We start from the raw sequence: 226,160 nt of genomic DNA on the forward strand, positions 1-226,160 counted from the left end.
GCCGACCGCTACGGCCTGTCACCGGAGTGGTCGACGCTGTACGGGACGCCGCTGTGGGACCGGCTCTCCGAGGAGCAGCGGGTCACGCTGACCATCCACGAGTACTGCTCGATCTCCGGCGTCGGCATCTGGTTCGAGCACCTGCTCATGCAGCTCGTGCTGCGCGACATCTACGGCGACGACCCGGCCCAGCCGCACGTGCAGTGGGCGCTGACCGAGATCGCCGACGAGTGCCGGCACTCGGTCATGTTCGCCCGGACGGCGCAGACGTTCGGCGCGCCGTCCTACCAGCCGCCGCCGGCCATCCTGAGGCTCGGCAGGGCCTACGCCGCCACGGCCGACGGGCCGGCCGCCTACGCGGCGATCCTCGTGGTCGAGGAGATCCTGGACATCTTCCAGCGTGAGCTCATGAGGGACGAGCGGGTGCAGCCGCTCACCCGCGCCACCAGCCGGATCCATGTGGTCGAGGAGGCGCGGCACATGCGCTTCGCCCGCGAGGAGATCGCACGACGGACGCCGGAGCTGTCGGGCTGGCAGCGGCGCAAGCACCGGACGCTGGTCGCGTCGGTGGCGGCGATCGCCGTCGACAACCTGGTCCAGCCCGGCGTCTACGCGGCCGTCGGCCTCGACCCGCGGGAGGCGCGGGCGGCGGCACGGGCCCACGAGCACCACGCCGCGAAGCTCCGGACGGCGGCGGCCGGGCTGGTGTCGTTCCTCCGCGAGGTCGGCCTGATCGGCGGCCCCTCCGAGCGCCTCTGGAAGCGCGCGCGCCTCCTCTAGCGTCCGTCTCCGGGCTTTCGGTACAGAAGGCCCGGGCTCAGCCTTGGGCGAGCTGCGTGGCGTAGAGGCAGATCGCGGCGGCCGCGGCAAGGTTGAGGCTCTCGGCCCGGCCGCGCATCGGGATCCGCACGCGCGCGTCCGCGGCGGCCGCCAGCGAGGCCGGCACCCCGCGGGCCTCGTTGCCGAACAGCCACAGCACCGGCCCGGCCAGGACGACGCCCAGCTCGTCGAGGGACGCCTCCCCCCCGCCGTCGGCGGCCAGCACGGTCACGCCGGCGTCCCGCAGCCGGCCGACCAGCGGCTCGAGCGGGGCCGAGCGGACGACGTCGACGTGGAACAGGCTGCCGGCGCTGGCCCGCACCGCCTTGCCGCCGTAGGGGTCGGTGGAGCCGGCGCCGAACACCACCGCGCCGGCGCCGCAGGCGTCCGCCGTCCGCAGCACCGTGCCGGCGTTGCCGGGGTCGCCCGCCTCGGCGAGCGCGACCGCCAGCCGGGGCGGGGACGCGACGACCTGCTCGGCGGGGACGTCGCGCAGCGCGCAGACGGCGACCAGGCCCTGCGGGGTGACCGTCTCCGACAGGCCGGCCGCCGCCTTGTCCGTGACCAGGCGGACCGGCACTCGTGAGCCGTCCAGCAGGTCGGCCGACGCCTCGGCGGCGGCGGGCGTGGCGAGGACCTCCCGCACGGACGCCGGGTCGGCCAGGGCCTCGCGCACCGCCTGGCGGCCCTCGGCCAGGAACGCCCCGGCGGCGTCGCGGCCCGCGCGGCGGGTCAGCTTGCGCGCGGCGACGATGCGGGCCGAGCGCTCGGTCAGCAGCTCCACGGACGTGTGCCCCTCGCGCACGAAAGTCCCCCTCCGAGGCTCCGGAGGGGGACTTTCCTGCGCGAACGGCCGGCTCAGGCGGCCTGACCGCCGGCCGGCGCGGCGGCGACGGCGGCGCGGGCGGTCTCGACCAGCGCGGCGAACGTCGCGGGCTCGTTGACCGCGAGCTCGGCGAGCACGCGGCGGTCGAGCTCGATGCCGGCCAGCTTCAGGCCCTGCATGAACCGGTTGTAGGTCATGTCGTTCTGGCGGGCCGCGGCGTTGATCCGGGTGATCCACAGCTTGCGGAAGTCGCCCTTGCGGACCTTGCGGTCGCGGTAGGCGTAGGTCGCCGAGTGGAGCAGCTGCTCCTTGGCCTTGCGGTAGAGCCGGGACCGCTGACCGCGGTAGCCGCTGGCGGCCTCGAGGGTCGTCCGGCGCTTCTTCTGGGCGTTGACCGCCCGCTTCACGCGTGCCACGTGAGCTCCTTCTTCTCGTTACGGGAGGGCGGTCAGATGCCCAGCAGCTTCTTGAGGCTCTTGGTGTCGGCGGGCGAGAGCACCTGGTCCTGGTCGAGCCGGCGCTTGCGGGTCGAGGACTTGTGCTCGAACTTGTGCTGGTTGTTGGCCTGCTCGCGCATGAGCTTGCCCGTGCCGGTGACGCGCACGCGCTTGGCCGTGCCCTTGTGGGTCTTCTGCTTCGGCATGTCCTCTTCGTCCTGTTCGTCGTCTGTCGGGACCGGGCGGCAGCGTGCAGCTGCCGCACGGCACCGCCTCGGTGCTGCGGTGTGCGGCCCTCTCGCAGGGGCCCGCCGCGAGCGCGTAAGCGGTGGGGGGCGAGAGGGTCCTTTCTCAGGCGCCGGGCGCCTGCTCCTGGCTCGCCGCCTGCTCGCCCTTCCCCTGCCGGCGGCCGCCCTGCTGGGCCTGCGCCTGGGCGTTCCGGTGCGGGGCGATCACCATGACCATGTTCCGGCCGTCCTGCTTCGGGTTGGACTCGACGACGCCGAGCTCGGCGACGTCGGCGGCCAGCCGCTGCAGCAGCCGGTAGCCCATCTCGGGCCGCGACTGCTCACGACCGCGGAACATCACGGTGATCTTGACCTTGTCGCCGCTCTTGAGGAAGCGCTCGACGTGGCCCTTCTTGGTCTCGTAGTCGTGCGGGTCGATCTTCAGGCGCAGCCGCATCTCCTTGATGACGGTGAGCGCCTGGTTCCGCCGGGCCTCGCGGGCCTTCTGGGCGGACTCGTACTTGAACTTCCCGTAGTCCATGAGCCTGACGACGGGCGGCCGGGCCATGGGCGCGACCTCGACGAGGTCGAGCTCGGAGTCCTGGGCCAGGCGCAGCGCCTCGCCGATCGGCACGATGCCGACCTGCTCACCGTCCGGTCCGACCAGGCGGACCTCGGGGACGCGGATACGGTCGTTGATGCGGGGCTCGGTGATGGCCTCTCCTCTGCTGCTGCATGGTGAGGAGTCGCTGCCCGACCGGGCGCCGGAACGACAAAGGCCCCGCGAGCGATGTGCTCGCAGGGCCCACTCGCCGGCACGGCACGGGCGACGGCCCGTGCGCGACGCGGGACCGGCGTGCGCCGGTTCCGCGATCCGGGGACCTGGACGTCGCGGGCGACGCCAGGTGGGAGCGGGCTCCTCTTGGTCAGCGGCCCGGGGGCCGCCGGTGGTTCGCGCGCCTCGGTGTAGCGGGGAGGCGCGCCCATGCTACAGCGCCGCGTCCACCCCGGTCATTCCCGGTGCTCCGGCGCGGATCCGGCGCCGGTCCGGCTCGCCGTCAGCAGCGCCCGCAGCCCCTCGACCGCGGCCACCGCCCGCTCCTTGTCGACCGCCTGCACGGCGAGGAGGGCGATCTCCTCGCCGCCCTGGAGCTCCAGCGTCGCCCACGCCGACGTCCGCTCGAGGCGGACGGCGCGCACCGCCGTCCACGGCAGGGTGTGCGTGCCGAGGATGTTGCGGACGCGCACACCGGCCGCGTCGGCGTCCACCCGTGCCCACCCCAGCAGCAGGATCCCGCCGGCGAGCAGCACGCCCAGCCCCCCGATGGCGACCTGGTCGGCGACGCCGAACCGCACCACGCCGACCGAGGACTCCGGCAGCGTCAGCGCGGCGACGATCATCGCCGCCAGGACGACCGCCGCGACCGCGGCGCAGATCTGCCGCATCCGGCGGGGCACGGCCGTGACGGGGCGGACGGCGGACGGCACGCCCCCCATGCTGCCAGCCGCCACGGGGACGGCTGGCAGAGTGCCGGTCGTGGAGATCACCGGAACCGCGCAGCACGAAGCCTGGCCGGCCCGGGCGCTACCCCCGGTCGAGCGGCTGGCCGCGGACCTCTGGTCGGTCCCGGTGCCGATCCCGCACGGCGGGCTGCGCTACGTGAGCGTCTACGTCCTCGGGCTCGACGGCGGCGGGCTGGGCCTGGTCGACACCGGCTGGGGCAGCGACGCGGCCTGGACGGCGCTGACCGCAGGGCTTTCCGAGATCGGCGGCTCGGTCGCCGACGTGCGCGGCGTGCTCGTCACCCACCTGCACTTCGACCACCTCGGCCTGGCCGGCCGGGTGCGGGAGACCTCCGGCGCCTGGGTGGCGATGCACCCGGCGGACGCAGGGATCATCGGGTCCCCCGTGCACCGCGACCCCGAGGCGTCGGTCGCCGCCGAGGTGGCCTTCCTGGTGTCGCTCGGCGCCGATCCCGGCGAGGCGGCCGAGGACGTCGGTCCGCCGGCGCACCACGCCCCGTTCTCCGGCATGGCCCGGCCGGACCGGCTCCTCGAGGACGGCGACCTGGCCGACCTGCCGGGGTGGCGGATGCGCGCCGTCCACACCCCCGGGCACACGCCGGGCCACCTCTGCTTCGCCGAGGAGCGCACCGGCCTGCTGTTCTCCGGCGACCACGTGCTGCCGCGGATCAGCCCGAACATCTCGACCACGCACGACGGCCTCGCCGACCCGCTGCGCGACTACCTCACCTCGCTGGCCGGGATCGCCGAGCGGGGCGAGCCGGCCGAGGTGCTGCCCGCCCACGAGTGGCGCTTCCGCGGGCTGGCCGAGCGCACCGGGCAGCTGGCCGCGCACCACGAGCACCGGCTGGCCGAGCTGCTCGCCGCGGTGCGGGCGCACCCGGGCAGCACGCCGTGGCAGCTCGCCGCCCACCTCACCTGGTCGCGGCCGTGGGAGCAGTACGAGCGGCGGATGCGGATCTTCGCCGTCACCGAGACCGACGCCCACCTGCGGCTGCTGGCCAGCCGGGGACAGGTGGTCACCAGCGGCGGCGCCGTCCCCACCTGGGTCGCCGCCGTCCGATGACGTCCCTCGCGGCCCTGGCCGACCGGCTGCGGGTCGCGCCGCCCAGGCTGGGGCCGGTGCGGCTGGTCTGCATCGACGGGCCGGCCGGCGCGGGCAAGACCACCTTCGCCGGGCGGCTGGCCGACGTGCTCGGTCCCGCCGCCGGGCTGGTGCACATGGACGACCTCTTCGCCGGCTGGACGCTGACCGGCGCCGCCGCGCGGCTGGCCGCCGGCGTGCTGCGCCCGCTCGCCGACGGCCGGCCCGGCGGCTACCACCGCTTCGACTGGGCGGCCGGCCGGTTCGCCGCGACTCTGACCGCCGTGCCGGTGCCGGAGGTGCTGGTCGTCGAGGGCTGCGGCTCGTGCGCGGCCGCGCTGGACCCGTTCACCACCCTCCGCGTCTGGGTGGAGGCCCCGCAGGCGCTGCGCCTCGCTAGGGGCCTGGACCGCGACGGGCAGCACTACGCCGAGCACTGGCGGCGCTGGCAGGCGATGGAGGCCGCGTACTTCGCCGCCGAGCGCACCCGGGAGCGGGCCGACGTCCTCGTCGACGGCACCGACGGCGGGCCGGCGCCGCCGACCTGACCTGCCCTCCGGCGTCTAGGCTGAGGGAGTCGCAGTCCATCGATGACACGGTGGAGCGGGCGACGTGCTGGAACCGGGGTGCGCCGTGAACCGGCAACCGACTTCGAACTCCGCCTTGCCGCTGGCCGACGAGCTCTCGGCCGTCTTCGCCCGGATGTCCGGCCTCCTGCTGTCCCACGAGACGGCGGCGACCGCGCTGGGCCTGATCACCTCGCTCGCCGTCCAGACGGTCCCGGGCTCCGCGGGTGCCGGCGTGAGCATCGTCGACGAGCGCGGCCGCCGGACGTCGGGGGCGACCGATCCCCGGACCGAGCAGGCCGACGCCCTCCAGTACGACCTGGACGAGGGTCCCTGCCTGGCCGCCACCGCGCTGCGCCAGGTGGTCCGTGTGGACGACGTCGCGGAGGATCCCCGCTGGCCCCGCTGGGGGAGGGCGGCGGCCCCTCTCGGGCTGCGCGCCTCGCTCAGCGCCCCGATGGTGGCCGGCGACCGTGCGCTCGGCGCGGTCAAGGTGTACGCCGAGCAGCCGGCGGCCTTCGATCCCCACGCCGAGCACCTGCTCACCCTCTTCTCGGCGCAGGCGGCGATCCTGGTCGCCAACGTGCAGTCCTACGAGCGGGCGCAGCGGTTCACCGCGGAGCTGCGCCAGGCCTTCCGGGCGCGCGACGTCGTCAGCATCGCCAAGGGCGTCCTCATGGCCCGGCACGGCGTCGACGAGGACGGCGCCGTCGCGATGCTGCTCGCGCGCGCGACCCACGACGTCGTCCTGCTGCGCGACGCGGCGCGCGCCGTCGTCGACTCCGCCGTCCGTCGGCGCCGGTGATGTCCCGCCCGGGGGCGCCGTCCCCGGAGGAGAAGCAGCGGACGGCGCTGGAAGAGGGCTACCGGAACGCCGACCTGACCCTCGAGCAGCTGTGGACCCGGTACTTCGCGCTCGGCGGCGACTTCGACCTGGTCGACGTCGACGCCTACCTGAGCGGGCTGACGACGTTGCCGCCGATGGACCGGGACATGCTGGCGCACGCGGTCAACGAGCGGCTCGACGAGCTGCGCTGGCAGGGGCGGGTGCCGTACAGCCACGCGATCCGCCAGCGGCGTCCGGCCACCGGCCCCTTCGCGGCCATGGTGCAGCTGCTGGAGACCGCCCACACCGCGCCGCCGGAGCGGCTGGCCGCGATCGCGGCGACCGCCGGCCGGGCGATGGACGTCGACCTCACCCTCCGCCTGGTCGACCACGACCAGCGCCGGCTGCACTGCGTGCCCGCCGCCCGGCGCGGCGAGTTCCCCGCGCTGGCCGTGGACGGCACGCTGCCGGGCCGGGTGTTCCAGACGGGGCGGATCCTCCCGTCCGAGGACGAGGGCCGTCCGCGCCTGTGGGTGCCGGTGGTCGACGGCACCGAGCGGCTGGGTGTCCTGGAGGTGGGCCTGCGCTCCCCCGGCGACCTCTACGACCCGATGCTGCGGGAGCACTGCACGTGGCTGGCGGCGCTGCTCGGCCACCTCGTCGCCTCCATGAGCCCCTACGGCGACGAGCTGGAGCGGGCCCGTCGGGAGCTGCCGCGCTCGCCGTCCGCCGAGCTGATCTGGCAGCAGCTGCCGCCGCTGACCGCCTCGACGGGCGCCTTCGTCATCTCCGGGAAGATCGAGCCCAGCTACGACGCCGGCGGCGATGCCTTCGACTACGCGCTGTCCGAGGAGCTGGTGTCGCTGGCGATCTTCGACGCGATGGGGCACGGCCTGTCGGCCGGGCTCATGGCCGCCGCGGCGCTCGCGGGCTACCGCAGTGCGCGCCGGGACGGGCGCAGCCTGTTCGACCAGGTGCGGGCGATCGACGACGTCGTCGCCGGGTCCTTCCGCGAGAGCGCCTTCGTCACCGGCGTCCTGGCGGAGCTGGACGTCGCCTCCGGCCGGCTGCGCTACGTCTGCGCAGGCCATCCGCCGCCGCAGCTGCTGCGCGCCGGCAAGGTGGTCAAGGCCCTGGGCGGCGGGCGCCGGCTGCCGTTCGGCCTCGAGGCCGCGGGGCTGGCCGTCGCCGAGGAGATGCTGCAGCCGGGCGACTGGCTGGCACTGCACACCGACGGGGTCACCGAGGCCCGGGATCCCTCCGGCGTCCTGTTCGGCGAGGAGCGCCTGGTCGACCTCCTGCGCCGCGCGCTCGCCGCCGGGCACCCGCCGCCAGAGACGGTGCGCCGGCTGATGCACGCCGTCCTGGCGCACCAGAACGGTGTCCTCCAGGACGACGCCAGCATCCTGCTGGCGTCGTGGCGGCACAGCCGCATGGGCTGACCAGGCGCGACACATTCCCGCAACGCGGGCACCGCACCATGGGCACGTGCCTTCGCCCGCCCCGCCGGACGCCGACCCCGACGCCCTCCTGCCCCTGGCCGGGTACACGGTCGCGGTGACCGCGGCCCGCCGCAAGGAGGAGCTCGGCGCGCTGCTCGACCGGCGCGGTGCCCGCGTCGTCTACGCCCCGGCGATCCGGATCGTGCCGCTGGCCGACGACTCCGAGCTGGTCGCGGCGACCCGGGCGGTGCTCGCCGAGCCGGTCGACCTGGTCGTGGCCACGACCGGCGTGGGGTTCCGCGGCTGGCTGGAGGCCGCCGACGCGTGGGACCTGCCGCTGGTGGAGCACCTGCGCTCGGCGCGGGTGCTGGCCCGCGGTCCCAAGGCGCGCGGCGCGATCCGCGGCGGCGGGCTGGTCGACGCCTGGTCGCCGGAGTCGGAGTCCTCGGCCGAGGTGCTCGAGCACCTGCTCTCCGGCGCCGAGGGCCCGCTGGCCGGACGGAGGATCGCCGTCCAGCTGCACGGCGACCCGCTGCCCGACTTCGTCGAGGAGCTGCGCGCCGCCGGCGCGGACGTGCTGACCGTGCCGGTCTACCGCTGGGTGCTGCCGGAGGACGTCGCCCCGGTACAGCGGCTGGTCGCCTCGGTGGTGGCCGGCTCCGTGGACGCGGTGACCTTCACCAGCGCGCCGGCCGCGGCGTCGCTGCTGCAGGTGGCCGGCGACCTCGGGCGGCACGAGGAGCTCGTCGCGGCCCTGCAGGGGCGGGTGCGGGCCATCGCCGTCGGGGCGGTCACGGCCGGGCCGCTGACCGCCGCCGGCGTGCCGACCTGGCAGCCCGAGCGGGCCCGGCTGGGTGCGCTGGCCCGCGAGGTCGTGGCCCGGCTGCCCGAGCGCGACCCGGTGCTCGACGTCGCCGGGCACACCCTGCAGGTGCGCGGGCACGCCGCCGTCGTCGACGGCCGGCTGGTGGAGCTGGCCCCGGGGCCGCTGTCCGTGCTGCGGGCGCTGGCCGAGCGGCCGGGTGCGGTGGTCGCCCGCCCGGCGCTCACCGCCGGCCTGCCGGGCGGCGGGGACGCGCACGCCGTGGAGATGGCGGTGACCCGGCTGCGGGCGGCGCTCGGCGTGCCGCTGGTGCAGACCGTCGTCAAGCGCGGTTACCGGCTGGCCGCCTGAGCCCGGTAGAGGTCGCGCAGCAGCGCGATCTCGGCGCCGTGGTGCGCCAGCTCGTCGAAGGCGTGCACCACGAGGGCGGCCCAGCTGGCCTCGGCGTAAGGACCCCATGCCGGGCCGAGCGGCTGCCAGATGCCGTCCTCCCCCAGCGCCACCGCGTGGTCGCGGAACGCCGCGGCCGCGGTGCGCAGGTCGCGCAGCGCCGTCCCGGCGTCGGGGTGCCAGTCGGTGCCGGTGACCGCCAGCGGGCGGCCGGCCGGCGAGCGGTCGAGGTAGCTCGCGAGGGCGTCGGAGGCGAGGTGCCAGATCCGCCAGGCGATGGTCGTCACCGGCGCGGGGTCCGGGTCGGGGTGGACGCGGTCGGCTCGCCAGCCGGCGTCGGTGCGCCGCACCGTCCACGCCCCGGCGACCGGCTCCCACAGGTACTCGTCGTCGGTCAGGCCGTCGAGCCGCCGGTCGAGGCGTCCCCACGCGTCGTCCCAGCCGCCGAGCAGGAGGGGCAGCACCGCTCGATCGCTCATGCCGCGGACGGTAGCGGCCACCTTCGACGAGATCGGCGTTCTCGCCCACTTCAGAAGCCCGAAGGGGGTGAGAACGCCGATCTCGTCCGCAAGTCAGACGCGGTGGGCGGCGCCGGGGCGGAGGTAGACGACCCAGGTGACGACGACGCAGACGGCGTAGAAGGCGATGAACGCGAGGTAGGCGGCGTCCCCGCTGCCCGTGGTGAGGAACGACTGCCGGAACGCGAGGTTGACCAGCACGCCGCCGAACGCCCCCACCGCGCCCGCGATGCCGATGAGCGCCCCGGACATGCGCAGCGCCCGCCGCTCGGCGGCCTCGGCGTCCCCGCCCTCGGCGACCTGCTGCAGCGCCTGCGACCGGAAGATCGCCGGGATCATCTTGTAGGTCGAGCCGTTGCCGATGCCGCTGAGCACGAACAGCAGCACGAAGCCGACGACGAACAGCGGCAGCGAGCCCACCTGGCTGGCCGAGAACACGATCGCCGCACCGGCGGCCATCGCGAAGAACGTCACGACGGTGATGCGCGCGCCGCCGAACCGGTCGGCCAGCGAGCCGCCGAGCGGGCGGATCAGCGACCCGAGCAGCGGCCCGAGCCAGGTCAGCGACGCCGCGGCCAGCGGGGTGGCGAAGTCGGCGGTGAACTGGTTCTGCAGCACCTGGCCGAAGGCGAACCCGAAGCCGATGAACGAGCCGAACGTGCCGATGTAGAGGAACGCCATGATCCAGGTGTGCGGCTCGCGGGCCGCCTGGCGCATCGCCCGCGGCTGGTTGCGCGCCGTCGCCAGGTTGTCCATGAGCAGCGCCGCGCCGACGGCGGCCACGACGATCAGCGGGATGTAGACCCAGAGGATCAGCCGCGGGTGCCCGGCGCCGGCGGTGGCCAGCACGAGCAGCCCGACCAGTTGCACCACCGGGACGCCGAGGTTGCCGCCGCCGGCGTTGAGGCCGAGCGCCCAGCCCTTGAGCCGGTCCGGGTAGAAGGCGTTGATGTTGGCCATCGAGCTGGCGAAGTTGCCGCCGCCGACGCCGGCCAGGCACGAGACGAGCAGCAGCGTGCCGTAGTCGACGCCGGGCTCGAGCACGAGCGCGGTCGCGACGGTCGGCACCAGCAGCAGCGCGGCGCTGACGATCGTCCAGTTGCGGCCGCCGAACTTCGCGACGGCGAAGGTGTACGGCAGCCGGACGAACGCGCCGAGCGCCGTCGGCAGCGTCGTCAGCAGGAACTTCCCGGCGGGGTCGATGCCGAACACCGGCTCGGGCAGGAAGAGCACCAGCACCGACCACAGGCTCCAGATCGAGAAGCCGACGTGCTCGGAGAAGACGGAGAAGAACAGGTTCCGCCGGGCGATCCGCTTGCCGGTGGACGCCCAGAAGGCGGGCTCCTCCGGTCGCCAGTCCTCGATCCAGTGCGATCGGGACGGCGCAGGGGCGACGAGGGCGGACGGCGACGGGCGGGTCGGGGCGGCCATGCGCCGACGATGTCGGGCCCGGGTTCCCCTCCCGTTGCCGCGCGGGACGAGCCGTGTTCCGTTTCGCTCACCGCGCCTGCCCCGGTGTGGTGAGGCGGTCCGCGTCCGGGGTGCGCGCCGGTCGGGCGGCCGGGGAAGATCATCGCCGTGACCCTCCCCGTGGACGAACCGGCGCCCGGGCGCGCCCTCATCGAGTCCGGCAGCCCCGTGGCCGGATCGATGACCGGCGCCGCGGCGACGCTCGTCTTCGCGCCCGGCTCGGGCGCGGTGCAGGTCGACGCCCGGCTCGCGGCGTGCCTGCGCGCCGCGGCGGACGAGGCGGCCGCCGTGCCGGTGCCCCGCGAGCGGGTGCGCGCCGGCGCCGTCCTCGCCTTCGCCGTCGAGCACTCGGTCACGCTGGCCCGCGCCGGCCGGCAGCTGCGCGGCGATCCCTTCTTCGCCGGCCGCGGTGCGGTGCGCGCGGCCGCCGGGCAGGTGGTCGAGGCGGTCGTCGCCGCGGCCCGCCGGTCGACCGACGAGCGCCGGGTGCGGCACCTGGGCTACCTGCTCGCCGAGGCGGCCGTCTCCGCCGACCTCGACGCCGGGCTCGTGACGCGCGCGCTGCGCACCGTCGAGCAGCTGGGCTGGCGGCAGCTGGCCCTGCTGGCCGGCGTCGGCCGCCGCGATCGGGTGCCGCTGCCCATGACCCCGCTCGAGGACGACCCGCGGGCGTGGACGGCCTGGGGTGCCCGGGAAGACCTCGCCGACCTGCAGCGCGCCGGCCTGCTCGACCCGCCGCCCGCGGCCCCGCGCCCGGGCGGCGCGGCGCTGCCCCGGCTGCGCGCCGCCGACCTGCGGCTCACCCGGCGCGGGGTGCTGGTGCACCGGCTGCTCGCGCTGGACTTCGTCCGCGACGACGCCGTCGCCGAGGCCCTCGCCGACCTCGGTCTCCCCCGCTCCTGACGGGCTTTCGGTACCGAAAGCCCGCTAGGGACGGCGGCGGGCGCGAAGGACGGCGTCGGCGACCGCGTGCACGTGCCCCTCGTGGCCGTGCTGCTCGTGGCCGCGAGCCGCGCGCGGCCGGGCCTCGGCGACCTCGATGTCCCACTCGGCCGGGTCCAGCAGCGCGGCGAGCTCCTCCGCCGAGGCGAAGTACTCGGGACGTGCGTCCTGCCGGATGCCGAGGGCCAGGTCGCTCGGGTCGTGGTTGACGACGAGCAGGGTGCCGCCCGGTGCGACGGCGGCGGCGAGCCCGGCGATCACCTTCTCCCGCACGTCGGCCGGCGGGTGCAGGAACGCGCTGGTGACCAGGTCGTAGGCCGCGGCCTCCGGCGGCTCCTCGGCGAGGTCGGCCTGCCGCCACTCCACCCGGTCGCCGAGCCCGCGCTCCTCGGCCGCTCGCGCACCGCGCTCGAGCGCGACCTCGGACAGGTCGACGGCGGTCACCCGCCAGCCGCGCTCGGCCAGCCACAGTGCGTCACCGCCCTCGCCGGCGCCGGCGTCGAGCGCCCGGCCCGGTGGCAGATCGGCCGCCTCGGCGACCAGCACGTCGTTGGGCCGGCCGCTCCACAGCCCCGACGCCGAGCGGTAGCGCTCGTCCCACCAGGCGCGGTCGTGCACCTCGGTGGCGTGCCGGTGGGCGGCCACCGCGCGGCGGGTGTCCTCCTCGACCAGGTCCGCGGTGAGGTGGCCGGCGGCCATGAGGCCGGCGGCCGCCCCCACGATCACCTGCGCGGTCGGGTCGGCCACGTTGCCGGCGACCCACACCCCGGGGACGGCGGTCGCACCGGTCGGCCCGGCGGGGACGGCGCTGGCGAACGGGACGCCGTCGCGCAGCCGCTCCTCCGGCTCGAGCCCGAGCGCGGTCAGCAGCTCGGCCCGCGCGGTGAACCGCGGGGAGACGACGACGGCCTCGCGCTCCACCACCGTGCCGTCGGCCAGGCGCACGCCGGTGAGCCGGTCGCCGTCGGTGACCAGCTCGTCGACCGCGCTCTCGACCAGCGTGATCCCCCGGGCGGCGAGCTGCTCGCGCTCCTCGTCCGTGGGCTCGGGAGAGGTGTGCCGGAACAGGACGACGTCGGTGCTCCACTGCCGCCACAGCAACGCCTGGTGCACGGCGAAGGGGTTCGTGCCGAGGATGCCGATCGGCCGGTCGCGCACCTCGGCGCCGTGGCAGAACGGGCAGTGCAGCACGCCGCGGCCCCACTGCTCGGCGACGCCGGGGACGTCGGGCAGCTCGTCGACCAGCCCGGTCGTGACCAGCAGCCGGCGGGCGCGGACCTCGCCGGAGTCGAGCGTGACGACGAAGCCGTCGCCGTCCCGGCGCGCTGCGCTCACCCGCCCGTCGACGATCTCGCCGCCGTAGCCGGCGACCTCGGCGCGGCCGATCGCATACAGCTCGGCCGGTGGGGTGCCCTCCCGGCCGAGGTAGTTGTGCACGTGCCCGGCGGGCGCGTTGCGCGGCCGCCCGTCGTCCACCACCAGCACCGACCGGCCCGCCCGGGCCAGGGTCAGCGCGCCGCTCAGCCCGGCGGCACCGCCACCGACCACAACCACGTCGTACTCGTCGCTCCGCATGCAGAGCACCTTGGGCCGAGGAACGTCGCCTTGACAAACTTCTTTGCCGGAACGGCAAACTGACGGCGTGGACTTCGAGGACGTGCTCACCGGGATCGGCCCGCGGCTGCGGGCGTTGCGCCGGCAGCGCGGCGACACCCTCACCCAGCTGTCGGCCGCCACCGGCATCTCGGTGAGCACCCTGTCGCGGCTGGAGTCCGGCGATCGCCGTCCCACGCTGGAGCTGCTGCTGCCGCTGGCCCGCGCACACCAGGTACCGCTCGACGAGCTGGTCGACGCGCCGCCGACCGGCGATCCGCGGGTGCACCTGCGGCCGCGGACCGCGCACCACGGCACGACCGTGGTCCCGCTGACCCGCCGGCCGGGCGGCATCCAGGCGTTCAAGATGGTCTACCCGCCGCGGACGCCGCCCGGCGAGCCGCAGCTGAAGGTGCACGAGGGCTACGACTGGCTCTACGTGCTGGCCGGGCGGATGCGGGTGCTGCTCGGCGAGCACGACGTCGTCCTGTCCCCCGGCGAGGTGGCCGAGTTCGACACCCGCACCCCGCACTGGCTCGGCAACCCGTTCGACGAGCCGGCCGAGGTGCTCGGCCTGTTCGGTCCCCAGGGCGAGCGCCTGCACGTCCGCGCGCGCCCGAAGGGTCCCTGAAGTCCGTTGTCGGGGGCCGGGCACCGTGCCAGCATCGCGCCGTGTCCGGCACCGCCGCCGCGCGGCTGGCCCGGCTGGCCGACGGATACCTGATCACCCAGCTGCTACACGTCGCGGTCGCGCTCGGCGTGCCCGAGGCGCTGGCCGGCGGCCCGCGGGCTCCGGAGGACCTGGCCCGTGAGCTCGGCGCGGACCCGGGCCGCCTGCGCCGGGTGCTGCGCGGGCTCGCCGCCGAGGAGGTGCTCGACGAGCTTCCCGACGGCCGGTTCGCCCTGACGGCGACCGGTGACCTGCTGCGGGCCGGCGTGCCCGGCTCGTTGCGGGGCGCGGTGACGGCGCGCGGGCAGCTGTACTACGGCGCCGTCGCCGGACTGGCGGACGCCGTCCGCTCCGGCGGCACGCCGTTCGAGATCGTGCACGGGCAGGCGTTCTTCGACTTCCTCGCCGCCGCACCGGAGCGGCTGGCCGCATTCCAGGCGTCGATGGCCGACCGCTCGGCTCGCGAGGCCGACGCCGTCGTCACCGCCTACGACCCGTCCGGCTTCGCGTCGGTCGTCGACGTCGGCGGCGGCGCCGGCACGCTGCTGCGCGCGGTCCGCGCGAAGGCGCCCCACGCCGACGTCCTGCTCTTCGACCAGCCGGACGTGGTCGCCCGCTCCCCCGACCTGCCGTCGGCCGGCGGCGACTTCTTCACCGCCGTCCCGGAGGGCGCGGACGCCTACCTGCTCTCGCGCGTCCTGCACGACTGGGACGACGACGCCGCCGTGCGTGTGCTGCGGACCTGCCGGGCGGCCATGCGCCCCGACTCGGTGCTGCTCGTCGTCGAGGCGGTGCTGCCCGAACGCGCCGTCGACGACCCGGCGGCGGTGCGCATGGACCTGAACATGCTGGTGCTGCTGCACGGCCGCGAGCGCACCGCCGCCGAGTTCGCCGGCCTGTTCGAGACGGCCGGTCTCGCCCTCGCCTCCGACGTGCCCACACCCGCCGGCGTGCACGTGCTCGAGGCCCGCCCGTCCTAGAGGTCGACCACGATCGAGCCGTCGACGTCGCGCACCGGGTAGACGCGGATCGCGAAGTCGGCGCTCGGCGACGTGCCGTCGGTCCACCGGTAGGCGTAGAGGTGCAGCGGGCAGACCAGCACGTCGGCGTCGGTCTGCCCGTCGGCCAGCGGGCCGCCGGCGTGCGGGCAGACCGCCTGCGTCGCGTGCAGCGACCCGTCGCGCAGCCTGAAGACGGCGACCTGGGTGTCCCCGGCGACGAAGGTCCGCCCCTCCCCCGGCGGGACGTCGTCCACCCGGCCGACGGTCCACGCGCGGACGGCGGCGGCCTTCTGCTCGAGCAGGCTCATCGGACCGGCACCTTCGGCAGGTCGAGCAGCGGCAGCGCGGTCCGGAACTGCCCGGGCGTCACGGGTTCGCGTCCCTCCGACGCCCACGGGTCGGTGTAGGCGTCGATCGAGCGCTGGATGCCCGCGTCGAGGTCGGCCACGATGCCCTCGCCGTCCTCGACGAGGACGTGCCTCAGGCGATCGAGCCCGATCCGCGGCACGAAGTCGTAGGTGCGCTCGAGCCAGTTGGCGTTCTCCCGGTAGTACTGGAGGAACCGGCCGGTCAGCTCCAGCACTGCCTCCGGCGAGTCGACGGTGGCCAGCAGGTCGCCCTTGCGGACCGTCGCGCCGGCCGCGCCGCCGACGTACACCTCCCACTTCCCGTTGCCGACGGCGACGACGCCGACGTCCTTGACGTAGGCCTCGGCGCAGTTGCGCGGGCAGCCGACGACGGCGAGTTTGAGCTTGGCCGGGCTCTCGATGCCCTGGAACCGGCTCTCCAGCGCGATGCCGAGCGCGGTGGAGTCCCCGAGGCCGAACCGGCAGAAGTCCGATCCCACGCAGGTCTTCACCGTGCGGAAGCTCTTGCCGTACGCGTAGCCCGACGGCATGCCGAGGTCGGCCCACATGGCCGGCAGGTCCTCCTTGCGGACGCCGAGCAGGTCGATCCGCTGGCCGCCGGTGAGCTTCACCATCGGCACCTCGTACTTCTCGGCGACGTCGGCGATCCGGCGCAGCTGGGCCGGGGTGGTCACCCCGCCCTTCATCTGCGGGACGACGGAGAACGTGCCGTCGCGCTGGATGTTGGCGTGCACGCGGTCGTTGATGAACTTCGCGTCGTTCTCCTGGACGTACTCGCTGCCCCAGATCATCCGCAGCAGCGAGGTCAGCGCCATCTTCGACTTCGCGTCCTCGGCGCCGCCCGGGCCCAGCGCGGCGAAGACGGCGGAGACCGACCTGAGGCCCTGGGAGCGGATCGCGGCCATCAGCGCCGGCTTGGCCAGCGGGATGCCCGGCACGTACCAGGAGGCCGACTCGTCCTCGGCGAGGTCGCCGTCGGCGGCCCACTCGACGATCTGCGTGACCAGCGACTTGCAGGAGCCGCAGCCCTTGCCGGCGCGGGTGCGGTCCATGACGGCGCCGACGCTGCCGCAGCCGTCCGTCACCGCGCCGCAGATCGCGCCCTTGGAGACGCCGTTGCAGTTGCAGACCTGCGAGTCCATGGGCATCTCGGCGACACCCACCTCGGCCGCCCCGTCGGAGAGGTCGACCAGCAGCCGGATCCGCTCCTCCGGCAGCGGCGAGCCGCGATCGAAGGCCTGGGTCAGGTAGGCGACCTTGCGGGTGTCGCCGATCAGCGTCGCGCCCACCAGCCGGTCGTCGCGGATCACCACCGAGCAGTGCACGCCGCGCCTGGGCTCGGAGATGACCAGCACCTCGTCGTCCGGACGCTCGGGCGCCTTGACCCCCATGGTGGCGACGTCGACGCCGGCCACCTTCAGCTTGGTCGCCAGCCGGCTGCCGTGGTACTCGGCCGTCGGGTCGGTGCCGGTGAGCACGTCGGCGAGCACCTTCGCGTGCTCCCAGGCGGGGGCGACCAGCCCGTAGACCGTGCCGCGGTGCTGGGCGCACTCGCCGATGGCGTAGACGTCGGGATCGTCGGTGCGCAGCTGGTCGTCGACGACGATCGCCCGCTCGACCTCCAGCCCCGAGCGGACGGCGACGTCGGTGTGCGGCCGGATGCCAGCGGCCAGCACCAGCATGTCGGCCTCCAGCTGCCGGCCGTCGGACAGGACGACGCCGCGCACCCGGTCCGGGCCGAGCACCTCGCCGGTGAGCGTGGACAGGTGCACCGTGATGCCCAGCGCCTCCACCCCGGCCCGGATGATCGCGCCGGCGTCGGCGTCGCACTGGGCGCTCATCAGGTGCGGCGCGGCGTCGACCAGGTCCACCGCCATGCCGTAGGTCTGCAGCGCGCGGGCGGCCTCCAGCCCGAGCAGCCCGCCGCCGACGACGACGGCGCGCCGGTGCGTCCGGGCCGCCTCGATCATCGCCCGGGTGTCCTCGATGGTGCGGAAGCCGAAGACGCCGGGCAGCAGGCTGCCGTCCTCGCGGTGCACGCCCGTGACCGGCGGGATGAACGAGTAGCTGCCGGTCGCCAGCACGAGGTGGTCGTACGGGGTCACCGTGCCGTCGTCGGCGTGCACGCACTTGGCGGCGGTGTCGATCCGCTCGACCCGCACCCCGGCGCGCAGGTCGACGCCGTTGTCGGCGTACCAGTCGTGGCTGTTGAGGACGATCGCGTCCTCCTGCTCCTCGCCCGCCAGCACCGGCGAGAGCATGATCCGGTTGTAGCAGCCGTGCGGCTCGTCGCCGAAGACGGTGATCCGGAACTGCTCACCGCCGCCGCGCTCGAGCACCTCCTCGACGAAGCGGGCGCCGGCCATGCCGTTGCCCACGACGACCAGCCGGCCGCGCGGATAGGTCTCGTCGTCGGCCAGGTGCAGCGTGGTCAGACCTTCCGGCCGCCCACCGAGGATCGCCGTCATCAGACCTCCACCAGCCCGAGGTCGACCACGAGCTCACCGGTGACGCCCTCGGGGGCGGCGGCGTGCAGCTCGACGACGGTTCCGCCGGGCAGGTCCTCGACCACCCGGAGCGGCACGTGGACGTCGCCCTTGGCGCCGATCGGGAACCAGCGCATCGGCTCGCCGTCGCGCAGCAGCAGCACGTAGACCAGCTCGGCGGTGGAGTTGCCGCCGCGGAAGTACAGCGCCTGGGCCGACGCGCCGGACGGCACCGTGTAGCGCAGGGCCGCGTCGAGGGGTCCGGGCTTGGCCAGCCCCTCCCCGGTGAGCGGGTAGACGCCTTGCAGGAACCGTGGGGTGCTCTTCACGCGGGAGGTCCTCCTCCGGGACGGGGGCCGGGGTGTCGGGGTGGGCTGGTGCTCGTGGGCTCGGGGGGCGGGCTGCTCGGCCGGCGCCGGGATGCGTTCCTCCGGCGGGCCGACGCGGGTGACGGCGACGGCGCAGACCTTGAAGGGCGGCATCTTCGACGTGGGGTCCAGCGCGCCGGCGTCGGTGAGGGCGTTGGCGCTCGAGGCGCCGCCCCAGTGGAACGGGACGAAGACGACGTCCGGCCGGATCGCGTCGGTCAGGTGGGCGGCGAACCGGGCCCGGCCGCGGCGGGTGGAGAGCTCGACGACGTCGTCCGGGCCGATGCCGTGCCGGCGGGCCAGGTCGGGGTGCAGCTCGGCGCGGGGCACGGGGGCGACCAGCTGCAGGCTCTTCGACCGGCGGGTCTGGGTGCCCGACTGGTACTGGGCCAGGACCCGACCGGTGGTGAGCACGTAGGGGTGGTCGGCGTCGGTGGGCTCGTGCGCCTCGACGTGCTCGACCCGCAGGAAGCGGGCGCGGCCGTCGGGGGTGGCGAACCGTTCGGTGAACAGCCGGGGCGTGCCGGGGTGCTCCGGGGAGGGGCAGGGCCAGAACACGCCCCGCTCGTCGTCGATGCGCCGGTAGCTGATGCCGGAGTAGTCGGCCGCTCCCCCGGCGCTGGCCCGCCGGAGCTCGGTGAACACCGTCTCGGGGTCGCCGCTGAAGCCGGGCACCTGGAGCCGCCCCGCCAGCTCGGCGAGCAGTGCAAGGTCGTCGCGGACGCCCTCCGGCGGGTCCAGCGCGCGGCGGCGGCGGATCACCCGGCCCTCGAGGTTGGTCATCGTGCCGTCCTCCTCCGCCCACATGGCGCTGGGCAGGACGACGTCGGCCAGCTCGGCGGTCTCGGAGAGGAAGAAGTCGCTGACCGCGAGGAAGTCGAGGTCGGCCAGCCGGCGCACCACCCGGCGGGCGTCGGGCGCGCTGACCGCGACGTTGCTCGCCAGCACCAGCAGGGTGCGGACGCCGCCGGGCGTGCCCAGGGCGTCCAGCAGCTCGAAGGCGCTGCGACCGGGCCGCGGCAGGTCGTCGGGGTCGACGGCCCACACCGCCGCGACGTGCGCCCGGGCGGCGGGGTCGGCGAGGCTGCGGTAGCCGGGCAGCTGGTCGGCCTTCTGCCCGTGCTCGCGGCCGCCCTGCCCGTTGCCCTGGCCGGTGACCGTGCCCCACCCGCTGCCGGGGCGGCCCGGCAGGCCGAGGGCGAGCGCGAGGTTGATCCACGCCTGCGCGGTGTCGGTGCCGGAGCGGTGCTGCTCGGCGCCGCGGGCGGTCAGGACGATCGCCTTCTCGGCCCGCGCGAGCGCGAAGACGGTGCGCCGCTGGTCGGCGACGGGGACTCCGGTGAGCCGCTCGACGCGGTCCGGCCAGTACGCGGCGACGCCGGCCTTCAACTCGTCGAACCCTGAGGTGCGGGCGGCGACGTACTCCTCGTCGACCAGGCCCTCGGCGATAGCGATGTGCAGCAGCCCGTTGGCCAGCGCGAGGTCGGTGCCGGGCAGCGGCTGAAGGTGCAGGGCGGCGTTGCGGGCGGTCGCCGTCCGCCGGGGGTCCACGACGATGTGCTGCGCGCCGCGTGCCCGGCCGGCGTCGAACCACTGCATGGCCGGCGGCATCGTGTCGGCGGGGTTGCTGCCGACCAGGACGACGACGTCGGCCTCGGCGATGTCCGACAGTGGGAACGGCAGGCCGCGGTCCAGCCCGAAGGCCCGGTTGGCCGCGCCGGCCGCCGAGGACATGCAGAACCGGCCGTTGTAGTCGATGGCGCTGGTGCGCAGCGCGACGCGGGCGAACTTGCCGAACTGGTAGGCCTGCTCGTTGGTGAGGGAGCCGCCGCCGAAGCAGCCCACCGCATCGAGCCCGTGCGCGGCCTGGGTCCGCCGGATCGCGGCCACGACGAGGTCGAGGGCGTCGTCCCAGGTGGTCTCGACCAGCGGGCTGGTGCGGTCGCCCGGCACGGCGCGGACCAGCGGGCGCAGCAGCCGCTCGGGGTGGTCGAGCAGCTCGGCCGACGACCAGCCCTTCGAGCACAGCCCGCCGCGGTTGGTCGGGAAGTCGGCCGGCACCAGGGTCGCCGGGCGGTCGCCCGCGGTCAGCGTCATGCCGCACTGCAGCGAGCAGTAGGGGCAGTGGGTGTCGGTCGTGCGGGTGCCCGCGCTGGGCGTCGCGGAGGGCATCGGGAGGGCTGCGGGCACGGACCGAGACTGCGGGGTGGTGGTTTCCCGGCGGCTGCCTCGGCGTCAAGGTCGCGTTCCGAGGACCTCACGCCCGGGTACGGCGGCCTGTGCGCTCGCGAACCCGGCGGTCCTGTTCAGCGGTGTGTATCTCCGCGTCCGGCGACGTGCTCTTCAGGTCAACGTCGTCGTCGAGGGAGTGGGCCGGTGCGCGACGAGCTTCCTGCCAGGTGCGGCAAGACGTCCGCGACCGAGGGACGGCGCTGCGCGGGCCGGTTCCCGTCCGTCCTCGGCGCGGTCCCCGCGATGCGCCGGGGGCTGCGCGGATTCCTCGGGAACGCGGCGTTGCCCGCCGATGTGATCGAGGACCTCGTGCTGGCCGCGAGCGAGGCCGCCAACAATGCGGTGGAGCATGCCCAGCGGCCGACGGAGCCGTTCTTCGACGTCTGCGCCGTCGTCGACGACGCAGCGGCGACCATCGTCATCCGGGACCACGGACGATGGCGGCAGCCCAGGTCCCCCTCAGCCCGGGGCCGCGGCTTGGCGCTCATGACGGCCCTGGCCGACACGACGGTCACCGCGGGTTCGCGCGGAACCACGGTGACCATCCGCAGCCGCCACGCTGGTCACGGAACTCTGGCCGAGGACGGCCGGGCCTCGTAGCCCGGCGCGCTCACGAGCCTGCATTCGACTGTCCCTGCGCGGAGCCGCTGAGGGACACCGTGAGCCGGCCTCAGGGACAGCCCATCCGCGCGGCGAGATGCGCGATCTCGTGGCTTCCGTTGCCGGATAGCCACGAGATCGCGCATCTCGGAGCGGTGGCTGCCGAGCCGCCCACAGTGGGCCGCTCGGAGGCAGTTCGGCCGGGCTCGCTCGGAGGGCGGCTTCGGACACCCGGTTCGTACTACGACGCCGGGAGCGACAGACGGAACCGGATGTCGCCCAGACCCCGAGCGAGGAGGATCTCGCCGGCCGCGTCGATTCGGTCCCAGCGGCCGGCCGTGGCGTTCCAGCGTCGCCACATGCGGGGATCGCAGGCGACGCGGACATCGGTGGCGGTACCGGCCGGGACGTCGGCCGTCGTCCAGCCGGACAGCCGGACGGGCAGCTCGGGATCGGCGGGCTGGAAGTAGACCTGAACAACCTCCCGGGAGGCCCGGTCGCCGGTATTGCGCAGCGACACCGTGACGACGGGCGTCTCGCCGTCGAGCTCGACCCGGGCACCGGTGTAGTCCCAGCTGCCGTAGCCGAGGCCGGCGCCGAACCAGAACGCCGGTTCGGGGGCCCGGCCGGCCGCGTGCCCGCGGTGGCCGATGAACGTGCCCTCGGAGTAGGTCAGCACGCCGCCGTCGGGAGTGACAGTCCAGGCGGGGGCTGCTCCGTCGGCTGCCGGCCAGGTGGTGACCAGCCGGCCGGTGGGCTCCAGCTCGCCGAGCAGCGCCGCGGCCACGGCGTGCCCGCCCTCCTGTCCGGGCAGGCCCGCGACCAGGACGGCGTCCACGCGGTCGGCCCACGGCATCAGCACCGGCGTGGCGGCGTTCACGACGACCACGGTCCGGCGGGCGACTGCGGCAACTGCCTGGACCAGGGCGTCCTGCGCACCGGGCAAGGCAAGGGTGGTCTTGTCCTGCGACTCGGTCTCCTGCTCGGTGGTCAGCCCGACGACCACCACGGCGACGTCCGCGGCGCGGGCGGCGCTCACCGCATCGGCGATGGCCTGCTCGTCGCGCTTGGGCGCCGGGCGGGCGATGAGCCCGATCATGGCGTGTGGGAGGTCGCCGAGGTCGACCTCGGCCTCGACCACCGTCGGCCCGACGACGTCGAGGTCGAGCAGTTGCTGCGGAGGGGCGAGCAGGGACTCGCCGGGGACGCCGGTGACCGGGTCGACGCGGACCTCGACATGCTGACCGCCGGCAGTGACCGACCAGGCGCCGATGCCCCGGACACCCAGCTGCAGCGGTCCCGCGTGGTCGACGCGGGCGGTCAGCCGCGCCCGGGTGCCGGGCCGGGCCAGCTCCCCGCGCCAGCCGAGCACCCGCCGCCCGTCGGCCAGGTGCTCGTCGGCCAGCTGCTCGCCGTCGGCCGTGATGACACGCAGCCGCAGACCCGGCGTTGCGTCCACGGGGTCGAGGACGAACCCGGGCCGTGCCAGCGGGGCCGGGCCGATCTCGACGCCGCCGGCCCAGGTGATCGTGCCGCCGTGGGCCGCGGTCAGGCCCTCGACGATCGAAGCCTGGTGGGGCGGGGTGACCTCCGCCGAGCCGCCGCCCTGCAGCAGCGTCTCGGCCGCCGGTACGCCGATGAGCGCGACCTGCTCGGCACCGGACAGCGGCAGGATGCCGTCGTTGGCGAGCACCGTCATGCCGGCCACCGCCCAGCGGCGCAGCGCCTCCCGCCGGGCGGGATCGGTCGCGGCAGGCACTGCAGGCCACTCCTGCTCCGTGCCGAGGGCGCCCACCCGGTCGGCCAACCGCAGTACCCGCCGCACCGCGTCGTCCACCGACGACTGGGGCACCTCGCCGCATTCGACGGCGGCCACCAGCTGCTCACCCCAGGGACCGAACGGGCCGGGCAGCACGACGTCGAGGCCGCCGTTGATGGCGGGGGCGGTGGAGTGGGTGGCGAAGAAGTCCGACACGACCAGGCCGGAGTAGCCCCAGTCGCCCTTCACGACGCCGCGCAGCACGGCGTCGTGTTCAGTGGCCGGCACCTCGTTGACCCGGTTGTAGGCGGCCATCAGCAGCCACGCGTCGGCGTCGGCGACCGCGATCTCGAACGGCAGCAGGTACACCTCCCGCAGCGTCGCTTCGTCGATGCGCACGTCGACGGTGTGCCGCTCGGTCTCCGCCTCGTTGCCCACGAGGTGCTTCAGACAGGCAGCCACACCGAGCTCCTGCAGCCCGCGCACGTAGGCCGCGGCCAGCCGGCCGGTCAGCAGCGGGTCCTCCGAGAAGCACTCGAACACCCGCCCGCCCAGCGGACTGCGGTGCAGGTTGATCGTCGGCCCCAGCACGACGTGTGTGCGCTGCCGAGCGGCCTCCTGCGCGAGGTACTCGCCGACCTCGGCCAGCGTCTGCTCGCTCCACGAACTGGCCAGCAGGGTGGCGCTCGGCAGCAGGGCCGTCGATGCGCCGCCGCTCTGCGACTGGCCCTTCACGCCGGTCGGCCCATCGGACATCGACAGCGGCGCCAGCCCGATCGACTCCTCCCCGGTCAAGGAGAAGAACGACGCGCCGGTCAGCAGGCGCACCTTCGCCGGCAGGTCCAACTTCGCGATCAGGTCGTCGTACCGCTCGCTCACACCGAACCCCTCCGGTCATCGGGGCTGCACCTGGAGCGGCGGACGCCGCAGGCTCGCAGCACCGGCGTGAGCAGGCGCGGGAAAGGCACAGCAGACCGGCCGACGGTAATGAGACACTCCTGCCGCGCGCCTGCAATCTGCCGGTCAATGGCAAGGACAGCGGTCCCTGGAGTCCTCGTTGGAGGAGGGGCGGGCTCGAGAGGACGGGCGTCGTGTGACATCGCCGGCCAGCTTGTCGAGGGGTCCCACAGTGGGCCGCTGCACGGGCAGTCAGAAGTCGTCGCACTCCCACAGAACGCTGGTTGACTCCGGACATGACCGTGCCACTTCCGGAGCCGGAACCGACTATCGATCCAGACCAGCCAGTGCCGGACGATGCGGCAGAACTGCTCCCCGACGCCTCAGAGCCGTTGCCACCCCCGCCGATCGAATCCACACCGCACGACCCCGGTGGAGACCCTGGCGGTGTCCCCGAGCCAGCCTGAGTGGCCGTTGGCGCCGATCGATCGGCTCGCGCCTCGGCGGCCACGCCGGAGTCCGGGTCAGGTGGGTCGACCAGCAGGGGCACGTCCGCCATCGACTCGTCGAGCTGGACGGTGGCTGAGCCGAATCGCCCGGGGCGGGTCGGGGTAGGCCGTCCGCATGACGACGACGAACAAGCCCCTGGCCCTGGTGACCGGCGCGTCCAGCGGGATCGGGCTCGAACTGGCCCGCCAGTTCGGCGAGAACGGCTTCGACCTCGTGATCGCGGCCGAGGACGCCGAGCTGACCTCCGCCGCCGCCGAGCTGCGCACCACCGGCGCGGAGGTGCAGCCGGTCCAGGTCGACCTGCGCACCCCGGACGGCGTCGCGCAGCTCTACGCCGCAGCCACCTCGCTCGGTCGCCCGCTGGCCGCCGTTGCCCTCAACGCCGGGGTCGGCCGCGGCGGCGCGTTCATCGACATCGACCTGGCCGACGACCAGGAGATCATCGACCTGAACATCACCTCGACGGTGCACCTGGCCAAGCTGGTGCTGCGCGACATGGCCGCCCGCGACGAGGGCCGGGTGCTGATCACCAGCTCGATCGCCTCGACCATGCCCGGCTCCTTCCAGGCGGTGTACAACGCCTCGAAGTCGTTCCTGCAGTCGTTCGCCGAGGCGCTGCAGGAGGAGCTGAAGGACACCGGGGTCACGATCACCTCGCTGATGCCCGGCCCGACGGAGACCGAGTTCTTCGAGCGGGCCGACATGCTGGACACCCCGGTCGGCCAGAGCAAGAAGGACGACCCGGCGCAGGTGGCCAAGCAGGGCTTCGAGGCCCTGATGAAGGGTGAGCAGAAGCTGGTCGCCGGCTCGCTGAAGACCAAGGCGCAGGGCCTGGCCAACAAGGTGCTGCCCGATTCCCTCAAGGCCAAGGCGCACCGGCAGATGGCCGAGCCGGAGGAGTAAGGACTCAGAAGCCGGCACCCAGGCAGACCAGGCTCGCCGCCGCGGCCGCCGCGCGGTCGTCCCCGCCGAGCTGCTCACGGGTGCGCACGAGCGCGTCGGCGGCGGGAACGCCGTCGGCGACCAGGCGGTGGAAGGCCACCATGATCGCCTCGGTCTCCTCGTCCGGCACCGGCAGCACGGGCGCGACCAGCTGGGCGGTGCCACCGGCCAGGAACACCGCGCCCAGCCCGAGCAGCTCGTCCCCGGCGCAGACCACCGACCGCGCGCTGTCGCACGCGGCGAGCACGACGGTGTGCGGCGCCCGGTCCAGCCGCTCCACGTCGTAGGCCAGCAGCGGCCCGTCGGCGAGCAGGACGTCGGAGAACAGCGGGTTGTCCGCGGCCAGCCGGCCGTGCGCGGCCAGGTGCACCAGCGACGCCCCCTCCATCGCCCCGAGCACCCGCCGCACCGTGGCCTCCGGCGGCAGCAGCGCGGCGGCCCCGTGCACGGCCGCGACGGCGCGAACCTCGCTGACCGCGCCCGGCAGCGAGGGCCCGGCCGCGACGACGACCGGGGTGCCCGGGTCCACCGCCCGGCTGCGGGCGGCGTGCCACATCGTCGCGGACGGCGCCACCGCGAGCGGGCGCCGCGCGCACGAGGGCAGCACCGCCCACGGCAGGCACTGCAGCGCCCCGGTCGGCACGATCACCAGCGGCCGGTCGCCCAGCTCGGGCAACCGGCCCAGGAGGTGCTCGTCGAGGCGGGCGGCCGAGGCGCGCAGCAGCGCCGCGGCGGCGGCCGTGCTCGCGTCGTCGCCGTCCGGGCGCAGGAGCCGGCGCAGCGCGTGCAGGACGCGGTCGACCTGCCCCTCGACGTCCCCGGCCGGGCCGAGGACGTGCAGCCGGGTGCGGCCGTCGACCACGGTCACCGCGGAGAGCACGCCGTCGCGGGCGAACAGCTCGACCAGCGCCGCCCCGCCGAGCCGCTCCGCGAGATCCGGCACCGGCACCGGCGCCGGGAGCCGCCCTCCCCCGCGGCGGTCGAGACGGCGGACGGCGTCGCGGACGCGTCGCTCGAGGACGGTCTGCTCGTGCCGGAGCTCGGCCACGGCGGCCCCCTCGGAGCCGGCGCTGTGCAGCTCGTTGATCTGCAGCACGATGGCCCGCAGCTGGGCCAGCGCCTGTGCCACCTCGGGCTCGTCGGGCGGGCGGACCGGCCGCTGCAGCAGCAGGTCGGTCGCCTTGCCCCGCTCCACCCACTCGAACACCTGCCGCGGCGTGCCGTCGTCCATCGCGAGGCACAGGCCGAGCTCCACCAGCTCGCTGCGGTGCCCGGCCGCGTGCGCCCGCACGTCGGTGGCCCCCAGGACGGCGCGGTGCTCGTCCAGGATCCGCAGGCCGGCGCGGATGGCCGAGGTCGCCGCCCGCCTGCGGCCCTCGTCGGCCCGCAGCCGCGCCTCGGCGAACCACGCCCGGGCGCGCAGGGTGGCCGGCCCCGTCCGGCGGGTCGCCGCGGCGGCGCGCAGGTGCCCGGCGGCCTCCTGGCAGCGGCCGCGCTCGCGCAGCAGCGTGGCGGCGAGCAGCCGGGCCTCCATCGCGGCGGCGGGCCAGCCGACGGCGGAGAGCGTCCGCACGGCCTCCTCCGCCGCCCGGACACCGGCCGCGGGCACCCCGCCCGCGCACATCTGCGCCCGCAGGACGCTGAGCCGGGCCAGCGCCGCCCACTCCGCCCGCTGCTGCCGGGTGAACTCCCCCACCGCCCGCCGCGCGTGCGGCAGAGCCCCGGCGGCGTCCCCCTCGAGCAGCGCGCTCTGGGCGAGGACGAGCCGCACCTGCGGCAGCTTGATGCTCCGGCGCTCCCGCTCGTACTCGGCGATCGACGCCTCCGCGGTCTCCCGGGCCTCGGACACCAGCCGGACGGAGAGCAGGAGCTCGCTGCGGTCCTTGAGCAGCTCGCCGAGCTGCGCGCCGTGCACCCGGATGCGCTCCTCGGCGCGGGCCGAGTAGTCCAGCGCGGCCGGCACGTCGCCGCGCAGCCCGAGGACGAAGGCCAGGTTCGCGCGGGCGAACCCGACCGAGAGCGGCAGGTCGAGGCGGTCGGCGAGCTCCTCCGCGGTGCGCAGGTCCTCCTCGGCGCCGGCGAACTCGTGGCGGTACGCGCGGGCCAGGCCGCGGTTCCACACGACCCGGTAGCTCCACAGCAGGTCCCCGGCGTCCTGCAGGACCGGCAGGGCGGCCTCGTAGTCGCGCAGCGCGTCGGCGTGCCGGCCCATGTCGAGCAGGATCGTGCCGCGCTGCGTCAGCGCCCGGGCGGCGGCGACCCCGGAGAGCTCGGCCAGCGCCCGGTCGATCTCCTCGAGCGCCTGCCGGGGACGGCCCCGCTCGGCCAGCGCGTAGGCCAGCGTCGTGCGCGCCTCGCCCGCGATGTCGGGCCGGCCGGCGTCCAGCGCGAGCTCCACGGCCCGGCGCAGGTGCACCAGGGCGCGGTCGAGGTCGCCGCGGTGACGCAGCGCCAGGCCCCAGGCCCGCTCGGCCACGGCGCGCGCCGCCCCGTCGCCGTCCCGCCCCGCGAGCCGGACCACATCGCGCGCCCGGGCGGCGGCCTCGGCGGGAACGGCCTCGGCCAGCCGCAGCGCCTCGTGCGCCAGCTCGAGCGTCGTCCCCTCCCCCACGACGTCCCACCCTGCCTGCCACCGGCCTCTTGTCAACGGATTACGCCGACCACGAATCTGAGGGCCGCCGTCGCCCTCCTCCTGACGAACGGCAACTTTCCGAGCGACAGGAGAGATCATGGGCAGCGAGGCGGACGACCGGCAGATAGTCGTGGCGAGCGAGCACCTCGAGATGGTGCTCAGCCTGCTGGGCGAGCGAGCCGAGGACCGCGCCCAGCGCAGGAGCGACGCCCGACTGGGGCTCACGCTCATCCAGCTCGCCGACGTGGCGACGGCGGTGCAGCACCTGGACGAGGAGCGGGAGCGTGCGGGCATTCCGGCACCGCGGTACCTCGTCGAGGATCCGACTCCCCTCGATCGCGTACTCGCCACCCTGCGCGAGATCACCGAAGCCCGCTACGCGGGATGGGCGCCCACCATGGGCAAGAACCGCATCATGACGGGGGTCCAGTTCAAGCCGTACAGCAATGCCGGCGGCTTCACGCAGCCGACGAAGGTGGACAAGCCGCCGGCCGCGTTCCGTTCGCTGTCCCGCAACCACCGCCGGGTGCGGGTGGGCATCCTGGACACCCGGCTGGAGCCGCACTCCCGGCTCGCCGGCCGCTGCCTGACCGATCCCGGCGCCCTGGCCCGGCCGAGGCCCGGTCAGGAGCGGCAGTGGTGGGAGGGCCATGCGACCTTCATCGCCGGGATCGTGCTGCGCCTGGCACCCACGGCGGATCTCGACGTCCGGACGGCGCTGACGCCCGGACGTCGACCTACCGACGGCTGGACCATGCCGCTGTGGACGCTGGCCGAGCGGCTCGCCGACTACCGCGACTCCGGCGTGGAGGTGCTCAACCTCTCCCTGGGGTGCTCGACCGTGGACGGCAAGGCCCCGATGGTGCTGGAACGGGTGATCGCCCAGCTCACCCCGAACATGGCCGTGATCTGCGCCGCCGGCAACCACGGCAGCGAGAAGCCGGACGGCCACGAGCGCGCGAAGCAGGGGCTGCCCGCGCGGGGCGCGCCGCTGTTCCCCGCCGCGCTGGACGGCGTCCTCGCGGTGGGTGCGGAAGACTCGGCCGGCCGCGGTGCTTCGTTCAACCCGGTCGACATGAAGGATCCGTCCCGGCCCGCGCCCTGGATCGACGTCCTCGCGCCGGGCGTGGAGGTCGTCAGCACCTACCTCGACGAGAACGGTGACCAGAAGGTCCAGGTACCCCGCGACACCGACGGCGAGGAGTTCGACACGGTGTCCTTCGGCGGGTTCGCCAACTGGTCGGGGACGTCGTTCGCCGCCGCGCACGTGACCGGCCTGGTGGCGGCTGAGGTCGCGCGGGGCAAAACTCCCCAGCAGGCGCTCGAGGTGGTTCGCAATAGGCTGGGCCGCCCGTGACGGCCGTCTGCGCCGGCCCGCCCGCCGACAGCGACGACCCAGGAGGAGCCCCCATGCCGGACGAGGCGCCGATCGGCGAGCTGTTCCTGCGCGCCCGCTTCGGCGACCAGCCCGCCTGGGAGGAGCTGGTGGAGCGGCTCGCGCCGCTGCTGTGGTCGGTGTGCCGGCGCTACCGGCTCTCCGAGGCCGACGCCTCCGACGTCGCGCAGAGCGTCTGGCTGCGGCTGCTCGAGCGGCTGGGCCAGATCAACGAGCCGGCGGCGCTGCCCGGGTGGCTGGCCCGGACGACGGAGCGGGAGTGCCTGCGGGTCCTCGACGTCGCCAAGCGCCGCAAGAACCGGGAGACGGCCATCGACGACGACGTCGCGGGAGGTCCCGGCCCGCCGTCGGCCGAGGACCTGCTCGAGACGGCGGAGCGCAACGCCGCCGTCCGGGCCGGGTTCGCCGAGCTGTCACGCCGCTGCCAGGAGCTGCTCCGGCTGCTGCTGCACGATCCGCCGCTGCCCTACGTCGAGATCGGGCGGCGCCTCGGCACGCCGGTCGGCGGGCTCGGGCCGACGCGGGCGCGGTGTCTGGAGAAGCTGCGGCGGAGCGTGCACGTGACCGCGTTCCTCTCCCCGCAGTTCGACGGGGGAAGGCTGTGATGGCGGTGCCGGAGGACTGGTGGACCGACGACGACGACCTGCTCGCCGTCCTCGGGGAGGCGCTGCGCGAGGAGGCCGACGTCCCGCCCCGGGTGATCGAGACCGGCAAGGCGATCTTCGCCCTGTACTCGCTCGAGTCCGACCTCGCCGCGCTCGCCGCGGAGCCGGCGGGCGCGCTGGCCGGGCTGCGCGGCGCCCAGGAGCGGGAGCTCACGTTCGCGACCGGCGCCGTGACGATCCACGTGCAGGTGACCGGTCGCCAGGTGTCCGGGCAGGTCACGCCGCCCCAGGCGGGCGAGATCGACCTGCACACGGTGGGCGGCCGGCCGCAGCGGGCGGAGGTCGACGAGCTGGGCTGGTTCACCATCACCCCGGCGCCGCGGGCGCAGTTCCGGCTGATGTTCCTCGGCGCCTCCGGCGACCGCGCGGTCACCGACTGGATCGAGGTCTGAGCGCTGGAGTCCCGTCCCGACGGCAGGGTCACGGCCGTCGGGACGGGAGCGCGTCAGGGCCGGAGCGGACCGCTCGCCCCGTCACGCTCCAGGAGTGCGGAGGGGGCGGCCGTGATACATGCCGGCCCGATCGGCGCACGGGCGCCCGTGGTCGAATGCACCGGTGACCGACCGGCGCCCGACCGTCCGCCGGATCGAGGACCCGCCGCCGCCTCCGCGGCCCGCCGTCCGGACTGCGGAGCAGCGCGACATCCCGCGGATCGCCGCGACGCTGACCCTGGCCCTCGGCGACGCGCGGGAGATCCGGTGGAGGCTGCCGGCCGACGGGCGGATGCAGCGGCTGACCCGGCTGCACGAGCTGTCCGCCGGGCACCGCGCGGTCTCCACCGGCACCGCCTGGGTCACCGAGGACGTCGGCGCGGTCGCGGCGTGGGTGCCGCCCGCCGGGGCGCCGGGTACCCGCCCGCTGCCGGACGACGTCCGCGCCGCGCTCGAGCGCGAGCTGCCGCACCTGTCCGCCGACCGGTGGCCGGCGGTGCGCGCCACCGACGAACGGGTCGCGGGCGAACGCCCGGCCGGCCCGCACTGGTGGCTGGCGCACCTGGGCACCCGGCCCACCGCCCGCCGGCAGGGCGCCGCGACGGCACTGCTCGAGGCCGGGCTGGCCCGGGTGGACGAGGGCGGCCTCCCGGCGGCGACCGCGGTGTTCGCGTGGGCGCAGGCGGCGTTCCTGCGCCGGTTCGGCTTCACCGTGGCGGCGACGCTGCGCACCGCGGACGACGAGCTGCCGCTGTGGGTGCTGGTGCGCGAGCCCGCGTCAGTCCCCGGGGGCGAACCGCTCCCAGGCTGACTGGCGGCTCATGCCGAGCGCCTCGCCGATCTGCGCCCAGGTGCCGCCGAGGGAGCGTGCCCTCTGCACCCAGGCGTGCAGGTTCTGCTCGGCCTGCGCCCCGGCGTCGGCGACCTTCGGCAGCCCGCCGAGCACGTCCTCCAGCGACGCCGCCTGCTCCCACGGCGCAACCGGCGCGGGCCGGGGCCCGCCCTCCGCGACGATTCGCTCGGTGTCCGCGATGACCTGGCTGCAGAGCGCCACGCACTCGTCGCAGATGAAGACGCCGGGGCCGGCCACCAGCCTCTCGACCTCGGTGTTGTTCTTCCCGCAGAACGAGCAGCTGGCGATGATCGTTGTCGCCATCGGACCTCCCCTGTCAGGCTCGTCCTGACACGGCTGTCAGGCTATACCTGACGGCGGGTCAGTCCCAGCGCGAACGTGACCGCTTGAGCTCGCCCCGCTGCTTCTTCGCCTGGATCCGCCGTTCCTGGCTGCCCTTCGTCGGCTTGGTGCGCCGCCGGGCCGGCGGCGGTGGGGCGAGCGCGGCGCGCAGCACCGCGGCCAGCCGGTCGCGCGCGGCCTGCCGGTTGCGCAGCTGCTGGCGGTGCTCGCTCGCGGCGATGGTCAGGACGCCGTCCGCCAGCCGGGCGCCGAGCCGGTCGGTCAGCCGCTGCCGCTGCGCGTCGGTGAGCCCGGGCAGGTCGGGGACGTGCACCGACAGCTCCACCCGCGAGTCGGCGGTGTTCACGCCCTGCCCGCCGGGCCCGGAGGACCGGGAGAAGCGCCAGGTCAGCGCCGACGCCGGGACGACGACCCGGTCGGTGACGGCGAGGTCGCCGGTGGCGTCGTCGGATCCGGGCACGCCGTCCAGTCTGGCCGACGCCGGGACGCCGCCCTGCTCAGGCCGCCGCCGGGACCGGGTCCGCGCCGCCGGTGGCGCCGGGGCGGCAGCGCAGCAGCCGGCGCAGCGTCAGCCACCCGCCACGGCGGGCGCCGTGGGTCCGGATCGCCTCGATGCCGTAGGCCGAACAGGTCGGCGTGAAGCGGCAGCACGGCGGCCGGTGCGGGCTGATCTCCCGCTGGTAGAGGCCGATCGCGGCCACCATCCGCTCGGCCAGGCCGCCGCCCGCCGTCCTCTCCCGGCCGAGCTGCCGGACGGCCCGGGGGGCGACGAGCAGCAGCTCGCTGCCGCAGCCGAGGGCCTGGGCCAGGCAGCAGCCGGTCTCGAGGAACAGCAGGTCGCGCAGGCACGAGCCCCCGCCACCGCCGCGGCGGTAGTAGCCGGGCGGCGGGCCGTACCCCCGTCCGAAGACTGGGCCGCCGAAGCCCCGCCCGTAGGCCGGCGGGTACCGGCGGCCGTAGCGCGGCCTCCGACGGCGCGGACCGGTGCCCCAGACGAAGACCATGCCCCGATCCTGCGGGAGCGCGACGCCATCCGCAGAGCGGAGGATGCGAGCCGTGACGGTGCGTCCGACCCTGGCCGAGGCCCTCGCGGCCGGGCCGCTCGTCCTCGACGGCGGTCTGGCGACCGAGCTGGAGCGGCGCGGGCACGACCTGGGCTCGGCGCTGTGGTCGGCGCGGCTGCTGCACGACGACCCCGCCGCGATCGCGGCCGTGCACGCCGCCTACGCCGAGGCCGGCGCGCAGGTGGTGACGACGGCCAGCTACCAGGCGACCTTCGAGGGGTTCGCCCGCGCCGGCCTGGACACCGGGACGACGCGGCGGCTGCTGGAGCGCTCCGTCGTCCTGGCCCGGGAGGGGGCGCCGGAGGCCTGGGTGGCCGGCTCGGTCGGGCCGTTCGGCGCGATGCTGGCCGACGGGTCGGAGTACACCGGCGCGTACGCCGACGAGCTGGGCGTCGCGGCGCTGCGCCGCTTCCACCGCCCGCGGATGCAGGTCCTCGCCGAGGCCGGCGCGGACGTGCTCGCCTGCGAGACCGTGCCCGCGGCCGCCGAGGCCGAGGCACTGCTGGCCGAGGCGGTGTCGCTCGGCGTACCGGTCTGGCTGTCGCTGACCACGGTGGTGGACGGCGACGGCGTCGTCCGCACCCGCCGCGGGGAGCCGGCCGCCGACGTCCTCGCGATGGCCGCCGGGGTCGGCGAGGCGGTGGCGGTCGGCGTCAACTGCACCGATCCGGCCGGCGTCCTGGCGGCGGTCGAGGCGGCGGCGCCCTCCCGTAAGCCGGTCGTCGTCTACCCGAACAGCGGCGAGGGGTGGGATGCGGCCGGCCGGCGGTGGACCGGCGCACCGGCGGCGGCTGAGGACGACGTCCCGGCCTGGGTGGCCGCCGGCGCGCGGCTGGTCGGCGGCTGCTGCCGCACCGGCCCCGACCGGATCCGCGACATCGCCGCCGCCCTCACCGGCGGCCCAGACCGTGGTTTATCGGGATAAACCACGCGTGCTTTATCCCGATAAAGCGCCTAGAGGATCGGCTTGCCGCCGGTGACAGCGATCCGTGCGCCGGAGATGTAGCTGGCCTCGTCGCTGGCCAGGAGCACGTAGACCGGCGCCAGCTCGGCCGGCTGCCCGGCGCGGCCCAGCGGCACCTGCTCGCCGAAGCTCTCCACCTTCTCCTCCGGCATCGTCGACGGGATCAGCGGCGTCCAGATCGGGCCCGGCGCGACACTGTTGGCCCGGATGCCCTTCTCGGCCAGCATCTGGGCGAGGCTGGCGGTGAAGTTGGCGATGCCGGCCTTGGTCATCGCGTACGGCGCCAGCTGCGGGCTGGGCATGTCGGAGTTCACCGACGAGGAGTTGATGATCGAGCCGCCCGGCGGCATGTGCGGGACGGCGTCCTTGCAGAGGATGAACATCGCCGTGAGGTTGGTGGCCAGGGTGTGGTCCCACTCCTCGTCCGGGATCTCGTCGAGGGTCTCGTGGGTCATCTGGAAGGCGGCGTTGTTGACCAGGACGTCGACCTTGCCGAACGCCTCGACCGCCTTCGGGATGATCGTCTTCGCGTGCGCCCGGTCGGAGATGTCACCGGGCACCAGCACGCACTTGCGGCCGGCCTCTTCCACGTAGCGGGCGGTGTCCTGCGCGTCCTCGTGCTCGTCGAGGTAGGAGATGAGGACGTCGGCACCCTCGCGGGCGAAGGCGATCGCGACCGCCCGGCCGATGCCGCTGTCGCCGCCGGTGATGACGGCGGCCTTGCCGGTCAGCTTTCCGGAGCCGCGGTAGCTCTCCTCCCCGTGATCGGGCTTCGGGGTCATCTCCCCCAACGTGCCGGGCGGGGTCTGCTGCTGTGCGGGCTGGGACTCAGGACGCGGTGACGACATGCGCGGCGACTACCCGCGCCTCGCCGTCCGGAACCCGCTCCCCCATCGGCCCCGAACATGCTTTTGGGGTCGAACTCGCCCCCGTGGAGTCCGGCAGGACCCGTGGAGCACGAGTTCGACCCCGGAAGAGGGTCGAGCGCCGCTTCAGGCCGCGCGCGAGACGGATGATTCAGCGGGCGCGGCGATGGGGAGGTCCCAGCGCATCTCCAGCCGGCGCCGGCCGGCCGCGTCGACGACGGAGACCCAGCGGCACTCCGGGCATTCCCTGCTGCGCACCGTCGCGGCCCCTCTCGTTCACCTGCTGTTCACCTTCTGTCCACCATCGGTCCATGTGTGCCGCCGGCGGAGGTCTCGTTACCGGATCGTGATCGTCCGGCTCGGCCGGGCGTCGGCGCGGGAAGCTGTGCGGCGTCAGGCACGCTGGTGCCCACGATGACCGACACAGTCACCCCTCCCCTGCTCGACGACGCCGCCGACCTGTCCGGGCTGCGCGCCCTCGGCGACGACCCCGACGAGCTGTTCGCCCGCTTCGCCGCCTGGGCCGACGCCGGGGGCACGACGCTCTACCCGGCGCAGGAGGAGGCGCTGATCGAACTGGTCAGCGGCGCCAACGTCGTCCTCGCGACGCCCACCGGGTCGGGCAAGTCCCTGGTCGCCACCGGTGCCCAGTACGCGGCGCTGGCGGCCGGACGGCGCAGCTTCTACACCGCGCCGATCAAGGCGCTGGTCAGTGAGAAGTTCTTCGCCCTCTGCGGGGTCTTCGGCGCGGAGAACGTCGGCATGCTCACCGGGGACGCCGCGGTCAACCACGACGCGCCGATCATCGCCTGCACCGCCGAGGTGCTCGCGAACATCGCGCTGCGCGAGGGGGGCCCCTCTGGATCCAGCTCAGCCGGCATAGGTCTCGTTGTCATGGACGAGTTCCACTTCTACGGCGACCCCGACCGCGGGTGGGCCTGGCAGGTGCCGCTGCTCGAGCTGCCGACGGCGCAGTTCCTGCTGATGTCGGCGACGCTCGGCGACACGGAGAAACTGCGCGAGGACCTCACCCGCCGCACAGGCCGGCCCACCGCGCTGGTCGCGCACGCCGAGCGCCCGGTGCCGCTGCACCACTACTACGCGACGACGCCGATGCACGAGACGATCGGCGAGCTGCTCGACACCCGCCAGGCGCCGATCTACGTCGTCCACTTCACCCAGGCCTCCGCGCTGGAACGGGCGCAGGCGCTGATGAGCGTCAACGTGTGCACCAAGGAGGAGAAGGCCGCGATCGCCGAGATGATCGGCGGGTTCCGGTTCTCCTCGGCGTTCGGCGCGACGCTCTCCCGGCTGGTCCGCCACGGCATCGGCGTCCACCACGCCGGGATGCTGCCCAAGTACCGGCGGCTGGTCGAGCAGCTGGCCCAGGCGGGGTTGCTCAAGGTCATCTGCGGCACCGACACCCTCGGCGTCGGCATCAACGTGCCCATCCGGACCGTCGTGTTCTCCGCGCTGTCCAAGTACGACGGCACCCGCATGCGGCTGCTCACCGCCCGCGAGTTCCACCAGATCGCCGGCCGCGCCGGCCGCGCGGGCTACGACACCGCCGGCACGGTCGTCGTCCAGGCGCCCGAGCACGAGGTGGAGAACCTCAAGCAGTTCGCCAAGGTCGCCGACGACCCGAAGAAGCGACGCAAGCTGGTCCGCAAGAAGGCGCCCGAAGGCATGGTGCCGTGGTCCGAGGCGACCATGAAGCGGCTCGTGGACGCCGACCCCGAGCCGCTGACCAGCCACTTCCACGTCACGACCGGGATGATCCTCAACGTCGTCGCCCGCCCCGGCGACCCGGTCGCGGCGATGCGGCACCTGCTGACCGACAACCACGAGCCGCGCAAGCGGCAGCTGCGGCTGGTCCGCGAGGCGATCGGCATCGCCCGCTCGCTGCTGCAGGCCGGCGTCCTCGTCCGGCTCGACGAGCCGGAGCCCGACGGACGGCGCTACCGGCTCACCGTCGACCTGCCGCCGGACTTCGCGCTCAACCAGGAGCTGTCCACCTTCGCCCTCGCTGCGATCGAGCTGCTCGACCCGGCGTCGGACACCTACGCGCTCGACGTGGTGAGCGTCGTCGAGGCCACCCTGGACGACCCGCGGCAGGTCCTCGCCGCGCAGCTGTCCAAGGCCAAGGCCGAGGCGGTCGCGCAGATGAAGGCCGAGGGGATCGAGTACGAGGAGCGCATGGAGCTGCTCGAGGAGGTCAGCTACCCGCAGCCGCTGGCCGAGCTGCTCGAGCACGCCTTCGACGTCTACACGCGGTCCAACCCGTGGGCCCGCGACGCGCACCTCTCCCCCAAGTCGATCGTCCGCGAGATGTGGGAGCGGGCGATGACCTTCCGCGAGTACGTCTCCACCTACGGGCTGACCCGCTCCGAGGGCGCCGTCCTGCGCTACCTCTCCGACGCGTTCAAGGCGCTGCGCTCCGGCGTCCCCGCCGCCGCACGCACCGACGAGGTGACCGACCTCGTCGAGTGGCTCGGCGAGCTGGTGCGGCAGGTGGACTCGAGCCTGCTCGACGAGTGGGAGTCCCTGACCAACCCGGACGACGGGGCCGTGGCCGAGGTCGCCGTCCCGGCCCGGCCGCGGCCGCTCACGGGCAACGAGCGCGCCTTCACCGCGATGGTGCGCAACGCGCTGTTCCACCGGGTGCAGCTGTGGGCCCGCCGCCGCTGGTACGACCTCGGCGAGCTGGACAAGGACGCCGGGTGGGACGCCGAGCGCTGGGGCGAGGTCGTGCGGGCCTACTTCGCCGAGCACGACGAGGTGGGCACCGGCGCCGACGCCCGCGGTCCGGGGCTGCTGATCTGGGACAAGCAGCCCGGTGTCTGGCGGGTGCGGCAGATCCTCGACGACCCGGCCGGCGACCACGACTGGGGCCTGGACGTCGAGGTCGACCTCGACGCCTCCGACGAGGAGGGGCACGCGGTGCTCCGGCTGGTCGACGCCGGCCGCAGGTAGAAGGACCCCCCTTCCCCCCACGCCTCGCAAGCTCGGCGCGGGCCCCTGAAGGGGGGCCGGGGGATCAGTGCGCGGCGGCCTCGTGCCGGGCGGCGGGGTAGGCGTGGATCACCGCGCTGCGCAGCCGGGGCACGTCGTGGACCAGCCGGTGCTCGGCCTCGTGCGCGAGGGCGTGCGCGTCCGTGACGCTCACGCCGCCGTCGATCTCGAGGTCCGCCTCCGCGTGCAGGGCGTGGCCGATCCAGCGCATCCGCACCCGGCGCACGCCGGTCACCCCCGGCGTGGACCGCAGGGTCGCCTCCGCGCGGTCCACCAGCGCCGGGTCGACGGCGTCCATCAGCCGCCGGTAGACGTCGCGGGCCGCCGTCCGCAGCACCGCGAGGATCGCCACGGTGATCACCAGGCCGACGATCGGGTCGGCGAGCGGGAACCCGGCGGCGACACCCGCGGCGCCGGCGAGGACCGCCAGCGAGGTCAGCCCGTCGGTACGGGCGTGCAGCCCGTCGGCGACCAGCGCCGCCGACCCGATCGCCCGCCCGACGCGGATCCGGTGGACGGCGACCAGCTCGTTGCCCGCGAAGCCGATCAGCCCGGCCAGGGCGACCCAGCCGACGTGTGCCACGGGAGCCGGGTCGAGCAGGCGGCGGACGCTCTCCACCGCGGCGACCACCGCGGAGGCCGCTATCACCGCCAGGATGAACAACCCGGCGAGGTCCTCGGCCCGGCCGTAGCCGTAGGTGTAGCGGCGGTTGGCGGCCCGGCGGCCGACGACGAAGGCGATCCACAGCGGGACGGCGGTCAGCGCGTCGGCGACGTTGTGGACGCTGTCGGCCAGCAGGGCCACGGAGCCGCTCAGCGCCACGACCAGCAGCTGCAGCGCGGCCGTGACGGCCAGCGCGACCAGGCTGGTCTTCACCGCCCGGATGCCGCGAGCGGAGGACTCCAGGGCGGCGTCCACCGCGTCCGCGGCGTCGTGGCTGTGTGGATGGGCCAGCCGCCCGCGCAGGCCGTGCCGATGGCCGCGGTGCTCGTGCTCGTGGGGGCTCGCGTCAGGCACCGTCGGCCTCCCGGTGCAGCGGAACCAGGCCGGCGTCGCGCAGGTGGTGACCGGGCACCCCCGGGCCGGCGTGCTCGGCGTTGTGGATGGCGTCGGTCACCAGCTGCCCGATGTGCTCGTTCTCGAGCCGGTAGAAGATCTGGCTGCCCTCGCGGCGGGTCGCGACCATGCGGGTCATCCGCAGCTTGGCCAGGTGCTGGGACACCGACGCCGGGGTCTTGCCGACCTCGGCGGCCAGCTCGTTGACCGACAGCTGCCGCCCGACGAGTGCCCACAGGATCCGCACGCGCGTGCCGTCGGCCAGCATCCGGAAGGCCTCGACGGCCAGGGCGACCTGATCGTCGGACGGCGCGGGACGGCGCGACTGCGCATCTGCACGCATGCGCAGATGCTAGGACGACCCGAGCACCCGGCGATGCTCAGCTGATTCACAGGTTGCGAAACCTGTACGTCCGTCTTCGCGCTGCCTAGATTGCCTGGTCAGCGGGCGGTCACGGGAGATCCTCCGGGGGGTCCGGCCGGTCCCGCGGGTGGGCAGGGGCCATGCGCGATGCGCTTGTCGCCTTCTCGACCGTGCGCCGGTGGGCGCTGGCCGGCGGGGCGGTCCTCCTGCTCGCCGGCTGCACCTCCTCGGCCGAGGACCGGGAGACCGCCGGGCCGGCTCCGGCGTGCCCGGCCGGCCGGGCGGAGCCCGACCCTGACCGGCCGGTCGTCGACCTGGACTTCCGGCTCGACGACGACCTGCGCACGGTGACCGGCACGGAGACGGTGACGTTCACGCCGGACCTGCCCGTCGAGGAGATGTGGTTCCGGCTCATCCCGAACGCGCCGCAGTCCTCGCCGCACCGGCTGAGCGTGGACGACGTCCGCGGGGAGAATGTCGCCGGCGGCGGCTACGTGGCCGCCTCGGCCGCCCCCGGCAGCCCGGGCGGCCTCTACCGGGTGGATCTGCGCGACCCGGTGGCCGCCGGCGGGTCGGTGCAGGTGGAACTGGACTTCACGCTGCGGCTCACCACCCGGGAGACGCCGGCCGGGTTCGACCGGTTCGGCGTCCGGGACGACGTCACCTGGTGGGCCAGCGGCTTCCCGATCCTCACGTGGGAGCCGGGCGTCGGGTGGGCGCGCGATCCGTTCGTCGAGATCAGCGCCGAGACGACCGCGGCCACCGTGGCCGACACCACCATCCGCGTCTCGGCGCCCGAGGACCTCGTCGTCCTCATGACCGGCGCGCAGGAGCAGCCCCGCGAGGCCACCGGCGGACGGCGGATCTGGGAGTCGCACGAGCCGGTGTCCCGCGACGTCAACGTCGCGGTCGGCCGGTTCGACACCGCCACCGCGACCACCGGCGGCACCACGGTCACCGTCGGCGTCCTGCCGGACTACGACGAGTCGGCGGACGACCTGGCCGCGGACACCGTCCAGGCGATCCGGCTGCTGGAGGAGCGGGTCGGGGACTTCCCCTACCCCACGCTGACCGTCCCGTACGTGGACGAGCACGGCGGCGGCGAGGAGTACTCCTCGTCGATCCTGATGGGCGACGACGACTTCGGCCTACTGGTGCACGAGGTCGCGCACATGTGGTTCTACGGCATGGTCGGCAACTCGCAGTACCGCGACCCGTGGCTGGACGAGGCCTTCGCCACGTACGCCGAGACGGTCGCCGACGACCACGGCCACTGGGACGACCTGGAGGACGGCGGCGACGTCGCCGGGACGATGAGCGACTTCGCCGACCAGGACGACTACGAGGAGCGCGTCTACTCGAAGGGCGCGGCCGCCCTGGCGGCCGCGCGGGAGGCGGCAGGCGAGGAGAAGTTCGACGAGGCCGTGCGCTGCTACGTGGACACACAGGCGTGGACCATCGCCCGCCCGGAGGACCTCGCCCGGGCCCTCGCCGGGCTCCCCGCCGCCCTCGACGTGCTGGTCGAGGCCGGCGCCCTGGAACGGGAGGACGTCGAGGCCGCCGCCGACGACTGACTGGTCCTACGACGCAGGTCGCACTGGCATCCGCCGATCCGCGGTGTCACTGTGGAGAGCGGCAGGACCGCTCGGGGGATGAGCGAAGGCGACGAACGATGACCTCAGCACCCCACGCGTCCACCGGCCGCGTCCCCGCGGGCGTACGGCCGGCGCGGATCGCCGTCCCGGTGTGGGCTTGGCCGATCCTGCTCTACGGGCTGGCCGCGCTGTTCCTCATCCTCGAGGACAACGGCGCGGTCCTGCTCGGCGCGGCCGACACCGTGCACGAGTTCTTCCACGATGCCCGGCACGCGTTCGGCGTGCCCTGCCACTGAGGCCGGGGGTGTCCGCGACCGCCCGGCAACGCGCCGCGGCCGCCGACCTGTCCTTCGGCGGGCTCCTCGGGCGGCTGGCGCTGGCCGGCCTGGTCGCCGGGCTCCTGTCGAGCGGGTGGCTGCTCCTGGTCACCGAGCGGGCGCTGGCCCCGGCCATCGCCGTGCAGCAGGCGCGGGAGGCCGCCGGCACCGCCGCGCCGGCGCACGAGGAGATCTTCGGCCGCGGCACGCAGGTGTTCGGCGGCGTGCTCGGCACGGTGCTGGCCGCCGTGCTGCTCGGACTGGTCTTCGCCGTGGTCTACGGCCTGGTCCGCCACCGGCTGCCTGGCCGCACCGACTCCGCGCGCGTGAGCCTGCTCGCGGCGATCGGTTTCGGCATCGTCGGCCTGCTGCCGATGCTCACGATTCCCGCCAACCCGCCGGGCGTCGGAAACCAGGACACGGTCTCCTCGCGGACCGCCATCTACCTGGGCGTGCTGCTGTGCGGCGTCGTCGTCACGATGCTGGTCGCCGCACTGGTCAGCCTGCTGCGGCACCGGGGTGTGGCCGCAGCCCCGACCGCGGCCGCCGCGGCGGCGCTCGGCATCGCCCTGGTGGCCCTGCTCGTCGTCCTCGTGCCCGACAACCCGGACGCGATCCCGGACGACGTCACGGCGTCGATCGTGTGGGACTTCCGGCTCGCGACACTGGGTCAGCAGGCCGTGCTGTGGCTCGCCCTGGGCCTGACCGGCGGCTGGCTGCTCGACCGCGCGACCGCCGAGCGGGCCTGAGGCGGGGGCTGCCCGACCGCTGACCGCTCCCGCCACCGGCGTGTGACAACCTCGACGTCGATGAGCGCGGTAGCAGCCGGGTGAGCCCCCTCGAGTTCGTCCTGCTCGTGCTCGCCGGCATCGGGGCCGGGCTGACCGGGAGCATCGCCGGCCTCGCCTCGCTGATCAGCTACCCGGCGCTGCTCTCGGCCGGGATCCCGCCGGTGACCGCCAACGTGACCAACACCGTCGCGCTGGTCCTCAACAGCGTCGGCGCGGTCAGCGCCTCCCGGCCGGAGCTCACCGGCCAGGGCCGGCGGCTGCGCCGGTTGGCGGTGGCCGCCGTCCTCGGCGGCGCGGCGGGCATGGCGCTGCTGCTGCTGACGCCGTCCGAGGCCTTCGAGCGGATCGTGCCGTGGCTCATCGGCGGGGCGTCGATCGCGCTGCTCGTCCAGCGGCCTCCGGCCGAGCTCGCCGCCGAGGCCGCCACCCATCCGCACCCGCGGGGTGATCCGCGGTGGCTGCCGCTCGGGACGTTCGCCGTCGCCGTCTACGGCGGCTACTTCGGCGCCGCCGCCGGCGTGATGCTGCTGGCGATGTTCCTGCTCGGCACCGGCGAGGGGCTGCCGGTCGGCAACGCGCTGAAGAACGTCGTCCTCGGGTGCGCGAACGCCACCGCCGCGATCGGCTACGTGTTCCTGACCTCGATCGCCTGGTCCGCGGCGCTGCCACTGGCGATCGGCCTGTTCGTCGGCGGCCGCATCGGCCCGCGCGTGGTGCGCCGGGCGCCGCAGAAGCTGCTGCGGCGGGTCATCGCGGTGGCCGGGATCGCGCTGGCGGTCAAGCTCGGCTACGACGCCTACGCGTAGCCGTCCTCACCCGCGGGCGACGTAGGCGGCGAGGAAGAGCACGAAACCGCTGACCAGGAGCAGCAGTCGCGCGGGCGTCAGCCCGTTGAGCAGGGCCGCGGTGACCTCGACCGACGCCGGGCGGACGGCCGCCTCGCGGACGCCGCGGCGGACCAGCCGCACCTCGTCGGCGAGCAGCGGACCGGCCGCGCCGAGCAGGCCCATGCCGACGACCAGCAGCACCAGCGCCAGCCGCTCCCGGAAGCCGTCCGCCTGGCCGGCCAGGAGCAGCACGGCGACCAGCCCGAGTGCGGCGCCGAGCAGCGCGCCGGCGACCGGCGCCCACGGACCCATGCGGGTCACCGGCCCGCCCCGCCGGGGACGCACGACCGGGCGGCCGGCCACCGGTGCGGTCGGGTGGGACGGGCCCGGGTCCCCGGCCCGCTCCGGCGCGGCGACCGCGACCTGCTCGAGGGGAACCGCCGCCCCCGGCCCGGTGCCGCCCGTCGGCTCGGGCGGCTCCCCGGCCGGAGCACCCTCGGCGGTGGGCACGTCGGATTCAGTCATCACTCACCTCATCCGTCACGCTAGGCCCAGGGGACGACGGACCCGGGGAACCCGCCCGGCGATCCGGCGATCCGTCTGCGGTGCCGGCGTCGTATGCCGAAAGTGCACAGTCGTCCACCGGACGCCCCCCGTCGCCGGCCAAACGCGCAGGTGGTGGCAGTAACGGTCCGTCGCCGTCCGATGGCATCACGTCCGAACGCGCGACACACTAGGGGAACTAACCCGTTCCGGTGTATCCGGCCCCCTTGACCCTTCTCCTGGTCGGTGGAACTTTCCGCGCCGTCGGTGACCGCAGGGGTCACCCTCGGCCGGACCGCAGAGGGACTGCCCGGCAGGGAACGGGGAAATCCGGTGAACCCTTCGAAGCAAGCCGCCCGTGATCTCCGACATGGGGGCGACGCGTGGGGCCGCACCGCCGCACCCGGCACCCACGCCCGGTACTCCCCCGTACCAGCTCGCTCCCTACCCGCGTGCGACCCCCTCCTGCCATCGACGCGCCGTGCCGGCTCGCCACCGCCACACCTCGGCCCACTTCGGCCGGCGCATCACCACCCTGAGCAGACAGGAATCACGATGACCGCGATCAACGCCGATCGGTCCATCCCTGTCCGTCGCGACGCCGGCTCGCACCGGCACCGTGACGGCAGATCCGCTCCGGCCACCCGCTGAGGAGGCCGTCGTGTCGGTCATCTCCTCGCCGCAGGCGTTCAACGAGGAAGAGCTCTACGTCGACCTGCGGACCGTCTTCGGGCACCAGCTCTTCCTCAAGTGCGAAGGGTTCAACTTCGCCGGGTCCATCAAGCTCAAGGCCGCGACCGAGATGGTCGAGGCCGCCGAGCGCGACGGGATCCTCACCGAGGACTCGGTCCTCATCGAGTCGTCGTCGGGCAACCTCGGCGTGGCCATCGCCATGCTGGCGGCGAGCAAGGGCTACCGCTTCCTGTGCGTCACCGACTCGCGCTGCAACCTCTCCACCCGCCGGCTGATGGAGGCCCTGGGCAGCCAGGTCCACGTCATCACCGAGCCGGCCGACGTCGGCGGCTTCCTGGGCGCGCGGATCCAGTACGTCGAGCGGCTGTGCGCCTCCGACGACCGGTACGTGTGGCTGAACCAGTACACGAACCCGGGCAACTGGCTGGCGCACTACCGCCGGACCGCGCCGGCCATCGCCCGCGCGTTCCCCCGGCTGGACGTGCTCTTCGTCGGGGCCGGCACCACCGGCACACTCATGGGCTGCGCCCGCTGGTTCCACGAGTGGCACCGGCAGGTGCGGGTGATCGCCGTCGACGCCGTCGGCTCGGTGACCTTCGGCGGCCCGCCCGGCCGCCGGATGATCCCGGGCCTGGGCACCAGCGTGAAGCCGGCGCTGCTCGACGAGTCGTTCATCGACGAGGTGGTCACCGTCGAGGAGGCCGACACCGTCCGCGCCTGCCACCGGCTGGCCCGGCACGGCTTCCTGTTCGGCGGCTCCACGGGCACGGTGGTGAGCGGGGCGATGGGCTGGCTGGCCCGCAACGACGGCCGCGACCTCACCGCGGTCGCGATCGCCCCGGACCTCGGCGAGCGCTACCTCGACACGGTGTACCAGTCCAGCTGGGTCGAGGACCTCTACGGCGCCGAGGTGCTGGCGGCGGGCCGGGTCGACCGCAGGCGGCCCAACGGCCGCACCCGCGCCACCGACACGCTGGTCCGATGAGCGCGGACGTCGACGCGGGTCCCGTGGCCGGCGCGAGCCGGCTACCCTCCACCCCCACCGAACGCGCCCTCGCGGAGGTGCTCGCCGGCGTCCTGAAAGTCGAGGGCGTCGGGGTCGACCAGAACTTCTTCGACGACCTCGGCGCGGACTCGATGCTGATGACCCGCTTCTGCGCCCGGGTGCGCAAGCGGGGCGGACTGCCGACGGTGGCGATCACCGACGTCTACCGGAACCCGACGATCCGCGACCTGGCGACGGCGCTGGCCGACACCGGGCCGACGCGCGTCGAGGCGGCGCTCGCCGAGGTGCTGGCCGAGGTCCTGCAGGCGGAGCGGGTCGGGGTCGACCAGAACTTCTTCGACGACCTCGGCGCGGACTCGATGCTGATGACCCGCTTTTGCGCCCGGGTCCGCAAGCACGCAGAGCTCCCGGCGATCTCCATCAAGGACGTCTACCAGCACCCCACGATCAGCGGCCTGGCAACGACGCTGGCTCCCGTCCCGGTACCAGCGCCGCTCGTCCCCGCCGATCCGGCAGCGCGCACGGCCGGGCCGGTCGCCCCTGCGCCGGACCAGGCCGGGAGGCGGGCCGGCCGCCTGGAGTACGTCCTCTGCGGAGCGCTCCAGCTGCTGATCTTCCTCGGTTACCTCTACCTCGGCTCGCTGCTCACCGACCGCGGCTATGAGTGGGTGGCGCAGGGCGCGGGCTGGCTCGACATGTACCTGCGGGCCGCGCTGTTCGGCGGCCTGGGCCTGCTGATCCTGTCCATCCTGCCGATCGTGGCCAAGTGGACGCTCATCGGTCGGTGGCGCCCCGAACCGATCCGCATCTGGAGCTTGGCCTACGTCCGGTTCTGGATCGTCAAGACCCTCATCCGGTCGAACCCGCTGCTGCTGTTCGCCGGCGAGCGGGGGCAGACCAGTGGCTGCTCCCCGCTCTACGTGCTCTACCTCCGGTCCCTCGGCGCGAGGATCGGCCGTGGGGTCGCGATCTACTCCCGCACCGTGCCGGTGTGCACCGACCTGCTCACCATCGGGGACAACACGGTCGTCCGGAAGGACTGCTTCTTCAGCGGCTACAGCGCCCACGCCGGCGTGATCCGTCCGGGGCGGATCACCCTGGGCAAAGATGTGTTCGTCGGCGAGGCGACCCACCTGGACATCGAGACCACGATGGGCGACGGGGCGCAGTTGGGCCACGCCTCTGCGTTGCAGGCCGGGCAGGTCGTGCCCGCCGGTGAGCGCTGGCACGGGGTCCCCGCCCAGCGGGGCGGCGTCGACTACCGACGGGTCCCGACGACCGAGCTGAGCTCCCTGCGCCGGTTCACCTACAGCGCCGGGCAGTTGGCGACCATGCTCCTCTTCTACGTGCCGCTGACCGTGGCCGGCGCAGGCCTGCTGTTGGCCGGGGTTCCAGCGCTGAACCGTCTGCTGGGCGGGCACGACCTGGAACTGGCCAGCTGGATCCTCTACCGCGACGCCCTGATCATCTCCGCCGTCTTCTTCTTCGTCCCCCTCCTCGTCGGGCTGCTCGTCATAGGCACCGTTCCCCGGCTGCTCAACCGGTTCATGGAGCCGGACAAGGTCTACCGCCTGTACGGCTGGCACTACGGGATCCACCGGCTCATCGGGCGGCTGACCAACGGCAGGCTCTACCCGACCCTCTTCGGCGACAGCTCCTACATCGTCCACTACCTGCGGTGGATCGGGTACGACCTGACCACCGTCGAGCAGACCGGCTCGAACTTCGGCACGGTGATGAAGCACGAGACGCCGTTCCTGGCCACGATCGGCCGGGGGACGATGGTCGCCGACGCGTTGTCGATCATCAACGCCGACTTCTCCAGCACGTCCTTCCGGCTCTCCCGGGCGACGATCGGCGCGCACAACTTCCTCGGCAACGCCATCGCCTACCCCGCGGGCGCCCGCACCGGGGACAACTGCCTGCTGGGGACGAAGGCCCTGGTTCCCGTCGAGGGCGAGGTCCGCACGGACGTCGGGCTGCTCGGATCGCCCAGCTTCGACATCCCGCGCACGGTCCTGCGGGACAGCCGGCTCGGCCCGAAGAGCGAGGCGGAGTTCCGCGAGCGGCTGCACGCCAAGAACATGCACAACCTGCGCACCATGGGTCTGTTCCTGCTCGTGCGGTGGGGCAACGTGTTCGGCCTCACGGTGCTGGCCATGGTCGGGGCGAACCTGTATCAGCGCACCGGGTCCGAGTTCGTCGTGCAGCTGGAACTGCTGCTGACCGTTCTGTTCGGCTTCGCGTACTTCACGCTCATGGAGCGCGGGTTCCTGCGGTTCCGGCGCCTGCAGCCGCAGTGCTGCTCGATCTACGACCGGTACTTCTGGTGGCACGAGCGCTTCTGGAAGTTCGCCTTCACCGGCCCCGAGAAGATGCTCGCTGGCACGCCCTTCAAGAACGTCCTCTCGCGGCTGCTGGGGGTCCGGATCGGGCGGATGGTCTTCGACGACGGCGTCGGCACGCCGGAGCGGACGCTCGTCACCATCGGGGACTACTGCACCCTCAACGAGGACAGCCACATCCAGTGCCACTCGCAGGAGGACGGCGCCTTCAAGTCCGACCGCAGCACGCTGGGGGCCGGGTGCACTCTCAGCGTCGGCTCCTTCGTGCACTACGGCGTGACGATGGGTGACGGCGCCGTGCTCGCTGCCGGGGCCTTCCTCATGAAGGGCGAGGAGGTCCCCGCCGGGGCCCACTGGGGCGGCAACCCGGCACGGGAGCTGCCCCCCCATGAGCTGCCCTCCACCACGCCGGCGCCGCTGCCCGCCCCTGCCACCGCCGCCCTGAACGGGAAGATCACGAGCGGGGCGGTCCTGAACGGAGCGATTCCCAGCGGGGCCGTCCTGAACGGGGCCGTCCTCAACGGAGCCGTGAACGGGGCCGTCCTGAACGGAACGCCGGTGAACGCAGCGGCCGGGAACGGCGCGGCCAAGGTCCGCGGCCGGCACCGCGCCCCCACAGGCCGCCACGCGGCGCCGTCCCGGTGAGAGGAACTTCCCGATGACCGTGCTCGCCGAGACCGACCGCGAGTTCTGGCGTGAAGTCCTGCTCGCCGGGGGACGCACCACCGTCCCCCGGTGGACGCTCGAGCCGGTGCCGGGGGTCGCGCAGTGCCGCACCCCCGTCCCCGCTCACGAGCTCGCCGCCGTGGACCGGCTCGCGACCGAGCTCGACGTGCCGCCGTCCGCGGTGCTGCTCGCCGCGCACGCGCGGGTGCTCGCCGCGCTGGCCGGGGAGGACGACGTCGTCACCGGGCTCTCCACCGGCGGCGCCCCCCTCCCCTGCCGGATCGCCACCGCCGCCGGCTCGTGGCGGGGACTGCTCCGGGAGTGCGCGCAGGCAGAGTCGGCCGTGCGGGCGCACGCGGAGTTCCCGGTCGGGGACCTGCGGCGCGAGCTGGGCGTGCCGGCGCAGTTCGAGACCGTGGTCGACCTCGGCGGGCTCGGCGGGGACCTGCCGGACGACGCCGTCCTGCGGCTGGAGTTCCGGCGGGACGACGACGGCCCGGTCCTGGCCCTGACCTACCGGACCGACGCGATCGACTCCGCCTGCGCGGACCGGATCGCCGGCTACCACCTGACCGCGCTGGCCCAGCTGGTCGCCGACCCGGACGCCGACCCGCGGCAGCAGTGGCTGCTGTCGGCCGACGAGCTGGCCTTCCAGTTCGACTGGCTGGCCGGCCCCCGGCGGGAGCTGCCCGACGTCCGGGCGCACCAGCTGTTCGAGCAGCAGGTCCGCGCGCACCCGGACGCCGTGGCCGCCGTCCACCGCGGCCGGGAGTGGACCTACGGCGAGCTGAACGCGCGGGCCAACCGGATCGGGCGCGCCCTGGCCGCGCGGGGGCTCGGCGCGGAGGCGGTCGTCGCGGTCGTGACCGAGCGCAACCTCGACTGGCTGGCGTGCGTGCTCGGCATCTGGAAGGCCGGGTGCGCCTACCTGCCGCTCGAGCCGCAGTTCCCGGCCGGCCGGCTGGCCGCCGCGCTCGGCCGGTCAGAGTGCCGGCTGGTGCTCACCGACGGCGGCGCCAGCGCCGGGCTGGACGAGGCCCTGGCCGGCCTGCCCGGCGTCGAGCGGCTGACCGTCGGGGCGGCGGACGGCGAGGGCCACCCGGACGGCGACCTCGAGGTGCCGGTCGCCCCGGACCAGCTCGCCTACATCTACTTCACCTCCGGCTCCACCGGGGAGCCCAAGGGCGCGATGTGCGAGCACGCCGGCATGCTCAACCACCTGCTGGCCAAGATCGACGACCTGGGCATCGCCGAGGGGCAGGTGGTCGCCCAGACAGCGCCGCAGTGCTTCGACATCTCGCTGTGGCAGCTGGTGAGCGCGCTGCTCGTGGGCGGGCGGACGCTGCTGGTCGAGCAGGAGGTCGTCCTCGACGTCGAGCGGTTCGTCGACACGGTCACCGAGGGCCGCGTCGCGGTGCTGCAGGTCGTGCCCTCCTACCTCGAGGTCGTCCTCTCCTACCTCGAGCAGCACCCCCGCCCGCTGCCGGACCTGCGGATCGTCTCGGTCACCGGCGAGGCGGTGAAGAAGGGACTCGTGCAGCGCTGGTTCGCCACCGCGCCCGACATCCCGCTGGTCAACGCCTACGGCCTCACCGAGACCTCGGACGACACCAACCACGCGGTGCTGACCCGCCCGCCGGACGGCGACCGGGTGCCGGTGGGCCGGCCGATCGCCAACGTGCACGTCGACGTCCTCGACGAGTACGACCACCCGGTGCCGCTCGGGGCGACCGGGCTGATCGTCTTCTCCGGCATCTGCGTCGGCCGCGGGTACGTCAACGACCCCGAGCGCACCGCCGCGCTCTTCGGCCCCGACCCGAACCGCTCGGGGCAGCGGATCTGCCGGTCCGGCGACTACGGCCGCTGGCTGCCCGACGGGACGCTCGACGTCCTCGGCCGGCGGGACAACCAGGTGAAGATCCGCGGCTTCCGGATCGAGATCGGCGAGATCGAGAACGCGCTGCTGCGGGTGCCCGGGGTCCGCGACGGCTGCGTCGTCGTCGCCGAGCGGCCGGACCGCAGCCGGCACCTGGTGGCCTTCTGCTGCGGACCGGAGCCGGTGGACGTCGACGCGCTGCGCGGCCGGCTGGCGCAGACGCTGCCCGAGTACATGCTCCCGGCGGTCGTGGCCTGGCGGGCGACGCTGCCGCTGACCGGCAACGGCAAGATCGACCGCAAGGCGCTGACCGCGCAGGCCGCGGACCTCGAGCCCACCGAGACGCGGTCGGCGGCGCCGTGCACCGACGCCGAGCGCCGGGTGGCCGCCGCCTGGGCCGCGATCCTCGGCATCCCCGAGGAGCGGATCGGCCGCCAGGACTCCTTCTTCGACCTCGGCGGCACCTCGCTGTCCGGGGTGAAGCTCGCGGTCGCGCTGGACCGCGCGGTCTCCCTCAAGGACGTTGTCCGCACCCCCGTGCTGGCCGACCTGGCCGAGCTGCTCGCCGGAAGGACCTAGACCGATGCTGCCCACCCTCCCCGACCTGGCCCTGGCGCCCGGCCGGCCACCGCTGCTCCGGGCCGAACCCACCGGGGGCGCGGTCGGCTGGGCGGCCGAGCACCGCGCCGCCCTGCGTGCCGTCGTCGCCGAGCACGGCGCCGTCCTGATCCGCGGCCTCGGCCTGCGCGACGCGGACGAGGTGGGCGCCGTCTTCCGGCAGCTGGCCGACGCGCTGATGCCGGAGCGGGAGGCCTTCGCCCCCCGGCAGGTGCTCGCCGACGGCGTCCACTCCTCGACGAAGTGGCCGCCCGGCCAGCCGATGTGCATGCACCACGAGCTCAGCTACCGGCTCGAGGTGCCGAGCCTGCTGCTGTTCGCCTGCCTCGTGGCCCCGGCCAACGGCGGCGCGACCGCCCTCGCCGACGGCCCGACCGTGCTCGACGCGCTGCCGGCGGACCTGGTCGACCGGTTCGAGCGGGAGGGCTGGCTGCTGGTCCGCACCTACAACGACGAGATCGGCGCGCCGTGGGCCGAGGCGTTCGGCACCGACGACCGGGCCGCCGTGGAGGACTACTGCCGCGCCGAGGGCATCGACTTCGAGTGGCAGGACGACGGCGGGCTGCGCACCCGGCAGCGGCGGGCCGCCGTGATCCGGCACCCGGTCACCGGCCGGCGCACCTGGTTCAACCAGGTCGCCTTCCTCAACGAGTGGACGCTGGACCCCGACGTCCGCGAGTACCTGGTCGACGTCTACGGCGCCGACGCGCTGCCGTTCACCACCCGCTTCGGGGACGGCGAGCCGATCGGCGAGGACGTCGTCACGCTGCTCAACGAGGTCTACGACGCGCACACCGTCCGCGAGCCGTGGCAGGCCGGCGACCTGATGCTGGTCGACAACCTGCGCACCGCGCACAACCGGGAGCCCTACGCCGGCGAGCGCCAGGTGCTGGTCGGGCTCGGCGACCCGGTGCGCCTGTCCGGGACGGGGGCCGGCCGATGACCGCCGTCCCGCCGTTCGCGGTGATCCCCGGCGCCCAGGTGCAGGCGGTCCTGGCCGGCCGGGAGAAGGAGATCGTCGAGCTGGTCGAGGCCACCTACCGGCTGCACGGCGCCGGCGACTCGGTGAACCCGCCCTCGTACTTCCTGCGCTTCCCGGACCGCCCCACCGCGCGGATCATCGCGCTGCCGGCGTCCATCGGGGGGCAGATCCGGGTCGACGGGCTGAAGTGGATCTCCAGCTTCCCGGAGAACGTGGCGGCCGGGATCCCGCGCGCGTCGGCGGTGCTGATCCTCAACGACCACGACACCGGCTACCCGTTCGCCTGCCTGGAGAGCTCGGTGATCAGCGCGACCCGGACCGCGGCGTCGGCGGCCGCGGCGGCCGACTGGCTGACCCGCAGCCGCCGCCGGCCGGCCCGGATCGGGTTCGTCGGCGTCGGGCTGATCGCCCGCTACATCCACACGTTCCTGGCCGGCACGGGCTGGGCGTTCGACGAGATCGGCGTGCACGACCTGTCGCCGGAGAGCGCGGCCGGGTTCCGCGGCTACCTCGAGCAGTCGGGCACCGCGGCGGCGGTGACCGTGCACGAGAGCGCCGAGTCGCTGATCCGCGGCAGCGACCTCGTCGTGTTCGCCACGGTCGCCGGATCGCCGCACGTCAACGACCGCTCGTGGTTCGACCACTCCCCCGTCGTCCTGCACGTCTCGCTGCGCGACCTGGCGCCGGAGATCCTGCTCGACGCGGTCAACGTGGTGGACGACGTCGAGCACTGCCTCAAGGCGGAGACCTCGCCGCACCTGGCCGAGCAGCTCACCGGCGGCCGCGACTTCCTCGCCGGCACACTGGACGACGTCATGACGGGGCGGGTGAGCATCCCGCCGGACCGGACGGTGATCTTCTCCCCCTTCGGGCTCGGCGTGCTCGACCTGGCGGTCGGCAAGTTCGTCTACGACCGGGTGGCCGGTGCCGGCGACCTGCACGCGGTCGAGGATTTCTTCTCCGAGCTGCGCCGGTACGGGTGAGCGCCTCCCCGGACACGGCCGTCCCGGCGCTGCCCCCCGGCGTCTGCCAGGTCTGGTGGGCCCGCACGTCCGACGTGCGGCCGGAGCACGACCTCTTGCTGGCCCCCGGGGACGTGGCGCGGCGCGCACGGTTCGTGCAGGACGCCGACCGGCGGCGCGCCACGGCGGCCCTCGCCGTCCTGCGGACGGTGCTCGGCATCCACCTCGAGCAGCCGCCGGCCGCCCTGGAGATCGACCGGCGCTGCCGCGTGTGCGGCGGGGACCACGGCAAGCCGTGGCTGCCCGCCGCGCCCGACGTGCACTTCTCGGTGTCGCACTCGGGCAGCTGCGTGGCCGTCGCGATCCACCGGGGCGCCGCGGTGGGCGTCGACGTCGAGAAGGTGGAGCGCTTCGAGGTGGCCGAGCCGGAGACCCTCGCCGAGGACGTGCTCGCGCCCGAGGAGCAGGCGGAGCTGGCCCGCTACCCGGTCGACGAGCGGTCCGTCGCCTTCACCACCTACTGGAGCCGCAAGGAGGCGGTGCTCAAGGCGACCGGGGACGGCGTGACCGGGTCGCTGGCGGACCTCGTCGTCACACCGCCCTCGGCGCCGCCCGCGGTGCTGCGCTGGCCCGGGGCCGCGGTGTCGCTGCACGCACTGCGCGCGCCGGCCGACCACGTCGCCGCGCTCGCCGTCGTCGGTGCCGGACCGGTGCGCATCGACGAGCTCGACGCCCGGCAGCTGCTCGGCAGTGCTCAGAGCAGCCGGCGGCTGCCCTCGGCGACCACGCGCAACCAGCGGTAGCCGTAGCCCTCCAGCGGCAGCTCCGCGTCGCCCTTCTCCGACAGCGGGGTCGTGCCGTCGGCCAGCAGGTCGGCCAGGGAGTGGGTGGCGTCGCAGCCCTCGAGGGTCAGCGGCACCGTGCAGGGCTCGGGGCCGAGGTTGTGCAGGGCGACCAGCGTGCCGTCGTCCCAGCGGCAGAGGTGCGCCAGGACGGCGGGGTGCGGCTGGTCGAGCAGCTCGAACTCGCCCCAGCCGAGCTCGGGGCACTCGCGGTAGCGGCGGATCAGCAGCTTCATGAAGGACAGCAGCGACTCGGGGTCGCGGCGCTGGTCGGCGACGTTGACGTGCTCGGGCGCGAAGCCGCCGGTCACGACGGGCGCGGCCAGCTTGCGCGGCTCGGCCGTGGAGAAGCCGCCGGTGCGGCCGGGCGTCCACTGCATCGGCGTCCGGACGGCGTTGCGGCCCTCCGCGTCGAGGTTCTCCCCCATCCCGATCTCCTCGCCGTAGAAGAGGACCGGCGTGCCGGGCAGGGAGAACAGCAGGCTGTAGACCATGCGGATTCGGCGCGGGTCGCCGTCCAGCATGGGCGGCAGCCGGCGGCGCAGGCCGCGGCCGTAGACCTGCATCCGCTCCTCGGGGCCGAAGGCGGCGAAGACCTCGGCGCGCTCGTCGTCGGAGAGCTTGTCGAGGGTCAGCTCGTCGTGGTTGCGCACGAACGTCGCCCACTGGCTGTCGGGGCTGACCGGCGGCCGCTGCGCGAGGGCGGTCGCCAGCGGGCCGGCGTCGGCGCGGGCCAGCGAGAGGTAGAGCGCCTGCATGCCGATGAAGTCGAACAGCATGGTCAGCTCGTCGCCGTCCGTGCCGCCGAAGAACTGCGCCTGCTGCTCGTGCGGCAGGTTCACCTCGCCGAGCAGCACGCCGTTGCCGCTGCGCCGGCCGACCAGCTGCCGCAGCGCACGCAGGTACTCGTGCGGGTCCTGGAACGCCTCGTCGTCCGTTCCCTCGGTCTCGAGCAGGAAGGGGACGGCGTCGACGCGGAAGCCGGCCAGCCCGAGCTGCAGCCAGAAGCCCATGACCTTGGCGATCTCGTCGCGGACCTTCGGGTTGGTGACGTTGAGGTCGGGCTGCTCCTTGTAGAAGCGGTGCAGGTACCACTCGCCGGTCTTCTCGGAGAGCTGCCAGACGCTGTTCTCCTCGTCGGGGAAGACGACCTCTTTCTTCGTGTCGGGGGGCGGGTCGGACCGCCAGACGTAGAAGTCGCGGTACGGCGAGTCCTTGCTGGCCTCGGCGGAGCGGAACCAGGGGTGCTTGGCGGAGGTGTGGTTGACGACGAGGTCGGCGATGACCCGCATGCCGCGGTCGTTCGCCGTCCGGATGACCTCGACCAGGTCGCCGTGGGTGCCCAGCCGCGGGTCGACACCGTAGAAGTCCGTGATGTCGTAGCCGTCGTCGCGCTCGGAGGTCGGGTAGAAGGGCATCAGCCACAGGCAGGTGACGCCGAGGTCGGCGAGGTGGTCGATCCGCTGGGCGAGACCGGCGAGGTCGCCGCAGCCGTCGCCGTCCCAGTCCAGGTAGGTCTCGACGTCCAGGCAGTAGACGACCGCGGTCTTCCACCAGAGGTCGCTGGTGTCGGTGATCCTCATTGGAGGGCCACCGCCGGTTGCGGGGTGTCGACGTCGAGCTGCGGGAGCACGTGCTCGCCGAAGGCGTCGAGGAAGCCGCGCTGCTCGACCCCGACGTGGTGCAGGTAGATCGCGTCGAAGCCCAGCTCCTGGTACTCGGCGATCCACTCCGCGTGCCGGCCGAGGTCGCTGGAGACGCGTACGACCTCCGCGATGTGCTCCGGGCGGACGTGCGCGGTGGCCTGGTCGAACGATTCCGGGCTGTCGAGGTCCCACGCCAGCGGCGGGCCGATGGCGCCGCTGCGCCACTGCTCGAAGGCCGTCGCGAGCGCCTGCTCCTCGTCGGGGTCGTAGGACAGGTGCAGCTGCAGGGCGGCGGTGCCGTGGCCTCCGGCGTCGCGGTAGGCGGCGAGCATCTCGCGGAGCTTGTCGTGCGGCTGGTTGATGGTGACCAGCCCGTCGGCCCAGTCGGCGGACGCGCGGGCGGTGGCGACGGAGACCGCGGGCGCGATCAGCTGCGGCAGGTGCTCGGGCAGGGTCCACAGCCGGGCGTGGTCGACGGTGACCAGGCCCTCGTGGCTGACCTCCTCCCCGGCCAGCAGCGCGCGGATCACCTCGACGCACTCGCGCAGCCGGGCGTCGCGGACCTCCTTGCGCGGCCACCGGTCGCCGGTGATGTGCTCGTTCATCGCCTCGCCGCTGCCGAGCGCGACCCAGAAGCGGCCGGGGAACATCGCGTCGAGGGTGGCGATCGCCTGGGCGATGATCGCCGGGTGGTAGCGCTGGCCCGGCGCGTTCACCGCGCCGAACGGCAGCGTCGTCGTCGCCAGGGCCGCACCCAGCCAGGACCACGCGAAGCCCGAGTGCCGCTGGGCGGGGTTCCACGGCGCGAAGTGGTCGGAGCACATCGCCGCGGTGAACCCCACCTGCTCGGCGTGCCGGACGGCGTCCAGCAGCTGGGCCGGGTGGACCTGCTCGTGCGAGGCGTGGAAGCCGATCACGCTCATGCGGCCTGCCTACCGGGTCCGCGGCCTTCCCGCAGGCTGCGGTGCGCGGCGCAACCACCTCGCGGGCTTTCGGTACCGAAAGCCCACGTGGGTTCACGCGGGGGCGGCGGCGTCGTCCCCGGCGGGAGCGTCGGCCTGACCGAGCAGCAGCAGTCCGGCGTCGGTGTGCTCGAGCGGCGCGGCGAACAGGTAGCCCTGCGCCAGGCCCGCTCCCCCGTCGCGCAGGTGGGTGCGCTGCAGCTCCTCCTCGATGCCCTCGGCGACGATCTCCAGGTCGAGGGTGCGCCCCAGGTTGATCAGCCCGCGCAGGATCGCCGGCATGGCCTCCTTGTCGTCGATCGTGCTGACGAAGGAGCGGTCGATCTTGAGGATGTCGACGGCGAACTGGCGCAGGTGCGACAGCGACGAGTAGCCGGTGCCGAAGTCGTCGAGCGCCAGCTTCACGCCGAGCGAGCGCAGCTCCTTGAGCCGCGCCGCGGCCAGCGCGGGGTCGCGCACCAGCACCGACTCGGTGAGCTCGAGGACCAGCGCGGACGGCGGCAGGCCGCTGTCCACCAGCGCCTCGCGGACCTGCCGGAGGAGGTCCGGCGACCCGAGCTGGGACGGCGAGACGTTGACCGCCATCGACAGCCCGACCTCGGGGTGCTGCCGCTGCCAGGCGGCCGCGGCCGCGCACGCCTGGCGCAGCACCCAGGCGCCGATGTCGGCGATCAGGCCGATGTCCTCGGCGACGGGCAGGAAGCGCTCGGGCAGGACGACGCCGAGCGTCGGGTGGTCCCAGCGCAGCAGCGCCTCGAAGCCGACGACCCGCTCGCTCTCGAGGTCGACCACCGGCTGGTAGACCAGCCGGAACTGGCCCTCGGGCAGCGCGGACCACAGGTCCTTCTCCAGCTGCAGCCGCTCGGCCGCGGCCGAGCGCATCTGCGGGTTGAAGACGACGAACCGGCCGCGGCCGGCGCCCTTGGCCCAGTACATGGCGTTGTCGGCGTCGCGCAGCAGCGAGCTGCCGGTGCAGCCGACGTCGCCGGTGGCGATGCCGATGCTGGCGCTCACGTGCACCCGCGCGGAGCCGAGGTCGAGCGGCTCGCGTAGCTCGGCGAGCACGCGCTCGGCGATGCGGACGGCCTCCTCGGCCCCGTGCGTGCCCTCGACCAGGATCGCGAACTCGTCGCCGCCGAGGCGGGCCAGGGTGTCCTCGGTGCGCACCGCGCCGGTGAGGATCCGGGACACCTCGCGGATCAGCGCGTCGCCCATCGCGTGGCCCAGGCTGTCGTTGACGTTCTTGAAGCCGTCGAGGTCGAGGAAGACGACGGAGACGTCGGTGTCGCTGCGGGCGATGCGGCGCAGCGCCTGCTCAAGGCGGTCGGTGAACAGCGCGCGGTTGGCCAGCCCGGTCAGCCCGTCGTGGAAGGCCAGGTGCGCCAGCTCGTGCTCGGTGCGCTGCCGGCGGACCCGCTGGCGCGCGTCGGCGGCCAGCGCGGCCGCGACGACGGCGGCGACGGCGAGCAGCGCGTGCGCCCCGGCGCCGTCCGCGAGCGGCTGGGCGCCGACGAGCGCGGTCGCCAGCACGGCGGAGAGCAGCGCAGGGCGGTACCCGGCGCGGGCCGGGCGGGCGTCGTGCGCAGGAACCTGGTCGTTCACGCTGGGCCTTCCCTCGGGGGCGTGACGATGTGGCTTCGGCGCGGCCGGACCGCGAATCGAGCCCGTCCGCGCGGCGGCCCCCCGAAGGAGTGAGGCGCGCCCCTTCGGGCGAGATCGGCGATGTCGCCCGGATCAGCAGCCCGAAGCGGGCGAGACCGCCGATCTCGCCCCGTCAGGCCAGCAGGCCGGCGACGCGCGCGGGATCGGTGACGACGTCGAGGTGCCCGCCCGTGCCGTCGCCGGCCACCGGCCAGCCGCGGCGCGCCGCCTCCGCGGCGTCGGCGTCGTAGGCCGGGGACAGCTGGACGTACTGGGCGCCGTCCTCCGGCCACGCCGCCGGCAGCGGGACGGCGACCTCGTAGAAGTCCGCCGGCAGCTCGTGCCCCTCGGCCTCGATCGCGGCCCGCAGGGCGGCGTCGGGCACCAGCTCCGCGAAGGCCCCGGGCCCCCACCACGTCGTCCACTCGGCGATCCGGTCGCCGTGGATCAGCGGCGCGACCAGCGCCCGGATCTCCGCCGACGTCGTCGTGGCGCCCGAGCGCGCCGGCATCGGGGCGTCCAGCCAGATCACCCGGCGGGCGCCGACGGCCGCGGCGATCCCGGGCAGCGTGGGTCCCGCGCCGGAGAAGCCGAGCACCACGTCGGCGGGACCGGCCGCCGCGGCCGCCGTCCACCGGGCCGGCCACCCCTCGGCGCGGTCGACGGCCGGTCGCAGGTCCGGCAGCGTCACCGCGTGTCCGCGGGAGCGCAGCTCGCCGGCCAGCGGCCGCAGCACGGCGGGGCCGAGCAGTGGCGGGTGCACGAGCAGCCAGGACGGCATGTCGCCATCGTCACCCGCATGGCTCGGCCGGGACGGGGCAAGGTGCGGGCATGACGCCGACGACCGACGAGTGGGGCATCGACGCCACCTGGGTGGACGCCAACGACGAGGAGCACGAGGTCGCCCCGGCGACGATCGAGGGGCTGCGCGAGGTGATCGGGACGCCGCCGGCCGACCTCGAGGACCGGGCCCCGATCGTGGCCCGGCCCGGGGACGTGCTCGAGGTCGACGAGGCGGAGGTCGACTGCGAGGACGGGCGGACGCGGCACATCGACGGCGAGCTGCCCGAGGACTTCCCGCTCGGCTACCACCGGCTGCGCACCCCCGACGGCCGGGAGCGGCGGCTGATCGTCTCCCCCGGCCGCTGCTGGCTGCCCGACGAGCGCACCTGGGGCTGGGCCGTCCAGCTCTACGCCGCCCGCAGCCGGACCAGCTGGGGCATCGGCGACCTCGGCGACCTGCGGGCGCTGCGCGAGATGGCCACCGAGCAGGGCGCGGGGTACCTGCTGATCAACCCGCTGCACGCCGTCGCCCCGACCACCCCGCAGGAGTCCAGCCCCTACCTGCCGGCCACCCGCCGGTTCCGCAACCCGCTGTACCTGCGGGTGCCCGAGGTGCCCGGCGCCGACCGGGTGGATCTCGGGGACGGGGGCGACCTCAACGACGCCGAGCACATCGACCGCGACGCGATCTGGACGCGCAAGCGCGAGGTGCTGCGCCGGATCTTCGACGCCGCCGGCTCCGCCGACCCGGCGTTCCCCGACTGGTGGTGGCACCAGGGCCAGCCGATGCAGGACTGGGGCACCTGGTGCGCCCTCGCCGACGAGCACGGCCCCGACTGGCACACCTGGCCCGAGCAGCTGCGCGACCCCCGCGGCCGGGCGGTGCGCGACTTCGCCTCCGCCCACGAGAAGGACGTCGCCTTCCACGTCTGGCTGCAGTGGTGCCTGTCCCGGCAGCTGGACGCGGCCGCCGCCGGGCTGACGGTGATCCAGGACCTGCCGATCGGCGTGGCCGGCGGCGGCGCGGACGCCTGGACCTGGCAGGACGTGCTCGCGCAGGGCGCCAGCGTCGGCGCGCCGCCGGACGCCTTCAACGCCCAGGGCCAGGACTGGGGCTCTCCCCCGCTGATCCCGTGGCGGCTGCGCGCCGCCGACTACGAGCCGTTCATCCAGTCCATCCGCGCCACGATGGCCGGCGGGGGCGGCCTGCGGATCGACCACGTCATGGGCCTGTTCCGCCTGTGGTGGGTGCCGGCCGACGGCACCGCGGTCGACGGCGCCTACGTCCGCTACCCGGCCGAGGACCTGCTCGACATCGTCGCGCTGGAGAGCGCCCGCGCGCAGGCGCTCGTGGTCGGCGAGGACCTCGGCACGGTCGAGGAGGGCGTCCGCGAGGCGCTCGCCGAGCACGGCATCCTGTCCTACCGGCTGCTGTGGTTCGAGGAGGACGACCCCGCCGAGTGGCCGGCCGCGGCGATGGCCGCGGTCACGACGCACGACCTGCCGACGGTCGCCGGGCTCTGGACCGGCGACGACGTCGAGGAGCAGCGCGTGCGCGGCACCGGCTCGGACGAGGAGCTGGAGGCCGGCCGCACCGCGCTGCTGGAGAAGCTCGTGGGGGTCCGCAGGAGCAGCCGCCCCGAGACCGCGGTCCGGCGGGCCTACGAGCGGCTGGCGACGGCGCCGTCCCTGCTGCTGTCGGCCACCCTGGAGGACGCCGTCGGCGAGCGCCGGCGGCCCAACATGCCCGGCACCACCGACCGGCCCAACTGGTCGCTGCCGCTGCCGGTGCGCGTCGAGGACCTGCCGGAGCACCCGCTGCTCGGGGACGTCGCCCGCACGCTGGCGGAGGGCGCGGCACGCCGGGACTGAGTCGTCGAACGGATGTTCGACGGACGTGCCACACTTCGGTCGTGGCGGGCGGGATGTACCGGGGTCGGTCGGGGCGCTCCCTCGGGGAGCGGGCGGCCGACTCCGGCGTCCGCCCCGACCAGCCGCCGCCCGCCGCGGCGCCGCGGGAGGACGCCGAAGGCCGGCACTGCTGGGTCCGCGACCCGCCCGACGCCCCCGGCACCTGGCCCGGGCTGCTCATCGAGTGGCGCCGCCGCGACGGCGGGTGGCAGGGACGGGTGGCCTACACCGTCGCCGGCCCGCACGGCTCCGCGCTGGTCGAGGCGTGGCTGCCGGCCGCCCGCCTGGAGCCCCGGTAGGCGGCAGGGTTAGCTCCGTCGCCGCCCGGGCTATGGCTGGGGCATGACCACACCCGATCGACCGACGCTCGACGACGTCATGGAGACCACCGAGTCGGCCCCGCACGACCGCAGCCAGCACGCCAAGGGCTACGACCGGCCCAACGACGACGAGCTGCAGCACCGCACCGAGCAGGAGCGGCAGATGGTCGGCTCCGACGACGCCGACCCCGCGGGCGCCGAGGAGCACGACGCCACCGCGTGAACCGGCTGCACGCGACCTGGCACTGGGTCAGGTCGCGTGCAGCGCTCGCGTCCGGCCGAGGACGACGCTGAGCAGGAGGGCGCCGGCGACGAGACCCCCGGTGAGCAGCGCGACGGCGGGCCAGCCGGCGGCGTCCCAGGCCCGGCCCGCGAGCGTGCCGCCCACCGACGAGCCGACGTAGTACCAGAACGAGTAGAGCGAGGCCGCCTGGCCGACCGCCCGGCCGCCCGCCGCGGCACGGACCGCCACCCAGCCGCTGGCGACGCTGTGCGCGGCGAAGAAGCCCACCGTGAGCACGCACAGTCCGGCGACGAACACCGCCAGCGGTCCGGCGAGGGTCAGCGCGACCCCGCCGCCCATGACGGCGACCGCGACCGGCACCACCGGCCGCCGGCCCACCCGCCCGGCCAGCTCCCCGGCCGCCGCGGACGACGCCGACCCGAGCAGGTAGGCGACGAAGACCAACCCCGCGACCGCCGGCGGCAGCGCGTACGGCGGGGCCTCCAGCCGGAAGGTGGCGGCGTTGTAGGCGGCGACGAACCCGCCCATGAGCAGCGCCGCGATGCCGTAGAGGCCGAGCAGCACCGGGTCGGTGAACGCGTCGCCGAGCTGGCGCAGCAGCGGGCGGTCCCGCGGCACCGGCCGGAAGCGGCTCGACGGCGGCAGGAGCAGCCGGACGGCGACCGCGCACGCCACCCCGAGCGCGGCGACGCCGGCCAGCGCCGTCCGCCAGCCGCCGACGTCGACGAGCAGCCCGCCGAGCAGCCGCCCGGTGAGCCCGCCGATCGCGTTGCCGCTGACGAACAGCCCGATCGCCCGTGCGCCCACCGAGGCGTGCAGCTCCTCGCGCAGATAGGCGACGGCCACGGCGGGCAGCCCGGCCAGCGCGAAGCCCTGCAGGACGCGCAGCACGAGCAGCACCGGCCAGGTCGGCGCCGCGACGAGCAGCACGCCGAGGCCGGCGGAGGCGGCGAGGCAGACGTGCAGGATCCCGGTCCGGCCGCGCCGGTCCGAGAGCGGGCCGAGGACCAGCAGCCCGACGGCGAGCCCCGCGGTCGCGCCGGAGACCGACAGGGTGGCCGCGGCCGACGAGACGCCGAACGAGCGGGCCAGCTCGGGCAGCAGCACCTGGGTCTCGTAGAGCATCGCGAACACCGCGACGCCGGCCAGGAAGATCGCCAGCGAGGCCCGCCGGAAGCCCCGCTCGCCGGCCCGGTGGCCCTCGGGAAGCGCCTCGGCGCCCACCGTGCCGGAGTCGATCATCGACCCCATCGTCCTCCCCGCGCCGCAGCTGGTTGGCTGGGGCCGTGGCCCGCCTGACGCCGGAGGACGTCGCCTGCTGGGTGTTCAAGACCGCGACACCGACGCCGCCCGGGGAGCTCACCCGCTGCGTGCGGCCCTCCTACCGGCTCGGGCTCATGGCCGCCGGCCAGCCGTGCCTGCTGTGGCGCAGCGGCCGCGACCGGCCGGGGGTGCACGCGCTCGGCGTCCTCACCGGCGGCGCGCGGGACGTCGACGGCGACGGCGGCCCGGTCGTCCCGGTGCGGCTGACCGCGCTGGCGGAGCCGGTGCTGCGCGCCGACCTGCTCACCGACCCGGCCTTCCGCGACGCCGAGGTCGTGCGCATGCCGGCCGGCAGCAACCCCTCCTGGCTGTCGGCCGCCCAGTACGCCGCCGTCCTCGCCGGGGCCGCGCCGGCCGCCCTGGGACCATGGGGCCCGTGACCGCGAACCGGCTCCGCAACGGGGCGCTCCTCTGGCTGCTGACCCTCCAGTTCTTCGTCGTGGAGACCGTCGCCCAGCTGCAGTGGCCCGGGTCGTACTCCCGCGTGGACGACGTCATCAGCGACCTGGGCACCGCGTTCTCGCCGGCGCACATGGTCATGAACGCCTCGTTCGTCGCCCAGGGCGCGCTGATCCTCGGCGGGGCGCTGCTCCTGCGGCCGGCGCTGCGGGGCCGGGCGGCGGTCGTGACGCAGGTACTGCTGGGCATCGCGGCGGTCGGCGTCCTGCTGGTCGGCGTCTTCCCCTCCGACGGCAACGGCGCACTGCACGCCGTCGGCGCGGTCGCGCACCTGCTCGGCGGCGGGCTCGGGCTGATCGCCCTCGCCTACGCCGTCCGCCCCCGGTCGGAGGCCCTGGGGACGACGCTGGCCGTCCTGGGCCTGGTCGGCACCGCGCTGACGATCTTCTTCCTCGACGACGTCGTCGAGTGGCTCGGCCGGGGCGGCACCGAGCGCGGGGCCGCCTACGTGATCCCGATCGGTCTGGCGCTGGCCGGCGCCGCCCTCTGGCGACTCGGCGCGGACGGCGACGAGCGGCAGGCCCGCCGCGAGGAGGAGCGCGCGGCGCGGGCCGAGCAGGCCCGGCAGCGGGACGAGGCGCTCGAGGCGATCGCGCGGCCCGCCGCGCAGGACGACGACGTCGAGGAGCCCGAGGACCCGTGGGCGCCGTCGGTGCGCGAGAAGCGCGACCGCTGATCAGCCGGCCGGCTCGACCCGCAGCACGTCGGCGACCGGCCGCCGACCGCTGGCCGGCGGGGTGAGGCCGGCCGGCGGATAGCCCATGCGGAGCAGCATCTGCGGATAGCCGACGAGCGAGAGCCGCTGCCGCAGCCGGGTGCGGGCGACCGGCCAGTCCAGCGCCTGGGTCAGCGGGGAGGCGACCAGTCCCTCCGCGGTGGCGAGCAGCAGCACCCGGCCGAGCGCCTGGCCGGCCTGCAGCCACGCCGCGCGGTCGTCGCTCTCGGTGCCGAACAGGACGACGGTCGGCCGCTCGACCTCCGGCGGTGGGGCGTCGGGGTCGCCGCCGGCGCGGAACAGCCGCTGCTCGCGGGAGCCGACGGCGAAGTCGCGCACCAGCCAGTTCGACGGCCGGTCCCGGGGGTCGCCCTCCGGGACCGCCTCCACCGGCACGCCGTCGACGGCGCCCGGGTCGGTGCGCAGCCAGCTCTCCAGCTCCTTGAGGTACTCGGGCTCGCGCTGCTCCATCTCCTCGGCCTGGGAGAGCAGGAAGACGGTGGCGACCTCCTCCTCGGAGCGGGTGATCGTCTTGACCCACAGCCCGTGCGCGCCGGCCTCGCGCTGCAGCCGGTCGAGCACCTCGGTGGGCACGGCCCGCGGCTCGAAGGCGGCGCGCACGGTGTGCCGGTGCTCGATCGCCTCGGCCAGGGCGCGGTCGTCGTCCGTGGCCTCGCGGGGACCGGTCACCCGGATGCCGGCCAGGTGATCGGGGTCGGCCGGGTCGGGCAGCAGCTCGACCGCGGTCTCGGCGCCGGCCGCGCGCAGCGCGACGACGGCGAAGGCGACCGCGATCCCGCAGCTGATCACCTGCTGGCGGCCGGTGGGGTCGAGCACCGGCAGCGCCCGCGCCCGGTCGTGGAAGACGTCGAGCCGGTCGGGGACGGCGGCGAAGCGCCACGGCTGGGTGTTGTGGATGGAAGGAGCCCGCGTCGCGGCGGTGACGATCTGCGCCCAGTCGATGTCCTGCACCGCCCCAGCCTCTCCCACTGCCCGGCTGCGCACCACGCCGCCTCTGGTCAGGATGGGGGCATGACCAGTGCTGCCGGCTCGCTGGACGTGATCCCCGTCGACGAGTGCTACGCGCTGCTCGCCGGCCAGGAGGTGGGCCGCATCGGGGTCAACGCCGAGCACTATCCGTTGATCATCCCGGTGAACTACGGCATGGACGGGCGCACGATCGTCATCCGCACGCATCCGGGCACGACCCTGTCGGCGGCGTCGCACGCCAACGTGGCCTTCGAGGTGGACGAGATCGACCGGCGCGCGCGCACCGGCTGGAGCGTGCTGGTCCGCGGGCAGGCGGAAGAGCTCACCAGCGGGCACGGGGCCGACATGATCTTCCGAACCCTGGCCCACGGCATCCAGCCCTGGGCCCCGGGTGACTACGGATCTGGCTGCGGCTGATTCCGCACGAGGTGTCCGGACGGCGGATCGTCCCCGGTCAGCTGCCCTGGGGCGTCGACGACCGAGCGTACTCATATGACCTCGCCGGCCCGGACGACGACGCGCGGCGGCTCGTGCCGGGCCAGAAGATCGACGGTGCGCGTGGCGTCGTGCACCAGCAGGTCGGCCGGGCCGCCCACCCGCAGGCGGTGGGCCGGGAGCCCGAGCACCCGCGCGGCCGACGTCGTCACCAGGTCGACGAGCACCTCCTGCTGCGGCGCCGAGCGCATGTCGAGCAGATGCGCGGCGAGGAAGGCGACCTCCAGCAGGTTGTGCCGGCCGAACGGGTAGTAGGCGTCCTCGATGTCGTCCTGGCCGAGCGCGACCGCGACGCCCGCGGCCAGCGCCCGCTCGACCGGCAGGGCGACCGAGCCGGTGTGCGGATCGCTGACCAGCCCGAGCCCGGCCCGGCGGACCAGCCCGAGGACGGCGGCGAGCCGGTCGTCGTCGTAGTGCCCGAGCGCGCGGGCGTGGCAGGCGACGCCGCGCTCGGTCAGGCCGTGCCGCAGCATCGCCTCGGCGAGCATCCGGGTCGTCTCGTACCGCGGATCGGGGGCGTCGTCGGTGAGCATCGCGACCGGCAGCCCGCGCCGGGCGGCCAGCGCGCAGGCCCACTCGACGTGCCGCTCCTGGTCGGCCGTCGACTCCTCGATCCACGGGATGCCGCCGACCACGTCCGCGCCGAGATCCAGCGCCTGCTCCACGAGGTCGGCGGCACCCGGGTCGCGCAGCACGCCGTCCTGCGGGAAGGCGACGACCCGGACGTCGACCCGGCCGGCGAACTCCTGCTTCGCGGCGAGCACCGCCTGCACGCCGACCAGTCCGGCGGCGGTGTCGACGTCGGCGAAGGCCTGCACGTGCAGTACGCCGTGGCGCAGCCCGTCGGCCAGCGCCTGCCGGATGTTCGGCAGCAGCCGCTCGACCGTGTAGTGCCGTTTCACCGCGCTGGCCAGGTCGATGGCAGCTGCCGATTCGGCCATGCCGCCGGCGGTGTAGGCCCGCAGCGCCTCGTCGCCGACGAGCGGCAGCGTGCGGACCTTGTCCAGGTGCAGGTGCGCGTCGACGAACGGCTCGGTGACCAGGCCGCCGTCGGCGGGGACGACGTCGGCGCCGTCCGGGACCGGTTGCTCGCCGGTCGGGACGATCGCCCGCACCGTTCCGCCGTCGCAGTGGACGTCGACGACGTCCCCGCTGCGCAGCCGGGCCTCGGTCACCACGAGCACGACGGCATCCTGGCAGCTCAGACGGCGGTGCCGGCCTCCTGCGGCGCCGGGACCGGCGGCCGCGCCCGGCCCCTGCGGCGGGACAGCGCGACCCCGGCCAGGCACACCGCTCCCCCGACGAACGCCAGCGCCGGCGGCACCTCGTCGAGCAGCAGCCAGCCCATGAGGATGACCAGCGGCGGCACCAGATAGGTGGTGACGCCGAGCTTGCCGGCGTCCATGCGAGCGAGGGCGTACGCCCAGGTGCTGAACGCCAGTGCGGTCGGCACGACGCCCAGGTAGACCATGCCGGCGATCGACGAGCCGGAAGCGCCGGCGAGGTCGGTCACCAGGGCGCCGGCCCAGGGCAGGCAGCAGACCGCGCCGATCGCGCAGGCGGTGGCGGTCACCTGCAGCCCGGGCAGGCGGCGCAGCAGCGGCTTCTGCGCGACGACACCCATCGCGTACGTCAGCGCGGCGACCACGCAGAGGACGACGCCGAGCAGGTCGGCCTCGGCGCTGCGGGTCGCCAGGCCGATGAGGACGACGCCGGCGAAGGCCACCGCGATGCCGGCGACCAGCCAGCGCGGGAAGCCCTCGCCGAGGAACAGCCCGGCGAACACCGCGATGAGGATCGGCCCGATGTTCACCAGCATCGCCGTCGTCCCGGCGTCGAGGTGGTGCTCGGCGGCGTTGAGGGCGACGTTGTAGACGCCGAACCAGCCGACGCCGCAGATGGCCAGCAGGCCCCACTCGCGCCCGGTCGGGCGCACCCAACCGCGGCGGGCCAGCAGCACCCCGAGGACGGCGGTGCCGACCAGCAGCCGGCCCAGCGCCAGCGCACCCGGGGAGAGGTCGTCGCGCACCCCGCGGATGCCGATGAAGGCCGACGCCCAGGCGAAGATCGTGACGGTGACGGCCGCCAGAACGGGGACGGGGCGGCGCGCCGCGGCGGTGGTGCTCACGTCCGGGACCCTAGGTCGGCGGTCGGACGCTTCTCCGGCGGATTCCGGACACGGTCGCCGACCTGGCGGTCGGCCTGCGGGCGTTGGCAGGAACCGCGCGGTCAGCCGTGCAGGTGCTCGGCGTAGGTGCGCCGGCCGCGCTCGCCGGAGGCGGGTACGGCCGCGCCGTCCCGGATCGCGGCGCTGAGCTTGCCGGGGATGGGGGTCGCGACCACGTGCGCGCTCGGCTCCCGGGCGGCGGCCCAGGCGCGGGCCAGGTCGGCGGCGGAGAGGTCCTCGGGGCCGCCGTACTCCACCACTCCCCCGGTCGGCGGCCGGCCGATGACATCCACGATGTGCGCGGCCGCCTCGCCGGTGTCCACCGGCTGCACGCGCCAACCCATGGGAACCGGCAGGACTGGACCGCGGCGGGCGGTGGAGAGGAGCTGGTCGACGAACTCGTGGAACTGGGTGACCCGCAGCAGCGTGACCGGCAGGCCGGAGGCCAGCAGGACCTGCTCGGCGGCGAACTTCGCGCGGTAGTAGTTGTAGGGGATCCGGTCGACGCCGACGATCGAGACGTAGACCAGGTGCCGCAGCCGGTCGCGGTCGACCGCCTGCACCAGCCGCCGGGTGCCGGCGACGTCGACCTGCCAGGGGTCACCCAGGGGGTCGCTGGCCGCATGGACGATCACCTCCGCGCCGGCGAGCGCCTGCGGCAGATCGCGGCCTGTGGCCAGGTCACCGCGGACGCCGCCGGGGCCGGTGCCCCGCCGCGACATCTGCCGCACCGTGTGGCCGGCGCCCTGCAGGGGACCGATCAGTCGCTGCCCGAGCCGCCCGGTTCCTCCGGTCACGAGTACGTCCACGTGCCGCAGTCTGGCCGGAGGACCTGCCGTCCTGCACCCCCAGCGGGAGGATGACCGGATGGCGGCGCCACTCCAGCCACTCGCTCCACCGCTTCCCCGGCACCTGCAGCTCGAGGTCACCTCCGCATGCAACCTGTCCTGCGAGATGTGCCTGGTCAGCTACCGGCCGCGGATCGACAGGGCGACCGGCGCGTTCCCGATGGAGCTGTTCCGCCGGCTGCTCGACGAGACGCCGTCGCTGACCCGGCTCACCCTGCAGGGCCTGGGCGAGCCGCTGCTGCAGCCGCACCTGATGGAGATGGTCGAACTCGCGGTCGGCCGCGGGATCGAGGTCGGGTTCAACAGCAACGCCATGCTGCTCACCCGCGCGCGGGCCGACCGGCTGGTCGCGCTCGGCCTGGACTGGCTGCACGTCTCCCTGGACGGCGCCACTGCGGCCACCCACGAGAGCATCCGTTCCGGCGCCGATTTCGCGCGGACCACCCGCAACCTCCGCGGGCTGGTCGAGGCCCGGAGGACGGCGGGCTCGGCGAAGCCGTGGGTGCGCGTCGTGTTCGTGGCCATGCGGCGCAACGTGCGGGAGCTGCCGTTGCTGGTGCGGCGGCTCGGCGAGTGGGGCGTCGACGAGCTGCACGTGCAGGGCCTCTCGCACGACTTCGCCGACACCGACCCGGCGGGGACGTACGCGGGGATCCGCGCGTTCGCGGCCGCCGAGTCGCTCGTGTCCGCGGACCCGGCGGAGGTCGCCGGCGTCTTCGACCGTTCGCGGGCGGCCGCAGAGGAGTGCGGGGTGTCGCTGCGGTTGCCGACCCCGGACGCCGCGCCGGCCCCGCGTCCACCCGGCCAGCCGGGGTGCAGCTGGCCGTGGGACGCGGCGTACGTGACCAGCCGGGGCACGGTGCAGCCCTGCTGCATGGTCATGGGTGACGACCGGGTGTCGCTCGGGTCGCTCGCGGACGGCGACCTCGCCGAGATCTGGCACGGCGATGCCTACCGGACGTTCCGCGCCGCGCTCCTCACCGACGAGCCACCGGACGTCTGCCGCGGCTGCTCCGTCTACCGAGGAACGTTCTGAGCGAACGCCACGCTCAACGCCCGAGAACCGTCGCACCTCGGCCGCAGCGCGGGGGCATGACGACGACCGCGAGCGAGCCCTCGTCGGTGATCGACGTCGTCCCCGAGCCGGCGGTGTCCCACCGGGTGGCGGCGGCTCGTCCGCCGAAGGAGCAGACGGCCGCCTGGTTGCTGCGGAGCTGCAGCAACCGTCGATCGTGGTGACGGAGCGACCGGCACCGGCCGCGACCGACGCGTACACCCCGACCCGCAAGCAGCGGCGCTCATCAGCACCCGCGACCGGGATGCCGCTAGATCTATTGGATCCGGCCGACTGCCACCGCTCGATCAGTTCTGCAGCTCGAACGACGAGCGGCCGGCTCCCGGGAAGGGAGCCGGCCGCCGGAGTCGGCAGGTCACCAGCGGTGCGCCACGTCGATCACCAGGCGAGGCGTGTGGTCGGTGTTCGGGGTGCCGGGGAGGACGAAGACCCGGAACGGGAGTCGTGCGCGGACGCCGACGCCGAGCTTCGTCTGCCCCTCCAGCGAGCCCGCCCAGGCCACCTGGCGGAACGTCCGGTAGCCCCCTACCGGCACGACCTCGCGGCGGTCGGCCGGCGTGAAGGTCGGGTGGCCGTCGCGGTCGTACGGGGACGCGTCGACGACGACCTCGAGGAAGGCCCCACCGCGCAGCGGGATCCGGTCGCCGGAGCCGATGCCCCTGACCGCCGGGACGTAGCGGACGCGGTACGAGCTGAAGTCGGCGTCCTCCCCGCCGAGGTCGAGGACGAGGCGGTCGTAGCAGGCGTGCCGCCCGGCCCGGACGCCGTGCAGGAACTCGGCGTCGGAGAAGGTGGCCGCGGGCTTGGGCAGGGAGCCCCACGTGATGCCGCAATAGGGGGCGCGGGCCGAGGCCGGGGCGGAGAGCAGGAGCGCGCCCAGCACGGTCGCGAGGGCGAGGACGGTGAGGCGGAGAACGTTTCTCATGGCGGGGCACAATCCGCCAGCACCCCGCGCCCAGGCCATAGGCAAGAAGCTCCCAAGATCACGAAGAAATGGACGTCAGCTTGGCATCTCCTGATAATCATCATGGCGTGGCTCCTTGCGCTCCCGCCTGTCGTGCACTAGCGCGAGTCTGCGTTCACCCACGGTGACCCTGCCGTCGGAGCCGGGGAGGGCCCGGCATCGCCGGACGGCCGGCGTAATCGCGTTGACCGGACGGACGACACCCGGCGAAGGTGTCGCGACCGTCGCGAGGAGTTCTCCGATGCCCACCGTCCCCGCCGAGGACCGACCCGGAACGGCTCCCGCGGCCGTGCGCCGGGACCCCGAGCAGATCGTCGCCGCCGGCGAGGTGGAGGTCTGCTACGACGCCTTCGGCGACCCGGACCGCCCGGTGGTGCTGCTGATCATGGGGCTCGGCTTCCAGCTGATCCACTGGCCGGAGGACCTCTGCCGTCAGCTGGCCGCCGAAGGCTTCCGCGTCGTCCGGTTCGACAACCGCGACGCCGGCCGCTCGACGCACCTGCCGGGACGGCGCTACACCCTGGACGACATGGCCGACGACACGGTCGGGCTGCTCGACGCGCTGGGGATCGACTCCGCGCACGTCGCGGGCGCCTCGCTGGGCGGGATGATCGCCCAGACGACGGCCATCCGGCACCCGGCGCGTGTGCGCTCGCTGGCCTCGCTCATGTCGACGACCGGCCGCCGCGGCCAGGGCCGGACCTCCCTGCGCGTGTTCCGCCACGCCCTCGGCCGGCGGCCGCGCACCGAGGAGGAGGCGGTCGAGCGCCGCGTCCGGGTGTTCGCCGCGATCGGCTCCCCCGGCTTCGAGCAGGACCTCGACGAGCTCCGGCGGGTCAACGCCCTGGCGTTCCGGCGCGACCCGGACGCCCGCGACGGCCGCCGCCGCCAGCACCGCGCGGTGCGCGCCGCCGGTGACCGCACCGAGGCGCTGCGCCGGCTCGCCGTCCCCACCGTGGTCGTCCACGGCACGGCTGACCGGATGTGCGCGCCCTCCGGCGGGCGCGCCACGGCCGAGACCGTCCCCGGCGCACGCCTCGAACTCGTCGACGGCATGGGCCACGACCTCCCGCGCGGCGCGTGGCCGCGGCTCGTCCGGGCGATCGCCGACAACGCCCGGAGGGCCGAGGCGCCATGAGGGGGCGGCCGGGGTTGCCGTCGACTCGTGCGACAGCCGTGACGAACGGTTCCCGGCCGCCCGGCGGTGGTCGTCGTCACTCCCCCGGTCGGATGCCTACCGTCCCCGCATGGCTCTGAACCACGCCGCCTCCGGCTCCTGCGACCCCGCCCGCGTCCGCCACCTGCACCTGGTGGCCGCGGCCCGCGCCAACGCCGTCCAGCCCGCGACCGTCCAGCAGGTCGCCGACATCGTCCGCGTCACCGTGGACGACGAGGTGGACACGACTACCTTCCGAGCGATCGTCACCGACGTCTCGGCCGACGTCATCCGCTGACCGCCGGGACGTCGACAGCCGGGACAGGTCCGTCACAGCGTGGCGCGCCGATCGCATCTCACCTGCGAGATAGCGTTGCCCGGTGACGGTGACCGACCTTCTTCCCGACACCGCCGGCGCTGAGAACGACAGCGCCATGCGGCGGATCGGCCTCCTCGTCCGCGACGCCCGCCGGCACCGCGGACTCACGCAGCTCCAGCTCGCCGAGCGCCTCGGCACGAGCCAGAGCGCCGTCGCCCGCATCGAGCAGGGCGGCCAGAACCTCACCCTCGAGCTGCTCGGCCGGCTCTCGGCAGCCCTGGAGAGCGAGCTGATCAGCCTCGGCCCCAGCGTCCCGGCGGGTCCCGCCCACCTGCGCGTCACGGGTGGGCGGACCCTCCGGGGCGCGGTGACGGTGAAGTCGTCGAAGAACGCCGCGGTGGCGCTGCTGTGCGCCGCGCTGCTCAACCGCGGCCGCACGACCCTGCGCAACGTCGCCCGCATCGTCGAGGTGGACCGCATCCTCGACGTGCTGCGCTCCATCGGGGTCGAGGCCACCTGGGACGTCACCGGGCGCGACCTCACCCTCGTCGTCCCCGAGCACCTGGACCTGGCCGGGATCGACGCCGACGCCGCCCGCCGGACCCGCAGCATCATCATGTTCCTCGGCCCGCTGCTGCACCGGGCGCAGACCTTCCGGCTGCCCTACGCCGGCGGCTGCGACCTCGGCACCCGCACCGTCGAGCCGCACATGATCGCGCTGCGCCCCTTCGGCCTACAGGTCGAGGCGCGCAGCGGCGAGTACCTCGCGACCGTCCGGCCCCCCGCCGCCCGCCACCGCACCATCGTGCTGACCGAGCGGGGCGACACGGTCACCGAGAACGCCCTGCTCGCCGCGGCCCGCGCCGACGGGACGACGACCATCCGCAACGCCAGCTCCAACTACATGGTCCAAGACCTCTGCCTGTACCTGCAGCTGCTCGGCGTGGCCATCGAGGGCCTCGGGACGACGACGCTGGTGGTGCACGGCCGGCCGGTGCTCGACGCCGACGTCGACTACACGATCAGCGAGGACCCGGTGGAGGCGATGAGCCTGCTGACCGCCGGCATCGTCACCGACTCAGAGCTGACCGTCCGGCGGGCGCCGGTGGAATTCCTGGAGATCGAACTCGCCGTCCTGGCCGAGATGGGGCTGCGGATGGAGCGGTCCCCGGACTACCTGGCCGACAACGGGCACACCCGGCTGGCCGACCTCAGCATCCGGCCGTCGACGCTCCGGGCCCCGATCGACAAGATCCACCCGATGCCGTTCCCGGGCCTGAACATCGACAACCTGCCGTTCTTCGCGGTGATCGCCGCGCACGCGGCCGGCGAGACGCTGATCCACGACTGGGTCTACGACAACCGGGCGATCCACCTGTCCGACCTCACCCGGCTCGGCGCGAACGTCCGGCTGCTCGACCCCCACCGCGTCCTGGTCACCGGGCCGACCCGCTGGTCCAGCGCCGAGGTGGTCTGCCCGCCGGCGCTGCGGCCCGCGGTCTGCATCCTGCTCGCGATGCTGGCGGCCAAGGGCACGAGCGTCCTGCGCAACGTCGACATCATCGCCCGCGGCTACGAGCACCTCTACGAGCGGCTGGTCGAGATGGGCGCCGACATCGAGGTCTTCCACGACTGATCGCTGGATCGTCGTCCCACGCCGGCGCGGATCCGGCATAGGCTCCCCCGATCGGTGAGTCTGCTCGCCGTTCCGCCGCCCGGGGGGCCCGCCGCCGTGACCGACCTCGCCATCTCCGCCGAGACGAGGCTCTCGCGCCTGCTGGAACGGCTGCTCACCGCCGCGGAGGCGTCGCTGGCCGCGGGCGACCTCGAGCCGGCGCGGACGACGGCGGAGGAGGTCCGGGCCGTCGATCCCGACAACCGGCGGGCCGCGTCGATCCTGCGGCAGGTGGCGAGCCGCCAGCTCTCCCCGTCGGGCGAGCGGGCCCTGATGACGCTCGTGTTCGCCGACCTGGTGGGCTCCACCACGCTGTCCGAGCGGGTGGAGCCGGAGCAGCTCCGGGACCTCTACGCCTTCTACCGGGCGGCGGCCCGGGAGGCGGTGAACCGCTACAGCGGCTCGGTGATGCAGTACGCCGGCGACGGCATCCTCGCCGGCTTCGGCTATCCCGAACCGCACGAGGACGACGCCCGGCGGGCCGTGCTGGCCGCCCTGGACCTGGTGACGGCGATCCGCGACGCCCGCGCCGAGCTGGAGCGCCGCTTCGGCGTGACCGCGGAGGTGCGGGTCGGCATCCACACCGGCCGGGTGGTGGTCACCGACCTCAGCGACGACAGCTCCGTCGCCGAACGCGACTCGATCGTCGGGCTGGTGCCCAACCTCGCCGCCCGCATCCAGTCCGAGGCCGCCCCCGGGAGCGTGGTGATCAGCGACGTCACCCAGCAGCTGGTGGACGCCGACTTCTTCCTCCACTCGGCCGGCGAGCGGCGGCTGAAGGGCATCAGCCGCCCGGTCGAGGTCTTCACCGTCGAGCGCCCCCGCTACGCGGCGGCCCGCTTCCAGGCCGAGCGCTACCGCAAGGCCGGGCTCGTCGGCCGGGACGAGCCCCGGGACCGGCTGCTGTCGGCGTGGCAGGCCGTCCGAGCGGGCACCGGACCGGCCGCGAGCGCCTTCCTCGTGGTCGGCGAGGCCGGCATCGGCAAGTCCCGGCTCGTGGCGGAGCTCCTCGACCGGGTCGAGGCCAGCGGCGGCCGGGTGGTCGGCGTCGCGTGCCTGCCCTACTACGCCAACGTCTCGCTGTGGCCGGTCACCCGGCTGCTCGAGCGCGGGGTCGTCCGGGCCGGCCAGGACGGCGACCGGCTCGGCTGGCTGGTGCGCACGCTGCGCGCGGTCGGGCTCGACCCCGCGCGGATGGTCCCCTTCCTCGGCCCGCTCCTCGGCATTCCACCCACCCCCGAGTACCCGGCGCCGGAGCTGGACCCCGGGGCCTTCCTCGACGAGACCATCAACCGGCTCGTCGACTGGCTGGCCGCCGTCGCCGAGGCGACGCCGTGCCTGTTCGCCGTCGAGGACCTGCACTGGGCCGACCCCTCGACCCTCGGCCTGCTCGGCCGGATCGCCGAGCGGCTTCCGTCCGGCCTCCTCGCCGTGGCGACCACCCGCGACGACTCGATGATCGTGTGGCGCGACCAGGTGTGCGTGCTCACGCTGGACCGGCTCGACGGCGCGGCCGCCTCCCGGCTCGTCGACAACCTGGCTGCCGGCAAGACCCTGACCGCGGAGCAGCGAGCCACGATCATCGAGCACGCCGAAGGCATCCCGCTGTTCGTCGAGGAGCTGACCCGCTCGAGCCTGGACTCGCAGCGCAGCGAACCGATCCCGCTGCGCCTCCAGGAGCTGCTCACCTGGCGGCTCAAGGTGCCCGGGGTCGACCTCCGCGTGGTGCAGGTCGCCGCGACCATCGGCCCGACCTTCGACCCCGCCACCGTCGCGGCGGTCGTCGGCGACGAGCAGGTCGTGACCGACCAGCTGGAGGTCCTGACCGACGCGGGCATCGTCGAGCCGGTCGGCCTGAGCCTCGGCACCTACCGCTTCCGCCACGCGCTGATGCGCGACGCCGCCTACGAGACCCAGGTCCTCGACGTCCGCCGGCGCACGCACGCCCGGGTCGCCGACGTGCTGACCGAGCGCGCGGCCGAGCCGGCGCTCATCGCCCAGCACCTGGACCTGGCCGGGCGGGCCGACCACGCCGCCGGGCTCTACCTCGTCGCCGCCCAGCTCGAACAGGGACATGGGGCGCACGCCGAGGCCACCAGGCTGGTCTCCCGCGCCCTCGAGCTGCTCGAGTCCCTGCCCGAGTCCGACGACCGCGACCTCAACGAGCTCGTCGCGCGGATGCTGCGCGGCCTGTCCGTCATCTCGATGCACGGCTACGCCGCACCCCTGGTCCGGTCCGACTACCGCCGGGCCGAGCAGCTCGCCACGAGGCTCGGGCGCCCGGAGGTGGTGTCCGCGCTGATCGCGCTCTGGGGCTTCTGGCTGGTGAGCGGCGCCCTGGCGACTGCGCGCGGCGTGGTCGGCCGGCTCACCGCGATGGTCCAGCAACCCGCCTTCTCCGCGTTCGCCCCGGAGGTGGAGGCCTGCGCCGGCTACAGCGACTTCCACCAGGGCCGCCTCACCTCGGCGGCGGCGCACCTGGAACGCGCGATGGCCGGCTTCGCCGCCCGGCCGGCCGACCAGACCGTCACTCCGGTGTGGTCGCTGCCCCAGGACCCGGTGGCGGCCTCGGCCGCGGCGCTGGCGTGCGTGAACACCGCCCGCGCGGAACCCGACGCCGAGCGCTGGGAGCGCGAGGCCCTGCGGCGGGCGGAGGAGATCGGGTTCCCGCGGGGCCCGATCAGCATGGCGCTGGTCAAGACCTACACCTCCTGGAACCGCCGCTTCCTCGGGGACGACGACGCCGCCCGGCGGCTGGGGGCCGAGGTCGCGGCCATCGGCGAGGAGTACGGCTCCGCGTTCTGGTCGACGCTCGGCGACGCCTACGTCTCGGTCGGCACGCCCGGCAGCGAGGAGGACCGCGCGCACCTCGAGCACGCCATCGCCACGCTGCGACTCATGGGCCAGGAGTCCTTCGCGGCCGCCAACCTCGCCTACCTCGCCCGCCTGGAGGCGGACGCCGGCGAGGTCGACCGGGCCGACGAGCACCTCGCCGAGGCCTTCGACGTGGTGCTGCGCACCGGCGAGGACCTGCACCTGCCGGAACTGCACCGCCAGCGGGCCCACGCGACGCTGGCCCGCGGCGGCGACGTCGAGCGGGTCATCGCCGATCTCACCCAGGCCATGCGGACGGCGAAGTGGCAGGGCGCCCGGCTGTGCCGGCTCCGGGCCGCCCTCGACCTCGCCCGGCTCCCCGTCGCCACCCGGCCCGAGCGGTGGCGGACCGTGCTCGCCGAGGCCCGCGCGGACCTGCCGCCCGCCTTCACCTCCCCCGAGACGGCCGCCGCCGACGAGTTGCTGGGCTGACGCCCGCTCAGCGCCGCCGGGGCAGGACGACGCGGGCGCGGGTGACGCCGTCCTCGGAGGTCAGCGTGAGCCGGCCGCGGTGCTTCTGGGCCACCACCGCCAGCGACGTCGCGAGGCCCAGGCCGGTGCCCTGGCCGACCGGCTTGGTGGTGAAGAAGGCGTCGAACGCCCGCGCGAGGACCTCCGGCGGGACGGTGGGGCCGGTGTTCTCGACGTCGACCACCACGTCGTCGTCCTCACCCCGCGTGCGCACCGTCACCGTGCCGTCCCGGTCCACCGCGGCGAGGGCGTTGTCGAGCAGGTTGGTCCACACCAGCGCCAGGTCGGCGGGCCAGCCCTGCACCGTCTGCGGTTGCGGGTCGAGGTCGCGGACCACCCGCACGCCGGGCGGCACCTTGTGGCGCAGCAGGACCAGGGCCTGCTCGAGGCTCGCGTGGATGTCGACGTCGGTCAGCGACTGGTCCGAGGAGTAGGCCAGCGGGCGCACGCCGGTCACGATCCGCGAGAGCTGCTCCGCGCCGGCGGAGACCTCGTCGAGCAGGGCTCGGATCTCCGCGGCCCGGGCCAGCCCGCGGACGGCGGGGCCGCGCCGGTCCTGCGCCAGCCCGGCCAGCGCCTCGCGGAGAGCGGCCGGCTCGACGCCGAGGCGCATCAGCTCCGGGGCGACCTCCCAGCTCCGCTCGACCCCCGCCGCGCCGAGGACGTCGTCCAGCGCCCGCTCGGCGTCGGCGCGGTCCAGCGGGTCCTCCGGCACCGGCACCGCGCCGACCAGGGGCTGCAGCTCCTCGCCCGGGCCGGCGTCCGCGAGCAGCGTCCGCAGCCGGGCGGCCCCGCGCTGCACGGCGCTCGCGGGGTTGTTCAGCTCGTGCAGCAGCCCCGCGGACAGGGCGCCGAGCGCGGCCATCCGCTCGTGCTGGCGCACCAGCCCCTCCTCGCGGTCTAGCCGCCGGGTGGCGGCCAGGAGCAGCGCACGGGCCGAGGCCGGATGGGTGAACAGCTGATCGAGCGCCTCGGCGCCGATCCGCTGGACCAGGCTCCGGGTGCGGGCCCGCACGGTGGCCGAGCGGGGACGGCGGTGCGCGATGCCCAGCTCCCCCAGCAGCTCGCCGGGACCGCAGACGTTGAGCAGCACGCGCGAGCCGCCGACGACCCGGCTGACCTCCAGCTCACCCTCCAGGACGACGTACATCGCCTCCGGGGGCGCGCCCTCGGCCATCAGCACCTCGCCGGGCGCGAGCTCGACGGTGCTGCTGGTCCCGGCCAGGGCGGCGAGGTCCTCCTCGGGCAGCTCGGCGAACAGCCGCGAGCCGCGCAGCGCCGCCGCGACGTCCCGGCCGGGGGCGAGCGTCACCGCACAGCCAGCCGCTGGTGGGCGAACCGGACCGCCATCGCGCCCTCCCCCACCGCCGCCGCGATCCGCATGCCGGCCCCGTGCCGGACGTCCCCGGCCGCGAACACCCCCGGGACGGAGGTCTCCAGCGGCAGCGGCGGCACCTCCAGCGGCCAGTCCGGCGGGGAGGCGCCCAGATCCATGCCGGTGAGCACGAAGCCCTTGTCGTCGCGGCGGACCACGCCGTCGAGCCAGGCGGTGCGGGGCGCCTGCCCGATGAAGACGAACAGGGCGTCGGCCGCGACCTCCCGTTCCTCGGTGCCCGACCGCAGCCGCAGTCCCTCCAGCCGCCGCGTCCCCAGGGCGCCGGCCACCTCGGTGCGGTACTCGACGGTGATCTTCTCCGAGGCGGCCAGCCGGTCGATGAGGTAGCGCGACATGGTCGCCGCCAGGTCCCCGCCGCGGATCAGCACCGTCACGGAGGCGGCGAACTGGGAGAGGAACAGCGCGGCCTGTCCGGCCGAGTTGCCGCCGCCGACGACGAACACCCGCCCGCCCTCGTGGTCGACGCCCTCGGCGCGGCCCGCGCCGTAGTACACGCCGAGCCCGGTGAGCCCGGCGGCGCCGGGGACGTCGAGGGTGCGGTAGTTGACGCCCGTGGCGACCAGGAGCGTCGAGGCGCTGACCTCGCTGCCGTCCTCGAGCTTGACGACGGTGTACGGGTCGACCCGCCGGAGCCCCACCACCTCGGCCGGCACGAGCAGCTCCGCACCGAACCGGATCGCCTGCTCCCGGGCGCGCAGCGTCAGGTCGGCGCCGGAGAGGCCGACCGGGAAGCCGAGGTAGTTCTCGATCCTGCTGCTCGTGCCCGCCTGCCCACCGGGGGCGCTGCACTCCAGGATCAGCGTCGACAGGCCCTCCGAGGCGCCGTAGACGCCGGCGGCCAGCCCGGCCGGGCCGGCGCCGACGACCACGAGGTCGTAGGCCGCGCGCTCGGCCCGCACCCGCAGCCCGATCCGGGCCGCCACCTCGTGCAGGTCGGGGTGGACGACGACCTCGCCGTCGTCCAGCACCAGCGCGGGCAGCGCGCCGGCGTCGATGCCCGCCACCTCGAGCAGCTCCCGCGCGGCGGCGTCGGTCTCGACGTCCAGCCAGCGGTAGGGCACCAGGTTGCGGGCCAGGAACTCCCGGATCTCGTGGCTGTCCACCGACCACCGGTCGCCGATCACCCGCAGGTTTGCGACCGGCGGCGGGTGCCGCCAGGTCTGCAGCAGGTCGTCGAGCACCGGGTAGAGCCGGTCCTCCGGCGGATCCCACGGCTTGAGCAGGTAGTGCTGCACGTCCGCGTCGTTGATCGCCTTGATCGCGGCGTCGGTGTCGGCGTAGGCGGTCAGCAGCACCCGGCGGGCGTCCGGGTAAAGCTTGCGTGCCGCGGACAGCAGCTCTACGCCGCTCATGCCGGGCATGCGCTGGTCGACCAGCAGCAGGGCCACCGGGTCCTCGCGCAGCCGCAGCCGGCGCAGCAGGTCGAGGGCCTGCTCGCCGGAGGAGGCCGTGTAGATCTGGTAGCGCTCGCTGTAGCGCGCCCGGAGGTCCCGCTCGACGGCGGACAGCACCGGGCCGTCGTCATCGACGGCCAGGAGAGCCGGCTTGCTCATGACGCCTCCTCCACGTGCGGTGACCCGTCCGGCGGACGTCCCCGTCGGGGCCGGACCGGGAGCGGACGGCGAGGTCCTCCGCAGCCTCGACCACGGCGAGGCCGGCGTCCAGGGCAGCCCAGGGGCCCGCGGCCGCGCCGGCGGCCCGTTCCCGCGGTTCGTCGTCCTCCCCGAGCGCCGCGCGGATCTCGCCGGCCAGCCGGTCGACCTGCGGGCGCAGCAGCGGCCACGCCGCGAGGCCGAGCGCCGCGCGGGCCGCGGCAGCGGCGCCGGCGAGGCGGGCGGCGGCGCGCGGCACCCCGAGGGCGAGGACGAGCCCGGCCAGGCCGTCGAGGCAGTTGGCCAGGCCCTCCTGGTCCCGGATCCGCCGGTGCAGGTCCGCGGACTCGGCGAGCCGCTCCCGTGCGGTGGTCGGGTCACCCGCGCGGACGGCGTCGAGCCCGAGCCGGTCCAGCACCGTCGCGACGAGGTGCTCGTCCCCGCTGTTCCGCGCCAGGTGCAGGGCCTCCTCGTGGGTGCGGACGGCGGCCGGCGGATCGTCGGCGAGCATTTCGGCGTCCCCCAGCGGGATGAGCGCGTAGGCGACCGACCACGTGTCGCCGGTGCGCCGCAGCGCGGTGACCGCCTCGGCCAGCAGCTCGCGCAGCTCCCGGTCGTCCGGCGGCCGGGTGGCGGCCAGGCCCACGAGGCCGTGCCCGAGCAGCCCCGGATCGTCCCGGCAGCGGGCCTCGTCGACGACGGCGGTCAGCAGCGGTGCGGCCTCGGCGGTTCCGCCGCGGGCGATCCTGGCGAGGCCGCGGGCCAGCTCCAGGCGCGCCGCCTCCTCCGGCGGCAGCGCCGTGGCCGACGGCAGCCGGGCGGTCCGCTCGGCGACCTCGGCCAGCGGGACGACGAGGCCGGCCGACCACCACCAGCGGGCCAGCGGGCCGCCGATCCGGACCACCAGGTCGGCGCGGTCGTGCTCGACGGCCCACTCCAGGGCGGCCAGCAGGTCCGCGGTCTCGGCCTCGAGCCGAGCCCGCCAGCGGGCGTGGTCCGGACCCAGCAGGCCGGCCCCGGCCGACGGGCTCACGCAGGCCAGGTGCTCGGCCAGCCGCCCCCGGATCCGGTCCTCCTCACCCCGGTCGTGGAGCCGCTGCGCGGCGAACACCCGGACGAGCTCGAGCATCCGGAAGCGGGGCTCGCCCTCGCCGGTGTCGCTCGCCGTCACGAGGCTGTGCCCGACCAGCGCGGCCAGCGTCTCCACGACGTCGAGGTCCCCGTCGACCGCGCCGATGGCCTCGGCGGTGTCCAGGGTGGCGCCGCCGGTGCACACCGAGAGCCGCGCGAGCAGCGCGCGTTCCGGCTCGGTCAGCAGGTCGTGGCTCCAGGCGATGGTCGCGTGCAACGTGCGCTGGCGCTCCGGGGCGTCCAGATCGGGATCGCGCAGCTCCAGGACGGCGTCCAGCGCGGTGTTCAGCCGGCGCAACAGCTGCGCCGGGGGCAGGGTCTGCACCCGCGCGGCCGCCAGCTCGACGGCCAGGGGCAGGCCGTCGAGCCGCCGGACGACCTCGGCCACCGCGGGGGCGCTCCCCTCCGTGACGACGAAGGACGGATCGGCCCGGCGGGCCCGGGCGGAGAACAGCTGCACGGCCGGGGCCGCGGTCACCGCCTCGTGCCGCGACTCCCCCGCCGCCGGGACGCCGAGGGGACCGAGCGGCACGTCCTGCTCGCCGCGCAGACCGAGCACGCGGCGGCTGGTGACGAGCACCTGGATCCGCGGGCAGCGGCTCAGCAGGCGGCTCAGGAGCGGCGCGGCCTCGGCCACCTGCTCGGCGTTGTCGACGACGAGCAGCACCCGCTGGCCGGCCAGCCGGTCGGCCACGAGGTCCATGACCGACCGCGACCCCTCGGGCGGGACGCCGACCGCCGTGGCCACCACGCGGGGCACCTCGGCCGGGTCCCGGACGGCGGACAGGTCCACCCACCAGACCGCGTCCCGCTCGGGCAGCAGCGCCTCCCCCACGGCCAGCGCCAGCCGCGTCTTGCCCGTGCCGCCGGGCCCGGTCAGCGTGACCAGCCGGACCGCCGGGTCGCGCAGCAGACCGGTGACCATCGCCAGCTCGTCGCGGCGGTCGACGAGCGGGGCAGCCGGGGTGGGCAGCCATCCCGGCGCCAGGCCCGCGGGCGGCCGGGGGCCGGCGAACCGCTCCGAGAGCAGCACGGCCAGGTCGTCCGACACCAGCTCGCCGAGCTGGGCCGGGCTGTCGTAGAACGTCGTGGAGACGTCGCCCTCGCCCTGCATGCGGTCGATCAGCTGCTGCAGGCGGGGCTCGCGGTCGGGCGCCGTCCGGCGCACGTAGAGCAGGCGGGGCAGGCCGGCCGAGAGGTTGTACTCGTCCTCCAGGCCGGAGATCTCCATCCCCGGTCCGATCCAGCCGTAGTGCTCGCCGTAGATCCCGACGAAGACGTCGCTCTGCGCGAGGTAGGAGCGGTACAGCTCCCGCGGCGGATGGTTGCGGGCCCCCAGCTCGAACAGGACGGGGATGAGCCGCAGCCGGGTCACCGCCTCCCGGACGGCGAGCCGCTCCTCGGCCAGCTCGATCATGGTCGAGGAGATGAACACACGCAGTCGCTGGTCCGGGGTCGGGATCGACCGAGCGCTCTCGCCGGGCGGCGCTCCGACCACCGGCCCACCTCCCGCGGGATACGGCGTGGTGCCCGAGGAGTCTACGGAGACGGGACCGGCCCGGATACCCTTTCGCGACGATGCGCGAGGTCGACGCGGCGGACGTGGCAGGCTTCTTCGCGCCCGAGCGCCCCGGCCCGCTGATCGCGCAGCACATCGTCACCAGCGGCGTCGGCCGGTGCCGGGCCGACCGCTGGCCCCGCCCGCGGACCGTGCTGGCCGAGCTGCCCGGCGGCAACGTCGCGCTGCGCGGCGAGCCGGCGGTGATCGACGGGCTCGCGGCGCTGGTCGAGGCGCCGCCGGAGTGGCTGCCGGCCCTGCGTGCCGTGGATCCGGGCACCACGGTCTGGCCGCGGGTGGTCGCCGTCCTGCCGGACGGCGCGGACGTCCCGGCGCCGCGGCACCCGGTGCGGCGGCTGGTCCCCGGCGACGCGGCGGCGCTGGAGCGGCTGGACCCCTCGATCGCCTGGATCGGCGAGACCTGGGGCGGGCCGGCCGGGCTGGCCGCCTCCGGCTACGGCTGGGCCGCGTTCGACGGCGACCGCGCCGTGTCGGTCGCGTGCTCCTTCTTCGTCGGCCGGCGGTTCGAGGACATCGGCGTGGTGACCGCCCGCGACGTCCGGGGCCGGGGCCTGTCGACGGCGTGCGCGGCCGCGGTGGTCGCCGACATCCGCGCCCGCGGGCACCGGCCCACGTGGACGACCAGTCCCGACAACGCGGCCAGCCGGGCGGTGGCCGCCCACCTCGGGTTCGTGCACGAGCGCGACGACGTCCTCTACGCCGTCCGCACCGCGATCCCGCCCGTCGACTAGCGCTCCTGGTCGGTGGGGCGGACCAGCACCTCGTTGATCGCCACGTGCGGCGGCTGGGTGACGACGTAGACGATCGCGCGGGCGACGTCCTCGGACTGCAGCTGGCGCATGGCCTCGGCGTACCGGGCCGAGTCCTCGCGGGCCTGCGGCTGGGTGATGTGCGTGCGCAGCTCGGTGTCGACCGCGCCGGGCTCCACCATCGAGATCCGCACGCCGCGGGTGGTGACCTCCTGGCGCAGCGACTCGCTGAAGGCGTTCACCGCCCACTTGCTCGCGTTGTAGACGCCCGAGCCCTTGCGCGCGACGCGGCCGGCGACGCTGGAGACGTTCACGATGTCGCCCGAGCCCTGCTCGATCATCCCGTCGATCGCGGCGGCGGTCATGTACATGACGCCGAAGACGTTGGTGGAGATCATCCGCCGCCAGTCCTCGGGATCGGCGCCGACGATCGTGCCGAGCAGCATGACGCCGGCGTTGTTCACCAGGACGTCGAGGCCGCCGAGCTCGGCACGGGTCTGCCCGACCGCGTCGGCGCAGGCCTGCTCGTCGGTGACGTCGAGGGCCAGCGGCAGCACCCGCGCCCCCTTGTCCCGCAGCCGGGCGGCGAGGTCGTCGAGCCGGTCGCGGCGGCGGGCGCCGATCGCGACGGCGGCGCCGGCGTCGGCCAGGACGAGCGCGGTGGCCTCGCCGATGCCGGACGAGGCGCCGGTCACCAGCGCGACCCGGCCGGACAGCGGGCGGGAGGGGTCGGTCATGGCCCCAGCCTCACCGACGGACGGCCGGACCGCGCGGCGGGGCTCAGCGACAGCCGGATGTCGCCACCCGCTCCGCCGTCATGGCAGCTCCACGTCGTCGGAGAGCACGAAGGCGACGGCGAGGAGGGCCACCACCATCCCGCTGCCGGCCAGCTCGGCGATCGGCAGGCCGCCCTGGACGACGCCACTCAGGTCGCCGCGCGTGGCCAGGGAGCGGCGCACGGCTCGATACCGTCGGCCGGACGAGACGGCGACCACCGAGACCTGGACCAGACCCCAGGGCACCCAGCACGACCGCTGCCAGGCCGAGGAGGGGGCCGGCCAGGCGGGCGGCGCCGATGGCGGCCACCGCCATGGCGAGAGCTGTCCGCCGCCAGGCCAGCGCGGTCCGCTCGGCCTGCAGCCCGCTGTCGAAGACGCGGGCGGCGTCGTCGGTCACCGCAGGAGCAGGCCGAGGAGGACCAGCACGCCGGCCGCGACGGCGCCGAGGGCGATCACGGGCGCCAGCCGTGCCGGCGGAAGCGGGCGGGAACAGCGCAGCGCCCGCTCGGTCGCCGCCCAGCCGAACCATGCCTGCACCGGCGCGAGCAGCCCGAGCGCGATGAGCAGCAGGGCGCAGGCGAGGCGCACGCCGGGCGCGATGGGCACGTCGAGGGCCTCGAGCGCGACGCCGGCGGCCGAGAGCGCCAGGGACGTGCGCATCCAGGCCAGGAACGTGCGCTCGTTCGCCAGGCTGAACCGGGGGTCGGGCTCGGCGCCCACGCCGTAGACGCGCCGCGGGAACCGCCGGTCCCGCCGCTCGGAGCCGGTACCGCTCATGCGGGCAGCGTGACACCGAAGCCGCGCACGGCCAGACGGAGCAGCACCGGGCCCGGCCGCAGCAGGTCGCTGATCCGGGCGGCGCTGAGCGCCTCCAGCTCGGCCACCCGCCGACGGTGCTCGGCCTCGCCGGCGAGCCGGGCCCGGTGCAGGACGGCGGTGTTGGCCCACACCTTGCGGCGGGCCTCCCGGAGGAACAGCCGGGTCGCGGTGCGGTTCAGCGGGCCGAGCACGTGGTCGACGAGCGTGCGGGGGTCGCCGGCCCGCTGCAGCTCCACGTCCTCGGCGGCGACGCGGGAGGCCAGCACGCCGTCGATCCGCTCGTGGTCGCGCTCCCTCCGGGCGAGGGCGGCCGGGTCGGCGAACTCCTCGTCGGGGATGACCCGGACCAGCGACTGCGGCAGGTCGAAGTTGATGTGCGCGTTCACGCCGAGCAGCACGTGCCCCTCGGGCCGCAGCCCGGGGTCGGCGCCGAAGGCCCGCCGCCACGGCTCCGGCGCGGTGGCCGGATCGCGGCGATAGGCCTCCAGGGCGTCGAGGTACAGGCCGGCGAAGTCCACGTCCCACCGCTCCAGCCACGCGGGGTCCTCGAACAGCCCGTCGTCCAGCGCGCCCCGGACGGCCTGCGTGATCCGCAGGTAGGTGCCGAGGAAGTACCGCCCCGGATCGCCGTCGGCCGAGAGCTCCGCCTGCAGCGCCGCCATCCGCTCGATGAGCCGGTCGACCTCTCCGCCCACGCGTCCTCCCGTCTCAGACGAGCGCGTCGAGCCCGTCGTCGGTGAGCAGCGGCGGCACCGACTCGATCGGCGGCCGGTGCGGCTGGTCCAGCCCGCGCATCCGGGCGGCGTGCAGGGCCAGCAGCAGGTTCAGCCGCAGCGTCGGGTCGGAGGTGAAGGGGCCGAGCAGCCGCTCCAGCTTGCCGATCCGGTACCGCATCGTGTTGTAGTGGAAGTGCAGGCGGCGGGCCGACTCGGCGACGTTGAGGTTGGTCTCGAGCAGCACGCGCAGCGTCTCGCGCAGGTCGGCGGAGTCCGGGTCGCTGCTGTCGGCCAGCGGGCCGAGCACCTCGTCGACGTAGGAGCGCAGCTCGGTGCTGTCGGGGATCAGCGAGAGCAGCCGGAAGACGCCGAGCTGGTCGAAGTGGGTGACCGCACCCCCGCCGTGGATCTCCTGCCCGACCGACAGCGCCCGCTGCGCCTGCTGGTAGGCGTCACCGAGGGCGGTGATGTTCGCGGCCGGCCGGCCGATACCGGTGCCGAGCACGCGGCCCACCCGGCGCAGCCGCGCGTTGACCCGCGAGGTGACCGCGGAGACCAGCGAGGAGATCTCCTCGGGCGTGCGCCCGTCGAGCGGCAGCACGGTGACGATCTCGGTGGACAGCCCCGCGACGGCGGCGCCGGCGACCTCGCCGTCCAGCGCGGCCCGCCAGCCGTCGGCCAGCCGGTCGAGCACGTCGAGGGCCCTGGTGGGATCGGCCTGCGGGTCGGCGACCGTCTCGGTCGCAGACACCAGGACGACGACCGGCCCGTCGAGCCGCCAGCCGAAGGACCGGGTCTGGGCCAGGGCGCGCTCGGTGTGCCGCATGGAACCGCCGACGAGCCGGCGCACCAGGTCGCCCTGGAAGCGCAGCTCGACCGAGTGCACGGCCTGCTGGCGGATGACCGACAGCGCGCTCACCATCGCCGCCCGCTCGAGGACACCACCGGAGCCGACCAGCAGCGGGCCGGTCCGGTTGACCGCCACCAGCCACCCGTGCCGCTGGTCGCCGGCCATGATCGGGGCGACGGCGTACTCCCCCACCCCGCCGGGCAGCTCGTGGTGGCCCGGCACGAGAAGGATGCCGTCGGCCGGCGAGAGGTCGGCGTCGGCGAGCACGTCGGCGGGGGTGACCACGCTCTGGTCGGCGCGGACGGCGGAGACCCGGCGCGCGGGGGCGAGCTCGGCGAGCGCGTCGTCGGCGGCGGCGTCGAGCAGCCACAGCCAGTCGCTGATCTCGGCGACGTCCTCCGGCGGCCCGGCGCTGGTGACGATCTCGCGGTCGGGTCCGAGCCCCAGGACGGCGGCGCCCTCGAGGAACGTGGCCAGCTGCTCGGTGACCTCCTCCAGCCCGCCGCCGGACAGCGCGACGTCGATGAACTGGTTCTGCATCCGCGAGGACAGCTCGAGCGCCTCGCTCTGCTTGGCCACCACGGCGCCGAGGACCTCGGAGAGGACCTCGTCCATGCGCACGCCGGTCGGCAGGGCCAGCACCGGGAAGCCGCGGCGGTCGGCCTCGGCCAGCACCTCCCCGGGCACCGGCGCGGGCCCCTCGGCCCGGCGGAACGCCAGCCCGGCCGTGCCCATGGAGACCAGGCGCTCGACCAGCGCCCGGCAGTTGGCCGGATCGGCTGGGGGCAGCCGCGCCCCGAGGACGACGAGCACGTCGGGGCCGGCGACGGCGAGCGGGTCGGAGGGGTCGTCGACCACCATGTGCCGGACCGCGCGCTCGAGGCCGCCGGCGCCGGCGACGACGGCGGTGCCCGCGAGCCCGGGCAGGCGCAGGGCCTCGTCGAGGGTCAGCCCCATGCGCTCGTGCCAGCTGCTGCGCGACTCGAACGGCTGCGAGAATGTGGCTCGTCCGCCGCTGCCGCTACGACGGAACGGAGTCGTAGAAGCACGCTGCGTGGTGGCCGCGAGTGAGCCATCACTCTGGGTCACGACTTGTCCCCCTTCGGTTGCCGTCCAGAGTGCCACATTCCTCGCTGCTGTCAGGTGTGCCTGGACGCCGTCCCTCATTCTTGGCGATTTCCGCCATATAAGGGCGTGCGACGCGCCGCATAGGTTCGAGACCCGGTTCGTCTCAGCCCGCTGGATGGTAGGCCGTCACCCGAGGTGGTGATCGCCGGGCCCTCCGTCAGGCGGAGGTGGGCCGGGGCGGGGGGTCACCAGCACCGGCGCCCCGCTGACGCCTCCGCTGAAGGGCCGCCGCCATGCGCACCATCGACGACATCCCAGGCCCGGGTGGCCACCGCTCGCAGACGGACGCGCCGCACCGCGGCCACGCCGCCCGCGCCGGGGTTCCCCTGATCCCCCTTCCCCGCGAGTCCGCCCAGGCCACCGCCCGGACCGCTCCCCCCGCCCGCGCCGCGACCGCCGTCCCGGCCTCGGCCAGCACCGGCGTCGCGGAGCTGCTGCGCGGGCCGGTGCGCCCCGCGCGGGTGCTCATGAGCCTGCCCGCCGCCGTGTACCTGCAGGTCTCCACCGAGCGCGGCTCCGACGTCGTCGGCGTCCTCACCAGCGACGCCGCGCGGCTGCCGCTGGGCTGCGTGCTCTTCCGGCCCAGCAACGGCCGGCCGCTGGTGGCCCTGCCCACCGGTGCGCCGGCGGAGGTCGGCGGCGGCCGGATCGTCGTCGGCGACCTCGCGGTGAGCGCGGCCGCGTGGTGGGACCCGCGGCCGCGGCTGCCGCACCCGCGGCCGGCGTTGCTGCCCGAAGGGGTGCGCCAGCTGCGCAACGCGCTCTACGGCGAGGGCGTCCCGCACAGCGCGTTCACCCTGCCCGGCCTGCCCACCGGTCCCGGCGGCCCGCTCGCGGCGCTGCGCGGCGCGGTGCGGCGGGCCGACCTCGACGCGGCGCTGCGGACGGCGGCCCGGCTGATCGGCCTCGGCCCCGGCCTCACCCCGGCGGGCGACGACGTCATGGCCGGCACGATGGCCGGGCTCGTGCTGCTCGGGCACCCGGCCGCGGAGCGCTTCGCCGCGGGCGTCTACTCGCTGGCCGGCGGCCGCACCACGGAGCTCTCGCGGGCGCTGCTGCGGCACGCGGCCGCGGGCCGGGTCAGCGGCGAGTACGCCGCCGTCCTGCACGGCCTGGTCGGCGAGCGGCCGCTGGCCCCGGCGATCGCCGGCCTGCTGGCCACCGGCTCCACCAGCGGCCGCGCCATGGCGCTCGGCCTGTGCACCGCGATCGACCTCGTGGACCGCACCACGCGCGTCCGCTGACCGTCGCCGACGAGGCCCCCTGCCCGGTGCGGGCGGGGGGCCTCGTCGCGTTTCCAGGCGGCACCGCCGTCCTGGCTCACCGCAGCGCGTCCTGGCACACGTCCCACCGTGAGCCCGGAGGCGCCACGATCACCTCAGCTGATCGTGCGGAGGATTCGCCACCCTCCAGGGCCCCGCACCGAGCCTGGTGGGGTCCCTCGTCAGATGCGGGAGGCGTGGATCCGGGTGACGAGGATGGCGCGGGCGCCGAGCTCCCACAGGTCGTCCATCACCCGGTTGGTCTCGGTCTGCAGCACCATTGCGCGCACGGCCGACCAGCCCGGCGTCTGCAGCGGGCTGACCGTCGGCCCCTCCAGCCCGGGCGTGATCGCGGTCGCCTTCTCCAGCAGCTCGTTCGGGCAGTCGTAGTCGAGCATCACGTACTGCCGGGCGACCAGGACGCCGCGCAGCCGCCGCCGCAGCTGGGCCACGGCCGGGATCTCCTCGGCCCCCTGCCGGCGGACGAGGATCGCCTCGCTGGTCAGCACGGGGTCGCCGACGGTCTTCAGGCCCGCCGCCCGCAACGTCGTCCCGGTCTCGACGACGTCGCAGACGGCGTCGGCGACGCCGAGGCGGCAGGCGGTCTCCACCGCCCCGTCGAGCTTGACGACGGCGGCCTTGATGCCCGCGTCGGCGAGGTAGCGCTGCAGCAGCACCGGATAGGCGGTGGCGATCCGCTTGCCCGCGAGCTGGTCGATCCGCTCGATGCCCGACTCCACCGGCGCGGCGAACCGGAACGACGAGCGGCCGAAGCCCAGCGACATGACCTCGACCGCGGCCGGACCCTCGCCATCGGGGGGCGCGGTCTCCAGGAGCATGTCGCGGCCGGTGATGCCGACATCGAGGGTGCCGGAGGCGACGTAGACGGCGATGTCGCGCGGCCGCAGGTAGAAGAACTCGGTGTCGCTGTCGGGGTCGTAGACGGCGAGGTCCTTGGTGCTGCGCCGCTGCCGGTAGCCGCTCTCGGCGAGCATCTCGGCCGCGGGCTCGCTCAGGACGCCCTTGTTGGGCACGGCGATGCGCAGCACTGGAGGTCTCCTCCGACGTGACGTGACAGGGCGGCCGGCGGCCCTCCTGCAGGGTCCCGCCGCGAGCTTGCGAGCGGTGGGGGGCAGGAGGGTCCTTCTGCTTCTTCAGAGGTGAGCGTAGACGTCGTCCAGCGTCAGACCCCGCGCCAGCATGAGCACCTGCACCCGATAGAGCAGCTGGCTGATCTCCTCCGCCGTCCGCTCCATGGACTCGTGCTCGGCGGCCATCCAGGACTCGGCGGCCTCCTCCACGACCTTCTTGCCCGCGGCGTGCACACCGTCGCGGACGGCGGCCACGGTGCCCGAGGCGGGATCGGCGGCGGCGACCTTGCCGGCCAGCTCGGCGAACAGCTCGTCGAAGGTCTTCACGCGCGGCCGCCCGCGGCGGGCGTGATGCTGAAGCCGGTCGGCCGCTGCGGCGTGCGCAGCTCGCGGAGCACGAGCGCGGTCTGCAGCGCGGCGATGGTGGCCTCCCAGCCCTTGTCCTCGACCGACCCAGGCAGCCCGGCCCGGTCCCGGGCCTGCTGCTCGTCGTTGGTCGTGAGGACGCCGTTGCCGACCGGCTTGCCGGCGTCCAGCGCCACCCGGGTCAGCCCCGCGGTGACCGAGTCGCAGACGTACTCGAAGTGCGGCGTGCCGCCGCGGACGACGACGCCCAGCGCCACGACGGCGTCGTGCCGCTCGCAGAGGGCCTGGGCGACGACCGGCAGCTCGATCGCGCCGGGCACCCGGACGACGGTCGGCTCGTCGACGCCGGACTCCTTGGCCGCGGCGATCGCCCGCTCGACCAGCGCGCCGGTGATCTCGGCGTGCCAGGTCGTCGCGACGATGCCGAGGGTCAGCCCGGTCGCGTCGACCGCCGCCGCCTCCGGCGCCCCCTGACCGCTCACGTGACCTCCTCGCTGGCGCTCGTCGGCCGCGTTCGCGGTTCTGCTGCTGTGCTCATCGGTGAACTCGCGAGCTCGTTCACAGCTGCTGTTCCTGCGCGGGGGTGTCCGCGGGCCCGGCCTCGGTCTCCGGCTCGATGATGTCGAGCAGGTGACCCATCCGGTCGCGCTTGGTGCGCAGGTACGCCAGGTTCTCCGCGGTCACGTGGCTGGGGAGCGGGACCCGGCCGACGATCTTCAGGCCGTAGCCCTCCAGGCCCGCGCGCTTGGCCGGGTTGTTCGTGAGCAGCCGCATGGTGTGCACGCCGAGGTCGACCAGGATCTGCGCGCCGGTGCCGTAGTCGCGGGCGTCGGCGGGCAGGCCGAGGTCGAGGTTGGCGTCGACGGTGTCCACCCCGGCGTCCTGCAGCTGGTAGGCCTGCAGCTTGTGCAGCAGGCCGATCCCCCGGCCCTCGTGCCCGCGGATGTAGAGGACGACGCCGCGGCCCTCCTGCGCGACCGCCTCCAGCGCCGCCTGCAGCTGCGGGCCGCAGTCGCAGCGCAGCGAGCCGAAGACGTCGCCGGTGAGGCACTCGGAGTGCACACGCACCAGCACGTCCTCGCCGTCCCCGATGTCACCCATCACGAAGGCGACGTGCTCGCGGTTGTCGTAGGAGCTGCGGTAGCCGACGGCGGTGAAGGTGCCGGGGGCCAGCGGCACGGTCGCCTCGGCGACCCGCTCGACCAGCTTGTCGAAGCGCTTGCGGTAGGCGATCAGGTCGGCGATCGAGATCAGGCACAGGTCGTGCTCGTCGGCGAAGACCCGCAGCTCCTCGCCGCGGGCCATGCCGATCGGGTCCTTCTCGCTGACCAGCTCGCAGAGCACCCCGGCCGGCCGCAGCCCGGCCAGCACGGCGAGGTCGACGGCGGCCTCGGTGTGGCCGGGCCGACGCAGGACACCGCCGTCCTTGGCCCGCAGCGGCACGATGTGGCCGGGACGGGTCAGGTCCGCCGGGCTGGTCGACGGGTCGGCGAGCAGCCGGATGGTGTGCGCCCGGTCGGCGGCCGAGATGCCGGTGCTCACGCCCTCGCGGGCGTCGACGGTGACGGTGTAGGCGGTGCCGCGGCGGTCCTGGTTGACCCGGAACATCGGCGGCAGGTCAAGCCGGTCGGCGTCGGCCTCGGTCACCGGCACGCAGATGTAGCCGGAGGTGTAGCGGACCATGAACGCGACCAGCTCGGGGGTCGCGAGCTCGGCGGCGAAGATCAGGTCGCCCTCGTTCTCGCGGTCCTCGTCGTCGATGACCACGACCGCCCGGCCGTCCTTGATGGCGGCGATGGCGTCCTCGATCGAGTCGAGGCGGATGGAGGACTCACTCACCGCCGGGCCTCCAGCAGTCGTTCCACGTACTTGGCGATCACGTCGACCTCCAGGTTGACCGGGTCCCCCGGGGCGCGTCCGCCCAGCGTGGTCTCGCGCAGGGTGGTGGGGATGAGGCTGACCTCGAACCACGGCTCGGGGTCGGACGCCGCGCTGACCGCGCTGACGGTGAGGGAGACGCCGTCGACGGTGATCGAGCCCTTCTCGACGACGTAGCGCGCGAGCTGCGGCGGCAGGGCGAGCCGGACGACCTCCCAGTGCTCACCGGGGGTGCGGTCGAGCACGCGGCCGACGCCGTCCACGTGGCCCTGCACGAGGTGGCCGCCGAGCCGGGTGTGCGCGGTGACCGCCCGCTCCAGGTTGACCGGGTCGCCGGCGGCCAGCGCGCCGAGGCTGCTGCGCGCGAGCGTCTCGGCCATGACGTCGGTGCCCCACACGTAGTCCTCGTCCTCGGGGCGGACGTCGGTGACCGTCAGGCACACGCCGTTGACCGCGATGGAGTCGCCGAGCGCGACGCCGTCGAGGACCTTGCGCGCCCGGATCAGCAGGCGCGCGGCGTCCGACTGGTCCTCGCGGACCAGCAGGGTGCCGAGCTCCTCGACGATGCCGGTGAACACGTCACATCCTCTCCCTCGCCATGTCGTTCGGCGTACGGCCACCAGTGTGCCGGGTCGGGCGCAGCCGTAGCTGCACGTCCCCGCCCAGCCGGGTGACGTCCACGAGCTCCAGGGACAGCACGTCGGCGATCGTCCCGATTCCCAGGTCCCCCACCAGCGGGGGCCCGGCGCCCAGCAGCTTCGGTGCGAGGTGCACCACGACCTCGTCGACCAGCCTGTCGCGGAGGAAGGACGCGGCCAGCGTGGGGCCGCCCTCGAGCAGCACCCGGCGGACGCCGCGCCCGAACAGCTCGGTGAGCAGCTCGCGCGGCGCCGCGGCGGCGCTGACCAGGGTGGGCGCGGCGTCGTCGAGGACCCGGGCGGTGGCCGGCAGCCGGCCGCTCCGGTCCACGACCACCCGCAGCGGCTGGCGGACGGCGTCGCGCCCCTCGGTGTCGCGCACGGTCAGCTGCGGGTCGTCGGCGAGCGCCGTCCCCACCCCGACGACGACGGCGTCGCAGCCGGCCCGCAACCGGTGCACCGCTGCGCGGGCCTCCGGCCCGGTGATCCACCGGCTGGTGCCGTCGGCCGCGGCCACCCGGCCGTCGAGCGTCGCCCCGGCCTTCCACACCACCCGCGGCCGGTGGTCGTGGACGCCGGTCAGCCACGAGGCCAGCGCGCCGTCGGCCGCCTCGGCCTCCTCGAACCCGAGGACGACGTCGACGCCGGCCTCCCGCAGCCGTGAGGCGCCGCCGACAGCCAGCTCGGTCGGCTCGGGGACGGCGACGACGACGCGGGCGATCCCGGCCGTGATCAGGGCGTCGGCGCACGGGCCGGTGCGGCCGGTGTGCGCGCACGGCTCCAGCGTGACGACGGCGGTGCCGCCGCGGGCCCGCTCCCCGGCCTGCTCCAGCGCGCGGACCTCGGCGTGCGGGCCGCCCGGCGGGGCGGTCGCCCCCTCCCCCGCGACCGTGCCGTCGGCGGCGAGGACCACCGCGCCGACCGGCGGGTTCGGGCTGGTCGAGCCGAGGACGGCCGCGCCGAGCTCGCGGGCGCGCGCCATGGCGGTCCGCTCGGCCGGCGAGACGTCCACGGTCAGCCGCGCGCGGCGGCGGCCTGCGCGCGCAGCGCGGCGATGGCCTTGCCCGGGTCGTCGGCGCCGAAGACCGCGGTGCCGGCCACGAAGACGTCGGCGCCGGCCTCCGCAGCCTGCTCGATGGTGTCGGGGTTGATGCCGCCGTCGACCTCGACGAACAGCGACAGGTGGCCGGTCCGCACCAGCTCGCGCGCCCGGCGGACCTTCGGCAGCACGTCGGCGATGAACTCCTGGCCGCCGAAGCCGGGCTCGACGGTCATCACGAGCAGGGTGTCGAACTCGGGGAGCACCTCGAGGTGGTCTTCGAGCGCGGTGCCCGGCTTGATCGCCAGGCCGGCCAGCGCGCCGGCCGCCCGGAGGTCGCGGGCGACGGCGCGGGGATCGCCGGTGCACGCCTCGGCGTGGACGGTGACGTTGCGCGCGCCGAGCTCGGCGTAGCGCGGCGCCCAGCGCTCGGGCGCCTCGATCATCAGGTGGCAGTCCAGCGGGACCGGGCTGACCCGCTGGATCGCCTCCACCACGGGCAGCCCCAGGGTGAGGTTGGGGACGAAGTGGGCGTCCATGACGTCGACGTGCAGCCAGTCGGCGTCGGCGACCCGCTGGGCCTCGTCGGCGATGCGGGCGAAGTCGGCCGCGAGCAGGCTCGGGGCGATCAGCGGTGCGCGGGACACGTCTGCCGAGTCTAGGTGGACGGTGATCACCGTCTTCCCGGGCGCCGGGGCGGGTGCCCCACTAGCCTGCGCCCCATGGCGAACGGGCAGCTCACGGGGGGAGTCGCGGTCCGCGTGTCGGCGCTGTGCCTCGACCGGCGCGGCCGGGTGGCGGACTGGACGATCTGCGGCCCGGCCGTCCGTGGCGGGCTGCTGCTGGACCTGGCGCTGATCGGCCGGATCGAGCAGACCGCCGAGAGCATCGTCGTCGACGAGACACCGACCGGCTTCGGCCCGGCCGACCGGCTGCTGGCCGCCATCGGCGTCGAGCCGGAGCGGTCGCTGGACAGCTGGCTGGACGAGCGGCGGATCGGCCTGCGCGACCTGGTCGAGGCCAACGAGACCTCCGGCAGGTGGCACCGGCGCCGGCTGCGGTTCCGCCGCGACCGGTACGAGGACCGCTCGACCGGGCAGCGCGAGCGCGACCTGTCGCGCACCCCGTTGGGGCCGACCGACGGCTGGACGCCGGAGGACGCCTGCGTGACGGCGGTGGCGGCGGCGTCGGGGCTGCTGGACCGCGACCACGGCCTGCCGGTGCGGCCGCCGGCGCCGGTCGTCGCCGCCGCGGACGCGGCGGAGTGGCTCTGCGCGGCCGTCGCCGACCACCTGTACGGGACGGCCTGCCGTCTCCGGTCGCAGGCCCGCGGGATGCGGGTGGCCGACACCGTGGGTCCGGGCTGAGCCGTGCTGACCCCCGACGACCTGCACACGGCCGCCCACTGGGCGGTCCGGCGGTTCGCCGTCCTCCCCGACGATGTCTGGGAGCGGCCGGCACCCGACTGGACGCCGCGGCGCACGCTCGACCACCTGGTCGACGTGATGGAGCTGTACTCGGCCTACGTCACCACCCGGGCGGCCGGGCGGCTGGCACCACCGCGGGACGGCGATCCCGGGGCCTCCCGGGCCGAGTTGCTCGCCCAGCTGACGCTCGGCGCGGAGAAGCTGGCCGCCCTGCTCGCCGGGATGGCCGACGGCGAGCGGGCCTTCCACCCCTCCGGGCTCGCCGACCGCACCGGCTGGCTCGGCATGGCCTGCACCGAGCTGCTGGTGCACACCCGGGAGGCGGCCGGCCCGGACCCGGAGGACGCCGCCCTGGACGCCCTCGCGGCCCGCGTGGTCGACCGCGTGCTGCCCTGGGCGCCGCCCGGCGACGGGTGGGGCCGGCTGCTGCAGGCGACCGGCCGCGCCGCGCTCGGCGACGTTCCGCCGGCGGGCGCCGACTGGTGGTGGCAGAGCGCGCCGCTGGCCGAGTGGGACGGCCGGCCCCGCCGCCGCACCAGCCCGCCCCCGTGGTGAGCCGGTTACGCCGGCTGGGTGGCGGGCGCGGCGATCACCTGGGACCCGTCCCTTTCGCGGACGAGGAACCAGGCGACGTCCTCGGCCGGCATGTCGATCCAGCCCGACCAGTGGTAGGGCCCCCGGTAGGTCACCTCCCACGGCTCGTCGGCGGCGACGTGGTTGCCCGCCTCGTCCACCGCGAGCAGCTCGCACCACTGCCCGACCTGCACACCCTCGAGCTCGATCGTGACGCTGGTGCCGCCGTTGTCGGCGGGCCGGTAGGAGGCGGTCAGGTGCACGCCGTTCTGCGTGGCCTCCGCGATCATCGGGTCCGGGGTCAGCAGGGCGACGGCGCCGGCCGTCACCGCACCGGCCACGAGCAGCGCCGCGGCCGCGACCGCGGCCCACCACCGCTTGCCGCGCCGCCGCCGCTGCCGCGGCGCGGGCTCGGTGGCCTCCCGCCTGAACCGCTCGTAGGCCAGCTCGCTGGGCACCGGCACCACCGGCTCCTCGCCCGGCGTCGGCACCAGGGCCATCAGCCGCGGCAGGCCCTCCAGCTCGCGCACGGTCTCGGCGCAGGCGGGGCACTCCTGCACGTGCCGGGCCATCCGCAGCTGCTCGTCGGGCTCCAACGCGTCGAGGACGTAGGCGCCGACCGAGAGCTCCTGATCACATCTCACGTCGCCACCCCCCTCTCCTCGAGCGCGAGCCGGAGCGCGCGCAGCCCGTAGAACACGCGGGACTTCACCGTGCCGACGGGGATACCCAGAACGGTAGCCGCCTCGCTGACGGTGCGTCCGGCGTAGTAGGTGTGCAGCAGTGCCTCTCGGTGAGCGGGGGCGAGCGAGGCGAGGGCGTCGGCGACCAGCCAGCGCTCCAGCGCCTCGTCGATCCCGTCGTCGGTCATGAGCTCGGCCAGGCCCTCGTCGCCGACCTCGCTCGGCCGGGCCTGGCGCGCCCGGTAGTGGTCGATCGCGACCCGCCGCGCCACGGTCAGCAGCCACGGCCGGACCGGACCGCGTTCGGGGTCGAGCACCTCGGGGTGCCGCCAGGCCTGCAGCAGCGTCTCCTGGACCACGTCCTCTGCTCGGCCGCGGTCCCCGCCGGTCAGCCGCAGGACGAAGGCGAGCAGGGGCCCCGCGTGCTCGTCCCACAGCCGGCGGAGGACGGCGTCGTCCTCCGCCCCGATCCGGCTCACAGAGCACACGATCACGCCCGGCGCCCGCGCTGTCGAGACCTTCCGAACTCGTAGGCGAAGTAGCCGGCCAGCACGAGGAAGCCCGCGGACTCCACGATGATCGTCGGGACGACGTACTGGGCGTTGATCGACTCGTGGAAACCGAACAGCCCGGTGGTCAGGCTGAGCACCAGCCCGCCCAGCGTGCCGATCTCCAGCAGGCCGCCCAGCAGGGCCACCCAGGGCAGCCAGCGGGCCGGGGCGAGGAGCACCGCGAGCGCCGCCAGCGCGGCGAGCACGACGTTGGCCAGGAACAGCGGCCCGATCCACGGGATGTCGCGGTACCCGTCGAGCCACAGGTCCAGGTGGAGCCAGCCGGTGACCACGAGGAGCGCCGCCCCGACGACGCGCACGAACAGGGTCAGCATTCGTGGGGCCGTCGGGGCGGCGATCCGTTCGAGGACGGAGGCGGGCCGCATGGCTAGGCCGCCGCGCCTGGGATTCGTGCGGGCATCCGGTGCCTCCCGTCGATGGCGATCCACCCCGGTTCACGGGGCGCGGACGCCGATCGGTTCACAGGCGGCGGGCGCGTCGGGGGGTCAGCGGGTGCGGCGCAGCAGGGCCATGAACATCGCGTCGGTGCCGTGCCGGTGCGGCCACAGCTGGGCGTGCTCCCCGCGGGCGATCCCGGGCACCTCCGGGAACAGCGGGGCCACCGGCAGCACCTCGACGTCGTCCCGGCGGGCGGCGGCGTCGACGACCTCGACGGTCTCGGCGGTGTGCGGGGAGCAGGTCACGTAGGCCACCACCCCGCCGGGCCGGGCCGAGCGCAGGGCGCCGTCCAGCAGCTCGGCCTGCAGCGCGGCCAGCGGGGGGACGTCGTCCGGCGTGCGCCGCCAGCGGACCTCCGGCCGCCGGCGCAGGGCGCCGAGGCCGGTGCACGGCGCGTCGAGCAGCACCCGGTCGAAGGCGGCCTCGGGCCACGGCGGGGTCCGGCCGTCGGCCACCAGCACGTCCACGTCCTCGGTGCCGCCGAGGGCCCGGCGGACCAGCTCGGCCCGGTGCGGGGCGCGGTCGGCGGCGGTGAGCCGCACGCCGGCGGGGCGGACCGCCGCCAGCAGCCCGGCCTTGCCGCCGGGCCCGGCGCACATGTCGAGCCAGGCGGCCTCCGGGCCGTCCAGCGGTGCCCGCGCCAGGGTCAGCGCGGCGAGCTGGCTGCCCTCGTCCTGGACGGCGGCCGCGCCCTCGCGGACGGCAGGCACCCGGCCCGGGTCGCCGCCGTGCAGCCGGACCGCGTACGGCGACCACGGCCCGGGCTCGCCGCCGGACTGCCGGGCCAGCTCGTCGCGGTCGATCCGCTGGGCGGCCAGGTGCACCTCGGGGGCGGCGTCGTCGGCGAGCAGCGCCGCCTCGAGCTCGGCGTCGTCCCCCAGGGCGTCCCGCCACGCCTGGACGATCCAGACCGGGTGGTCGGTGGCCAGCGCGAGCCGCTCGTCGCCGGTGGCGCCCAGCGTGGCCAGCCACCGCGCGCGGTCGCCGCCGGCGGCCACCTTGCGCAGCACCGCGTTGACCAGGCCGGAGGCACCCGCGCCGACGACGGCCCGGGTCAGGTCGACCGTGGTCGCGACCGCCGCGTGGGCGGGGACGCGGAGGTCGAGCAGCTGGTAGGTGCCGAGGCGGAGCAGGTCGAGCACCCGGGGGTCGAGGTCGGCCAGCGGCCGGTCGACCAGCCGGGCGAGCACCGCGTCGAGGGTGCCCTGGGCGCGCAGGGCGCCGTAGGCGAGCTGGGTGGTGAACGCGGCGTCCCGGGGCTCCAGCTCGCGCTCGCGCAGCAGCTGTGGCAGCAGCAGGTTGGCGTAGGCGTCGCGGGAGGTGACGCCGTCCAGGACGTCGTAGGCGGTCAGCCGGGCGCCGTCGAGCTGGGGGCGCGGCGCCGGTCGCCGTCCCGGCCGGGGACCCCGGCGCGGCCGTCGGGGTGCGCTCACTCCCCGACCTTCTCCCCCGGCGCCGGGCGGGCACCGCGGGCCCAGTCGGCGGCGGGCAGCATCCGCTTGCCGGCCGGCTGCACCTCGCCGAGCCGGACGGCGCCGCGGCCGGTGCCGACCAGCACCTGCTTGCCGACCGCGAGCTCGCCCGGCTCCAGGGCGGGTGCGTCGGCGACCAGCTCCACCGGGCCGACCCGCAGCCGCTCGCCGCGCCACGTCGTCCACGCCCCCGGCGCCGGCGTGACCCCGCGGATGCGGCGGTCGACGACGTGCGCCGGCAGCGCCCAGTCGACGCGGGCGTCGGCCGGCTCGATCCGCGGCGCCAGGCTGATCCCGTCGGCCGGCTGCGGGCGCGCCTCGAGCGTGCCGGCCTCGATCCCGTCGAGCGTGGCGACCAGCAGCCGCGCACCGCCGGCGGCGAGCCGGGTCAGCAGGTCGCCCGCGGTGTCCCGCGGGCCGATGGGCTCGGTGAGGGTGCCGTACACCGGGCCGGTGTCGAGGCCCTTCTCGATCTGGAACGTCGAGGCGCCGGTGACCTCGTCGCCGGCCATCAGCGCGTGCTGCACCGGGGCGGCGCCGCGCCAGGCCGGCAGCAGCGAGAAGTGCAGATTGACCCAGCCGTGCCGCGGGATCTCCAGGGCGGCGACCGGGATCAGGGCGCCGTAGGCGACGACCGGCACGCAGTCGACGGCCAGGTCGGCGAGCTGCGCGAGGAACTCCGGCTCCCGCGGGGAGCGCGGCTGCAGCACGGGCAGGCCGGCGGCGTCGGCCCGCTCCGCGACCGGCGACCGGTGGATCCTCCGGCCGCGGCCGGACGCGGCGTCCGGCCGGGTCAGGACGGCGGCGACCTCGTGGTCGGAGGCGAGCAGCGCCTCCAGCGACGGGACGGCGGGCTCCGGGGTGCCCGCGAACAGGAGCCTCAGTGCGGGCTCACCTTGACGACCGGCGTGGGCACCGGCTCGCCGGCGGGCAGGTAGGCCTGCTCGCCGGCCCACTCGGCGTCGCGGAGGACGGCGAGCGCGGCCTCCCGGGCCGCGGCGTCCAGGCGGTCGACGAACAGCACGCCGTCGAGGTGGTCGACCTCGTGCTGCACCGCGCGGGCGAGCATGTGCGAGCCCTCGATCCGCACCGGGTCGCCGTGCATGTTCCAGCCGGTGGCGGCGACGTAGAGGTGCCGGCGGCAGTCGAAGCGGAACCCGGGGATGGACAGGCACCCCTCCTCGGCCTCGTCCATCTCCTCCCCGACCGGCGTCACGTCCGGGTTGACCAGGTGCCCGACCTCGCCGTCGACGTACCAGGTGAACACCCGCAGGCCCACGCCGATCTGCGGGGCGGCCAGCCCGGCGCCACCGGCGGCGTGCATGGTGTCGGTCAGGTCGGCGACCAGCTGCCGCAGCTCGCGGTCGAAGTCGACGACCGGAGCGGCGGGGGTGCGGAGGACGGGATCGCCCATCAGGCGGATCGGGGTGACGCTCACCGTTCCAGCGTAGAAGGCGGGCTCGGGAGGCACGTGCGGCAGTCACGGCCGCCTCGACGTGCAGCCGCGTCGTCGGAAGGACCGGCACGTCGACGTCGCCCTCGCCGAGGAGCAGCTCGATCTCGGTGCAGCCGAGGACGACGCCCTCCGCGCCGCATGCGATGAGCCGCTCCACGACGGCCGCCGCTCCCGGACGGCCCAGCACGGAAGGCCGGCCCCGTCCAGGGCGCCGCCCCGAGCTTGCGAGAGGTGGGGAGGACGGGGTCCTTTCTCAGACGAGCTCGAGCGGGTCCAGCTGCACGCGGACGTGCTCGGAGACCTTCTTCGCGCTGCGCACGCCCTGCACCTCGGCCAGCGCGCGGGCCAGCGCCACCCCCTCGGTGCGGGGAACGCGCACGAGGTAGCGCTCGCGCTCGTCGTCCTGGCCCGGGCGGGGCGGCTCCGGGACGGGACCCAGCAGGTCGGCGTCGTCCGGCAGCCGGGCCGCCGCGAGGAACTCGGCCAGCGCGGCCGGGGTGCCCGACAGCGCCGCCATGCGGGTCGCCGGCGGGAAGCCCAGCGCCCGGCGGTCGGCCAGCTCCCGCTCGGCCAGCCAGGCCGGGTCCCAGCGCACCAGCGCCTGGACGACGGGGTGCGCGGCGTCCGCGGCCACCACGACCTGCCCACCCGACCGCACGAGGGTGGCGGCGTTCATCCAGCGGCGCAGGGTCTCCTCCCCCGCCCGCAGGTCCGCGCGGCCGAGCAGCGCCCAGGAGTCGAGCAGCAGCGCGGCCCCGTAGCCGCCCTCGACGGTCGGCTCCGCGCCCGGCGTGGCGACGACGACCGCCGGCCCGCCCGGCACGGTCGCCAGCACGCCGGAGCCGCGGCCGGAGATCCGGACCGCCGCCCCGGGAAAGGCACGGCCCAGCTCCTCGGCGGTGCGGGCGGCCCCGACGACGGAGGCGCGCAGCTTGGTGTGGTGGCAGTGCGGGCAGTCGAAGGTGGCCGCGGGGCGGGCGCACCAGCGGCAGGCGGGCACCCGGGAGCCGCTGGGGCCGGGGGTGGCCGAGATGCCCAGCGGACCCGAGCAGACCGCGCACCGGGCCGGCGCGCGGCAGCGGGCGCAGGACAGGCCGGGCGCGTAGCCGGCGCGCGGCACCTGGACCAGCACCGGGGCGCCGTCGGCCAGCGCCTGCCGCGCGACGCGGTGCGCGAGGCTGGGCAGCCGGGCGGTGCGGGCCGCGGGGTCGCGGGCCAGCTCGGCGTCGTCCCCGAGCGCCTGCACGCGGGGCGCGGCCGCCCGCAGCGTCGCGCGCTCGGCGACCAGCTCGTGCGCCCAGCCGGACTCGACCAGCAGCGCCGCCTCGGCGGTGCGGGCGGTGGCGGCCACGACCGCCGCGCAGGAGGCCAGGTGCGCGCGGTGCACGAGCACGTCGCGGGCGTGCGCGTAGGGCGCCCGCGGCTCGGCGTGCAGGTCGTCGCCGTCGTCCCAGATCGCCACCAGGCCCAGATCGGCGACCGGCGCCAGGGCGGCCGCCCGGGTGCCGAGCACGACCGTGGCGCTGCCCCGGGCGGCGTCGAGGAAACGCCGGTAGCGGGTGTCCGGCGCGGCGTCGGCCCGCAGCACGACGAAGGAGCCCTTCGGCAGGAGCCGCTCGGCGGCCGCCTCGAGCCGGTCGAGGTCCTTGCCGTCCGGGACGACGACCAGCGCTCCGCGGCCGCCGGAGAGCGCGGCGCGGCAGAGCTCCGCCAGCCGGGCCGGCCAGTCCTCCCCGGGCAGCGCGGTCCACACGGCGCGGGCGGGTGCCCCGGACGCGACGGCGTCGAGCAGCGCGGGGCCGGTCGGGTAGCGGGCGAAGCCGGCCGGGTCCGGGGGCTCCGGCGGCGGGACGGGGTCGGTCCGCGGCCGCTTCTCCGCCGCCGCCCGACGGGGCGGGATGGCCAGTCGCAGGACGTCGGTCATCGTGCCGCCCCAGCGGTCGGCCACCGAGCGGGCCAGCGCGGCGACCTCGGGGGTGAGCACGGGCTCGCCCGAGACCAGCTTGGCCAGGGGCGCCAGCTTGCCGCCGTGCTCGGTGGAGCCGGCGAGCTCGAGCACGTAGCCGTCGACGAGCTGTCCGGCGAAGCGCACCCGCACCCGGCAGCCGGGGCGGACCTCGTCGGCGAGCTCCTCGGGGACGGCGTAGTCGAAGGGCCGGTCCAGGTGCGCGAGCGGCACGTCGACGACCACCCGGGCGATGCGCGCCGCGCGGGAACCGGACTCGGGGCCCGCGAGGGCGGTCGGGGCCGACGTCAGGGCTGCGCTCCGTTCGGGTGGCGGCGGGACTCGTCCAGTGTCGCCGCCGCCCCCGACAGTTCCGCCGTCAGACCCCTACGGCCGAGCGCAGCGCCTCGACGCGGTCGAGCCGCTCCCAGGGCAGCTCGATGTCGGTGCGGCCGAAGTGCCCGTAGGCGGCGGTCGGCCGGTAGATCGGCCGCAGCAGGTCGAGGTCGCGCACGATCGCGCCGGGGCGCAGGTCGAACACCGAGCTGACCGCCTTCTCCAGCACCTCGTCGGCCACCGCGCCGGTGCCGAAGGTCTCGACGAACAGGCCGACCGGGTGCGCGGCGCCGATGGCGTAGGCGACCTGCACCTCGCAGCGGCGGGCCAGCCCGGCGGCGACGACGTTCTTGGCCACCCAGCGCATCGCGTAGGCGCCGGAGCGGTCGACCTTCGACGGGTCCTTGCCCGAGAAGGCGCCGCCGCCGTGCCGGGCCATGCCGCCGTAGGTGTCGACGATGATCTTGCGGCCGGTGAGGCCGGCGTCGCCCATGGGCCCGCCGATGACGAACTTGCCGGTCGGGTTGACCAGCAGCCGGTAGCCGGCGGTGGGCAGGCCGAGCGCCTGCAGCTCGGGCTCGACCACCAGCTCCTGGACGTCGGGGGTGAGCAGCTGCTCGATCGAGATGTCCTCGGCGTGCTGCGAGGACACGACCACCGTGTCGACCGCGACCGGGCGGTCGTCCTCGTAGACGACGGTGACCTGGGTCTTGCCGTCGGGACGCAGGTAGGGCACCGAGCCGTCCTTGCGCACCGCGGAGAGGCGGCGCGAGAGCCGGTGCGCCAGCGCGATCGGTAGCGGCATGAGCTCCGGGGTCTCGTCGGTGGCGTAGCCGAACATCAGGCCCTGGTCGCCGGCGCCCTGCCGGGCGATCTGGTCGATCTCGACCTCCTCGGCCGACAGGCCGGCGTCCTCGCCGCCGCTGCGGGCCTCGTAGGCGGTGTCCACGCCCTGGGCGATGTCGGGCGACTGGGAGCCGATCGAGATGCTCACCCCGCAGGAAGCCCCGTCGAAGCCCTTGCGGGAGGAGTCGTAGCCGATGCCGAGGATCGTCTGCCGCACGATCTCGGCGATCTCGACGTAGCCGGCGGTGGTGACCTCGCCGGCGATGTGCACCTGCCCGGTGGTGATCAGCGTCTCGACCGCCACGCGGCTGCGCGGGTCCTGCTCCAGCATCGCGTCGAGGATCGCGTCGCTGATCTGGTCGGCGATCTTGTCCGGGTGGCCCTCGGTCACCGACTCGGACGTGAAGAGACGGCGTGGCACTCGGTTCTCCCTGGATCGGCGGGTCGGTCGGGACGACCGTTCCGCAAACGGTACCGGCGATGCGGAACGGATCGGCGCTCAGCGGTCGGCCGGGCGTGCCCAGCGGGGGGCGACGGCGGCCCAGATGCCCGCCGCGACGGCGTCCTTGCTGCCGCGGGGGATCTCGGTCGCGCCGCCGTCGGCGGCCAGCACGACCGCGGCGTTGTCGGGTCGGCCGAACGCCTGCCCGGCCGAGACGTCGTTGACCACGAGCAGGTCGCAGCCCTTGCGGGCCAGCTTCGCCCGCCCGTGGGCGAGCACGTCGCCCTCGTCGTCCCCGGTCTCGGCCGCGAAGCCGACGACCAGCTGACCGGTGCTGCGTTTCGTCACGAGCTCGGCGAGGACGTCGGGGTTGCGCACCAGCGGCACCGCGCTCGGCTCGGCGGCGCTGCCCTTCTTCAGCTTCGTGGCCGCGACGTTCTCGGGGCGGAAGTCGGCGACCGCGGCGGTCATGACGACCGCGTCGGCGTCCGGGGCCTCGGCGAGCATCGCGGCCCGCAGCTCCTCCGCCGTCCCCACCGGGACGACGCGCATCCCGAACGGGGCCGACAGGTCGACGTTGGCCGCGACCAGGACGACGTCGGCGCCGCGCGCCGCGGCGACCCGGGCCAGCGCCCAGCCCTGCTTGCCCGAGGAGCGGTTGCCCAGGTAGCGCACCGGGTCCAGCGGCTCGCGGGTGCCGCCGGCGCTGATCACCACGCGCCGGCCGGTCAGGTCGGGGGCGAGCGCAGTGGCTCCGTGCTCGAGGGCGACGAGGGCCAGAGCCGCGATGTCAGTGGGCTCCGGCAGCCGCCCGGGGCCGGAGTCCGGCCCGGTCAGCCGGCCGACCGCCGGGGGCAGGACGACGGCGCCGCGGCGGCGGAGGGTGGCGACGTTGTCCTGCGTCGCCGCGTGCAGCCACATCTCGGTGTGCATCGCGGGGGCGAACACCACGGGGCAGGATGCCGTGAGCAGCGTGGCGGTGAGCAGGTCGTCGGCGCGGCCGGCGGCGGCGCGGGCGAGCAGGTCGGCGGTGGCCGGCGCGACGACGACGAGGTCGGCGCTCTGCCCGATCCGCACGTGGGCCACCTCCGGCACGTCCGACCAGACGTCGGTGGTGACCGGGTTGCCGGACAGCGCCTCGAAGGTGGCCGCGCCGACGAAGTGCAGCGCCCCCGGCGTCGGGACGACGCGGACGTCGTGCCCCGCCTCGGTGAACAGGCGCAGCAGCAGGGCGGCCTTGTACGCGGCCACTCCCCCACTGACGCCCAGCACGATGCGACTCACGGGGTCCATCCTCCCCATACGAGAACGCACCCGGCACTGGGTGCCGGGTGCGTCGTCATCACTTCTGGGTTGAAACGGCCCCCTTGCGGGGTCCCGCCGCGAGCGTGCGAGCGGTGGGGGGCAAGGGGGTCCTTCTTAGTTCTCTCCGGCGGTGTGGGTGAGCAGGCCCTCGTTGATCTCGCGCAGCGCGATGGAGAGGGGCTTCTCCTGGGGGGCGGTGTCGACCAGCGGGCCGACGTACTCCAGCAGGCCCTCGGAGAGCTGGCTGTAGTAGGCGTTGATCTGCCGCGCGCGCTTGGCGGCGAAGATCACCAGGCCGTACTTGCTGCTGGTGCGCTCGAGCAGCTCGTCGATCGGCGGGTTGGTGATGCCCTCGGGGTGGGGTGCGACTCCGGACACGTGCGGGCGTGCTCCTCGATAGACGGTGGGAGTGCGGGCCGGACGACGGCCGCTCACTCGGGGGCGCTGCTGTCCCGGCACAGGCCGGGCAACGGCGCAGTCAGCAAGCTTACCAACTCGTCCGCGGCCCGGGCTACGTCGTCGTTGACCACCACCGCGTCGAACTCGCCCGCAGCGTCCAGCTCGGCCTGCGCGATGGCCAGCCGGCGCTCCTGCACGGCGGCAGGCTCCGACCCCCGCCCGGCCAGCCGGCTGACCAGCGCCGACCACGACGGCGGGGCCAGGAACACCAGCTGCGCGTCGGGCTCGCGCGCCCGCACCTGGCGCGCGCCCTGCAGCTCGATCTCCAGCAGAGCCGGCGCCCCGGCCGCGAGCCGTTCGCGGACCGGGGCGGCCGGGGTGCCGTAGCGGTTGCCTGCGTACTCGGCCCACTCGAGCAGGCCGTCCTGGGCGATCAGCCGGTCGAACTCCTCATCGGTGACGAAGTGGTAGTGGACCCCGTCCACCTCGCCGGTACGGCGGCCCCTCGTGGTGGCCGACACGGACACCCACACCTCCGGGTGCCGCCGCCGGACCTCCGCGATCACGGTGCCCTTGCCGACCCCGGAGGGGCCGGAGAGCACGGTCAGCCGTGCCGAGGTGCCATCTCCCACACGTCCATCCTCGCCCGGCGCTCGTGCGCCCTGCGTCAGGGGGCGACCTTCTCCCCGCCGAACTCGTGCTCCAGCGCCTTGCGCTGGTTCGCGCCGAGCCCCCGGACCCGGCGCGTCGGCGAGATCTCCAGGCGCTCCATGATCTTCGCGGCGCGCGCCTTGCCCACACCGGGCAGGGACTCTAGGACCGCGGAGACCCGCATCTTGCCGATCACCTCGTCGGTCTCGCCCTGCTTGAGGACGTCACCGACGCTCGCGCCCTTGCTCTTGAGCCGCTCGCGGAGCTCGGCGCGTGCCTTGCGGGCCGCGGCAGCCTTCTCGAGTGCGGCCGCACGTTGCTCTGGGGTCAGGGAGGGAAGAGGCATGATTGCGACCCAATCGTGTCGTCGCCGGCGGTCTGGACCCGGCGGGTCAGGTGGTACTTCGGGCGGTGCCGGGCCCGCAGTGCGGGCCCGCGGCCAACCTAGTTCCCGGCATATGCGCTGGTCACGCGCCCCTCGGCGAAGATCGTCGAGATCTGATGCCCTCATGTTCACCCAGTGTTCGGGGTGGTCGTGACGCTTCGTGATGACCCCTGGTCAGCGGTGTTCCGTCCGGACGCGTTCCGCGGCTGCGGTCGCCGAAAAGTCGTGGACACGCCGAGCGCGACACGCCGAGACGTGATGCCACGGTGACGGGCCAGGAGCCTCTGAGCAGGGCCTTTCGTCCCGGGCGGACCACAGCCGCCGCGCCCGGACGGTTCAGCCGGCGAGGGCGGCGATCCAGCGGTCGGCGGCGGCCCGCAGCGCGGCGGCGTCCGGCCCGGCGGCCAGCACGTCCCGCGACACCGTGGGGACGACGGCACGGTCGGTGCCGAACAGCCGGCGCAGGTCGGCGACAGAGCCGCCCTGGGCCCCCAGCCCCGGCGCCAGGATCGGCCCGCCCAGGCCGTCGAGGTCGACGTCCATCTCCGGCAGCGTGGCGCCCACGACGACGCCGAAGGATCCCGTCCCCGGGCCGAACCGGCTGGCCACGTCCCGCACGGCCGCGACGTCCGGCAGGGGGTCGCCGACGACCCAGCCCGGGGTGTTCCAGCCGCGCACGGTGTCGACGACGACCTGGGCGACGCTGCGCCCGCCGACGACGGCGTGCTGCAGCGCGCCGGCGTCCGGGTTGGAGGTCCGGACCAGCACGAACAGCCCGCCCCCGCACAGCCGGGCGGTGTCGACGGCCGGCTGCAGCGAGCCGGGGCCGAGGAACGGGCTGACCGTCATCGCGTCCACGGCGAGCGGGTGCTCCGGCCGCAGGTAGTCGGCGTAGGCGTCCATCGTCGAGCCGATGTCGCCGCGCTTGGCGTCGAGCAGCACCAGCGCCCCGGCGGCCCGCGCCCGGGCGACGGCGTCCTCGAGGACGGCGACCCCCCGGGAGCCGTGCCGCTCGTAGAAGGCCAGCTGCGGCTTGAGGACGGCGACGGAGCCGGCGAGCGCGTCGACGACGGCCTCGGTGAAGCGGGCCAGGCCCTCCGGGCTGTCGGGCAGGCCCCACTTCTCCAGCAGCGGCACGTGCGGGTCGATGCCGACGCACAGCGGCCCGCGGGCGGCCACCGCGTCGGCCAGCCGCCGGCCGAAGGGCTCGGTCATCGGTGCGCGTACCCGACGGCGTCGGCCAGCGAGGCGAACCCGCGGGCGGCCAGGGCCTCGGCCAGCTCGGCGTGCACCCGGGCCACCGCGGTCGGGTCGTTGAAGACCGCCGTCCCGACGGAGACCGCGCTCGCCCCGGCGAGCACGAACTGCAGGGCGTCCAGGCCGCTGCGGATGCCGCCCATGCCGAGGATCGGCACCCCGGGCAGGGCCTGGTGGACCTGCCAGACGCAGCGCAGCGCCACCGGGCGGATCGCCGGGCCCGACAGCCCGCCGGTCACCCCGCCCAGGACCGGCTTCATCGTGTCGGGGTCGATGACCAGCCCGAGCAGCGTGTTGATCATCGACAGGCCGTCGGCGCCGGCCTCGGCGCACGACGCCGCCACCGAGACGATGTCGGTCACGTCGGGGCTGAGCTTGGCGTAGACGGGCTGGGCCGGGTCGGCGGCCTCGCGGACGGCGCGGACGACGTCGCTGGCGGCGACCGGGTCGCAGGCGAAGACCTCGCCGCGGCTCTCGACGTTCGGGCAGCTGATGTTGACCTCGAGCCCGAGGACGCCGGGGACGCCGCGCAGCCGCTCGGCCAGCTCGGCGAAGTCCTCGACGCGGGTGCCGGCGATGGAGACGAAGGCGCGCGCGCCCCGCTCGGCCAGCCAGGGCAGCTCCTCGGCGAGCAGGCCGTCGATGCCGGGGCCCTGCAGGCCGATCGAGTTGAGCATGCCGCTCGGGGTCTCGGCCATGCGCGGGGTCGGCCGGCCCGAGCGCGGGCGCAGCTGCACCGACTTGGTGACCACCGCGCCGATCGCGGCGAGGTCGACGAACGGCTCCAGCTCGCGGCCGAACGACGAGCAGCCGGAGGCGGTCAGCACCGGGCTCGGGATCTCCGCCTTGCCCAGAGCCGTGGTCATGTCCACAGCGCTCATGCCGGCAGCACCCCCATCGCGTCGGCGCCCACGACGTCCGCGGGCAGCGTGCCGACGTCGGCGAAGCGCACCCGGTCGCCGCCGAACACCGGCCCCTCGGTGCAGGACCGGGCGAACCGCGTGCGCCCGTCGGCGCCCACCACCGGCAGCACGCAGGTCATGCAGACGCCGATGCCGCAGGCCATGGCCTCTTCCACGGCCACGTAGGAAGGGATGCCCCGTTCCGACGCGGCCGCCGCGACCGCGCGCAGCATCGGCATCGGCCCGCAGGCGTAGACGACGCCGGCGTCGGCGATCAGCTCGTCGACGGCGAGGGTGACCAGCCCCTGCCGCCCGGCGCTGCCGTCGTCCGTGGTGACCTCGACCCGGCCGCACAGGCCGGTGAGCTCCTCCACCGAGCACAGCCGGTCGGCCGACGCGGCGCCGGCGACCGCGGCGGCCGGCGAGCCCTGCTCCGCCAGCGCGGCGGCGAGCGGCACCAGCGCCGCGGCGCCGTAGCCGCCGCCGACCAGCAGCGCGGCGGTGCCGGGCGCCGGCAGCGGGAAGGGCCGGCCCAGCGGGCCGACGACGTCCACCCGGTCGCCGGGCTGCAGCTCGGCCAGCCAGGTCGAGCCGACCCCGTGCGGGGCGACGACCACGGTGACCCGGCCGTCGCCGGCGCCGGCGATCGCGATCGAGCGGCGCAGCAGCGCCGCCGACAGCGGGCCGCCGACGGCGAACGCGACGAACTGCCCGGGCTCGGCGACCGCGGCAATCTCCGGCGCGTCGAGCGTCAGCTCCACGTACGCCGCGACCGCCCGCCGGCCGACGACCTCGACCTCCCGCTGCACCGGCCGGTTCGCGGCCGGTGCAGCCGGCTCGGTCAGAAGGGGGCCGAAGTGGCCACATTGGCCCTTCACGAGCGGCGCCCGTCGAGGCTGGCGTGGACCTCCTGCAGGCTGCGCACGCCCAGGCCCCCGGCCCGCAGCGACTCCACGCCCTGCACCGCGGCGGCCAGGCCCTGCACGGTGGTGATGCACGGGATGCCGGCGGACACCGCGGCGGTGCGGATCTCGTAGCCGTCCAGCCGGGGCCCGCTGTTGCCCGGCGCGCCGAACGGGGTGTTCATGACCAGGTCGACGTCGCCGGCGAGGATCCGCTCGACGATGTTGCCTGGCCCCTCGCTGTACTTGCCGACCACCTCGCAGGCCACGCCGTTGCGGCGCAGCACCTGGGCGGTCCCGGAGGTGGCCAGCACGGTGAACCCGAGGTCGGCCAGCCGCTTGACCGGGAAGATCGCCGAGCGCTTGTCGCGGTTGGCCAGCGAGACGAACACCGTCCCCTCGGTCGGCAGCGACCCGTAGGCGGCGGCCTGCGACTTGGCGAACGCCGTCCCGAAGCCGGCGTCGAGGCCCATGACCTCGCCGGTGGACTTCATCTCCGGGCCGAGCACGGTGTCGACGTTGTGCCCCTCGACGGTGCGGAACCGGTGGAAGGGCAGCACCGCCTCCTTGACCGCGATCGGCATGTCCTCGGGCAGGTCGGCGCCGTCGCCGGTGGCGGGCAGGACGCCGGCCGCGCGCAGGTGGGCGATCGACTCGCCGAGGGCGATGCGGGCCGCGGCCTTGGCCAGCTGCACCGCGGTCGCCTTGGACACGAACGGCACGGTCCGCGACGCACGCGGGTTTGCCTCGAGGACGTAGAGGATGTCGTCCTTGAGCGCGTACTGGACGTTCATCAGCCCGCGGACGCCGATCCGCGCGGCCAGCTTCTCCGACGCCGCCCGGATGCGGATCAGGTCGGCCTGCCCCAGCGTGATCGGCGGCAGCGCGCACGCCGAGTCGCCGGAGTGGATGCCGGCCTCCTCGATGTGCTCCATGACCCCGCCGAGGTAGAGTTCGGTGCCGTCGTAGAGGACGTCGACGTCGATCTCGACGGCGTCCTCCAGGAATCGGTCGACCAGCACCGGGTGCTCCGGGCTGACGTCGGTGGCCTTGGCGATGTAGGCCTCGAGCGTGGCGTCCTCGTAGACGATCTCCATGCCGCGGCCGCCGAGCACGTAGGACGGCCGGACCAGCACCGGGTAGCCGATCTCGGCGGCGATCTCGCGCGCCTCGGCGAAGGTGGTCGCCGTCCCGTGCTTGGGGGCCGGCAGGCCCGTGTCGTGCAGCACGCGGGAGAACGAGCCGCGGTCCTCGGCGGCGTCGATCGCCTCGGGCGCGGTGCCGAGCACGGGCACCCCGGCGTCCTTGAGCCGCTGCGCCAGGCCCAGCGGCGTCTGCCCGCCGAGGGTGCAGATGACCCCGGCGACCGGGCCGGCGGCGCGCTCGGCCTCGACCACCTCGAGGACGTCCTCGAAGGTCAGCGGCTCGAAGTACAGCCGGTCGGCGGTGTCGTAGTCGGTGGAGACGGTCTCCGGGTTGCAGTTGACCATCACCGCCTCGTAGCCGGCGTCCTGCAGGGCCAGGACCGCGTGCACGCAGGAGTAGTCGAACTCGATTCCCTGCCCGATCCGGTTCGGCCCCGAGCCGAGGATCAGCACCGCCGGCTTCTCCCGCGGCTCCACCTCGGTCTCCTCGTCGTACGAGGAGTAGTGGTACGGGGTGCGGGCGGCGAACTCGGCGGCGCAGGTGTCGACGGTCTTGTAGACCGGCCGGACGCCGAGCCGCCAGCGCAGCCGCCGGACGCCGTCCTCCCCCGCCAGCTCCGGGCGCAGCGCCGCGATCTGCCGGTCGGACAGACCGTGCCGCTTGGCCCTTCTCAGCAGCTGCGCGGTGAGCGCGGGCGCGTCGCGGATCTCCTCGCCCACCTCGTTCACCAGCGCGATCTGGTCGACGAACCACGCGTCGTAGCCGGACGCCTGCGCCACCTGCTCGACGGTCGCCCCCGCGGCCAGCGCCCGCTGGGCGAGGTACAGCCGGCCGTCGACCGGAGTGCGTAGCGCCTCGAGCAGCTCCTCCGCGCTCGACCCGTCCTCGCCGCCGGTCCAGAACCCGGCCACCGATGTCTCGGTGGACCGCATCGCCTTGCCCAGCGCCTCGGGGAAGTTGCGGCCCAGCGCCATGACCTCGCCGACGCTCTTCATCGTCGTGGTCAGCCGGGGGTCGGCGCCGGGGAACTTCTCGAACGCGAAGCGCGGGATCTTCACGACCACGTAGTCCAGCGCCGGCTCGAAGGAGGCCGGGGTGACGCCGGTGATGTCGTTGGGGATCTCGTCGAGCGTGTAGCCGATCGCCAGCTTCGCGGCGATCTTGGCGATCGGGAAGCCGGTGGCCTTCGACGCCAGCGCGCTCGACCGCGAGACGCGGGGGTTCATCTCGATGACGACCAGCCGGCCGGTCTCCGGGTGGACGGCGAACTGGATGTTGCACCCGCCGGTGTCGACGCCGACCGCCCGCAGGACGGCGATGCCCACGTCGCGCATCTGCTGGTACTCGCGGTCGGTGAGGGTCATCGCCGGGGCGACGGTCACCGAGTCGCCGGTGTGCACGCCCATCGCGTCGATGTTCTCGATCGAGCAGATGACGACCACGTTGTCGCTGCGGTCGCGCATGAGCTCGAGCTCGAACTCCTTCCAGCCGAGCACCGACTCCTCGATGAGCACGGTGTGCACCGGGGAGTCGGCCAGCCCGTGGCCGGCCATGCGCCGCAGCATCGGTTCGTCGGTGGCGATGCCCGACCCGAGGCCGCCCATGGTGAAGCTCGGCCGGATGACGACCGGGTAGCCGACCTCGGCGGCAGTGGCCAGCGCCTCCTCGACCGACGCGCAGACCTGGGAGCGGGGCGCGTCGGCGCCGACCGACCGGACGATGTCCTTGAACATCTGCCGGTCCTCGCCGCGGTTGATGGCGTCGACGTCGGCCCCGATGAGGTGCACGCCGTACTTCTCCAGCACGCCGTTCTCGTACAGGCCGATCGCGATGTTCAGCGCCGTCTGCCCCCCGAGGGTGGCCAGCAGCGCGTCGGGGCGCTCCTTGGCGATGACCCGCTCGACGAACTCCGGGGTGAGCGGCTCGACGTAGGTGGCGTCGGCGACCTCGGGGTCGGTCATGATCGTCGCCGGGTTGCTGTTGACCAGGCTGACCCGCAGCCCCTCGCTCTTGAGCACCCGGCAGGCCTGGGTGCCGGAGTAGTCGAACTCGCTGGCCTGACCGATGACGATCGGCCCGGAGCCGATCACGAGGACGTGGTGGATGTCGTCCCGTCTGGGCATTACGCGCTCTTCTCCCCCGTCGTGTGCTCGACGACCGGGGGTGGGCTCACCGCGTCGCCGTCCTTCCTGGCGTCGGCCATCAGGTCGACGAACCGCTGGAACAGCGGCGCCGCGTCGTGCGGACCGGCCGCCGACTCGGGGTGGAACTGCACGCTGAACGCCGGGGCGTCGAGCAGCCGCAGCCCCTCGACGACGTCGTCGTTGAGGCCCACGTGGCTGACCTCGACCCGCCCGTAGGGGGTGTCGGTCGGCCGGTCGAGCGGCGCGTCGACGGCGAAGCCGTGGTTGTGGCTGGTGACCCGCACGGTGCCGCTGACCCGGTCGAGCACCGGCTGGTTGAGGCCGCGGTGGCCGAAGCGCAGCTTGTAGGTGCCCAGGCCCAGCGCGCGGCCGAGGATCTGGTTGCCGAAGCAGATGCCGAACAGCGGGCGGCGGGCGTCGAGCACGCCCTTGACCGCGTCGACCGCCCAGTCGGCGGCGGCCGGGTCGCCGGGGCCGTTGGAGAGGAAGACGCCGTCCGGGCCGGCCTCGAGCAGCTCCTCGGCGGTGGCCGTCGCCGGCAGCACGTGGGTCTCGACGCCGAGCTCGGCGAGGTGCCGCGGGGTGGCCGTCTTGATGCCGAGGTCGAGCGCGGCGATCGTGTACCGCTTCTCCCCCACCGCCGGGACGACGTAGCGCTCGCCGGTGCTCACCGTCGGCGCCAGGTCGGCGCCGACCATGCTCTCGGACGCCTGCACGCGGGCCAGCAGCTCCTCGGCGCCCACCTCGCTGGAGATGCCGGCGCGCATCGCCCCCCGCTCGCGCAGGTGCCGGGTCAGCGCCCGGGTGTCGATGCCGGAGATGCCGACGACGCCCTGCCCGGCCAGCTCGTCGTCGAGCGAGCCGGTGGCCCGCCAGTTGGCCGGGCGCCGGGCCGGGTCGCGGACGACGAAGCCGGCCACCCAGATGCGGCGGCTCTCGTCGTCCTCGTCGTTGACGCCGGTGTTGCCGATGTGCGGCGCGGTCATGACCACGATCTGGCGCGCGTAGCTGGGGTCGGTCAGCGTCTCCTGGTAGCCGGTCATCCCGGTGGCGAACACCGCCTCGCCGACCGTCGTCCCGACCGCGCCGTAGGCCTCGCCCCGGAACGCGCGCCCGTCCTCGAGGACGAGTACTGCTTCGGTCACCTGACCGCCTTTCCGTCGAGCACGGTCGCCGTCCCCCGCAGGAACGTGGCGACCACCCGGCCGGGCAGCTCCCGGCCGGCGTAGGGGCTGTTGCGGCTGCGGCTGGCCAGCGCGGCCGGGTCCACCGGGGCCCGGTGCGCGGGGTCGAGCAGCAGCAGGTTGGCCGGCTCGCCGGGGCTCAGCGGGCGGCCGTGCCCGACCAGCCGGCCGATCGCGGCCGGGCGCACCGACATGCAGTCGGCGACGCCGCGCCAGTCGAGCAGCCCGGTCTCGACCATGGTCGCGACGACGACCGAGAGCGCCTGCTCCAGCCCGAGCATGCCCGGCCGGGCCAGCGCCCACTCGCACTCCTTGTCCTCCACTGCGTGGGGGGCGTGGTCGGTGGCGACGGCGTCGATGGTGCCGTCGGCCAGCCCGGCCCGGAGCGCCTCGACGTCCTCGTCGGTGCGCAGCGGCGGGTTGACCTTGAACACCGGGTCGTACGCCCCCGACACGCCACTGCCCTCGACGCACTCGTCGGTGAGCAGCAGGTGGTGGGGGGTGACCTCGGCGGTCACCTGGACGCCGCGCGACTTGGCCCAGCGCAGGATCTCCACCGAGCCGGCCGTGGAGACGTGGCAGACGTGCAGCCGGGCGCCGACGTGGCCGGCGAGCAGCACGTCGCGGGCGATGATCGACTCCTCCGCGGCGGCCGGCCAGCCGCCCAGGCCGAGCCGCGCGGAGCGGTCGCCCTCGTTCATCTGCGCGCCGAGGGTGAGCCGCGGCTCCTCGGCGTGCTGGGCGACGACGCCGTCCAGGGCCTTGACGTACTCCAGCGCGCGGCGCATGAGCGCGGGGTCGGCGACGCACCTGCCGTCGTCGGAGAACACCCGCACCCGGGCGGCGGAGTCGGCCATCGCGCCGAGCTCGGCCAGCCGCTCGCCGGCGAGGCCCACGGTGACCGCGCCGACGGGGACGACGTCGACCAGCCCGGCCTCCTGGCCCAGCCGCCACACCTGCTCGACGACGCCGGCGGTGTCGGCGACCGGGTCGGTGTTGGCCATGGCGTGCACTGCGGTGAACCCGCCGAGCGCGGCGGCGCGGCTGCCGGTCTCGACCGTCTCGGTGTCCTCGCGGCCGGGCTCGCGCAGGTGGGTGTGCAGGTCGACCAGGCCGGGCAGCGCGATCAACCCGTCGGCGTCGACCACCTCGGCCGACGGGACGGAGAGGTGCTCGCCGATCGAGGCGATCTTCCCGTCCTTGAGCAGGACGTCGGCGGGGTCCTCGCCGTAGAGGCGGGCCCCCTTGATGAGGATCGTCACTGAGGAGCCCCTCCGAGCAGCAGGTACAGGACGGCCATGCGGACGCTGACGCCGTTGCCGACCTGCTCGACGATCGTCGAGCGCACCGAGTCGGCGACCTCGGCGGCGATCTCCATGCCGCGGTTCATCGGGCCGGGGTGCATGACGATCGCGTCGTCGGCCAGCGCGGCCATCCGGACGGCGTCGAGGCCGTAGCGGCGGCTGTACTCGCGGGCGCTGGGGAAGAACGAGGCGTTCATCCGCTCGGCCTGGACCCGCAGCATCATCACGACGTCGGCCTTGGGCAGGACGGCGTCCAGGTCGTAGCTGACCGTCACCGGCCAGCTGCCGACGCCCACCGGCAGCAGGGTGGGCGGTGCGACCAGCGTGACCTCGGCGCCGAGGGTGTGGAGCAGCCAGACGTTGGAGCGGGCCACCCGGCTGTGCAGCACGTCGCCGACGATCGCCACCCGGACGCCGTCGAGCCGGCCGAGGCGCTGCCGGATCGTGTAGGCGTCGAGCAGCGCCTGCGTCGGGTGCTCGTGCGTGCCGTCGCCGGCGTTGACCACGCTGCCGCGGACCCAGTGCGCCAGCCGGTGCGGGGCGCCGCTCGCGCTGTGCCGCACGACGATCGCGTCGCTGCCCATCGCCTCCAGGGTCAGCGCGGTGTCCTTGAGGCTCTCGCCCTTGCTCACGCTCGAGCCCTTGGCCGAGAAGTTGATGACGTCGGCCGAGAGCCGCTTGGCCGCCAGCTCGAAGGAGATGCGGGTGCGGGTGGAGTCCTCGTAGAAGAGGTTGACCACCGTCCGCCCGCGCAGCGTCGGCAGCTTCTTGACCTCGCGGCCGGCCAGCGCCGAGTCGATCTGCGCGGCGGTGTCGAGGACGAGGGTGGCGTCGGCGCGGTCCAGGTCGCCGGCCTCCAGCAGGTGCCGCTTCACTTGCCCTCCCCCTCCGTCAGCAGGACCTCGTCGGTGCCGTCGATCTCGGCAAGGCGCACCCGGACCTGCTGGGTCCGGGACGTGGGCACGTTCTTGCCCACGTAGTCGGCGCGGATGGGCAGCTCGCGGTGCCCGCGGTCGACCAGGACGGCCAGCTGCACCGCCCGCGGCCGCCCCAGGTCGCGCAGCGCGTCCAGCGCCGCGCGCACCGAGCGCCCGGAGTAGAGGACGTCGTCGACGAGGACGACGAGCCGCCCGTCGATCCCGGCGTCGGGCAGCACCGTCGGCTCCAGCGCGCGGACGCCCCGCATCCGCAGGTCGTCGCGGTAGAGGGTGATGTCGACGGTGCCGACGTCGATCGCCGTGCCGGAGAAGGCCTCGACGCGGGCGGCGAGCCGGCGGGCGAGCGGGGCCCCGCGGGTGGGGATGCCGATCAAGACGAGGCCGGCGAGTTCGTCGCCGGCCTTCTCGATCAGCTGGTGGGCCATCCGGTCGACCACGCGGGCGACGTCGGTGGCGGAGAGCAGCGCTCCCGGCGCTGCGGGGCTGCGGGCTTCCGAATTGCTCGGCGCAGCAGGGGACGAGCCGGCCATCAGGCCTCCTTCCCCGCCTCACGGGACGGGTCGTTAAAGGAGTGGGTGGACCGGTTGCCACCGTACTGCACCGCACCGACAGTCCCCCGATCGGGGCTTGACCCTGACGCAGCGTCAACCCTCGACCATCCCGGCATGACTCGTTCGCACGCGATCACGACCGAGGGGCTGCGCAAGTCGTACGGCGACGTCGTCGTCCTCGACGGCATCGACCTCGCCGTCCCCACCGGCACCGTGTTCGCCCTGCTCGGACCCAACGGAGCGGGCAAGACCACGGTGGTCCAGATCCTCTCCACCCTGATCCCGGCCGACGGCGGCACCGCCTTCGTCGCCGGGCACGACGTCGCGACCGACCCGGACGCCGTCCGGCGGTCGATCGGCGTCACCGGCCAGTTCTCCGCGGTCGACGACCTGCTCACCGGCGCGGAGAACCTCCGTCTCATGGCCGACCTGCAGCACCTCGGCGCGGCGGCCGGCGGGCGCCGGGTGGCGCAGCTGCTCGAGCGTTTCGACCTCACCGACGCCGCCGGCCGGCGCGCGGCCACGTACTCCGGCGGGATGCGCCGCCGGCTCGACCTGGCGATGACGCTGCTCGGCGAGCCGCGGCTGATCTTCCTCGACGAGCCGACCACCGGCCTCGACCCGCGCAGTCGCCGGGAGCTGTGGCAGGTCGTGCGCGAGCTGGTCGCCGACGGCGTCACGGTGCTCCTGACCACCCAGTACCTGGAGGAGGCCGACGAGCTCGCCGACCACGTCGTCCTGCTCGACGCCGGCCGGATCGTCGCCGAGGGGACGTCCGCGCAGCTGAAGGCCCGGCTGCCGGGCGGCTCGGTCCAGGTCCGCTTCCGCGACGTCCCCGGCCTGACCGCCGCGGCCGGTGCGCTGCCGGGCGCCGTCCGGGACGACGACGCGCTGACCCTCACCGTGCCCAGCGACGGCACCGCCCGTGCGCTGCGCCGGGTGCTCGGCGCGCTCCCGGACGACGAGGCCGTCGACGACGTCGCCCTGCACACCCCCGACCTGGACGACGTCTTCCTCGCATTCACGGGCCGTCCCGCGGAGAAGGAGACCGTGTCATGACCGCTCCGACGCTGACCGCCCGCGACGCGGTGACCATGCTGCGCCGCGACCTCGTCCACATGCGGCGCTACGCGTCGCTGACCGTGCTGGTCGTCGGCCAGCCGATCGTGTTCCTGCTGCTGTTCGTCTACGTCTTCGGCGGCACGATGGGTGCCGGGCTGACCGGCGGTGGACGTCAGGAGTACCTGGCGTACATCACGCCGGCGATCCTGATGCTCACCGTGGCCAGCGTCGCGGCCGCGACCGCCATCTCGGTGGCCGGTGACAAGACCGGCGGCCTCATCGCCCGCATCCGGACGATGGCGGTCAGCCGCACGGCGCTGCTGACCGGGTACGTGCTCGGCGCCCTGCTCCGCACGGCCCTGGCGCTGGTCGCGGTCCTGGCCGTGGCGCTGCTGCTGGGCCTGCGCAGCCCCGCGGGGCCGGGCGGCCGGCTGGCGGCGGCGGGCCTGCTGCTGCTCGTCGCGCTGGCGCTCACCTGGTTCACGGTCGCCCTCGGGCTGGCCAGCCCCACCGTCGAGGCGGCCAGCAACACCCCGATGTTCCTGGTGTTCCTGCCGTTCCTGGGCAGCGGTTTCGTGCCGGTGGAGTCGATGCCCGCCGGCCTGCGGCAGTTCGCCGAGTACCAGCCGTTCACGCCGATGATGGACACGCTCCGCGCCCTGCTGGCGGGCGCGCCGGTCGACGGCGGCGACGCCTGGGCCGCGGTCGCCTGGTGCGCGGCGATCACCGCGGCATGCTTTGGCTGGGCGCTGCGGCTGTTCGACCGCCCGCGCGCGCCGCACCCCTGAGGAGGTCGCCGTGCTGACGATCAAGCAGCTCGCCGACTACGTCGGCGTCACCGTGCGGGCGGTCCGGCACTACCACGCCCGCGGGCTGCTGGCCGAGCCGGAACGGGACGCCTCCGGCTACCGGCGCTACGGCGCCCAGGCGGTGGCCGACCTCACCCGGATCAGGACGCTGGCCGAGGCCGGCGTCCCGCTGTCCCGGGTGCAGACCCTGCTGCGCGCGACCCCCGAGGAGTTCGCGCGGGCGATCGCGGAGATCGACGCCGGCCTGCGGGCCGAGATCGACCGCCTGCAGCGCTCCCGCGAACGGGTGGCCCGGCTGGCGGCGGGCGACCACCTCGTGCTCCCGGACCAGGTGGTCGCCCAGCTCGACCTGCTGCGGGAGATGGGCGTGAGCGAGCGCGGCATCGCGATGGAGCGTGAGGGCTGGGTCGTCATCTGCGCCCGAGCGGGCGGCCGAGTGGGCGTCCCTCAAGCAGCAGCAGCTGCAGGACCCGCAGTTCCGCGAGCTGTACCTGGCCTTCGGCCGGGCCTTCGACCTCGACCCGGACGATCCCCGGCTCGAGGCCCTGGCCGACGAGGTCGCCGCGTTCCTCGCCCGGGTGGAGGCGGAGCTGGGCGGCAGCGACGAGGACGACGTCTCCGAGCACCTGGTCGAGCTGCTCGACGCGTGGATCGTGCCCACCTCCCCGGCGTGGACACGGCTGAAGACGCTCGTCGAGCAGCGGGGCTGGACAGGGTGGACCCAGATCGAGCGGGTCGGCGGGACGGCGGGTTGAGGACGGGGCTGTCCGTTCCCGGGCGCGGGAAGGTACCCCGCAGGTGGGACATGGTGACAGGGTGTGTCTGCTGTTGCGTGCTTGCAGTGACCAGTACGCTCAGTGACCGATGACCGCCCCTCCCGACGACGGACAGTGAGCAGGACTGCCAATGAGCACCGACTACTCGCGGGCCCTCGGGGCCCGGCTGCGCGCCATCCGCAATCAGCAGGGCCTCTCCCTGCAGGGGGTGGAGGACAAGTCGCATGGGCGCTGGAAGGCCGTGGTCGTCGGCTCCTACGAGCGAGGTGACCGCGCCGTGACGGTGCAGCGGCTCTCCGAGCTGGCCGTGTTCTACGGCGTACCGGTCTCGGAGCTGCTGCCCGACCCGCGGCCGAGCTCCGCCGTCACCGCGACCACCAAGATCGTGCTGAACCTCGAGTCGCTGGGCTCGCTGCCCGCCGACGAGGCCGGCCCGCTCGCCCGCTACGCCTCGACGATCCAGGCGCAGCGGCACGACTACAACGGCAAGGTCCTCTCCATCCGCGCGGAGGACCTCAAGTCGCTGGCGATCATCTACGACATGAGCCCCGACGAGCTGACCTCGCGACTGATCGAGTGGGGCGTCCTCTCCCCCGGCATGGAGGGCATCGCCGGCAGCGGGGACGACGAGGACGACGACGACCTCGACCCGCACTGGGAGCGCCGCCGCACCCCCCGCTGACCTCTTCCCCGTGCCGCGCACCGCCGGCGACGGTGCTCAGCCGGTCAGCCGTGTGACGTCCCCGGGTCGGTGCGACCGGGCGGGGGTGACGACGTGGAGGGCGTCGGCGAGGTGGGCACGCCCGGCGATCCCCAGCTTGGCGTAGACGTGGGCCAGGTGAGCCTCGACCGTCCGAACGGACACCACCAGCCGTTGCGCGATCGACTGGTTGCTGAGTCCCCGGGCGGCCAGCCGGGCCACCTGGTCCTCCCGCGAGGTGAGGACCGACGGTGACAACACGTCGAGCGTCGGCGCGTCGGCGAGCCCCCCGGCACGGGCGAGCTTGAGCGCCCGTGCCGCCGCCCCGGCGGCCGCCCGCCGGTCCCCGGCCCGGTCGTGCGCCGCAGCGGCCTCGGCGGCGGTGTCCGCGGCGGCGAGGATCTCCCCGATCTCCTCGAATGCCGCGCTCACCCGGCCCAGCCCTTCACCGGAGCCGGCCGCCACCGCCTCCGCATGCGCCGCGAAGTGGGCCAGGAGCGGAGCGTCGAGGCGTTCGGCCAGCCGGCGCAGCCGCTCCGCGACGCCGGTCGCGCCCAGGCGCAGCGCGTCGTGCAGCAGCACGCCCTCGACGGCGGCCTGTCCCTGCGCAGCGGCGAGCGCCGCCGCATCCAGTGCCGTGGCGCGGGCTTCAGCGGCACGACCTTCCGCGGCGGCGACGCGGGCCTCGGCCAGGCGGCACGTGGGTTCGAGCACCGGGAGGCCTGCCGTGGCGGCGCCGGCCAGGACCTCGCGGGCGCCGGCGGAGTCGCCGGTCAGCGTCCGGGCCATGGCCAGCAGCGCCGCGGCCCACGGCCGCAGGCCGAGGGGATCCCGCCGCTCCAGGCCGGCGGACGACTCCTCGAGCCATCGGATCGCGCTCCACACCCGGCCACCGGCCAGGGCCGCGAGGCCCCGGTGCAGGGAGGCGACGTCGTCGCCAGCCGACTCGGGGGTGGCCAGATTCAGGCGGTGCAGCTCGCCGGCGCGCTCCTTCAGCTCGTGCAGGCGGCCGCCGAGGTGGAGGGCGGTGAGCTCGGCGTGCGCCAGCAGGATCCGGACGAGGGCCGGTGCCGCGGCACCGTGGACGGCCCGCAGCGACGCCCAGCCGGTCTCCGCCGTGGCGAGGGCCTGACCTGTCTGGCCCGTGACGGCGAGTCCCGCTGCGACGGCCGCGGCGGCCAGGGGCCGGGCAGCGCCGTCGCAGCGCGCGGAGTCCAGGAGGGACGTGCCCTCGCGCACCGCGGTGAGCGGTTCCCCGGAGAGGAAGCTCAGGACGGCGCCGGCGGCGAGCAGGACGGACCGGGCCGGCGCGGTCCGCACGGCCTCGACGGCGTCGGCGAGCACCGCCCTGGCCTCCGAGCGCCGCCCCAGAGCACAGAAGAGAGCCAGTGCCCGCGACAGCGCCAGGGCCGCACGGTCGTCGTCCCCCGCCGACGGCAGGCTCGTCGCGGCGAGCTGCTCGCTGTCGTGCGGACGGCCCTGCCACAGGACCGACTCCACCAGGACCGAGGCCGCCTCGGCCCCCGCACCTGCCTCGATGGCCGCGCGCGCCAGCCGGTCGGCCAGCGGGTAGTCGAGGGAGGCCGACGCGCCGCGTGCGGCCTCGACGAGCAGCGCGGTGTCCCGCGGGGACACGCCGCTGTCCACCAGCACGCTGCAGCGCCGCAGGCGCTCCTCGCGGCTCGCGTGCTCGAGCAGGTCCTCGGCGAGCCGGCGCCGGATGATCCGGAGCGACGCCTCCGGCGTCCGCTGGCGGATCACGGCGGCGTACAGGGGCTGAGCCGTCCGCACCTCGCTGACGCCGTCCCGGAAGTCGACGGTCAGGACGCCCCGCCGTTCGAGCGAGGTGACGGCCTCGGCACTGCTCAGCTCGGCGACCCGGTGCAGATCGAGCGGTTCGGCGGCTGCGAGGACCTCCAGCGCCCGCCACTCGCCGTCGGTGAGGCCGCCGAGGTGCGCCAGCACGATCTCGGACAGGCGATCGGACGGCTCGATCGCGTCGTCCCATCGCCAGAGCTGCCCCCAGGAACGGAGCTGCCCGGTGCGCAGCCCGTGCTCCACGAGCTCCCGCAGGTAGAGCGGGCTGCCGTGGCTGAGCTGCCACAACCGCTCGCCGGTGCGGGTGCCCAGGTGCCCGTCGAGCACCTCACCAGCGAGTCCGTCGATGTCCGTGCGCGCAAGCGGCCGCAGCTCCAGCCGGCTGGCGAGGCCGTCCTTCCACAGCGCGGTGGCCGGATCCGCGACGTACCGCTGGGTGCGCACCGTCAGCACGAGCGTCACCGCACCCGAGACGGCGAGGTGGTGCAGCAGGGTGACCGACAGCGGGTCGAGGACGTGGACGTCGTCCACTCCCAGCACCGGGGCCGGGCCGTCTCCCTCCCCGGCGAGCGCCGCGGCAGCCCGCTGCAGCATGACCAGCTGGTCGGACGCGCCGTCCAGGGCCGGGAGCAGATGGGCCACGGCTCCGAGCGGTACGCGCCCCGCGGCCTCGGTCGCCACCGCCCAGCGCGTGAGCCGGCCGCGCTCCTCCGCGAGGCGGAGGGCCTCCCGCGCGATGCGTGAGCGTCCGACCCCGGCCGGCCCACTGATGACCAGATTGACGCTCGGGGACGTGTCCAGAGCCCGCTGGATCGCAGCGCACTCCCGTCCCCGGCCGATCAGCGGCCAGGAATCGGGGTGCATCGGTCCCACCGGGGGCGGATCCGTCGGCGTACCGCACGACCGCGCGCCCCGGCGTCTCCCGCTGGCACGCCACGGGTGCAGGGGTCCTGCGACATGACCGCTCCCCCCGGGCAACACCATGGACACGCTCCAGGGGCTGGAACACTAGGTCAGGGGCTCGACGAGCGGCGACACGGAGGGCCGGTGCGGGTCGCTCCGGAACCCGAGCCAGGTACGTGTCGGCGCGCCGGGCTCAGCACGTCACCGTACCGTCACTGTCCGGGCCTGGGCGCCGGGGCCGCCGTCCAGTCGATCGTGATCCCGGTCCGCCCGGACGACACGTCCACCGGTGCGAGCGGGGGTTGCCAGGCGCGGAGCTCCCCCGTCAGCAGGGCCGCCGCATCGGGGTCCGAGGGCACCGCCCGGCCGTCCCACCGGGTCACCACGACGCGGTGCCGCGGGAGGGCGGGATCCTCGCCCGCGGCCGGCGGCAGGTCGGAGACCGTCACCTGGTGCTGCCGGACCAGCTCGCCGAGGACGACCAGCACCCGGCTGTCCACGCGACCGTCCCGCAGGAGGGCCCGGACCTCGGCGGGCGCGGCGAGCCGCGGCGCGTCGACCAGCAGGCTCCCGACGGACTGCCGTTCCGCGACTCCGGCGCGGGCGTCCGCCTGCTCGGCCGCCGCAGCCCGCGCCTCGGCCGCCGCCATCCGGCGGTCGGCGTCACTGGGCGGAGCCGGCACGACGGCGAGGGTGGTGTCTCCCGAGCCGAACGTGGCGAGCGCACCGGCGGATGCCTCCTGGCCCGTGCGGACCAGCAGGTCGACGTCGTCGGACCGGCCGCCGTCGCGCACCAGCCGGTCCGCCGGCACGCCGTCGCGGACGAGGTCCCCCCACAGGCCGGCCGGGACGGCCAGCGCGCCGGCCGGCGCGCTCGGTCCGGTGAGCCAGGCGGCCAGCGCGGCGTGTGGCAGGCCCGGTGCGCGGAGCGGGAGGAACAGCGCGCCGGCGACGGTCAGCAGGACCGCGCACGAGGCCACGCACCCCTTGAGCCAGGGACGAACCGGCGCATCGCCGGACGTGCGCCCGGTCGCCGTGCACAGCAGCGCGGCCGCCAGGGCGGCGGCCACGAGCGCCGCCGGGAGGGCGCCGGCGGCACCGTTCCAGGGTTGGACCGCGAGGGCGACGGCGGTGGCGGTCGCGACCGCCGGCGCCCGGAGCCGGGGCACCGCCAGAGCGCCGGCCACGACGACGGCGGCGAGGAGCAGGAGCATGGTCCGCTCGGGTCCGGTCAGCGGCATGCCGGAAGGCCCGCCGGCCACGACCGTGCCGAGTCCGCAGGCCGGCAGGGCCAGTGCCACCGCCGCCCAACGCCCCGCTTCCCCCTTGCCGCCGGAAGGGGCGGCGTGCCGCGGGCCCTCGTGGACGCCCGCGCGCCGGTTCCGCTCGAACCTCCCCGCCCCCAGGAGGACGCCGACACCGGCGGCCAACGGCAGCGCCACCAGGGGCGCGGTCGCGACTCCCGCCGCGATCGCCCCGAGCCCGACCAGCACCCCGGTACGCCCCCGGACCAGCGTGACCACCACGGCGCCGACCGCGACCCAGGCCGCACCCAGCGTCCCGGGTCCCAGGGTCGCCAGCGTCGTGACCGCCGGCCCCATCGCCAGGACGGCGACCAGCGGCAGGGCCGCGCCGGCCGCGGTCAGCCGCCGAGCGGCGACGAGCGCGACGAGGCAGGCCACGAGCAGGGCTGCAGCCACGACGACGATCTCCCGGCCCCCCGCGAGCACCGAGGCGTGACGCTCGAAGGCCCCGGTGAGCTGGGCGTACAGCGTCACCTGCGTCCGAGCCAGCAGGTCCCCCCCGCCGACCGGAGGGCCGGGCAGGCCCCGCGCCGCGGCGAGGGCGCTCTCCGCCAGCCGCACCTCACCCGTCGTCCCCGGGTGGGACAGCGTCACCGAGGCCACCCGGGCGACCAGCAGCACCCCGGTGCCCACGAGCAGGCTCAGGGTCACCCCGCGGCGTACCGCTGACCACGTCCCCGCGGGGATCCGGCGGAGCGCGGTCCGCCCGGCCAGGTGCCCCGCCAGCAGCCGCGTCGTCGACCAGCAGACCAGGGCACCGCCGACCCACGGCAGCACGAGGAAGGCCAGTTCCGTGGCGCCGACCGTGGTGGTGAGCAGGTCCCCGGCGCGGGCGGCGGCGTCGAGGGTCTGCAGGTAATGCTGGAGAGCGGCCCAGGCGGCGGGGAGGAGGCGGGGGAGGGCGAGGAGGACCACCACCACCCAGAAGAGCAGGCTCGGCACGACCGCGGCCACCCACAGGACGAGGACGCGCCGGGCGCGCTTCTTGAGCGCGAGGACCTTGGGGTGGGTCGGCCGTCCGGGCAGCAGGCCCAGCAGCACCGGCCGCATGTAGGCGAACAGGTCGGGGACGCCCACCAGGTCGGCGAGGATGTAGTAGCCGTCGAGCCGGATGGACGGCAGGAACTGCCACGCGGTCTCCACGTGCATGCCGATCAGCGCGAGGAGCAGCCAGGTCTCCCCGGTGCGCAGGTACAGCAGCCCGACGACGGCCATGAAGACGGCGTCGAAGTAGACGCCGCCGAGATCGGTCCGCAGCCGCCCGACGCGGTCAAGGCGGTAGCTGTCGGTGACCGTGCTGTAGAAGGCCGGCCACACGATGTAGATGCCGACGCCGACGTCGCCCGGGCGGGCGCCGCCGTACCGGCAGGCGGTGATGTGGCCGCACTCGTGGAACGCGGCCGCCACCATCGTGAGCGCGAGGATCGTGAGCACCAGGCCGGGTCGCCGGCCCACGTCGCCGACGCCGGCGAGGACGGCGCCGAGGAGGTCGCCCTCCAGCAGGATCCACGCATCGACGGCGAGGAAGGCGGCGACGAGCACCGGCCACACCGAGCGGGCGAACAGCAGCCGGAACACGCCGGCGAGCCGCCACGCCACCGAGGCCGGGACGACGCCGAGGCGGTACCGCATCCCCAGGAGCGGGTCGGAGTGGGCGTGCACCGGCGCCGGCCCGTCGTCGGCAGCACCGTCGTCCACGTCGTCCGAGGCGATCACCTCGAAGGGGCGGAGCCGCTCGTCCACGAGGAAGGAGATCTGCTCGGCGGTCAGCTCCCGGCCGAACTCGGCGCTCAGCTCCGCCGCGATCTCCGCAGGAGGACGCCCGTCCAGGGAGGCCGCCACCCGGTACAGCAGCCGGGGCAGCTGCATGACCTGACCGTCCGGGCGCCGGACGAGGAACTGGGGGTCGGTGAAGGCGCCGTCCTTGTACTCGCCGAGCAGCTCGGTCCCCGGGGCCAGCCGCGGGCCCAGGCAGGACGCCGCGACCCCGTGGGTCTCGACGGCTCGCTCCAGGACGTCAGTCACCACCTTCGCGCTCCTCTCCGGGCACTCGTCGGGGCCGGCGGCCACGCAGCGGTGGGGCGGCCGGGAACTCCGGCCGCCCCACCCGGGACGCGGCGCGTGCGCGCTACGACCGGCGTGGAACCATCGGTCAGCGGCTCTGGTCGATGATGACCGTGTTGAAGTCGCCCTTGATGATGACGACAGCGACGTTGACGGCAACGTTGTTGCCGCCACGGCCGCGACCCCGCTTCAGCGTGGTGCGGGGCGGCAGGAGCTCGACGTGCTGGTCCGCGAACAAGGTGTCCATGGTGTCCTCCTGTGTTGGATGTCGAGGGACTCGTCCAGGAAGGGGACGACGGCGATGGTCGCCGGACCTCCCCGTTCCCCCGGGCTGCGCCTAGACCGGCCGGATGCCGGACCACGGCTGCGGCCAGCATCAGCGGCCGTTCGGGACGCGGGCATCCGGGTGGCCCACCTATCTCGTTCCCTGCAAAACGCTGCACTCCCGGTCTGGGCACTGATGTGACGTGCCGAACTCGCGCAGCTCGACTGCGGGACCACCGAGGCTGCCGGTGCCCGGTTCCCCCCGGAATGGGGACTGGGAACGCCACCGTCCGGATGCCAGGAAAAGGCGGCACCGGCAGTGCGGATCGCCGGAATGCCGGGGGATGCGCCGGGGGCGGACGCAGCCCGGTCGGACCCCTGAACCGGGGGGGCGTACGTAGGGCTTTGGTCCTCAGTGGTCACGCGGCCGCGGAGGAGGGGTTCGCGCGGCGCCGCACGCTGGACGAAGGTCGTACGACCGGCCGGCGAGGACCGGGTTGCGATGGCTGCGACCCGACGGCGGGCGGCCGTGCGCGGGCCCCCGCCGCCGACGGCGGTGCGGTGTGCCTGTTCGACCGGCCCGTCCCGGACGCGCTCCCCGACGTCATCGCCGACGTCGGCGCGCTGGTCGAGACGCCGCTGTTCTACCCCGGCTTCTCCGGCCGGCTCAACCTGCGGCTGCTGGCCGAGGCGTCGGGGGTGTCCCGGGCCCGCGTCGAGGAGGTCCTGGAGCTGGTCGATCTCACCGACCGCGCCGACGACCGCTTCAAGGGCTACTCCCTCGCCGAGCAACGGGCTGGACCCGGCCGGCATCCGCGACGTGCGCGAGCTGATCCGCCGGCTGGGCGGCGACGGGCGGACGACCGTGCTGCTCTCCTCCCACCTGCTCACCGAGATCCAGCAGGTGTGCGACTCGGTCACGATCCTCGCCCGCGGGCGGCGGGTCGCGCACGGGCTCGTGGCCGAGGTGCTGGCCGGCCGCGCCTCCGGCGACGTCCGCGTCCGCGTGGCCGACCTGCCGGCCGCCGCGGCCGTCCTCACCGGGGCCGGCTTGGCCGTGTCGCCCGCCCCCGACGCCCTGCTCGTGCACGGGGTGACGACGCCGTCCGAGATCACCCGCCTGCTGGCCGACGCCGGTCACTACCTGGAGGAGCTGACCCCGCTGTCCGCCGACCTCGAGACCGCCTTCCTCGCGATCAGCGGGGACCAGGCGTGAGCGCCCCGGCCGGCATCACGTCCGACACCGCGCCGCCGGCCGGGCGCTCCGGCGGCCTGCTGCGCGCCGAGGCCCACCGCTTCCGCGCCCGGCTGTTCATCCAGGGCCTCCTGGCGCTCTCCGTCCTCGGCTGGCTGATCGCCGTCGCCGTCGGGCTCAGCTCGTACGGCCACCCCGGCGAGGCCGAGCTGGACGCCGCCCGGCAGCAGCAGCAGGAGGCCGTGCTCGCCGCCAACGAGGGCCGCGAGCAGTGCCTCGCCGATCCGGCCCTCCCGGACGACGTCCCCCGCGAGCAGCTCTGCGGCCCGCCGGTCACTGCCGCCGACATCCCGCTCGAGCAGTTCATCGCCGACCCGCCGTTCTCGTTCGCGGAGAACGGGCAGGGCGGCGCGCTGGGCTTCGCCGCCGCGTCCGCCGTCCTGGCGTTCCTGCTGGGCGCCACCTGGATCGGCGCCGAGTGGTCGACCCGCTCGATCGTGGCGCTGCTGTTCTGGGAGCCGCGGCGGTACAAGGTCATGGCGACCAAGATCGGCGTGCTCGTGGGCGCCGCGGCGGTGTTCGGCGTCCTCACCCAGGCGGCCTGGCTGGCGATGGCCGGCATCCTCGACGCGTTCGCCGGGGACGACGCCGCGCTGCCGGCGGGCTTCTGGGGCGAGCTGCTCGCCACGCAGGCCCGCGGCGTCGTACTGGCCGTGCTCGCGGCGCTGGCCGGGTTCGCGATCGCCAACCTGGTGCGCAACACCGGCGCGGCCCTCGGCGCGGGCTTCGTCTACTTCGCCGTCGTGGAGTCCGCGATCCGCGGGCTGCGGCCCACCTGGGAGCCGTGGCTGCTCACCAACAACGCGGTGGGGCTGCTCCTCCCCGGCGGGCTCCGGCTGTTCATCGACACGGGGCAGCTGGACGAGAACGGCTTCGCCACGGGGATCGAGTACGTGATCGGCAACCTGCAGGGCGGCGTCGTCCTCGCGGTCGTGACCGCCGTGCTGGTGAGCGCCGGCGTCGTCCTGTTCGCCCGTCGCGACCTGCACTGACCGCGGCGGGGACGAGGAAGGGCCCGTCCCGGTCGGGGTGTGTCCGGGAGGGGCCCTTCCGGTCAGGTGCCCCGGGATGGCAAAGGGCTCCTCCCGGCGGGGGTCCGGGAGGAGCCCTTCGGTCAGCGACCCGGGACGGGGGCGGGGGGTCCGCCGTCCCGGTGGCGACGACGAGTCACCTTGGCGGGCCGCCGGGCTCACCGGCCATTGGCCGATGGTCGTACGACTTTGAACTTGTCGTCACCGGCGCCCGGCGGCGCTGCTAGACCTCGGCCTCGGCGATCGCCCCGAGGACGCCGTTGACGAACGCCGGCGAGTCGTCGGTGGACAGCGTCTTGGCCAGCTCCACGGCCTCATCGATGACGACCGGGTCGGGCACGTCGTCGGCCCAGAGCAGCTCGAACACCGCCATCCGCAGGATCGCGCGGTCGACGTCGGGCAGCCGCTCCAGCGACCAGCCGGACGCGTGCTCGTCGATCAGCCGGTCGATGTCCGGGGCGTGCCCGGCGACGCCCTCGACCAGCCGGACGGTGTAGTCGTTCACCGGCGGCTGGCCGGCGGCGACCTCCTCGGCGAGCTGCTCGCGGCGGTCACGACCGCGCAGATCGGCCGCGTAGAGGACGTCGACGGCGCGCTTGCGCGCCTTGGACCGTGCCGCCATGCCGGCCTTCCCACCCGCCCGAGGTCAGTTGGCGCGGCCGAGGTACCGGCCGTCGCGGGTGTCGACCTTGAGCTTGTCGCCGGTGTTGACGAACAGCGGCACCTGGATCTGCGCGCCGGTCTCCAGCGTGGCGGGCTTGGTGCCGCCGGTGGAGCGGTCGCCCTGCAGCCCGGGGTCGGTGTGCTGGACGACGAGCTCCATGGTCACCGGCAGCTCGACGTAGAGCGGCGTCCCCTCGTGGACGGCGACGACGACCTCGGTGTTCTCCAGCAGGTAGTTCGCGCCGTCGCCGACGGTCTCGCCCGGCACGTGGATCTGGTCGTAGGTCTCCAGGTCCATGAACACGTAGTCGGTGCCGTCCTGGTACAGGTAGCTCATCGACCGCTTGTCGACGGTCGCGGTCTCGACCTTGGTGCCGGCGTTGAAGGTCTTGTCCACCACCTTGCCCGAGAGGACGTTCTTCAGCGTGGTGCGCACGAACGCGCCGCCCTTGCCCGGCTTGACGTGCTGGAACTCGGTGACGGTCCAGAGCTGGCCGTCGAGGTTGAGGACCAGGCCGTTCTTGAGGTCGTTGGTGGTAGCCATCTAGAGGACCAGCAGTTCCTTGCTCGTGAGGGTCAACAACTCGGGCGCGTCCGCCGTGACGACGAGCGTGTCCTCGATCCGGACACCGCCGTGGCCGGGCAGGTAGACGCCCGGCTCCACGGTGACGGCCATGCCGGCGGCCAGCCTACCCGCGCCGAGGGGGCCGATGCCCGGCGCCTCGTGGATCTCGAGCCCCACGCCGTGGCCCAGTCCGTGGGTGAAGTGCTCGGCGTGCCCGGCCGCGGCGATGACGTCCCGCGAGGCCGCGTCGACGGCGACGACGTCCGTGCCGACGGCCAGCGCCGCCCGCCCGGCCGCCTGGGACGCCGCGACCAGGTCGTAGATGTCCCGCTGCCAGTCGGCGGCGTGGCCGAGGACGACGGTGCGGGTCATGTCGGAGTGGTATCCGTCGACGTTGGCGCCGAAGTCGAGCTTGAGGAGGTCGCCGGCGCGCAGCTCGGAGGTGTCCGGCCGGTGGTGCGGGATGGCCGAGTTCGCCCCGGCGGCCACGATCGTCTCGAAGGACGGCGCCTCGGCCCCGAGCGCCAGCATGCGGGCGTCGAGCTCGCGGCCGACCTGCAGCTCGGTGCGACCGGGCCGCAGCGCACCCTCGGCGGCCAGCTCGGCCAGCGCCTGGTCGGCGATGGCACAGGCCCGGCGCAGCGACTCGATCTCGTCGTCGTCCTTGACCGCCCGCTGCGCCTCGACCGCGCGCCGGATGCTGGTCAGCTCGGGCACCGTCCGCCCCGTGGCGGCGTCGATGAGCACCGCCTCCAGCGCCGCGAGGCCGTCGACGGTGAGGTGGTGGCTCTCGTAGCCGAGGCGCCCCGTGCCGCGTCGCACCGCCTCGGCGGCCAGCGCGGCGACCGTGTTGCGGTCGATGAGCAGCTCGACGTCGGGCACCTGCGCGCCGGCCTGCGTGGTGTAGCGGCCGTCGGTGCCGAGGAGGTCCTCGCCGTCGGTGCGCACGAGCAGGGCGCCGTTGGAGCCGGTGAACCCGGTCAGGTAGCGCACGTTGAGCAGGTTGGTGACGAGGACGGCGTCCAGGCCGCGTTCGGCGGCGGTCTTGCGCAGCTGCTCCCGTCGCTGCGCCGTCCTCACCGCACGCCCCGCAGCGCCATCCACTGCAGCGCCAGCACGTAGCCCTCGACGCCGAGCCCGGCGATCACGCCGGTCGCGATGCCGGACACGTAGGAGTGGTGCCGGAACTCCTCGCGCCGGTGGATGTTGGTGATGTGCACCTCGATCACCGGGGCGCCGACCATGGCCAGGGCGTCGCGCAGCACGACCGAGGTGTGCGACCAGCCGGCCGGGTTGATCACCACCGGGTCGTCGGCCTCGGCGGCCTCGTGCACCCAGCGCAGCAGCTGGCCCTCGTCGTCGGTCTGGCGGACCTGCACGGCCATCTCGAGCTCGTGCGCGGTCTTCTCGATCACCTCGACCAGCTGGGCGTAGGTGGTGGCTCCGTACTTGTCCGGCTCGCGGGTGCCGAGCCGGCCGAGGTTGGCGCCGTTGAGGACCTGGATGGTCACTCGCTACTCCTTCACTGCTGACCAGGCGGCGTCGAGCCAGGCCTGGTCGGGGTCGGTCAGGATGGTCGGGTTGCCGAGACCGTCGAGGACGACGAAGCGCAGCGAGGCGCCGCGGGCCTTCTTGTCCACGCGCATGACCGACTGCAGCCGTCCCCAGTCGCCGCGGTAGCGGGTCGGCAGGCCCATCGCGGTCACGAGGTCGCGGTGCCGGTCGACCTCGGCCCGGGTCAGCAGCCCTGCCTGCCCGGCCAGCTCGGCGGCGAACACCAGCCCGACGGCGACCGCCTCCCCGTGCCGCCAGCCGAAGTCCTCGACCCGCTCGATGGCGTGGCCGAGGGTGTGCCCGTAGTTGAGGAACTCGCGCACGCCCGTGTCGAAGAGGTCGGCGCCGACCGCATCGGCCTTGACCCGCACGGCGCGCTCGATCAGCTCGGCGGTGTCGCGGCGGCCGGTCGGGTCGGCGTCGAGCAGTTCGAGGATCCGGCCGTCGGCGATGAACCCGCACTTGACCACCTCGGCCAGCCCGGAGCGGAACTCCGCCTCGGGCAGCCCGGCCAGCACGTCGGTGTCGGCGAGGACGGCGGAGGGCGGGTGGAAGGCGCCGACCAGGTTCTTGCCGGCGCCGGTGTTGATGCCGGTCTTGCCCCCGACCGCGGCGTCGACCATGCCGAGCAGGCTGGTCGGCACCTGCACCACCCGGACGCCGCGGGTCCAGGTGGCCGCGAGGAACCCGGCGAGGTCGGTGACCGCTCCCCCGCCGATGCCGACCACCGCGTCGGAGCGGGTGAGCCCCAGCCGGCCGAACTCCTCCCACGCCCCCGCGGCGACCTCCGCCGTCTTCGCCGCCTCGCCATCGGGGACGACGACCGCCTCGGCGGCCACCCCGGCCGTCTGCAGCGTCTCCACCGCGGCGCCCGCGACCGCGGCCAGCGGCGGGGCGTGCACCACGGCCGCCCGAGCCGTGCCGGCGAGCTCCATCGACAGCTCGGTGACCGCGCCGGGCCCGATCACCACCTCGTACGGCTTGTCCCCGGCGACCGTGACCCTTCTCATCGCGCGGCCCCGGTCAGGACGGCGAGCACCTCGGCCGCGATGTCCTCCGGGGTGCGCCCGCCGGTGTGCGCGGTGAGCGTGGCGACCTCGCCGTAGAGCGGCGCGCGGGTCTCCAGCATCTGCCGCAGCATCGCCCGCGGGTTGACACCGAGGATCGGCCGGTCGCGGGAGAGCCCCACCCGCTTGGCGGCCGTGGGCAGGTCGACGTCCAGCCAGACGACCGTGCCGCCGTCCCGCCCGTAGGCCACCAGCAGCTCGCGGGTCGCCGCGCTGGTCACCGCTCCCCCGCCGAGCGCCAGGACGCCGTCGTGCCCGGCCATCGCCCGGGCCACGGCGGCCGCCTCCAGCGCCCGGAAGTGCGGCTCCCCGTGCTGCACGAACAGGTCGGCGACGGTCGTGCCGGCCTCGGCCTCGACGTCGTGGTCGGTGTCCCGGAACGCCACACCCAGCGCCTCGGCCAGCGCCGTCCCGACGGTGGTCTTGCCCGAGGCCGGCGGGCCGACCAGCACCACGAGAGGTCGCGTCATCGGATGGACAGCGAGTCGAGGTAGGCCTGCGCGTTGCGGCGGGTCTCGGCCACCGAGTCGCCGCCGAACTTCTCCAGCGCGGCGTCGGCGAGCACGAGGGCCACCATCGCCTCGGCGACCGCGGTGCCGCGGGGCACCGCGCAGGCGTCGCTGCGCTGGTTGATGGCCACGGCCGGCTCACCGGTGGCGACGTCGACGGTGGCCAGCGCCCGCGGCACGGTGGAGATCGGCTTCATCGCGGCGCGGACCCGCAGCACCTCGCCGTTGGTCATGCCGCCCTCGATGCCACCGGCGCGGTCGGTGAGCCGCCGCACGCGGCCGCCCTCGCTCACGATCTCGTCGTGGGCCACCGAGCCGCGGCGCCGCGCGGTCTCCAGCCCGTCGCCGACCTCGACCGCCTTGACCGACTGGATGCCCATGAGCGCCGCGGCGAGGCGGGCGTCGAGCCGGCGGTCCCAGTGCACGTGGCTGCCCAGGCCCGGCGGCAGGCCGTGCACGACGACCTCGACCACACCGCCGAGGGTGTCGCCGTTCTTCCGGACGTCGTCGATCTCGGCGACCATGCGCTCGCTGGTCTCCGGGTCGGCGCAGCGGACCGGGTCGTCGTCGATGCGGCCGGTGTCGTGCGGGCCGGGCACCACGCCGTCGGGGACGGTGACCGGTCCGATGGCGACGACGTGGCTGACCACCTCGACCCCGAGCGCCTGCCGCAGGAACGCCTGGGCCACGGCACCGAGCGCGACCCGGGCGGCGGTCTCGCGGGCGCTGGCCCGCTCGAGCACCGGGCGGGCGTCGTCGAAGCCGTACTTCTGCATGCCGGCGAGGTCGGCGTGCCCGGGGCGGGGACGGGTCAGCGGGGCGTTGCGCGCCTGGCCGGCCAGCACCTCCGGCTCCACCGGGTCGGCCGACATGACCGTCGTCCACTTGGGCCACTCGGTGTTGCCCACCTGGATCGCGATCGGGCCGCCCTGGGTCCGGCCGTGGCGGACACCGCCGGTGATCGTGACCTGGTCCTGCTCGAAGGACATGCGCGCGCCGCGGCCGTGGCCGAGGCGGCGGCGGGCGAGGGCGGCGTCGACGTCCTTGGTCTGGACCTCGACGCCGGCCGGGAGGCCTTCGAGGATGGCGGTGAGCTGCTGGCCGTGCGACTCACCGGCGGTCAGCCAGCGCAACATGGCCAAGATTCTGCCAGGCGGGGAACGCCGGTCCGCGCTACGGCAGGGGCACCGACCCCGCAAGGGTGAGCGCGACGGCGGCGCCGAGCAGCAGCGGCGGGCCGAACGGAACGGCGTCGCGCCGGCCCGCACGACGCGTCGCCAGCAGGACGATCGACACCAGCGCGCCGCAGACCAGGCCGAGGAACACGCCGGCCAGCAGCACACCCCAGCCCACCCAGCCGAGCACCAGGCCGAGCAGTCCCAGCAGCTTGACGTCGCCGAAGCCGAGCCCGTCCGGGGACACCGCCGCGCCCAGCGCCGCCAGCCCGAAGGCGGCGGCCGCGGCCAGGACCGCCCGCAGCAGCGCCGGCCAGGTGCCCAGCAGCGCGGCGTCGGCGACCAGGGCCGCCGCGCAGACGACGGCGGCGGGATACGTGACGACGTCCGGCAGCCGGTGGCAGGCCAGGTCCACCGCGGCCAGCACGGGCGCGGCGCCGGCCAGCCAGACGAACGCGGCCGTCGCCGGGCGCGCGCCGGTCAGCGCGACGGCCCCCGGCAGCAGCACGGCGACGGCGAGCCCGGTCAGGACGACGGCGACCGCCGGCGCGCGGGCGGCCCGGTCGCGGGCGGCCAGCCGGGCGGCGGCCCGCGCCAGCCACGGGCCGGTGAGCAGGCCGGCCACGGCGAGGAGGACCAGCACGCGTCAGCGCGCGTCGAGGGCGGCGCGCATCTCGGCGATCGGCGCCGGCTGCCCGGTCATCAGCTCGACCTGCACGGTCGCCTGCCAGAACAGCACCTCGAGCCCGCTGATCACCGTGCCGCCGGCGTTCTCGACCCGGTGCGCCAGCGGCGTCGGCCAGGGCGCGTAGAGCACGTCGAGCACCGTCTGACCGGCCCGCCAGCCGAGTCCCAGCACGGCCGTCTGCCCGTCGATCGGCACCGTGCTGACCACGACCGGGGCGTCGACGACGGCGCCGGCCAGCGGGACGACCGTCGTCGTCACGCCCAGCACGCCGAGCACGCGCAGCAGCTCCGCGGCCCTCGCCGGCTCCCGGACGACGACGTCGATCCGCTCGGCGCCGAGCGAGGACAGCGCGACCGCCGCCGCGACGGCGGTGCCGCCCGCGCCGAGGATCGCGGCGTGCGGCGCCGTCTCGACCCCGCCGAGCTGCAGCGCCATGCCGACGCCGGTGACGTCGGTGTTCTCCGCCCGCCAGCCCGTGTCGGTGCGGACCAGGGTGTTCGCCGCCCCGAGCAGCCGCGGCAGCGGCTCCACCTCGTCGGCGGCGGCGACCGCGGCGTGCTTGCAGGGCATGGTGACCGAGAAGCCCCGCCACTCCTCCCCCAGGCCGGCGAGCAGCACGGGGACGTCCTCGGCGCCCAGGTCGAGCGCGTCGTAGGTCCAGTCGGTCAGGCCGAGCGCCGCGTAGGCCGCCCGGTGCAGCAGCGGCGAGAGCGAGTGGCTGACCGGCCGGCCGATGACCGCTGCCCTCACGGGGCCCCGCCCGGCCGGCCGGTCGGTCGCGCGCTCATCCGCCGGGGTGCTCCCGTAGCCACTGCTGGAAGAGCGCCACGTTGGCGTTGTGCTCCTCGGCGGTGACCGCGAACCGGGTCTCGCCCGAGTCGGGGTTCACCACCACGAAGAACAGCCAGTCCCCCGGCGTCGGGTTCAGGACGGCACGGATGGCGTCCTCACCCGGGTTGCCGATCGGGCCCGGCGGCAGGCCCGGGTGCAGGTAGGTGTTGTACGGCGAGGGGTTCGCCCGGTCCTCGGGGGTCGTGGTGATCCCGCTCTTGCCGTTGGCGTAGTTGACCGTGGTGTCCAGCTGCAGCGGCATGCTGATGCGCAGCCGGTTCTCCAGCACCTGGGCCACCTTGGCCATGTCCTCGGTCGAGCTCGCCTCGGCCTGCACCAGGCTGGCCTTGGTGAGCACGGTGAGCCGCTGGTCCTGCGGCACGCCGAGCTCGTCGAGCGCCTGCGTGGTCCGGGCGACCATCCCGCGCAGCACGTCGGCCGCGGTGTCGCCGGGCTCGACGTCGTAGGTGGCCGGGAAGAGGAAGCCCTCGAGGGAGCCGTTGGCGTAGGCCGGCAGGCCGAGCGCGGCCGGGTCCGCGGCCGCGGCCTGCAGGTCCGCGATCGGCAGGTTCGCCGTGTCCGCGATGCGCTGCAGCGTCTCGGTCACGATCAGGCCCTCGGGGATGGTCACCCGGGAGACCAGCCGCGCAGCGGGGTCGAGCAGCAGGTCCAGCGCGGCCGCGCCGCTCATCTGGTGCCGCAGCCGGTAGACGCCCGCGGTGATGCCCATGGCGTCGGGCTCGGTCTCGGCCGCGTCGACGAACGGGCTCACCGACGCGATGACGTCGGCCTCGACGAGCGTCCGGCCGATGTCGCTGAGCGTGTCGCCGTTCTGCACCCGGATGTCGACGCTGCCGGTGCCCTGGCCGGTGTAGTCCTCCGCGGTGAACAGCCCGAGCAGCTTCTGGCCGCCGAAGAACACGCCGCCGACCAGCGCGGCGAGGACGACCAGGGACAGCAGCACCGCCACCGGACGGCGGCGTCGCCGGCGGCCGCTGCGCCGGTCGTACGGCTGGACGGGGATGTCCTCGTCGAACAGCTCGCCGTCGTGCAGCTCGTCGTGGACGTCGTCGCCGTAGTGGTCCTCGTGGTCCTCGCGCGGCTCGGCGCGCCGGCGACCGCGGCGTCCGCGGCGGGGGGCGTCGTCGACGTGGGCGCCGATGACCTCGAGCCCGCCGGTCTCGTCGGCCCACGCGTCCGGGTCGACGTGGTGCGCGTCGGTGGGGGCCTCGTCGTCGTGGAGCTCGTACGACTCGTCCGACGGCGGGACCGGGAGCGCCGGCTGGGCCTCGGTGGGCGCGTCGGCGGCGGCGCCGGCCGGGGCGTCCGGGCGGCGGCTCAGCCGCGACCACGCGCCCGGCGGGGGCGGCGGCAGCGGGGCCGACGGGTGCCGGCCGGCGTCGTCGGGGGCGCTGCGCCAGCCCGACGGCGTGTCGTCGCCGGAGCGACGGGGTCCGGGGCGCTCGGGTCCGTCCCCGGAGTGCCGCCACTCGAGCGGCACGGGGCCGGTCTCCTCGGCGTAGCGGCGCCCCGGGCCCCCGACGCTGCGCATGGCGGCCGTGGTCGCGGCGCCGGCGACGACGTCGGCGCGCCGGTGCTGCGGGGCCGGCGCCCAGGCGGCGGTGTCGTCGTCCGACCGGTCCCGCGGGGCGGAGTCGGTGGCGCGCCGGCCGTAGGCCTGTGGCGCGGGGCGGGCAGTCCAGGAGGCCGGGACGCCGCGCGCGTCGTCGTCGGGCGAGGCGTGCCGCCCGCGCGGACGCGGTGCGCCCGGGCCGGTCACGGCGTGGACCCCCGCGAATCGAGGAAGTGCTGCAGGATCACCACGGCGGCGGCCTGGTCGATCACCGAGCGCTGCGCGCGGCTGTCGCGGCCTGCTTCCCGGAGGGATTGGGCGGCGGTCACGGTGGAGAGCCTTTCGTCGACGAGGTGCACGGGCACGTCCCCTATGCGCCCGGCCAGGGCCCGAGAGTAGGCGGTGGCGTCCTCGGCCGAGGCTCCCGACGCACCCGACAGGTGCCTCGGTTCCCCCACGACCACCTCCGTCACCTCGTGTTCCACCACGAGGGAGGCGAGCCGGTCCAGATCCGACTCGTCCTTGGCCCGCTTGACCGTCTCCAGCGGGCTGGCGAGCGTGCCGGTGGCGTCGGACAGCGCGACCCCGACCCGCACCGTGCCGACGTCGACCCCCATCACCCGGCCGCCCCGGCGGGCCGGCCGGTTCGGCCGCGGCGGCACCTGCAGGCCGGCGGGCCAGCCCTTGGACAGGTCGATCTCCGCGGTCTCGTGCGAGACCGGCGGGAACCCCTGGGTCAGGTCGATCTCGGTGGTCGGGTGGTACTGCGGCTGGCCGGACGGGTTCGTGCGCGGCCGCGCCGGCGGCACGGCGGGCAGTCTCCGCTTCCGCTCGCCGACCGGGCCGGTGTCCTCCGGGTTCCACTCGCTCACGAGTCCCCTACCTCCCTACGGCGGCCGCGACCGCCTCTTCTCCGGCCTTGAGCGCCGCGGGGATCCCCGCGGGATCGGTGCCGCCGCCCTGGGCCACGTCGGGCTTGCCGCCGCCGCGCCCACCGACGGGCGCGGCCGCCGCCTTGATCAGGTCACCGGCCGAGAGTCCACGCCCGACCGCGGCCGGGTTGAGCGCGGCGACGAGGGCCACCTTGCCGCCCGCCTCGGAGGCGAGCAGGACGACGGCCGGGCGGTCGGCGGGCAGCCGGCCCCGGACGTCGAGGGCCAGCGTGCGCAGGTCGCCGCCGCCCAGGCCGCCGGGCGCGCCGGTGACCACCGAGACGCCGTCGAGGTCCCTGGCGTCCTGGGCGAGGGTGCCGGCCGCGGCGACGGTCTGCTGGGCGCGCAGCTCGGCGAGTTCCTTGTCCACGTCGCGCAGCCGGGCGAGCATGCCGCTCACCCGCTCGACCAGCCCGTCGGTCGGGGTCTTGAGCAGGTCCCCGAGCTGGCGGACCAGGTCGCGCTCGCGCGCCAGGTAGCGGAACCCGTCCAGGCCGACGACCGCCTCCACGCGCCGCGCCCCGGAGCCGACCGAGGACTCGCCGGTCAGCGCCAGCGGGCCGATCTGCGCGCTGCCGCGCACGTGGGTGCCACCGCAGAGCTCCCGCGACCACGGGCCGCCGATCTCCACCACGCGCACCTGCTCGCCGTAGGTCTCGCCGAACAGCGCCAGGGCGCCGATGGCCTGCGCCTCGGGCAGCGTCATGTAGGTGGCGGTCACCTGGTGGTCGGCGCGGACGGCGGCGTTGGCGACGTCCTCGATGTCGTGCCGCTGCTGCTGGGTCAGCGCGCCCTGCCAGGCGAAGTCCAGCCGCAGGTAGCCGGGCCGGTTGTACGAGCCCGACTGCAGCGCCTGCGGCCCGAGCACCTGCCGCAGCGCGGCGTGCACCACGTGGGTGCCCGAGTGCGCCTGGCACGCCGAGAGCCGCCACTCGCGGTCGACCTCGGCCACCAGCTCGGCGCCGGACCGCAGCTCGCCCTCGAGGACGCGGACCTGGTGGGCCACCAGGCCCTTGACCGGCCGCTGCACGTCGAGCACCTCGGCGCGGCCGCCGTCCCAGGTCAGCAGGCCGGCGTCGGCGATCTGACCGCCGGACTCCGCGTAGAAGGGCGTGCGGTCGAGGACGACCCGGGTGATCTCCCCCGGCCCGGCCACGGCCTCGGTCCCGGACTCCTCCAGCTCCGACACGACGCCGAGCACGCGGGAGTCGGTGCGCAGGGTGTCGTAGGCCCGCCAGTCGGTGGGGCCGTGCTCGGCGAGCAGCTGGCGGTAGGCCAGGACGTCGACCGAGCCGGTCTTCTTGGCGCGGGCGTCGGCGCGGGCCCGGTCGCGCTGCTGCTGCATGAGCGCGCGGAAGCCCGGCTCGTCGACGGTGACGCCCTGCTCGGCGGCCATCTCGAGGGTGACGTCGATCGGGAAGCCGTAGGTGTCGTGCAGGCTGAACGCCTGCTCGCCGGTCAGCCGCGGGGTCCCGGACTCCTTCGCCTGCCGGACGGCGGTGTCGAACAGCGTCGTCCCCTGGGACAGGGTGCGCCGGAACGCCTCCTCCTCGGCGTAGGCCACCGCGGAGATGCGGTCGAAGTCGGCGGCCAGCTCGGGATAGCTCGGGCTCATCGCGTCGCGGGAGACCGGCAGCAGCTCGGGCAGCGTGGCCTCGTCGACGCCGAGCCGCTTCATCGAGCTGATGGCCCGGCGCAGCAGCCGGCGCAGGATGTAGCCACGGCCCTCGTTGCCCGGCGTGACGCCGTCGCCGATGAGCATCAGGCCGCTGCGGATGTGGTCGGCGACGACCCGCAGCTGCACGTCGTCGGCGTGGTCGCGCCCGTACACCACGCCCGACAGATCGGCGGCCCGGCGCAGCACCGGGGAGACCTCGTCGATCTCGTAGAGGTTGTTCACGCCCTGCAGCAGGTAGGCGACCCGCTCGAGGCCCATGCCGGTGTCGATGTTCTTCTTCGGCAGGTCGCCGACGATGCGGAACTCCTCCTTGGAGCGCACGTCGTCGAGCTGGTACTGCATGAAGACGAGGTTCCAGATCTCCAGGAACCGGTCCTCGTCGACGACCGGGCCGCCGTCCTGGCCGTGCTCGGGGCCGCGGTCGTAGTAGATCTCGCTGCACGGGCCGCCCGGGCCGGGCTGGCCGGTGTGCCAGTAGTTGTCCTTGAGCCCACGGCGCTGGATCCGCTCGTCGGGCAGGCCGGCGATCCGCTTCCAGGCGTCGGCGGCCTCGTCGTCGTCGAGGTAGACGGTGACCCAGATCTTCTCGGGGTCGAAGCCCAGCTTGCCGTCGGCCTGGGAGCCCGTGACCAGGTCCCAGGCGTGCTGGATCGCGCCTTCCTTGAAGTAGTCGCCGAAGGAGAAGTTGCCGTTCATCTGGAAGAACGTGCCGTGGCGGGTGGTCTTGCCGACCTCCTCGATGTCGAGGGTGCGCACGCACTTCTGCACGCTGGTCGCCCGCGGGTAGGGCGCGGGCTCCCGGCCGGTCAGGTACGGGATGAACGGCACCATGCCGGCGACCGTGAACAGCAGCGACGGGTCGGGCGACACCAGCGAGGCGCTGGGGACGACGGTGTGGCCGCGTTCCGCGAAGTGCTCGAGGAAGCGGCGGCGGATCTCGGCGGTCTGCATTCGGCTCTACTTCGTCCGTGGTGTCTTCGGTGGGGACGGCGTCCGCCCCCGGTGATCAGTTATCGGCGGCGTGCCGGCCGGGCAGCACGGACGGCAGCGCGAGCTGCTCCCGGGCGGGCAGCGGTGCGTCGAGGCCGGTGCCGGCGCGCAACTCTGCCTCACGCTCGGCGGCCGCGGCCCGCACGTCGGCGCCGAAGTCGCCGATCGCCTCGGCGAGCTGGCGCAGCCCGTCGGCCAGCGAGCCCAGGATCCCGGCCGGGGTCATCTTCTCGGCGGCGGCGGAGAGCTTGCGGACCACGAGGGCACCGATGGTGATGCCCATCGCCAGCCAGAACAGGCGCCGCATCAGGCGGCCCGCCGGGCGGTGCGGCGCGCGCGGCGCGCCTCCTTGTCCCGCTGGGCGGCCTCGGCGATCGCCTGGCCCTCCCGCTTCTTGCGGGCGGCGCTGCGCACGCCGTAGCTGAACGCGGCCACCTTGATCAGCGGGCTGCCGAGGGTCGCGGCGACGACGCTGGAGAGGGCGGCGACGTTGCTGGACACGTTGGCCGCGTTGCCGGTGATGTCGTCCACCCGCTCCAGGTTGCTGTTCACGTGCGCGACCGTGGTGTTGGCCTGCAGCAGGATGGGCGCGGCCTGCTCCCGGGTCTGCCGGATGGTCAGCGTGGTCTCGTCGAGGACCCGCCCGAGCTTGAGCAGCGGGATGGCCAGGAGCAGCACCAAGAGCACCAAGGCGAGGGCTGCGATCAGTCCGGCCCACTCTCCTGCGGACACGCGGTGTTCTCCTGTCGTCGCGGCGGCACCGGGTGCGACGACCCGGCGTGGTCACAGTAGCCGGGGCGCTCGACCGCTGTCCGTCCGTACCGGCGGTCAGCGGGTGCGGCGCAGGATGGCGCGGAGCTTGGCCAGCCGGACCGCGATGGCGCCCTCCGCGCCGCGGTTCGTGGGCCGGTAGTAGTCGCGGCCGACGAGGGCGTCGGGCGGGTACTGCTGGGGCACGATGCCGTCGGGGTGGTCGTGCGGGTAGACGTACGTCCTGCCGTGGCCCAGCTTCTTCGCCCCGGCGTAGTGGGCGTCGCGCAGCCCGGGCGGCACCGGGCCGGCCCGCCCGGCCCGCACGTCGGCGACCGATTCGCTGATCCCCACCGTGATCGCGTTCGACTTGGGCGCGGTGGCGAGGTGGACCACCGCGTGCGCCAGCGGGAAGTGCCCCTCGGGCATGCCGATGAGGGCCACCGCCGAGGCCGCGGCCACCGCGGTCTGCAGCGCCGTGGGGTCGGCCATGCCGATGTCCTCGCTGGCGGAGATGACCAGCCGCCGGGCGATGAACCGCGGGTCCTCCCCCGCCTCGACCATGCGGGCGAGGTAGTGCAGCGCGGCGTCGACGTCGGAGCCGCGGATCGACTTGATCAGCGCGCTGGCCACGTCGTAGTGCTGGTCGCCCTGACGGTCGTAGCGGACGGCGGCCTGCGCCACCGCCGTCTCGAGGGTGACCAGGTCGATCTCGGTGGCGCCGGCCTGCTGCGCGGCTCCGGCGCCGGACTCCAGCGCGGTGAGCGCCTTGCGGCCGTCGCCGCCGGCGATGCGGACGAGGTGCTCCTCGGCCTCGGGCGCCAGCGTCACCGCGCCGTCGAGGCCGCGGTCGCTGGTGAGCGCGCGGTGCAGCAGGGTGCGGATGTCGTCGTCCTCCAGGGGCTGCAGCGCCAGGACGAGGCTGCGGCTGAGCAGCGGGCTGACCACGCTGAAGAACGGGTTCTCGGTGGTCGCGGCGACGAGGCTGACGATGCGGTCCTCGACCGCCGCGAGCAGCGAGTCCTGCTGGGTCTTGGAGAAGCGGTGCACCTCGTCGATGAACAGCACGGTGCGCCGGCCGGCGAAGGTCAGCTCCCGCTTGGCCGCGGTGATGACCGCGCGGACCTCCTTGACCCCGGAGTCGAGGGCGGACAGCTGGACGAACTGCCGCTTGGTGGCCAGGGAGATGACGTGCGCGAGCGTGGTCTTGCCGGTGCCGGGCGGGCCGTAGAGGACGACGGACATCGGCTCGTCGGCCTCGACCAGCCGGCGCAGTGGTGAGCGCGGGCCGAGCAGGTGCTGCTGGCCGACCACCTCGTCGAGCGAGCGCGGCCGCATGCGCACCGCCAGCGGCGCCCCGGGGTCGACCTCCGGCGCGTCCTCGGCCGGCTGGTCGAACAACGAACTCACGGTTCTTGACGCTACCCGCGGGGCACGACGGATCCCGTGCAGAAGCGAGGCATCGGGGACATGACGGTCAGCGCGATCGGGCTGGGCGCCATGCCCCTGTCCACCAAGGACGACCGGCCGTCGCCGGAGGAGGCCGAGGCGGTGGTGCACGCGGCGCTGGACGCCGGGGTGACGCTGATCGACACCGCCGACGCCTACGCGAGGGACGAGTCCGAGTTCGGGCACAACGAGGAGCTGGTCGCCGCCGCGCTGCGCTCGTACGGGGCCCCCGGCGACGTCCTGGTGGCCACCAAGGGCGGGCACACCCGGCGGGGATCCGCGTGGGAGCTGGACGGTTCGGCGTCCTACCTGCGGCGGGCGTGCGAGGCCTCGCTGCGCCGGCTCGGCGTGGACGCGATCGGGCTCTACCAGTTCCACCGGCCGGACCCGGGGACGCCGTGGGAGGAGTCGATGGGCGCCCTGCGCTCGCTCGCCGACGCCGGCCTGGTGCGGATGGTCGGCATCTCGAACGCGGACGTCGCCCAGATCGACGTCGCGCGGAAGATCTGCGGCGACGCGCTGGTCAGCGTGCAGAACCAGTTCTCTCCCGGCTGGCGGCACTCGGCCGACGAGCTGGCGCACTGCGCGGCGCACGGCCTGGCATTCCTCCCGTGGAGCCCGTTCGGCGGGGTCGGCTCGGCCGGGTCGCTGGACACGGCCGCACCCGCCTTCGCCGAGGTGGCCGCCGAGCTCGGCGTGTCCGTCTACCAGGTGACGCTGGCCTGGCACCTGGCGCAGGCGGACGTGGTCATCCCCATCCCCGGCGCCTCCCGGCCGTCCTCCATCACCAACTCCGCCGCGGCCGCCGACCTCACGCTCACCGACGCCCAACTCGCCCGCCTGAACCAACCGTGATCATCGTCAGGTGGCTGCCCTCGTCGGCGTGTCGCCCAGCCACCTGACGATGATCAACCGCGGTCCACAGCCGGCAGCCTCGTCCACAACCTGCCGCGACGGCCGTCCGCCCCGCAGTCGGGGCCCGAGGCTGCCGGGCTGTGGACCTCCCTCCCACCTACTCGCTCGCCTCCGCCCGTGCGGCCGGGCTGACCCGAGGTCGGCTCCGCGGACCGGCATTCGTGCGCCTGGGCCACGACCTCGTCGTCCGCCTCGACGACGCGATCGACGTCCGCGAGCGGTTGCACCTGCTCACGACCGTGCTGCCCGCGGATGCCGCCTTCAGCCACCTCACAGCCGCGCATCTGCTCGGCGCGCACGTCGACGCTCCCCGGCGGGCGCACGTGGCGCTCACCCCTCGCCGGGTGCTGCCCAGCGCGCCGAGATCCAGGTGCACGCCCGCCGCCTCGGCTCCGCGGACGTCGTCGAGCTCGACGGGTTGCGCGTCACCTCCGGCGCCCAGACGTTCCTGGACCTGGCCCAGGTCCTGCCGCCGGCCGAGCTGGTCGCGGTCGGCGATGCGCTGATGGCCGCGAAGCACCTCACCGCGGAGCAGCTGGCGGAGCGGCTCGGGCGCGCGGACCGGGTGCGCGGCGTGGTCCGGGCCAGGGAGTGCGCCCCGATGCTGTCGGCCGAGGCGATGTCGCGTCCCGAGAGCCTGATCAGGTACTGGCTGCTGGTCAGCGATCTGCCGGACCCGCAGCCGCAGGTGCCGGTGCACGACAGGTGGGGCCGCGCCATCGCGCACGGGGACCTCGGCTACGCCGAGTGGAAGGTGCTGCTCGAGTACGAGGGCCGGCAGCACGCGGAGCTCGACACGTTCGGCAGTGACATCGACCGGTACTCGCTCATGGCGGCGGACGGCTGGCTGGTCCTGCGTCTCGCGAAGCGGCACCTCAACCGCGGCACGGTGGTCGAACGCACGCGCGGGACCCTGTTGAGCCGGGGCTGGCGGCCTACGGCTCGTTGACCATCGGCGAATGGCTGCCCGACACGCCGACGGGGGCAGCCAGATGCCGATGATCAACTCGGTCGGGACGGTGGAGGCCGGCGCGGAGGAAGGCCACGAAGGCGGCGACGACAAGGGCGACCACCCACGGCAGGAGGTCGCGCTGGGTCGGCGAGGACGCCAGCCCGAAGACCTGCCAGGCCGCGGCCAGCGAGTCCGGCAGCGTCCCGGGCAGGCCGGTGCCCGGCCGGAGCAGCTGCTCCAGGTACCCCGCGGCGGTGAGGGCGGGCGGTACGAACCAGGCGGCGAGCACGGCCAACGGCCACCACACCAGCCGGGACGCCGGCCGAGCGCCCGCGGTCACCAGCGCGAACACGAGGACGGCGGCGCCCGCCCACGCCGACACCCGCCCGACGACGTCGACCCCGACGTACGAGCGCGAGGTGTCGACGAACGGCAGCAGCACCGACGACAGCCACGACGGCGTCGCACCCGCCAGCACCGCCAGACCGAGCGCCAGGGCCGGCCGGCCGGACGCCGCGGCCGAGCCCAGTCCCCAGCCCACCAGCGCCACCGCGACGACGACGGCACACAGCCCGCCGACGACGAGACCGTCGCCGCTGAACGCGTCGGGCGACTCCCCCATCAGCGTCGCCGCGGAGTCGGCGAGCGCGACGGCGAGGGCCGCCGCCACCCGACGAGCGTGGCGAGCACACCGAGGGAGGGTCGCGGCGCGAGCAGGCACAGCAGCCCGGCACCCACACCGCCCACGAGCGCACCGAGCACCAGGACGCTCAGCAGCGACGCCGACAGCGGCAGGGCCATCCGCGGGCCCACCGGCACGGCACGGAGGCCGGAGAGCACCCAGAACAGGTATCCGGCGGCCCACCAGACCAGCCCGGCCAGCGGCACCAGGGCCCACACCGGCAGCCGGGGCCTGCTCACGTCCACGGATCTCCCCCGTCCCGCAGCACCGGCGACCGCGTCGCGGCCAGCCGTTCCAGCAGCCCGGCCGCGGCGGGCGCACCGCCGTGCCGGGCCAGCGACTCCCCCACCGACCGCGCCCGCTCGGCGAACGACGGCTCGGCCAGCACCCGCTGCACCGCCGCGCGCACCGCCGACGGCGTGGGCCGGCCCGTGCGCAGGTCCACCCCCGAACCCGACGCCGCCACGCGCCGGGCGATCTCGGGCTTGTCGAGCGTTCCGCCGGCCACCACCAGGGGCACGCCCGCGCCCAGCGCCGCCAGCACACCGCCCCAGCCGCCGTTGGTGACCATCACCGCCGTCCGGGGCAGCAGCTGGTCGTAGGGCAGGAACGCGGCCTGCTGCGCGTTGGCCGGCACCCGGTCGGCCGGCAGCGCCGCTCCCCCGGTCGCCGCGGCCACGGTCACCTCGAGGTCCGCGAGCCCCTCCAGCGCCGGCAGCAGCAGGTCGGCCGGGTCGACGTCGTAGGTGCCCTGGGTGACGTGCACCAGCGGCCGGTCGCCGTCCAGGGACGACCACCACGGGGGCAGCGGCCGCCCCGCCGGCGGCGGGGCCAGCTGGCCGACGAAGTGGACCTGCGGCGGGAGGTCGCTGCGCGGGAACTCGAGCTCCGGGACGCCGTGGGCGAGCACCAGCTGCGGTGAGTAGAACGCCTCGAGCGCCGGGACCCGTGCCGGCGGCAGGTCCAGCGACGCCCGCACCTCGGCGGCGACGGCGTCCAGCCGCCGGCCGAGGGCGAGCGCCGCGATCCGGCGCAGCGCGGCGTCCCGCACCCGGCCGAGCGGTCCGCGCCCCGGCCGCAGGCCCAGCCCGAACGGCGGCAGGTCGCGGCTGGGCAGCCCGAGCGGCACCAGGGCGACCGACGCCCACGGCGTGCCGCTCGCCTCGCCGGCCAGCGCCGAGCCGCCGGCCAGCTGGTCGGAGACCAGCAGGTCGAACGGGCCGGCCGCGAGGATGTCGCGGGCCTGCCCGGCGGCGGTGCGCAGGAACACGTGCTCGACGTTCGCCGTCACCGCGCGCGGCCCGCGGCCGTGGGTCACCGCCGGGAACGTCGCCGCCAGGTCGGACTCGTCGAAGTCCGGCGCCTGCTCCCACGGCAGCCAGGTGGCCCCGACGTCGGCGAACCGCGGCCCGTACTTCCTGCCCGTGTAGGCGACGACGTCGTGCCCGCGGCGGGCGAGCTCCGCGGCCACGGCCGCCATGGGGGCGACGTGGCCGGCGAACGGCATCGCGGCCACCAGCACGCGCACGGGGCACCTCCATCAAACGGAACGCCCCGGGACCCTAGGGCATGTCTGACGGATCTCCAGCCTCGGCAGCGATCCGGCAGACACGCCCTAGCGGCCCAGCACCTCCCGGAGGGCGCCCAGCAGCAGCGCCACCGTGTCGGGCCGCGCGTTGTGCCCCATCAGGCCGATCCGCCAGACGGTGGCCGCGTACGCCCCGACTCCCCCGCCGATCTCGAGGTCGTAGCGCTCGAGCAGCTCCTTGCGCACGGTGGCGGAGTCGACGCCGTCCGGCACCCGCACGGTGGTGAGCTCGGGCAGCCGGTGCCCCTCGGCCGCGAACAGCTCCAGGCCCAGCTCCTGCAGGCCGGCGTGCAGGAGCCGGCCGGCCTCCTCGTGGCGGGCGTGCACCGCCTCCAGACCCTCGTCGAGGATCCGGCCGAGCGCCGCGTGCAGCGACACCACCATCCCGGTCGGCGCGGTGTGGTGGTAGGTGCGCCCGCCGGTGCCGGCGGCCTCGCCGGCGTAGCCACCGAGCATGCCGAGGTCGAGGTACCAGCTCTGCGGCCGCTCGACCCGCCGCTCCCAGGCGCGGTCGTTGATGGTGAACGGTGCCAGCCCCGGCGCGACGCCCAGGCACTTCTGCGAGCCGGCGTACGCCAGGTCCACGCCCCAGTCGTCGAGCTCCACCGGGATGCCGCCCAGCGAGGTGACGCAGTCGGCGAGCAGGAGGGCGTCGCCCTTCCCCGCGGCCAGCGGGGCGAGGTCGGAGCGCACGCCGGTCGAGGTCTCCGCGTGCACCGCCGCGATGAGTTTCGGTGACGGATGGGCGTCGAGCACCCGCTCGACGTCCACGGGCGAACCCCACTCGTGCTCGACGGCGATCACCTCGGCGCCGCAGCGCGAGGCGACGTCCACCATGCGCTGGCCGAACAGGCCGTTGACGGCCACGACGACCACGTCGCCCGGGCCGACCGTGTTGACGAAGGCGGCCTCCATGCCGGCCGAGCCGGTCGCCGACAGCGGCAGCGTGCGCCGGTTCGCCGTCCCGAAGACCCGCCGCAGCCGGTCGGAGGTCTCGTCGAGGACCTCGAGGAACAGCGGGTCCAGGTGCCCCAGCAGCGGGTACCCGAGGGCGGCCACCGCCTCGGGGTAGGGGTTCGACGGTCCGGGTCCGAGCAGGGTGCGGGCACGCAGCGGCATGCCCGGGGACGCTACCGGGGCCTCTCCGCGTCGGCCGGGACCCGGCCGGGTGCCCGCGCCGGCAGCAACTGCGCCGCGTAGCAGGCGATCAGTGACAGCAGCACCGCACCGATCGCCCGCACCACCGCCGGGACGTCGTAGTCCGAGTCGGACCTCGTGATGATCAGGATGCCGCCGACCTCCAGCGCGGCGCCGAACACGGTCACCGCCGGGAGGGCGAATCGCCGCTGGTCCGGCGTCAGCCGGAGCAGGGTCACCGGCAGGCAGGCGAGGGTGAACACCACACCCGGGGCCAGGTACCAGAACCACTGGACGACGCTCAGGTCGTGGCCGATCGCGAACAGCCAGACGCCGAGCGAGGCGGCGACCGCGGCGGTGGCCACCAGAGCTGCCGGGTCGCGCCTGAGGGAGGGCACCGGGCGCAGCACACCCGAGGAGACGGCGACCGCCACGCCGACCGCCAGCACGACCACACCCGCGAGCAGCAGCCACCAGGCCGGCCCGGTCGCGTATCCCGCGTACACGAAGAAGGCCCGCCACGACGTCAGGTCGCCGACCAGGCCGAGCAGGGCGCCGGCGACCAGGCCGGCGGCGAGCGCGTCGCCCGCGCGCCCCCACCGGCGGACGAGGAGCAGCCCGGCCGCGAGCAGGAGCGGCACGGTGACCTCCACGGTCCACGTCGCCGTCGTCCAGTCCAGGTCCGCGGCGGAATAGCCGTTGCCGGCCTCGAAGACCAGGGAGCGCGACGCCGTGAGGAGCGCGCCGGCGACGGCGACGCACACCAGCACCCACGCCCGGTGCGGGCCGGCGACCCTCGGCCGGGCCGGCGGGGCCTCGCGCGGCGGGGGCTCCGCGGCCACCGGCGCCGCCGCTGCCGGGGGCGGGCCGGGCTCGGGTGCCGGTGGGGGCTCCTTGGTCACGACCGCGGCGGGTGCCGGAACCACGGGCACCTCGGGCCGGACCTCCGGCTCGGCCGGCTCCGGCGGTGTCCCGAGCCGCACCAGCAGCTCGGTCGCCGCCGTCGACACCGACCGGCTGTCGTCGTCGACGAGCGTGGTGAGCTCGCGCTCCACCGCGTCCCGCACCCGCTCGTTCCCGCGCAGATACAGGTCGCCGAGGCCGTCGAGGGCGCCGAGCCGCTGGGCCGCGATCGGGCTGTCGATCGCGTAGCGCAGGTGGCGCGGCAGCTCCCACGCGACGTTGCGGGCGATCACGATCCGCCCCTCGACGTCCTCCTGCTTCTTGGGCCGCTGCTGCGGCATCTCGGTGACGACCCGGTCGCGCACCCAGCTGTAGAGCTCGTCGAGGGTGATGTCGCCGTCGGCGTCGAGGTCCGCGGCCCCGCTGCGCATGGCCTCCACGAGGTAGCGGGTGAACACCGACCGGCTGCCCGAGCCGGTGACCTCGTCGCCCTCGAACGAGTACGAGGTGGCGTCCGACGCGGTGAGCACGGCCCGACCCCGGCCCTGGAACCGCTCCAGGGTGTGCACGGCGGGGTCGGCCTTCGCCGTCCGGCCCGCGGGGAAGGCGCCGCTGTAGCAGCAGTCGAGGACCAGCACCTTGCGCCGGGAGGGGCAGCCGTCCATGGCGTCGCTGATGGAGGCGGCCGGCAGCCCGGTGAAGAGCAGCGCGTCCCGGCGGGTGTTGGTCATGGCCAGGTAGAGCCGGCCGTCGTCGTCCTTCAGGCCGTGCCCGGAGAAGTAGAGCAGCGTCAGGTCGTCGCGCCGGCAGCCGGCGTAGAAGTCGCCGATCGCCTCGCCGACGACGTGCGCGGGCTCGTCGAGCAGGACGGTGACGTCGAACCCGGCGACGTCCGGGTCGCGCAGGACGTCGGCGAGCGCCTCGGCGTCGTGGGCCGGCGCGGCGAGACGGCGCAGCCCCGGGTCCTGGTAGCCGTAGGTGGCGACCAGGAGCGCCTTCCGCTGCGGGGCCACGGCCTCAGGTCGGCTGGTGCCGGCGGACGAAGGCCTCGATCAGCTCGGCCCGCTCGGCGTCGCTGGCCGCGCTGAGCTCGATCGTGTCCTCGTCGATCGTGAGCTTGATCCGGTGCGCGCCGGCGCGACGGCCGAGCCAGTCGCGCAGCGTCGCGACGACCGTGGTGAACACCCCGCCCCCGGCGCTGAGCGTGAGCAGCCACTCCCCGATCGACGCCGCGTCACCCTTCGCGCCGGGGGGCGCGGCACCGTCGGACACCGTCCGGACGTCGTCGACGTCGAGCTCCCGCAGCTCGGTGCGCAACTGCCGGCTCAGCCGGTCGGCCTCCTCGGCGTCGGCTCCCGGCTCCGGCTGCAGCACGAGCCGCAGCTCCAGCTGTCGTGCGACGGCATCGGCCATGGCGCCTCCCGCGTGAGCGGCGGCTCATGGTCCCGCCGACTCCCGCGGGCGGGCAAGCGCCCTCAGTGCACGGGGTTCGTCGGCCCCGGGGCGCCGGGCTCGCCGGGCAGCGGCGGCTCCTCCGGCTTCGCGTCGATCCCGGCCTCCTTGCGCTGCGCCTCGCTGATCGGCGTCGGCGCACCGGTCAGCGGGTCGTAGCCGGCGCCGGTCTTCGGGAAGGCGATGACCTCGCGGATCGACTCCACCCCCGACAGCAGCGCGCAGGTACGGTCCCAGCCGATGGCGGCGCCGGCGTGCGGCGGCGGGCCGTAAGAGAACGCCTCGAGGAAGAAGCCGAACCGCTCGCGGGCCTCCTCCTTCGACATGCCGAGGGTCTCGAACACCTTCTCCTGCAGCGCGGCGTCGTGGATACGCACCGAGCCGCTGGCCAGTTCGTTGCCGTTCACCACGAGGTCGTAGGCGTCGGAGAGCGCCGCGCCCTTGTCCTCGGCGAAACGCTCCCGCCACTCCGGCGTCGGTGAGGTGAACGGGTGGTGCATGAACGTCCAGTCGCCGTCCTCGGTCTGCTCGAACATCGGGAAGTCGACGACGAACAGGAACGACCACGTGCCCGGCTCGATCAGCTCCAGGCGGCGGGCGATCTCGTTGCGCGCGGCACCGAGCAGCTCCTGGGAGGAGCGGCGGGCCCCGGCGGCGAAGAACACGCAGTCGCCGGGCTTCGCGTCCACGGCGTCGACGAGGCCGTCGCGCTCCTTGTCGGAGATGTTCTTGGCGACCGGGCCGCCGAGCGTGCCGTCCTCGCCGACCGTGACGTAGGCCAGGCCGCGCGCCCCGCGCGACTTCGCCCAGTCCTGCCAGGCGTCGAACGCCCGCCGCGGCTGCGACCCGCCGCCGGGCATGACCACGGCGCCGACGTAGGGGGCCTGGAACACCCGGAACGGCGTGTCGGCGAAGAAGTCGGTCAGCTCGGTCAGCTCGAGGCCGAAGCGCAGGTCGGGCTTGTCGGAGCCGAACCGGTCCATCGCCTCCCGGTAGCTCATCCGCGGGATCTCCGGGACCTCGTAGCCGGCCAGCTCGCGCCACAGCGCCCGGACGACGTCCTCGGCCACGGCCAGGACGTCGTCGCGCTCGACGAAGCTCATCTCGAAGTCCAGCTGGGTGAACTCCGGCTGCCGGTCGGCGCGGAAGTCCTCGTCCCGGAAGCAGCGGGCGATCTGGTAGTAGCGCTCGACCCCGCCGATCATCAGCAGCTGCTTGAACAGCTGCGGCGACTGGGGCAGCGCGTACCACTTGCCCGGCTGCAGCCGCACCGGGACGACGAAGTCGCGGGCCCCCTCCGGCGTCGAGCGGGTCAGGTCCGGCGTCTCCACCTCGACGAAGCCGTGCCCCGCCATGACCCCGCGGGCGATCCGGTTCACCTCGGACCGCAGCCGGAGGGCGCGCGCCGGGCCCTGCCGGCGCAGGTCGAGGTACCGGTACTTGTAGCGGACGTCGTCGCCGGCCGCGACGTCGGTCTCGATCGGGAACGGCAGCGGCGCCGAGGCCGAGAGCACCCGCAGGGACGACGTCGCGACCTCGATCTCGCCGGTCGGCAGCTCCGGGTTCTCGTTGCCCTCCGGGCGCCGGCGCACCTCGCCGGTGACCAGCACGCAGTACTCGTTGCGGAGGTGGTGCGCCTCCTCCTCGCGGACGACCACCTGCACGTAGCCCGAGGCGTCGCGCAGGTCGAGGAAGACCACCCCGCCGTGGTCGCGGCGGCGGGCGACCCAGCCGGCGAGGGTGACGGTGGTACCGGCGTCGGACGCGCGCAGCGTGCCGGCGTCGTGGGTGCGGAGCACAGACGGGGCCTTTCGGGGACGGGGGGTTACCAGCGGTCGTGCACGTGGGCGCGGATGCGCTCGTCGTAGAGCCGCTCGAGGTCGGCCAGCTCCGAGTCTGTCAGGCCGGGCAGGTCGGCCGCCTCCGCATTCGAGCGGGCCTGCGCGACGGAACTGGCCCCGGGGATCACCGACGTGACGCCGGGCTGCTGGATGACCCAGCGCAGCGCGACCGCGCTCGGCCGCCGGTCGCCGCAGATCTCGACGAACTCGCGGGCGGCGGCGATGCCGACCTCGTAGGGGACGCCGGAGAAGGTCTCCCCCCACGTCGAAGGCCTCGCCGTGCCGGTTGAAGTTGCGGTGGTCGTCCGGGGCGAACGTCGTCGACTCGGTGAACTTGCCCGTCAGCAGCCCGCTGGCCAGCGGCACGCGGGCGAGGACCCCGACGCCCGCCTTGGCCGCGGTCGGCAGCAGCTCTTCCAGCGGCTTACGCCGGAAGACGTTGAGGATCACCTGGATCGACTGCACGCCGGGGTGCTCCAGGGCGGTCAGCCCCTCGGCGACCGTCTCCACGGAGACGCCGTACGCGGCGATCGCGCCGTCCTCGACGAACGCGTCGAGCGCGTCGTAGACCCGCTGGTCGGAGTAGACGGCGGTCGGCGGGCAGTGCAGCTGCACCAGGTCGAGGGTGTCGACGCCGAGGTTGGCCCGCGACCGGTCGATCCAGGCGCGCAGGTTCTCCGGCGTGTACTGCTCGGCGGTGAACGGGTCGGCGCGGCGGCCGGCCTTGGTGGCGACGAACGGGCGCTCGGGCCGGGCGACCAGCGCCCGCCGGATGCGCACCTCGGAGCGGCCGTCGCCGTAGACGTCGGCGGTGTCCAGCAGGGTCACCCCGCTGTCGAGCGCCGCGTCGAGGACGTCGGCCGCGGTGTCGTCGTCGACGTCTCCCCAGTCGCCGCCGAGCTGCCAGGTGCCCAGCCCGACGACGCTGACCTCGGCGCCGGTCCGCCCGAGCGGTCGCTGCTCCATCACTCCCCCACCGTCGCACGGACGGTCTCGAACAGCTCCCCGATGGCGACAGCCCGCTGCTCCCCCGTCCGCAGGTCCTTGAGCTGGCCCACGCCCTCGGCGAGGTCGCGCTCGCCGATGACGACGGCGTGCGAGGCGCCCGACCGGTCCGCGGCCTTCATCGCGCCCTTGAGCCCGCGGTCGCCGTAGACGGTGTCCGCCGAGACGCCGGCCTGCCGCAGCTGCCCGACGAGCGTGACCGCCACCCGCTTGGCCTCCGCCCCCAGCGGGACGACGAACGCCCGCACGCCGGTCGAGGGGACGATGTCCAGTCCCTCGGCCTGCACCGCCAGCAGCGTCCGGTCGACACCCATGGCGTAGCCGATGCCGCTCACGTCGGGGCCGCCGAGCGCGGCCGACAGCCCGTCGTAGCGGCCGCCGCCGCCGATCGCCGACTGCGCGCCCAGGCCGCTGTGCACGAACTCGAACGTCGTCTTCGTGTAGTAGTCCAGGCCGCGCACCAGCTTCGGCGCCTCGGTCCAGGTGACGCCGAGGTCGGTCAGGTACTGCCGGACGGCGTCGTAGTGCGCCTTGGTCGAGTCCGACAGGTGGTCGACCATGACCGGCGCGTCCTCGAGCTGCGCCTGCACCTCGGGGCGCTTGTCGTCGAGCACCCGCAGCGGGTTGATCTCGGCGCGCCGGCGGGTGTCCTCGTCGAGGTCGACCTTGTCGAGGAAGGCCACCAGCTTCTCCCGGTACTGCGGCCGGCAGGTGGCGTCGCCCAGCGAGGTGAGCAGCAGCTCGAAGTCGGTCAGCCCGAGGTCGCGGAACCCCTGCACTCCCAGCGCCACCACCTCGGCGTCCAGCGCGGGGTCGTCGACGCCCAGGGCCTCCATGTCGACCTGCGTGAAGTGGCGGTACCGGCCCGCCTGCGGCCGCTCGTAGCGGAACGCCGAGCCGATCGTCCACAGCTTCACCGGCAGCGCGCCGGTGTGCAGCCGGTGCTCGATGAACGCCCGCATCAGCCCGGCTGTCAGCTCCGGGCGCAGGGTGAGCGACCGGCCGCCGCGGTCCTCGAACGTGTACATCTCCTTGGTGACGACGTCGGTGGACTCACCGACGCCGCGGGAGAAGACGGCGGTGTCCTCGAACACCGGCGTCTCGACGTAGCCGTACCCGGCCCGCCGCAGCGGCGCGGTCAGCGTCTCCCGGACGGCCAGGAACCGCTCGGAGTCCGGCGGCAGGACGTCGAACGTCCCCTTGGGGGCACGGAGGAAGCCCTCACTCACCGGGTCGCCTCCGCGGTCGCTCCGCTCCTCGCTCGTTCCTCGCTGCGATGCTCACTCCCTGTCGGCTCCCGTCGCTCACAGCCCCCGTCCCTTCGGCGCCGGGCCGGCACCCGCCGCGGCCTCGGCGAGGAACGGGTTGGTCGCCCGCTCGCGGCCGATGGTGGTGGCCGGCCCGTGCCCGGGCAGCACCACCGTGGCGTCCTCCAGCGGCAGGACCACGTCCCGCAGCGAGCGCAGCATGTCCTCCCACGACCCGCCGGGCAGGTCCACCCGGCCGACCGAGCCCGCGAACAGCACGTCGCCGGCCAGCAGCGCCGGGGCGTCGTCCAGGTCCAGGGAGAACACCACCGAGCCCTGCGTGTGCCCGGGCGCGTGCCGCACGGTCAGCCGGACGCCGGCCAGGTCGAGGACGGCGCCGTCGTCCAGCGGCCGCACCTCGGACGGGTCGGGCAGCTTCACGCCGCCGATCAGCGGGGCCAGCGCCGGGCCGTGCCAGCGCAGCGGATCGGCCAGCATGCCGTTGTCGGCCGGGTGCAGGTAGGCCGGGATGTCGTAGCCCTCGCACACCGGCAGCACCGAGAAGGTGTGGTCGAGGTGGCCGTGGGTCAGGACGACGGCGACCGGCCTGAGGCCGTCCGCGCGCAGCAGCTGCGCCAGCGGCTCGACGGCGTCCATCCCGGGGTCGACGACCACGCACTCGACGCTCCTCCCGGGGGACCCGGGCCCGGATGCGACGGCGTAGCAGTTGGTGCCGAACGCGCCGGCGGGGAACGAGCGGATGAGCACGCCGAAAGGTTACGCGGGGGTGATCACGGCGCCCCGGCGCGCTCGACGTGCCAGGAATCGCCCAGGAACGCCACCTAGACTGCCCGCGAGTGGCGGGACGCGAGCCGCACGGGCGAGGCAACGCCCGCGGCGCCCCGCCCACGACAAGCGAACTGTCCGAGGAGTCGACCCGTGCCGACCAACAAGCAGCGCCGGCAGGCCGCCCAGCGCCGCCTGCAGCGCCAGATCGAGCGCCGCGCCGAGCTGCAGCGCAGGCGGCGGCGCAACCTGCTCATCGTGGCCGCCGTCGTCGCGGTGCTGGTGGTCGGCGGTGCCGCCTGGCTGATCGCCGGCGTGGGCGGCGGCGACGACGACACGGCCGCCGCCGCCAGCGACACCAGCGCCGCCGCGACCCCCACCGTCGACGGCAGCGACGGCACCTGCGACTTCACCGAGGACGGCACCGGCACCGTCGGCACGCCGCCCGCGGAGGTCGCCACCTCCGGCCTGGTCAATCTGACGATGACCACGAATGTCGGCCCGATCGGGCTGGTCCTCGACCAGGCGAAGGCGCCGTGCGCCTCGGCCAGCTTCGTCTACCTGACCCAGCAGAAGTTCTTCGACGGCACGCCCTGCCACCGGGAGACCGACTCGGAGGGGCTCAAGGTGCTGCAGTGCGGCGACCCGACGGGCAGCGGCACCGGCGGGCCCGGCTACTCCTTCCCCACCCAGGTCACCGGCAGCGAGACCTACCCGCGCGGCACCCTGGCCATGGCCAACAGCGGGCAGGGCACCGACGGCAGCCAGTTCTTCCTCGTCTACGGCGACAGCCAGCTCAGCCCCGACTACACCGTCGTCGGCACGATCGACGAGGCGGGCCTGGCGACCCTGGACGCCATCGCCGCCAAGGGCAACAACGCCGCCAACGGCCCCGGCGACGGCGCCCCGAACGAGCCGGTCACCATCCAGACGATGACGCTGGGCCAGTGAGGACCCGCACCGCGCTCGGGCTCATCGGGCCGCTGGTCGCGCTGGCCGGGTGCTCCGGCTCCGTCGAGGGGACGGCGTCGGCCGGCGGCTCGGGCAGCGCGGGCGGCGACACGGTCGCCTGCGAGTGGACGCCGGATCAGAGCCCGTCGGCCGTCGACGCCGACCAGCCGCCGGACCGGGTCCCCGCCACGGGCACCGCGACCCTGCTGATGACCACCGGCCAGGGCGAGCTCACGCTGACCCTCGACCAGGCCGGCGCGCCCTGTGCCGCGGCGGCGCTGGTGTCCCTCGCGGACCAGGGCTTCTTCGACGGCTCGCCGTGCCACCGGGAGACCGACTCGACCGGCCTGCAGGTGCTGCAGTGCGGCGACCCGACCGGCACCGGCACCGGCGGCCCGCCGTGGGGCTACCCGACCGACGTCGACGGGTCGGAGGGCTACCCGCGCGGCACGGTGGCCATGGCCAACAGCGGGCAGGGCTTCGACGGCAGCCAGTTCTTCCTGGTCTGGGGCCAGGCCCAGCTGACGCCGGACTACACGGTGGACGACGCGGGGCTCGCCGTCCTCGACCAGATCGCGGCCAACGGCAACGACGGCGCCAACGGCCCGGACGACGGTGCCCCCGGCGAGCCGGTGACGATCGAGTCGATGACCGTCGCCTGACCCCGGGCTTTCGGTACCGAGAGCCCGGTTACGCGGTGACGCGCTCCACGTCGAAGACGCCCTCGACGTTGCGCACCGTCTGCAGCACCGCGCCCAGGTGCGCGGGGTCGGCCAGCTCGAAGGTGAACCGGCTGATCGCCACCCGGTCGCGGCTGGTCTGCACCGAGGCCGACAGGATGTTCACCCGCTCGTCGGCCAGCGCCTTGGTGACGTCGGAGAGGAGCCGGTGCCGGTCGAGGGCCTCCACCTGGATCGCGACCAGGAACACCGAGCCGGGCGCGCTGGCCCACTCCACCTCGACCAGCCGCTCGGGCTTGCGCTGCAGGTCCTCGGCGTTGGTGCAGTCGGTGCGGTGCACGCTGACGCCGCCGCCGCGGGTGACGAAGCCGAGGATGTCGTCGCCGGGCACCGGGGTGCAGCACTTGGCGAGCTTGGCCCAGACGTCGGCCATGCCGTGCACGATCACGCCCGGGTCGCCGCCGGCGGGACGGCGGGTGATCGGCCGCCGCATCGGGATGGTGGTCTCGGCGATGTCCTCGACCGCGCCCTCGGTGCCGCCGAGCGCCGTCATCAGCTTCTCGACGATCGAGGCGGCCGAGACCTGGTTCTCCCCCACCGCCGCGTAGAGCGCGGTGACGTCGGCGAAGTGCAGGTCCTTGGCCAGCGTCGAGAGCGCCTCGCCGCCGAGCAGCCGCTGCAGCGGCAGCCCCGCCTTGCGCATCGCGCGGGTCAGGGCCTCCTTGCCGGCCTCGACGGCGTCCTCGCGGCGCTCCTTGGTGAACCACTGCCGGATCTTGGTCCGCGCGCGGGAGGAGCCGACGAAGGACAGCCAGTCCTGCGACGGGCCGGCGGTCGGCGACTTCGACGTGAAGATCTCGACGACGTCGCCGTTGGACAGCTTGCTCTCCAGCGACACCAGCGCGCCGTTGACCCGCGCTCCGATGGTGCGGTGCCCGACCTCGGTGTGCACCGCGTAGGCGAAGTCGACCGGCGTGGACCCGCCGGGCAGGCTGATGACGTCGCCCTTCGGCGTGAAGACGAAGACCTCCTGCGGGCCGAGGTCGTAGCGCAGCGTCTCCAGGAACTCGCCGGGCTCCTGCGCCTCGCGCTGCCAGTCCAGCAGCTGGCGCAGCCACAGCATGTCGTCGGGCGTGCCGGGCTTCGGGGCACCGAACTCGCCGGGCACCGGCTTGCCGCCGGCGCGCGCCTTCTCCTTGTACTTCCAGTGCGCGGCGATGCCGTACTCGGCGGTGCGGTGCATGTCGTGCGTGCGGATCTGCAGCTCGACCGGCTTGCCCTGCGGACCGATCACCGTCGTGTGCAGCGACTGGTACATGTTGAACTTCGGCATCGCGATGAAGTCCTTGAACCGGCCCGGGACCGGCTGCCAGTGCGCGTGCATGATGCCCAGCGCGGCGTAGCAGTCGCGTACCGAGTCGACCAGGATCCGGATGCCGACCAGGTCCCAGATGTCGGTGAAGTCCCGGCCGCGGACGATCATCTTCTGGTAGATCGAGTAGTAGTGCTTGGGCCGACCGGTGACGACCGCCTCGATCTTCGCCGCCCGCAGCTGGTCGGTCACCGCCGTGGTGACCTCGGCCAGGTACGTGTCGCGGGAGGGCGCCCGCTCGGCGACCAGCCGGACGATCTCGTCGTAGCGCTTCGGGTAGAGGGTCGCGAACGCGAGGTCCTCGAGCTCCCATTTGATCGTGTTCATGCCCAGCCGGTGCGCCAGCGGGGCGAGGACCTCCAGCGTCTCGCGCGCCTTCTTCTCCTGCTTCTCCGGCGGGAGGAAGCGCAGCGTGCGCATGTTGTGCAGCCGGTCGGCCAGCTTGATGACCAGCACGCGGGGGTCGCGGGCCATCGCGACGATCATCTTGCGGATCGTCTCGGCCTGGGCGGCGTCCCCCAGCTTGACCTTGTCGATCTTGGTGACGCCGTCGACCAGGTGCGCGACCTCGGGGCCGAAGTCGGCGGTGATCGACTCCAGCGTGGCGCCGGTGTCCTCGACGGTGTCGTGCAGCAGCGCGGCCACCAGCGTGGTGGTGTCCATGCCGAGCCCGGCCAGGATGGTCGCGACCGCGAGCGGGTGGGTGATGTAGGGGTCGCCGCTCTTGCGCTTCTGGTTGGCGTGCGCGGCCTCGGCGACGTCGTAGGCCCGCTGCAGCAGCGCGAGATCGGCCTTCGGATGGCTCTGCCGGTGCAGGGCCGCGAGCGGCTCCAGCACCGGACGCACCAGCCCGCTGCGCTGGCCGGCCACGATCCGCCGGGCCAGCCGGTCGCGCACGCGGCGGCGGGGCACCTCGTTCTCGGCGCGCGGCTCGGCGTCGACGTCGTCCGGACGACGGACCGCGGGGCGGTCGGGCAGCGGCTGGCGCTTCGGCGCGGCGGGGGCCTCACCGGCCGCGGGTACCGCGCCGGGGGTGTCCTTCTCGCCCGGCGGCGACGCCGCACCCGGCCGGGCGGGAGCCGCGTTGGCGGCTACGTCGGGGGCCACGGCGACTCCTGCGGGGCGGAGGAGGGAGAAACCTGGGTCCATGCTAGCCGTGCGACACGCCGGAGGTCCCGGCCGCCGCGGGGCGGCTCCCCCGCCGGAGGTGGCGCCGGGTGGCTCAGGTGGTCCACAGGGCGTGGACCGCGTGCGGGGCGATCCGCTCGCGGCCGCCCAGCGCGGAGAGCTCGATGACCACGGACACCGCGGTCACCACACCGCCCAGCTGCTCGACCAGCGCGATGGCCGCGGCGAGGGTCCCCCCGGTGGCCAGCACGTCGTCGACCACGAGCACGCGCTGCCCGGGCCGGATGGCATCGGTGTGCAGCTCGAGCGTGGCGGTGCCGTACTCGAGGGCGTAGTCCGCGGACACGGACTCCCGCGGCAGCTTGCCGGCCTTGCGGACCGGCACGACACCGACGCCGATCTCCAGCGCGACCGCCGCGGCGAGCAGGAACCCGCGCGCCTCGACCCCGGCCACCAGGTCGTAGCCCGGATCGCCCGCGCCGCGCGGGCCGGCGACGGCGGCCGCGCGCGGATCCGACAGCGCCGGGGCGGCCAGCCCCTCCACCATCCGGCGGAACGCGACGGGGTCGGCGAAGACCGGCGTCAGGTCGCGGAAGACGACCCCGGGGCTCGGGAAGTCCGGGACGTCGACGGCGATCCCCGCGATGAGGGCGTCGAGCGCCTCCTCGCGGGGCTCACCCGACGGAGCGCTCACCGGCGCCTCTTGCCACCGCGGTTGCCCGGGCGCTGCGGCTTGGCGCCCGGCCGGGGCGCCGCGGTCGCGCCGCTGCCGGCCTCCGGCCGCACCGACGACGGCGACTCGATCACCACGTCGGCCTCCACGCGGGCGGGCAGGTCGCCCTCCCGGTCGGCGACCGCGACCGATGACTTCCCGGCCGCGGCACGCGGCGCCCCGCCGGCGCGGCGGGCGCTGGCGACCGCCGTCCGGCCGCCGCTCGCCGCGCGGGCCTCGGCCTGGCGGGCCGCCGCCGAGCGGCGGGCGAGCACCCGCTTGCGCAGCTGCGCCTGCTCCGGCTCGCGCTCCTTGAGGTCGGCCGCGATCGGTGTCGCCAGGAAGATCGACGAGTAGGCGCCGGCGGCGAGACCGACGAAGAGCACCAGCGCGAGGTCCTTGAGCGTGCCGACGCCGAGCAGCCCGGCGCCCACGAACAGCAGGCCGGCGACCGGCAGCAGCGCGATCACCGACGTGTTGATCGACCGCATGAGGGTCTGGTTGACCGCGAGGTTGGCCGCCTCGCCCCAGGTCATGCGGGCGCTGGTGGCCAGGCCCTTGGTGTTCTCGTCCACCTTGTCGAAGACGACGACGGTGTCGTAGAGCGAGAAGCCGAGGATGGTCAGCAGGCCGATGACCGTGGACGGCGTCACCTCGAAGCCGACGATCGAGTACACGCCGGCGGTGACGAGCAGGTCGTGCAGCAGCGCCACGATCGCCGCGATGGCCAGCTTCGGCTGGAAGCGGACGGCGAGGAACAGCACGACCGCGACCAGGAACACGGCGAGGGCGATCAGCGCCTGGTCGGTGATGTCCTGACCCCAGGCCGCGCTCACCGACTGGGGGCTGACCTCCTGGGTCTGCACGCCGGCGGCCTCGGCCACGGCGGCCTGGACCTCGGCCTCCTCGGCGTTGCTCAGCTGACCGGTGCGCAGCAGGATCTCGTTCCCGCCGACCACCTGGGCGCTGGCCACCTCCGCCCCGGCGTCCTCGGCCGCGGTCTGCACGGCGGAGAGCTCCGCGCTCGTGGCGGGCACCCGGAAGCTGTTGCCGCCGGCGAACTCGATGCCGAAGTTGAACCCGCGGAAGACCATCGACGCGATGCAGATGAGGACGACGACCGCGGTGATCCGGTAGATCAGCTTGCTCTTGCCGACGACGTCGAGCCCGGCCTCGCCGTTGTAGAGCCGGTGCGCCAGCGAGGCCTTGCGCTGGGGAGCGCGGCGCCGCCGGCCGCCCTCCTCCTCGTGCGGCAGGCCGGCGTCGTCGAGCGCCGCGTCGTCGGCGGCACCGGCCGCGTCGTCGAGGACCGAACCGGTGTCGGCCTCCTCGTCGGCGTCGGTGCCCACCGGCACGTTGACGTCGTCGACGTCCTGGCTCTCGCGGCGGCTCATGCCTTGCTCCTGTCCTGGGCGCGGGACGCGGAGGTCCCGGCGCCGACCAGCTCCCGCTCGGCCGTCGCCGGGCGGGGCGCGCGCCCGGCCCGGTCGACCTGGCCCAGGCCGGAGAACCGGCTGCTGCCGAACGAGCGGAAGCGCGCCAGGACGGCCAGCAGCGGATGGGTGAAGAGGAAGACGACGATCAGGTCCAGGACCGTGGAGATGCCGAGCGTGAACGCGAAGCCCTTCACGTCGCCGATCGCCAGGATGTAGAGGATGGCCGCGGCGAGGAAGCTGACCGCGTCCGCGGACAGGATCGTGCGCCGGGCGCGGATCCACGCCCGCGGGACGGCCGAGCGCAGGCTGCGGCCCTCGCGGATCTCGTCCTTGAGCCGTTCGAAGTAGACGACGAAGGAGTCGGCCGTGATGCCGATCGCGACGATGAACCCGGCGATGCCGGCCAGGCTCAGCGTGAAGCCGATCTCCCGGCCGAGCAGCACGAGGCTCGCGTAGACGACCACCGCGGACATGAACAGGCTGGCGATCATCACCAGGCCGAGCAGGCGGTAGTAGACCAGCGCGTAGACGAAGACCAGCGCGATCCCGATGGCGCCGGCGATGAGCCCGGCCTCGAGCTGCTCGGCGCCGAGCTCGGTGGAGATCGACTGCGCGGTGGCCTGGGTGAAGGTCAGCGGCAGGGCGCCGTACTTGAGCTGGTTGGCCAGCTCGGTCGCGCTCTGCTGGTCGAAGCTGCCGGTGATCGTCGTCTGGCCGTTGATCGCGCCCTGGATGGTGGGCGCGGAGATGACCCGGCCGTCCAGGGTGAACGCGACGTTCTCCCCGACGTGCGCGGCGGTGTAGTTCGCCCAGGTCGTGCGGCCCTCGGACTTGAAGTCGAGCAGGACGACCCACTCGCCGGTGGTCTGCTGCGTGCCGGCGCTGGCGTCGTCGATCTCGGTGCCCTCGATGATCGTGGGGCCGAGCAGGTACTTCGCGGTGCCGTCCTCGCTGCAGGTCGCGACGTAGTCGTCGGGGCGGGCGGTCTCCCCGGTGACGTTCTCGGCGTCGCAGGTCAGGGTCGCGTAGGCCGCAGCCGCCTCCTCCTGCGTGACCGGCGGCGCGTCCGGGTCGGGGATGGTCGGGTCCTCGACCGCCCCGCTGGAGGACGCCGCCGCGCTGTCCGTCGGCGTCGCCGCGGCGCTGTCGGACGGCGTCGCGGCGGCGCTGTCGCTGGGCGTGGCCCCCGCGCTGTCGGTGGGGGTGGCGCTGTCCGTGGTGGCCGGGGCCGCCGCCTCCGGTCCCTGGATCACCGGACGGAAGCGCAGCTGGGCGGTGGCGCCCAGCTCGCGGGCCTGCTCCCCGTTGTCGCCCGGGACCGAGATCACGATGTTGGAGTCGCCCTCGGTCACGACCTCGGCCTCGGCGACACCGAGTCCGTTGACCCGCTGCTCGATGATCTGGCGGGCCAGCTCGAGGTCCTCCTGCGCCGGCGCGTTCCCGTTGGGCGTGCGCGCCGTGAGCGTGACGGTGGTGCCGCCGCGCAGGTCCAGGCCCAGCTGCGGAGTCCGGGTGTCGCCCGTGAAGAAGATCAGGGCGTACATCCCGGCGATGATCAGCAGCAGCGCGGCGAAGTAGTTCCGCGCGGGGAGCTGACGGTTGGCCACGGGGGTCCTCCGGCTCAGCGGGGGCCGTCGGCCGGACGCCCGCCGGCGCCGGCGTCGTCACCCGGGAGCTCCGGGCCGACCGTGCCGCCCGGCACCTCACCGGCGGGCTTGCGCACCTCGAGGACCGCCTGCTGGGCGAAGGTGACGACGACGCCGGGGGCGATCTCGAGGTCCACGGTGGTGTCGCCCTTGGTGACGACCGTGCCGTGCAGACCGCTGGTGGTCATCACCGGCGTGCCCGGGGCGAGGGAGTCCCGCATCGCCTGCTGCTGGGCCATCATCCGCTTGCGCTGCCGCGCGGGCAGCACGAACAGCAGGACCGCCGCGAGGGCGAGCAGGATGAGCGGAAAGTACTGCTCCATGACGAGTGCTGTGCCTCTCTACCGCGCAGCGTCTCCGCGGTGGGTGCGCCCCCGCGGATCGGGGACGCTCGGGTGCGTCCGGGTGCGACGCGCGGTCCGTGCGGCTCGGCGCGACCGGGCAGGACGCGCGCGGCCGCGGCCGGACGAGTTGCGCGCCAGCGGAACGTGAGTCTAGGCGTCGAACAGCGTCTCTGACGACGACCCTGGGGTGTGTGGGACCCCTGGGAGGGAGCCGAGGATCCCCACGCCGCGCGGCACCGGATGGCCGAGGTGCCGCCAGGCCGCCTCCGTGGCCACGCGGCCACGCGGCGTGCGCGCGAGCAGGCCCGCCCGCACGAGGAACGGTTCGCAGACCTCCTCGACGGTGTTGGGCTCCTCCCCCACGGCGACCGCGAGCGTGGCGACGCCGACCGGCCCGCCGCCGAACTTGGTCACCAGCGCGTCCAGCACCGAGCGGTCGAGCCGGTCCAGGCCCAGTTCGTCGACGTCGTAGAGCGCCAGGGCCGCACGGGCGACCTCGCGGGTGACCCGGCCGTCGGCCTTGACCTCGGCGAAGTCGCGGACCCGGCGCAGCAGCCGGTTGGCGATCCGCGGCGTGCCGCGGGAGCGCCCGGCGATCTCGGCCGAGCCCTCCTCGGTCAGCTCCACGCCGAGCAGCGCCGCGCTGCGGGCCAGCACCAGCTGCAGCTCGGCCGGCTCGTAGAACTCCATCTGCCCGACGAAGCCGAACCGGTCGCGCAGCGGGCCGGTGAGCAGGCCCGCGCGGGTGGTGGCGCCGACCAGGGTGAACGGGCTGATCTCCAGCGGGATCGCGGTCGCGCCGGGCCCCTTGCCGACGACGACGTCGACGCGGAAGTCCTCCATCGCCATGTACAGCAGCTCTTCGGCCGGCCGGGCGATGCGGTGGATCTCGTCGATGAACAGGACGTCGCCGGGGCCGAGGTTGGACAGCATCGCGGCGAGGTCCCCGGAGCGCTCGATCGCCGGGCCGCTGGTGATCTTCACCGAGGTGCCGAGCTCTGACCCGATGATCAGCGCCAGGCTGGTCTTGCCCAGCCCCGGCGGACCGGAGAGCAGCACGTGGTCCGGCGGCCGGCCGCGCCGCTTGGCGCCCTCCAGCACGAGGTCGAGCTGACGGGCCACCTTGGGCTGGCCGATGAAGTCGGCCAGCGAGTGCGGCCGCAGCGCCGACTCGACGACCCGCTCCTCATCGCCCGCCGCGGCCGACACCGAGAAGTCCCGGCCGTAGCCCTCGGCCAGCTCGGCCGACATCGGGATGTCGAAGGGATTGCTCATCTGCCCTCCTCGCTGGCGCTCGTCGGCCGGATGAGCAGAGCTGCTGTGCTCCTGCGTGAGCTCGCAAGCTCGCTCACGATCGGCCCAGCATCTGCAGCGCCTGCCGCAGCAGGACGGCGACCTGCACGCCGCCGTTCGCGGCCTGCTCCTCGGCGACCGGCTCGAGCGCGGCGACCGCCGAGTCGGCCTCACGGCCGCTCCAGCCCAAGCCCACCAGCGCCGCGGAGAGCTGGTCGCGCCACGGGGCCACCGGGGTCACGGAGGACAGGCCGGCGGCGGGGGCGCCGTCGAGCTGGGTGTCGATGGTGGTGGCGCCCAGCCGGTCGCGCAGCTCCAGGACGAGCCGCTCGGCGCCCTTCTTACCGATGCCGGGCACCTGCTGCAGGGCCTTGAGGTCGCCCATGGTGACCGCGCGCCGGACCTCGCGGGGCGGATGGATCGCGAGCACCGCCTGCGCCAGCCGCGGGCCGACGCCGTTCGCGGTCTGCAGGAGCTCGAAGAGCTGGCGCTCGTCGTCGTCGGCGAACCCGTAGAGGGTCAGCGAGTCCTCGCGCACCACCAGGCTGGTCGACAGCCGGGCCTGCTCCCCCACCTGCAGGCGGGCGATCGTGCCGGGCGTGCACTGCACGGCCAGCCCGACGCCGCCCACCTCCACGACGGCGCCGTCCGGGGAGACGGCCGCGACCCGGCCACTCACGGAGGCGATCACCGGGCCACCCCCGTCCAGCGCGGCAGCGTCCGGGAGCCGGGCATCGGCGCGCCGATCCCGCCGGCCAGCGCCGCGGTCCGCAGCCGCTGCTGCGCCGGGGCCCGCCACACGTGGCAGATGGCCAGGGCGAGCGCGTCGGCGGCGTCGGCGGGCTTGGGCGCGGCCGCGAGGCCGAGGACCCGGGTGACCATGAGGGTGACCTGCTCCTTGTCCGCGCGGCCGTTGCCGGAGATGGCGGCCTTGACCTCGCTGGGGGTGTGCCAGGCGACCGGCCGGTCGGCCTGCGCGGCGGCGAGGGCGGCCACGCCGGCGGCCTGCGCCGTGCCCATCGCCGTCCCCTTGTTGTTCTGGGTGAAGACCCGTTCGATGGCGACCACGTCGGGGCGGTGCTCGCGCAGCAGCGCGGTGACCTCGGTGTGCAGTTCGAGCAGCCGCAGCTCCAGGTCCAGCTCCGCGGAGCTGCGGATCACCCCGACGCCGACGGCGGCCGGGCGGGCGCCGGGGCGGCCGTCGACGATCCCCCACCCGCACCGGGTGAGGCCGGGGTCGATGCCGAGGACCCGCATGGACGCGCCTCCCACAGTGAGCCGAACGGGTGTTCGACCCACGCTAACCGTCCTCCATGACGAGGCGGCGGCGCAACACGCGGAACGCCTCAGGCGTCGACCTTCTCCAGCACGTCGTCGCTCACGTCGTAGTTGGCGTAGACGTTCTGCACGTCGTCGCAGTCCTCGAGGGCGTCGATGAGGCGGAACACCTTGCCCGCGCCGTCCTCGTCGAGCTCGATCGTGGTGCTCGGCACGAACCCGGCCTCGGCCGAGTCGTAGTCGATCCCGGCGTCCTGCAGCGCGGTGCGGACGGCGACCAGGTCGGTCGGCTCGCTGATCACCTCGAACGTGTCGCCGAGGTCGCGGACCTCCTCGGCGCCGGCGTCCAGGACGGCCATGAGCACCGCGTCCTCGTCGGTCTCCCCGCTCTCCTGGGCCTTCGGCACGACGACGACGCCCTTGCGGGAGAAGAGGTAGGACACCGAGCCCGGGTCGGCCATGGAGCCGCCGTTGCGGGTCATCGCCGTGCGCACCTCGGAGGCGGCGCGGTTGCGGTTGTCGGTGAGGCACTCGATGAGCACGGCGACGCCGCCGGCGGCGTAGCCCTCGTACATGATCGTCTGCCAGTCGGCGCCGCCGCCCTCGGCACCGGACCCGCGCTTGACCGCGCGGTCGATGTTGTCGTTGGGGACCGAGGACTTCTTCGCCTTCTGGATGGCGTCGTAGAGCGTCGGGTTGCCCGCCGGGTCGCCGCCGCCCGTGCGCGCCGCGACCTCGATGTTCTTGATGAGCTTGGCGAAGAGCTTGCCGCGCTTGGCGTCGATCGCGGCCTTCTTGTGCTTCGTCGTCGCCCACTTGGAATGGCCGCTCACGGAGTTCCTCCCTCGTTCCCGGCGTCGGCGCCGGCCTGCTCGGCCAGGTGGGCGCGGACGATGTCCACGAACAGCGCGTGCACCCGGCGGTCCCCGGTCAACTCGGGGTGGAAGCTGGTGGCCACCAGATTCCCCTGGCGGACGGCGACGATCCTACCGTCGGCCGGTCCGCCCACGACCCGAGCGAGGACCTGCACCCCCGCGCCGGCCTCCTCGACCCAGGGGGCCCGGATGAACACCGCGTGCACCGGCTCCCCGCCGAGGCCCTCGAACGCGAGGTCGGCCTCGAAGCTGTCCACCTGCCGGCCGAAGGCGTTGCGGCGCACGGTGGCGTCCAGCCCGCCGATCGTCTGCTGGCCCGGGGGCGCGTCCAGCAGGCGGTCGGCCAGCAGGATCATGCCGGCGCACGAGCCGTAGACCGGCAGCCTCTCGGCGACGGCCTTGCGCAGCGGGTCGAGCAGCCCGAACCGGTCGGCCAGCTTCCCGATGGTGGTCGACTCCCCGCCGGGCAGCACCAGCCCGTCGACGGCGTCGAGCTCCTCGGGACGGCGCACCGCAACCGCCTCGGCCCCCTGGGCGCGCAGGACAGCGAGGTGCTCGCGGACGTCGCCCTGCAGCGCGAGCACCCCCACGACGGGACGGCGCGACCCTGGCCTGGACACGGCCGTCCAGGCTACGGCGATCCCGGGCCGGACGCCGACGCAGGTCAGCGGGCGGCCGCATCGGCGAGGACCGCGGTCTCCACCGGGGGCGACGCGGTCAGACGCTCGCCGTCCACCCAGACCCCGGCGACGTCCGCCGGGGAGCCGAGCGCGAACGTCTTGGCCAGGGCGTCCTCGGCGTCGGCGGCGTGCCGCAGCGCGACGGCCAACGTGCTGCCGGCGCGCGGCCGCAGCCACACCGCGTCGAACCGCCGGCCGGCGCCCAGGTCGCCGACGTCCGCGAGCTGCAGCGCCTCGGCGCCCGCGGACGTCGCCAGGTGCAGCAGGTGGGCCGGGGTGAGCGGCACGCCGTCCTTCCCCGACAGCTGCTGCACGAAGTAGGCCTGCAGGCCCTCCTTGAGCAGGGAGAAACCCGTGCCGGCCCCGACGTCGGACCCGAGCGCGACCCGCACCCCCGCCGCGAGGTGGCGCCGGAGCGGGAACAGACCGCTGCCCAGTGCGGCGTTGCTGGTCGGGCAGTGCGCCACGGTGGCGCCGCGGTCGGCCAGGCAACGCAGCTCCGCGTCGGTCGGGTGCACGTTGTGCGCCAGCACGCTGCGCCGGCCGAGCAGGCCGGTGCGGTCGTAGGTGTCGACGTAGCCGCACCCGTCGAAGAGCCGGGCCACCGTCTCGATCTCCACCGCGTTCTCGTTGACGTGCGAGGTGACGAGGGCGCCGTCCACGTCCGACAGCAGAGAACGGCAGGAGTCCAGCAGCGGGTCGTCGCAGGAGAGCGAGAACCGCGGGGTGACCGCGTAGCGGGCCCGGCCGGTGCCGTGCCAGCGCCGCGCCAGCGCCAGGCCCTCGGCGTAGGCACGCTCCGGCGTGGTCAGCAGCTCCTCCCGCAGCAGCCGGTCGCTGACGACCAGACCGCTGGTGATCCGCAGGCCCGTGCGGGCGGCCTCGGCGAACAGCGCGTCGACCGCGGGGGCGAAGTGGGCGCCGAACACCAGCGCCGACGTCGTCCCCGCCTGCACCAGGCCGGCGACGAAGTCGGCGGCCACGGCCTCCGCGTACGCCCGGTCGGCCAGCCGGGCCTCCTCGGGCAGCGCGCAGCGCTCGAGCCACTGCAGCAGCGGCATGCCGAGCCCGCCGATCGCCCGGACCTGCGGGAAGTGCACGTGGGTGTCCACGAAACCGGGGAGGAGCAGGCCGTCGCGCAGGTCGACGACCTCGTCGCCGGGATACCGCGGGACAAGAGCGGCGAAGGGCCCGCGGTCGGCGATCACCCCGTCCCGCACCCGCAGGCCGGCGTCCGTCTCCGCCCGCAGCGAGCCGCCGGCGAAGGGGTCCTGCGGGGTGTCGAGGACCGTGGCGCGGAACAGCGTCATGACTCGTCCCTCCCGGCGGCGGCCTCCAGGTGCGCGTCGGTCGCCTCCCGCTCGAGCTGCTCGACCAGCGCCGCCGCGACGCCGATCGCGATCGTCGACGGGTCCTTGCCGGTCAGCCCCGGGAGGCCGATGGGCGACGTGATCCGGTCGATCACCGCGTCCGGGTGCCCCTCGTCGGTGAGCTTGCGGCGGAAGCGGGCCCACTTGGGCGCCGAGCCGATCAGCCCGATCGAGCCGAGGCCGGGGGTCCGCAGGGCGGCGTCGCAGAGCGCGAGGTCCTCGGCGTGGTCGTGGGTCATGATCAGCACGTGCGCCCCTGGCGGCAGCTCGGCGAGGACCAGCTCCGGCAGCACCGGCACGTCGTGCACGTGCACCGACGCCACCGCGTCGGCCAGCACGCCGAGCCGCTCCGCGCCGAGCTGCTCCGGCCGCGAGTCCACGAGGTGCAGCTCCAGGTCGCGCCGGGCGAGGATCCGCGCGAGCTCGAGCCCCACGTGGCCGACCCCGAAGACGGCGACCGCGGGCACCACCGGCAGCGGCTCCAGCAGCAGCGTGACCTCGCCGCCGCAGCACTGGACGCCGTGCTGGTAGGGCGCCTTGTCCGACAGCGCCACCGTCAGCAGCTCGGGCTCGGACCCGGCGCCGTCGAGCATCGCCCGGGCCCGCGCGATCGCGACCGCCTCGAGGTTGCCCCCGCCGACGGTGCACCACGTGCGGTCCGCGGCGACGACCATCTTGGCGCCGGCCTCCCGGGGGGCGTGGCCGCGGACCGCCGCCACGGTGACCAGCACCCCCCGGCGCCGGGAGGCGCGCAGCTCGGCGACCGCCGTCGTCCAGTGCATGGCGACGGCCTCAGGTCCGGGTGAGCGTCTGCTGGGCACGCTCCGAGAAGGGCACCATCGGCCGCGCGTCCGGACCCGGCTGGTCCGGCACGACCCCGGGAGCCCCCTCGGCGACGTGCCCGTGCTCGGTGCTCCGCCGGGCCTGCTCGACCGCCCAGTAGACGGCCTCCGGCGTCGCCGGTGAGGCCAGGTCCACGGACAGGCCCGGGGGCCCGAACGCCGCGGCGGCCTGGCGCAGCGCCTCCCGCACCGAGAACGCGAGCATCAGCGGCGGCTCGCCCACCGCCTTCGAGCCGTACACCGCGCCCTCCTCGGTCGCGTTCGGCAGCAGCGTCACGTTGAAGACCTCGGGCATCTCCGAGAGGCTCGGCAGCTTGTAGGTGCTGGCCGCCTGGGTGGTGAGCCGCCCGCGGTTCGGTCCGTCGCTCTCGTCCCACCGCAGGTCCTCGAGCGTGAGCCAGCCGGCGCCCTGCACGAAGCCGCCCTCGATCTGCCCCACGTCGACCAGCGGCGACAGGGAGTCGCCCACGTCGTGCACGATGTCCACCCGCCGGGTGCGGTAGGCGCCGGTGAAGCCGTCGATCTCCACCTCCGACGCCGCGGCGCCGTACGCGAAGTACTTGAACGGCTCGCCGTGCATCCGCGACGAGTCCCAGTGCAGGCCCTCGGTCCGGTAGAACCCCGCCGCCCACAGCTGGACCCGCTGGAAGTACGCCTGCCGGACGACGTCCTCCCACGGGATCCGCTCGCTGCCGAAGGCCACCCCGCGCACCTGGCCGTCGCCGAAGCGGACGTCGGCCGCGGCCACCCCGAGCCGCTCGGCCGCCACCTGCGCCAGCCGTCCGCGGATCTGCTCGCAGGCGTTCTTGACCGCCGCCCCGTTGAGGTCGGCACCGGAGCTGGCGGCGGTGGCGGAGGTGTTGGGCACCTTGTCGGTGCGCGTCGGCGCGAGCCGCACCCGGTGCAGCGGCACGCCCAGCGTCGTCGCCGCCACCTGGAGCATCTTGGTGTGCAGGCCCTGCCCCATCTCGGTGCCGCCGTGGTTGATCAGCACCGAGCCGTCCTTGTAGACGTGCACCAGCGCGCCGGCCTGGTTGAAGGCGGTCAGGTTGAACGAGATGCCGAACTTGACCGGCGTGACCGCCAGGCCCCGCTTGGTGTGCGGATGGGCGGCGTTGAACGCGGCGATCTCCCGCTGGCGGTCCTCGAAGTCACTGCCCTCGAGCACCCGCTGCCAGATGACCTGCAGCCGCTCGGGATGCCGCACCGGCATGCCGTACGGCGTGGTGTGGCCGGCCGCGTAGAAGTTGCGCCGGCGCAGGGTGGCGGCGTCGATGCCCAGCAGCGGGGCGCACCGGCCGAGGATGTCCTCGATCACGATCATGCCCTGGGGCCCGCCGAAGCCGCGGAACGCCGTCTGCGACGTCTTGTTGGTCTTCGCGATCCGGCCGTTCACCCGGACGTTCGGGATCCAGTAGGCGTTGTCGATGTGGCACAGCGCCCGGGCCAGCACGGGCTCGGACAGGTCCAGGCTCCAGCCGCCGTCGGAGGTGAGGGTCGCGTCCAGCGCCTGCAGGCGGCCGGACTCGTCGAAGCCGACGCGCCACCGGGTGTGGAAGCCGTGCCGTTTGCCGGACATGGTCATGTCCTGGGTGCGGTTGAGCCGCAGGCGGACCGGCCGGCCGGTGAGGGTGGCACCGAGCGCCGCGACGGCGGCGAACCCGTGCGGCTGCATCTCCTTGCCCCCGAAGCCGCCGCCCATCCGCAGGCACTGCACGGTCACCTGGGAGTTGGTCAGCCCCAGCACGTGCGCCACGATCTCCTGGGTCTCCGAGGGGTGCTGCGTGCTGCTCTGCACGAACACCTGGCCGTACTCGTCGACCTGCGCCAGTGCGCAGTGCGTCTCCAGGTAGAAGTGCTCCTGCCCGGAGAACTCCAGTTCGCCGCTGAACACGTGCGCCGCGCCGGCGAGGCCGGCCTCGACGTCGCCGCGCTCCATGCGCGGCTGCCCGCCCTGGAAGCTGCCGGCGGCGATCGCCTCCCGCACGGTGACCAGCGAGGGCAGCGGCTCGACCTCCACCTCGACGGCCTCGGCGCCGAGCCGGGCCGCCTCGAGCGACTCGGCGAGCACCCAGCACACGGCGTGGCCGTGGAACATGACCTCGTCGGGGAACAGCGGTTCGTCGTGCTTGACCCCGGCGTCGTTGACCCCGGGGACGTCGGCGGCGGTCAGCACGCGGACCACGCCCGGGACGTCGTACGCCGGCTCGGTCCGCAGCGCCGTGACCCGGGCGTGCGCCTGCAGCACCTGGACCGGCCAGGCGTGCAGCACGTCCTTGGTCCGCCCGACCAGGTCGTCGGTGTAGAGCGCCTCGCCCGTGACGTGCAGGACGGCGCTCTCGTGCGGGACGGCCCGGCCCACGACCGGGTCGGCAGGCCGCTCGGACAGGGCGCTCATGCCGCCACCTCCGGGTGCTCCGCGAACAGCTTGTGCAGGGACTGGCCCAACATCGCCGCCCGGTAGGCGGCGCTGGACCGGTGGTCGTCGAGCGGGGTGCCCTCACCGGCCAGCACCTCGGCCGCCCCGCGCACCGTCTCCTCGTTCCACGGCCGGCCGGTGAGCGCCTGCTCGGTGTCCCGCGCCCTCAGCGGGGTGGCGGCGATCCCGCCGAGCCCGATCCCGGCGCGCTCGACGACGCCGTCGCGCACGTCCAGGGCGAACGCGACGGCGACGCTGGAGATGTCGTCGAAACGCCTCTTGGCGGCCTTGTGGAACGCGACCAGCCCGGCCGCGGGCAGCGGGATCCGGACGGCGCGGATGAGCTCGTCCGGTCGTCGCACGCTGCGCCGGTAGCCGGTGAAGTAGTCGGCGAGCGCGACCTCGCGCTCACCCGCGACCGAGGTGAGGACGACGACGGCGTCGAGGGCGAGCAACGCCGGCGTGGTGTCGCCGATCGGCGAGCCGGTGCCGAGGTTGCCGCCGATCGTGGCGCCGTTGCGGATCAGCCGCGAGGCGAACTGCGGCCAGACCTCGTCGAGCAGCGGCAGCCGCCCCTCGAGCCGCGCCTCGACCTCCGACAAGCTCAGCGCCGCGCCGATCTCGATGCCCGACGCCGAGACCTCGAACCCGCGCAGCTCGGGCAGGCGGTCGATGGCCACGACCAGGGGGGCGCGCGCCCCGCGCAGGTTCACCTCCACGCCCCAGTCCGTGGACCCGGCCAGGAGCACCGCCTCCGGATGCTCGGCCAGGAGGGTCAGGGCCTCGGCGAGCTCCGCCGGCCGGACGAACTGCGCCCCGTCCGCGGCCAGCCGGGTCGCGGCCACGGCGGGTGGGGGCTGGCCGCGCCGGGCCGCCAGCGGGTCGTCGTCGGCGGGCGCACCGAGCGCGAAGGCGGCGTCCCGGATCGGTCGGTAGCCGGTGCAGCGGCAGAGGTTGCCGGAGAGGGCGTGCAGGTCGAAGCCGTTCGGGCCGTGCAGGTGGTCCGCCCCGTTGCCCCTGTGCCCGTCGGACCCGGCCGGCGACCGGCCGGTGCGGTAGTACTCGGCCGCCATGCTGCACACGAAGCCGGGCGTGCAGTAGCCGCACTGCGACCCGCCCCGCTCGGCCATCTCGCGCTGCACGGGGTGCAGCGCGTCGGCGGAGCCCAGGCCCTCCGCGGTCACCAGTTCCTGCCCGTCGAAGGCCGCGACAGGGACCAGGCAGGCGTTGAGCGCGGTCCACTCCGTCGGGGCGGACCGGCCCGGACGCGCCACCAGGACCGAGCACGCGCCGCACTCCCCCTCGGCGCAGCCCTCCTTGGCCCCGATCAGGCCGCGTGCCCGCAGCCAGTCGAGCGCGGTGGTGTGCGGTGCGACGCCGTCGAGCGGCATCGACCGCCCGTTCACGGTGACGGCTGGCGACTGCATGGGTGCTGCTCCCGTCTGGTGGCGTCCCGTCCGTTCGTGGCCGGCTACAACGTGGTCGCGCCGTACCGCTGGGTCCGGGCGGTGTGGATGGGGTTGGCATCGGCGACCAGGTCGTCGAAGCGGTAGCCGGCGATCTTCGCGATCTCGATGAGCGCGGCCGCGTGCTCCTGGGTCGGGGAGTTCTGCAGCCGGAGCCGTCCCTGCTCGAGGATCCGTTCGCGGCTGGGGTTGTCCCGGACGCAGACGATCAGCGGGAAGCCGAACTTCTGCCGGTAGGCCGTGGTGACCTCGCGGAAGGCCTCGTGGTCCTCGTCGGTCAGCCGGGTCAGGCCCGCGGTCGCCTGGTCGAGCGTGGACTGCTCACCCGCCTCGCCCTCGGCCACCGGGTCGCTGCCGAGCGCCGGGTAGGCGTCCATCAGCTCGCGCTGCTGCTCGGGGGTGGCCGCGAACAGGGCCTCCTGGAAGGCCAGCCGCAGCGCGCTGGTGCTGGTGAACGGCCGCTGCGTGTAGGCGTTCTCGACCACCCACGTCGGCCCCTGGAAGAGCGTGCCGAAGGTGGCGACGAACTCCTCGCGGCTCATCGCGTTGACGTCGTCCAGCCGGACCTGCCGGTGCCCCGGCATGCCCGCCACCGCGGCGCCGCGGCCGCGACCGACGTGGTGGAACAGGATGTTGAGCAGGATCGCGACCAGGCTGCCGAGCGTGATGCCGCTGCCCAGGATGATCCGCGCCCAGGACGGCACGGCCTCGGCGATCCCCGGCTGGGCGGTGACCAGCAGGGCCAGGCCCAGGCTGGTGGCGACGATCACGACGTTGCGGTGGTCGTTGAAGTCGACCTTGCCCAGGGTCTGGATGCCGACGACCGCGACGGTCGCGAACATGGCCAGCGCCGCACCGCCGAGCACCGGCGCCGGGATGCCCGCGACGATCGCGCCGGCCTTCGGGACCAGGCCGATCAGGATCATGAACCCGCCGGCCGCGGCGACGACCCAGCGGCTCTTGACCTGCGTGAGGCGGACGAGCCCGACGTTCTCGGCGAAGCAGGTGTACGGGAAGGAGTTCAGGACGCCGCCGATCGTGGTCGCCAGGCCGTCGGCGCGCAGCGCCGCGGCGATGTCCTTGCGCCCGACCCGCTTGTCGACGATCTCGCCGGTCGCGAAGACGTCCCCCGTCGTCTCCACGGCGGTGATCAGCATGACGACGATCATCGAGACGATGGCGGCGGCGCTGAACTTCGGCCAGCCGAAGTAGAAGGGCGTCGTGACGCCGACCCACGAGGAGTCCGCGACCCCGCCGAAGGTGGCGTCGCCGAGGATCCAGGCGAACAGCGTGCCGACGACCAGGCCGACGAGGACGGCGACGGTCGCCAGGAAGCCGCGGAAGAACCGCTGCATCAGCACGATCAGCGCCAGGGTGCCCAGCGCGTACGCGAGGTTGCGGGCGCTGCCCGGGTCGGGGTCGGCGCCGCCCCCGACGGCGTCGAGCGCGGCCACCGGCAGCAGCGCGATGCCGATGATCGTGATGACCGTCCCGGTGACCACCGGCGGGAAGAAGCGGATCAGCCGGCTGAAGTACGGGGCGATGAGCAGGGTGAACAGCCCGGCGACGATGACGGCGCCGTAGATGACCAGCAGGCCCTCCGTGCCGCCGCCCGCCGCCAGCCCGATCGCGATCATCGGGGACACGGCGGTGAAGGTGACGCCCTGCAGCAGGGGCAGGCGGACGCCGACCTTCCAGACACCGACGGACTGGATGATCGACGCGATCCCGCAGGTGAACAGGTCGGCGTTGATCAGGTGGATCAACTCGCGCTCGGTCAGGCCGATGGCCCCGGCGAGCAGGATCGGGACGATCACCGCGCCGGCGTAGAACGCCAGCACGTGCTGGATGCCGTAGACGGCGAGCTTGCCCGGGGGCGGGACCTCGTCGACGGGGTGCTTGCGCTTGCGCGGTGCGGTCGAGCGGGCTGTCGTGGACATGACGGTCCTCGCTGTCGGGGATGACTGTGGGTGGTGACGCGGGACGTGTTCAGCGAACGGTGGACAGGCGGCCGAGCGGCCAGCCTCCGAAGTCCTTGACGCGCGGAGCGGCGTAGGGGCCGGCCGTGCTGGTGCGCAGGCCCTGCCGTACGAGCCCCTCGGCGAGCAGGGCGGCGGCCGGGACGCCGTCCACGACGGGGGCGGCGGCGGCCGCCCCGACCGCGGGGCCCAGACCGGCCATGCCCGCGCAGCCGAGGCACACGACCTCGGCGCCGTCCTCCTCGACCGACCGCCCGGCCTGAGCGGCGATCGCGGGAACCGCCGAGCGGGAGTCCTGCTCGAGCTGCCCCACCGAGACCCCGCTCGCCCGGACGCCGGCGCAGCGGACATCGAGGCCGGCCAGCCGCAGCCGGTCCTCGATCAGCGGGATCGCCCGCGGGAGGGTCGTGACCACCCCGAAGCGGCGGCCGAGGAGGCAGGCGGTCTGGGCGGCGGCCTCGGTGATGTCCACGACCGGCACGTCGACCAGCTCCTGCAGGGCCTCGCGGCCGTGCTCGCCGAACCCCGCCTGCACGACCGCATCGAAGGGCCGGTCGAACGAGGCCACCGCGTCCAGCACGGCGACGGCGGCGAGGTGGCTGTCGATCTGGCCCTCCACCGCCTCGGGACCGAAGCGGGGAGTGACGCCGACGATCTCGGTCGTCGGCGCCACGACCCTCCGGGCCGCGGCCGCCACCGTGTCGGTCACGGACGCGCTCGTGTTGACGTTGACGAGGAGGATGCGCATCCGCGCGTCCGGGTCGGTGTCGGCCATGGCGCCTCCTCGCCTCAGAGGATCGGGCGGGGCCCGTCCACCCGGTCGCGGGTGTGAACTGGGCCACACCGGCACAGTAGGGCGCCCGCACACCGCAGTCAAGGATTTGGTATACCAAGACTCAGGCCATGGTCGCGTGAGGCGGCTCTCGGTGACCCGGAGGCGCGATCGAGCGCCGGTGGTATACCGATGCGGTCTCTGCCGGGAGGGACGGGCTCAGTCCGGCATCGCGTCGAGCACCATGTGCCGGCTGGCCCGGACGTGCGCCACGGCGACGGCCGCGGCGAGCTCGGCGTCGCCCATCACGAGTGCGGCGTGCAGCTGCTCGTGCTCCGCCTGGACCCGGGTGTGGTCAGTCGTCTGGCGGAACAGCCACCGCAGCCGGCCGGTCACCGGCTCCAGCACCGCGCGCAGCGACGGGTTGCCGGTGAGGTCGAGCAGGGTCTCGTGGAAGGCGGTGTTCGCCGTCCCCGCCCACGAGTGGTCGCCCGCCTCGACCGCACGCCGCCCGTCCTCGACGACGGCGGCGAGCCGGGCCAGGCCTTCCTCGTCGACGCGCTCGGCGACCAGCCGTGCGGCCAGCCCCTCGAGCACCTGCCGGATGTCGAACAGGTCCGCGACCACCGCGCGCGTGAGGTCGCGGACCACCGCGCCCCGCCGTGGCAGCAGTTCGACGAAGCCCTCGCTCTCCAGGGCACGCAACGCCTCGCGGACGGGCACCCGCGAGACCTCGAACTCCTCGGCCAGGTCCCGTTCCACGAGACGGAAGCCCGGCACCCAGATCCCCTCGGCGATGCGCGTCCGGATCTTCTCGCGGACGACGTCGCGCAGCGGCAGGCTCTCCGCCGGGGTCGCCGACCCCGGCAGGGACCCGGCAGGCATGCTCACGCCGGAGATCGTCCCCCGCATCGGCGCCGCGCGTCCGGCGGGGTCGGGGTGACTGGCCCGATCGGGGTACATCGCGTTCTCCCTGGGAGGACCCGGGTCAGAGCAGTTGCCGGCTGAGTACGGCGTGCCGGTTGACGTCCTTGTAGAGCAGGTACCGGAACCGTCCCGGGCCGCCGGCGTAGCAGGCCTGCGGGCAGAACGCGCGCAGCCACATGAAATCGCCGGCCTCGACCTCGACCCAGTCCTGGTTGAGCAGGTACACGGCCTTGCCCTCGAGGACGTAGAGCCCGTGCTCCATGACGTGCGTCTCCGGGAACGGGATCACGCCGCCGGGCTGGAAGGTGACGATGTTGACGTGCATGTCGTGCCGCACGTCGGCCTGGTCGACGAAGCGGGTCGTCGTCCACGCGCCGTCGGTCCCGGGCATCGGCAGCGGCTCGATCTCCCGCTCGTCGGTCACGAACGCCTCGGGCACCTCGACGCCGTCGACGCGCTGGTAGGCCTTGCGGATCCAGTGGAAGCGGGCCGGCGCCTGCTCATCGTTCTGCAGCGTCCAGTCCGTGGCCGGCGGGAGGAACGCGTAGCCACCCGGCTCCAGCCGGTGCACCCGCTCGCCGATCGTCAGCCGGAGCGCCCCCTCGACGACGAACAGCACCGCCTCGGCGGCAGGATCGGTCTCCGGGCGGTCACTGCCACCCCCTGGGGAGACCTCGACGATGTACTGCGAGAACGTCTCCGCGAACCCGGACAGGGGCCGCGCGATCACCCACAGCCGGGTGCCGTCCCAGAACGGCAGGTTGCTCGTGACGATGTCGGTCATCGTCCCCTTCGGCAGCACCGCGTAGGCCTCGGTGAACATCGCCCGGTTGGTGGTGAGCTCGTGCTGGCCGGGCAGCCCGCCGCGCGGCGCGTAGTACGGCGGCCTCTTCTCCGTCGCTGTCACGCTCGTCGCCCTTCCCGCGAGGAGCCGCTCGACGCGGCTCGGTGGTGGTGTCGCTCATGCCATCGCCTAGGAGAGGCCCCGGACCAGGAACCGGCCCCGCGGCTCGTCGTCCACGCGACGGCCGCGCAGCCACGTCCCCCGGACGACGCCGTCGAGCCGCCGTCCCGCGTAGGGCGTCACCGGATGGCGGTGGTGCAGGCGCGCGGGGTCGACGACGAAGGACTCCTCCGGCGCGAAGACGCAGAAGTCGGCGTCATAGCCCACCGCCAGCCGTCCCTTGGTCCGCAGCCCCGCCACCCGGGCCGGCCCCTCGCCCATCCACCGGACGACGTCGGCCAGGGAGTGCCCCCGCGCCCGGGCCCCGGTCCAGACGGCCGGCAGGCCGAGCTGCAGCGAGCTGACCCCGCCCCAGGCGAGCGCGAAGTCACCGGAGTCGAACCGCTTGAGCTCGGGGGTGCTCGGCGAGTGGTCGGACACGACGCAGTCGATGTCCCCGGCGGCGAGCGCCCGCCACAGCGCGTCGCGGTTGGCCTCGCCACGGATCGGCGGGCAGCACTTGAACTGCGTGGCGCCCTCCCCGATCGCCTCGGCGGCGAAGGACAGGTAGTGCGGGCAGGTCTCGACGGTGACGGCCACGCCCTCGGCGCGCGCGGCGCGCAGCGCCGGCAGGGCGGCGGCGCTCGACAGGTGCAGCACGTGGGTGCGGGCGCCGGTGCGGCGCGCGGCCCCGAGCACCGTCTCGACGGCGCGGGTCTCGGCGACGTCCGGGCGGGAGCGGAGGAAGTCGGCGTACCGCCCCCCGCCGCCGTGCGGTGCGTGCACGATCTCGTCGGCGTCCTCGGCGTGGACGATCATCAGCCCGCCGAAGGAGGCCACCTCGTGCAGGTAGGTCTCCAGCTCGTCGGCCGACAGCGGCGGGAACTCCTCGACCCCGGAGTCGAGCAGGAAGCACTTGAAGCCGAAGACGCCGGCCTCCTGCAGGGCGCGCAGCTGGGGCAGGTTGCCCGGGACCGCGCCGCCCCAGAAGCCGACGTCGACGGCGCACCTGCCGTCGGCGGCCTTCTTCTTCGTGTCGAGCGCGGCGACGTCCACCGTGGGCGGGACGCTGTTGAGCGGCATGTCGACGATCGTGGTGACGCCGCCGGCGGCCGCGGCGCGGGTGGCCGTCTCGAAGCCCTCCCACTCGGTGCGGCCGGGCTCGTTGACGTGCACGTGGGTGTCCACCAGCCCGGGCAGCAGCACCTCGCCGGGCCCGAGGTCGAGGACGTCGGCCCCGTCCAGCCGCTCGCCCAGCGGGACGACGGCGCCGATGCGCCCGTCCCGCACGCCGACGCACACCGCCTCCTCCCCGCGCCCGGTGACGGCCCGGGGCGCGCGGACGACGAGGTCCCAGCCGCTCACAGCACACCCGCCACGGAGACGCCGAGCCGGTCGTGCGCGATGCGCTCCCCGAGCCGCTCGAGCAGCGGACCGGCCTGCGCCATGCACCGGCGGACGTCGGTCTCGAGGTCGGTGAGCGCGTAGGCCGCGTCGATCCCCGCCGCGCGCAGCTCCGCTCCCCCGAGCAGGCAGCGCCCGGCCACGGCCACGACCGGGATCCCGGCCGCCCGTGCCGTCGCGGCGACGCCGGCCGGCGCCTTGCCGTGACGCGTCTGCGCGTCGAGCGACCCCTCCCCCGTGATCACGAAGCGCGCCCCGGGCAGCGCGTCCGCGAAGGAGGTCAGCCCGAGGACGACGTCGATGCCCGGCCGGCGCTCTGCACCCAGCGCGGCCAGGCAGGCGTAGCCCACACCGCCGGCCGCGCCGGCACCGGGCTCCTCGGCCGCGAGGACGGCTCGCCGGCCGAGGGCCGCCCCGAGTGCGGCGACCCACCGGGTCAGCCCGGCCTCCAGCACCTCGACGTCGGCCGGCGTCGCGCCCTTCTGCGGCCCGTAGACGGCCGCGGCGCCCTGCGGTCCCAGCAGGGGGTTGTCGACGTCGGTGGCGAGCACCACCCGGACGCCGGGCAGCCGGACGTCGAGGCCGGCGAGGTCGACGCGCGCGAGACGGGTGAGCGCGCCGCCGCCCAGGGGGAGCTCGGCACCGGCGGCATCGAGCAGGCGGGCGCCGAGGCCGACGAGCAGCCCCGCGCCGCCGTCGGTGGACGCACTGCCGCCGACCCCGATCACGACCTCGCGGCAGCCGAGATCGAGCGCGGCGCGGACGAGCCGGCCCGTGCCGAGGCTGGTCGCCGCGAGCGCCGCGGGCCGCCCGCCCGGCAGCACGGCCAGGCCGGAGACCGCCGCCATCTCCACCACCGCGGTCGCGCCGCGGACGGCCAGTGCGCCGTCCAGGGGGTCGCCGGTCGGGCCGGCCACGCGCACCGGTACCCGCCGGAACCCCGCCGCCTCGGCCGCGTCGAGCGTCCCCTCCCCACCGTCGGCGACCGGGATCTGCCGGACGTCGAGGTCCGGCACCACCGCGCGCAGGCCGGCGGCCACTCGGGCGGCCACCCCGGCCGCCCCGAGGCTGCCCTTGAACTTGTCGGGGGCGACGACGACGCGTCCGGTCATCAGTCCAGGTACTGCATGTGGTCGAGGTCGAGCCCGCCGATCGCCGTCGGCGCCAGCTCGCGGGTCGCGGCGAGCTCCTCGAACTCGACGACGCCGTCGATCTCGGTGCCCATCGAGATGTTGGTGACCCGCTCCAGGATGATCTCCACGACCACGGGCACCCGGTGCTGCGCCATGAGCTTCTTGGCCTCCTCGAACGCCGGGAGGATCTCCTCCGGGTCGCGCACGCGGATCGCCTTGCACCCCATGCCCTCGGCCACCTTGACGTGGTCGACGCCGTAGCCCTGCATCTCCGGCGAGTTCTGGTTCTCGAAGCCCAGCTGCACGCAGAAGTCCATGTCGAAGGCCCGCTGGGCCTGCCGGATCAGGCCCAGGTAGGAGTTGTTGACCAGCACGTGGATGTAGGGCAGCTGGAACTGGGCGCCGACGGCGAGCTCCTCGATCATGAACTGGAAGTCGTAGTCGCCCGACAGCGCCACCACGGTGGCCCCGGGGTCGGCGACGCAGACGCCCAGCGCCGCCGGGAGCGTCCAGCCCAGCGGACCGGCCTGCCCGCAGTTGATCCAGTGCCGCGGACGGAAGACGTGCAGGAACTGCCCGCCGGCGATCTGGGACAGGCCGATCGTGCTGACGTAGCGGGTGTCCCGCCCGAAGGCCCGGTTCATCTCCTCGTAGACCCGCTGCGGCTTGATCGGCGTGGTCTCGAAGTGCGTCATGCGCAGCAGATCCCGCTTGCGCTCCCGGCAGTCCCGCACCCAGCCGCTCCGGTCGGGCACCCGGCCGGCCGCGCGCCGCTCGCGCGCCACCTCCAGGAACAGCTCCAGCGCGGCCTTGGCATCGGACACGATGCCGAGGTCGGGCGCGAAGACCCGGCCGATCTGCGTGGGCTCCACGTCGACGTGGACGAAGCGCCGCCCCTTCCGGTAGGTGTCCAGCCCGCCGGTGTGCCGGTTGGCCCAGCGGTTGCCGAGGCCGAGGACGAAGTCGGACTCGAGCAGCGTCGCGTTGCCGTAGCGGTGCGCCGTCTGCAGGCCGACCATGCCGGCCATCAGCGGGTGGTCGTCCGGGATGGCGCCCCAGCCCATCAGGGTCGGGATCACCGGCACGCCGAGCGTCTCGGCGAACTCGACGAGCAGGTCCGCCGCGTCGGCGTTGATGACCCCGCCACCGGCCACGATCAGCGGCCGCTCGGCGGCGGCCATCATGTCCAGCGCCTTGTCGACCTGCGCGCGGGTGGCCCGGGGCTTGTAGACCGGGAGCGGCTCGTAGGTGTCGATGTCGAACTCGATCTCGGCCATCTGCACGTCGAAGGGCAGGTCGACGAGCACGGGTCCCGGCCGGCCGGACCGCATGAGGTGGAACGCCTGCTGGAAGGTGCCGGGCACCTGGGCCGGCTCCAGCACGGTCGTCGCCATCTTGGTCACCGGCTTGGCGATCGCGGCGATGTCGACCGCCTGGAAGTCCTCCTTGTGCAGGCGCGCGACCGGCGCCTGCCCGGTGATGCACAGGATCGGGATGGAGTCGGCCGACGCCGAGTACAGGCCGGTGACCATGTCCGTGCCCGCCGGCCCCGAGGTGCCGACGCAGACGCCGATGTTGCCGGCGGCGGCCCGGGTGTACCCCTCCGCCATGTGCGACGCCGCCTCGACGTGGCGGGCCAGCACGTGCTGGATCCCGCTGTCGCGCAGCGCGCCGTAGAACGGGTTGATGGCCGCGCCGGGCAGGCCGAAGGCGCGGGTGACGCCCTCCCGCTCGAGGATCTGCACGGCGGCCTGGATCGCCCGCATCCGGGGCATGGCTGTCTCCTGTCTGCTCGGGAGGAATGGACGGGTGTCAGCCGCGGCTGCGACCGGAGAGCTGCTCGACCTGGAGCAGCAGGGCGGAGTGGTCGAGGGACCCGTGTCCCTGGGCGCGCAGGGCCCCCATCAGCTGGGCCACGAGGGCGCCGACCGGGATCGCGACACCCGCCTCCCGGGCCGCGCCCGTGACGATGCCCATGTCCTTGTGGTGCAGGTCGACCCGGAAGCCAGGGGTGAACTCGCGGGCCACCATGCCGGCGGCCTTGCGGTCCAGGATCCGGTTGCCCGCCAGCCCGCCGGCCAGGACCTTGATCGCGGCACCGGTGTCGACGCCGTAGGCCTCGAGGAAGACCAGTGCCTCGGCGACGAGCTCGATGGTGCCGGCCACGATCAGCTGGTTGGCGGCCTTCACCGTCTGGCCGGAACCCGACGGGCCGACGTGGACGACGGTCGAGCCGACCGCCTCCAGCACCGGCAGCGCGGCCGCGAAGTCGTCGGGCTCGCCGCCGACCATGATCGACAGGCTGCCCTCGACGGCCCCGGCCTCGCCGCCGGAGACGGGCGCGTCGACGGCGCGCAGCCCGCGGGCCCGCGCCGCCTCGGCGATCCGCACCGACACGTCGGGACGGATGGAGCTGGCGTCGATCAGCAGCGTGCCGGGCGCGGCCGAGTCGAGGACCCCGCCCTCGCCCAGGACCACGGCCTCGACGTCCGGGGAGTCGGGCAGCATCGTCAGGACGACGTCGGCGCCGCGGACGGCCTCGGCGACGTCGGAGGCGCCGCGGCCGCCGGAGGCGACGAGCCGGTCCACCTTGTCCCGGCTGCGGTTGTAGCCGACGACCTCGTAGCCGGCCTTGAGCAGGTTGGCGGCCATCGGGCCGCCCATGATGCCGAGTCCGATCACCGCGACGGTGGTCATGGGGTGCTCCCTGTGTCGTGTGCGGGTGTCGCCGGTCAGGCGCCCGAGCGCCGGCCTCGGGGCAGCCAGTCCAGCCCCTCGGCGGTGCTGGTCCGGGGCTTGTACTCGAGGGCGACCCAGCCGTCGTAGCCGGCGGCGGCCAGCGCGCCGAGGTGCCGGTCCAGGTCGATGTGTCCCGTGCCGGGCTCGTGGCGGCCGGGCGCGTCCGCGATCTGCACGTGGGCGACCCGGTCGGCGAACCGGCCGATCACGGCGTCGAGGTCGTCGCCGTTGACGTCGAGGTGGTAGAGGTCGCAGAGCAGGCCCAGGTTCGCCACGCCGGTCTCCGCGCGCACGCGGTCGATGACGGCGACGGCGTCCGCCGCCGTGAGCAGCGGATAGCGCGGCGCCCCGCTGACCGGCTCGACCAGGACCGTCCCACCGATCCGGGCCGTCGCCCGTCCGGCCAGCGCCAGGTTCTCCACGGCGAGTTCGTCCTGGGCCGACGGCGTCTCCCCCTCGACACGGTTGCCGTAGAGCGCGTTGAAGGCGCGGCAGCCGAGGCGCTCGCCGATGCCCACGGTGGCGTCGACGTTGTCCCGGAACTCGGCCGACCGCTTCGGCCAGGACACCAGCCCGCGATCGCCGCCCGGCATGTCACCGGCGAAGAAGTTGAGCCCGATCAGCGAGACGCCGGCGTCCTCGACGGACCGGACGAACGCGTCGATCTCGGCGTCCGCGGGCACCGCCTCGGCGAACGGCCACCAGAACTCGACCGCGGAGAATCCCGCCTCGCGAGCCGCCGCGGGGCGCTCGAGCAGCGGCAGCTCGGTGAAGAGGATCGACAGGTTGACGGCGTAACGACGCGACGACATGGGCGGCCTCTCACCTCGGGGTGGCCGTGGTATACGCAAAACGCTAGCGGCTTGGTATACCAACGTCAACCGGGGCGGAGGCGGCCCGGTCATGCGCTGGAGCGCCGGGCCAGGCGCTCCAGCCGGCCGCGGTCGACGCCGGTCGCGGTGGCCGCCTCCTCCTCGTCCACCGCCCCGCAGTCCAGTCCCCGCAGGATCGCGCCGGCGAGGGCCTGCGCCGTCGCGGGTTCGTCCAGCACGCCCCCCTCGAGCCGGCCGAGGTAGGCCCGGATGCGGGCACCGGCGTCGCCGAGCCCGCTGCGGAAGAAGGCGTAGGTGGCCAGGTAGCGGGTGGGCAGGTGCCCGGGGTGCATGTCCCAGCCCTGGTAGAAGCCGCGCTCCAGCGACCGGGTGACCAGGCGGGCGTGCAGCCGCCACGCGCTCGCGACGGCGTCCGGTGACCCGGTCGGCACGACGTTGGTGGAGCCGTCCGAGAGCCGCACCCCGGTGCCGGCCGCGGCCACCTGCATGACGGCCTTGGCGTGGTCGGCCGCGGGGTGCTCCAGGCTCTGGTGCCCGGCGGCGATGCCCAGTGCCGCGCTGTAGTCGAACGTGCCGTAGTGCAGGCCGGTGCACCGTCCGGCCGCGGCGGTGATCATGCGCGCCAGCGGAGCGGTGCCGTCGGCGGCCAGCACCGCCTGCGGGGTCTCGACCTGGATCTCGAACTCCAGCCGGCCCGGCGGCAGGGAGTGCGCCTGCTCCAGCCGGCCGCACACCTCGGCCATCGCCGCCACCTGCTCCACGGACGTGACCTTCGGCAGCGTGAGCAGGAAGCCGTCCGGGACGCCGGCGGCCGCGACCAGCGCGCCGAGGACGAGGTCGAGCGTGCGCAGCCCGCGACGGCGCGTCGGTGCCTCGAAGCTCTTGAACCGGATCCCGAGGTACGGCGGGCGGCCCTCGCCCTGCGCCAGTGCGGTCAGCGCCGCGGCGACGTCGGCGGCGGCCCGGTCCTCCTCGTCGTCGGGGCGGTTCCCGAAGCCGTCCTCGAAGTCGATCCGCAGGTCCTCGACCGGCTCACGGGCCAGCTTCGCCCGCACGCGCTCGTAGACGTCCCCCACGACGGCGGGGGGCAGCGCGGTGGCGGCGGCCAGGTCACCGGCGGTGGGCGCGTACCGGTCCAGCTGGTCGAGGGCCGCCCGCCCCCACTCCCCCGGCACGTCGGCGGACAACCGGTCGGCGGGCACGTACACCGTGTGCACCGGCTGACGGCTGCCGCGCTCGCCCGGATAGCGGCGGCGCAACTCCTCGTCGGCCGTGGCCAGGCGCTCGTCGAGGAGGTCGGCCAGTTCCATGCTCACACCGGTCATGGCTGCACTGCTCCCTTTCCTGGGAGGGACGCCGGTCCCTTTCCTGGGAGGGACGCCGGCCGGAGACGAGCGGCCCTGGCGCGATACCCACCACCCCTGGTATACCAAATGCCTCCGGTGCGGTGGCCTCTCTCGGTCGCCGTCGCGTTCCTCCGACCAGCAGTGTTCTCAGGATGCGGGAGCAGAGGCAACGATCATGCAGCTCGACACCGACGACGCGGCGCTCGAGCGGTTGTCCGCCCTCGACGACGAGGCCGGCCGGGCCGCACTGCACGCCTGCTGCGCCAGTCCGGTCTGGGGAGCGCGCATCCGGGCCGGCCGGCCGTACCGCAGCCGGGCCGCGCTCCTCGACGCGGCCGAGACCGCCTGCCGCGAGCTCGACGACGTCCAGCTGGACCTGGCGCTGGCCGCCCACCCGCGGATCGGGGACCGGGCGTCCGGACCGGGCACCGAGGCGCGCTGGTGGCGCCAGGAGCAGGCCTCGGTGACGGACGCGGACGAGCGCACGCGCGACGAGCTCGTCGCGGCCAACCGGGCGTACGAGGAGCGGTTCGGGCACGTCTTCCTGATCCGCGCGGCCGGCCGGTCCGCGGCGGAGATGCTGTCCGAGTTGCGCCGCCGCCTCGGCAACGACCCCGCGACCGAGCGCCGCGAGGTGGTGGACCAGCTGGCCCGGATCACCAGGCTTCGGGTCGAGAGGCTGCTGGACTCATGAGCACGCTGTCCACCCACGTCCTCGACGCCGTGGCCGGTGCCCCCGCTGCCGGGGTGCCCGTCGCGCTGGACCGGCGCTCGGCACCGGGTTCGGACTGGACCGCCGTCGCGCGCGGCACCACCGACGACGACGGACGGATCAGCGGCGTGGCACCGGCGCCGCTCGAGCCCGGGGTCTACCGGCTGGTCTTCGACACCGACGCGTACACCGCCGGCGCGGCGGCGTTCTACCCCGAGATCGCGATCGTCTTCCGCATCACCGAGGAACGGCACTACCACGTTCCAGTTCTCCTCAGCCCGTTCGCCTACTCCACCTACCGAGGAAGCTGAGACCCCATGGCACACCAGCTGGGACACAACCAGTACGGCAAGGCCGAGACCCGCGTCGTCCGGATCTACCGCGACATCGATCCGCACGAGATCGTCGACTACAACGTGAGCGCCGCCCTGTCCGGCGACTTCGCGGACACGCACCTCACCGGCGACAACGCCAAGGTGCTGACGACGGACGGCGTGAAGAACACGGTCAACGCGTTCGCCAAGGAACACGGCGAGGAGGCGCGCCAGCCGGAGTCCTTCGGCCTGGCCCTCGCCCGCCACTTCGTCGAGGACGTGCCGCAGGTGTCGCGCGCCCGCGTCAGGATCGAGGCCTACCCGTGGCTGCGGCTCCACGCGGGCGGCACGCCCCACCCGCACGCCTTCGTCCGCGCCGGGCAGTACACCCGGACGACGACCGTCACGTACGCGGACGGCCGTTCCTGGATCGTCTCCGGCCTGCGCGACCTGACCGTCCTCAAGACGACCGACTCCGAGTTCTGGGGCTTCTACCAGGACCGGTACACGACGCTGCAGCCGACGAACGACCGGGTGATGGCCACGTCGGTCGCCGCGCAGTGGTGGCACACCAGCGACGACGTCGACTGGTCGAAGTCGTTCGACAGCGTCCGGGACGCCCTGTGCGAGGCCTTCGCCGTCTCCTACAGCTATGCCCTGCAGCAGACGCTGTTCGAGATGGGCAGCGCGGTGCTCGACGCGGTCCCGGGGATCGCCGAGGTGCGCCTGTCACTGCCGAACAAGCACCACTTCGTGGTCGACCTCTCGCCCTTCGGGCTGGACAACCCCAACGAGGTCTTCCACGCCGACGACCGTCCCTACGGGCTTATCGAGGGCACCGTCCGGCGGGAGGACGCTCCCGACCCCGGCCCCGCCTTCGACCCCGGACAGGGCTGGTGAGCGGGGCGGTCCTGACCTTCGCCCGCGGGCGGCCGGCCGTCGCCGTCCGCCCCCGGGAGGTCACCAGCCGCGCGTGGCGTAGCGCTCGGACTCCGGCAGCGTCGACACGTTGATCCCGACCATCGGCTCGCCGAGACCGCGGGAGACCTTGGCGATCACGGCCGGGTCGTCGAAGAAGGTGGTCGCCTGCACGATCGCCGCGGCCCGCTGCGCCGGGTCACCGGACTTGAAGATGCCCGAGCCGACGAACACGCCCTCGGCGCCGAGCTGCATCATCATCGCCGCGTCGGCCGGGGTGGCGATGCCGCCGGCGGTGAACAGCACGACCGGCAGCTTGCCCAGCCGGGCCACCTCGGCCACGACCTCGTACGGCGCACGCAGCTCCTTGGCGGCCACGTAGAGCTCGGTCTCGTCCAGCGTGCCCAGCCGCTTGATGCCGGCGCGGATGGCGCGCATGTGCCGGGTCGCCTCGACCACGTTGCCGGTGCCGGCCTCGCCCTTCGAGCGGATCATCGCCGCGCCCTCGGCGATGCGGCGCAGCGCCTCGCCGAGGTCGGTGGCGCCGCAGACGAACGGCACGGTGAACTCGTGCTTGGCGATGTGGTGCGCCTCGTCGGCCGGGGTGAGCACCTCGGACTCGTCGATGTAGTCGACGCCGAGCGCCTGCAGCACCTGGGCCTCGACGAAGTGGCCGATGCGGGCCTTGGCCATGACCGGGATCGAGACGGCGCCGATGATGCCCTCGATCATGTCGGGGTCGCTCATCCGCGCGATCCCGCCCTGGGCACGGATGTCGGCGGGCACCCGCTCGAGCGCCATGACGGCGACCGCGCCGGCGTCCTCGGCGATCTTGGCCTGCTCCGGCGTGACGACGTCCATGATCACGCCGCCCTTGAGCTGCTCGGCCATGCCGCGCTTGACGAGTTCGGTGCCGGTCGCGGGAGAGGGGGCGGGGGTCTGGTCGGTTGCCACGGGTTGCTGCCTCAAGGTGTCGACGACTCTCGGAACGCCCGATCCTACGGCCGTTGCGCACCCCGGTCGGCGGGCGCCGTCCCGCCGATCCCCGCCGCGGGAGCGTCATCGATGTCGAAGAACCGCGGCAGCGGCCGGCGGGCGTGCACCCGCATCAGCCGGGTGAGCCGCCGCCGGCGCAGCTCGCGGGTGTCGCGGACGGCGTCGTTGTAGAACCGGCGGGCCAGCTGCAGCCGGGCGCCGGTGCCGGCCAGGTCGGCCCGCAGGGCCGCCGGGACGGCGAGGTCGGCGGGCAGGTCGCGCAGCTCCCGGCCGAGCGCGTTCTCGGCCAGCTCCCGGTCCCCCGCCTGCGGGGCGCGGGCGCCCGCCGCCGCGGCGGCCAGCCGGGCGGCGGCGCCCGGCCCGAGGGCGGCCGCGTGGTCGCGGGCCAGCTCCTCGGCGAGCCCGGCGCGGCGCTGCAACTGGGTGTCCAGCGCCGTCCACGCGCGGTCGGCGCGCGCCTGCAGCCGGCGCAGCCGGGTGAGCGTCCACGCCGCCCAGGCGAGCAGCAGGAGGACGACGGCGGCCAGCACCAGCAGCCAGGCCCCGGTCGTCACGGGGCGTCAGGCTAGCGCCGCACGCGCATCCACCGGGCCGGGCGCGCCTCGCCGCCCCCGGATGCCAGCGCCGGCAGGTCGTCGTCCTCCCCCGCCGTGACCTCCCCGCCGGGCAGCGCCACCGTCTCGTAGACGGCGAGGATGCGCTGGGCCAGGACCGACCAGTCGTAGCCGGCGGCCACCTGGCGCCCGCGGGCGGAGAGCACCAGCCGCCGCTCCGGGTCGGCGAGCAGGTCACCGAGCGCCCGCGCCAGGGCGGCCGGGTCGCCGCGGCGCACCAGCACGCCGGCGGCGCCGTCGTCGAGAACCCTCGCGAAGGCGTCGAGGTCGCTGGCGACGATCGGCGCCCCGGCGGCCAGGGCCTCGATGAGGATCACGCCGAAGGACTCCCCCAGCAGGTTCGGCGCACAGTACACGTCCACCGACCGCAGGAACGCCGCCTTGTCGGCCTCGGAGAGCTCGCCGAGCAGGGAGACGTACGGGCGCAGGTCCGGGCCGATCAGCTCCTGCAGGTCGTCGGGGTCCCCCCGGCCGGCGACCAGCAGCCGCGCGTCCGGGTGCCGCCGGACGACGGTGCGCAACGCCTCGAGCAGCACCGGCAGGCCCTTGCGCGGCTCGTCGTAGCGGCCGAGGAACCCGATCGTCGGCCCGCCGACACCGCGGGTGTACCCGGGCAGGCGGGGGCCCCCGCCGAAGAAGTCGACGTGCACGCCGTTCGGGATGATCACCGCGTCCCCGCCGAGGTGCTCGACCTGCACGCGGCGGGCGAAGTCGGACACCGCGATCCGGCCGCTGATCTTCTCCAGCCACGGCCGCACGATCGGCCCCCACGCGGCCAGCCACTTGGAGCGGACCGTGGCCGCGTGGAAGGTCGCCACGATCGGCCCCTCGGCCATCATGCAGACCAGCAGCCCGATCGACGGCGGCGCCGGGTCGTGCACGTGGACGACGTCGAAGTGCCCCTCGCGCAGCCACCGGCGCACCCGCGCCGCGGACACCGGGCCGAACTGCACGCTGGCCATCGAGCCGTTGTACGGGATCGGCACGGTGCGCCCGGCGAACGTGATGAAGGGGTCGGTGAGCGACTCCTCGTGCTCGGCCGGCGTCAGCACCTCGACGTGGTGACCGAGCCCGCGCAGCGTCTCGGCCAGGTCCCGCACGTGGTACTGCACGCCGCCCGGCACGTCCCACTGGTAGGGGCACACCAGGCCGATACGCATCAGGAGGTCCCTCTCCTCGGGGGATCGCGAGGCACATCGGACCAGATCCGGCCGAGCATGTGCCAGTCCTCCGGCTGCGCGGCGATGGATTCGGCGAACGCGTCGGCGACCCACTGCATGGCCGCGGCGACGCGGTCCTTGAGCCGCCCCTCCGTGACATGGACCGCGGGGTGGAAGGTGACCCGCCACCCGTGCTCGGTGAACTGGCAGACCGCGGGGACGATCGCGGCGCCGGTCTGCGCGGCGAGGACGGCCGGGCCGCTCGGCATGGTGGCGGGCCGGCCGAACAGCGAGACCGGGACGCCGGTGGCGCCGAGGTCGCGGTCGACCAGCAGGCACGCCCAGCCGCCGTCGGCCAGCCATTCCCGCAGCACGGTCGCGCTGGGCCGCGGCCCGCCGGTCAGCGGCACGACGCGCATGCCCAGCGACTCGCGGTATTCGAGGAAGCGCCGGTAGAGCGACTCGGGCTCGAGCCGCTCGGCCACGGTCATGAACGGACCGCCCAGCCGGTCGATGAGCCAGACCGCGGCGGCGTCCCAGTTCCCGCTGTGCGGCAGGGCGAAGACCACACCCCTGCCGCCGGCGGCGGCCTTCTCCAGGTTCTCGATCCCCGGGGTCTCCGTGCCGCGGACGATCCGCTCACCGGGGATGGCGGGCAGCCGGAAGGCCTCGCACCAGTACCGGGCGTAGGAGCGCAGCGCCCGGCGGGTGAGGTCGTCGAGCTCCCGCTCGCCGAGCCGGCCGCCGGTGGCGACGCGCAGGTTGGCACGCAGCTGACGGGTGCCGGGGCCGTCCCGTCGTGCGGCCCAGTCGGCCGCGACGCCGAACGCCCGGGTCGCGACGCCCTCCGGCAGCAGCTTGACCGCGCCCCAGCCGGCGGCGAAGCCGGCGTCGGTGAGCCGGGCCCCCGCCCGGACGCGCAGGCCGGGGGCGGGGACGGCGGGCGTCCCGGGAAGCGGCTCGCTCACGGCGCCGGCGGAGTCGGCGGGACCGGCTCGCCGGCGGGCAGCGTCCCGCGGCCGGCCCGGCGGACGGCGGCGAACCGCTGCCCGACGGTGATCGCGCTGCCGACCAGCAGCACCCACAGCGCGACGTGCAGCGCGTACGGCACGCCCAGCCCGGTCAGTCCGGTGCCGGTGAGCACCAGGATCAGCCGCTCGGTGCGCTCGACGATCCCGACGTCGGCCGACAGCCCCACGCCCTCGGCGCGAGCCTTGACGTAGGAGGTGAGGACGCCGAGGACGAGGCAGAACAGCGCCAGCAGCACGAGCAGCCGGTTGTCGCCGCTGCCCGAGAACCACCAGGCGAGCGCCGCGAAGATCGCCGCGTCCGAGGCGCGGTCACCGGTGGAGTCGAGGACCGCGCCGAACAGCGAGCCGCCGCCCCGGGCCCGGGCCAGCGCGCCGTCGAGCATGTCGAGCAGCACCAGCAGGGTGACCGTGAAGGCGCCCCAGAAGAGGTGGCCGGTGCCGATCAGGAACACCGCGCCGGCGATCGACCCGAGGGTGCCGACGATCGTGACCATGTCCGGGGTGACGCCTGCGCGCGCGAGGCGGGTGACCACCGGCGCAAGCACCTTGGCCACCTTCGGGCGGGCGTTGATGCCGAGCACTCAGCCCTCCTGCACGGCGTGCTCGGCCCAGGCGCCGGCCAGCAGCGCCCGGGTCTCGGTGAGCACCTGCGGCAGCACGCGGGTCAGCCCGACGACCGGCATGAAGTTGGTGTCCCCGCCCCACCGCGGCACCGCGTGCTGGTGCAGGTGGTCGGCGATGCCGGCGCCGGCGATGTGTCCCTGGTTCATCCCGATGTTGAAGCCGTGAGCGCCGCTGACCGCGCGGATGGTCCGCATCGCGGTCTGGGTGAACGCGCCGAGCTCGGCGACCTCCTCGACGGTCAGGTCGGTGTAGTCCGGCACGTGCCGGTACGGGACCACCATCAGGTGCCCGGCGTTGTACGGGTAGAGGTTGAGCACCGCGAACACCGTCCGGCCGCGGGCGACGATCAGCCCTTCCTCGTCGTCCATCTTCGGGATCAGGCAGAACGGGCAGTCGTGGTCGCCGGTCGGCTTGCCCTCACCGCGGATGTAGGCCATCCGGTACGGCGTCCACAGGCGCTCGAACACCGAGGCCGGTCCCCCGTCGTCGTTGGCGACGGGAACCGCGACGTTCTCCTGCTCGGTCACTCCGGGACCTCGGCGGTCGGGTCGGCGTTGTGCCGGGCGGCGACCCAGTTCACGACCTGCTCGACGGCGTCGGTGATCGGCACGCCGTTGCGCTGGCTGCCGTCGCGGTAGCGGAAGGAGACCGCGCCGGCTTGGGCGTCGGTCGCGCCGGCGATCAGCACGAACGGCACCTTCTGCTTGCTGGCGGTGCGGATCTTCTTCTGCATCCGGTCGTCGGAGTCGTCGATCTCGATGCGGATGCCGCGCTCGCGCAGCTTCAGGGCGACGTCGCGCAGGTAGGGCACCTGGTCGTCCGTCACCGGGATGCCGACCACCTGCACCGGGGCCAGCCAGGCCGGGAAGGCGCCCGCGTAGTGCTCGGTGAGCACGCCGAAGAACCGCTCGATCGAGCCGAACTTCGCCGAGTGGATCATCACCGGCTGCTGGTGGGAGCCGTCGGCGGCGGTGTACTCCAGCCCGAAGCCGGCCGGCTGGTTGAAGTCGTACTGGATCGTCGACATCTGCCACGTGCGGCCGATGGCGTCCCGGATCTGGACGGAGATCTTCGGGCCGTAGAACGCCGCGCCGCCCGGATCGGGCACGAGCTCTAGCCCGGTCTCGCGGGCCGCCTCCTCGAGGACCTTGGTGGCGACCTCCCACTGCTCGTCGGAGCCGATGAACTTGGCCTGCTTGTCCGGGTCGTCGCCGCGGGTGGACAGCTCCAGGTAGTAGTCGTCGAGGCCGAAGTCGCGCAGCAGGCCGAGCACGAACGACAGCAGGTGGCGGATCTCGCCGGCCGCCTGCTCGGGCGTGACGTAGCTGTGCGAGTCGTCCTGGGTGAGGCCGCGCACGCGGACCAGGCCGTGCACGACGCCGGACTTCTCGTACCGGTAGACCGTGCCGAACTCGAAGAACCGCAGCGGCAGCTCCCGGTAGGACCGCCCGCGCGACCGGAAGATCAGGTTGTGCATCGGGCAGTTCATGGCCTTGAGGTAGTACTCCGCGTTCTCCAGCTCCATCGGCGGGAACATGGTGTCGGCGTAGTACGGCAGGTGCCCCGACAGCTCGAAGACGTGCGCCTTGGTGATGTGCGGCGTCCCGACGTAGAGGAAGCCCTCCTCGATGTGCCGGCGGCGGACGTAGTCCTCCATCTCCCGCTTGACCACGCCGCCCTTGGGGTGGAAGACCGCCAGGCCCGAGCCGATCTCGTCGGGGAAGCTGAACAGGTCCAGCTCGGCGCCCAGGCGCCGGTGGTCGCGGCGCTCGGCCTCGGCCAGCTGCTCGAGGTAGGCCTTGTGCGCCTCCTTGCTCTCCCACGCCGTGCCGTAGATGCGCTGCAGCTGCGGGTTCTTCTCGCTGCCGCGCCAGTAGGCGGCGGCGCTGCGCGTGAGGGAGAACGCCGGGATGTTGTTCGTGCGGGGCAGGTGCGGGCCGCGGCACAGGTCGGTCCAGACCCGCTCGCCGGAGCGCGCGTCGAGGTTGTCGTACATCGTCAGCGCGCCGCCGCCGACCTCGACGGACGCCCCCTCCGCGGCCTCACCGGCGCCGCCCTTGAGATCGATCAGCTCGAGCTTGTACGGCTCGTGGGCGAGCTCGGCCTTGGCGTCGGCGTCGGCGATCTCCCGGCGGGAGAAGCGCTGCCCGGCCCGGACGATCTCGGTCATCTTCTTCTCGAGGGCCGCGAGGTCCTCGGGCGTGAACGGCCGCTCGGGGTCGAAGTCGTAGTAGAAGCCGTTCTCCACCGGCGGGCCGATGCCCAGGCGCGTGCCCGGGAAGAGCTCCTGCACCGCCTGGGCGAGCACGTGCGCCGTGGAGTGCCGGATCACCGCGCGGCCCTCGGGGCTGGCCGCGGGCACCGGCTCGACCTCGGCGTCGGCCTCGGGGACCCACGCGAGGTCCTTCAGGTCGCCGGTCGCGAGGTCCCGGACGACGACGGCGCCGTCCGGGCCCTTGAGCCCGACGCCGGCCTCCCTGAGCGCGTCGACCGCGGGGGTCCCGGCCGGCACCCGAATCGGGGCGAGCGCGGCGGGGAGGGGTGCGGCAGACACGGGGAGCTCCAGGGGGTCGGCGGAGGGCCTGGCCGATCGGCCAGGACAGTCAGAAGGTTAGTGCCCGGGGAGCGGGCGGCCGGTCAGGAGAGCAGTTCGACCCGGTCGCCGGGGCGAACTCGCCCGGGAGTTCGCACCTCGGCGTAGACGCCCAGGCAGTGCTTCGGCGTCCGGGTGACGGCGAGCTCGACCTCGCCGATCCGCAGGCCGCGCCCCACCCAGTCGCGCTCGTCGGCGTCGCCGTCCAGGGCGAGCAGGAGGTTGGCCCGCGGGTCGTCGGCCGAGCAGCCCTCGGGGACGTCGCCGCCCGCGGCACGGTCGATCGCCGCGCGGCTGACCAGGTGGACGGCGGCGGCGTCGACCTGCGGCGCCTCGGTCCGCTGCAGCCGCACCGGGCGGCCCAGGACCTCGGTCAGCGTGATCGTGTCGGCCTCGTCGTCCCCGGTCGCGACGACCTGGGCAAGAGCGGGCGCCGCCTTGACGGTGACCCGCTCCCCCGTCTCCACGTCGACCACCGACCAGGCGCGGTCGCCGACCAGGCCGCCCGGCTCGACGCGGGCCTCGCCGACGGTGCGCCCGCCCAGGCTCTTGACCGGGTAGACGCTCACCTGGTCCACCGTGCCGACGACGTCGCTCACATAGCCACGCTACGACGGGCAGCCCTGTCGACGCGCGGGGATTCTCGTCGGCGCAGCCGACGCAGCTGGGCGTAGAGGTAGGGCCGCGCCCGCCGATGGCCGCCGTCGCGGGCGATCGCCTCCTCGAGAGCGGCGAGCACCCGGCCCAGCCGCGCCGCGTCGGGCCGCCAGCCGCGGCGCTCGCACTCCTCCAGCCACTCCACCGGTGTGCGGTGGCCGCGCTCGCCGTTGCACCGGCGGCAGGCGGCGACCTCGTTCTCGAGGCGCGACGGCCCGCCCTTCACCCGGGGGACGACGTGCTCGGTCGTGGGCCGGACCAGCGGCGCGAAGCCGCGCCCGCACCAGACGCAGGTGGGCCCGTCCCGCTCGACGATCGCCGTCAGCCGGTCGGCGCGGTCGAGCTGGGGCACTCCCCCATGGTGCGCCGCTACCGGGCCGCCCGCGCGCGGCCGCCCGCCACCCGGGGGCGGCGCGGCCGCAGCAGCGCCTCCCGCCGGTTCTGCCGCCGCTGCCGCACCGCCCGGCGGAAGCAGTACCGGGATCCCGACCGGTCGGCGGGGCCGTACGCCGTCCAGATGAAGTCGGTGTCCGGCGGGTCGGGGGCCTCGTCGTCCTCGGCCATGCGGCTGCGCAGCCGGTCGAGGACCCGCTGGGCCAGGAACTCGTCGGCGCGCAGCCTCGCGAGGTCGTCGCGATCCCGGCCCTCCGCGACCAGCGCCTCGCCGACCCACTCGAACACCCGCCGGCCGAAGGCGTGCTCGACCAGATCGCTCACGACGGCGTGCGCGGCGTCCACGGTGACGGCGGTGCCGAGTGCGAGTTCGAGCTCGACCCAGGCGAGCAGCGTGTACAGATCGGGCCCGCCGGGGCCCTGGGGCCCCGGCGGGAACGAGGCCTCGTCCGGGTCGATCACCGGGACATCGTGCCGGGCGACCGCATCGGCGTCGCCCCCGTTTCGCCCGCGGAACGGCGGAGGGCCGGGTCCGCGACGGACCCGGCCCTCCGGTGGTGGGCGATACTGGGTTCGAACCAGTGACCTCTTCGGTGTGAACGAAGCGCTCTACCACTGAGCCAATCGCCCGGAGCGGCTACGAGTGTAGCCAATGCCTCACCGCCAGAGGGGCACCCACCCCGGCACCCAGCCCGGCACCCCGGTGACGTGCAGGACGACGACCAGCACGCCGTAGACGAAGGCCGCCGTCGCCACCGCGATGAGGATGCGCACCCAGACCGGCTGCGCCGTCACCCAGTCGGTCCAGCGCTTGACGTGCTTCTTCGTGAACTCGAGCAGCCGCTCGGCCCAGGTGAACTCGGTGGCCAGCACGAACAGCCCGGCGATCACCGTCAGCCAGCCCGGCCCGGGCAGCGGGATGGTGACCAGGCCGAGCGCGACGATGAGCCCACCGACGACCCCGACGACCACCCGGTAGGTGTGGTTCGTGGTCCGGCGGGCGCCCAGCCGCCGGCGCCAGCCGGTGTCCCGGACGCGCTCGCGCAGGCTGCGGTGCTCGTCGGCGTCGTAGCGGTCCCGCCGCTGCTGGTCGGTCTCCCGTCGGCGGCGGGGCTCCGGCTCGGGGCGCTGCGGCGCCCGCGCCGTCTCCTGTGCGTTCAGCTGGTCACCTGCCCGTTCGCGACGACGTCCGAGGGTCGGCTCGGCATCTGGCGGCCGGACTCGAAGCTGATGGCGTACGCCGGGTAGTCGTCGAGGCCGGTCTTGTCGGAGCCTACGGTGCGCAGGTCCATCTGGGGCCGTACGACGTCGAAGGTGCCGAGCGGGACCGCCGCGTCGTCCCGCATGCCCCACACGACGTAGATCGTCCGGGACCGGTCGTTGACCGACAGGCCGTGCGCGACCACCTGCACCTGGCCGTCGCGGGCGACGACCGTCGCGACGGAGTGCCCGCCCTTGTCGGCCATCGGCGCGATCGCGACCTGCCCCGGCTGCAGCAGCGAGTCCATGACCTCCGACTGCTGCGCCGCCACGGCCTCCGCGCGGTCCCGGGCCTCGGCCAGGACGACCACCCAGGTCGCCAGGCCGAGGATCGCGGCCACCGCCGCGGCGACGAGGGCCACGGGCAGCGCCCGGCGCCAGGACGGCCGTTCGAGCCGGCTGTGCTCGTACAGGGGGAATCCGGTCGCCGGCCGCGGCGGCGCGGGGCTGCCCGCTGCCGCCGGCGGCGGATCCAGGTCGTCGAGGTCCTCGACGTCCGGCCGCTCGTCCTCCGGCCGCACCTGGTCGGTCCGCTCCACCGCGGCGCGCAGCCGGTCGCGCAGACCGGGGGACGGCTCGGCGGGTGGCAGGTCGGCGGTCATCGCGGCCATGACGTCGGAGGTCTCGGCCACGGTCCGCGCGCAGCGGGCGCAGTCGGGCAGGTGGCGGACGAACGCGGCCTCGTCCTCGGGCTCGAGGGCGTGCAGTGCCCAGCCGACGGCCAGCTCGTCGAAGAGTGCGTGGTCACCGGCGCGGCCCGCGCGAGGGTCGCCGCTCACCGGCTGGTCCCGTCCACGGGCGCGGCGCCGCCGAGGGCGCCGCCCAGCGGCTGCCCGCCGGCCAGGCCGCCGAGCTCCTCCTTGAGCCGGCGCATCCCGGCCAGCATCCGCGTCTTCACCGTGCCCAGCGGTGCGCCGGTCAGGGCGGCGACCTCGCGCTGGGTGTAGCCGCCGTAGTAGGCGAGGGTCAGCGCCTCCCGCTGCGCGGTCGGCAGCACGGCCAGCGCGACGCGGACGCGCTCGGAGACCACCCGCGTCCACGCCTCCTCCTCGACGTCCCGGACGGCGGTGGGCTCGGCCAGTGCGAGGTCGTCCTCGGCGCGCGACCGGCGGCGGCGCTGGGACTCCTCGCGGCGGACGACGTCCACCGCCTTGTGGTGCACCATCGCCAGCAGCCACGAGGCGAAGCTGCCGCGGGACCGGTCGAAGGCACCCGGGTCGCGCCAGACGCTCAGGAAGACGTCCTGCAGCACGTCCTCGGCGAGGACGTCGTCGGCGAGGACCCGGCGCGCGAGCGCGAACGCCGGACGGCGGAACCGCGCGTACAGGTCGTCCACGGCCGACCGGTCCCCCGCGCGGATGCGCCGGACGAGGGCGGCGTCGGCCGGATCCTCCGCCGGGCGCCGTTCCGGGCGGCTCACGGCTCCCATCGTCACACGTTCCCTTCGCGCCCGGCAGGCCCTCCGGTTCTGTCCCGCCACCCTCCGGTGTGACGGGCGTGGCGGGTGTGACTGATGTGAACGAGACGGGGTGGCGGCGTGACCCAGTGGGTAGTGCGTCGTTGTGAGAGACATGGCGCACCGCTCCTCTTCCCGGTACTCCTGCCCGCTCACCCTGCAGCTGATCGGCCCGCGCTCGTGGACCGAGGTCCCGGCGCAGCTCGTCTACCTCGGCGCCGACCCGTTCGCGGTCCGGATCACCTTCGGTGACGGCGAGGGCGAGGACGGCGTCACGTGGCTGGTCGGCCGGGATCTGCTGCGGGTCGGGCTGGACCGGCCGGCCGGGGACGGCGACGTCCGCGTGTGGCCGGCGTCGGCGACCGCCGACGCTCTCTTCCTCCACCTGCGCGCGCCCTCGGGCGAGGCGCTGTTCGAGCTGTCGCGGGCGACGCTGGCGGCGTTCCTCCGCGAGACCGAGGCGCTGGTCCCCTCCGGCTCGGAGACCGAGGTGCTCGACATCGACGAGGAGCTGACGGCGCTGCTGTCGAACGGCGGTGCGGATCCCACGGCGCGCTGACCTGCGGAGACGTCGCCGGGCCAGCGACCCGCGACCCCCCTGCGTCGGAAGCCGGCGCGGGTGCGTGTAGAGTTCTGCTCGCAACGCGGACGTGGCTCAGTTGGTAGAGCATCACCTTGCCAAGGTGAGGGTCGCGGGTTCGAATCCCGTCGTCCGCTCGGACCTCGGGCGCCGGTCGCGAGACCGGCGCCCGTGTGCGGTGGAGTGGCCGAGAGGCGAGGCAACGGCCTGCAAAGCCGTCTACACGGGTTCAAATCCCGTCTCCACCTCGTTCTCCCTCGCGGAGCGCGAGCCGGAGGAGGGTCCGGTCGGCAGACCGGGACGGGCGATTGGCGCAGCGGTAGCGCGCTTCCCTGACACGGAAGAGGTCACTGGTTCGATCCCAGTATCGCCCACAGCAACAGGAAGCCCCGGGTCATCGGCCCGGGGCTTCCTCGTTCCCGGGCACCGGTGGCAGCGGACGCCGGAGCTGTCGCCACAGCGTGACGCCGAGCCCCACCTGCAGCAGGGCGAGGGCGGTCCACATCCACCGCAGCCACGGGTCCGCCTCCTCGTTCAGCCACCAGAGGACGGCCATGGCCGGCCAGAGCGGGACGAACGCGAGCTGGAACTTCTGCCCGGCCCGACGTGACCGGGCCTGACAGGCCGCCCAGCGGGCGTCCCGTCGGGCCTGCTCGGCGTCGGCTGCGTCCACGACTCGCAGCATCCCCGCCAGGGACGGGTCGCGCAGCCGGTCAGGCGACCCGGGGCACCACGTGCTCGGCCCAGAACCGGTCCACCTGGGCGGCCAGCTCCTCCGGGGTGCCGCGGTTGTCCAAGACGACGTCGGCGACCGCGCGGCGCTGCTCGTCGGTGGCCTGGGCGGCGATCCGCGCGCGGGCGTCGGCCTCCGAGAGCCCTCGCTGCACCAGGCGGGCCACGCGGGTCTCCGGATCGGCCTCCACGACGAGCACGAGGTCGTAGGGCTCCCACCGGCCGGTCTCGACCAGCAGCGGCACGTCGTGGACGACGACGGCGTCCGGCGGGGCCGCCGCGGCCAGCTCGGCGGCACGCGCCCGCACGAGAGGGTGCACGACGGCGTCCAGGCGGGCCCGCGCCTCCGGATCGGCGAACACCAGCGCGGCCAGGGCCGGCCGGTCCAGTCCGCCGTCCGGACCGAGGACCTGCTCCCCGAAGGCCGCCACCACGGCCGCCAGGCCGGGCGTGCCGGGCTCCACGACCTCCCGGGCGATCCGGTCGGCGTCGACGACCACCGCGCCGCGCGCGGCCAGCAGCGCCGAGACGGTGCTCTTCCCCGATCCGATCCCGCCGGTCAGCCCGATGCTCAGCACCCGCCGAACCTATCCGGCGCCAGATCACGGATCGGCAACACGAGTCCATCCCGTCCGGCGCGTCGCACCAGTCACACGAGTCACGGGACCTAACGTCCGTCCCGGCGATCTTCCCCGCCGAGAGAGGCAGAACCCGACCATGTCCCGTCCCATGCACGCCCGGCCCTCGACTGCGTCCGCCGGCTCCTCCGCGCCCGGCCGCCGGGGCTCCGGCCGCCACCGGGCGACGCGCGCCGGCGGGGTCCGCGTCACCGACCTGCCCGCCGTCCGCGAGCGGCTGCAGACGGACCGGCGCGGCGTGCAGCACCGCAACGCCTTCATGCGCTGGCTGCTGCCCACGGCTCCGGCCGGGCGGCACACCTGGAACTTCCTGGCGATGTCGGGCGGCCGGCCGCGCACCGCGTTCGCGATCATCCTCAGCCTCTGAAAGGACCCCGTCCTCCCCACCGCTCGCACGCTCGCGGCGGTGCCCTGGACGGGGCCGATCGCGCGAGTGCCCCGCGGACCACGGTCCGCGGGGCTCCACTCGCGCTCTCGAACGGGCGATGAACGACAGAGGCCCAGAACCACTCGGGTTCTGGGCCTCTGTCGTTCAGAGCGTCAGCGTCTGACCGGGACGGTCACTCCCCGCCGGCGAGCTTGGCCCGCAGCGCGGCGAGCGCCTCGTCGCTGGCCAGCGTGCCGCCAGAGGTGGTGTCGCCGGCGTCGGCGTCGCCACCGCTGGAGTAGTTGCCGCCGGCCGCAGCCTCGGCGTCGGCCTCCTTGGCCGCCGCGATCTGCTTGCGGTGCGCCTCGTAGCGGGCCTGGGCCTCGGCGTACTGCCGCTCCCACTCCTCGCGCTGGGCCTCGTAGCCCTCGCGCCACTCCCCGGTCTCCGGGTCGAAGCCCTCCGGGTAGATGTAGTTGCCCTGCTCGTCGTACGAGGCGGCCATGCCGTAGGCGGCCGGGTCGAACACGTCCTCGTCGCCGATGACGCCCTCGTTGGCCTGCTTGAGCGACAGCGAGATCCGCCGGCGGTCGAGGTCGATGTCGATGACCTTGACCAGGATCTCGTCGCCGACCTGCACGACCTGCTCGGGGATCTCCACGTGGCGCTCGGCCAGCTCGGAGATGTGCACCAGACCCTCGATGCCCTCGTCCACGCGGACGAACGCACCGAAGGGCACCAGCTTGGTGACCTTGCCGGGCACGACCTGGCCGATCTGGTGCGTGCGGGCGAACTGGCGCCACGGGTCCTCCTGCGTCGCCTTCAGCGACAGGGAGACCCGCTCGCGGTCGAGGTCGACGTCGAGGACCTCGACGGTGACCTCCTGGCCGACCTCGACGACCTCGGACGGGTGGTCGATGTGCTTCCAGGACAGCTCGGAGACGTGCACCAGACCGTCGACGCCGCCGAGGTCGACGAACGCACCGAAGTTGACGATCGACGACACCACGCCGGTGCGCACCTGGCCCTTGGCGAGCTTGTTGAGGAACTCGCTGCGGACCTCGGACTGGGTCTGCTCCAGCCACTGGCGGCGGGAGAGGACGACGTTGTTGCGGTTCTTGTCGAGCTCGATGATCTTGGCCTCGAGCTCGCGGCCCACGTAGGGCTGCAGGTCGCGGACGCGGCGCATCTCGACCAGCGAGGCGGGGAGGAACCCGCGCAGGCCGATGTCGAGGATGAGACCGCCCTTGACGACCTCGATGACGGTGCCGGTGACGACCTCGTCGGCTTCCTTCTTCGCCTCGATCGTGCCCCAGGCGCGCTCGTACTGGGCGCGCTTCTTGGACAGGATCAGGCGGCCTTCCTTGTCCTCCTTCTGGAGAACGAGGGCCTCCACCTCGTCGCCGACCTTGACGACCTCGTTGGGGTCGACGTCGTGCTTGATGGAGAGCTCACGCGAGGGGATGACGCCCTCGGTCTTGTAGCCGATGTCCAGCAGCACCTCGTCCCGGTCGACCTTGACGATCACGCCTTCGACGATGTCGCCGTCGTTGAAGTACTTGATGGTCTGGTCGATCGCGGCGAGGAAGTCCTCGGCGGTGCCGATGTCGTTGACCGCGATCTGGGGGGTGCTGTCGGGACGGACCTGAGTAGAGGTCATGTGGTCGAGTGCTCCGGACGGTTTGTACGTAGGGACAGGGCGACCCGCGGCCGGTGTGACCGCGGGAAGAGCGGGGAGAGCCGGCGGGCGCCGTCCCCCGATCGGGGCACAACGCTGACAGACCTCAGGCGCTCTCCCATGGTACGGACGTCGCGGGGGGTCGGTCCACCTGGGTCTTCGGCCCGGTAAGAGCGGGCGTGTCACCCTGGGCGTGTCATGAGCGCTCCCCCGCCGCCCGACGACGACCTGCCCCTCGGTACCGACGGGTACCCGGCGGCGAGCGGGGTGGCCCGGCGCCCGGCGGGGACGGCGGAGTCGGTGCGGGCCAACCGGCGGTGGTGGGACGCCGCCGCGGAGGCCTACCTCGCCGAGCACGGCCGCGACCTCGGCGAGGTCGACTTCCTCTGGTGCCCGGAGGGCCTGCGCGAGGCCGACGCCCACCTGCTCGGCGACGTCGCCGGCCGGCGGGTGCTGGAGATCGGCTGCGGCTCGGCGCCCTGCTCGCGCTGGCTGCTGCGGGCCGGCGCGGCGCCGGTGGCCCTCGACCTCTCCGCCGGGATGCTGCGCCGGGCGGCCGGGCTCAACCGGGCCACCGGCCTGCCGGTGCCGCTGCTGCAGGCCGACGCCGGTGCGCTGCCGCTGGCCGGCGGGAGCGTCGACCTGGCCTGCTCGGCCTTCGGCGGGCTGCCGTTCGTCGCCGACGTCGAGGGTGCGCTGGCCGAGGTCGGCCGGGTGCTGCGCCCCGGCGGCCGGTTCGTCGCCTCGGTGAACCACCCGATCCGCTGGCCGCTGCCCGACTCCCCCGACCCCGACGACCTGCGGGTCATCGGCTCCTACTTCGACCGCACCCCGTACGTGGAGACCGACGACCACGGCGACACGGTCTACGTGGAGCACCACCGCACCGTCGGCGACTGGGTGCGCGCGGTGGTCGGCGCCGGCCTGGTCCTCACCGACCTGCTCGAGCCCGAGTGGACGCCGGGCCGCACGCAGGTCTGGGGGCAGTGGTCCCCGGCCCGCGGCGCGCTGGTCCCCGGCACGCTGATCCTGGTCTGCGACAAAGTCCGCTGAAGATGGCCCGACGTCACCACAGGTCGCCGTCGCGCCAGTCGCAGGTGAGCTCGGCCGCCGGGTCCAGGTCCGCGGAGCAGGGCAGGACGAACACCGCGCCGTCCTCGTCGGGTGTCCGGACGATCCCGGTGGGCGTGAGCGCCGACGCCGGTCCCCGCCACAGCTGCCACCCGCGGGAGCGGTAGAGCAGCGCCCCGTCGTCCGTGGCACTGAGCGCGCCGAAGTCGTAGGCGCGACCGACGACCTCCTCCAGCGCGGCCATCACCGCGGCGCCGAACCCACGGCGACGGGCATCCGCCGCCACCGCCACCGCCTCCACGTAGCCGACCCGCCACGCCCGCCCGCCGTGCAGGAACCGGCGCAGGACGACGGAGCCGTGCGCCACCACGTCCTCGCCGTCGTGGGCGAGCGCGTGCATCCCGCCCAGGGCGTGGTCCCAGTCCTCCGCGGTGAAGTGGCCCGGGCCGAAGGCGTCCCGCACGAGCCGCCACGCGCGGTCCAGCGTTCCCGGATCGAGCTGGGAGGTGTGCGCCACGGTAACGGCCCCGATGCAGGAGCCCGCGCCGAGCGTGCGAGGCGTGGGGGGCATCGGGGTCCTCTCAGTGGGCGGCGTCGTCCCACGTCCGGCCGAAGCCGACCGAGACCTCCAGCGGCACCGACAGCTCCGCCGCGCCGGCCATCTCCCGGCGGACCAGCGCCTCCAGCGCCTCCTTCTCCCCCGGCGCCACCTCGAGCACGAGCTCGTCGTGCACCTGCAGCAGCATCCGGGAGGCCAGCCCCTCCGCGGTGATGGCCCGCTCGACGTTGAGCATCGCCACCTTGATGACGTCGGCCGCCGAGCCCTGGATCGGCGCGTTGAGCGCCATCCGCTCGGCCATCTCCCGGCGCTGCCGGTTGTCGCTGGTGAGGTCGGGCAGGTAGCGGCGCCGGCCCAGCGTCGTCTCGGTGAACCCGGTCTGCCGCGCCTCGCCGACCACGCCGTCGAGGTAGTCGCGGATGCCGCCGAAGCGCTCGAAGTAGGCGTGCATCTGCTCGCGCGCCTCCTCGGGGGTGATCCGCAGCTGCTGGGACAGCCCGTACGCCGAGAGCCCGTAGGCCAGGCCGTAGCTCATCGCCTTGATCCGCCGGCGCATCTCCGGGTCGACGTCCTCGATCGGGATGTTGTAGGCGCGTGAGGCGACGAAGGAGTGCAGGTCCTCCCCCGACGTGAACGCCTCGATCAGGCCCGCGTCGCCGGAGAGGTGCGCCATGATCCGCATCTCGATCTGGCTGTAGTCCGCCGTCATCAGCGACTCGTAGCCGGGGCCGACGACGAACGCCTGGCGGATCCGCCGGCCCTCGGCCGACCGGATCGGGATGTTCTGCAGGTTCGGGTCGATGGAGGACAGCCGGCCGGTGGCCGCGATCGTCTGCTGGAACGTCGTGTGGATGCGCCCGGCGTCGTCCACCATCGGGATCAGGCCGTCGATGACCGTCCGCAGCCGCGTGACGTCGCGGTGCCGCAGCAGGTGCTCGAGGAACGGGTGCCCGGTCTGCGCGAGCAGCCAGGTGAGCGCGTCGGCGTCCGTGGTGTAGCCGCTCTTGATCTTCTTGGTCTTGGGCAGCCCGAGATCCTCGAACAGCACCGTCTGCAGCTGCTTGGGCGAGCCGAGGTTGACCTCCCGTCCGATCACCGCGTAGCACTCGCCGGCCGCGGCGGCGACCTCGTCGGCGAACTCGCGCTGCAGCTGGGTCAGGAAGTCCAGGTCGACGGCGATGCCCCGCTGCTCGATGCGCGCCAGCACGAAGGACAGCGGCAGCTCCAGCTCGCCCAGGAGCCGGTCGCCGCCGCGCTGCCCGAGCACGGTCTCCAGCGCGTCGGACAGGTCGTTGACCGCGACGGCCTTGAGGACGTCGACCTTCGCGGCCTCGGCGGCGAGGTCCTCCTCCGACGGGCCCATCCCGTCGAGGGTGAGCTGCGCCTCCTCGGCGGCGGCGTCCTTGAGCTCGCGCCGCAGGTAGCGCACCGCGAGGTCGCCGAGGTCGAACGAGCGCTGCCCGGGCAGCGCCAGGTAGGCGGCGAGCGCGGTGTCGCTGACCACCCCGTCGAGCTCCCACCCCCGGGCCCAGATCGCCAGCAGCGGGCCCTTCACCTCGTGCACGACCTTCTGGGTCGACGGGTCGGCGAGCCAGGCGGCCAGCGCCTGCTCGTCGGCGACGTCGAGGGACGGGCCCAGGTCGACGAAGGTGGCGTGGTCGTTGGCCGCGGCCAGCGCGATGCCGGTCAGCTCACCGACGCCGCGGCCCCACGTGCCGCGGAAGATCAGCCCGGTCCGGCCGGTCTTCGCGTTCGCCTCGAGCCAGGCGCCCAGCTGCCCGGCCGGCACCTGGTCGACGGTGACGTCGAAGCCGCCCTCGACCTCGGGCTCGGCGCTGGTCAGTGTCGCGAACAGCCGGTCGCGCAGCACCCGGAACTGCAGGTTGTCGAAGAGGGTGTGCACCTCGTTGCGGTCCCACGGCTGGACGGCGAGGTCCATCGGCCCGACCTCGAGCGGGACGGAGCGGTCGAGCTCGGTGAGCCGGCGGTTCTGCAGCACCGACGACAGGTGCTCGCGCAGCTTGTCGCCGACCTTGCCCTTGACCGTGTCCACCCGGTCGACCAGCGCGTCCAGCGAGCCGTACTCGCGGACCCACTTGGCCGCCGTCTTCTCGCCCACGCTCGGGATCGACGGCAGGTTGTCGCTGGGGTCGCCGCGCAGCGCGGCGAAGTCGGGGTACTGCGCCGGCGACAGGCCGTACTTGGCCTCCACCTCCTCCGGGGTGAACCGGGTGAGGTCGGAGACGCCCTTGCGTGGGTAGAGCACGGTGACGTGGTCGTTGACCAGCTGCAGCGCGTCCCGGTCGCCGGTGCCGATCAGCACGTCCATGCCGGCGTCGACCGCCTGCACGGTCAGCGTGGCGATGACGTCGTCGGCCTCGTAGCCCTCGGCGGTGATGGACGGGATGCGCAGCGCGGCCAGCACCTCCTGGATCAGGCTGACCTGACCGCGGAAGTCGGTCGGGCTCTCCGACCGGTTGGCCTTGTAGTCGGCGTAGATCTCCGAGCGGAACGTCTTGCGGCCGACGTCGAAGGCGACGGCGAGGTGCGTCGGCGCCTCGTCCCGCAGGATGTTGATCAGCATCGACGTGAAGCCGTAGACCGCGTTGGTCGGTTGCCCCGTCGTCGTCGAGAAGTTCTCGACGGGCAGCGCGAAGAACGCGCGGTAGGCCAGGGAGTGGCCGTCGAGCAGCAGCAGGCGTGGCCGGGCACCCGACGCGACGTCGGGAGCGTGATCGGCCGATGAGGTGGGGGCGGCAACCGGAGCGGACATCGAGGGCGATCCTAGGTCCGCCCTCCGACATCGCCGTCCCCGCACACGGGCCGGTGAGCGCGTCCGCAAAGGACCCCGCTGCCCCCGACCCTCACAGGCTCGGGTCGGGCCCCTGCAGCCGGGCCGCTAACGTCGGGCGTCGTGACCACCACCCGTCCCGACTGGGCGCCCGCGGACACGATCAGCCCGCTCGACGACAAGCTCGGCATCACGATCACCGACTACGACCCGGACCGGGTGGTCGCCACGATGCCGGTCGAGGGCAACCAGCAGCCCTACGGCCTCCTGCACGGCGGGGCGACCTGCGCCCTGGTGGAGACGATCGGCTCCTGGGCCGCGGCGCTGTCGGCCGGGCCGGACCGCCAGGTGGTCGGCATCGAGCTCAACGTCAGCTACCTCCGCTCGGCCACCGCGGGGACGGTCACCGCCGTCTGCACGCCGGTGCGCCGGGGCCGCACGCTGGGGACCTTCCAGATCGAGGTCTCCGACGAGCAGGGCCGGCCCACCGCCAGCGCCCGGCTCACCTGCCTGACCAAGGAGGCTTGACCGGGTCAGCCCACCCGGCGCGGGAAGGGGCGCAGCTCCGGCACCCGCCGGGGCGCGGGGATGGCCGTCCGGCTCCGCCGGAAGGCCGCCAGCGAGCGCAGCAGCGTCTCTCGGGGGACGATCCGCCGCGTGGTGAGCGGCGCGAACCCCAGCCGCGCGAAGAACCGCAGCCGCTCGGCCTCGTGCCCGCCGCAGGCGGCGACCACGTGGTCGGCGCCGGTCTCCGCGGCGAAGGCGGCGGCCGCGGCGAGCAGCACCGTCCCCACGCCGCGCCGCCGGTGGTCGCGGTGCACGACCAGGTTGTCGACGGTCACCTGCGGCACCCCGAGGACGACCGACAGCGGGTCCACGCCGAGCACGGCCAGGCCCACCGGCAGCTCGCCGTCGTGCTGCCGTCCCCGGCGGCGGCACCGGGCAGGACGGCGAGGACGACGCGGTGCCCCGGATCCGCGAGCAGCCGGCGGAACCCGGCCGCGGCGGCCGATCCGGGCGCCAGGCCGGTCAGCACCCCCTCGGCGTGCGCCTCGGCCCGGTGCTGGCGGACCAGCGCCAGGACGGCGGGCAGGTCGTCGGGCCGCGCCGTGCGCGTGCGGGCGCGAGACCGAGAACCGGATGCTGCCACCGGAGCCTCCCCTGGACGGTGGCCGAAGACTGCACCGCCCATCAGCGCTGATCACGGCGGCGCGCCGCAATGCCACCGACCGTCAGCACCCGGCGTGTCGCGGAATTGTCACGGCCGCGCGAGGAGAGACGGCGCCGCAACAGAGATGAACTACGGTCCGTGGTCAATCCGACAGACAGGGAGATGGCGTGACGCACGCGGGACTGCGATCCCGGCGACCGAGGAGAGCCAGCAGGAGCCTGCTCCGGCTGGTGCTCGTCCTGGTGTTCGCCGGTGGCATCGCCACCCTGGCCCCGGGGATCGCCTCGGCCGAGGGTGAGCAGGTCCTCGGCACGCTGCAGACCAGCCGCAGCGGCCCCATCGAGGGCATCGAGGTCACGGTGACCACGCCGGACGGCGACGAGGTCGGGTCCGACGAGACCGACGAGAACGGGCGCTGGTCGGTCGAGCTGCCCGGCGCCGGCGAGTACGTCGTCACCATCAACGCCGACGACCTGCCCGACGGCATCGAGCTCGCCGGCGAGGACAGCCGCACCGTGACCGTCGACAACGGCCGCCGCCAGCCGGTCACCATCGGCCTCAACGACGGCAGCCGCGGCTCCGGCGGCGGCAACATCCGGGCGGTCCAGCTGCTCGTCGACGGGCTGCGCTTCGGCCTGCTGATCGCCATGTGCGCCGTCGGCCTGTCGCTGATCTTCGGCACGACGGGGCTGACCAACTTCGCGCACGGCGAGCTGGTCACGATCGGCGCGATCATCGCCTGGTACATCAACGTCCGGGGCGGCGTCCCGCTGATCCCGGCCACGCTGATCGCGATGGTCGCCGGCGCCGGCGTCGGGGCGCTCAACGAACTGGGGCTCTGGCGTCCGCTGCGCCGCCGCGGCACCGGTCTGATCGCGGCGCTGGTCGTCTCGATCGGCCTCTCGTTGGCGCTGCGGTACCTGATCCAGATCGTCTACGGCGGGTTCTCCAACCCCTACACGAGCTTCCAGAACCAGCGCGCGGTCGACTACGGCGTCTTCACGATGACCAACCGGGCGCTGTTCTCGATCATCGTCTCGGTCGTCGTCCTCGTCCTCGTCGCCGTGATGCTGCAGCGGACGAAGATCGGCAAGGCGATGCGGGCGGTCGCGGACAACCGGGACCTCGCCGCGTCGTCCGGCATCGACGTGAACCGCGTGATCCTGGTCGTCTGGATGATGGGCGGCGCGCTGGCCACGCTCGGCGGGGTGCTGCTCGGCCTGTCCGACCAGGTCCAGTGGGACATGGGGTTCCGGCTGCTGCTGCTGATGTTCGCCGGCGTCACGCTCGGCGGGCTCGGCACCGCCTACGGCGCGCTGGTCGGCAGCATCATCGTCGGGATCTTCGTCCAGATGTCGACCCTGGTGATCCCGGACGACATGAAGTACGTCGGAGGGCTGCTGCTGTTGATCGTCATCCTCGTCATCCGGCCCCAGGGCATCCTGGGCAGCCGGGTCCGGATCGGCTGAGCCATGGGCGACCTCCTCAACGCACTCGCCGTCGCCGGCAAGTCGGCGCTCGGCTTCCAGGCGATCTTCTTCGCGCTCCTGGCCATCGGCCTGAACATGCACTTCGGCTACACGGGGCTGCTGAACTTCGGCCAGATCGCCTTCGCGATGCTGGGCGGGTTCGGCATCGCGATCTCGGTGTCGCAGTGGGGCCTGCCGTTCTGGGCCGGCGTGCTCATCGGTCTCGGCGCCGCCGTCGTCCTGGCACTGCTGCTCGGCCTGCCGACCCTGCGGCTGCGCGCCGACTACCTGGCGATCGTCACCATCGCCACGGCGGAGGGGCTGCGCCTGCTCTTCCGATCGGTTTCGGCCACACCGGTCACCGGCGGAACCCGCGGGCTGGCCGGCTTCAACCAGGACTTCGTCGCCCTGGCGCCCTGGGACACCTCGACCCGGTACCCGGTGCTGGGTACCCGGTGGAGCGGCGGCGAGCTGTGGACGGCGCTGATCGGCTGGCTCGTCGTCGCCCTGTCCTGCCTGCTCATCTGGCTGCTGGTCCGCAGCCCGTGGGGCCGTGTGATCAAGTCCATCCGCGAGGACGAGGACGCCGTCCGCGCGCTGGGCAAGAACGTGTACGCGTACAAGATGCAGTCGCTGGTCCTCGGCGGTGTGCTCGGCGCCGTCGGCGGCATGGTCTACGCCGTCGGCACCGGGTCGGCCAACCCCGACCAGTACCAGAACGCGAACACCTTCCTCGCCTACGCCGCCCTCATCCTGGGTGGCGCCGCGCGGGTGCTCGGCCCGGTGGTGGGGAGCATGCTGCTGCTGTTCATCCTGCAGTTCGCCGACACGGGGCTCCGGCTGCTGATCGACAACGGGATCATCCCGGCGGGCCTGCTCTCGTCGACCGACGTCGCGCAGATCCGCTTCGTGCTCGTCGGCGTCGGGCTGATGCTGTTGTTGATCTTCCGGCCGCAGGGCATCTTCGGCGACCGACGAGAGGTGATGATCGATGCCCGTTGAGCCTCCCCCTCACGGCGCCACCGCCGCCGGCAGTTCGGGGCACGGGTACCACCCCGACGAGCCCGGCGCCTTCCGCAGCGGGGACACCCCGCGACGGCTGGCGCAGGCCGCGCTGCGCGACATCCCGTGGGAGATCGGCGTCGCCAAGCCCGACCCCGTGGTGGTCGTCGACAACATCACCCGCACCTTCGGCGGCCTGACCGCAGTGTCGGTGGACCACCTGGAGGTCCAGCGCGGCGGCATCACCGGCCTGATCGGCCCGAACGGCGCCGGGAAGACGACGCTGTTCAACCTGCTCACGGGATTCGACCAGCCCAACACGGGGACCTGGACGTTCGACGGCAAGGACATGGGCCGCACCGCGCCGCACCAGGTCGCCCGGCAGGGCGTCGTCCGCACCTTCCAGCTGACCAAGGCGCTGTCCCGGCTCACCGTGCTGCAGAACATGCTGCTCGGCGCCCAGGGGCAGCGCGGCGAGAGCTTCCTGCGCGCGCTGATCCCCGGCACGTGGAAGTCGCAGGAGAAGGCCAACACCGAGAAGGCGATGGACCTGCTCGCCCGGTTCAAGCTGGACGCCAAGAAGGACGACTTCGCGGGCACGCTCTCCGGAGGTCAGCGCAAGCTGCTGGAGATGGCCCGCGCGCTCATGAGCGACCCGCAGGTGGTCATGCTCGACGAGCCGATGGCCGGCGTGAACCCAGCGCTGACGCAGAGCCTGCTCGGCCACGTCAAGGACCTGCGCGAGCAGGGCATGACGGTGATCTTCGTCGAGCACGACATGGACGTCGTCCGCGACATCAGCGACTGGGTGGTCGTCATGGCCGCCGGCTGCATCATCGCGGAGGGTCCCCCTGAGTCGATCAGCCAGAACCAGGCCGTCGTCGACGCCTACCTCGGCGCGCACCACGACGCCCCGCTGACCGTCGAGGAGGAGGACCGCGTCCTGGCCGAGGCCGAGCGCGCCATCGCGCGCGAGGAGAACCTCGAGGGCGACGTCCTCACCTCGGAGAACCAGGAGAGGACCGACCGATGAGCGAGCCGCTGTTCGAGGTCGACGAGTCCGGCGAGGACCTCACCCGCGCCGACCAGGCCGCCGCGACCACGGCGACGCTGTCGCCGGCCGAGAAGGCCGCCACCCGGGAGGAGCACGTGCGCCTCGCCGAGGGCGCCCTGGTGCGCGCCGACGACCTCGTCGCCGGCTACGTGCCCGGCGTGAACATCCTCCGGGGCTGCGACTTCTACCTGCAGGACGGCGAGCTGGTCGGCATCATCGGCCCGAACGGGGCCGGCAAGTCGACGCTGCTGAAGACCATCTTCGGGCTGATCCCCGTCCGGTCGGGGGCGGTGACGCTGCGCGGCGAGGACATCACCTCGGCGCCCGCCCACCGGCTGGTCTCGCTCGGCGTCGGCTACGTGCCGCAGAACAACAACGTGTTCCCCTCGCTGACCATCGAGGAGAACATGCAGATGGGCGTCTACCTGCGGCCGAAGACCTTCCGCGAGCGGTTCGACTACGTCGCCGACCTCTTCCCGCTGCTCGGCGAGCGGCGCAAGTCCAAGGCCGGCACCCTCTCCGGCGGTGAGCGGCAGATGGTGGCCATGGGCCGGGCCCTGATGATGGACCCGTCGGTGCTGCTGCTCGACGAGCCCTCGGCCGGCCTCTCCCCCGCCTACCAGGACGAGGTGTTCATCCGCTGCCGGCGGATCAACGCCACCGGCGTCTCGATCATCATGGTCGAGCAGAACGCGCGCCGCTGCCTGCAGATCTGCGACCGCGGCTACGTGTTGGACCAGGGCCGCAACGCCTACACCGACACCGGCCAGTCGCTGATGACCGACCCCAAGGTCGTCGAGCTCTACCTGGGGACTCTCGCCAAGGCCCAGTAGAAGGACCCCGATGCCCCCCACGCCTCGCAGGCTCGGCCTCGGCCCCTGCACCGGGGCCACCCTGCCGTGAACTGGATCTGGGATCTCCGCTCCCGCGACGGCGGCATGAACGGCCTGGACTTCGCCCGCGCCACCACGGCGAGCGGCTTCGGGCGCGTGCTGGTGCACGCCGCTCCGGGTCTCCTCCGGGTGCACGTGTCCACCGACGACGGCACCCCCGTCGCCTCCGGCGAGGTGGACCGGGACGGCGACTACTCCCCCATCACGCTGCTGGAGATCGACGGCGACGCGTTCCGCCGCAGCGAGATCTGGCCGGACGGCGGCCACCTCGGCCTGCCGGTGCTGCTGCCCGGCGGCGAGGTCGGCGTCCTGACCGCGTGGGAGCACGCCCCCGACCGCTCGTGGTGGCGCTGGTCGGTGGAGTTCTCCAACCACGTCGGCCGCCCGGCCGACTGGCAGCCGCCCGGCCAGCACCTGCAGCGCTGAGCGGCCTCCCGGCGAGGGACCCACCCCGAACGGCACGGAGGCCCGGCACCCTCGCGGGTACCGGGCCTCCGTGGTGGAGCTGGGGTCAGCGCTGCGGGCCGATGCCCTGGGCGTTGAGACCCTGGATGATCTTCGACGACTCCTCGAACCCGATCACCACGATCGCGTCGGGGTTGAAGTCGACCATCTGCTGCACCTCGGAGTCGAAGTTCGACGCCGTCGGGTCGTAGATGATCTTCTTGATGTCGCCCTGGCTGAGGCCGGCCGCGATCAGGTCCTTCTCGGTGTTGTCGGCCAGACCCGTGCCGTACGGGTCGTTGCGGGCCAGGATGCCGACGGTGTTGTTGCCGTCCGCCTGGATCAGGTCCGCCAGCGCCTGGGCCTGCAGCACGTCCGGCGGCGCCGTCCGGAAGTAGAGCCCGTTGTCGTTGTAGGTCGTGAACTGGTCGGACGTGTTCGCCGGCGAGATCTGCATGACGCCGGCACCGGTGATCCGGTCGATGACCGTGAGGCTCACGCCCGAGGCCGCCGCGCCGACGATCACGTTGACGTTCGCCTGCAGCAGGCGGTCGACGGTCTGCGTCGCGGTGTCGGTGGAGGCGTCGCCGGAGTCACCCTCGACCAGCTGGACCGGCTGACCGAAGACGCCGCCCGCGGCGTTGATGTCGGCGATCGCCAGTTTGACGCCGGCGACCTCCGGCGGGCCGAGGAAGGCGAGGTCACCGGTCAGCGGCAGCAGCGTGCCGACGACCAGCGGCGCACCACCGGTCGCGGCCGGAGCCGGGGCCGGGCCCTCGTCGGAGGCCGCGTTGGCCTCGTCGCCCGCGATGACGTACTCGGTCTGCGACTCGTCGAGCGCGTTGTCGTCGCCGAAGTGCAGGAGCGCGAAGCTCGCCTGCGCCGGCTCACCGGCGTCGGTGAAGCTCAGCGGACCGGTGACGCCGTCGTAGTCCGGGTTGCCGCCGCCGCTGATGATCTCCAGGCAGCTGGCGTAGTCGGTGCACTTGTCGCCGCCGAAGGTCACGCCGTTGACGTAGGCCTTGAAGACGTTGGCGTCGTTCGTGCCGGCCATCGTCGCGGCCAGCGAGGCGATCACGACGGCGTCGTAGGACTCACCGGCGTAGTTGTAGTCCTGCAGGGCGGGGTCGACTTCCTTCAGCCGGTTCTTGAAGTCGTCGCCGAGGTCGGTCAGGGGCGTGGTGCCGCCCATGCCGGCGAGGGACCCCGAGTCCTGGAAGTCCTCTCCCAGGGCGTTGCCCATGTTGCCGTCGGTCCCGTAGACGTTGACCTGCTTCTCGCCGCTCTCTCCTGTGCCCGTGTCGCCGCCGTCGTCGCCGCCACCGCCGCCACAGGCGGCGAGCGCGAGCAGGGCGGCACCGGAGACGGCGATGCTGCGGGCGGTAATGCCAGTGCGCATCAAGCAACTCCCAGTGTCGTGCGTCGCTCCGCGGGCACCCGCACGGCGAAGGAGCCGGTCGGGGGGGCCCGATCAGTGCGCCGAACCTAACTGCAGGGAGTGGCCTGGACGCCTGCCCCGAGACGTTCCGTGATGAGGTCGTGACCTCGCGGGCGTCCCCGATGCAGCCCGCTCACGCAGCGTCACGGAAGCGGCCCCGCACCGGAGTGCTCAGGCGGGCGAGCCCTCCGCGGCGGCGTCCGCGGCGAGCAGCTTCTGGGCCAGCGCCTTCATGGAGGTGCGCTCGTTCATCGCCGTCCGCTGGATCCACCGGAACGCCTCCGCCTCGGTGATCCCCCGCTCGGCCATGAGCTTGCCCTTGGCCTTCTCGACGATCTTGCGGGCCTCCAGCCGCTCCTCGAGCGTGCGGACCTCACCGTCGAGGGCGGTCATCTCGGCGAACCGGGCGCGGGCCACCTCGATGGCCGGCACGAGGTCGTTCTTGGAGAACGGCTTGACCAGGTACGCCATGGCGCCCGCGTCCCGGGCGCGCTCCACGAGCTCCCGCTGGCTGAACGCCGTGAGCACGATGACCGGGGCGGTGCGCGCCCCCGCGATCTGCTCGGCGGCCGACAGGCCGTCGAGGACGGGCATCTGGATGTCGAGGATGACCAGGTCGGGGCGCAGCTGCTGCGCCTGGTCGACGGCCTGCTGACCGTCGCCCACCTCGGCCACGACGGTGTAGCCCTCCTCCTCCAGCATCTCCTTGAGGTCGAGGCGGATCAGCGCCTCGTCCTCGGCGATGAGGACCCGGGTCGTCTCGCTGCTCACGACCGGGAAGCCTATCGAGGACCGCTGTGCCCTGCCGGTGCGGTGCGCCACGTCGATGGGACCGGCGGCTACCCTGCTCTGGCCGGGACATCCCGGCGCGCCCCCGTACCCCAATCGGCAGAGGGAGCGGATTCAAAACCCGCGCAGTGTGCGTTCGAGTCGCACCGGGGGCACCTGCAGGCTTTCGGTACGGAAAGCCCGGTCGGCCGCGGCGGAGCGGCGGGCCATAGGTTCAGGGTGTGACCGGCCACATGACGCCCGAGCAGTTCCGCCAGCACGGCCACGATGTCGTCGACTGGATCGCCGACTACTGGACGCGCATCGGCTCGTTCCCGGTCCGCTCGCAGGTCTCCCCGGGCGACGTCCGCGGCGCGCTGCCGGAGTCGCCGCCGGAGCAGGGCGAGCCGGTCTCCGCCGTCCTGGCCGACCTCGAGCGCGTCGTCCTGCCCGGCGTCACCCACTGGCAGCACCCCGGCTTCTTCGGCTACTTCCCCGCCAACACGTCCGGGCCGTCGGTGCTGGGTGACCTGGTCTCGGCCGGACTCGGGGTGCAGGGCATGTCGTGGGTGACCAGCCCCGCCGCGACCGAGCTCGAGCAGCACGTCCTCGACTGGTTCGCCGGGCTGCTGGGCCTGCCGGAGTCCTTCCTGTCCACCGGTGCCGGCGGCGGCGTGATCCAGGACTCCAGCTCCGGCGCCAACCTCGTCGCGCTCCTCGCCGCCCTGCACCGGGCGAGCAAGGGCGCGACCGTGCGGCACGGTGTGGAGCCCGAGCGGGCCACCGTCTACGTGTCGGCCGAGACGCACTCGTCGATGGAGAAGGCGGTGCGCATCGCCGGGCTGGGCAGCGACGCCGTCCGCATCGTCGAGGTGGACGGCGACCTGGCCATGCGCCCGGCATCGCTCAAGGCGCGGCTGGAGCGCGACGTCGCCCGCGGCTACACGCCGGTGCTGGTCTGCGCCACGGTCGGGACGACGTCGACGACGGCGATCGACCCGCTCGCCGAACTGGGCCCCGTCTGCCGCGACGCGGGCGTGTGGCTGCACGTCGACGCCGCCTACGCGGGCGTCAGCGGCGTCGTCCCGGAGCTGCGCGGCCTGCAGGCGGGCGTCGAGTGGGCCGACAGCTACACCACCGACGCGCACAAGTGGCTGCTCACCGGCTTCGACGCGACCCTGTTCTGGGTCGCCGACCGCGCCGCCCTCACCGGGGCGCTGGCGATCCTGCCCGAGTACCTGCGCAACGCGGCCACCGACGCCGGCGCGGTCGTCGACTACCGCGACTGGCAGATCGAGCTGGGCCGGCGCTTCCGGGCGCTCAAGCTGTGGTTCGTGCTGCGCTGGTACGGGGCCGAGGGGCTGCGCGAGCACATCCGCGGGTGCGTCGCGCTGGCCCAGGAGCTGGCCGGCTGGGCCGACGCCGACGACCGCTTCGACGTGGTGACCAGGCACCCGTACTCGCTGGTGTGCCTGCGGCCCCGGTGGGCCGGCGACGTCGACGCCGACGTCGCCACGATGACGCTGCTCGAGCGGCTCAACGACGGCGGCGAGGTGTTCCTGACCCACACCACGGTCGGCGGGCAGGTGGTGCTGCGCGTGGCGATCGGCGCGCCGGCGACCACGCGCACGCACGTGGAGCGGGTGTGGGCGCTGCTGTGCGAGAACCACGACTGGCTGGCCGCCGACTTCGCCGACCAGGCGGCCCAGCGGGCGGCGGAGCAGGCCGCGGCCCGGGCCGCGGCCGAACGCGCGGCCGCCGAGCGCGCCGCCGCCGAACGCGCGGCCGCCGAGGCCGCGGAGCAGGCCGCCGCGGCCGAGCCGCAGCCCGAGGAGCCGGCGCCCGTGGACACGCCGGCGGCCCAGGACGAGACGCTCACCCAGGCGGCGGCGCAGGAGGACCTGCCGGCGCCGTCCTGACCCCTGTCAGTCCGACAGGGACCGGATGAGCCCCTCCTGGGCGACCGTGGCGACGTGCGTGCCGTCGGACGCCCAGATCTGGCCGAGGCACAGCGCCCGGCCTGCCGAGGCGACCGGGCTGTCCCCCTCGTAGAGGAACCACTCGTCCGGCCGGAACGGCCGGTGGAACCAGACCGCGTGGTCGAGGCTGGCGCCGATGAACGCGCCCCAGCCGACGCCGAGCCGGGCCACGCCCGCCGACAGCAGGGTGAGGTCGCTGGCGAAGGTCAGCGCCGCGGCGTGGACGGCGGCGTCGTCGGGCAGCCGCCCGCGCACCCGCAGCCACGTGCGGTGCTGAGTGTCCGGCGGCGTCTTCGCCACCGGCACGAACGGGTCCTCGAGGAAGCGCTGCTCGACCGCCTGGCCCATGGCGTGCATCCACGCGGCGCGCTCGGGGTGCCGGGCGTACATGTCCGGGATGCCCGGCAGCCCCTCCGGCCCCGCGACGTCCGGGATCGGCAGCGCGTGCTCCGCGACCGGCTGCTCGCCGGCCGTGAAGTCGGCGGTCAGCCCGAAGATCGCGACGTCCTCGCCCTTGCGCCGCTGGTGGGCCAGGACCCGCCGGGTGCTGAACGTCCGGCCGTCACGGATGCGGTCGACGGAGTAGCGGATCTCCTCCGCCGGGTCGCCCGGCCGCAGGAAGTAGGAGTGCAGCGAGTGCACCCCCCGCTCCCCCGGCACGGTCAGCCCCGCCGCCATCAGCGCCTGACCGGCCACCTGGCCGCCGAAGATCCGCTGCTGGGTCGCCGACGGGGTCTGGCCCACGAAGACGTCGCCGTCGCGCTCCTCGAGGGCGAGCACAGCCATCAGCGGCGCGACGGTCGACGTCATGAGTCCGTGCCCACCTCGTGCACGCGGATCAGGTTGGTCGAGCCCACCGTGTTGGGCGGGCTGCCTGCCACCACGACGACCCGGTCACCCTCCTTGAGCCGGCCGATCGACAGCAGCGAGAAGTCCACCTGGCGGACCATGTCGTCGGTGTGCGCGACCGACGGCACGATGAACGTCTCCACCCCCCAGGACAGCGCCAGCTGGCTGCGCACCCGCGCGTCGACGGTGAAGGCCAGGAGCGGCTGCCTCGGGTGCAGGGCGGCCAGCCGGCGGGCAGTGTCGCCGGTCTGCGTGAAGGTGGCCAGCGCCTTGACGTCGAGGGTCTCCCCCACGTCCTTGGCGGCGCGGACGATCGCGCTGGAGCGCGAACGCGAGCGGCGGTACAGCTCCGGCACCGAGACGCTGTTGTGGCTCTCGACCGCGTCGATGATCCGTTCCATCGTCCGGACGGCGGCGATCGGGTGCTTCCCGACGGAGGTCTCCCCCGACAGCATCACCGCGTCGGCGCCGTCGAGGACGGCGTTGGCGACGTCGGAGGCCTCGGCGCGGGTCGGCCGCGAGGAGCCGATCATCGACTCGAGCATCTGCGTGGCGACGATGACCGGCTTGTTCCGCTCGCGCGCGGCCTGGACCGCCCGCTTCTGCACCAGCGGCACCTGCTCCAGCGGCAGCTCCACGCCCAGGTCGCCGCGGGCCACCATGATGCCGTCGAAGGCCTCGACGATCGCCTCCAGGTTGTCGATCGCCTCCGGCTTCTCCAGCTTGGCGATGACCGGGACGTCGACGTCCTCCCGGCGCATGATCTCGCGGACGAGGTCGACGTCCGCGGGCGAGCGGACGAACGAGAGCGCGATGAAGTCGGCCGACAGGTGCAGCGCGAAGCGCAGGTCCTCCTCGTCCTTCTCGGACAGGGCCGGCACGCTCACCGCCACGCCGGGCAGCGACAGGCCCTTGTTGTTGGAGACCGGGCCGCCCTCGACCACCAGGCACCAGACGTCCGGCCCGTCGACGTCGACCACGGACAGCGAGAGCTTGCCGTCGTCGACGAGCAGGCGGTCGCCGACGCGGACGTCGTCGGCGAGGCCCTTGTAGGTCGTGGAGACGCGCTCCGCCGTCCCCTCGACGTCCGCGACGGTGATGCACACCCGGCTGCCGGTCTCCCAGACGACCGGGCCGTCGGCGAACGTCCCGAGCCGGATCTTCGGGCCCTGCAGGTCGGCCAGCACGGCGACGGCGTGGCCGGTGCGATCGGAGGCCTGCCGCACCACGGTGTAGGCAGCCTGGTGGTCGGCGTGCGACCCGTGGCTGAAGTTCAGCCGGGCGACGTCCATCCCGGCTTCGACGAGGGCGGTGACCTGCTCCAGGGAACTGGTCGCCGGCCCGAGGGTGCAGACGATCTTGGCGCGGCGGGACATGCCGCAAACGCTATCCGGCCGTCCCCCGCGCCGCCGGGAAGACCCCTGTGAGCGCTCACACGGCCCACCAGGACGACGCGGGCCAGGTCCCGCTGTGGGGACCCGGCTCGGCCGGCAGGTCGTGCTGCTTACCGCAGCGCCACCGCAGTGGGGGTGATCGGCCGGGGCAGCATCGACTCGCCGGTCAGCCAGCTGTCGACGGCGCCGGCGGCCGCGCGGCCCTCGGCGATCGCCCAGACGATCAGCGACTGGCCGCGGCCGATGTCGCCGGCCACGAAGACACCGGGCACGGTGGACATGAACTCGGCGTCGCGGGCCACGTTGCCCCGCCCGTCGACCTCGACGCCCAGGCCGTCGACCAGGCCCGCGCGCTGCGCGCCGGTGAAGCCCATCGCGAGCAGCACGAGCTCGGCGGGCAGCTCCTGCTCGGTGCCCTCGATCTTCTGGAACTTCCCGTCGACGCGCTCGACCTCGTGGATCACCAGCGCCCGCACGTGACCGTTCTCGTCGCCGAGGAAGCGCTCGGTGTTGACCGCGTACAGCCGCTCCCCGCCCTCCTCGTGGGCGCTGGAGACCCGCATGATCATCGGGTAGGTCGGCCACGGGTTGCTGCCGGGGTCCCGGCGGTCCGGCGGCGCGGGCATGATCTCCAGCTGGGTCACCGACAGCGCCCCCTGGCGGTGCGCGGTGCCGAGGCAGTCGGCGCCGGTGTCACCGCCGCCGATGATCACGACGTGCTTGCCGGTCGCGGTGATCGGCGGCTCGTCGAGCTCGCCCAGCGCCTGGCGGTTGCCGAAGGGCAGGTACTCCATCGCCAGGTGGATGCCGGAGAGCTCCCGGCCCGGGGCGGGCAGGTCGCGGCCGATGGTGGCGCCGCCGGCGAGCACGACGGCGTCGAACTCGGCGCGCAGCGCCTCGACCGACAGATCGTCCTCCCCCGGCCCGCCGACCTCGACACCGGTGACGAACCGGGTGCCCTCGGCGCGCATCTGGTCCAGCCGCCGGTCGAGGACCGCCTTCTCCATCTTGAACTCGGGGATGCCGTAGCGGAGCAGCCCGCCGATGCGGTCGGCCCGCTCGTAGACGGTCACGTCGTGCCCGGCGCGGGTCAGCTGCTGGGCGGCGGCCAGGCCGGCCGGCCCGGAGCCGACGACGGCGACCTTCCTGCCGGTCCGCTCCTGCGGGGTCACCGGCTTGACCAGGTCGCGCTGGAAGGCCTGGTCGATGATCTCCCACTCGATCTGCTTGATCGTGACCGGCGACTCCTGCAGGTTCAGCACGCAGGAGCCCTCGCACGGCGCCGGGCACAGCTTCCCGGTGAACTCCGGGAAGTTGTTGGTCGCGTGCAGCCGCTCGATCGCCTCGGTCCAGTCGTCCCGGCGGGCGAGGTCGTTCCACTCCGGGATCAGGTTGCCCAGCGGGCAGCCGTGGTGGCAGAACGGGATGCCGCAGTCCATGCAGCGGGCGGCCTGCTCGCGCACGGTGCTCAGCGGGAAGACCTCGTCCTCACCGCTCTGGCGGGACAGGTAGACGTCCTTCCAGTCCAGCAGGCGCAGGTCGACCGGACGGCGCGGCGGGAGCTTGCGCTCGAACTTCAGAAATCCCGTGCTGTCAGCCACGAGCAGCCTCCATCAGTGCAAGGTCGACGTCGGTGCCGTTGGCCTCGGCCATCCGCTGGGCCTCCAGCGCCCGCCGGTAGTCGCGCGGCATGATCACGCTGAACTGCTCGGCCCACCGGCCCCAGTCGGCCAGCAGCGCCGCCGCGACCGGCGACTCGGTGTCCTCGGAGTAGCGCACGAGCACGTCGCGCAGCCACTGCGCCGCCTCGCCGTCCAGCGGGTCGACGTCCACCATCTCGGTGTTGACCCGGTGCCGGGCGAGGTCGAGCACGTACGCGATGCCACCCGACATGCCGGCGGCGACGTTGCGGCCGGTCGGGCCGAGGATCACCGCGCGGCCACCGGTCATGTACTCGAGCGCGTGGTCGCCCACGCCCTCGACGACCGCCAGGGCGCCGGAGTTGCGGACGCAGAACCGCTCGCCGACCCGGCCGCGCAGGAAGATCTCGCCCCCGGTCGCGCCGTAGGCGATCACGTTCCCGGCGACGACGTTGTCCTCGGCGGCGAAGGTCGCCTCCCGGGCCGGGCGGACGACGATCCGCCCGCCGGAGAGGCCCTTGCCGACGTAGTCGTTGGCGTCGCCGAACAGCCGCATGGTGATGCCGCCGGGCAGGAAGGCGCCGAAGCTCTGGCCGGCCGACCCGGTGAAGGTCAGGTCGATCGTGCCGTCGGGCAGGCCCTCGCCGCCGAAGCGGCGGGTCACCATCGAGCCGAGCATCGTGCCGACGGTCCGGTTGACGTTGCGGACCGGCAGTTCGAGGCTGACCGGCCGGGCGTCGAGCAGCGCGCCCTCGCACAGCTGGATCAGGGTCTGGTCCAGCGCGACGTCGAGGCCGTGGTCCTGCGTGCGCACCCGGTGCAGCGGCGCGCCGTCGGGCAGCTCCGGGATCACCAGGATCGGCGAGAGGTCGAGCCCGGCGGCCTTCCAGTGGTCCACCGCGGCGCGGGTGTCCAGCAGCTCGGCGTGGCCGATCGCCTCGTCCAGCGAGCGGAAGCCCAGCTCGGCCAGGTACGAGCGCACCTGCTCGGCCAGGAACTCGAAGAAGGTGACCACGAACTCCGGGCGCCCGGTGAACCGCTTGCGCAGCTCCGGGTTCTGCGTGGCGACGCCGACCGGGCAGGTGTCCAGGTGGCAGACCCGCATCATGATGCAGCCGGAGACCACCAGCGGCGCGGTCGCGAAGCCGTACTCCTCCGCCCCGAGCAGCGCCGCGATGAGCACGTCGCGGCCGGTCTTCATCTGCCCGTCGCACTGCACGACGATCCGGTCGCGCAGCCCGTTGGCCAGCAGCGTCTGCTGGGTCTCGGCGAGGCCGAGCTCCCACGGCGAGCCGGCGTGCTTGAGCGAGGTCAGCGGCGCCGCGCCCGTTCCGCCGTCGTGGCCGGAGATCAGGACGACGTCGGCGTGCGCCTTGCTCACGCCGGCCGCGACCGTGCCGACACCGACCTCGGAGACCAGCTTGACGTGGACCCGCGCCTCGTTGTTGGCGTTCTTCAGGTCGTGGATGAGCTGCTTGAGGTCCTCGATCGAGTAGATGTCGTGGTGCGGCGGCGGGCTGATCAGCCCGACGCCCGGCGTCGAGTGCCGGGTGCGCGCCACCCACGGGTAGACCTTCTGGCCCGGCAGCTGGCCGCCCTCGCCGGGCTTGGCGCCCTGGGCCATCTTGATCTGGATGTCGTCGGCGTTGACCAGGTACTCGCTGGTGACGCCGAACCGCCCGCTCGCGACCTGCTTGATCGCCGAGCGGCGCAGGTCGCCGTTCGGGTCGGGGGTGAACCGGTTCGGGTCCTCGCCGCCCTCGCCGGTGTTCGACTTGCCGCCGAGGCGGTTCATCGCGATGGCGAGCGTCTCGTGGGCCTCCTGCGAGATGGAGCCGTAGCTCATCGCGCCGGTGGAGAACCGCTTGACGATCTCGCTGACCGGCTCGACCTCCTCGATCGGCACCGGCGGGCGCGCGCCCTTCTTGATGTCGAACAGGCCGCGCAGCGTCGCGGCCTCGTGCGAGAGCCGGTCGACGGTGTCGGTGTAGCGCTGGAACACCTCGTACTGCCGCGAGCGGGTGGCGTGCTGGAGCAGGAACACCGTCTCGGGGTTGAACAGGTGCACCTCGCCCTCGCGGCGCCACTGGTACTCACCGCCGGTCTCCAGCCGGCGGTGCGCCCGCTCGGTCGGGTTCGGCGGGTACGCGCGGCGGTGGCGCATGACCACCTCCTCGGCGAGGACGTCGATGCCGACCCCGCCCAGGGGCGCGGAGGTGCCGGTGAAGTACTCGTCGACGACGTCGTGCGAGAGGCCGATGGCCTCGAAGATCTGCGCCATCGTGTACGAGCCGACGGTGCTGATGCCCATCTTGCTCATGACCTTCAGGACGCCCTTGCCCATGGCCTTGATCATGTTGCGGACGGCCTGGGCCGGCTCCACGCCGACCAGCGAGCCGTCGCGGATCAGGTCCTCGACGCTCTCGAAGGCCAGGTACGGGTTGACCGCGGCGGCGCCGTAGCCGAGCAGCAGCGCGACGTGGTGCACCTCGCGGCAGTCGCCTGACTCCACGACCAGGCCGACCTTCATCCGGGTCTTCTGCCGGATCAGGTGGTGGTGCACCGCGGAGGTCATGAGCAGCGACGGGATGGGCGCGCGGCGCTCGTCGGCGTCGCGGTCGGAGAGCACGATGATCCGCGCCCCGGCCGCGATCGCCTTGCTGACCTTGATCCGCAGGTCCTCGATGGCCTGGGCGAGGGCGGGGCCGCCGCCGTTGACGTCGAAGTGGCCGGTGATCCGGACGGCGGCGAACCCGGGCAGGTCGCCGTCGTCGTCGATGTGCAGGATCTTGGCCAGCTCGTCGTTGTCGATGATCGGGTAGGGCAGGAAGACCTGCCGGCACGAGGCCGGGACGGCCTGCAGCAGGTTCTGCTCCGGGCCGAAGGTGCGCCCGAGGCTGGTCACCAGCTCCTCGCGGATGGCGTCCAGCGGCGGGTTGGTCACCTGGGCGAACAGCTGGCCGAAGTAGTCGTAGAGCAGCCGGGAGCGGTCCGACAGCGCCGCGACCGGGGTGTCGGTGCCCATCGAGCCGATCGGCTCCGCGCCGGAGGACGCCATCGGCGTCAGCAGGACGCGCAGCTCCTCCTCCGTGTAGCCGAACATCAGCTGCCGGCGGACGACGGACTCGTGGCTCGGCCGGGCCCGGCGCCGCTCGGGCAGCGAGGGCAGCTGCACCAGGCCGGCGTGCAGCCAGTCGTCGTAGGGCTGCGCGGCGGCCAGGTCGCCCTTGACCTCCTCGTCGGAGACGATCCGCCCGGCGGCGGTGTCGACGAGGAACATCCGGCCCGGCTGCAGCCGGCCCTTGGCCACGACGTCGGCGGCCGGGATGTCCAGGACGCCGACCTCGCTGGCCAGGACGACGAGGTCGTCGCGGGTGTGCCACCAGCGGCCGGGGCGCAGCCCGTTGCGGTCGAGGACGGCGCCGATGAGCGTGCCGTCGGTGAACGCGACCGCGGCCGGCCCGTCCCACGGCTCCATGATCGACGCGTGGAACCGGTAGAAGGCCCGGCGCTCCGGGTCCATCTCCTCGTGGTTCTCCCACGCCTCCGGGATCATCATCAGCACCGCGTGCGGCAGCGTGCGGCCCGACAGGTGCAGCAGCTCGAGCACCTCGTCGAAGGTGGCCGAGTCGCTGAAGTCGCTGGCGGTGACCGGGAAGATCCGCTCGAGGCCGAGCTCGGCGGCCGGGCTGCCCTCGGGGGCGTCGAACAGCTCGGTGTCGAGCATCGCCTCGCGGGCCCGCATGCGGTTGCGGTTGCCCTTGATGGTGTTGATCTCGCCGTTGTGCGCGATCACCCGGAACGGGTGCGCCAGCGGCCAGCTGGGGAAGGTGTTGGTCGAGAACCGGCTGTGCACCAGGGCGATCGCCGACTCGTAGCGCTCGTCGCGCAGGTCGGGGAAGAACGCCGGCAGCTGGTCGGTGGTCAGCATGCCCTTGTAGGTGAGGGTGCGCGACGACAGCGAGGCGAGGTAGAGGGAGCTGCCGGCCTCCCGCGCGGACCGCTCGGCCCGCTTGCGCAGCACGAAGGCGCGCCGCTCCAGGCGGGTCACCCCGTTGCACGTCACCGGGCCGCCGAAGGCCTTGTCGTCGGCGCGCGCCGCCATCGTCTCGGCGACGAACAGCTGGGCGAAGTGGGGCATCACGGCCAGCGCCGTGGGGCCGACGTCGGCGCCCCCGGGGTCGACGGGCAGCTCGCGCCAGCCGAGGACGGTCAGCCCCTCCTCGCCGGCCAGCCGGGCGACGTCCTCGACCCGCTGGGCGCGCTCGCGCTCGTCGACGGGCAGGAAGGCGACGCCGACGGCGTACTCGCCGAGCGGGGGCAGGTCGAAGTCGACGTTGGCGCGCAGCAGCGCGTCGGGGATCTGGGTCAGGATCCCGGCACCGTCACCGGAGTTCGGCTCGGACCCGGCGGCGCCGCGGTGGTCGAGGTTGTGCAGCGCGGTGAGCCCGGCGGCCACGATCGCCCGCGAGCGGCGTCCCTTGGCGTCGGCGACGAAGGCGACACCGCAGGCGTCCTTGTCGTTCGCCGGGTCGTACAGGCCGGAGGCCGGCGGCACGGCGGAGAACGGGACGGCCTGCCCGGACGAGCGCGTCGTGGCGGGGGCGGTGAGGTCGGACATGTCACTCCCGTCGTCGGCTGGCACCCGCACCCTCGGAGGGGCGGTTCGCGGGCAGGGGCCGGGTGGTCTCAAAGGGTGGTGGACGGCAGGGGGAGCACGGCGCGCCCGAGGACGACGTACATCCCGAGGTGGCAGCGCTCCCGAGCCCACCGGGCTGGTGTCCGCTGGGCTGTCGTCCGCGGGGCGGCGCTGGCCCGGTTCCGACGAGGTCCGACCCGCCCAGGATCGCTGGTGGGTCTGGGCAGAAGCGTACACAGCCGTAACACAAGACTCGTGCGATCGGACATCGGCCGCGGCGCGTCCCGGTCAGCCGGGCGCGTCCCGCGGGTCGTGGGCCTGTTCGCCCTGGTCGGCGGCTCGTCCGCGGACGGGTGCCGCCGCGTCCCCGGCGCCTCCGGTGGCGCCCGCGCGGTCCTTCGCCCCGGTCGCGGGGCGTCCGCGGCCGGGTGTGGCCTTCGTCGCGCCCCGGG

The 226,160-nt window shown here is 74.5% G+C and carries 209 protein-coding genes, 5 tRNA genes and 2 pseudogenes (2 of these 216 cut by a window edge); 70 read left to right on the forward strand and 146 right to left on the reverse strand.

Annotated features, from left to right (window positions below):
• Positions 1-780, forward strand: partial view of an AurF N-oxygenase family protein gene (locus ACWIYF_RS14800; protein WP_448623586.1) — the 3' portion only. Its footprint begins 147 nt before the window's first position; the window shows 780 of its 927 coding nt (coding positions 148-927); the start codon falls outside the window, past its left edge; its stop codon occupies positions 778-780.
• Positions 781-817: 37 nt separating this feature from the next.
• Here the strand turns inward: ACWIYF_RS14800 and ACWIYF_RS14805 are convergent, their stop codons facing one another.
• From ACWIYF_RS14805 to ACWIYF_RS14825, 5 genes are all read right to left on the reverse strand, one after another.
• Entirely contained in the window at positions 818-1,624 is an 807-nt protein-coding gene (locus tag ACWIYF_RS14805; RefSeq protein WP_448623587.1) for a TrmH family RNA methyltransferase, read from the reverse strand.
• A 53-nt stretch (positions 1,625-1,677) separates the two neighbouring features.
• Complete coding sequence (gene rplT / locus ACWIYF_RS14810; protein ID WP_448623588.1) at positions 1,678-2,061, reverse strand: 50S ribosomal protein L20; 384 nt, start codon at positions 2,059-2,061, stop codon at positions 1,678-1,680.
• Positions 2,062-2,093: 32 nt separating this feature from the next.
• Positions 2,094-2,288 carry a 50S ribosomal protein L35 gene (gene rpmI, locus ACWIYF_RS14815; RefSeq protein ID WP_448623589.1) on the reverse strand — a complete coding sequence of 65 codons (195 nt, stop codon included), beginning with the start codon at positions 2,286-2,288 and terminating at the stop codon, positions 2,094-2,096.
• A 145-nt stretch (positions 2,289-2,433) separates the two neighbouring features.
• Complete coding sequence (gene infC / locus ACWIYF_RS14820; RefSeq protein WP_448628758.1) at positions 2,434-3,024, reverse strand: translation initiation factor IF-3; 591 nt, start codon at positions 3,022-3,024, stop codon at positions 2,434-2,436.
• A 296-nt stretch (positions 3,025-3,320) separates the two neighbouring features.
• Entirely contained in the window at positions 3,321-3,806 is a 486-nt protein-coding gene (locus tag ACWIYF_RS14825; RefSeq protein ID WP_448623590.1) for a PH domain-containing protein, read from the reverse strand.
• Positions 3,807-3,846: 40 nt separating this feature from the next.
• Between ACWIYF_RS14825 and ACWIYF_RS14830 the strand changes: the two genes are divergently transcribed.
• The 5 genes from ACWIYF_RS14830 to ACWIYF_RS14850 all read left to right on the forward strand — a co-directional run bounded on the left by ACWIYF_RS14830 (position 3,847) and on the right by ACWIYF_RS14850 (position 8,925).
• Positions 3,847-4,899 carry an MBL fold metallo-hydrolase gene (locus ACWIYF_RS14830; protein WP_448623591.1) on the forward strand — a complete coding sequence of 351 codons (1,053 nt, stop codon included), beginning with the start codon at positions 3,847-3,849 and terminating at the stop codon, positions 4,897-4,899.
• Positions 4,896-5,465: a uridine kinase family protein gene (locus tag ACWIYF_RS14835; RefSeq protein WP_448623592.1), complete on the forward strand. Its 570-nt coding sequence runs from the start codon at positions 4,896-4,898 to the stop codon at positions 5,463-5,465. Before ACWIYF_RS14830 ends, ACWIYF_RS14835 begins: the two co-directional genes overlap by 4 nt.
• A gap of 85 nt (positions 5,466-5,550) precedes the next feature.
• Positions 5,551-6,288 (forward strand): GAF domain-containing protein, encoded by a 738-nt coding sequence (locus ACWIYF_RS14840; protein WP_448623593.1) that lies wholly within the window; start codon positions 5,551-5,553, stop codon positions 6,286-6,288.
• Positions 6,288-7,751 (forward strand): PP2C family protein-serine/threonine phosphatase, encoded by a 1,464-nt coding sequence (locus ACWIYF_RS14845; protein WP_448623594.1) that lies wholly within the window; start codon positions 6,288-6,290, stop codon positions 7,749-7,751. The genes ACWIYF_RS14840 and ACWIYF_RS14845 overlap by 1 nt, the downstream gene beginning before the upstream one ends.
• A gap of 46 nt (positions 7,752-7,797) precedes the next feature.
• Positions 7,798-8,925 carry a uroporphyrinogen-III synthase gene (locus ACWIYF_RS14850; protein ID WP_448623595.1) on the forward strand — a complete coding sequence of 376 codons (1,128 nt, stop codon included), beginning with the start codon at positions 7,798-7,800 and terminating at the stop codon, positions 8,923-8,925.
• Here ACWIYF_RS14850 and ACWIYF_RS14855 read toward each other — a convergent pair.
• Positions 8,907-9,443: a DinB family protein gene (locus ACWIYF_RS14855; RefSeq protein WP_448623596.1), complete on the reverse strand. Its 537-nt coding sequence runs from the start codon at positions 9,441-9,443 to the stop codon at positions 8,907-8,909. The two genes, ACWIYF_RS14850 and ACWIYF_RS14855, sit on opposite strands and share 19 nt — an antisense overlap.
• Positions 9,444-9,536: 93 nt before the next feature.
• On the reverse strand, positions 9,537-10,913 hold the full coding sequence (locus ACWIYF_RS14860; RefSeq protein WP_448623597.1) for a nitrate/nitrite transporter: 1,377 nt from the start codon (positions 10,911-10,913) through the stop codon (positions 9,537-9,539).
• 147 nt (positions 10,914-11,060) lie between these two features.
• Between ACWIYF_RS14860 and ACWIYF_RS14865 the strand changes: the two genes are divergently transcribed.
• Positions 11,061-11,855, forward strand: coding sequence for a hypothetical protein (locus tag ACWIYF_RS14865; protein WP_448623598.1), 795 nt, complete (start codon positions 11,061-11,063; stop codon positions 11,853-11,855).
• A gap of 24 nt (positions 11,856-11,879) precedes the next feature.
• Here ACWIYF_RS14865 and ACWIYF_RS14870 read toward each other — a convergent pair whose 3' ends face one another.
• Positions 11,880-13,469, reverse strand: coding sequence for an FAD-dependent oxidoreductase (locus ACWIYF_RS14870; protein ID WP_448623599.1), 1,590 nt, complete (start codon positions 13,467-13,469; stop codon positions 11,880-11,882).
• A gap of 67 nt (positions 13,470-13,536) precedes the next feature.
• On the opposite strand from ACWIYF_RS14870, the gene ACWIYF_RS14875 reads away from it, so the two are divergent.
• Together ACWIYF_RS14875 and ACWIYF_RS14880 are read left to right on the forward strand one after the other, a co-directional pair.
• Positions 13,537-14,118 carry a helix-turn-helix domain-containing protein gene (locus tag ACWIYF_RS14875; protein WP_448623600.1) on the forward strand — a complete coding sequence of 194 codons (582 nt, stop codon included), beginning with the start codon at positions 13,537-13,539 and terminating at the stop codon, positions 14,116-14,118.
• 41 nt (positions 14,119-14,159) lie between these two features.
• The gene (locus ACWIYF_RS14880; protein ID WP_448623601.1) at positions 14,160-15,137 is read left to right on the forward strand and encodes a methyltransferase; all 978 of its coding nucleotides are present in this window, start codon (positions 14,160-14,162) and stop codon (positions 15,135-15,137) included.
• On the opposite strand, the gene ACWIYF_RS14885 is transcribed toward ACWIYF_RS14880, so the two are convergent.
• From ACWIYF_RS14885 to ACWIYF_RS14895, 3 genes are read right to left on the reverse strand one after another with little or no spacing between them, the layout of a single operon-like run.
• Positions 15,134-15,466, reverse strand: coding sequence for a Rieske (2Fe-2S) protein (locus ACWIYF_RS14885; RefSeq protein ID WP_448623602.1), 333 nt, complete (start codon positions 15,464-15,466; stop codon positions 15,134-15,136). The genes ACWIYF_RS14880 and ACWIYF_RS14885 overlap by 4 nt on opposite strands.
• The gene (gene nirB / locus ACWIYF_RS14890; protein WP_448623603.1) at positions 15,463-17,994 is read right to left on the reverse strand and encodes a nitrite reductase large subunit NirB; all 2,532 of its coding nucleotides are present in this window, start codon (positions 17,992-17,994) and stop codon (positions 15,463-15,465) included. The genes ACWIYF_RS14885 and nirB overlap by 4 nt, the downstream gene beginning before the upstream one ends.
• Complete coding sequence (locus ACWIYF_RS14895; RefSeq protein WP_448623604.1) at positions 17,994-20,570, reverse strand: molybdopterin oxidoreductase family protein; 2,577 nt, start codon at positions 20,568-20,570, stop codon at positions 17,994-17,996. Before ACWIYF_RS14895 ends, nirB begins: the two co-directional genes overlap by 1 nt.
• Positions 20,571-20,756: 186 nt before the next feature.
• Between ACWIYF_RS14895 and ACWIYF_RS14900 the strand changes: the two genes are divergently transcribed.
• Positions 20,757-21,212, forward strand: coding sequence for an ATP-binding protein (locus tag ACWIYF_RS14900; RefSeq protein WP_448623605.1), 456 nt, complete (start codon positions 20,757-20,759; stop codon positions 21,210-21,212).
• Positions 21,213-21,453: 241 nt separating this feature from the next.
• Here the strand turns inward: ACWIYF_RS14900 and ACWIYF_RS14905 are convergent, their stop codons facing one another.
• Complete coding sequence (locus ACWIYF_RS14905; protein ID WP_448623606.1) at positions 21,454-23,850, reverse strand: glycoside hydrolase family 3 C-terminal domain-containing protein; 2,397 nt, start codon at positions 23,848-23,850, stop codon at positions 21,454-21,456.
• 642 nt (positions 23,851-24,492) lie between these two features.
• Between ACWIYF_RS14905 and ACWIYF_RS14910 the strand changes: the two genes are divergently transcribed.
• Positions 24,493-25,281, forward strand: coding sequence for an SDR family NAD(P)-dependent oxidoreductase (locus ACWIYF_RS14910; protein WP_448623607.1), 789 nt, complete (start codon positions 24,493-24,495; stop codon positions 25,279-25,281).
• 4 nt (positions 25,282-25,285) lie between these two features.
• Here the strand turns inward: ACWIYF_RS14910 and ACWIYF_RS14915 are convergent, their stop codons facing one another.
• Entirely contained in the window at positions 25,286-27,931 is a 2,646-nt protein-coding gene (locus tag ACWIYF_RS14915) for a CHAT domain-containing protein (protein ID WP_448623608.1), read from the reverse strand.
• A 118-nt stretch (positions 27,932-28,049) separates the two neighbouring features.
• Here ACWIYF_RS14915 and ACWIYF_RS14920 point away from each other — a divergent pair, with 118 nt between their 5' ends.
• The 4 genes from ACWIYF_RS14920 to ACWIYF_RS14935 all read left to right on the forward strand — a co-directional run bounded on the left by ACWIYF_RS14920 (position 28,050) and on the right by ACWIYF_RS14935 (position 31,255).
• The gene (locus tag ACWIYF_RS14920) at positions 28,050-29,309 is read left to right on the forward strand and encodes a S8 family peptidase (protein WP_448623609.1); all 1,260 of its coding nucleotides are present in this window, start codon (positions 28,050-28,052) and stop codon (positions 29,307-29,309) included.
• 53 nt (positions 29,310-29,362) lie between these two features.
• Entirely contained in the window at positions 29,363-29,953 is a 591-nt protein-coding gene (locus ACWIYF_RS14925) for an RNA polymerase sigma factor (protein ID WP_448623610.1), read from the forward strand.
• Positions 29,953-30,405, forward strand: a complete 453-nt coding sequence (locus ACWIYF_RS14930; protein ID WP_448623611.1) for a hypothetical protein — start codon at positions 29,953-29,955, stop codon at positions 30,403-30,405. The genes ACWIYF_RS14925 and ACWIYF_RS14930 overlap by 1 nt, the downstream gene beginning before the upstream one ends.
• Positions 30,406-30,568: 163 nt before the next feature.
• Entirely contained in the window at positions 30,569-31,255 is a 687-nt protein-coding gene (locus tag ACWIYF_RS14935) for an N-acetyltransferase family protein (protein ID WP_448623612.1), read from the forward strand.
• On the opposite strand, the gene ACWIYF_RS14940 is transcribed toward ACWIYF_RS14935, so the two are convergent.
• From ACWIYF_RS14940 to yidD, 3 genes are read right to left on the reverse strand one after another with little or no spacing between them, the layout of a single operon-like run.
• Complete coding sequence (locus ACWIYF_RS14940) at positions 31,223-31,600, reverse strand: ClpX C4-type zinc finger protein (protein WP_448623613.1); 378 nt, start codon at positions 31,598-31,600, stop codon at positions 31,223-31,225. The genes ACWIYF_RS14935 and ACWIYF_RS14940 overlap by 33 nt on opposite strands.
• A gap of 58 nt (positions 31,601-31,658) precedes the next feature.
• The gene (arfB, locus tag ACWIYF_RS14945) at positions 31,659-32,099 is read right to left on the reverse strand and encodes an alternative ribosome rescue aminoacyl-tRNA hydrolase ArfB (RefSeq protein ID WP_448623614.1); all 441 of its coding nucleotides are present in this window, start codon (positions 32,097-32,099) and stop codon (positions 31,659-31,661) included.
• Between the two features lie 37 nt (positions 32,100-32,136).
• Positions 32,137-32,643 (reverse strand): membrane protein insertion efficiency factor YidD, encoded by a 507-nt coding sequence (gene yidD, locus ACWIYF_RS14950; protein ID WP_448623615.1) that lies wholly within the window; start codon positions 32,641-32,643, stop codon positions 32,137-32,139.
• 52 nt (positions 32,644-32,695) lie between these two features.
• Between yidD and mmuM the strand changes: the two genes are divergently transcribed.
• Positions 32,696-33,628, forward strand: a complete 933-nt coding sequence (mmuM, locus tag ACWIYF_RS14955) for a homocysteine S-methyltransferase (protein ID WP_448623616.1) — start codon at positions 32,696-32,698, stop codon at positions 33,626-33,628.
• Between the two features lie 29 nt (positions 33,629-33,657).
• Here mmuM and ACWIYF_RS14960 read toward each other — a convergent pair whose 3' ends face one another.
• Entirely contained in the window at positions 33,658-34,449 is a 792-nt protein-coding gene (locus ACWIYF_RS14960; RefSeq protein WP_448623617.1) for an SDR family oxidoreductase, read from the reverse strand.
• A gap of 498 nt (positions 34,450-34,947) precedes the next feature.
• Between ACWIYF_RS14960 and ACWIYF_RS14965 the strand changes: the two genes are divergently transcribed.
• On the forward strand, positions 34,948-37,506 hold the full coding sequence (locus ACWIYF_RS14965) for a DEAD/DEAH box helicase (protein ID WP_448623618.1): 2,559 nt from the start codon (positions 34,948-34,950) through the stop codon (positions 37,504-37,506).
• Positions 37,507-37,570: 64 nt separating this feature from the next.
• Here ACWIYF_RS14965 and ACWIYF_RS14970 read toward each other — a convergent pair whose 3' ends face one another.
• Positions 37,571-38,563 (reverse strand): cation diffusion facilitator family transporter, encoded by a 993-nt coding sequence (locus tag ACWIYF_RS14970; protein ID WP_448623619.1) that lies wholly within the window; start codon positions 38,561-38,563, stop codon positions 37,571-37,573.
• The gene (locus ACWIYF_RS14975; RefSeq protein ID WP_448623620.1) at positions 38,556-38,945 is read right to left on the reverse strand and encodes an ArsR/SmtB family transcription factor; all 390 of its coding nucleotides are present in this window, start codon (positions 38,943-38,945) and stop codon (positions 38,556-38,558) included. The genes ACWIYF_RS14970 and ACWIYF_RS14975 overlap by 8 nt, the downstream gene beginning before the upstream one ends.
• 161 nt (positions 38,946-39,106) lie before the next feature.
• Here ACWIYF_RS14975 and ACWIYF_RS14980 point away from each other — a divergent pair, with 161 nt between their 5' ends.
• The 4 genes from ACWIYF_RS14980 to ACWIYF_RS14995 all read left to right on the forward strand — a co-directional run bounded on the left by ACWIYF_RS14980 (position 39,107) and on the right by ACWIYF_RS14995 (position 42,475).
• Positions 39,107-40,540: a M1 family aminopeptidase gene (locus ACWIYF_RS14980; protein ID WP_448623621.1), complete on the forward strand. Its 1,434-nt coding sequence runs from the start codon at positions 39,107-39,109 to the stop codon at positions 40,538-40,540.
• A 98-nt stretch (positions 40,541-40,638) separates the two neighbouring features.
• Complete coding sequence (locus tag ACWIYF_RS14985) at positions 40,639-40,857, forward strand: hypothetical protein (protein WP_448623622.1); 219 nt, start codon at positions 40,639-40,641, stop codon at positions 40,855-40,857.
• 8 nt (positions 40,858-40,865) lie between these two features.
• Positions 40,866-41,627 carry a CbtA family protein gene (locus ACWIYF_RS14990; protein WP_448623623.1) on the forward strand — a complete coding sequence of 254 codons (762 nt, stop codon included), beginning with the start codon at positions 40,866-40,868 and terminating at the stop codon, positions 41,625-41,627.
• Positions 41,628-41,707: 80 nt separating this feature from the next.
• Entirely contained in the window at positions 41,708-42,475 is a 768-nt protein-coding gene (locus tag ACWIYF_RS14995) for a sulfite exporter TauE/SafE family protein (protein WP_448623624.1), read from the forward strand.
• A gap of 6 nt (positions 42,476-42,481) precedes the next feature.
• Here ACWIYF_RS14995 and ACWIYF_RS15000 read toward each other — a convergent pair whose 3' ends face one another.
• Positions 42,482-43,021: a hypothetical protein gene (locus ACWIYF_RS15000; protein ID WP_448623625.1), complete on the reverse strand. Its 540-nt coding sequence runs from the start codon at positions 43,019-43,021 to the stop codon at positions 42,482-42,484.
• 679 nt (positions 43,022-43,700) lie between these two features.
• Between ACWIYF_RS15000 and sbnA the strand changes: the two genes are divergently transcribed.
• The 6 genes from sbnA to ACWIYF_RS15030 are packed head-to-tail and all read left to right on the forward strand — an operon-like array spanning position 43,701 to position 52,990.
• Positions 43,701-44,717 carry a 2,3-diaminopropionate biosynthesis protein SbnA gene (gene sbnA / locus ACWIYF_RS15005; protein WP_448623626.1) on the forward strand — a complete coding sequence of 339 codons (1,017 nt, stop codon included), beginning with the start codon at positions 43,701-43,703 and terminating at the stop codon, positions 44,715-44,717.
• Positions 44,714-47,728, forward strand: a complete 3,015-nt coding sequence (locus ACWIYF_RS15010) for a Pls/PosA family non-ribosomal peptide synthetase (RefSeq protein WP_448623627.1) — start codon at positions 44,714-44,716, stop codon at positions 47,726-47,728. The genes sbnA and ACWIYF_RS15010 overlap by 4 nt, the downstream gene beginning before the upstream one ends.
• Before the next feature lie 13 nt (positions 47,729-47,741).
• Positions 47,742-50,204: a non-ribosomal peptide synthetase gene (locus ACWIYF_RS15015; protein WP_448623628.1), complete on the forward strand. Its 2,463-nt coding sequence runs from the start codon at positions 47,742-47,744 to the stop codon at positions 50,202-50,204.
• Between the two features lie 4 nt (positions 50,205-50,208).
• The gene (locus ACWIYF_RS15020; protein ID WP_448623629.1) at positions 50,209-51,186 is read left to right on the forward strand and encodes a TauD/TfdA family dioxygenase; all 978 of its coding nucleotides are present in this window, start codon (positions 50,209-50,211) and stop codon (positions 51,184-51,186) included.
• Positions 51,183-52,208 (forward strand): 2,3-diaminopropionate biosynthesis protein SbnB, encoded by a 1,026-nt coding sequence (gene sbnB, locus ACWIYF_RS15025; RefSeq protein WP_448623630.1) that lies wholly within the window; start codon positions 51,183-51,185, stop codon positions 52,206-52,208. The genes ACWIYF_RS15020 and sbnB overlap by 4 nt, the downstream gene beginning before the upstream one ends.
• Positions 52,205-52,990 (forward strand): 4'-phosphopantetheinyl transferase family protein, encoded by a 786-nt coding sequence (locus tag ACWIYF_RS15030; RefSeq protein ID WP_448623631.1) that lies wholly within the window; start codon positions 52,205-52,207, stop codon positions 52,988-52,990. The genes sbnB and ACWIYF_RS15030 overlap by 4 nt, the downstream gene beginning before the upstream one ends.
• Here the strand turns inward: ACWIYF_RS15030 and ACWIYF_RS15035 are convergent.
• The 4 genes from ACWIYF_RS15035 to ACWIYF_RS15050 form a co-directional block, all read right to left on the reverse strand.
• Complete coding sequence (locus ACWIYF_RS15035) at positions 52,942-54,612, reverse strand: alpha-amylase family protein (protein WP_448623632.1); 1,671 nt, start codon at positions 54,610-54,612, stop codon at positions 52,942-52,944. The genes ACWIYF_RS15030 and ACWIYF_RS15035 overlap by 49 nt on opposite strands.
• Positions 54,609-55,598 carry a TIGR03885 family FMN-dependent LLM class oxidoreductase gene (locus tag ACWIYF_RS15040; protein WP_448623633.1) on the reverse strand — a complete coding sequence of 330 codons (990 nt, stop codon included), beginning with the start codon at positions 55,596-55,598 and terminating at the stop codon, positions 54,609-54,611. Before ACWIYF_RS15040 ends, ACWIYF_RS15035 begins: the two co-directional genes overlap by 4 nt.
• A 93-nt stretch (positions 55,599-55,691) precedes the next feature.
• Entirely contained in the window at positions 55,692-57,239 is a 1,548-nt protein-coding gene (locus tag ACWIYF_RS15045; protein ID WP_448623634.1) for a putative bifunctional diguanylate cyclase/phosphodiesterase, read from the reverse strand.
• Between the two features lie 172 nt (positions 57,240-57,411).
• Positions 57,412-58,059 (reverse strand): hypothetical protein, encoded by a 648-nt coding sequence (locus ACWIYF_RS15050; RefSeq protein WP_448623635.1) that lies wholly within the window; start codon positions 58,057-58,059, stop codon positions 57,412-57,414.
• Positions 58,060-58,109: 50 nt separating this feature from the next.
• Here ACWIYF_RS15050 and malQ point away from each other — a divergent pair, with 50 nt between their 5' ends.
• The 3 genes from malQ to ACWIYF_RS15065 are packed head-to-tail and all read left to right on the forward strand — an operon-like array spanning position 58,110 to position 60,515.
• Positions 58,110-59,933, forward strand: coding sequence for a 4-alpha-glucanotransferase (malQ, locus tag ACWIYF_RS15055; RefSeq protein ID WP_448623636.1), 1,824 nt, complete (start codon positions 58,110-58,112; stop codon positions 59,931-59,933).
• Between the two features lie 41 nt (positions 59,934-59,974).
• Positions 59,975-60,271, forward strand: coding sequence for a hypothetical protein (locus ACWIYF_RS15060; protein WP_448623637.1), 297 nt, complete (start codon positions 59,975-59,977; stop codon positions 60,269-60,271).
• A 43-nt stretch (positions 60,272-60,314) separates the two neighbouring features.
• Complete coding sequence (locus ACWIYF_RS15065) at positions 60,315-60,515, forward strand: hypothetical protein (protein WP_448623638.1); 201 nt, start codon at positions 60,315-60,317, stop codon at positions 60,513-60,515.
• Between the two features lie 27 nt (positions 60,516-60,542).
• Here the strand turns inward: ACWIYF_RS15065 and ACWIYF_RS15070 are convergent, their stop codons facing one another.
• Positions 60,543-61,778 carry an MFS transporter gene (locus ACWIYF_RS15070; RefSeq protein ID WP_448623639.1) on the reverse strand — a complete coding sequence of 412 codons (1,236 nt, stop codon included), beginning with the start codon at positions 61,776-61,778 and terminating at the stop codon, positions 60,543-60,545.
• Positions 61,779-61,822: 44 nt separating this feature from the next.
• On the opposite strand from ACWIYF_RS15070, the gene ACWIYF_RS15075 reads away from it, so the two are divergent.
• Together ACWIYF_RS15075 and ACWIYF_RS15080 are read left to right on the forward strand one after the other, a co-directional pair.
• On the forward strand, positions 61,823-62,239 hold the full coding sequence (locus ACWIYF_RS15075; RefSeq protein ID WP_448623640.1) for a hypothetical protein: 417 nt from the start codon (positions 61,823-61,825) through the stop codon (positions 62,237-62,239).
• The gene (locus ACWIYF_RS15080; protein ID WP_448623641.1) at positions 62,227-62,994 is read left to right on the forward strand and encodes a DUF998 domain-containing protein; all 768 of its coding nucleotides are present in this window, start codon (positions 62,227-62,229) and stop codon (positions 62,992-62,994) included. Before ACWIYF_RS15075 ends, ACWIYF_RS15080 begins: the two co-directional genes overlap by 13 nt.
• Here ACWIYF_RS15080 and ACWIYF_RS15085 read toward each other — a convergent pair whose 3' ends face one another.
• Complete coding sequence (locus ACWIYF_RS15085) at positions 62,995-64,005, reverse strand: Acg family FMN-binding oxidoreductase (RefSeq protein ID WP_448623642.1); 1,011 nt, start codon at positions 64,003-64,005, stop codon at positions 62,995-62,997.
• A gap of 60 nt (positions 64,006-64,065) precedes the next feature.
• On the opposite strand from ACWIYF_RS15085, the gene ACWIYF_RS15090 reads away from it, so the two are divergent.
• Positions 64,066-64,440: a pyridoxamine 5'-phosphate oxidase family protein gene (locus ACWIYF_RS15090; protein WP_448623643.1), complete on the forward strand. Its 375-nt coding sequence runs from the start codon at positions 64,066-64,068 to the stop codon at positions 64,438-64,440.
• Positions 64,441-64,511: 71 nt separating this feature from the next.
• Here the strand turns inward: ACWIYF_RS15090 and ACWIYF_RS15095 are convergent, their stop codons facing one another.
• The 3 genes from ACWIYF_RS15095 to ACWIYF_RS15105 all read right to left on the reverse strand — a co-directional run bounded on the left by ACWIYF_RS15095 (position 64,512) and on the right by ACWIYF_RS15105 (position 67,494).
• Positions 64,512-65,702: an amidohydrolase family protein gene (locus tag ACWIYF_RS15095; protein WP_448623644.1), complete on the reverse strand. Its 1,191-nt coding sequence runs from the start codon at positions 65,700-65,702 to the stop codon at positions 64,512-64,514.
• Between the two features lie 17 nt (positions 65,703-65,719).
• Positions 65,720-66,646 carry a DMT family transporter gene (locus tag ACWIYF_RS15100; RefSeq protein WP_448623645.1) on the reverse strand — a complete coding sequence of 309 codons (927 nt, stop codon included), beginning with the start codon at positions 66,644-66,646 and terminating at the stop codon, positions 65,720-65,722.
• A 101-nt stretch (positions 66,647-66,747) separates the two neighbouring features.
• Positions 66,748-67,494 carry an SDR family oxidoreductase gene (locus tag ACWIYF_RS15105; RefSeq protein WP_448623646.1) on the reverse strand — a complete coding sequence of 249 codons (747 nt, stop codon included), beginning with the start codon at positions 67,492-67,494 and terminating at the stop codon, positions 66,748-66,750.
• A 58-nt stretch (positions 67,495-67,552) separates the two neighbouring features.
• Between ACWIYF_RS15105 and ACWIYF_RS15110 the strand changes: the two genes are divergently transcribed.
• Positions 67,553-68,569, forward strand: a complete 1,017-nt coding sequence (locus ACWIYF_RS15110; RefSeq protein ID WP_448623647.1) for a radical SAM protein — start codon at positions 67,553-67,555, stop codon at positions 68,567-68,569.
• A 13-nt stretch (positions 68,570-68,582) separates the two neighbouring features.
• Here the strand turns inward: ACWIYF_RS15110 and ACWIYF_RS15115 are convergent, their stop codons facing one another.
• Positions 68,583-68,756: a hypothetical protein gene (locus ACWIYF_RS15115; RefSeq protein ID WP_448623648.1), complete on the reverse strand. Its 174-nt coding sequence runs from the start codon at positions 68,754-68,756 to the stop codon at positions 68,583-68,585.
• Positions 68,757-68,963: 207 nt separating this feature from the next.
• Positions 68,964-69,533 carry an AMIN-like domain-containing (lipo)protein gene (locus ACWIYF_RS15120; RefSeq protein ID WP_448623649.1) on the reverse strand — a complete coding sequence of 190 codons (570 nt, stop codon included), beginning with the start codon at positions 69,531-69,533 and terminating at the stop codon, positions 68,964-68,966.
• A gap of 280 nt (positions 69,534-69,813) precedes the next feature.
• On the opposite strand from ACWIYF_RS15120, the gene ACWIYF_RS15125 reads away from it, so the two are divergent.
• The 4 genes from ACWIYF_RS15125 to ACWIYF_RS15140 all read left to right on the forward strand — a co-directional run bounded on the left by ACWIYF_RS15125 (position 69,814) and on the right by ACWIYF_RS15140 (position 76,028).
• On the forward strand, positions 69,814-70,710 hold the full coding sequence (locus tag ACWIYF_RS15125; protein ID WP_448623650.1) for an alpha/beta fold hydrolase: 897 nt from the start codon (positions 69,814-69,816) through the stop codon (positions 70,708-70,710).
• Between the two features lie 109 nt (positions 70,711-70,819).
• A complete protein-coding gene (locus tag ACWIYF_RS15130) occupies positions 70,820-71,026 on the forward strand; it encodes a hypothetical protein (RefSeq protein ID WP_448623651.1) in 207 nt (68 codons plus the stop codon).
• Positions 71,027-71,108: 82 nt separating this feature from the next.
• Positions 71,109-72,683 (forward strand): helix-turn-helix domain-containing protein, encoded by a 1,575-nt coding sequence (locus tag ACWIYF_RS15135; protein ID WP_448623652.1) that lies wholly within the window; start codon positions 71,109-71,111, stop codon positions 72,681-72,683.
• 54 nt (positions 72,684-72,737) lie between these two features.
• Positions 72,738-76,028: an ATP-binding protein gene (locus tag ACWIYF_RS15140; protein ID WP_448623653.1), complete on the forward strand. Its 3,291-nt coding sequence runs from the start codon at positions 72,738-72,740 to the stop codon at positions 76,026-76,028.
• 7 nt (positions 76,029-76,035) lie between these two features.
• Here ACWIYF_RS15140 and ACWIYF_RS15145 read toward each other — a convergent pair whose 3' ends face one another.
• The 3 genes from ACWIYF_RS15145 to ACWIYF_RS15155 are packed head-to-tail and all read right to left on the reverse strand — an operon-like array spanning position 76,036 to position 81,684.
• A complete protein-coding gene (locus ACWIYF_RS15145) occupies positions 76,036-77,379 on the reverse strand; it encodes a sensor histidine kinase (protein ID WP_448623654.1) in 1,344 nt (447 codons plus the stop codon).
• The gene (locus ACWIYF_RS15150) at positions 77,376-79,016 is read right to left on the reverse strand and encodes an FAD-dependent oxidoreductase (protein ID WP_448623655.1); all 1,641 of its coding nucleotides are present in this window, start codon (positions 79,014-79,016) and stop codon (positions 77,376-77,378) included. The genes ACWIYF_RS15145 and ACWIYF_RS15150 overlap by 4 nt, the downstream gene beginning before the upstream one ends.
• The gene (locus tag ACWIYF_RS15155; protein ID WP_448623656.1) at positions 78,985-81,684 is read right to left on the reverse strand and encodes a DUF4062 domain-containing protein; all 2,700 of its coding nucleotides are present in this window, start codon (positions 81,682-81,684) and stop codon (positions 78,985-78,987) included. Before ACWIYF_RS15155 ends, ACWIYF_RS15150 begins: the two co-directional genes overlap by 32 nt.
• Positions 81,685-81,764: 80 nt before the next feature.
• Between ACWIYF_RS15155 and ACWIYF_RS15160 the strand changes: the two genes are divergently transcribed.
• On the forward strand, positions 81,765-82,496 hold the full coding sequence (locus ACWIYF_RS15160) for a GNAT family N-acetyltransferase (RefSeq protein ID WP_448623657.1): 732 nt from the start codon (positions 81,765-81,767) through the stop codon (positions 82,494-82,496).
• Here the strand turns inward: ACWIYF_RS15160 and ACWIYF_RS15165 are convergent.
• The 6 genes and pseudogenes from ACWIYF_RS15165 to ACWIYF_RS15190 form a co-directional block, all read right to left on the reverse strand.
• Entirely contained in the window at positions 82,493-83,251 is a 759-nt protein-coding gene (locus tag ACWIYF_RS15165) for an SDR family NAD(P)-dependent oxidoreductase (protein WP_448623658.1), read from the reverse strand. The genes ACWIYF_RS15160 and ACWIYF_RS15165 overlap by 4 nt on opposite strands.
• Positions 83,252-83,329: 78 nt before the next feature.
• Positions 83,330-83,473: a hypothetical protein gene (locus ACWIYF_RS15170; protein ID WP_448628803.1), complete on the reverse strand. Its 144-nt coding sequence runs from the start codon at positions 83,471-83,473 to the stop codon at positions 83,330-83,332.
• Positions 83,474-83,540: 67 nt separating this feature from the next.
• Positions 83,541-83,690: pseudogene (locus ACWIYF_RS15175) on the reverse strand (DUF202 domain-containing protein); the annotation flags it as partial.
• Positions 83,687-84,070, reverse strand: coding sequence for a YidH family protein (locus ACWIYF_RS15180; RefSeq protein ID WP_448623659.1), 384 nt, complete (start codon positions 84,068-84,070; stop codon positions 83,687-83,689). The pseudogene ACWIYF_RS15175 and the gene ACWIYF_RS15180, both read right to left, overlap by 4 nt.
• Entirely contained in the window at positions 84,067-84,807 is a 741-nt protein-coding gene (locus ACWIYF_RS15185; RefSeq protein ID WP_448623660.1) for a DUF5995 family protein, read from the reverse strand. The genes ACWIYF_RS15180 and ACWIYF_RS15185 overlap by 4 nt, the downstream gene beginning before the upstream one ends.
• Positions 84,808-84,820: 13 nt before the next feature.
• Positions 84,821-86,635, reverse strand: coding sequence for a PucR family transcriptional regulator (locus ACWIYF_RS15190; protein ID WP_448623661.1), 1,815 nt, complete (start codon positions 86,633-86,635; stop codon positions 84,821-84,823).
• A 404-nt stretch (positions 86,636-87,039) separates the two neighbouring features.
• Between ACWIYF_RS15190 and ACWIYF_RS15195 the strand changes: the two genes are divergently transcribed.
• Positions 87,040-88,050: a DUF2877 domain-containing protein gene (locus tag ACWIYF_RS15195; RefSeq protein WP_448623662.1), complete on the forward strand. Its 1,011-nt coding sequence runs from the start codon at positions 87,040-87,042 to the stop codon at positions 88,048-88,050.
• A 200-nt stretch (positions 88,051-88,250) separates the two neighbouring features.
• Here the strand turns inward: ACWIYF_RS15195 and hisG are convergent, their stop codons facing one another.
• The 7 genes from hisG to rpe form a co-directional block, all read right to left on the reverse strand.
• A complete protein-coding gene (hisG, locus tag ACWIYF_RS15200) occupies positions 88,251-89,117 on the reverse strand; it encodes an ATP phosphoribosyltransferase (protein ID WP_448623663.1) in 867 nt (288 codons plus the stop codon).
• A gap of 105 nt (positions 89,118-89,222) precedes the next feature.
• Positions 89,223-89,486 carry a phosphoribosyl-ATP diphosphatase gene (locus ACWIYF_RS15205; protein ID WP_448623664.1) on the reverse strand — a complete coding sequence of 88 codons (264 nt, stop codon included), beginning with the start codon at positions 89,484-89,486 and terminating at the stop codon, positions 89,223-89,225.
• Positions 89,483-90,007, reverse strand: a complete 525-nt coding sequence (ribH, locus tag ACWIYF_RS15210) for a 6,7-dimethyl-8-ribityllumazine synthase (RefSeq protein ID WP_448623665.1) — start codon at positions 90,005-90,007, stop codon at positions 89,483-89,485. The genes ACWIYF_RS15205 and ribH overlap by 4 nt, the downstream gene beginning before the upstream one ends.
• A 76-nt stretch (positions 90,008-90,083) precedes the next feature.
• Positions 90,084-91,364 carry a bifunctional 3,4-dihydroxy-2-butanone-4-phosphate synthase/GTP cyclohydrolase II gene (locus ACWIYF_RS15215; RefSeq protein ID WP_448623666.1) on the reverse strand — a complete coding sequence of 427 codons (1,281 nt, stop codon included), beginning with the start codon at positions 91,362-91,364 and terminating at the stop codon, positions 90,084-90,086.
• Positions 91,361-91,981, reverse strand: coding sequence for a riboflavin synthase (locus tag ACWIYF_RS15220; RefSeq protein ID WP_448623667.1), 621 nt, complete (start codon positions 91,979-91,981; stop codon positions 91,361-91,363). Before ACWIYF_RS15220 ends, ACWIYF_RS15215 begins: the two co-directional genes overlap by 4 nt.
• Position 91,982: 1 nt before the next feature.
• Positions 91,983-93,053 carry a bifunctional diaminohydroxyphosphoribosylaminopyrimidine deaminase/5-amino-6-(5-phosphoribosylamino)uracil reductase RibD gene (ribD, locus tag ACWIYF_RS15225; protein ID WP_448623668.1) on the reverse strand — a complete coding sequence of 357 codons (1,071 nt, stop codon included), beginning with the start codon at positions 93,051-93,053 and terminating at the stop codon, positions 91,983-91,985.
• Between the two features lie 2 nt (positions 93,054-93,055).
• Positions 93,056-93,727 carry a ribulose-phosphate 3-epimerase gene (gene rpe, locus ACWIYF_RS15230; RefSeq protein WP_448623669.1) on the reverse strand — a complete coding sequence of 224 codons (672 nt, stop codon included), beginning with the start codon at positions 93,725-93,727 and terminating at the stop codon, positions 93,056-93,058.
• 75 nt (positions 93,728-93,802) lie between these two features.
• Between rpe and ACWIYF_RS15235 the strand changes: the two genes are divergently transcribed.
• Positions 93,803-94,447 carry a GPP34 family phosphoprotein gene (locus tag ACWIYF_RS15235; RefSeq protein WP_448623670.1) on the forward strand — a complete coding sequence of 215 codons (645 nt, stop codon included), beginning with the start codon at positions 93,803-93,805 and terminating at the stop codon, positions 94,445-94,447.
• Positions 94,448-94,450: 3 nt separating this feature from the next.
• Positions 94,451-95,062: a DinB family protein gene (locus tag ACWIYF_RS15240; RefSeq protein WP_448623671.1), complete on the forward strand. Its 612-nt coding sequence runs from the start codon at positions 94,451-94,453 to the stop codon at positions 95,060-95,062.
• A gap of 5 nt (positions 95,063-95,067) precedes the next feature.
• Here the strand turns inward: ACWIYF_RS15240 and ACWIYF_RS15245 are convergent, their stop codons facing one another.
• The 20 genes from ACWIYF_RS15245 to pyrR form a co-directional block, all read right to left on the reverse strand.
• Positions 95,068-95,724 (reverse strand): anti-sigma factor family protein, encoded by a 657-nt coding sequence (locus ACWIYF_RS15245; RefSeq protein WP_448623672.1) that lies wholly within the window; start codon positions 95,722-95,724, stop codon positions 95,068-95,070.
• Entirely contained in the window at positions 95,721-96,242 is a 522-nt protein-coding gene (locus ACWIYF_RS15250) for a sigma-70 family RNA polymerase sigma factor (RefSeq protein WP_448623673.1), read from the reverse strand. The genes ACWIYF_RS15245 and ACWIYF_RS15250 overlap by 4 nt, the downstream gene beginning before the upstream one ends.
• Positions 96,243-96,253: 11 nt before the next feature.
• On the reverse strand, positions 96,254-96,649 hold the full coding sequence (locus ACWIYF_RS15255; protein ID WP_448623674.1) for a hypothetical protein: 396 nt from the start codon (positions 96,647-96,649) through the stop codon (positions 96,254-96,256).
• A gap of 171 nt (positions 96,650-96,820) precedes the next feature.
• Positions 96,821-98,206: an RsmB/NOP family class I SAM-dependent RNA methyltransferase gene (locus ACWIYF_RS15260; RefSeq protein ID WP_448623675.1), complete on the reverse strand. Its 1,386-nt coding sequence runs from the start codon at positions 98,204-98,206 to the stop codon at positions 96,821-96,823.
• A complete protein-coding gene (gene fmt / locus ACWIYF_RS15265) occupies positions 98,203-99,201 on the reverse strand; it encodes a methionyl-tRNA formyltransferase (RefSeq protein ID WP_448623676.1) in 999 nt (332 codons plus the stop codon). Before fmt ends, ACWIYF_RS15260 begins: the two co-directional genes overlap by 4 nt.
• Entirely contained in the window at positions 99,126-99,683 is a 558-nt protein-coding gene (gene def, locus ACWIYF_RS15270) for a peptide deformylase (RefSeq protein WP_448623677.1), read from the reverse strand. Before def ends, fmt begins: the two co-directional genes overlap by 76 nt.
• A gap of 271 nt (positions 99,684-99,954) precedes the next feature.
• On the reverse strand, positions 99,955-101,892 hold the full coding sequence (locus ACWIYF_RS15275; RefSeq protein ID WP_448623678.1) for a primosomal protein N': 1,938 nt from the start codon (positions 101,890-101,892) through the stop codon (positions 99,955-99,957).
• 133 nt (positions 101,893-102,025) lie between these two features.
• A complete protein-coding gene (gene metK, locus ACWIYF_RS15280; protein ID WP_448623679.1) occupies positions 102,026-103,249 on the reverse strand; it encodes a methionine adenosyltransferase in 1,224 nt (407 codons plus the stop codon).
• A gap of 78 nt (positions 103,250-103,327) precedes the next feature.
• Positions 103,328-104,554, reverse strand: coding sequence for a bifunctional phosphopantothenoylcysteine decarboxylase/phosphopantothenate--cysteine ligase CoaBC (gene coaBC / locus ACWIYF_RS15285; RefSeq protein ID WP_448623680.1), 1,227 nt, complete (start codon positions 104,552-104,554; stop codon positions 103,328-103,330).
• 135 nt (positions 104,555-104,689) lie between these two features.
• Positions 104,690-104,953 carry a DNA-directed RNA polymerase subunit omega gene (rpoZ, locus tag ACWIYF_RS15290; protein ID WP_179720069.1) on the reverse strand — a complete coding sequence of 88 codons (264 nt, stop codon included), beginning with the start codon at positions 104,951-104,953 and terminating at the stop codon, positions 104,690-104,692.
• A 53-nt stretch (positions 104,954-105,006) separates the two neighbouring features.
• Positions 105,007-105,606: a guanylate kinase gene (gene gmk, locus ACWIYF_RS15295; protein ID WP_448623681.1), complete on the reverse strand. Its 600-nt coding sequence runs from the start codon at positions 105,604-105,606 to the stop codon at positions 105,007-105,009.
• A gap of 35 nt (positions 105,607-105,641) precedes the next feature.
• Positions 105,642-105,971, reverse strand: a complete 330-nt coding sequence (gene mihF, locus ACWIYF_RS15300; RefSeq protein WP_448623682.1) for an integration host factor, actinobacterial type — start codon at positions 105,969-105,971, stop codon at positions 105,642-105,644.
• A gap of 375 nt (positions 105,972-106,346) precedes the next feature.
• Positions 106,347-107,225, reverse strand: coding sequence for an orotidine-5'-phosphate decarboxylase (gene pyrF, locus ACWIYF_RS15305; RefSeq protein WP_448623683.1), 879 nt, complete (start codon positions 107,223-107,225; stop codon positions 106,347-106,349).
• Positions 107,222-108,148 (reverse strand): dihydroorotate dehydrogenase, encoded by a 927-nt coding sequence (locus tag ACWIYF_RS15310; protein ID WP_448623684.1) that lies wholly within the window; start codon positions 108,146-108,148, stop codon positions 107,222-107,224. Before ACWIYF_RS15310 ends, pyrF begins: the two co-directional genes overlap by 4 nt.
• Positions 108,145-108,978, reverse strand: coding sequence for an iron-sulfur cluster-binding protein (locus ACWIYF_RS15315; RefSeq protein ID WP_448623685.1), 834 nt, complete (start codon positions 108,976-108,978; stop codon positions 108,145-108,147). Before ACWIYF_RS15315 ends, ACWIYF_RS15310 begins: the two co-directional genes overlap by 4 nt.
• Before the next feature lie 65 nt (positions 108,979-109,043).
• Positions 109,044-112,340 (reverse strand): carbamoyl-phosphate synthase large subunit, encoded by a 3,297-nt coding sequence (gene carB, locus ACWIYF_RS15320; RefSeq protein ID WP_448623686.1) that lies wholly within the window; start codon positions 112,338-112,340, stop codon positions 109,044-109,046.
• Positions 112,340-113,506, reverse strand: a complete 1,167-nt coding sequence (gene carA / locus ACWIYF_RS15325; protein WP_448623687.1) for a glutamine-hydrolyzing carbamoyl-phosphate synthase small subunit — start codon at positions 113,504-113,506, stop codon at positions 112,340-112,342. Before carA ends, carB begins: the two co-directional genes overlap by 1 nt.
• Entirely contained in the window at positions 113,503-114,807 is a 1,305-nt protein-coding gene (locus ACWIYF_RS15330; RefSeq protein WP_448623688.1) for a dihydroorotase, read from the reverse strand. Before ACWIYF_RS15330 ends, carA begins: the two co-directional genes overlap by 4 nt.
• Complete coding sequence (locus ACWIYF_RS15335) at positions 114,804-115,724, reverse strand: aspartate carbamoyltransferase catalytic subunit (RefSeq protein WP_448623689.1); 921 nt, start codon at positions 115,722-115,724, stop codon at positions 114,804-114,806. Before ACWIYF_RS15335 ends, ACWIYF_RS15330 begins: the two co-directional genes overlap by 4 nt.
• Positions 115,721-116,317 carry a bifunctional pyr operon transcriptional regulator/uracil phosphoribosyltransferase PyrR gene (gene pyrR / locus ACWIYF_RS15340; RefSeq protein ID WP_448623690.1) on the reverse strand — a complete coding sequence of 199 codons (597 nt, stop codon included), beginning with the start codon at positions 116,315-116,317 and terminating at the stop codon, positions 115,721-115,723. Before pyrR ends, ACWIYF_RS15335 begins: the two co-directional genes overlap by 4 nt.
• Before the next feature lie 135 nt (positions 116,318-116,452).
• Here pyrR and ACWIYF_RS15345 point away from each other — a divergent pair, with 135 nt between their 5' ends.
• From ACWIYF_RS15345 to bldD, 5 genes and pseudogenes are all read left to right on the forward strand, one after another.
• The gene (locus tag ACWIYF_RS15345; RefSeq protein WP_448623691.1) at positions 116,453-117,397 is read left to right on the forward strand and encodes an ATP-binding cassette domain-containing protein; all 945 of its coding nucleotides are present in this window, start codon (positions 116,453-116,455) and stop codon (positions 117,395-117,397) included.
• Entirely contained in the window at positions 117,394-118,188 is a 795-nt protein-coding gene (locus ACWIYF_RS15350) for an ABC transporter permease (RefSeq protein WP_448623692.1), read from the forward strand. Before ACWIYF_RS15345 ends, ACWIYF_RS15350 begins: the two co-directional genes overlap by 4 nt.
• 10 nt (positions 118,189-118,198) lie before the next feature.
• Positions 118,199-118,396, forward strand: a pseudogene (locus ACWIYF_RS15355) (MerR family transcriptional regulator); the annotation flags it as partial.
• Positions 118,397-118,604: 208 nt separating this feature from the next.
• Positions 118,605-118,964, forward strand: a complete 360-nt coding sequence (locus tag ACWIYF_RS15360) for a hypothetical protein (RefSeq protein WP_448628804.1) — start codon at positions 118,605-118,607, stop codon at positions 118,962-118,964.
• Between the two features lie 151 nt (positions 118,965-119,115).
• Positions 119,116-119,667 (forward strand): transcriptional regulator BldD, encoded by a 552-nt coding sequence (gene bldD, locus ACWIYF_RS15365; RefSeq protein ID WP_448623693.1) that lies wholly within the window; start codon positions 119,116-119,118, stop codon positions 119,665-119,667.
• 36 nt (positions 119,668-119,703) lie between these two features.
• Here the strand turns inward: bldD and ACWIYF_RS15370 are convergent, their stop codons facing one another.
• The 3 genes from ACWIYF_RS15370 to ACWIYF_RS15380 all read right to left on the reverse strand — a co-directional run bounded on the left by ACWIYF_RS15370 (position 119,704) and on the right by ACWIYF_RS15380 (position 126,021).
• A complete protein-coding gene (locus tag ACWIYF_RS15370) occupies positions 119,704-122,487 on the reverse strand; it encodes a LuxR C-terminal-related transcriptional regulator (RefSeq protein ID WP_448623694.1) in 2,784 nt (927 codons plus the stop codon).
• A 131-nt stretch (positions 122,488-122,618) separates the two neighbouring features.
• Entirely contained in the window at positions 122,619-125,738 is a 3,120-nt protein-coding gene (locus ACWIYF_RS15375; protein ID WP_448623695.1) for a hypothetical protein, read from the reverse strand.
• Positions 125,739-125,862: 124 nt separating this feature from the next.
• Positions 125,863-126,021: a hypothetical protein gene (locus tag ACWIYF_RS15380; RefSeq protein WP_448623696.1), complete on the reverse strand. Its 159-nt coding sequence runs from the start codon at positions 126,019-126,021 to the stop codon at positions 125,863-125,865.
• Positions 126,022-126,858: 837 nt separating this feature from the next.
• On the opposite strand from ACWIYF_RS15380, the gene ACWIYF_RS15385 reads away from it, so the two are divergent.
• Positions 126,859-127,254, forward strand: a complete 396-nt coding sequence (locus ACWIYF_RS15385) for a hypothetical protein (protein ID WP_448623697.1) — start codon at positions 126,859-126,861, stop codon at positions 127,252-127,254.
• Positions 127,251-128,285, forward strand: a complete 1,035-nt coding sequence (locus ACWIYF_RS15390; protein WP_448623698.1) for a hypothetical protein — start codon at positions 127,251-127,253, stop codon at positions 128,283-128,285. Before ACWIYF_RS15385 ends, ACWIYF_RS15390 begins: the two co-directional genes overlap by 4 nt.
• A gap of 262 nt (positions 128,286-128,547) precedes the next feature.
• Here the strand turns inward: ACWIYF_RS15390 and nusB are convergent, their stop codons facing one another.
• The 15 genes from nusB to ACWIYF_RS15465 form a co-directional block, all read right to left on the reverse strand.
• Entirely contained in the window at positions 128,548-128,946 is a 399-nt protein-coding gene (gene nusB, locus ACWIYF_RS15395) for a transcription antitermination factor NusB (protein ID WP_448623699.1), read from the reverse strand.
• 24 nt (positions 128,947-128,970) lie between these two features.
• Positions 128,971-129,531, reverse strand: a complete 561-nt coding sequence (gene efp / locus ACWIYF_RS15400) for an elongation factor P (protein ID WP_448623700.1) — start codon at positions 129,529-129,531, stop codon at positions 128,971-128,973.
• Complete coding sequence (locus ACWIYF_RS15405) at positions 129,532-130,632, reverse strand: M24 family metallopeptidase (RefSeq protein WP_448623701.1); 1,101 nt, start codon at positions 130,630-130,632, stop codon at positions 129,532-129,534. It lies immediately after the preceding gene.
• Positions 130,629-131,063: a type II 3-dehydroquinate dehydratase gene (gene aroQ / locus ACWIYF_RS15410; protein WP_448623702.1), complete on the reverse strand. Its 435-nt coding sequence runs from the start codon at positions 131,061-131,063 to the stop codon at positions 130,629-130,631. Before aroQ ends, ACWIYF_RS15405 begins: the two co-directional genes overlap by 4 nt.
• A 3-nt stretch (positions 131,064-131,066) precedes the next feature.
• Entirely contained in the window at positions 131,067-132,116 is a 1,050-nt protein-coding gene (aroB, locus tag ACWIYF_RS15415; protein ID WP_448623703.1) for a 3-dehydroquinate synthase, read from the reverse strand.
• Positions 132,113-132,643, reverse strand: coding sequence for a shikimate kinase (locus ACWIYF_RS15420; protein WP_448623704.1), 531 nt, complete (start codon positions 132,641-132,643; stop codon positions 132,113-132,115). Before ACWIYF_RS15420 ends, aroB begins: the two co-directional genes overlap by 4 nt.
• Positions 132,640-133,818, reverse strand: coding sequence for a chorismate synthase (gene aroC / locus ACWIYF_RS15425; RefSeq protein ID WP_448623705.1), 1,179 nt, complete (start codon positions 133,816-133,818; stop codon positions 132,640-132,642). Before aroC ends, ACWIYF_RS15420 begins: the two co-directional genes overlap by 4 nt.
• Positions 133,819-133,855: 37 nt before the next feature.
• A complete protein-coding gene (locus ACWIYF_RS15430) occupies positions 133,856-134,500 on the reverse strand; it encodes a prepilin peptidase (protein ID WP_448623706.1) in 645 nt (214 codons plus the stop codon).
• Positions 134,501-134,503: 3 nt separating this feature from the next.
• Positions 134,504-135,295: a shikimate dehydrogenase gene (locus ACWIYF_RS15435; RefSeq protein WP_448623707.1), complete on the reverse strand. Its 792-nt coding sequence runs from the start codon at positions 135,293-135,295 to the stop codon at positions 134,504-134,506.
• 34 nt (positions 135,296-135,329) lie between these two features.
• Positions 135,330-137,156, reverse strand: a complete 1,827-nt coding sequence (mltG, locus tag ACWIYF_RS15440; RefSeq protein WP_448623708.1) for an endolytic transglycosylase MltG — start codon at positions 137,154-137,156, stop codon at positions 135,330-135,332.
• The gene (gene ruvX / locus ACWIYF_RS15445; RefSeq protein ID WP_448623709.1) at positions 137,153-137,821 is read right to left on the reverse strand and encodes a Holliday junction resolvase RuvX; all 669 of its coding nucleotides are present in this window, start codon (positions 137,819-137,821) and stop codon (positions 137,153-137,155) included. Before ruvX ends, mltG begins: the two co-directional genes overlap by 4 nt.
• 7 nt (positions 137,822-137,828) lie before the next feature.
• The gene (gene alaS, locus ACWIYF_RS15450) at positions 137,829-140,510 is read right to left on the reverse strand and encodes an alanine--tRNA ligase (protein ID WP_448623710.1); all 2,682 of its coding nucleotides are present in this window, start codon (positions 140,508-140,510) and stop codon (positions 137,829-137,831) included.
• Positions 140,511-140,565: 55 nt separating this feature from the next.
• Positions 140,566-140,856, reverse strand: a complete 291-nt coding sequence (locus ACWIYF_RS15455; protein ID WP_448623711.1) for a hypothetical protein — start codon at positions 140,854-140,856, stop codon at positions 140,566-140,568.
• Positions 140,856-141,281 carry a DUF948 domain-containing protein gene (locus ACWIYF_RS15460; protein ID WP_448623712.1) on the reverse strand — a complete coding sequence of 142 codons (426 nt, stop codon included), beginning with the start codon at positions 141,279-141,281 and terminating at the stop codon, positions 140,856-140,858. Before ACWIYF_RS15460 ends, ACWIYF_RS15455 begins: the two co-directional genes overlap by 1 nt.
• A gap of 96 nt (positions 141,282-141,377) precedes the next feature.
• Positions 141,378-142,709, reverse strand: coding sequence for a replication-associated recombination protein A (locus ACWIYF_RS15465; RefSeq protein ID WP_448623713.1), 1,332 nt, complete (start codon positions 142,707-142,709; stop codon positions 141,378-141,380).
• Positions 142,710-142,745: 36 nt separating this feature from the next.
• Here ACWIYF_RS15465 and ACWIYF_RS15470 point away from each other — a divergent pair, with 36 nt between their 5' ends.
• A complete protein-coding gene (locus ACWIYF_RS15470; protein WP_448623714.1) occupies positions 142,746-143,603 on the forward strand; it encodes an aldo/keto reductase in 858 nt (285 codons plus the stop codon).
• A gap of 430 nt (positions 143,604-144,033) precedes the next feature.
• Positions 144,034-144,612, forward strand: coding sequence for a hypothetical protein (locus ACWIYF_RS15475; RefSeq protein ID WP_448623715.1), 579 nt, complete (start codon positions 144,034-144,036; stop codon positions 144,610-144,612).
• On the opposite strand, the gene ACWIYF_RS15480 is transcribed toward ACWIYF_RS15475, so the two are convergent.
• The 9 genes from ACWIYF_RS15480 to ACWIYF_RS15520 all read right to left on the reverse strand — a co-directional run bounded on the left by ACWIYF_RS15480 (position 144,599) and on the right by ACWIYF_RS15520 (position 155,238).
• Complete coding sequence (locus ACWIYF_RS15480) at positions 144,599-145,285, reverse strand: hypothetical protein (protein ID WP_448623716.1); 687 nt, start codon at positions 145,283-145,285, stop codon at positions 144,599-144,601. The two genes, ACWIYF_RS15475 and ACWIYF_RS15480, sit on opposite strands and share 14 nt — an antisense overlap.
• Entirely contained in the window at positions 145,237-145,536 is a 300-nt protein-coding gene (locus ACWIYF_RS15485; RefSeq protein WP_448623717.1) for a hypothetical protein, read from the reverse strand. The genes ACWIYF_RS15480 and ACWIYF_RS15485 overlap by 49 nt, the downstream gene beginning before the upstream one ends.
• Positions 145,533-146,825, reverse strand: coding sequence for a glycosyltransferase (locus ACWIYF_RS15490; RefSeq protein WP_448623718.1), 1,293 nt, complete (start codon positions 146,823-146,825; stop codon positions 145,533-145,535). Before ACWIYF_RS15490 ends, ACWIYF_RS15485 begins: the two co-directional genes overlap by 4 nt.
• An 87-nt stretch (positions 146,826-146,912) precedes the next feature.
• Positions 146,913-148,004 (reverse strand): pyridoxal-phosphate-dependent aminotransferase family protein, encoded by a 1,092-nt coding sequence (locus ACWIYF_RS15495; protein ID WP_448623719.1) that lies wholly within the window; start codon positions 148,002-148,004, stop codon positions 146,913-146,915.
• An 11-nt stretch (positions 148,005-148,015) separates the two neighbouring features.
• Positions 148,016-149,938, reverse strand: coding sequence for a caspase family protein (locus tag ACWIYF_RS15500; RefSeq protein ID WP_448623720.1), 1,923 nt, complete (start codon positions 149,936-149,938; stop codon positions 148,016-148,018).
• Between the two features lie 4 nt (positions 149,939-149,942).
• Positions 149,943-150,338 carry an effector-associated constant component EACC1 gene (locus ACWIYF_RS15505; protein WP_448623721.1) on the reverse strand — a complete coding sequence of 132 codons (396 nt, stop codon included), beginning with the start codon at positions 150,336-150,338 and terminating at the stop codon, positions 149,943-149,945.
• A 62-nt stretch (positions 150,339-150,400) separates the two neighbouring features.
• The gene (gene aspS / locus ACWIYF_RS15510; RefSeq protein ID WP_448623722.1) at positions 150,401-153,184 is read right to left on the reverse strand and encodes an aspartate--tRNA ligase; all 2,784 of its coding nucleotides are present in this window, start codon (positions 153,182-153,184) and stop codon (positions 150,401-150,403) included.
• Positions 153,184-154,452, reverse strand: coding sequence for a histidine--tRNA ligase (gene hisS / locus ACWIYF_RS15515; RefSeq protein ID WP_448623723.1), 1,269 nt, complete (start codon positions 154,450-154,452; stop codon positions 153,184-153,186). The genes aspS and hisS overlap by 1 nt, the downstream gene beginning before the upstream one ends.
• 75 nt (positions 154,453-154,527) lie before the next feature.
• Entirely contained in the window at positions 154,528-155,238 is a 711-nt protein-coding gene (locus ACWIYF_RS15520) for an MBL fold metallo-hydrolase (protein WP_448623724.1), read from the reverse strand.
• A gap of 171 nt (positions 155,239-155,409) precedes the next feature.
• Between ACWIYF_RS15520 and ACWIYF_RS15525 the strand changes: the two genes are divergently transcribed.
• Entirely contained in the window at positions 155,410-156,207 is a 798-nt protein-coding gene (locus tag ACWIYF_RS15525; RefSeq protein WP_448623725.1) for a peptidylprolyl isomerase, read from the forward strand.
• Positions 156,204-156,869 carry a peptidylprolyl isomerase gene (locus ACWIYF_RS15530; protein WP_448623726.1) on the forward strand — a complete coding sequence of 222 codons (666 nt, stop codon included), beginning with the start codon at positions 156,204-156,206 and terminating at the stop codon, positions 156,867-156,869. Before ACWIYF_RS15525 ends, ACWIYF_RS15530 begins: the two co-directional genes overlap by 4 nt.
• Positions 156,870-156,897: 28 nt before the next feature.
• Here the strand turns inward: ACWIYF_RS15530 and ACWIYF_RS15535 are convergent, their stop codons facing one another.
• The 24 genes from ACWIYF_RS15535 to ACWIYF_RS15650 all read right to left on the reverse strand — a co-directional run bounded on the left by ACWIYF_RS15535 (position 156,898) and on the right by ACWIYF_RS15650 (position 185,803).
• The gene (locus ACWIYF_RS15535) at positions 156,898-159,366 is read right to left on the reverse strand and encodes a RelA/SpoT family protein (RefSeq protein ID WP_448623727.1); all 2,469 of its coding nucleotides are present in this window, start codon (positions 159,364-159,366) and stop codon (positions 156,898-156,900) included.
• Between the two features lie 115 nt (positions 159,367-159,481).
• A complete protein-coding gene (locus ACWIYF_RS15540) occupies positions 159,482-160,081 on the reverse strand; it encodes an adenine phosphoribosyltransferase (RefSeq protein ID WP_448623728.1) in 600 nt (199 codons plus the stop codon).
• Positions 160,078-161,493 carry a protein translocase subunit SecF gene (secF, locus tag ACWIYF_RS15545; protein ID WP_448623729.1) on the reverse strand — a complete coding sequence of 472 codons (1,416 nt, stop codon included), beginning with the start codon at positions 161,491-161,493 and terminating at the stop codon, positions 160,078-160,080. The genes ACWIYF_RS15540 and secF overlap by 4 nt, the downstream gene beginning before the upstream one ends.
• Positions 161,490-163,142 (reverse strand): protein translocase subunit SecD, encoded by a 1,653-nt coding sequence (gene secD / locus ACWIYF_RS15550; protein WP_448623730.1) that lies wholly within the window; start codon positions 163,140-163,142, stop codon positions 161,490-161,492. Before secD ends, secF begins: the two co-directional genes overlap by 4 nt.
• A gap of 14 nt (positions 163,143-163,156) precedes the next feature.
• The gene (gene yajC, locus ACWIYF_RS15555) at positions 163,157-163,504 is read right to left on the reverse strand and encodes a preprotein translocase subunit YajC (protein WP_448623731.1); all 348 of its coding nucleotides are present in this window, start codon (positions 163,502-163,504) and stop codon (positions 163,157-163,159) included.
• 171 nt (positions 163,505-163,675) lie between these two features.
• Positions 163,676-164,800, reverse strand: coding sequence for a Holliday junction branch migration DNA helicase RuvB (ruvB, locus tag ACWIYF_RS15560; RefSeq protein ID WP_448623732.1), 1,125 nt, complete (start codon positions 164,798-164,800; stop codon positions 163,676-163,678).
• Positions 164,801-164,873: 73 nt separating this feature from the next.
• Positions 164,874-165,509, reverse strand: coding sequence for a Holliday junction branch migration protein RuvA (gene ruvA, locus ACWIYF_RS15565; RefSeq protein WP_448623733.1), 636 nt, complete (start codon positions 165,507-165,509; stop codon positions 164,874-164,876).
• Positions 165,506-166,075, reverse strand: coding sequence for a crossover junction endodeoxyribonuclease RuvC (ruvC, locus tag ACWIYF_RS15570; RefSeq protein WP_448623734.1), 570 nt, complete (start codon positions 166,073-166,075; stop codon positions 165,506-165,508). Before ruvC ends, ruvA begins: the two co-directional genes overlap by 4 nt.
• An 89-nt stretch (positions 166,076-166,164) precedes the next feature.
• Positions 166,165-166,929 (reverse strand): YebC/PmpR family DNA-binding transcriptional regulator, encoded by a 765-nt coding sequence (locus ACWIYF_RS15575; protein WP_448623735.1) that lies wholly within the window; start codon positions 166,927-166,929, stop codon positions 166,165-166,167.
• Entirely contained in the window at positions 166,926-167,591 is a 666-nt protein-coding gene (pdxT, locus tag ACWIYF_RS15580; protein ID WP_448623736.1) for a pyridoxal 5'-phosphate synthase glutaminase subunit PdxT, read from the reverse strand. The genes ACWIYF_RS15575 and pdxT overlap by 4 nt, the downstream gene beginning before the upstream one ends.
• 44 nt (positions 167,592-167,635) lie before the next feature.
• A complete protein-coding gene (locus ACWIYF_RS15585) occupies positions 167,636-168,961 on the reverse strand; it encodes a guanine deaminase (RefSeq protein WP_448623737.1) in 1,326 nt (441 codons plus the stop codon).
• A complete protein-coding gene (gene xdhC / locus ACWIYF_RS15590) occupies positions 168,958-169,803 on the reverse strand; it encodes a xanthine dehydrogenase accessory protein XdhC (RefSeq protein ID WP_448623738.1) in 846 nt (281 codons plus the stop codon). Before xdhC ends, ACWIYF_RS15585 begins: the two co-directional genes overlap by 4 nt.
• A 10-nt stretch (positions 169,804-169,813) precedes the next feature.
• Positions 169,814-172,261, reverse strand: a complete 2,448-nt coding sequence (gene xdhB, locus ACWIYF_RS15595) for a xanthine dehydrogenase molybdopterin binding subunit (protein WP_448623739.1) — start codon at positions 172,259-172,261, stop codon at positions 169,814-169,816.
• Positions 172,258-173,709, reverse strand: coding sequence for a xanthine dehydrogenase small subunit (locus ACWIYF_RS15600; protein ID WP_448623740.1), 1,452 nt, complete (start codon positions 173,707-173,709; stop codon positions 172,258-172,260). Before ACWIYF_RS15600 ends, xdhB begins: the two co-directional genes overlap by 4 nt.
• A gap of 44 nt (positions 173,710-173,753) precedes the next feature.
• Complete coding sequence (gene uraD / locus ACWIYF_RS15605) at positions 173,754-175,688, reverse strand: 2-oxo-4-hydroxy-4-carboxy-5-ureidoimidazoline decarboxylase (RefSeq protein ID WP_448623741.1); 1,935 nt, start codon at positions 175,686-175,688, stop codon at positions 173,754-173,756.
• A 49-nt stretch (positions 175,689-175,737) separates the two neighbouring features.
• Complete coding sequence (locus tag ACWIYF_RS15610) at positions 175,738-176,502, reverse strand: aspartate/glutamate racemase family protein (protein WP_448623742.1); 765 nt, start codon at positions 176,500-176,502, stop codon at positions 175,738-175,740.
• A 216-nt stretch (positions 176,503-176,718) separates the two neighbouring features.
• Entirely contained in the window at positions 176,719-177,384 is a 666-nt protein-coding gene (locus ACWIYF_RS15615) for a GntR family transcriptional regulator (RefSeq protein WP_448628759.1), read from the reverse strand.
• A 103-nt stretch (positions 177,385-177,487) separates the two neighbouring features.
• The gene (locus tag ACWIYF_RS15620; protein ID WP_448623743.1) at positions 177,488-178,333 is read right to left on the reverse strand and encodes a bifunctional allantoicase/(S)-ureidoglycine aminohydrolase; all 846 of its coding nucleotides are present in this window, start codon (positions 178,331-178,333) and stop codon (positions 177,488-177,490) included.
• A 66-nt stretch (positions 178,334-178,399) separates the two neighbouring features.
• The gene (gene allB / locus ACWIYF_RS15625) at positions 178,400-179,734 is read right to left on the reverse strand and encodes an allantoinase AllB (RefSeq protein ID WP_448623744.1); all 1,335 of its coding nucleotides are present in this window, start codon (positions 179,732-179,734) and stop codon (positions 178,400-178,402) included.
• The gene (locus ACWIYF_RS15630) at positions 179,731-180,885 is read right to left on the reverse strand and encodes a glycerate kinase (protein ID WP_448623745.1); all 1,155 of its coding nucleotides are present in this window, start codon (positions 180,883-180,885) and stop codon (positions 179,731-179,733) included. Before ACWIYF_RS15630 ends, allB begins: the two co-directional genes overlap by 4 nt.
• Positions 180,885-182,681, reverse strand: coding sequence for a glyoxylate carboligase (gcl, locus tag ACWIYF_RS15635; RefSeq protein WP_448623746.1), 1,797 nt, complete (start codon positions 182,679-182,681; stop codon positions 180,885-180,887). The genes ACWIYF_RS15630 and gcl overlap by 1 nt, the downstream gene beginning before the upstream one ends.
• A gap of 37 nt (positions 182,682-182,718) precedes the next feature.
• Entirely contained in the window at positions 182,719-183,723 is a 1,005-nt protein-coding gene (locus ACWIYF_RS15640) for a 2-hydroxy-3-oxopropionate reductase (protein WP_448628760.1), read from the reverse strand.
• A complete protein-coding gene (locus ACWIYF_RS15645; RefSeq protein ID WP_448623747.1) occupies positions 183,639-184,457 on the reverse strand; it encodes a hydroxypyruvate isomerase family protein in 819 nt (272 codons plus the stop codon). The genes ACWIYF_RS15640 and ACWIYF_RS15645 overlap by 85 nt, the downstream gene beginning before the upstream one ends.
• 89 nt (positions 184,458-184,546) lie before the next feature.
• Positions 184,547-185,803 carry a DUF6986 family protein gene (locus tag ACWIYF_RS15650; protein WP_448623748.1) on the reverse strand — a complete coding sequence of 419 codons (1,257 nt, stop codon included), beginning with the start codon at positions 185,801-185,803 and terminating at the stop codon, positions 184,547-184,549.
• A gap of 196 nt (positions 185,804-185,999) precedes the next feature.
• Here ACWIYF_RS15650 and uraD (ACWIYF_RS15655) point away from each other — a divergent pair, with 196 nt between their 5' ends.
• The 3 genes from uraD (ACWIYF_RS15655) to pucL are packed head-to-tail and all read left to right on the forward strand — an operon-like array spanning position 186,000 to position 187,750.
• Entirely contained in the window at positions 186,000-186,518 is a 519-nt protein-coding gene (gene uraD / locus ACWIYF_RS15655) for a 2-oxo-4-hydroxy-4-carboxy-5-ureidoimidazoline decarboxylase (RefSeq protein WP_448623749.1), read from the forward strand.
• Complete coding sequence (gene uraH / locus ACWIYF_RS15660; RefSeq protein WP_448623750.1) at positions 186,515-186,847, forward strand: hydroxyisourate hydrolase; 333 nt, start codon at positions 186,515-186,517, stop codon at positions 186,845-186,847. The genes uraD (ACWIYF_RS15655) and uraH overlap by 4 nt, the downstream gene beginning before the upstream one ends.
• Before the next feature lie 6 nt (positions 186,848-186,853).
• Positions 186,854-187,750 carry a factor-independent urate hydroxylase gene (pucL, locus tag ACWIYF_RS15665; protein ID WP_448623751.1) on the forward strand — a complete coding sequence of 299 codons (897 nt, stop codon included), beginning with the start codon at positions 186,854-186,856 and terminating at the stop codon, positions 187,748-187,750.
• A 60-nt stretch (positions 187,751-187,810) separates the two neighbouring features.
• On the opposite strand, the gene pdxS is transcribed toward pucL, so the two are convergent.
• From pdxS to ACWIYF_RS15735, 14 genes are all read right to left on the reverse strand, one after another.
• Entirely contained in the window at positions 187,811-188,722 is a 912-nt protein-coding gene (pdxS, locus tag ACWIYF_RS15670) for a pyridoxal 5'-phosphate synthase lyase subunit PdxS (RefSeq protein WP_448623752.1), read from the reverse strand.
• A 44-nt stretch (positions 188,723-188,766) separates the two neighbouring features.
• Positions 188,767-189,318, reverse strand: coding sequence for a hypothetical protein (locus ACWIYF_RS15675; RefSeq protein ID WP_448623753.1), 552 nt, complete (start codon positions 189,316-189,318; stop codon positions 188,767-188,769).
• An 11-nt stretch (positions 189,319-189,329) separates the two neighbouring features.
• Positions 189,330-190,538, reverse strand: coding sequence for a glycosyltransferase family 4 protein (locus ACWIYF_RS15680; RefSeq protein ID WP_448623754.1), 1,209 nt, complete (start codon positions 190,536-190,538; stop codon positions 189,330-189,332).
• Positions 190,538-191,506 carry a phosphatidylinositol mannoside acyltransferase gene (locus tag ACWIYF_RS15685; protein WP_448623755.1) on the reverse strand — a complete coding sequence of 323 codons (969 nt, stop codon included), beginning with the start codon at positions 191,504-191,506 and terminating at the stop codon, positions 190,538-190,540. Before ACWIYF_RS15685 ends, ACWIYF_RS15680 begins: the two co-directional genes overlap by 1 nt.
• The gene (gene pgsA, locus ACWIYF_RS15690; protein ID WP_448623756.1) at positions 191,503-192,150 is read right to left on the reverse strand and encodes a phosphatidylinositol phosphate synthase; all 648 of its coding nucleotides are present in this window, start codon (positions 192,148-192,150) and stop codon (positions 191,503-191,505) included. The genes ACWIYF_RS15685 and pgsA overlap by 4 nt, the downstream gene beginning before the upstream one ends.
• Complete coding sequence (locus ACWIYF_RS15695) at positions 192,151-192,720, reverse strand: HIT family protein (RefSeq protein ID WP_448623757.1); 570 nt, start codon at positions 192,718-192,720, stop codon at positions 192,151-192,153. It lies immediately after the preceding gene.
• Positions 192,717-194,747: a threonine--tRNA ligase gene (gene thrS / locus ACWIYF_RS15700; RefSeq protein WP_448623758.1), complete on the reverse strand. Its 2,031-nt coding sequence runs from the start codon at positions 194,745-194,747 to the stop codon at positions 192,717-192,719. Before thrS ends, ACWIYF_RS15695 begins: the two co-directional genes overlap by 4 nt.
• 83 nt (positions 194,748-194,830) lie before the next feature.
• Positions 194,831-195,385 (reverse strand): MOSC N-terminal beta barrel domain-containing protein, encoded by a 555-nt coding sequence (locus tag ACWIYF_RS15705; RefSeq protein WP_448623759.1) that lies wholly within the window; start codon positions 195,383-195,385, stop codon positions 194,831-194,833.
• Positions 195,382-195,795 carry an HNH endonuclease gene (locus ACWIYF_RS15710; protein WP_448623760.1) on the reverse strand — a complete coding sequence of 138 codons (414 nt, stop codon included), beginning with the start codon at positions 195,793-195,795 and terminating at the stop codon, positions 195,382-195,384. Before ACWIYF_RS15710 ends, ACWIYF_RS15705 begins: the two co-directional genes overlap by 4 nt.
• Positions 195,796-195,812: 17 nt before the next feature.
• Positions 195,813-196,298: a hypothetical protein gene (locus ACWIYF_RS15715; RefSeq protein ID WP_448623761.1), complete on the reverse strand. Its 486-nt coding sequence runs from the start codon at positions 196,296-196,298 to the stop codon at positions 195,813-195,815.
• A 93-nt stretch (positions 196,299-196,391) separates the two neighbouring features.
• Positions 196,392-196,466, reverse strand: a tRNA-Val gene (locus tag ACWIYF_RS15720).
• Between the two features lie 27 nt (positions 196,467-196,493).
• Positions 196,494-196,883, reverse strand: a complete 390-nt coding sequence (locus tag ACWIYF_RS15725) for a TIGR02611 family protein (RefSeq protein ID WP_448628761.1) — start codon at positions 196,881-196,883, stop codon at positions 196,494-196,496.
• A 110-nt stretch (positions 196,884-196,993) separates the two neighbouring features.
• Positions 196,994-197,875 carry an anti-sigma factor domain-containing protein gene (locus ACWIYF_RS15730; protein ID WP_448623762.1) on the reverse strand — a complete coding sequence of 294 codons (882 nt, stop codon included), beginning with the start codon at positions 197,873-197,875 and terminating at the stop codon, positions 196,994-196,996.
• Positions 197,872-198,525, reverse strand: a complete 654-nt coding sequence (locus tag ACWIYF_RS15735; protein WP_448623763.1) for a sigma-70 family RNA polymerase sigma factor — start codon at positions 198,523-198,525, stop codon at positions 197,872-197,874. Before ACWIYF_RS15735 ends, ACWIYF_RS15730 begins: the two co-directional genes overlap by 4 nt.
• 142 nt (positions 198,526-198,667) lie before the next feature.
• Here ACWIYF_RS15735 and ACWIYF_RS15740 point away from each other — a divergent pair, with 142 nt between their 5' ends.
• The 4 genes from ACWIYF_RS15740 (at position 198,668) to ACWIYF_RS15755 (ending at position 199,506) form a co-directional block, all read left to right on the forward strand.
• Positions 198,668-199,111 (forward strand): SsgA family sporulation/cell division regulator, encoded by a 444-nt coding sequence (locus ACWIYF_RS15740; protein WP_448623764.1) that lies wholly within the window; start codon positions 198,668-198,670, stop codon positions 199,109-199,111.
• An 85-nt stretch (positions 199,112-199,196) separates the two neighbouring features.
• A tRNA-Gly gene (locus ACWIYF_RS15745) sits at positions 199,197-199,269 on the forward strand.
• 40 nt (positions 199,270-199,309) lie between these two features.
• Positions 199,310-199,380: transfer RNA gene (locus tag ACWIYF_RS15750), tRNA-Cys, on the forward strand.
• Positions 199,381-199,434: 54 nt separating this feature from the next.
• Positions 199,435-199,506 (forward strand) — tRNA-Val (locus tag ACWIYF_RS15755).
• A gap of 20 nt (positions 199,507-199,526) precedes the next feature.
• On the opposite strand, the gene ACWIYF_RS15760 is transcribed toward ACWIYF_RS15755, so the two are convergent.
• Positions 199,527-199,805 carry a hypothetical protein gene (locus ACWIYF_RS15760; RefSeq protein ID WP_448623765.1) on the reverse strand — a complete coding sequence of 93 codons (279 nt, stop codon included), beginning with the start codon at positions 199,803-199,805 and terminating at the stop codon, positions 199,527-199,529.
• 40 nt (positions 199,806-199,845) lie between these two features.
• Positions 199,846-200,442 (reverse strand): dephospho-CoA kinase, encoded by a 597-nt coding sequence (gene coaE / locus ACWIYF_RS15765; RefSeq protein WP_448623766.1) that lies wholly within the window; start codon positions 200,440-200,442, stop codon positions 199,846-199,848.
• A gap of 139 nt (positions 200,443-200,581) precedes the next feature.
• On the opposite strand from coaE, the gene ACWIYF_RS15770 reads away from it, so the two are divergent.
• Entirely contained in the window at positions 200,582-200,869 is a 288-nt protein-coding gene (locus tag ACWIYF_RS15770) for a hypothetical protein (protein ID WP_448623767.1), read from the forward strand.
• A gap of 193 nt (positions 200,870-201,062) precedes the next feature.
• Here the strand turns inward: ACWIYF_RS15770 and rpsA are convergent, their stop codons facing one another.
• On the reverse strand, positions 201,063-202,529 hold the full coding sequence (rpsA, locus tag ACWIYF_RS15775) for a 30S ribosomal protein S1 (protein ID WP_448623768.1): 1,467 nt from the start codon (positions 202,527-202,529) through the stop codon (positions 201,063-201,065).
• Positions 202,530-202,745: 216 nt separating this feature from the next.
• On the opposite strand from rpsA, the gene ACWIYF_RS15780 reads away from it, so the two are divergent.
• Positions 202,746-203,600: a class I SAM-dependent methyltransferase gene (locus ACWIYF_RS15780; RefSeq protein WP_448623769.1), complete on the forward strand. Its 855-nt coding sequence runs from the start codon at positions 202,746-202,748 to the stop codon at positions 203,598-203,600.
• Positions 203,601-203,613: 13 nt separating this feature from the next.
• Here ACWIYF_RS15780 and ACWIYF_RS15785 read toward each other — a convergent pair whose 3' ends face one another.
• Positions 203,614-204,189, reverse strand: coding sequence for a GNAT family N-acetyltransferase (locus ACWIYF_RS15785; protein WP_448623770.1), 576 nt, complete (start codon positions 204,187-204,189; stop codon positions 203,614-203,616).
• A gap of 10 nt (positions 204,190-204,199) precedes the next feature.
• On the reverse strand, positions 204,200-206,950 hold the full coding sequence (gene polA, locus ACWIYF_RS15790; RefSeq protein WP_448623771.1) for a DNA polymerase I: 2,751 nt from the start codon (positions 206,948-206,950) through the stop codon (positions 204,200-204,202).
• A 141-nt stretch (positions 206,951-207,091) separates the two neighbouring features.
• On the opposite strand from polA, the gene ACWIYF_RS15795 reads away from it, so the two are divergent.
• On the forward strand, positions 207,092-207,496 hold the full coding sequence (locus tag ACWIYF_RS15795; protein ID WP_448623772.1) for a PaaI family thioesterase: 405 nt from the start codon (positions 207,092-207,094) through the stop codon (positions 207,494-207,496).
• Positions 207,497-207,501: 5 nt separating this feature from the next.
• Here ACWIYF_RS15795 and ACWIYF_RS15800 read toward each other — a convergent pair whose 3' ends face one another.
• Both ACWIYF_RS15800 and ACWIYF_RS15805 read right to left on the reverse strand, forming a co-directional pair.
• Positions 207,502-207,867: a GNAT family N-acetyltransferase gene (locus ACWIYF_RS15800; RefSeq protein ID WP_448623773.1), complete on the reverse strand. Its 366-nt coding sequence runs from the start codon at positions 207,865-207,867 to the stop codon at positions 207,502-207,504.
• Complete coding sequence (locus ACWIYF_RS15805; RefSeq protein WP_448623774.1) at positions 207,807-208,118, reverse strand: hypothetical protein; 312 nt, start codon at positions 208,116-208,118, stop codon at positions 207,807-207,809. The genes ACWIYF_RS15800 and ACWIYF_RS15805 overlap by 61 nt, the downstream gene beginning before the upstream one ends.
• A gap of 188 nt (positions 208,119-208,306) precedes the next feature.
• On the opposite strand from ACWIYF_RS15805, the gene ACWIYF_RS15810 reads away from it, so the two are divergent.
• From ACWIYF_RS15810 to ACWIYF_RS15830, 5 genes are all read left to right on the forward strand, one after another.
• On the forward strand, positions 208,307-209,608 hold the full coding sequence (locus ACWIYF_RS15810; RefSeq protein ID WP_448623775.1) for an ABC transporter permease subunit: 1,302 nt from the start codon (positions 208,307-208,309) through the stop codon (positions 209,606-209,608).
• 3 nt (positions 209,609-209,611) lie between these two features.
• A complete protein-coding gene (locus ACWIYF_RS15815; RefSeq protein ID WP_448623776.1) occupies positions 209,612-210,610 on the forward strand; it encodes a branched-chain amino acid ABC transporter permease in 999 nt (332 codons plus the stop codon).
• Complete coding sequence (locus ACWIYF_RS15820; RefSeq protein ID WP_448623777.1) at positions 210,600-211,643, forward strand: ABC transporter ATP-binding protein; 1,044 nt, start codon at positions 210,600-210,602, stop codon at positions 211,641-211,643. The genes ACWIYF_RS15815 and ACWIYF_RS15820 overlap by 11 nt, the downstream gene beginning before the upstream one ends.
• The gene (locus ACWIYF_RS15825) at positions 211,640-212,497 is read left to right on the forward strand and encodes an ABC transporter ATP-binding protein (protein WP_448623778.1); all 858 of its coding nucleotides are present in this window, start codon (positions 211,640-211,642) and stop codon (positions 212,495-212,497) included. The genes ACWIYF_RS15820 and ACWIYF_RS15825 overlap by 4 nt, the downstream gene beginning before the upstream one ends.
• Before the next feature lie 66 nt (positions 212,498-212,563).
• Entirely contained in the window at positions 212,564-212,983 is a 420-nt protein-coding gene (locus ACWIYF_RS15830; protein ID WP_448623779.1) for a DUF7712 family protein, read from the forward strand.
• An 85-nt stretch (positions 212,984-213,068) separates the two neighbouring features.
• On the opposite strand, the gene ACWIYF_RS15835 is transcribed toward ACWIYF_RS15830, so the two are convergent.
• Together ACWIYF_RS15835 and ACWIYF_RS15840 are read right to left on the reverse strand one after the other, a co-directional pair.
• Positions 213,069-214,400, reverse strand: a complete 1,332-nt coding sequence (locus tag ACWIYF_RS15835; protein ID WP_448623780.1) for an ABC transporter substrate-binding protein — start codon at positions 214,398-214,400, stop codon at positions 213,069-213,071.
• A 210-nt stretch (positions 214,401-214,610) separates the two neighbouring features.
• Positions 214,611-215,210, reverse strand: a complete 600-nt coding sequence (locus tag ACWIYF_RS15840; protein ID WP_448623781.1) for an ANTAR domain-containing response regulator — start codon at positions 215,208-215,210, stop codon at positions 214,611-214,613.
• A 99-nt stretch (positions 215,211-215,309) separates the two neighbouring features.
• Between ACWIYF_RS15840 and ACWIYF_RS15845 the strand changes: the two genes are divergently transcribed.
• Both ACWIYF_RS15845 and ACWIYF_RS15850 read left to right on the forward strand, forming a co-directional pair.
• Positions 215,310-215,383 (forward strand) — tRNA-Leu (locus ACWIYF_RS15845).
• Between the two features lie 66 nt (positions 215,384-215,449).
• Positions 215,450-217,126 carry a pyridoxal-dependent decarboxylase gene (locus ACWIYF_RS15850; protein ID WP_448623782.1) on the forward strand — a complete coding sequence of 559 codons (1,677 nt, stop codon included), beginning with the start codon at positions 215,450-215,452 and terminating at the stop codon, positions 217,124-217,126.
• A gap of 6 nt (positions 217,127-217,132) precedes the next feature.
• Here the strand turns inward: ACWIYF_RS15850 and ACWIYF_RS15855 are convergent, their stop codons facing one another.
• The 5 genes from ACWIYF_RS15855 to lgt all read right to left on the reverse strand — a co-directional run.
• Positions 217,133-217,996, reverse strand: coding sequence for an acyl-CoA thioesterase (locus ACWIYF_RS15855; protein ID WP_448623783.1), 864 nt, complete (start codon positions 217,994-217,996; stop codon positions 217,133-217,135).
• On the reverse strand, positions 217,993-219,411 hold the full coding sequence (pyk, locus tag ACWIYF_RS15860) for a pyruvate kinase (RefSeq protein WP_448623784.1): 1,419 nt from the start codon (positions 219,409-219,411) through the stop codon (positions 217,993-217,995). The genes ACWIYF_RS15855 and pyk overlap by 4 nt, the downstream gene beginning before the upstream one ends.
• A gap of 128 nt (positions 219,412-219,539) precedes the next feature.
• Entirely contained in the window at positions 219,540-221,030 is a 1,491-nt protein-coding gene (locus ACWIYF_RS15865; RefSeq protein WP_448623785.1) for a glutamate synthase subunit beta, read from the reverse strand.
• Positions 221,023-225,690 carry a glutamate synthase large subunit gene (gene gltB, locus ACWIYF_RS15870; RefSeq protein WP_448623786.1) on the reverse strand — a complete coding sequence of 1,556 codons (4,668 nt, stop codon included), beginning with the start codon at positions 225,688-225,690 and terminating at the stop codon, positions 221,023-221,025. The genes ACWIYF_RS15865 and gltB overlap by 8 nt, the downstream gene beginning before the upstream one ends.
• A 306-nt stretch (positions 225,691-225,996) precedes the next feature.
• Positions 225,997-226,160, reverse strand: the final stretch of a protein-coding gene (gene lgt / locus ACWIYF_RS15875; RefSeq protein ID WP_448623787.1) for a prolipoprotein diacylglyceryl transferase. 805 nt of this gene lie beyond the right edge of the window; the window shows 164 of its 969 coding nt (coding positions 806-969); its start codon lies beyond the right edge, outside the window — the gene reads right to left on this strand; its stop codon occupies positions 225,997-225,999.

It is taken from the genome of Geodermatophilus sp. URMC 64, assembly GCF_053502555.1.

What these genes read in the sequence shown, in the direction of transcription:
- ACWIYF_RS15080 (WP_448623641.1), top strand. Translation starts at nt 62,227, where the DNA reads ATGGGGCCCGTGACCGCGAACCGGCTCCGCAACGGGGCGCTCCTCTGG.
- yidD (WP_448623615.1), bottom strand. Translation starts at nt 32,643, where the DNA reads ATGGTCTTCGTCTGGGGCACCGGTCCGCGCCGTCGGAGGCCGCGCTAC.
- ACWIYF_RS15600 (WP_448623740.1), bottom strand. Translation starts at nt 173,709, where the DNA reads ATGCAGTCGCCAGCCGTCACCGTGAACGGGCGGTCGATGCCGCTCGAC.
- ACWIYF_RS14860 (WP_448623597.1), bottom strand. Translation starts at nt 10,913, where the DNA reads ATGGCCGCCCCGACCCGCCCGTCGCCGTCCGCCCTCGTCGCCCCTGCG.
- ACWIYF_RS15740 (WP_448623764.1), top strand. Translation starts at nt 198,668, where the DNA reads ATGGCGCACCGCTCCTCTTCCCGGTACTCCTGCCCGCTCACCCTGCAG.
- ACWIYF_RS14920 (WP_448623609.1), top strand. Translation starts at nt 28,050, where the DNA reads ATGGGCAGCGAGGCGGACGACCGGCAGATAGTCGTGGCGAGCGAGCAC.
- alaS (WP_448623710.1), bottom strand. Translation starts at nt 140,510, where the DNA reads ATGCAGACCGCCGAGATCCGCCGCCGCTTCCTCGAGCACTTCGCGGAA.
- ACWIYF_RS15040 (WP_448623633.1), bottom strand. Translation starts at nt 55,598, where the DNA reads ATGAGCGTGATCGGCTTCCACGCCTCGCACGAGCAGGTCCACCCGGCC.
- mihF (WP_448623682.1), bottom strand. Translation starts at nt 105,971, where the DNA reads ATGCCTCTTCCCTCCCTGACCCCAGAGCAACGTGCGGCCGCACTCGAG.
- uraD (WP_448623741.1), bottom strand. Translation starts at nt 175,688, where the DNA reads ATGTCCACGACAGCCCGCTCGACCGCACCGCGCAAGCGCAAGCACCCC.
- carB (WP_448623686.1), bottom strand. Translation starts at nt 112,340, where the DNA reads ATGCCCAGACGGGACGACATCCACCACGTCCTCGTGATCGGCTCCGGG.
- ACWIYF_RS15350 (WP_448623692.1), top strand. Translation starts at nt 117,394, where the DNA reads ATGACCGCTCCGACGCTGACCGCCCGCGACGCGGTGACCATGCTGCGC.
- ACWIYF_RS15195 (WP_448623662.1), top strand. Translation starts at nt 87,040, where the DNA reads ATGCGCACCATCGACGACATCCCAGGCCCGGGTGGCCACCGCTCGCAG.
- ACWIYF_RS15050 (WP_448623635.1), bottom strand. Translation starts at nt 58,059, where the DNA reads ATGCCGTCCTGGCTGCTCGTGCACCCGCCACTGCTCGGCCCCGCCGTG.
- ACWIYF_RS15820 (WP_448623777.1), top strand. Translation starts at nt 210,600, where the DNA reads ATGCCCGTTGAGCCTCCCCCTCACGGCGCCACCGCCGCCGGCAGTTCG.
- ACWIYF_RS15180 (WP_448623659.1), bottom strand. Translation starts at nt 84,070, where the DNA reads ATGAGCGGTACCGGCTCCGAGCGGCGGGACCGGCGGTTCCCGCGGCGC.
- polA (WP_448623771.1), bottom strand. Translation starts at nt 206,950, where the DNA reads ATGTCCGCTCCGGTTGCCGCCCCCACCTCATCGGCCGATCACGCTCCC.
- ACWIYF_RS15615 (WP_448628759.1), bottom strand. Translation starts at nt 177,384, where the DNA reads ATGCCTGCCGGGTCCCTGCCGGGGTCGGCGACCCCGGCGGAGAGCCTG.
- gcl (WP_448623746.1), bottom strand. Translation starts at nt 182,681, where the DNA reads ATGCCCCGGATGCGGGCGATCCAGGCCGCCGTGCAGATCCTCGAGCGG.
- ACWIYF_RS15585 (WP_448623737.1), bottom strand. Translation starts at nt 168,961, where the DNA reads ATGACGCTGTTCCGCGCCACGGTCCTCGACACCCCGCAGGACCCCTTC.
- ACWIYF_RS15035 (WP_448623632.1), bottom strand. Translation starts at nt 54,612, where the DNA reads ATGAGGATCACCGACACCAGCGACCTCTGGTGGAAGACCGCGGTCGTC.
- aroB (WP_448623703.1), bottom strand. Translation starts at nt 132,116, where the DNA reads ATGAGAAGGGTCACGGTCGCCGGGGACAAGCCGTACGAGGTGGTGATC.
- ACWIYF_RS15150 (WP_448623655.1), bottom strand. Translation starts at nt 79,016, where the DNA reads ATGAGCAAGCCGGCTCTCCTGGCCGTCGATGACGACGGCCCGGTGCTG.
- ACWIYF_RS14845 (WP_448623594.1), top strand. Translation starts at nt 6,288, where the DNA reads ATGTCCCGCCCGGGGGCGCCGTCCCCGGAGGAGAAGCAGCGGACGGCG.
- ACWIYF_RS14885 (WP_448623602.1), bottom strand. Translation starts at nt 15,466, where the DNA reads ATGAGCCTGCTCGAGCAGAAGGCCGCCGCCGTCCGCGCGTGGACCGTC.
- ACWIYF_RS14825 (WP_448623590.1), bottom strand. Translation starts at nt 3,806, where the DNA reads ATGGGGGGCGTGCCGTCCGCCGTCCGCCCCGTCACGGCCGTGCCCCGC.
- ACWIYF_RS15310 (WP_448623684.1), bottom strand. Translation starts at nt 108,148, where the DNA reads ATGAGCGCTGTGGACATGACCACGGCTCTGGGCAAGGCGGAGATCCCG.
- efp (WP_448623700.1), bottom strand. Translation starts at nt 129,531, where the DNA reads ATGGCTACCACCAACGACCTCAAGAACGGCCTGGTCCTCAACCTCGAC.
- ACWIYF_RS15780 (WP_448623769.1), top strand. Translation starts at nt 202,746, where the DNA reads ATGAGCGCTCCCCCGCCGCCCGACGACGACCTGCCCCTCGGTACCGAC.
- ACWIYF_RS15505 (WP_448623721.1), bottom strand. Translation starts at nt 150,338, where the DNA reads ATGGCCGATGCCGTCGCACGACAGCTGGAGCTGCGGCTCGTGCTGCAG.
- nirB (WP_448623603.1), bottom strand. Translation starts at nt 17,994, where the DNA reads ATGACGGCGATCCTCGGTGGGCGGCCGGAAGGTCTGACCACGCTGCAC.
- ACWIYF_RS15650 (WP_448623748.1), bottom strand. Translation starts at nt 185,803, where the DNA reads ATGACCGGTGTGAGCATGGAACTGGCCGACCTCCTCGACGAGCGCCTG.
- ACWIYF_RS14835 (WP_448623592.1), top strand. Translation starts at nt 4,896, where the DNA reads ATGACGTCCCTCGCGGCCCTGGCCGACCGGCTGCGGGTCGCGCCGCCC.
- ACWIYF_RS14965 (WP_448623618.1), top strand. Translation starts at nt 34,948, where the DNA reads ATGACCGACACAGTCACCCCTCCCCTGCTCGACGACGCCGCCGACCTG.
- ACWIYF_RS15165 (WP_448623658.1), bottom strand. Translation starts at nt 83,251, where the DNA reads ATGACCGACCCCTCCCGCCCGCTGTCCGGCCGGGTCGCGCTGGTGACC.
- aspS (WP_448623722.1), bottom strand. Translation starts at nt 153,184, where the DNA reads ATGGAGCAGCGACCGCTCGGGCGGACCGGCGCCGAGGTCAGCGTCGTC.
- ACWIYF_RS15255 (WP_448623674.1), bottom strand. Translation starts at nt 96,649, where the DNA reads ATGCTGACCCTGTTCGTGCGCGTCGTCGGGGCGGCGCTCCTCGTGGTC.
- secF (WP_448623729.1), bottom strand. Translation starts at nt 161,493, where the DNA reads ATGAGCCGCCGCGAGAGCCAGGACGTCGACGACGTCAACGTGCCGGTG.
- ACWIYF_RS15855 (WP_448623783.1), bottom strand. Translation starts at nt 217,996, where the DNA reads ATGACGTCGACCGTCGCGCCGCTGATGGCTGTGCTCGCCCTCGAGGAG.
- ACWIYF_RS15735 (WP_448623763.1), bottom strand. Translation starts at nt 198,525, where the DNA reads ATGGGAGCCGTGAGCCGCCCGGAACGGCGCCCGGCGGAGGATCCGGCC.
- ACWIYF_RS14930 (WP_448623611.1), top strand. Translation starts at nt 29,953, where the DNA reads ATGGCGGTGCCGGAGGACTGGTGGACCGACGACGACGACCTGCTCGCC.
- xdhC (WP_448623738.1), bottom strand. Translation starts at nt 169,803, where the DNA reads ATGCACTGGACGACGGCGGTCGCCGAGCTGCGCGCCTCCCGGCGCCGG.
- ACWIYF_RS15190 (WP_448623661.1), bottom strand. Translation starts at nt 86,635, where the DNA reads ATGGGGCTGACCCTCGACGAGGCCCTGCGCCTGCCCGGGCTCGCGGGC.
- yajC (WP_448623731.1), bottom strand. Translation starts at nt 163,504, where the DNA reads ATGGAGCAGTACTTTCCGCTCATCCTGCTCGCCCTCGCGGCGGTCCTG.
- pyrR (WP_448623690.1), bottom strand. Translation starts at nt 116,317, where the DNA reads ATGGCCGGCTCGTCCCCTGCTGCGCCGAGCAATTCGGAAGCCCGCAGC.
- ACWIYF_RS15125 (WP_448623650.1), top strand. Translation starts at nt 69,814, where the DNA reads ATGCCCACCGTCCCCGCCGAGGACCGACCCGGAACGGCTCCCGCGGCC.
- ACWIYF_RS15630 (WP_448623745.1), bottom strand. Translation starts at nt 180,885, where the DNA reads ATGACCGGACGCGTCGTCGTCGCCCCCGACAAGTTCAAGGGCAGCCTC.
- gltB (WP_448623786.1), bottom strand. Translation starts at nt 225,690, where the DNA reads ATGTCCGACCTCACCGCCCCCGCCACGACGCGCTCGTCCGGGCAGGCC.
- ACWIYF_RS15000 (WP_448623625.1), bottom strand. Translation starts at nt 43,021, where the DNA reads ATGACTGAATCCGACGTGCCCACCGCCGAGGGTGCTCCGGCCGGGGAG.
- uraD (WP_448623749.1), top strand. Translation starts at nt 186,000, where the DNA reads ATGCAGCTCGACACCGACGACGCGGCGCTCGAGCGGTTGTCCGCCCTC.
- ruvB (WP_448623732.1), bottom strand. Translation starts at nt 164,800, where the DNA reads ATGAGCAATCCCTTCGACATCCCGATGTCGGCCGAGCTGGCCGAGGGC.
- bldD (WP_448623693.1), top strand. Translation starts at nt 119,116, where the DNA reads ATGAGCACCGACTACTCGCGGGCCCTCGGGGCCCGGCTGCGCGCCATC.
- ACWIYF_RS15495 (WP_448623719.1), bottom strand. Translation starts at nt 148,004, where the DNA reads ATGCCGCTGCGTGCCCGCACCCTGCTCGGACCCGGACCGTCGAACCCC.
- ACWIYF_RS15785 (WP_448623770.1), bottom strand. Translation starts at nt 204,189, where the DNA reads ATGCCCCCCACGCCTCGCACGCTCGGCGCGGGCTCCTGCATCGGGGCC.
- nusB (WP_448623699.1), bottom strand. Translation starts at nt 128,946, where the DNA reads ATGGCGGCACGGTCCAAGGCGCGCAAGCGCGCCGTCGACGTCCTCTAC.
- ruvC (WP_448623734.1), bottom strand. Translation starts at nt 166,075, where the DNA reads ATGCGGGTCCTCGGCATCGACCCCGGCCTCACCCGGTGCGGGTGGGGG.
- ACWIYF_RS14940 (WP_448623613.1), bottom strand. Translation starts at nt 31,600, where the DNA reads ATGGCGACAACGATCATCGCCAGCTGCTCGTTCTGCGGGAAGAACAAC.
- ACWIYF_RS15020 (WP_448623629.1), top strand. Translation starts at nt 50,209, where the DNA reads ATGCTGCCCACCCTCCCCGACCTGGCCCTGGCGCCCGGCCGGCCACCG.
- ACWIYF_RS15070 (WP_448623639.1), bottom strand. Translation starts at nt 61,778, where the DNA reads ATGATCGACTCCGGCACGGTGGGCGCCGAGGCGCTTCCCGAGGGCCAC.
- rpsA (WP_448623768.1), bottom strand. Translation starts at nt 202,529, where the DNA reads ATGACCTCTACTCAGGTCCGTCCCGACAGCACCCCCCAGATCGCGGTC.
- ACWIYF_RS15835 (WP_448623780.1), bottom strand. Translation starts at nt 214,400, where the DNA reads ATGCGCACTGGCATTACCGCCCGCAGCATCGCCGTCTCCGGTGCCGCC.
- ACWIYF_RS15235 (WP_448623670.1), top strand. Translation starts at nt 93,803, where the DNA reads ATGGCGAACGGGCAGCTCACGGGGGGAGTCGCGGTCCGCGTGTCGGCG.
- ACWIYF_RS15380 (WP_448623696.1), bottom strand. Translation starts at nt 126,021, where the DNA reads ATGGACACCTTGTTCGCGGACCAGCACGTCGAGCTCCTGCCGCCCCGC.
- ACWIYF_RS15770 (WP_448623767.1), top strand. Translation starts at nt 200,582, where the DNA reads ATGTCCCGTCCCATGCACGCCCGGCCCTCGACTGCGTCCGCCGGCTCC.
- ACWIYF_RS15455 (WP_448623711.1), bottom strand. Translation starts at nt 140,856, where the DNA reads ATGCGGCGCCTGTTCTGGCTGGCGATGGGCATCACCATCGGTGCCCTC.
- ACWIYF_RS15370 (WP_448623694.1), bottom strand. Translation starts at nt 122,487, where the DNA reads ATGGTGTTGCCCGGGGGGAGCGGTCATGTCGCAGGACCCCTGCACCCG.
- ACWIYF_RS15065 (WP_448623638.1), top strand. Translation starts at nt 60,315, where the DNA reads ATGACCACACCCGATCGACCGACGCTCGACGACGTCATGGAGACCACC.
- ACWIYF_RS14870 (WP_448623599.1), bottom strand. Translation starts at nt 13,469, where the DNA reads ATGCGGAGCGACGAGTACGACGTGGTTGTGGTCGGTGGCGGTGCCGCC.
- xdhB (WP_448623739.1), bottom strand. Translation starts at nt 172,261, where the DNA reads ATGAGCGCCCTGTCCGAGCGGCCTGCCGACCCGGTCGTGGGCCGGGCC.
- pucL (WP_448623751.1), top strand. Translation starts at nt 186,854, where the DNA reads ATGGCACACCAGCTGGGACACAACCAGTACGGCAAGGCCGAGACCCGC.
- ACWIYF_RS14975 (WP_448623620.1), bottom strand. Translation starts at nt 38,945, where the DNA reads ATGCGTGCAGATGCGCAGTCGCGCCGTCCCGCGCCGTCCGACGATCAG.
- ACWIYF_RS15815 (WP_448623776.1), top strand. Translation starts at nt 209,612, where the DNA reads ATGGGCGACCTCCTCAACGCACTCGCCGTCGCCGGCAAGTCGGCGCTC.
- ACWIYF_RS14925 (WP_448623610.1), top strand. Translation starts at nt 29,363, where the DNA reads ATGCCGGACGAGGCGCCGATCGGCGAGCTGTTCCTGCGCGCCCGCTTC.
- ACWIYF_RS14980 (WP_448623621.1), top strand. Translation starts at nt 39,107, where the DNA reads ATGCGCGATGCGCTTGTCGCCTTCTCGACCGTGCGCCGGTGGGCGCTG.
- ACWIYF_RS15420 (WP_448623704.1), bottom strand. Translation starts at nt 132,643, where the DNA reads ATGACGCGACCTCTCGTGGTGCTGGTCGGCCCGCCGGCCTCGGGCAAG.
- ACWIYF_RS14960 (WP_448623617.1), bottom strand. Translation starts at nt 34,449, where the DNA reads ATGACCCCGAAGCCCGATCACGGGGAGGAGAGCTACCGCGGCTCCGGA.
- ACWIYF_RS14855 (WP_448623596.1), bottom strand. Translation starts at nt 9,443, where the DNA reads ATGAGCGATCGAGCGGTGCTGCCCCTCCTGCTCGGCGGCTGGGACGAC.
- pyk (WP_448623784.1), bottom strand. Translation starts at nt 219,411, where the DNA reads ATGTCCCGCCGCGCCAAGATCGTCTGCACCCTCGGGCCGGCGACCAGT.
- ACWIYF_RS14985 (WP_448623622.1), top strand. Translation starts at nt 40,639, where the DNA reads ATGACCTCAGCACCCCACGCGTCCACCGGCCGCGTCCCCGCGGGCGTA.
- ACWIYF_RS15110 (WP_448623647.1), top strand. Translation starts at nt 67,553, where the DNA reads ATGGCGGCGCCACTCCAGCCACTCGCTCCACCGCTTCCCCGGCACCTG.
- pyrF (WP_448623683.1), bottom strand. Translation starts at nt 107,225, where the DNA reads ATGACCGAGCCCTTCGGCCGGCGGCTGGCCGACGCGGTGGCCGCCCGC.
- ACWIYF_RS15015 (WP_448623628.1), top strand. Translation starts at nt 47,742, where the DNA reads ATGACCGTGCTCGCCGAGACCGACCGCGAGTTCTGGCGTGAAGTCCTG.
- malQ (WP_448623636.1), top strand. Translation starts at nt 58,110, where the DNA reads ATGACGCCGACGACCGACGAGTGGGGCATCGACGCCACCTGGGTGGAC.
- ACWIYF_RS15130 (WP_448623651.1), top strand. Translation starts at nt 70,820, where the DNA reads ATGGCTCTGAACCACGCCGCCTCCGGCTCCTGCGACCCCGCCCGCGTC.
- ACWIYF_RS15160 (WP_448623657.1), top strand. Translation starts at nt 81,765, where the DNA reads ATGCGCGAGGTCGACGCGGCGGACGTGGCAGGCTTCTTCGCGCCCGAG.
- ACWIYF_RS15120 (WP_448623649.1), bottom strand. Translation starts at nt 69,533, where the DNA reads ATGAGAAACGTTCTCCGCCTCACCGTCCTCGCCCTCGCGACCGTGCTG.
- ACWIYF_RS15680 (WP_448623754.1), bottom strand. Translation starts at nt 190,538, where the DNA reads ATGCGTATCGGCCTGGTGTGCCCCTACCAGTGGGACGTGCCGGGCGGC.
- aroC (WP_448623705.1), bottom strand. Translation starts at nt 133,818, where the DNA reads ATGTTGCGCTGGCTGACCGCCGGTGAGTCGCACGGCCAGCAGCTCACC.
- ACWIYF_RS15010 (WP_448623627.1), top strand. Translation starts at nt 44,714, where the DNA reads ATGAGCGCGGACGTCGACGCGGGTCCCGTGGCCGGCGCGAGCCGGCTA.
- rpmI (WP_448623589.1), bottom strand. Translation starts at nt 2,288, where the DNA reads ATGCCGAAGCAGAAGACCCACAAGGGCACGGCCAAGCGCGTGCGCGTC.
- ACWIYF_RS15610 (WP_448623742.1), bottom strand. Translation starts at nt 176,502, where the DNA reads ATGGCCGACACCGACCCGGACGCGCGGATGCGCATCCTCCTCGTCAAC.
- ACWIYF_RS14910 (WP_448623607.1), top strand. Translation starts at nt 24,493, where the DNA reads ATGACGACGACGAACAAGCCCCTGGCCCTGGTGACCGGCGCGTCCAGC.
- ACWIYF_RS15090 (WP_448623643.1), top strand. Translation starts at nt 64,066, where the DNA reads ATGACCAGTGCTGCCGGCTCGCTGGACGTGATCCCCGTCGACGAGTGC.
- uraH (WP_448623750.1), top strand. Translation starts at nt 186,515, where the DNA reads ATGAGCACGCTGTCCACCCACGTCCTCGACGCCGTGGCCGGTGCCCCC.
- ACWIYF_RS15825 (WP_448623778.1), top strand. Translation starts at nt 211,640, where the DNA reads ATGAGCGAGCCGCTGTTCGAGGTCGACGAGTCCGGCGAGGACCTCACC.
- sbnB (WP_448623630.1), top strand. Translation starts at nt 51,183, where the DNA reads ATGACCGCCGTCCCGCCGTTCGCGGTGATCCCCGGCGCCCAGGTGCAG.
- ACWIYF_RS15645 (WP_448623747.1), bottom strand. Translation starts at nt 184,457, where the DNA reads ATGTCGTCGCGTCGTTACGCCGTCAACCTGTCGATCCTCTTCACCGAG.
- ACWIYF_RS15345 (WP_448623691.1), top strand. Translation starts at nt 116,453, where the DNA reads ATGACTCGTTCGCACGCGATCACGACCGAGGGGCTGCGCAAGTCGTAC.